Origin of the sequence: Streptomyces sp. NBC_00576 (assembly GCF_036345175.1) — a bacterium.
Lineage (GTDB): Bacteria > Actinomycetota > Actinomycetes > Streptomycetales > Streptomycetaceae > Streptomyces.
In genome coordinates this window covers 4,200,500-4,429,509 of sequence record NZ_CP107780.1, presented here as the reverse complement: position 1 = coordinate 4,429,509, position 229,010 = coordinate 4,200,500, and the positions used below count along the sequence as shown (strand labels likewise).

The window sequence follows — 229,010 nt, the reverse complement described above, 5'->3', positions numbered from 1 at the left end:
AGGCGGCCGCCAGCCCATGGTCGCCGAGGAGGACGGGCACACGCTCGCGGCCCTGACCTTCTGCGGAGAGGTGTACAACTTCCGTGAGCTGCGCGAGGAGCTGGTCTCGTTCGGGCACAGGTTCCGGACCAGCAGCGACACAGAGGTCGTACTGAAGGCGTACCTGCAGTGGGGCGACCGGTTCGCCGAGCACCTGAACGGCATGTTCGCGATCGGTATATGGAACCCGCGGACCGAGGAACTCCTCCTGGTCCGCGACCGCATGGGCGTCAAGCCGCTCTACTATCTTCCGACGCCGGACGGTGTCCTGTTCGGCTCAGAGCCCAAGGCGATCCTGGCCAATCCGCTCGCTCCACGTCGGGTGGACAGGGAGGGCCTGTGCGAGGCTCTCGACATGGTCAAGACGCCGGAGCGGACCGTCTTCTCCGGCATGCACGAAGTACGGCCGGGCCAGATCGTCCGCGTCCGCGAATCCGGCCTCACCAAGTCCCGGTACTGGCAGCTGGAAGCACGCGAGCACCACGACGACAGGCAGACCACCATCAGCGCGGTGCGTGAGCTGCTCGAGGACATCGTCTCGCGCCAGATGATCTCGGACGTTCCCCTGTGCTCGCTGCTTTCCGGCGGCCTGGACTCGTCCACGATCACCGCGCTCGCCGTGCGGTCCGCGGCAGCGGCGGGCGAAGGGCCGGTCAACTCCTTCTCGGTGGACTTCACGACGGCGGCCAACCAGTTCGAGCCCGATTCGGTGCGGGGCTCCGCAGACGCCCCGTACGCACGCGACGTCGTTGCTCACCTCGGCACGAATCACCGCGAAGTGCTGCTGGAAAGCTCGGAGTTGGTGGACCCCGAGGTACGCGCCGCAGTGCTGCGTGCCACCGATCTGCCTCCTTCGTACTGGGGGGACATGTGGCCCTCGCTGTACCTGCTCTTCCGCGCGGTACGCCAGCAGTCCACCGTTGCCCTGTCAGGCGAATCGGCTGACGAACTCTTCGGTGGCTACCAGTGGTTCCACCGGTCCGCTGCGGTCGAGGCCCCCACCTTCCCCTGGCTGACCTCCGGATCGGCCCGGTACTTCGGCGGTACGTCCCTTCTCGACCCCGGGCTGCTGCAGAAGTTGGACATCGCCGACTACCGTCGGACCCGCTATGACGAGGCCCTGGAAGAGGTCCCCGTGCTTCCCGGCGAGGGTGACGTCGACCGGCGCATGCGTGAGGTCACGTACCTCAACCTCACGCGGTTCGTGCAGACCCTGCTCGACCGCAAGGACCGTATGAGCATGGCTGTGGGTCTGGAGGTGCGCGTACCGTTCTGCGACCACAGGCTCGTCGACTACGTCTTCAACGTCCCGTGGGAACTGAAGTCCTTCGACGGCCGGGAGAAGAGCCTGCTGCGCGCGGCAGCCGCGGATCTTCTCCCCACCTCAGTGCTGGAGCGGTCCAAGACCCCGTACCCGGCGACACAGGACCCCTTCTACGAGGCTGCCTTGCGGACGGAGCTGAGCGGGGTTCTCGCCGACGCCGACTCGCCGATTCTTCCGCTGCTCGACACCGCACGGATCCATCGTGTCCTGGACCGGTCCCTCGGCGACGTGAGCATGCCTTACAACCGCGGCGGCCTGGAGACGGCACTCTGGCTCAACCGGTGGCTTTCCTCCTACGACGTGACGCTGGACATCTGACATCACAGACCACGATGCGGTGTGTGCTCGAATTTCCTGAGCACACACCGCATCGCCGCTTCCGGGCACCGACGGGCGACGAACGTCACGGACGGCCCCGGGCGGGTCCGTTCTTGTCCAGCCAGCGCCAGCAGTCGACGGCGAGCCGCAGATGACCCATCTCTTCGAAGTACAGGGCGGCGGTACGCACACGCTCGGCCGCCTCGACGCCACGGTCCAGTGCCGCCAGGGCGCGGCCCCACGTCACATAGAGCCGTGCGTGGTCCATGCCCTCCGGCGGCCCGCCTTCGTCGATCGCCCGCCTGCATACTTCCTCGGCCTCGGCCGGAGCGCCGCTGTCCAGCAGGTGCAGTGCCTTCGCGCGCAGCAGCGCCCGATGGGGCACCCAGCCGCTGGCCTCGGTGACGGCCCAAGCGGCGTCCAGGTGCTGCTTCGCCGTTTCCGGCTCGGCCCCCAGGTCGATGAGGAGCGCGGCCAGCGAAGTGCAGAAGCGCAGCCACTCGTGGACGGGAAGGTTCGCGTTACTGAGCATTCCGCGCGCGGCGAGCAGATAGGGCACCGACTCCTGCACCTTGTCGTACCGGGCGTACATGGTCCCGATGGCCCAGTGGGCGCGGCCTTGAACCGCCAGCGAGTCGACGTGCGTCGTCACCGCGAGCAGCTCGTCGATCAGCAGCAGGAGTTCGGAGAGATCCTCCCCGGCCTCGCACCGGACCGACACCTCGACCGAGAGCAGCCGGACGTGTTCGGAGGAGTTCATCAGGCCGGACGGCAGGAGTTCGGCCCGGGCAACGGCCAGTGCGGACCGGGCGGCGGCCAGGTTCCCGGTGTCCCTGGCCGCGGACGCCAGGTCGATGTAGGTGCGCAGCCTGATGCCGGGAGAATTGGCGTCCTTGAGGATTGCGGCCACTGTGGTGAGTACGTCGTATCGCGCCTCGGCGTCCCCCGAGTCGGACAGCACCTGCGCGAGTTGGAGGGCCACCTGGACCAGGGCCCATGACGGGGGACCGGCCAGCAGCTCCTGGTACAGAGTCTCCAGCCGGCTGCGGTACACGGTCGGAGCCATCCCCTCCGCGCCGCCCTGGAGCAGTAGAGTGTCGACGACGGGTCCGTCGAGGCCGGGGGCCAGGCTCACCACACCGGCATCACGGGGGGCAGACTCCGACTGCGTCAGTTCTGGGAGTTCCAGGGGGGAACCGACGAGGGTCTCCAGGCTCACTTCGAGAACAGCGCTCAGTTGCACGAGCACATCGAGCGTCGGCGCACGGCGGCCCGATTCCATGAGCGAGATGTAACTGGGCGTGATGCGCTCGCGTGCGAGGTCACGCTGCGACAGGGACCGGGCCTTGCGCAGCTCGCGCAGTCGCTCTCCGAAGGTTGGTTGTTGAACCAGCGGGGACTTCACGGTGAACGCTCCCAAGAGATGCTTGCCGCTCGTCATGATTGAGAACTAAGATCGCGTGCGCCAGTTGACATCTGAGTCAACTGTTGTCATTCCGAGTCATGGGACCCATGACTCATGTGAGCACGCCGATGCTAGCGCTTCCGGGTGACGAAACGCCCAGGGGGAGCCCAGTTCGGGCGGAAGGGGCAAGGCCGCATTGGTCCCTGCCCAGGTGGTGGCTAGCTTCGGGGCACATACTACGGGGGCTTGGTGTCTGTTGTGTCTACTCACGTAACCCAATTCCATAACCCTACGCCCAGAGGCGACGCGGTACCCCCCTGGGGTCCTTTGGCGGCTCCTGCGGAAGTGGGACCGGCAACCGGCCGAGTGTCCGAAAGGGAGCAGGCGCCCGCCGCTTCCGTTTTAACGGCCTCTGGACCGAGCTTGCTCGGTAGCGACTGGCCCTGGTGAGAAGACCTCTGGCCGGACCGACGAAAGCCGCCCAGTTAACTCTTGTCATCAAATCCCTTCAAGGGTAGGTTGACTAGAGTTAACATACTAGGCGTCCTAGGAGGTCCCCAGCGAATGTCGGCTTCAGGGAACCAGGGTGACGAGGGGCGGCGCCCCCATGTCGTCGTGATCCATCGTTGGCGGGATCGGTACGCTCACTACGAGGCCTACCTCGACCACGCGGGTCACTCCGTCAGTTATGTGACAACCCACGTGGGCCTGTCCGGCGTGCCGGCTGCGGCCGCCGCGGTGACGCTGGTTGACGCGACCGATGAGTTGACCTTGGTCCGGCAAGCCGTCCGTGAACTGGCCGCACGCTTCGGCAGTCCGAAGGCAATTGTCGCCCTGAAGGAAGACGACCTGCTCATCGCGGCCCAACTCCGGGCGGAGTGGGGACTTCCAGGACCCACAGTCGATGATCTGATTCCTTTCCGCGACAAGCTGGAAATGAACCAGCGGATAGCCGACCGCGGGCTGCCGGTGCCGGTCTTCGCCGCGGCATCGGCACCCGGGGACGTACAGGACCTCGCGGCGAGGCACGGCTGGCCCGTCGTACTCAAGCCGACGCAAGGGTCTTCCAGCGCGGGCATCCGCATGTTGCGGGGCCCTGCCGACCTCGATGACGTGGACTGGGACGCGCACGGCCCGCTGCTGGTGCAGGCGTGCGAGACCGACCCGATCTACCACGTTGACGGGCTGTTCCGGGACGGTCGGCTGGAAGCCTGGCGGGCATCCCGTTATGTCAACACGTGCCTCGGTTTCCGGGACGGCGCTTACCTGGGCTCGGTCGAGGAGGACGACCCCGCGGTCCTGGCCGCAGTGGGCACCTGGGCGGCGCGATTCCTCTCCGCGCTCACCGACAAGGCGACCGTCTTCCACTTGGAGGTGTTCGTCGGCGTCGGGTCCGACGGCGCGATCCGGTGCTCCTTCCTGGAGGTCGGCGCCCGGGTCGGTGGATCCGAGATCCCCTTCATCTGGCGGGATCTCCACGGACACGACCTGATGGAGGCGGCGTTCGTGCTCCAGCTCGGTGAGCAGCCGGCAAAGGGCACGCCGGGGCGCGACGAGGTCGGCGGGTGGTTGCTGATCCCCGCTCCCGCCGAACGGCCGTGCCTCATCACCGAGGTCACACCGATGACCGGCCGACAGCCGGGACCTTATGCGGAGTCACTGCTCGCCCCCGGTGACATCCTCCCTGCGGCGGACGCCTACTACGAACACGTCGGCGGACGATTCCGCTTCCGCGGTCCCACCAGCGCGGACGTGGAGCAGGCCATCCGCACTACCGCAGCGGACTTCCGCGTCGCCGCAGAGCCCTGCCCGGTGGAGACTCCCGCCCTGAATCCGACAGCAGGAGAACAGCCGTGACAACGAACGCCCCGGTAGTGATCGTGGATCCGTACGCCCCTGCCAGGGGCTTTCCCGCCGCCTTCCGCGAGGCCGGTCACCCTGTGGTTCGCGTCCAGAGCACACCCGAGCCGCCGGCGGTCTACCGGGGTTCGCTCGACCTGTCGGAGTATGCGGACAACCTCGTGTACGGCGGGGACTTCGACGCCTTCGCACAGACCGTACGAGAGCTCGGCCCCGTTGCGGTGATCACCGGCAGTGAGATCGGGGTCGAGTTCGCGGATGCCCTGAGCGAGGCGCTCGGGCTCCCTTCCAACGGCACCGAACTCAGCCACGCGCGCCGCGACAAGTACGCCATGATCGAGAAGATCAAGGAGTGCGGTGTCGCCGGAGCCCGCCAATTGCTGGTCACCAGCGAGAGTGAACTCCGTACCTGGCACGAGTCCGTTGGCGGAACCATCGTGCTCAAGCCGCTGCGCAGCGCTGCCGGTGATGGTGTGTCCTTCTGCGACTCCCCGGACGAATCGGCCGCGGCCTACAAGGTGTTGGCGGACCGGCCGACCGTCTTCTCCGAGCCGGCCGCCGGTGTGGTTGCCCAGGAATACCTGGTGGGCACGGAGTACATCGTCAACACGGTGAGCTGCGCGGGCCGCCACTACGCGACCGACGTCTGGCAGACCGAGAGGATTTCGGTCAACGGGGTGACAGATCTGCTGGTCGAGACCTACCTCCTGCCTGCTGAGGACCAGGTTGTCCAGGAACTCGTCGCGTACGGCTTCCGGGTGCTGGACGCCCTCGGCGTACGTCATGGCCCCGGGCACCTGGAGATCAAGCGCACCCCGCACGGCCCGCGACTGGTCGAGATGGGTGCCCGGATCTCGGGCGGAGAGCTTCCCTACCAGGCTCAGCGGGCCATCGGCGAGGGGCAGCTCGAATGCACGGTGGATGCCTATGTCCGGCCGGCGAGCTTCGCGGCCCGGACCGGTCGGAACTACCACGTGAAGCACGCGATCGGCTGGGCCGGTCTCGCGTCCCCGCACGCGGGCCGTCTCGTCGGGTACCGCGACCTGCAGGGCATCAGGGAGCTCCCGAGCGTCCGCGACGTCCGGATCATGGTTCAACCGGGGCAGCAGATCAAGGAGACCGTAGACGATCTGACGTACCCCGTCACGGTCATGCTCGAACACGACGTACACGATGTGCTGTTGCGCGACCTCAACACGATTCGCTATCTGGACGGGCCCTCGATGTACGAGGTCGAGCCGGGGAGCCGGCCCACGTTCCACGCGCCCGGCGCCTAGGCACGCACCGGGCACTCCCGGCATCTCAACGGTTCCGATCAACGAAGGAAAGCGCGCGCAATGACAACTCCACCTGTGCGAACCCGACCGCCGACGAAACGCAGGCCGGCGATGGAATGGCTTGACCCGGCGCGTCTGCTGAACGTCGCCTGGCCGGTTTACATCGAGCTCATGTCGGGTGTCATCGCCAGCATCATCACGGTCGTCTGGATCGCTCGGCTCGGAGCCCCCGCGCTCGCCGCCGTGACCGTGGCCGCCACGCTCGAGAACGTGCTCATGAGCGTCATCCTGGCGGTCAGCGGCGGCACGACGATCGTGCTGTCGCGCGCCGTCGGCGCGAGCGAGTACGGGCAGCTGCGCTCGGTGCTGCGCGCCGCGTTCCGCATGACCCTCGCCGTCACCGCGGTGATCTGTGTGGTGCTTTTCGTGCTGAGGGAGCCGCTGGCGAAACTGATACTCGGTTCCGACGAAGCGTCGGCGGTCCGGCTGTCGGTCGACTACCTCACCATCGCGGTGCCGGGCATAGCGGTGTTCTACGGCCAGCACCTGGTGGACAGCACGTTCAAGGCCAACGGGGACACGCGTACGCCGATGCGCATGGCCATCCTGTCGAACATGATCCTCGTCGTCGCCGACCCCATCCTCATCTACGGGTGGCTGGGCGCCCCGGAGCTCGGCGTCACCGGCTCCGCACTGGCACTGGTCGCGTCGCGAGCAGTCACGCTGGCGGTGACCTGGTGGCTCTACCAGCGGTCTCCGCTGGTGCGCGAGATGAGCGCCGCTCCGGAGGCGCCGGCAGCCTCCGGACCGGGCCCGGTGCGCGAGATCCTCGGGGCCGGTCTGCCGCTGGGGGTGGACTTCCTGGTACGGATGGCCGCCGGAATGCTGATCGTCGGAGTGGTGGCCCGTTTCGGAACGGACGAGGTCGCCGCGTACGGAACGGTCACGCGGACGCTCCTGTTCCTCACCATGGCGGCGTACGCGATGCGGCAGGCCGCGACCATCATCGCGGCCCAGGCGAAGGGCGCCGACGACGACGTGCTGCTCGGCGCGAGCAGCACGTCGTCGGTGCGGCTCGGCATCGCCTGGTCCCTTCTCGGCGGCGTGTCGGTACTGGCCTTCGGCGGCTTCGCGGTGGACGCGGTCACGAGTGACGCGGCGATCCGCGCCGCAGCCGACGGCCAGATCCCGTGGCTCGCGGTCTACGTCACCCTGCTGCTCTGCAACGTCACCCTCAGCGGCATCTTCCTGGGCGGCGGGCACGGCAAGGCGCTGGCCACCTCCACCACGGCCGGTGCGGCCCTGCAGCTCTGCCTGGCACCACTGCTCGCACTCACTCCACTGGGGCTGACGGGGGCATGGATCGCCATGATCATCAACGCCGGGACACAGACGACGGTTCTCCTCGTGCTGGCGACCCGACAGACCATCAAAGCCAAGGAGGCTACGGCGTGAACCCGCCCATAGCGCTCGGAATCGTGTCCCTCGCCCACGTTCTGGGTGAGCCCTGCGACGTCGCCGAGACGGCCGGCTCCTACGTCGACGACCCCGACCGGGTGATCCGTTGGGGATACCGCACCTTTCATCGGGCCGCTCCGGGCGTCGGTCAGACCCGCATGGCGGCGGATGCCGCCCAGCGGGCGCTGGATGCCGCCGGCCTCTCGGCGTCGGACATCGACTACCTGGTGGTCGCGGACAGCGGAGTGCCGGAGTACCTCAACTGGGACGCTTCCGCAGCAGTCGCCCGCGAGCTCGAACTGGGCTCGACGCCGACCCTGCTCGCCACGCAGGGGTGCGCGTCCGCGGTGACCGCACTCCAGCAGATCGCCGGGCTCATGGCGGTCCGGGACGACATCCAGCGTGTCCTGTTGGTCGCGGTGCACCGGGTCAGCGAGGAGCACATCAACCGGATGCGCAACAACACGTGCCTCGGCAGCGACGGCGCCGCCGCCGCAGTGGTCCAGCGCGGGCACGGCCGGCTGCAATGGCTGGCGACCGACCAGATCGTGGATCCGCGCTACGTGGACTTCTTCCGGGTCGAATACGGCGGCAGCGCGGCTCCGACCGGCGAGAACCTCAAGGTGGATCAACTGGGCCTGATCCACCAGCACTTCCGTCGCGAACCCGAGCAGCTCGCCCAGTTCGTCAAGGACGTCGATCACCAGGTGGCCGCCGTCGTGGAGCGCGCCTGCGAGCGGGCCGGTGTGTCGTCGTCGGAGATCCGGCGCCTGATCTATCTGAACGACAATCAGCATTCGCTGGCCGGTGTCGCCAAGGCGACCGGTATCCCGCTGGAGAGGACGAACGCGGCGCTCTCCGCCGAGCTGAGCCACGTCGGCTGCGCCGACCAGCTGATGTGCCTGAGCATCTACGACTCGCGGGACGAACTGGCCCCCGGCGACCTCGTGGCGCTCGCCGGCCTGTCCGGGGGTATGCAGTGGTTCTGCAGCCTCGTGCGGGTCTGAGGCGGGGGCGGACATGACCGACATCGCTGCCCTCGGCCGTACCGACGACCTGTCGTTGGACGACGGCCGCACCGCGACATTGCGGCTGCCGGGCGAGATCCCCACCGGCCGGGCCGTCCCGGCTGTCGTACTGCTGCACCCGTTCGGCGTCTGGGACCGGGACGCCTTCCTGCCCGCCGAGGCGTCCGGGAACGGCCCGGTCCGCCTGTTCGACGATCTGGGCGCCGCCCTGGTCCGGGCCGGACTTGCCGCCGCCGCGTTCGACACCCGCTTCCTGACCGAGGACCGCCGCGACGGAGCGGGCTCCCCCCGATTCACGTTCACCGGTCTTGTCGACGATGCGGTCCGGGTGGTCGAACAGGCACGGGCCCACCCCGAAGTGGACAGCAGCCGCGTGCTGCTGCTGGGCGTCTCGATGGGCGCCGAAGTAGCGGTGGCCGCGGCCGAGCGCCTCGGGGGCGAGAGCCACCTGGCGGTCGTCGCCCCGAGCGCCGAGGCGCGCCCGGTGTTCCAGCGGTGGATGGGCTTGGACCGGCGTCTGGAATGGCTGGTCGCGGGTGGGTTCACCGGCGCGGACGGCGTCGTCGACCTCGCCGCGGCGAGGGCTGACGAGCTCGGGCGCAGCGGTTGGTGGGAGGACTTCGACCTGGTCGACCGTTTCGGCTCAAGTGCCGATCTCGAACTGCTTCGCGCCGAGCTCGCGTTCGAGTACGACACGTGGGAGCAACAGGCGCTGGGGCGCGGCGACGAGTCGGCACCCGCCTCGTTCTGGCGTGACTGGTTCGCGCAGCCTGCTCCGTACCGCCGACTGGCCGGGATCACCGGCCGGATGACGATCCACGTGGGCGCCGAGGACTGGACGACGCCGCCCCGGCAGGCTCACCTTCTGCACCACGCGGCACTCGCGCACGGTCTGCAGTCGCAGCTGACGGTCCATCCACGGCTCGGGCACCTGATGTCGCCCCGCTCGGCCGACGGCCTGCGCACCTACGGGCCGTTCGACCCTGAATTCCTGCGGGCCCTCGTCGAATCGGTCGACGCGGTGCTCCGCCCCGGCCAATCCCTCTGAATCAGCCTCTGAATCAGCCATCGAACGAAAGGCCTCCCGCACCGATGGACTTCAGCCTGTTCTACTTCGCCAACGAGCAAGAAGCGGACGCCGACTCGACAGACCGGTACGGCCTGCTCCTCGAGGGGGCGAAGTTCGCCGACACCAACGGCTTCACCGCGGTGTGGACACCGGAGCGGCACTTCCACGAGTTCGGCGGCATCTACCCGAACCCGTCCGTGCTGGGGGCGGCCGTCGCGGCCGTCACCGAGCGCGTCGGTATTCGCGCGGGGAGCGTGGTGGCGCCGCTGCACCATCCGGTACGCATCGCCGAGGAGTGGTCGGTGGTCGACAACCTCTCCGGCGGCCGGGTCGGTGTGTCGTTCGCCTCCGGGTGGCACCCGCAGGACTTCGTGCTGCGGCCGGAGAACTTCGCGGATCGCAAGGCGAAGCTGCGCACGACCGTCGAGGAGGTGCGCGAACTGTGGCGCGGCGGCGCGGTGTCCTTTGTCGACGGTGCGGGCGAACCGCAGCTCGTGCGGTCCTATCCGCGTCCCGTACAAGCTGAACTCCCGGTCTGGATAACGAGTTCGGGCGACCCCGAGACGTTCCGGGCGGCGGGCCGCGCGGGGGCCGGACTGCTGACCCACCTCGTCGGACAGGGGCTGGAGGAGCTGTCCGACAAGGTCGCGCTCTACCGCGAGGAGTACGCGGCCCAGTCCGGTTCGGACCAGGACCGCGGGCACGTCGTCCTCATGCTCCACGCGTATCTGCACGAGGACGAGGCCGTCGCCAAGGAGACGGTCCGGGCACCGCTGTGTGCCTACCTGCGCAGCTTCGCCGAACTGACCATGAGCTCCAGCGCGAAGGGTCGGCGGGTCGACCCCGAAGGGCTCAGCCCTCGGCACTTCGACGCCCTGGTCGAGCGCTCCTTCGAGCGGTACTTCGACGAAGGCGGTCTTCTCGGCACCGTCGAGAAGGCTGTCGACGTCGTCGAGCGGGTCCAGAAGGCCGACGTCGACGAGATCGCCTGCCTCATCGACTTCGGTGTGGCCCGGGAACAGGTCGTGGCGGGTTTCGGTCTCCTCGGTGCGCTGCGGGCGGCCGCCTCGGAAGACCGCCGATGACCCGCACCGAGAGCGCGGACCGGGTACGGCTGCCGGAACACCCGTCCAGTGAGTTCCGGCGGTCGGCCGGCTGGTTTCCCACCGGGGTGACCGTGCTGACCTGCGTTCGGGACGAGGAACTGCACGGCATGACGGTGAACGCGTTCGCCTCCGTGTCCCTCGACCCGCTGCTGGTCCTGGCGGTACTGCGGACCGGCTCCCAGACGACCGGTCAGGTGCTGTCCGGCGACGGGTTCGCGGTGACCGTGTTGAGCTCTCTCCAGGAGCCGACAGCACGGTCGTTCGCCGCCCCGGACCGGACCCGGGGCAGCGCCGCGTTCTCCACCGTCGCCCACGCGCCTGCCCGGTGCACCGGCTCGCCCGTACTGCTCGGCGGGATCGCCTATTTCGACTGCGTGGTCGAATCCACGTATCCGGCCGGCGACCACACCATCCTCGTCGGCGCTGTACAGACATTCGGCCTGCTGTCGGAGGAGCCCGCGCTGCTGTTCAGCCGAAGCCGCCTGGGTGCGGAACCGGATCTGCGGCGATCATGAGGGGTTCGAAGTAGCTGTGGACGTATGGGATTTCGGGCTGCTGACGGTCGCCGCCACGGGAGCGGGTGCGGTCAATGCGGTGGTCGGCTCGGGTTCGCTGATCACGTTCCCCGCGCTGATCGCGATGGGATACCCACCGATCCTGGCAACCGTGTCCAACAATGTCGGGCTCGTCCCGGGTATGGGCGGCGCGGTGTACGGCTACCGCCGGGAGCTCGCCGGCCAGTACCCGCTCCTCCTGCGACTCGCGGCGGCTGCCGGCAGCGGCGCGCTGATCGGCAGCCTCTTGCTGCTCTCCCTGCCGTCCGCCTGGTTCCAGAGAATCGTGCCGGTCTTGATCGGTACGGCCTGCGTGCTGGTGCTCCTGCAGCCGATCCTGGCTCGCCGACTGGCCGCTGGGCGCCGCCGAGGCGGTGCGTGGCTCTCGTCCGGCGTGTTCGCCACCGGCGTCTACGGCGGCTACTTCGGGGCCGCACAGGGCGTCGTCCTCATCGGACTGCTCGGCGCGTTGAGGACCGAAGACCTGCAGCGACTGAACGCCGTGAAGAACGCCTTGGCGCTGACGGTGAATCTGGTGGCGGCGATCGTCTTCGTCTGCGTCACCACCGTCGATTGGCGCGTCGCCGGGATCGTCGCGGCAGGGTCGACGGTCGGGGGTCTGCTCGGTTCCCGGTACGGCCGACTGCTGCCGCCGGTAGCCCTTCGGGCCACGATCGCCGCGGTCGGACTGCTCGCCATGGCCGATCTGATCGCCAGGTCCTGGTGAATCGCGCCGCCGAATCCGTCTCCTGCGCCGTCCCGGACCGCTGCGGCTTCACCATCGCCCTGCAGACCATCCAACCCGGTGCGCCGCGACATCCTGAGCTACCTCGGCGAGCACGGCGAAGCGAACTCCACCAGCGTCGCCAAGGCCCTCGGTGAAAGCACCGGCACCACCAGCCACCACCTGCGCAAACTCGCCGACCTCAAACTGATCGCTGAGATCGAGGAGCGGTCCACCGATCGGGAACGCTGGTGGAAGTCGCTGATGACGGACATCTTCACGCCGCCGGGCCTGGGGCTGACGCCGACGAACGCGAGGCCGCGGTGAAGATCGGCGCCCTCAAGATGACCCATGACCTGAACCCGGTCGTGAGCGCATACGCCGGGTACGACTCCTCCGCGGCCTGGAACCAGATCTACCGCGCCGGACTGCGGATGACGAAGGAGCAGGTCGCCGCGTTCGTCGAGGAGTACCAGACGCTTCTGGCCAAATACCTGACGGAGCCCGGGGACCACCCACCCGACTCACGCCCCATGGCCGTACGCCTGGTGGTCGTGCCCGACGAGGGCCCCCGGCCCCCCCCTGCCGACTCTGCCGACCGAGCCGGACGACGATCAGCGCCGCGCGAAGTCACCGCCCCACCCCTACCGCACCAGGCAAGGCCGCTTCCCGTCGAACTCCCACCCCGGCACCAGATACCGCATCCCGATGGCATCGTCCCGCGCCCCCAGCGCCTTCTCCCGGTACAGCTCATGTGCCGCGAGCACCCGCTCCATGTCGACCTGAACCCCTAGCCCAGGCGCGTCCGGCACCGCGATCTCGCCCCCGACGATCCGGGGCGGAGCGACCGTGAGGCGTTCCAGGCCCTCCTGCCAGATCCAGTGGGTGTCGAGGGCGTTGTACTCGCCCGGGGCCGCCGCGCCGCAGTGGGTGACCATGGCCAGGGAGATGTCGAAGTGGTTGTTGGAGTGGCAGCCCCAGGTCAGGCCCATCGCGTTGCACAGCTGGGCCACGCGTACCGAGCCCTGCATGGTCCAGAAGTGCGGGTCGGCCAGCGGGATGGAGACCGACTGGAGGGCCAGGGCGTGGGTCAGTTGCCGCCAGTCCGTGGCGATCATGTTGGTCGCCGTGGGGAGGCCGGTCGCCCGGCGGAACTCGGCCAGGATCTCCCGCCCCGAGTAACCGCCTTCCGCGCCGCAGGGGTCCTCGGCGTAGGCCAGCGTGCCGTTCAGGGGCGTGCACAGCTCGATCGCCTCGCGCAGCGACCACGCACCGTTGGGGTCGAGGGTGATCCGGGCCTCCGGGAAACGGTCCTTCAGCGCGCGTACGGCCTTGACCTCGTCGGCGCCTTCCAGGACACCGCCCTTGAGCTTGAAGTCGCGGAAGCCGTAGTGGGCGTGGGTGGCCTCGGCCTGGCGGACGATCGCCTCCGGGGTCAGGGCCTCCTCGTGCCGGACGCGGTACCAGTCGACGTCCGAGTCCGGCTCGCGGACGTAGTCCAGGTCGGTCCGGTCCGGGTCGCCGACGTAGAAGAGGTAGCCCAACACCCGTACGGAATCGCGCTGTTGGCCGTCGCCGAGCAGGGCGGCGACGGGGACTTCCAAGTGCTGGCCGAGGAGGTCGAGCAGGGCCGACTCGACCGCCGTCACCGCGTGCACGGTGGTGCGCAGGTCGAAGGTCTGGGCGCCGCGTCCGCCGGAGTCGCGGTCGGCGAAGCGGGCCCCGATCTCCCGCAGGATGCGCTTGTAGTCGCCCACCTTCGCCCCGACGACCAGGGACTCGGCGTCGCGCAGTGTCCGCGTGATCTTCTCGCCGCCCGGGACCTCGCCGAGTCCCGTACGGCCCTCGGAGTCGGTGAGGATCACGATGTTGCGGGTGAAGTAGGGGCCGTGGGCACCGGAGAGGTTCAGCTCCATGCTGTCCCGGCCGGCGACGGGGTAGACGGAGAAGGCGGTGACGGTCGGCTGGCTCATGCTCATCGATGTCCTTGAGTGCGAAGAGTACGAAGACGATCGGGTCGGTGATCAGATGTTGAGGATGTCCAGGGCCCATTCCGCTGCCAGCACTCCGCCCAGGCCCAGTACCGCCAGCACGGTCGTGTAGCTCGTACGGACCTTGATCGCTTCGACGACGGACAGGTTGAAGTACTCCTTGAACAGCCAGAACCCCGGGTCGTTGACATGCGAGCAGGCGATCGAGCCGCAGGCGACGGCGAGCACCATGATCTCCGGGTGGACGCCGCTGCCCGCGAGGAGCGGCAGCACCACGCCGGAGGCCGTCACGACGGCGACCGTCGCCGAGCCGAGCGCGACGCGGAGGATCACGGCGATGAGCCAGGCAAGGATGATGGGGGAGACGGACCAGGTGTCCGTGGTGTCCTTGATGTAGTCCGAGATACCGCCCTCCACCAGGACGTTCTTGAAGGCGCCGCCCGCGCCGATCACCAGCAGGATCATCGCCATCGCCTGCGCCGCCGACGTGCAGGACGCGCCCACCTCCTCCAGGCTCCGGCCGATGCGCGGACCGAACGCCCACACCGCCAGACACAGGGTGAGCAGCAGCGCGATCGGGGCCGAGCCGACGAACGCGACGACGTTCAGGAACGGGCTCTCGGCGGAGGTGGCCAGGTCGGTCACCGCCGCGCCCGCTATCAGGACCACCGGGAACAGGGCCACCGACAGCGACCAGCCGAGGCCGGGCATCTCCTCGTCGGTGAACTCGCGGTCGCTGACCAGGCCCTTGGGGATGGACGGGTCCATCGCCCTGATGAACGGCAGGCGCGGCCACACCAGTGCGATGAGCGCGCCCGCGGGTATCGCGATGAACAGGCCGTAGAACAGGGTCAGTCCGACGGAGGCGTGGAAGGTGGCCGCCACGGCGGTCGGGCCGGGGTGCGGGGGCAGGAAGCTGTGCATCGTGGAGAGGGTGATCGACATCGGCAGACCGACCCAGAGCAGCTTCGCGCCGGTGACCCTGACCAGGGTGAACGCGATGGGCACGATGATGATGAAGGCGACCTCGTAGAACATGGTCACGCCGATGAGCATGGAGGTGACCACCATGGCCACCTGAACCCCGCGCGGTCCGCCGGCGTCGAGGAGCTTCCCGGCGATCCGCTGGGCGGCGCCCGAGTCCCCCATGACCCGGCCGACCATCGCACCGAGGCCGATGGTGAGCATCGTGTCGCCGATCTGACCCCCGATGCCGTCGGAGAGGACGTCCGGGATGGTCGCCACCGGGATGCCCCGCACCAGCGCGACGCCGACCGCGACGAGGAGCAGGGCGGCGAAGCCGTTGAGGCGCAGCCTGGTCATGAGGAGCAGCAGAATCAGAACGCTGATGCCGACTACGAGGAGAGGCAAGACAGTTCCCCTTTGAACTGTTGAACCGAACTGAACTGTGTGAACTGGACCGAACTGTGTGAACTGGACTGGGGTGGCGGGTCGTTGGCCAGTCGGTCAGGTCGGCTGTCGTACTGCCGCCCCCACCAACCCCAAGCCGTGGTCCAGGATCTTCGCCAGGTCGGCGAGGTCGTCCGGGCCCGGGTCGGTGAGCGGGGCACGGACCGGGCCGACCGGGAGGCCGCGCAGTCGGGCCGCCGCCTTCACCAGGGACACGGCGTAGCCGGGCACCCGGTCGCGCAGTTCGACCAGCGGGACGTAGAACTCGCGCAGCAGCTCGGTCACGACGGTGTCGTCCCCGTCCCGCAGCGCGCCGAAGAAGGCGTTCGCGATCTCGGGGGCGAAGGCATGGACGGCGGAGGAGTAGGCGGGGACACCGACCGTGGCGTACGCGCGGGCCTGGATCTCGGCGGTCGCGGCGCCGTTGAAGAAGAGGAAGCCGTCGGGGGCGGCGAGGGTGAGGCGCTGGAGGCGGTCGAGGTCGCTGTGGCCGTCCTTGAGGCCGACGACCCCCGGAATCGCCGCGATCCGGCGTACGCCCTCCGCCGTGAACGTGACCTGGCCGCGCTGGTACGCGATCAGCGGCAGGCGAGTGCCCGCGGCGATGCGTCGCAGCTGCTCCACCAGCCCGTCCTGCGGGGCCCCGACGAGATAGTGCGGCAGGACCAGCAGTGCGTCCGCGCCCGCCTCCTCCGCGATACGGGCGAACCGCAGCGCCTGCGCCCAGCCGTAGCCGATGCCCGCGACCACCGGCAGCCGGCCGTCGGCGGCCTCGACCGTGGCGGTGACGACCGCGCGGTACTCGTCCTCGTCGAGCGAGAAGAACTCCCCGGTTCCGCAGGCGGGGAACACCGCGCCGGGGGCGGCGGCCAGCCGGCCGGTCAGGTACGCCCGGTAGGCGTCCAGGTCGAGACCGCCGTCGTCCCGGAAGCTCGTGAGCGGAAAGGACAGCACCCCGCCGGCCATTCCGTCACGGAGCCGCTGGACCACCCCTGCGGCATCCGCATCCGTGTTGATCACTGTCATGAACCTCATCTCTCTATGCAGATGGCGTCTGCGTATGAAGATGGAGGCTAGGTGTGTGAACGAGCGGGGTCAATGGCAGCGACAGCGCTGATTCACGGCCGACCTACGATTGGGCCCATGCTGGAGAAGAGGGGTGTCCGCAGCGTGAAGTCGGCGGCTCGGACCGTCGCGCTGCTGGAACTTCTCGCCGCGCGCGGCGAGCAGCCCTCACGTCTGGACGAACTCGCCGAGGAGTTGGGCGTGCCGCGCAGCAGCATGTACCAACTGCTCCAGACCCTCGTCGACTGTGGCTGGGTCCGCTCCGACGCCACCGGTTCCCTCTACGGCATCGGCATCCGCGCACTGCTCACCGGCACCGGCTATCTCGACGGCGACCGGCGTATCCGCGCGGTCCGCCCCTACCTCGACGAGGCCTCGGACGCGCTCGGCGAGACGATCCACCTGGCGCGCATCGACGGCCCGGACGTCGTCTATCTCGCCACCCGTGAGTCCCACGAGTACCTGCGCACCATAAGCCGCGTCGGCCGCCGGGTCCCGGCCCACGCGGGCGCCCTCGGCAAGGCGCTGCTCGCGGAGCGCCTCGACACCGAACTCCCGCTGCCTGAAGGTGAGTTGGCCGCCCTCACGGAGAACACCCACACCACCCGGGCCGCCCTGCACGCCGATCTGGCCGAGGTGCGCGAGCGGGGCTACTCCGTAGACCGCGAGGAGACGGTGGCCGGCCTCGCGGGCTTCGGCTTCGCCCTGCGTTACGACACCCCGGCCACGGATGCGATCAGTTGCTCGGTTCCGGTGGCCCGGCTGACCCCGGAGCACGAGGTTCGTATCGTCGCCGTCATGCGGGAGGTCCGCGCGAAGATCGAGAGCCATCTGCCCTCGACCTCGGGCGCGCCCGACTGGCGTTGAGGGCTCCGCGGGGCAGGCGGTCGCGCTCCACAGGGGCGCGGGGCTGTATCGATGTGCGGCTCCGCCGCGAGGGCGCGACCAGCACCCACCGGCCCGCACCGTCTACGCCAACGGCACCCGGGTGAACCGTCCCGCCGTCCGCAGCTCCCCCTCGATCCGGGACGCCGTCCCGTACAGCTCCGGCAGCACCTCCGACACGCACTGCTCCGCCGTACGCCGGGTCGTGTGCATCGCGACGTTCACCGCCGCGACCACCCGTCCCGTACGGTCCCGCACCGGGACCGCGATCGACCGCAGCCCCTCCTCCAACTCCTCGTCGACCAGGGCGTATCCCTGCTCCCGCACCCCCGCCAGCACATGCGTGAACGCCACCTGGTCCGTCACGGTGTGCGGAGTCAGCGGGGCCAGGTCCCGGACCTGACGCTCTGCCTCCGGTATGTCGGCCAGCAGCACGCGGCCCATGGAGGTCGGGTACGCGGGAAGCCGCGTCCCGACGGTGATGTTGGCGCTCATGATGCGCCTCGTCGCCACCCGCGCCGTGTACTGGATCTCCGCCCCGGTGTCCCCTGACAGGACCGCCAGCGACGCCGACTCCTGGACGCGCCCCGCGAGTTCGGCCAGGTGGGGGGAGGCGATCTCGGGCAGGGACGTGCGGGAGAGAGGCGGGAAGCCCAGGGACAGGACCCGGGGGGTGAGGGCGAAGGTGCGGCCGTGGGCCTCGACGTACCCCAGGTGCTCGTAGGTGATCAGGGCCCGGCGGGCGGTCGCCCTCGCCAGGCCCGTCGCCCGCGCTACCTCCGTCAGGGTCAGCTCGGCGCGGGACTCGCCGAAGGCCGTCAGGACCGTCAGGCCCCTGGCCAGGGACTCGATGAACTCCCGGCCCAGTTCCTGCTTCGAGGCCCCGGTCCAGGCCGCCAGGCCGGAGGGGGGCGCCGGCGTCTCGGCGGGCGGGCGCACCCGTAGCTCGGCCTCCATCCTGGCCACCGTCGCCCGCAGTCGCGGCAGCAGGTCGTCGCGGAGGTCGGTCACCGTACGGCGGCTCGTGTGGCTGACGACGCTCGCGGCACAGGCCACCCGGCCCGTACGGGGGTCCCGTACGGGTACGGAGACGGCGACCAGCCCCGGTTCGATCAGCTGGTCGTCCAGCGCCCAGCCGTCGACGCGGGCCCGCTCCACGTACGCCTCGAAGTCGGCGCCCGAGTCGGCGCCCGAGTCGGAGGGGCGGGGCGGAACGGCCGGGAAGCCGTGGTCGGCCGGGTCCGCCGCCCGGCGTTCGTGCCAGTGGTGCCAGTCGGCGGGCGTCCACTCGGTGGCGAACAGCGGGCCGGGGGCGGTGCGTTCGGCGGGGAGGAGGTCACCGATGCGGAAGCTGAGGGACATCGCGCGACGGCGGGTCGCCTGGTGGATGAAACGGATACCGTCCCGGTCGCCCACCGCGAGCGACACCGACTCGTCCAGCTCGTCGGCGAGGGCGTCCGCGTGCGCGTCGAGGAGCGCGGGCAGCCGGAGGGCGGCGAGGTAGGCGTTGCCGAGCTCCATCAGCCGAGGGGTGAGAACCGCGTCCCGGCCGTCGAGACGGACGTATCCCATGCGGGCGAGCGTCGCCGTGATCCGGTCCACCGTGGAACGGGCCAGACCGGTCGCGCGCTCAAGTCCGCTCAGGCTCAGCGTCCCGCCCGCCTCGGTCAGTTGCCGCAGTACGGCGATCCCGCGCATCAGCGGGGCGACGGCCTCGGTGGGCACAGCACCGTCCAGGACCGGCGTGACATTCGTGGCGGGGGCAACCATGGGCACACGGTAATGCCCGTACGGGACGCCTGAACGCCTGGTCGTACGCCCGTCGGCGCCGGCCGGCTCACCGCCGGGTGACGGTCACCCGGTAGTTCCCGTCGAGGTCCGCGCTCGCGACCGCGATCCGTATGCCCCGCCGCGGGTCCTTGAAGGACTCGCCGGGGGTGAAGGGCGCGTCGGAGAGTTCCGCGTGGACGTTCGGGCTGCGGGTGCAGCCGCCGCTGCCCTGGCGGGAGTCGTACACCGTGACCGGGCCGCGGCCGGTGTCGACGTTCGCGTCGACCCGGTAGACCAGCACACCCGGCCGGCACACCGTCTCGTCGTTGCCCTCCTGCGTGCGCAGTTCGACGGCGTATCCCGTACGGGAGGTAAGGGGCACGAACACGAGTTTCGCGCCGCCGGGACGGGCCAGCGGGGTGAGCGTGTACTGCGTCGTTCCGGCCGTCACCGCGCAGCCGACCTGCGAGGGGTCCAGCCAGCCGAGCTTCCACTTGTGCCAGCCGAGCAGGTCGTTGTTGGCCCCCCAGTCCTCGCTCATGATGTCCCAGTGACCGACGGCGCCCCCGCCGCGCTGGGTGTAGAGGTCGGGCAGCCCGAACACATGGCCGTTCTCGTGGGGGAGGACGCGGTAGCCCGTGGTGTCGTACGAAGCGGAACCGTCGTCCTGGCGGGAGTAGACGAAGGACGCGTTGGCGACGGGCACGCCGTCCGCGACCGGCGCCTCGCGGTTGCCGGCGAAGGTGACGGACAGGACGGTGTCCAGGGCGGAGGGGCCCGCGTTCGGGGTGACCAGCACGTTCAGCAGGTCGTACGAGCGGAAGTCGACCGTCGGGTCGGCGGCGGCCACGATGTCGTGGACCAGGCGGCGGTAGCCGGGGTCGAAGGGGGCGCCGCGCTCTATGCCGTACGAGCGGAAGGACCGGGGCATCCGCAGCCAGCCGGGGACGGGGGCCTCGGGGCGGTAGTCGAGGCGGCCGTAGGAGCTGGTGGTGAACCAGTCCCGGGTCTGCGGGAAGAACTCCGCGAGCCGGTCGCGGGCGCTGCCCTGGCCGGGGGCGTCGGAGAAGTCGACCATCAGGTTCAGCGCGCGGACGGTGCCGGTGGAGCGGGAGTAGCCGGCCGGAGTGGGCAGGCCTTCGGACATCTGGACGCCGAGGCCGCCCCGGATCATGCAGGGGCCGAACGGCGAGGAGCGGGCCAGCGGGACGGAGCCGGCGGCCGTCGGGGAACCCCGGGTGAGGTCTCCGGTGCCGGCCGAGGTGCTGACCGCGAGGGTCAGCGCGGCCACGGACAGGAGGGCGGCCATCCGGCGTGGGCGCAGAGGGCCCGGCGGGCGTATTCGACGTCGGCTGGTCGGCTGCTGCATGCACGGCCCCTTCGCGCCACGGCAGCCGCCGGTCTCGGACTGCACCCTTTCGATCACCCTGTGTCGAGGTCGGCGCGGGCGCGCGCTGGAGGAGACCGATCGTGGGTATCCCGCCGAAGCTGCTGTGACTCAGGTCACAGGAAGTCTGTGCGGATGCGGGAAATAACCGGGGAGCGTTTCCCCGTTTAGCCATGTGTCCGAGCGAAACGGGGAGTGACTCCCCGGATCGCAACGCAAGGTTCACAAAGGAGTACGCCGTGCAGACCGCGATCCGTGTGCAGAAGGTGACCCGGCCGCGTGCCGACGCCCTGCGCAACCGGGAGCGGATCGTCACCGCCGCCCGCGAGATGTTCGTCGAGTTCGGCGCCGAGGTGCCGATCGACGAGATCGCCCGCCGGGCCGGCGTCGGCAATGCCACGGTGTACCGCAACTTCCCGGACCGGGACGCCCTCGTGCGGGAGGTCGTCTGCTCGGTCATGGACCGCACGTCCGAGGCGGCCGAGCTCGCGCTCGCCGAGACCGGCGACGCCTTCAAGGCGCTGGAGCGCTTCGTGCATGTCGCCGCCGACGAGCGACTCAGCGCGCTCTGCCCCATGATGTCCAGCACCTTCGACAAGCACCACCCGGACCTGGAGGCCGCGCGGGAGCGGGTCGAAGAGCTCACCGAGGAGATCATGGACCGCGCCAAGGCGGCCGGCCTGCTGCGCACCGACGTGGGCGTGGGCGACGTGATGATCGTCGTGGCCCAGCTCAGCCGCCCTCCGGCAGGCACGGCGTGCGTGAGCATGGACCGCTTCGTCCACCGCCACCTGCAGCTGTTCCTGGACGGTCTGCGGGCCCCGGCCCCCTCCGAACTGCCGGGCACGGCCGTGACGATGGAGGACCTGCGCCGATCCTGACCGATTAGTCCAGCGCCGTATCCGAGTCACCACTCACAGCACGGCACGCCACATCGCACCACACCAGACTTCCGGCCGTCAGCGTCGACGACCTGTCCCCTTCTTCGTCTTCTCCGTCTTCTTCTTCATCTTCTTCGTCCTTTTTTCCGTCACGAAGTCCCGAAGTGGGTATCTCCATGTCCGAAACAGCCCAGGCTGCCGCCGCCAAGGCGCCGGCTCCCGACTCCAACCGCTGGAAGGCGCTGACGTTCATCGCGCTCGCCCAGCTGATGGTCGTGCTCGACGCGACCATCGTGAACATCGCACTGCCCTCCGCCCAGCAGGACCTGGGGATATCGGACGGCAACCGGCAGTGGGTCATCACCGCCTACGCCCTGGCCTTCGGCGGACTGCTGCTCTTCGGCGGCCGGATCGCCGACATCTGGGGCCGCAAGAACACCTTCGTCACCGGTCTGATCGGCTTCGCGGCCGCCTCCGCCCTGGGCGGCGCGGCGACCAACGAGGCGATGCTCCTCGGCTCCCGCGCCCTGCAGGGTGCCTTCGGCGCGCTGCTCGCGCCCGCCGCTCTCTCCCTGCTCGCGGTGATGTTCACCGACGCCAAGGAGCGCGCCAAGGCGTTCGGCATCTACGGTGCGATCGCCGGTGGCGGTGGCGCCGTGGGTCTGATCCTCGGCGGCTTCCTCACCGAGTACCTGGACTGGCGCTGGACGTTCTTCGTGAACATCCCGTTCGCGATCGTCGCCGCCCTCGGCGCGTACTTCGTCATCCGTGAGCCGTCCGGCAGCCGCAACCGCTCGCCGCTCGACATCCCGGGCGTCGTCCTGTCCACCCTCGGTCTGGTCTCCCTCGTCTACGGCTTCACGCGGGCCGAGTCCGAGGGCTGGAGCGACTCCCTGACGATCGGTCTGTTCGTCGCCTCGGCGCTGCTCCTCGCGACCTTCGTGTTCGTCGAGTCCAAGGTCAAGGCCCCGCTGCTGCCCCTGCGCGTCATCACCGAGCGCAACCGCGGCGGCGTCTACCTCTCGCTGGGCCTCGCGATCATCTCGATGTTCGGTCTGTTCCTCTTCCTGACCTACTACCTGCAGATCGTGAAGGGCTACTCGCCGGTCAAGACCGGCTTCGCCTTCCTGCCGATGATCGCGGGCATGATCACGGGCTCCACCCAGATCGGTGCCCGACTGATGACCCGCGTCCCGGCGCGGCTGCTGATGGGCCCGGGCTTCCTGGTCGCCGCGCTCGGCATGCTGCTGCTGACCCAGATGGAGATCGGCTCCTCGTACGCGGCCCTGCTCCTGCCGGCGATGCTCCTGCTCGGCCTCGGCATGGGTACGGCGTTCATGCCGGCCATGTCCCTGGCCACGCTGGGCGTCGAACCGCGTGACTCCGGTGTCGCCTCCGCGATGGTCAACACCTCGCAGCAGGTGGGCGGCGCGATCGGTACGGCCCTGCTGAACACGATCGCCGCCTCGGCCACCACGTCGTACGTCGCCGACCACATCGGCAGCGCGACCTCCCGCTCCCAGCAGCAGCTGGTCCAGCTGGAGGCCATGGTCGAGGGTTACACCAGCGCGATCTGGTTCGCCGTCGGCATCCTGGTCGCCGCCGCGGGTATCGCGTTCACCTTCATCAACGCCGGCCGCCCGGACATGAGTTCGGTCAGCGGTGAGGGCGCCGAGGAGGAGCTGAAGGTTCCGGTGGTCGCCCACTGACCCCGGCCCCTGCTCCGCCGGGACCCTTCGTACCCCTTCGGGTCACCCCGTACGTCACGCGGGGTGGGGACACCTCGTGACGTACGACTCCAGGATCTGCCCTGGTTCCGCGCTCAGCGGAGCCAGGGCAGATCCGCGTTCGCGTCCTTCGGCTGGAGGCCCTCGGCGACGGTCTCCATGACGTCGTGGAGCACCTTGAGCTGCTCGTCGGTGATCCGGTCGAACAACGCCTGGCGTACGGCGCGCACATGGCCGGGAGCGGTGCGCCGGAGCACCTCCCGGCCCTGGTCGGTCAGGACCGCGAACTGGCCGCGCTTGTCCGAGGGGCAGTCCTCGCGTCGTACCCAGCCGTTCTTCTCCAGGCGGGCGATGGCGTGCGAGAGGCGGGAGCGGGTGATCTTCGCCTTCATCGCGAGCTCCGTCATACGCAGCCGCCCGTCCGCGGCCTCGCCGAGACCGACGAGCAGGCCGTAGTAGACGTGCGGCATGCCGGCGTCGCGCTGGAGCTGGCGGTCGAGATGGTCCTCGAGAAGGGTGACGGCGTGCATGTAGGCGCGCCAGGTGCGCTGCTCCTCGTCGGTGAGCCAGCGGGGCTCCTCGCCGGATGTAGATGCTGTGTTCATGTACTCCACTCTACGTTCCCCGTCCTTGAATTTTAAACCAAAAAGATGTATGTTCAGTATGCAAGAAGCTTGAGACTTCAAGATGCAGACTTGAAGCAGGAGCGGTAAAGGTCCCAGGAAGGGAGCAGTCGACATGTCCGCCGACATCCAGGAGCGCATGCCGGCGCTCTATCTCAGTCACGGTGCCCCTCCGCTGGCGGACGACCCGATCTGGCCCGGCGAACTCGCCGCCTGGTCGGCCGACCTGCCCCGCCCCAAGGCGATCCTCATGGTCTCCGCCCACTGGGAAGAGGCCCCGCTCGCCATCGGCGCCACCCAAACGATCCCCCTCGTCTACGACTTCTGGGGCTTCCCCGAGCACTACTACCAGGTCGAGTACGCCGCCCCGGGCGCCCCCGAACTCGCCGAGTCCGTACGGAAGCTGCTGCGGGCCCCCGGCATACCCGTCCAGGACGTCCCGGACCGCGGTCTCGACCACGGCGCGTACGTCCCGCTGGTGGAGATGTTCCCCGAGGCGGACATCCCTGTCCTGCAGATCTCGATGCCGACCCTCGACCCGGTGAAACTGATGGACATCGGGCGCAAGCTCGCGCCCCTGCGTGACGAGGGTGTGCTGATCGTCGGCTCCGGCTTCTTCACCCACAACCTGGCCGCCCTCAGGCACACGGGCCCCGGAGTGCCGACCTGGTCGAGCGAGTTCGACGACTGGGGCCGCCGGGCGCTGGAGACACGGGACGTCGACGGCCTGCTGGACTTCCTGAACAAGGCCCCGGCGGGCCGGTACGCCCACCCGCGCACCGAGCACTTCGCCCCGCTCTTCGTGACGATGGGCGCGGCCGACGTGGCCGGCGAGCTGGACTCACAGAGGTCGGTCATCGACGGCTTCTGGCTGGGGATGGCCAAGCGGTCGGTTCAGTTCGGCTGACCCTCGCGGGCGGGCAGTCGGCCCCTTCGGGCAGGCGTCCGGGGGGCGGAAGGGTCAGGGAGAAGGGTGCGAGAGCGGGCCGAGAGCCCCTTCTCGCACCCAGAGTTCCTTCCCGCCCTCAGAGTTCCTTCTCATACCAGGCCACGTCCCAGTAACGGCCGAACTTGCGGCCCACCTCGCGGTACGTCCCGACGTACCGGAACCCGAAGCGTTCGTGCAGCCGCACGGACGCTTCGTTCGGTGTCACGATCCCCGCCAGGGCGCGATGCACGTCCTCGCCGGCCAGCGCCTCGAAAAGGGCCTTGTAGAGCAGGGTGCCGATTCCGCGCCCGCCCGCGTCCGGAGCGAGATAGACGGTCACCTCCACGGTGGTGCCGTACGCCGGCTTCGCACGGAAGGCGCCGGATGTGACATACCCCAGAATCCGCTGTGAGTCCATGTCCGTGGCAACCATCAGGCGGTGCGGGCCGTCTTCAGGGTAGGAGAGCAGCCAAGGGCGGCGCTCTTCCGGTGTGAAGACTTTGACGTCGAACGTGGTGGGTGTCTCGCGCACGTAGTGGTTGTAGAGGTCGGTTAGAGCTTCGAGGTCAGCCTCGACACCCGACCTGACCTGCACCTCTGTATGTTCCGACGACATTTCGCCTCCTCGTGTGGCGGCACAGGGTACTGCAAGATCAGAAAAATAGCGGGGTGGGTTGGGAATTCTGTCCTGATTCCAGGCGTTGTTTCCTTCGGATGCCGGGCACGCGAGGAGTGTGCTGAGCGTTCAGAGACCAACAGGGATATCAACGACCACCCGCTGACCCAACATCGCAAGGGAGCACGCATGGCAACCCGTGCCGTCGCCCGTCGTACGTCTTCCGCCACCGGCGGGACCGTCGGCGGCGCACGCAGTGTTCGCGCCCATGGCGGCGAGATCGCCGACCGCGACCTGGTCGGCATGTACTTGGACGAGATAGCTCGAACCCCGTTGCTCGACGCCGCGAAGGAGGTCGAGCTGTCGCAGACCATCGAGGCCGGTGTGTTCGCGCGCCAGATCCTCGACGGCGAGGCAGAAGCGAAGGCGGACGCCACCGTCCCGGAGCTGGAGGCGCTCGTCGCCGAGAGCGAGCGGGCCAAGGACATCTTCATCCGCTCCAACCTCCGGCTGGTCGTCGCCGTGGCGCGCCGTTACCCCCGCAGCGGCCTGCCCCTCCTCGACCTGATCCAGGAGGGCAACGCCGGCCTGGTGCGCGCGGTCGAGAAGTTCGACTACCGCAAGGGCTTCAAGTTCTCGACGTACGCCACCTGGTGGATCCGTCAGGCCATCACCCGTTCCATAGCCGACCAGTCGCGCACGATCCGCCTCCCCGTCCATTTGGTCGAGGAACTGGGCCGGATCCGGCGCGTGCAGCGCGAGTTCAACCGTAAGAACGGGCGGGACCCGGAGCCTGCGGAGATCGCGGCCGAACTGGACACGAACGCGGCGCGGGTGGTCGACGTCCTGGACTGGGCCCGAGACCCGGTCTCGCTGAACATGTCGGTTGACGACGATGGCGACACCCAGTTCGGCGACCTCCTGGAGGACACGTCGGCGGTCTCGCCGGAGCAGTCCGTCATGACCCTTCTGCGCAGCGAGGAACTGGACGACCTGATCGGCCGCCTCGACCAGCGCACGGCCTCCATCATCAAGATGCGGTACGGCATCGTCGACGGCCGGGAGCGCACGCTGACCGAGGTCGGCAAGGAGCACGGGCTCACCCGTGAGCGGATTCGGCAGATCGAGAAGCATGCGTTGCTGGAACTCAAGAAGCTGGCACGGGACACGGGGTTCGACGCGGCGGCTTAGTTCCACTGGGTGTGCGGGTTGTCTGCCGCGGGCCCGGTGAGGGCTCGCGCCCGCGCGGCGGAGCCGCATGTCGATACAGCCCCGCGCCCCTTCGGGGGCGCTGGACAGGCGTACCGGAATCGGTACCGGGGGCGCGTTTGGTGCTTCGTGCGCCGGGCGGCGTACGACTGTTCGGGGTCGCGTGCGCGGGGTGGCGGAAGGCCGCGCAAAGATAGCGGTGTCAGGCTGCTTCAAACCACCGGGTCCGGGGCACAAGACCTCAGGGCCCAGGACTTCGGGTCCGGGCGGCAACGCCTCGGATCCCCTGAGCCAAGTCCCGACGCAAACCCCCCCAGCGTCGGGACCTTCCCAAGCCGGGCTTCGGCACCTAACCCCCCCCAGGTGCCGGGGCCCGGCTCACTTTTGCCTCCGATGCGCTTCCGGAGTCGCCGCCGGTTCGCATCAACGGCGGGGCACCCCGTACCTGAACACCGGGGTGGCCCGCCGAATGGCAGATTCTGCCACAGCGGCATAACGTGGCGTCCGTGTCCCACCCCAGTTCCTCCGGTTTCGCCGACTCTTCTGTGTCACTCGGTTCCGCCGGTTCCGCCGGTCCTTCCGGTTCGCTCACCGAACGGCGTAAGTACGCGACCCGGATGGAGATCGCCCGGGTGGCGGGGCGACTCTTCGTGACCCACGGGCTGCGGGCCACCCGCGCCGAGGACATCGCGCAGGCGGCCGGGGTCGCCCCGCGCACCTTCTACCGCTACTTCGCCACCAAGGAGGAGGCCGTCGGTCCCCTTTTCGGCGCGGGCGTGGAGTGGTGGGCCCAGGCGGTGCGCGAGGCTCCGGCCGCGCTGTCCGTGCCGCAGGCACTGGAACACGCGGCACGGCAGGTGCTGACGCCCGGCGCCGTGGTGTCACCGGGCGCCCTGGACTGGGCCCGCACCCTGCTCCGGCTGGCGGAGGAGAGCCCCGGCCTGCTGCGGGTGTGGGCGGAGCGGTGCCGGACGGCGGAACGCGCGCTGGCCGAGGCACTGGACTCCCGGGGCGCGGGTCCGGCCGGCTCACCCGAGGCCCGCTTCACGGCCGCCGTCGCCAGTGCTGCCGTACGCGTCGCCTTCGAGACCTGGGCGGCCGGGGACGCCCCGGCCGACGGTCCGACCGGCCCGGCGGCACTGGCGGTGCGCAATCTGGGGGCGCTGCGGGACTTTCCGTGGAGCGGCGCGGGCTCCTGAGGGCTGCCGGCAGGGCGGTAGGGCTGTAGGGCTGTCGGTCAGCTGCCGGCCGCCCTGGTCATGCGGGCCCCTAACTCCCTTATGCGCTCGACCAGTTCGGCCGGTTCCCGGACGGTGAACTCGCAGTCGACCGACGCGAGCCGCACCGCCAGCGACTCCACCGCGTCGCCGACGGAGGAACGGATGCGGCAGCTGTGCTCGTCCAGGGGCTCGGGGGTGCCGAGCCAGGCCGGGACGCGGGTGGCGACATACGCGGCCGGGGCGGCGAACGTCGCCTCGAACACGTAGGCCTCCTGCCGTACGTACATCGAGCGGCGCAGATACTCCGCCGCGTCGCCCGTCGGCAGCTCGCGCGGGGCGAAGCGGGCGCCCGTCGCGAAGGGGTCGGCGACCCGGTCGACGCGGAAGGTGCGCCAGTCGGCGCGGTCGAGGTCGTAGGCGACGAGATACCAGCGGCGGCCGGTCGACACGAGGCGGTGGGGCTCGGTCAGCCGCTTGGTGGGGGTGCCGTCCTTGGCACGGTAGGAGAACCGCAGCCGCTCCTGCCCGGCCACAGCCGAGGCCATCACGGTCAGTGTCTCGGGCGCGATGACCGCACCGTCCCCGCTGGTCAGCGGGGTGGTCGCGGCCTGGAGGGTGGAGACGCGGCGGCGCAGCCGGGACGGCAGGACCTGCTCCAGCTTGGCCAGCGCCCGTACGGACGCCTCGTCCAGCCCCTCGACCGCGTGCCCGGCACCCGCCCGCAGCCCGACCGCGATCGCCACCGCCTCCTCGTCGTCGAGCACCAGCGGCGGCATCGCCTTGCCCGCGACCAGCCGGTAACCGCCGTCGGAACCCTTGCTCGCCTGCACGGGATAACCGAGTTCACGCAGCCGGTCGATGTCCCGCCGCACGGTACGCCGCGACACCCCGAGCCGGTCGGAGAGCTCGCCGCCGGGCCACTCGCGGGGCGTCTGGAGGAGTGAGAGGAGCTGAAGGAGCCGTGCCGGTGTGTCCGTCGTCATGGGTTCGAGGATGCCGTACCACTAGGACACGATCTGACCTAATGGGGTCCTAGCTTGAACGCATGACCTCCACCGAAACACCAACCGGCCTCACTGCCGTGCCGGACCGACGGCGCTGGTTCGCCCTCGCCATCGTGATGACCGCGGCCTTCATGGACCTCGTCGACGTCACGATCGTCAACGTCGCGATCCCGTCCATCCGGCGCGAGGCCGGTGCCTCCTTCGGCCAGATCCAGTGGATCACCGCCGGATACGCACTCGCCTTCGCCGCCGGCCTCGTCACCGGCGGGCGGCTCGGCGACATCCACGGCCGCAAGCGGCTCTTCCTCGTCGGTATCGGCGGCTTCACCCTCGCCTCCGCCCTCTGCGGATTCGCCGCGAACCCGGAGATGCTGGTCGCCTCCCGCATCCTCCAGGGCGGCATGGCCGCGATGATGGTGCCGCAGGTCCTGTCGATCGTCCACGCGACCTTCCCGGCGCACGAGCGCGGCAAGGTGTTCGGCCTCTTCGGCGCGATCGTCGGCCTGGGCGCGGTGACCGGTCCGCTGCTGGGCGCGCTGCTGACGGAGTGGGACCTGTTCGGGCTCGGCTGGCGGCCGATCTTCCTGATCAACCTGCCGGTCGGCATCGCGGGACTGATCCTGGGCCGCCGATTCATCACCGAGTCGAAGGCCCCGCGGGCCATGAAGCTGGACCTCGTCGGCGTCGCCCTGGTGACCCTGGGCCTGCTGATGCTGCTCTACCCGCTGATCCGCGGGCGCGAGCTGGGCTGGCCGCTGTGGGGGTACCTGTCGATGGCGGGCGCGCTCGGTGTCTTCGGCGCGCTGGTGGCGTACGAGAAGCGCAAGACGCGGATCGACGGTTCGCCGCTGGTCGAGCTGTCGCTGTTCAGGGTGAAGAGCTTCGCCGCGGGCATCGCCGTACAGACCCTCTTCGGGGTGGGCCTGGGCATCTTCTTCCTGGTGTGGACGCTGTACATGCAGATGGGGCTCGGCTGGAGCGCCCTGCGGGCCGGGCTGACCGGCGTGCCCTTCTCGATCGCGGTGTCGGTGGCGGCGGGGATGTCCGTGCAGAAACTGGTGCCGCGGTTCGGCCGCAAGGTGCTCCAGGCGGGCGCGCTGGTGATGGGCCTCGGCGTGCTGATCTACATCTGGGAGTCCGGGCGGTACGGCATGGCCATCGCCTCCTGGCAGATGGCGCTCCCGCTGGTGGTCATGGGCGCCGGCATGGGCCTGATCGTCGCCCCGCTGACGGACGCGGTGCTGTCGGAGGTGCCGAAGGAGCACGCCGGGTCGGCGTCCGGGCTGATCAACACCGTGCAGCAGATGGGCAACGCGCTCGGGCTCGGGCTGGTGTCGGTGGTCTTCTTCGGGGCGATGGGGGACCGGCTGGCGCAGAGCGAGGTGGGACCGGCGTTCGTGGACGCCTTCCAGAACGCGCTGGGGTGGGTGGCCGGGCTGATGGGTGTGATCTTCGTGGTGATGTTCGCGCTGCCGGGGCGGCCTGTCGCGGCGCCCGAGCAGGACGCGGCGGCGGAGGAGGAGCGGGAGAAGGTCCTCGTCGGCTGAGCGAGGACGGCTCAGCGAGGACGGCTCAGCGAGGACGGCTGGGCAAGGGCGGTGGAGCAGGGCCCGGCACCTCTGGTGCCGGGCCCTTACAGATGCCTGATTGTGTCCGTATCACGCCCGAACCTGTTTACTTTCCGGAAATCCGGGCGTAGCCTCCCGATGAATCCACAAGTTCGGGCATCAGTAGGCACCGGTCGGAGGCAAACGGACATGTACGCACCGGAGCGGCAGCAGGAGATCCTGCGGCTCGCCCGTGACGGCGGGCGGGTGGACGTACTGTCCCTGGCCGAGCAGTTCCAGGTCACCGCGGAGACCATCCGGCGGGACCTGAAGGCTCTGGACCGCGCGGGCCTCCTGCGGCGTGTGCACGGCGGTGCCATACCGGCCGGTCGCCTCGGCTTCGAGCCGGATCTCACCGAGCGCGAGTCGACCTACGCCGACGAGAAGGACCGCATCGCCAAGGCCGCCCTCACCGAACTGCCCACCGAGGGCACCCTGATCCTCGACGCCGGCTCGACGGTCGCGCGCCTCGCCGCCGCCATCCCGCTGGAGGCGACGCTCACCGTCGTCACCCACAGCCTCCCGATCGCGGCCCGCCTCGCCGACCACCCCGGCATCCAGCTGCACCTCGTCGGAGGGCGCGTCCGGCACCGTACGCGCGCCGCCGTGGACGCCTGGGCGCTGCGGGCGTACGGCGAGATCCGCGCCGACGTCCTGTTCGTGGCCGCCAACGGCTTCTCCGCCGAGTACGGGCTGACCACGCCCGACCTCGCCGAGGCCGCCGTGAAGCGGGCCGCCGTGGGCGCCGCCCGCCGAGTGGTGCTCCTCGCCGACTCGACGAAGCACGGCGAGGAGCACTTCGCCCGCTTCGGGGACCTGGGAGACGTGGACCTGCTGATCACCGACAGCGGGCTGAGCCCCGAGGACGCCACCGACCTCGAGCGCGGCGGCACGGAAGTGGTGCGCGCATGATCCTCACCGTCACTCCCAACCCGTCCCTCGACCGTACGTACGAGGTCCCGTCGCTCGACCGCGGCGAGGTCATCCGGGCGACCGGCGAACGGATGGACCCGGGCGGCAAGGGCGTCAACGTCTCGCGGGCCGTCGCCGCCGCCGGGCAGCGCACCGTGGCGGTACTGCCGCTGGGCGGCGCGCCCGGCGCGCTCGTCGCCGACCTGCTCGACGCCCAGGGCATAGAGGTCGCGCCGGTACCGGTCGCGGGCGCGACCCGGTCCAACATCGCCCTCGCCGAATCCGACGGCGTCCTGACGAAGATCAACGCACCCGGGCCCGAACTCTCGGCCGCAGAGCAGGAGTTGCTCCTGGAGACCGTGCGCCGGCAGTCGGCCGACGCCGACTGGATCGCCTGCTGCGGCAGCCTGCCGCGCGGCCTCGCACCCTCCTGGTACGCCGACCTCGTCGCTCGTACGCACGCGGCGGGTGCCCGGATCGCCCTCGACACCTCCGGCCCGGCCCTGCTGGCGGCTCTGCGCGAGCGGCCCGACGTCGTCAAGCCGAACGCCGAGGAACTCGCCGAAGCCGTCGGCCGTCCGCTCGCCACCATCGGCGACGCGCTCAAGGCCGCCGAGGAACTGCGCGAACTCGGCGCGGGCGCGGTCCTCGCCAGCCTCGGCGCCGACGGACAGCTCCTCGTCAACGGCTCCGGCACCTGGTTCGCCAGCGCGCGCGTCGACACCGTACGCAGCAATGTGGGCGCCGGTGACTCCTCGCTCGCCGGTTTCCTGATCGCCGGCGGCAGCGGGCCCGAGGCCCTCGCCTCCGCCGTCGCACACGGCGCCGCCGCCGTCCAGCTGCCCGGCAGCGTGATGCCGACGCCCGCCGACCTCGACCTGTCCGCCGTGACGGTGACGAGTGTGGTGCCCGTGGACCGCGCACTGAGGGAGCCGGTGTCATGAGCTCCCGACTGCGCACCCTCTTCGTGGCGCCGGGCGCCGTCGTCGTCCGGTTGCCCGTGGACCGCGTACTGAGGGAGCCCGTCTCGTGAGTTCCCCGTTGCGCGTCCCCCCTGAACCGGCCCTGACGCGGCGGGGTTCCCCCGGCCCCGCCGCAGCCGCCGCTCTTCCCCCGGACCCCCACCGCACCCACCGCGGTACCCGCACCACCCCCGTCCCCAGCCCCGCCCACCCCACTTCCCGGGCGATACGCGCGCGAAGGAGCCCGCGATGAGCGAGATGATCACCGCGGATCTGGTCGACCTCGACCTGTCCGCCCAGACCAAGGATGCGGCGGCCCGCGCCCTCGCCGAGCGCATGGTGGCGAAGGGGCGGGTGACCGACCTCGACGGCTTCCTCGCCGACGTGGCCGCCCGCGAGGCGCAGATGCCGACCGGCCTCGACGGCGGCATCGGCATCCCGCACTGCCGAAGCGAACACGTGACCGAGCCGACGCTCGCCTTCGGGCGCAGCGTCGCCGGGATCGACTTCGGTGCGGCGGACGGACCCGCCGACCTGATCTTCCTGATCGCGGCGCCGGCCGGCGCCGACGACGCCCATCTGACGATCCTGTCGTCGCTGGCCCGGCAGCTGATGAACGACGAGTTCACGGCGGCGCTGCGGTCGGTGGGCGACGCGGCGAGCGCCGCCGCGCTGATCCGCGGCGACGAGCCCCCGGCGGCGGGCACCGATGACTCCGCGGCGGTTTCGGCGGCGGCCTCCGCCGAAGCCGCCGCGGGTACCACGGATACGGGTACGGATGCGGGTACGGGTGCGGGCACCGACGGGGGCGGGCGACCGTTCCGGATCGTCGCCGTCACCTCCTGTCCGACCGGTATCGCGCACACGTACATGGCGGCCGAGTCGCTGGAGAACGCGGGCCGTGAGGCGGGCGTGGAGATCGTCGTCGAGACACAGGGCTCGGCCGGGTTCACCCGCCTCGACCCGGCGGTCATCGCCGACGCGGACGGCGTGATCTTCGCGCACGACGTGCCCGTACGGGAGAAGGAACGCTTCGCCGGGAAGCCGACCGTCGACGTCGGCGTCAAGGCCGGCATCAACAAGCCCGCCCAGCTCATCGCCGACGTACGCGGCAGGGCCGAGCGCGGCGAGGTCACCGCCGGTGCCCAGGGCGGCGGTACACCCGTCGAGCGGGCCGGCGAGTCCGGTGACAGCTACGGCACCAAGCTGCGCAAGTGGCTGATGACCGGCGTGAGTTACATGGTCCCGTTCGTCGCCGCGGGCGGCCTGCTGCTCGCCCTCGGCTTCGCGATCGGCGGCTGGGAGATCAACAAGGCGCCCTCGGTCATGGAGCATTTCTCCTGGACCCAGGTCGACAGCTGGGGCGCGCTGCTGTTCCAGATCGGCGGGGTGGCCTTCGGGTTCCTGATCCCGGTCCTGGCCGGTTACATCGCCTACGGCATGGCGGACCGCCCCGGGCTCGTCCCCGGCTTCGTCGGCGGAATGATCGCCTCGAACATCGCGGCCGGCTTCCTCGGCGGTCTGGTCGCGGGTCTGCTGGCGGGCGGAATCGTCCTGTCCATCCAGCGCATCAAGATCCCCCCAGTTCTGCGCGGCATCATGCCGGTCGTGGTGATCCCGCTGATCTCCTCGCTGATCGTCGGCTTCCTGATGTTCGTCGTCGTCGGCAAGCCCATCGCCGAAGCCCAGAAGGGCATGACGGACTGGCTCTCCGGCCTCTCCGGCTCAAACGCCGTCCTGCTCGGCATCCTGCTCGGCCTGATGATGTGCTTCGACCTCGGCGGCCCCGTCAACAAGGTCGCGTACGCCTTCGCCACCGCCGGTATCGCCGTCCAGGACCCGAGCGACGCCGCGATGAAGGTGATGGCCGCGGTGATGGCCGCGGGCATGGTCCCGCCGCTGGGCATGGCGCTGGCCACCGTCGTCCGCAGGAAGCTCTTCACCCCGGCCGAGCGCGAGAACGGCAAGGCCGCCTGGGTACTGGGCGCCTCCTTCATCTCCGAGGGCGCGATCCCGTTCGCCGCGGCTGACCCGCTGCGCGTCATCCCGGCCTCGATGGCGGGCGGCGCGGTCACCGGCGCACTGTCGATGGCCTTCGGCGCGACGCTCCGCGCTCCGCACGGCGGCATCTTCGTGGTCCCGCTGATCGGCAGCCCGTTCCTCTACCTGATCGCCATCGCGGTCGGCACCTGCGTCACGACGGCCCTGGTGATCGTCCTCAAGAGCATGCGCAAGCCGACGCCGGGCACCACGGCCACCGAGTCGCCGGAGGGCGCGACGGCGACGGCGCTGGAGAAGAAGGAGCCGGTCGCGGCGTAAGCGCAGCAACGAGCACGCCAACACCCCAGTGGGCCGGTCGCCTTGGCGATCGGCCCACTGAGGTATGTGCCCACTGAGGTATGTGACTCCGGGGTCGGGCTACGACGCCCGCGCCGCCCGGCGTTCCATCGCGTCCCGCGCGCCGTCCTCCGTCGGATACACCTCGCACATGTGCCGGCCGTCGGGCGTGGCCGTGTGCTCGACCTCCCAAAGGGAGACTTCCTCGCCGTCCGGCAGCAGGAAGGCGTGCTCGTAGAGCGAGAAGCCGAGACCGGCCCGGCCCGCGCGGCACGGCCGCCCGAACGCCTGCGTGATCTGGTGCGCGAACGCCGTACCCAGCAGCTCGGCGACGTCCGTCCCCGGCCGGTCCGCGTTCTCCGCGCGCCTGAGTAACCTGCGCGCGTGGTCCGCCGAGTCGTCGGGAACGTACATGTGCCCCGGCTGGAGAACCGGCGCGAGCTGCACCGTCACCGGCAGCTCGAAGTCCGGGGCGTCCGCAGGCAGCGGGAGCCGGGCCGTGGCGGCCCGGAGCTCCTCCTCGTCGACGTACACCTCGGCTTGCGGACCCGCGCCGGGCACCGTGTTGTGCACCAGCTCCCAGAGGGTGAGCGCCGAACCGTCGGCGAGCAGCCAGGTGTGGCGGTACGTCTCGCGGTGCAGGCCCGCACTGTGGTGCGCGGAGTGCAGCGAACTGTCGTGCGCCAGCGCGCAGTCGAGCCGCCGTATCGCGTCGTCGGGCAGTTCGAAGGAGTTCAACGCACGACCCAGGAGCCGCTCGAGATGCTCCTCCGGAGACTCGGGCGACTCGGGTTGTTCGTACGCTGCCGTCTCGTACGGAACGCTCAAGGCTTCTCCCGGCGTTGCTGCATGTCACCTTGTGGGTGCATACCGTAGCCCCTCGGTCGGACATCATGTCCGGGAACCGAGAAAACCTACGTCCGGAAGACGCCCGGGCCGCGCGAAAAGTTCCCGCACGGCCCCGAAAACCGTCAATGGTCCGTCAACACACCCTGATCAGAAGGTACTTGAGGTGACCTCAGGAAGTCGCCCCCGCCGTCCACTCGCTCCACGGCAGATTCCAGCCATTGAGACCGTTGTCCGGCGCGACCTGCTTGTCGGCGGAGTTCTTGACGATGACGACGTCCCCGATCATCGACCTGTCGAAGAACCACTTGGCGGGCGTGTCCCCCTGAGCCCCCTGCACGTCCTGCAGCCCCACACACCCGTGGCTGGTGCCCGTACGCCCGAAGGGCGGATTGCTCTTCAGGTACCAGAAGTTGCCGTGGATGAAGGTCCCCGACGTCGTCAACCGCATCGCGTGCGGCACGTCCGGGATGTTGTACGCGTTGGCCAGATCGACCGTACGGCTGTCCATCCGCGTCTCCGTCAGCTTCTCGGAGATCACCATCTGCCCGTTGTACGTGGTGAACTCCGGGCTGCCGGCCGAGATCGGGATGCTCTTGAGGGTCTGCCCGTCTCGTACGACGTTCATGGTCTGCGTGTTGACGTCGACCGTGGACACCTGCGAGCGCCCGATCGTGAAGCTCACGGTCTTCTTCTGCACCCCGACCGCGCCGTTGGCGCCCTTGACCCCGTCCAGGTCGATCTTCATCGTGACCTTGGAGCCGGCCTTCCAGTACTCCTCGGGCCGGAAGTCGAGCCGCTGCGCCCCGAACCAGTGCCCGACCACCTGCTGCCCGCTGCTCGACGTGACCGTGATGTGCGACCGCACGGCAGCCTGGTCGCTGATGGCCTTGTCGAACGTGAACGAGACCGGCATCCCCACCCCGACCGTCGTCCCGTTGTCCGGCGTGTACGTCCCGATGAAGCTGTTCGCCTTGGTGACCGTGGTGAAGGTCGAGTCGGCGCTACCGGCCCGCCCGTCGGCGTCCTTCGCGGCCGCCGATATTCGGTACCGCGTCCCACGCTCCAACTGCTGCGCCGGCTGCCAGTTCCGCCCGTCCGCGGATATCGCCCCCGCCACGGCCGCTCCCGTCCCCGCGACGGTCATCTTCACGTCCGTCAGCGTGCCGTCGCTGACCTTCACACCGGTCGTGTTGATCGACGCACCCGTCGAACCGTTCTTCGCGGAGATGGCGATCCGCGCGGCCGACGTCGTGACGGAGCCGCTACTGCCCTTGCCACTACCGCCCTTGCCCCCCTTGCCGTCGTCGCCTCCGCTGTTGCCGCCACCGCACGCGGTGAGGGTCAGGGCGCCGACCATCAGGACGGCACCGACCCCCAGTACGCGCCGAGCTGTTGTGTCCGGCGTTGTCACGGGCTGCTCCAGGTTTGTGTGATCCGGGGTGTCCGGGCTGTTTGGGTGATCCGCTCCACTGCGTGAAGAAAGAGGGGAACACCGGCGGCGCGGGTTCCCGCCGATCGCCCTCGCACCCATCACGTGACAGAACCGCGACAATTACGGCTCAACCAATGACGCCTCAACCAAGAAGAAGACACGCCGAGTTGCCGGTGTCACCGACCCCCGTACAGCTCCCCGTACGCTGGCCACTCCCCGCCCGGCCCCGCCACCGACTCCGCCGCCCGCACCGCCCGGACGATCGCCCGCGTCACCAGGTCCGCGCCCGCCGCGAGGATCTCGTTCAGCGCGAGCGGGTCGCCCTCGGCAAGGGGACGCGCCCCTGTCGCCAACGTGAACACCGTGTCCCCGTCGTTGAGCAGATGCACCGGCCGTACGGCACGCGCGATGCCGTCGTGCGCAGTGCCGGCCACCTTCTGGGCCTGCGCCTTCGACAGCACCGCGTCGGTCGCGACCACCGCGAGCGTGGTGTTCAGCGGCGGAAGCGGGGCCTTCGCGGCGACCTCGGCCAGCCGCCGCCGCGCCGCCTCGTGCACACCGGCCGCCGGATACCCGACACGACGCCCCTCGAACAACTCCCCGTACAGCACCCCCGTTTCCGGATCCATCGAGGACCCCGCCGCGTTGGCCACCACCAGCGCCGCCACCGTGATCCCCGACCCGAGCACAGTGCTCGCGGTGCCGACACCGCCCTTGAGGTGCCCGATCACGGCCCCCGTACCTGCGCCCACGCACCCCTCCGGCACAGGCGCGCCGGGTTCACTCGCGGCGGCCGCCTCGACGGCTGCCCGACCGGTGGCCGCGTCCGGGCGGGACCGGAAGTCGCCACCCCGGCCCAGGTCGAAGACACAGGCGGCGGGCACCACCGGCACGACGTGCCCCGGAGCGGGCCCGACCCGCACCCCGCGCCCCCGCTCCTCCAGCCAGGCCATCACCCCCGACGCCGAGTCCAGCCCGTACGCGCTGCCGCCCGTCAGGACCACCGCCTCGACGCTGCGCACGACGTTGCGCGGATCCAGGGCGTCGGTCTCCTTCGTGCCGGGTCCGCCGCCCCGCACGTCCACGGCGGCCACGGCCCCGCCCTCCGGTGCGAGCACGACCGTCGTCCCGGTGAGCCACCCGTCGCCGATACGGGTCGCGTGCCCCACTCGCAGGCCGACGACATCTGTCAGAGCGTCAACTGTCATGGCCCCCAGTGTTGTCCAGCACCCGCTACCCGGCTTCTTCCGCCCGCTCCACTGCTTCCGTGTCTTCCGCCCGCTGCTCCCCGGTGACCTTCCGAGCGGTCAGCGTCACCCCGGCCGCCACCGCGAGCGCCGACACGAGGCCCGCCGCGAGCACCGCCCAGTCGCCCAGGAGCGTGCACATGATCACCAGCAACGCCGTGGACGGCAGCACCAGTTGCTCGATGATGCCCACTTTGAAGTAGCGCGAGTGCAGGGCCCAGACGGTGACCAGGTAGAGCGCCGTCGGCAGGGTCACGGCGGCCGACGCGGCCGACGTGGAGATGTGCGCCCTGCCAACCACCTGCTCGACCGCGACCTCCAGTCCCGCGCCGATCGCCGCGGCCGACGCGAAGATCAGGTAGTGGCCGTATCCCCACAGGAACGCCTGCTTGCTGGAGCGCAGTCGCCCGTGGATGGGGACGGCGAAGTAGATCCACCAGGCGGAGAAAACGATCAGCAGCCCGCCCGCCGCGATCGGCAGCAGATCGGCCAGCGAGTCGTTCTCCTCCACCCCCGACTTCACGGCGACCGTCGCGGCCGCGATCGCCTCGCCAAGCACGATGATGGTGAACAGCCCGTACCGCTCGGAGATGTGATGCGGGTGCCAGGACGTGGTGAAACTCTTCTCCGCGTAGACCGGGACCGCGAGTTCGACGAGCGCCATCACCAGGAACACCCAGGGCCGGCCGGACTCCGGCAGGACCACCAGCCCCGCCCAGCCGACCATGCACAGGAGCACGCCACCGGCGTACCGCAGTGCCGTCGTCCGTTCGGCGCCCTCGGCCGTGCGGGCGGCCCGCAGCCACTGGGCGGCCATCGGCAGCCGCATGATCAGATAGCCGAGCCAGACGATCAGGAAGTCGTGGTCCTCGAAGGCCCGCGAGACCCCGGCCGCCAACACGAGGACGCCGGCGATCTGGACCAGCGTGACGACCCGGTAGAGCACGTCGTCGTTGTCGTACGCCGAGGCGAACCACGTAAAGTTCATCCAGGCCCACCAGATGGCAAAGAAAACCATCGCGTAGTTGAGGATCCCCTCGCCCGTGTGCCCCTCGGCGACGGCGTGCACCAACTGGACGCCTGCCTGGGCGACGGCCACCACGAAGCAGAGGTCGAAGAAGAGTTCCAGCGGCGAGGCGACCCGGTGCGACTCGCCGCGTCCGCGCGCGGTCAGCTTGCGCAGAGGCGCATCGCGGCCGACACCGGCCGAGATCTCGGGCACATCGGGTACGTCGGCGACGGGTGAGGAACTGGACGTCATACGACCCAGCACAGCAGATGAGCACAGCGTGCGCAGGCCGAAGGGCGGCGCCGGAGCGTGATCGTGATCCGGCGGGCGCCCCACGGCCCGGACAGGGCCCCACAGACGGGACGTACTCTGGAGTCATGAGCAGCCCCGCCGCCCCCGAACCGCGCGATCCGAAGCCCGCGCTGATCTTCGACGACCCGCTGGACCAGCAGTCGTCGGACGACACGGACCGAGGATGGGGCGAGCACCCGGTCGATGGTGGCGGCGACGGCGCTGCCGACCTGAAGCGCTTCCTCGACGAGAAGCCGCCCCACCACCTCTGACACCTCTGACACCTTTGGGCCGGACGGAACGGCCTCTGCAGGAGGCCGAGCCCGGCCCTTACCGCTCGTTGTGCCCGGAGCCTCGCTGTGCCACCAGGGCGTCGCGGATCTCCTTGAGGACCTCCAGTTCGCTCACCTCGATGACCTCCTGCGTGCCCTCCTTCGCCTTCTGGCGTGCCGCCGCCTTGGCCAGGTACTTCGACATCGGCAGGACCATCAGGAAGTAGACGACGGCCGCGGTGATCAGGAAGGTGAGCGTGGAGCCCAGGACCGAGCCCCACATGATCTTGACGCCGGTCGCGGTGTCGCCGGTGCCCTTGCAGGGGTCCTTGATGCAGGAGCTGTAGTTGTCGAGGTTCTTGGTCCCGAAGGCCCCCACCATGGGGTTGATGACGCCCTTCACCACCGAGTTGACGATGTTGGTGAACGCGGTACCGATGACTACCGCGACCGCCAGATCGACGACGTTTCCGCGCGTCAGGAAGGCTTTGAAGCCGTCCCAGACGCCCGGTTGCTTCTTCTCGCTCACCGCGGGGCCTCTCCTCGTTCACGCAAATGGTGGAACAAACAGTTCCGCAACCTACGTCAACGCCTGGCAGGCATGTCCAATCGGCCGGCTCCAACGAGGGACTTGACGCCAGACGGTTCGAGGCGACCACGCCAAGGCTCACCACAGGGTCACCGCCAGCCTTGCCGTCGCACCCGCGCCGGCCAGCCGGGACGCCGTGGCGTGCGGCACCGAGAGCACGACCAGTGCACCGCCCTCGATCATGCCGTCCTGGGACGTCGGGGCCTGCGGCACCTGCGTCACCCGTGCCCGGCGCGCGACCACCCGGGCGTCGGTACCCGTCGGTGACTCCTCGGCGGCGATGACGTCGACCCGGTCACCGGGCCGCAGCAGCCGGACGGTGGCCGCGTCGGCGATCCGGACCGGAGCCGTCACCATCTCGACCGCGGGCCGCGCCCGTACGGGATCCGCCACGGGGTGTCCCCGGACCCGTCCGACGTCGGGCGGCGGACCCGCCGCCTGACGCGGGCCGGCCGCGACGATCGCCGCCGCCGTGACGGCGAGGCCGACGGCCAGCGCCCGCCTCCGGTGCCGTACCAGGCGCCGCAGTTGATATCGCCCGCCGCGCACGCGCACGGGGGCGAAGTGCGGCACCTCGCAGGGCGCGGGGACGAGAGGAACGGAACGCACGGGACGTACCGAAGAGACGGGACGTACGGAAGACACGGGACGTACGGAAGACACGGGGACCACCACCTGTGACGAGGGATCTGCTTGCGCTCCCACGATGAGGCTTCTCGGCGAACCGTGCTGAGGCCTGTGTGCTACTCGCCGGTTGTGGACAACTCGCTCACCCGAACGGGAAGTTCCGCCCTCGCCCCCGCCCCCGCCCCGCCGACGCCGGACCCGGCCCTTTGCCGGCCCTCGTCAGGGCAGTTCGAACCCGGGATCCATCCCGCCCAGCGCCTTCGTGCACAGGCAGTCCCGTGTCGCGCCCGGCGGCAGCGCGGCCACCGCGTCGGACAGCACGCCCCGCATCCGGTCCACGTTCGCCGCGAACACCTGGAGCACCTCGTCGTGCGAGACGCCCTCGCCGGTCTCCGCGCCCGCGTCGAGGTCGGTGACGAGGGCCAACGACGTGTAGCAGAGCTCCAGTTCACGGGCGAGCCCCGCCTCGGGATGGCCCGTCATGCCCACCACGGACCAGCCCTGCGCCCGGTACCAGAGGGATTCGGCGCGGGTGGAGAAGCGCGGCCCCTCGATCACGGCCAGCGTTCCGCCGTCCACCGGCTCCCAGTCGCGCCCGCGCGCCGCCTCCAGGGCGGCCTTGCGGCCGACCGGGCAGTAGGGGTCGGCGAGGGACACGTGCACCACGTTGGGGACGGCGCCGCCGGGCAGCGGCAGACCGTCGAAGAACGTGCCCACCCGGGACTTCGTACGGTCGACCTGCTGGTCCGGCACGAGCAGGGTGCCTGGGCCGTACTCGGGCCGCAGGCCGCCCACCGCGCACGGGGCGAGCACCTGGCGTACGCCGACCGAGCGCAACGCCCACAGGTTGGCGCGGTAGTTGATGCGGTGCGGCGGAAGATGGTGGCCGCGTCCGTGCCGGGGCAGGAAGGCGACCCGGCGGCCGGCGAGCTCGCCGAGGAACAGGGAGTCACTGGGGGAGCCGTACGGCGTGTCCACCTGTATCTCGGTCACGTCGTCGAGGAAGGAGTAGAAGCCGGAGCCACCGATCACGCCGATCTCGGCACCTGCGGAATTCGCCTGATTCACCATCCCCGCACACTAGCCGCGCGCGAAAACGCCGAAGACCCCGTCGTCGTACGACGACAGGGTCCCGTGGGCCGAGAAAATGGCGCCTACGCGGCCGAGCTGGTGCTCGACGAGCTGCTGGAGCCCGACGAGGAGCTGGACGACGACGATGAACCGGACGACGAGGAGCTCGACGAACTCGATGACGAGTCCGAGGACGACGACGTCGAAGATGCCGTCGACGGCTTCGACGCGGGCGCGCTGCTCGACGAGGAGCCGCGGCTGTCGTTGCGGTAGAAGCCGGAGCCCTTGAAGACGATGCCGACCGCGGAGAACACCTTCTTCAGGCGGCCACCGCAGCTGGGGCACTCGGTCAGGGCGTCATCGGTGAACTTCTGCACCGCTTCGAGGCCCTCAGCGCACTCCGTGCACTGGTACTGGTAGGTCGGCACTTGTCTTCCTCCTGGCACTCTCACTCGATGAGTGCTAACGACGGTCCAGTGTGACGTATTCCCGGGGATCAGTCCACTGTCACCGGCACGCGGTGACCGACGACACGTGCCACGGTCAGGCTCGCCGGGCGGATCGTCGCCCCTGGTGCGAGCCGTGAACGCAGGGCCAGGAGGGTCGCGAGGGCAAGCAACGTGCCCCCCATGGGCACCAGGAATCCGGCGCCGTCCCAGAGACGGTCCTCCAGCTGGCCCGCGGCGGTGACAGCCGCCGCCTGGCCGAGGGCGACCGCGCCGGTCAGCCAGGTGAACGCCTCGGTGCGGGCGCCGGCCGGCACCAGATCGTCGACCAGGGTGTAGCCGGTGATCAGCGCGGGCGCGACGGTCATGCCGACCAGGAGGCCGAGCCCGGCCAGTGTCAGCACGGACTCCGCCGTCCACAGGCCGGAGGCGGTGACCGCGAGGGCCGCGTACCCGGCGATCAGGCGCCGCTGAGGGGCCGTGCGCCAGGCGACGGCTCCGCAGACCAGGCCGGAGAGCATGTTGCCGGCGGCGAAGACTCCGTACAGGACGCCGTTCAGGCCGGGGCTGCCGATGGACTCGCTGAACGCGGCGAGCGAGACCTGCATACCGCCGAAGACGGCCCCGATGCCCAGGAAGGCGACGATCAGGACGCGCACCCCGGGGACGCGCAGTGCCGAAACGCGCTCCACGCGCGCGTGCGGCCCGCCGAGCGAGCTGTCCGTGACGACGGGCGGCTGGGTGCTCTTCTGCGCCGCGAACAGCAGGCCGCCGAGGAGGGTCAGCGCGGCCTCGGTGACCAGGCCGGCCGCCGGGTCGACGGCGGTGCACAGGGCGGTGGCGAGCAGCGGGCCGAAGACGAAGGTCAGCTCGTCGGTGACGGACTCGAAGGCCGCCGCAGTCGGCATCAGGGGCGAGTCCTGCAACTTCGCCGCCCAGCGGGCGCGGACCATGGGCCCGATCTGGGGCGTGCAGGCGCCGGTCAGCACGGCGGCGGCGAAGAGGGTCCACAAGGGGGCGCCGGTCAGCGCCAGTGTCGTCAGGGCGAGGCCGGACAGGGTGTGCAGGACGACGCCGGGGAGAAGGACCGCGCGCTGTCCGTAGCGGTCGGCGAGACGGCCCCCGTAGGGCGCGCACAGGGCCATGGAGACGCCGGTGACGGCGGCCACGGCGCCCGCGGTCCCGTACGAGCCGGTGGTGTGCTGGACGAGCAGCACGATGGAGATGGTGAGCATCGCGAACGGCTGTCGCGCGGCGAAACCGGGGAGCAGGAACGTCCAGGCGCCGGGGGTGCGGAGCAGCTGTCCGTAGGTGACCGTGGATGCCACGGCCGTGCCTTTCTGCTGCCTGGTAGCGCGGCCCCCTCGCGGGGGCGGCGCCGAGAGCTGTCCTCTTGCGCGGACTGCGGTAGATGCCGACGCCCCCGCAGAGGATGTCCCGGCCGCCATACGGTCGCGCCAGCTCTGCTTCAGACAGAGTTGGTTCGATCAGGGTGCGCCTTCACTGTACAGGGAAGTGGGCTCGTAGGCCTGTGAAAGAAAGAAGCGAGGTGCGTCACGCCTCTGCTCCGTTCCCACCCGTCCCCAGCCACTGTGCCAGCTTGCCGCCCTGTCCCACGGCCCGCAGTCGGCGTTCCGTCGCGTCGCGGACCGGGTCGGTGGTCACCACGAGGAGTTCGTCGCCACGGCGCAGGATGGTCGTCGGCAGCGGAACGAACGATTTTTCATCGCGGACGACGAGGGTGACCGCTGCGCCCGGAGGCAGCCTCAGCTCGCTCACCTCGACGCCGTGCATCTTGGAGCCGTCGGGTATCGCGACGGACAGGAGATGCCCGCGCAGCCGCTCCAGGGGTGCTGATTCGATGCCGAGGTCGGTGGCCTCCGCGCTCTTGCCGAGGTGCAGTTTGCGGGCCAGCCAGGGGAGCGTGGGGCCCTGGACGAGGGTGTAGACGACGACCAGGACGAAGACGATGTTGAAGATGCGGCGGCTGTCCTCGACGCCGCTCACCATGGGGATCGTCGCCAGGATGATGGGCACCGCGCCGCGCAGCCCGGCCCAGGACATCAGGGTCTGCTCCTGCCACGGGACCCGGAACGGCGTCAGGCTGACGATCACGCTCAGCGGGCGCGCGACCATGGTCAGGGCCAGGCCTATGACGAGCGCGGGCCAGATGTCGTCGCCCATCTCGTGCGGGGTCACCTGCAGGCCGAGCAGGACGAACATGCCGATCTGGGCGATCCAGCCGAGTCCGTCGGCGAAGCCGCGGGTGGCCGGCCAGTGCGGCAGCCTGGCGTTGCCGAGTGCCATGGCGGCCAGGTAGACCGCGAGGAAACCGCTGCCGTGGGCCAGCGCGCCGGCGGCGTACGCGGTGACCGCGATCGCCATCACGGCGATGGGATAGAGGCCGGACGCGGGCAGGGCCACGTGCCTGAGGCCCCAGGCGCCGAGCCAGCCGACCGCGATCCCGATGGCCGCGCCTATGGCCAGTTCCAGGAGGATGACGCCCAGCAGCGTGTACCAGTGCTCGACCGGGCCCGCCGTGGACAGCGAGACGACCAGGATGACCACCGGGGCGTCGTTGAAGCCCGACTCGGCCTCCAGGGTGCCCGTCACGCGCGCGGGGAGCGGGATTTTCCGCAGGACGGAGAAGACCGCCGCCGCGTCCGTCGATGACACCACCGCGCCGATGATGAACGCCTGCCGCCACTCCAGCCCGACCAGGTAGTGCGCGGCCGTCGCCGTGATCCCCACGCTGACCGCGACCCCCGCCAGCGCCAGCGCGGAGGCGGCCGGGAGGGCGGGTTTGATCTCCTTCCACTTCGTGGCGAGTCCGCCCTCGGCCAGGATCACGACCAGGGCCGCGTACCCGATGACCTGGGTCAGTTCGGCGTTGTCGAAGTGGATGTCGCCGATGCCGTCCTGGCCCATGGCGATGCCGATCCCCAGGTAGACGAGCAGGCTGGGGAGCCCGCTGCGCGAGGAGATCCGAACCGCTGCCACAGCGATGAGGAGGACGAGCGAGCAGACGAGCAGGAGCTGGTTGAGGTGGTGGACGGTCAGCGGGCTGTTCCCTTCCCTGGCCCGGCGCGGCACGCGCGCGGGTCACGTACATCGGACACGAGGTGAGGTCACCGCGTACCCAAGTACTTCGTTACCTTACCTAACTCTTGACGATTTCTTGACACTTCCACAGGCATGATCGAACGCCCGTCCGTTCGCGTACCCGACTCCGCGTCAAGTCGCGTCGGGCCCTGCGCCTATGGTTGCTCCAGCACTCCAGTACCGCCTGCCGCTCGCGTTAGGACAGCAAGGACAGCGATGCCCCCCACCACCACCAGCTCTTCCGGTCACAAGTCCGGCAAGTCCGGCAGGAAGAAGGGGCGCAAAGCCCGACTGTTCGTAATCGTCCTGGTCCTGGCGATCATCGGAGGCTTCGCCTACGGCGCGTACTGGTCCGTCAGTACCGTCCGGGCCTCCTTCCCACAGACCAAGGGCTCAATCTCCCTCCAGGGCCTGTCGGGGCCTGTCGACGTCAAGCGCGACAGCTACGGCATCCCGCAGATCTACGCCTCCTCCGACGAGGACCTGTTCATGGCACAGGGCTACGTCCAGGCGCAGGACCGGTTCTACGAGATGGACGTACGCCGGCACATGACGTCGGGCCGGCTCTCCGAGATGTTCGGCAGCGGGCAGGTCGACGAGGACGAGTTCCTGCGCACCCTGGGCTGGGACCGGGTGGCCAAGGAGGAGTACGACAAGACCCTGTCGGCCGCCACAAAGAAGTACCTCCAGGCCTACGCCAAGGGGGTCAACGCCTACCTCAAGGGCAAGGACGGCGCGGACATCTCCCTGGAGTACGCGGCCCTCGGGTTCGAGAACGACTACAAGCCGCAGGAGTGGACCCCGGTCGACTCGGTCGCGTGGCTGAAGGCGATGGCCTGGGACCTGCGCGGCAACATGCAGGACGAGATCGACCGCTCCCTGCTGACCAGCCGCCTCGGCCCGAAGCAGATCGCCGACCTGTACCCGGAGTACCCGTACAGCCGGAACAAGCCGATCGTCCAGGAAGGCGCGTACGACGCCACGACGCAGACGTTCGTCCAGGGCGGCAGCGCCGCGAGCACGCAGTCGGCGTCCTCGGGCACGTCCGGAACCTCGGCCGCCGACTCCGAGGCCTTCCAGAGCCAGCTGGAGGGCCTCTACCGGGTCCTGGACGACGTCCCGACGGCCGTCGGGGTGAACGGCAACGGCATCGGCTCCAACTCCTGGGTCGTCGCGGGCGCCCACACCATCACCGGCAAGCCACTGTTGGCCAACGACCCGCATCTGTCGCCGTCGCTGCCGTCCGTCTGGTACCAGATGGGCCTGCACTGCCGCAGCGTCTCCAGCAAGTGCCAGTACGACGTCTCCGGGTACACCTTCGCGGGCATGCCCGGCGTGATAATCGGCCACAACGGGAACATCGCCTGGGGCATGACCAACTCGGGCGCCGACGTCACCGACCTCTACCTGGAGAAGCTCTCCGGCGACGGCTACCTGTACGACGGCAAGACGAAGCCCTTCACCACGCGCGAGGAGACCATCAAGGTCGCGGGCGGTGCGTCCAAGGAGATCGTCGTCCGCGAGACCGAGAACGGGCCGCTGCTGTCCGACCGCTACGACGAGCTCGTCAAGGTCGGCCGGAAGGCCACCGTCGACGCCTCGGCCCCCGACCGGGGCGACGGCTACGGCATCGCGCTGCGCTGGACCGCCCTGGACCCCGGCAACTCCATGGACGCCGTCTTCCTGATCGACAAGGCGTCGAACTGGACCGAGTTCCGCGCGGGCGCGGCCTCCTTCGAGGTGCCCTCGCAGAACCTCGTCTACGCGGACACCGCGGGCAACATCGGCTACCAGCTGCCGGGACGCATCCCCAAGCGCGCGCCGGGCGACAACGGCTCGCTCCCGGTCCCCGGCTGGGACTCCAAGTACAACTGGACCGGCTACCTCAAGCAGGCCGAGCTGCCCTTCGAGTTCAACCCCTCGCGCGGCTACATCGTGACCGCCAACCAGGCCGTCGTCGACCAGGCCAAGTACCCGTACACACTCACCAAGGACTGGGGCTACGGCACCCGCAGCCAACGCATAGCCGACCTGATCGCCTCGAAGATCAAGGGCGGCGGCAAGATCTCCACCGACGACATGCGCCAGATGCAGCTGGACAACAGCAGCGAGATCGCCAAGCTGCTGGTGCCCAAGCTGCTGGCGATCGACGTCGACGACAAGTACGTCCGTGAGGCGCAGAAGCTCCTCGTGGGCTGGGACTACACCCAGGACGCCGACTCGGCCGCGGCGGCCTACTTCAACTCGGTCTGGCGCAACATCCTGAAGCTCGCCTTCGGCAACAAGCTGCCCAAGGAGGTGCGGGTCAAGGGCCAGTGCCTGTACGTCAGGCCGGTGAACACCACCAGCCCCGCCGACGCGGACCAGCCTGTGCTCGAGTGCGGTCAGCGGGACGCGGACGAGGCGCAGCCGGACGGCGGCGACCGCTGGTTCGAGGTGGTCCGCAAGCTCATCAACGACCAGGACAACGACTGGTGGAGCACGCCGGCCACCCGCACCGAGAAGGCCGCGACCAACCGCGACCTGCTGTTCGCGCGCGCCATGTCGGACGCCCGCTGGGAGCTGACCGCCAAGCTCGGCAAGGACATCGACACCTGGAGCTGGGGCCGGCTGCACCGCCTGTTCCTGAAGAACCAGACCCTGGGCACCGAGGGCCCCGACTTCGTGCAGTACATCCTCAACCGCGGCCCCTGGAACCTCGGCGGCGGCGAGGCGACGGTCAACGCGACCGGCTGGAACGCGGCAGGCGGCTACGGCGTCGTCTGGGTGCCGTCGATGCGGATGGTGGTCAACCTCGGCGACCTCGACAAGTCGAAGTGGATCAACCTGACGGGAGCCTCCGGGCACGCCTTCAGCGCCCACTACACCGACCAGACGAGCACGTGGGTCAAGGGCGAACTGCTGGACTGGTCCTTCACGGACCAGGCGGTCGAAGACAGCACGAGCGACACGTTGTCACTGAAGCCGTCGTGAGCACGCGGTAGTACCCGACTCCCGAGTCCCGAGTCCTGAACCGGCCCTCCACGCACGCGTGGAGGGCCGGTTCGCATTTCAGGACGGGCCGCGGAACCGGCGCACTCCCGACGGTGTGACCACCGCGTGCACCGGCCGGTCGTGCGGCTCGGCAGGGACCCGGGGGACGACCTCCGAGTCGTACAGCAGCACCACCAGGGCCGGATCGGCGCCCGCGCGCTCCAGCCGGGCCAGCACACGGTCGTACGAGCCTCCGCCGCGCCCCATCCGCAGTCCGCGGTCGTCCACGGCGAGGCCGGGCAGCAGGACGGCGTCGGCGGTCGTCACGGCGTCCGCCCCGAGGTGTTCGCCGGCCGGCTCCAGCAGGGCCATCCGCCCGCCGTGCCGCATCTCCACCAGGGACCCCTCCCCGGTGTACGTGCCCCAGTCGAGGTCGTTGTCCGGGAGGAGGACCGGCAGCAGGACCCGTACCCCGCGCGCGTGGAGGGCGTCGAGGAGCGTGCGGGTGCCGGGTTCGGTGCCGACGGAGACGTACGCGGCCACTGTGCGCGCGTGCGCGAGTTCGCGCAGGCCGAGTGCGCCGGCGGCCAGTGCCGCCGCCGCTTCCTGGACGTCGGCGGCCGTCAACCTGCTTCTCACCGCGAGGAGGTCCCGCCGCAACGTTCGCTTGTCAGGCTCTGCCCCCATGGTTCTCCCACTATCGTTTCCGGTGCTCTCATGTGCTTCATATGCCGATATGAGCGTCAGTTGATCGGAGTCACAGAATCAACACAAAGGCACCGGTTAAGGTTGCCCGCATGACTGAGTCGCACCCCAGGATCAGCAAGGCTGTCATCCCCGCAGCAGGCCTCGGCACCCGGTTCCTGCCGGCCACCAAGGCCACTCCCAAGGAGATGCTGCCGGTCGTCGACAAGCCGGCGATCCAGTACGTGGTCGAGGAGGCCGCGTCCGCGGGCCTCGACGACGTCCTCATGATCACAGGACGCAACAAGCGTCCCCTTGAGGACCACTTCGACCGCAACTACGAGCTGGAGTCCGCCCTTCAGAAGAAGGGCGACGCCGCGCGACTCGCCAAGGTCCAGGAGTCCAGCGACCTCGCGACCATGCACTACGTCCGCCAGGGCGACCCCAAGGGCCTCGGCCACGCCGTCCTGTGCGCCGCCCCGCACGTCGGCCACGAGCCCTTCGCCGTCCTCCTCGGCGACGACCTCATCGACCCCCGCGACCCCCTGCTCCGGCGCATGATCGAGGTCCAGGAGCAGCACGGCGGCAGCGTGATCGCCCTCATGGAGGTCGCCCCCGAACAGATCCACATGTACGGCTGCGCGGCCGTCGAGACCACCGACGACGGCGACGTCGTCAAGGTCACCGGCCTGGTCGAGAAGCCGGAGGCGGCGGACGCCCCGTCGAACTACGCGATCATCGGCCGCTACGTCCTCGACCCGCACATCTTCGGCATACTCCGCCAGACCGAGCCCGGCCGAGGCGGCGAGATCCAGCTCACCGACGCCCTCCAGCAGCTCGCCGACGACGAGAAGGTCGGTGGCCCCGTGCACGGCGTCGTCTTCAAGGGCCGCCGCTATGACACCGGGGACCGCGGCGACTACCTGCGTGCCATTGTCAGACTCGCATGCGAACGTGAAGACCTGGGCCCGGACTTCCGGACCTGGCTTCGCAGTTACGTAGCCGAGGAGATGTAGCAACGTTGAGCAGCGCCGCGCCCCGCACCACCGGCCAGGACCACATGTGGTCGGTGGACGAACATCTGGAGGACATCCTCGCGACCGTCCGCCCTCTGGAACCCATCGAGCTGCAACTCCTCGACGCCCAGGGCTGTGTCCTGGTCGAGGACGTCACGGTGCAGGTCTCCCTGCCGCCGTTCGACAACAGCTCCATGGACGGGTACGCGGTCCGGGTCGCGGATGTCGCGGGCGCGAGCGAGGAGTACCCGGCCGCCCTGACGGTGATCGGGGACGTCGCGGCCGGCCAGGACGGACTGCTCCACGTGGGCCCCGGCCAGGCCGCCCGCATCATGACCGGCGCGCCGCTGCCGCCCGGCGCCGAGACCGTCGTCCCCGTGGAATGGACCGACGGGGGCCTCGGCGAGGGCCCGGTCACCGGGATGCGCGCGCGCAGCACCGACCCCGACGGCGCCCACGGTCAGGTGCGCGTGCACCGCCCGGCACCGGCACGCGCGCACGTACGCGCGCAGGGCAGCGACGTCCAGGCCGGCGACCGCGCCCTCGCCGAGGGCACCGTCCTCGGCCCGCCGCAGATCGCCCTGCTCGCCGCGATCGGCCGGGGCACCGTACGCGTGCACCCACGCCCGCGCGTGGTCGTCATGTCGACCGGCAGCGAGCTGATCCAGCCCGACGAGAAGCTCGGCAGCGGCCAGATCTACGACTCCAACAGCTTCGCCCTCACCGCCGCCGCCCGGGACGCCGGGGCGATCGCCTACCGCGTGGGCGCGGTCGCCGACGACGCCGAGACCCTCCGCTCCACCATCGAGGACCAGCTCGTCCGCGCCGACCTCGTCGTCACCACCGGAGGCGTCAGCGTGGGCGCCTACGACGTGGTCAAGGAGGCCCTCTCGCACGTCTCCGACGAGGACGAGCCCGGCGCCGGCGTCGACTTCCGCAAGCTCGCCATGCAGCCCGGCAAACCCCAGGGCTTCGGCACCGTCGGGCCCGACCACACCCCGCTGCTCGCCCTGCCGGGCAACCCGGTGTCGTCGTACGTCTCCTTCGAACTGTTCGTGCGGCCCGCGATCCGTGCCCTGATGGGCCTCACCGACATCCACCGGCCCACGACCCGGGCGGTCCTGGAGACGGACAAGGCGCTGACCTCGCCGTCCGGGCGCCGCCAGTTCCTGCGCGCCGTGTACGCGGACGGCCGGGTGACGCCGGTCGGCGGCGCCGGATCCCACCTGATCGCGGCTCTCGCCCAGGCCGACGCGCTGATCGTCGTACCCGAGGAGCAGGAGTCCGTGGAGCCCGGCGCCGAGGTCGAGGTCGTCCTGCTGGGCTGAGCGGCGGGCGGGGGCGGCTGAAGGGCGCGCGGGTGGGGAGTACCGTGTCGCGCACAACAGGCCCGACCGGGAGCGCCGCAGCACATGAGCACGCAGGACGACCGACTGACGCACATCGACGAGGCGGGCGCCGCCCGCATGGTCGACGTATCCGGCAAGGACGTGACCGCCCGCACCGCCCGCGCCAGCGGCCGTGTCCTTGTCTCGCCCCGTGTGATCGAGCTGCTGCGCGGGGAGGGCGTCCCCAAGGGAGACGCCCTGGCCACCGCGCGGATCGCGGGCATCATGGGCGCCAAGCGCACCCCTGATCTCATCCCGCTCTGCCACCCGTTGTCGGTGTCGGGTGTGAAACTGGATCTGTCGGTCGCGGACGACGCCGTCGAGATCCTGGCCACCGTGAAGACGACGGACCGCACGGGCGTCGAGATGGAGGCCCTCACGGCGGTCTCGGTCGCCGCGCTCACCGTGATCGACATGGTCAAGGCGGTCGACAAGGGGGCGGTCATCACGGACGTTCGGGTGGAGGAGAAAACCGGCGGGAAGTCGGGCGCCTGGAGCAGATCATGACAACGGCGCCGCCTGTCGAGCCGCCGACCGGGGGCGCGCTGCTCGCGCCCTACGCCGCCATGGTCGTGACCGCGTCCAACCGCGCGGCGGCGGGCGTCTACGAGGACAAGGGCGGCCCCCTGATCGCGGCGGGGCTGGAGAAGTTCGGCTTCGCCGTCGACGGACCGTGGGTCGTGCCCGACGGCGACCCTGTGGAGAACGCCCTGCGGGCCGGTGTCGAGGCCGGGTACGACGTCATCCTCACCACCGGCGGCACCGGCATCTCGCCCACCGACCGCACTCCGGAGGCGACCCGCGCGGTGCTCGACCAGGAGGTGCCGGGCATCGCCGAGGCCATCCGGGCGTTCGGACGGGAGAAGGTGCCGACGTCTGCGCTGTCGCGTGGGCTCGCCGGAGTCGCGGGCGGCACGCTGATCGTCAATCTGCCGGGCTCCACCGGCGGGGTGAAGGACGGACTGGCCGTCCTGGAGCCCCTGTTGAAACACGCCGTCGACCAGATCCGAGGCGGCGATCACCCCAGACCCGGCGCAAGCAGTGGGGGTGCGAGCTGAACAGCCCCTCCTGGCCCGTCGAGCTGGTGGAAGGCGATGTCGTCCTCCGGCCCGTCAGGCTGCGCGACCAGCGGACCTGGCGCGAGATCAATCGCCGCAACCGGGACTGGCTGCGGCCCTGGGAGGCGACGATCCCGCCGCCCACACCCAGCGGCCCGATCGCTCACCGGCCGACCTACCGCCAGATGGTCCGGCATCTGCGGTCGGAGGCGAACGCGGGCCGGATGCTGCCGTTCGCCATCGAGTACCAGGGGCAGTTGGTCGGCCAGTTGACGGTCGCCGGCATCACCTGGGGCTCGATGTGCTCGGGACACGTCGGCTACTGGGTGGACGAGGCGGTGGCGGGCCGTGGCGTCATGCCGACGGCGGTCGCACTGGCGGTCGACCACTGCTTCCGTACGGTCGGACTGCACCGCATCGAAGTCTGCATTCGCCCCGAGAACGGACCCAGCCGCCGAGTCGTGGAGAAACTCGGATTCCGCGACGAGGGACTCAGACCCCGCTATCTCCACATCGACGGGGCCTGGCGCGACCATCTTGTCTTCGCGCTCACCGCGGAAGAGGTGCCGGAAGGGTTGCTGAGCCGCTGGCAGCGGGCACGCTCCCAGAAGACGCCGCGGAATCCGATGTAATTGAATAAGTGTTCGAAAATGATTGGCTGGAGGTCAATCAGAGGTCGATCGGCGATCGGTCGACGATCGATCGGGGATCGACTCGGGGCGCCAAATTCACGCCCTCGATGACCCGCTGATCGCATCGATCACAAAAAAAGCTCGAAATATCAGCCAGATCGTGCGACACACCGGCTCAATTGGCAGATGGCCTCACGCAAACCCCTCTACCGTGTGAGGCGTGAGCAGCAGCGGCCTCATCTACGCAGTCATTGTCGGGGCCTGGGCCGCCTACTTGGTGCCGATGTGGCTCCGTAGGCAGGACGAGCTGAACGAGGCTCGTCCGACGGAACGCTTCAGCACCGCCATCCGGCTCCTGTCCGGACGGGCGGGCATGGAGCGCCGGTACGCCAAGGACCTGCGGGCGCGCTCCACCGACGAGGGGGAGCACAGCGCCGGAGACCCGGAGGGTGTCACCGATTCGGTGGACGTCCGGGCCTTCGCCATGCCCCCGACCCGCCCCAAGGCAAAGGTTCAGGCACAGGCACAGGCACAGGTCCAGCAGGAGCAGTCACCGGCGCAGGCGCAGTCACCGGTGCAGGAACAGCCGAAGGCGCCGAAGCGGGAGCAGCAGGCGCAGGCCCACGCGTCGGCTCCGGCCCGGGAGCGGCAGCGCGAGCGCGTACCGACGGCTCGCCGGAGCGCGGGCACCTCGGCGGAAGCCGCCGCGCGCGCCCGGCGCTCGAAGGTGCTCGCGCGCCGACGGCGTACGACGGTGATGCTGTTCTTCGCCTTCACGCTCGGTGCGATCGTCGCGGCGGTCGGCGGCCTCGCCTTCCTCTGGGCCCCCGCTGTCCCCGCGGCCATGCTGAGTGGATACATCGCCTATCTGCGTACGCAGGAACGGCGCCGTTTCACCTACCAGATGGACCGGCGCCAGGCCGAGCTCGCCGCGCAGCGACTGCGTGAGCGCCAGCCCCGGCGGCGTCCGTCCACCGACCCCGGGGCCGAAGAGCAGGACGAGCACCCGGAGCCGGAGACCGATCCCGGCCTGTCCGCGCTCGCCGCCGACCGGCGTGCGCTCGTCGAGCAGACCGACCACGCGGAGTGGGTCGACCAGCAGCGCGAACGCCAGCGCCGCCCCGGCCACGGCGACAGCTGGGACCCGGTCCCGGTACCCCTGCCGACGTACGTGACCGCACCGGTCGCCCCCCGCGCCACGTCCGACGTGGACCTCGGCGCACCGGACGCCTGGAGCTCGGCGCGGTCCAGCACGGTGGGCCGTGAGTCGGAGTCGTCAGCGGACGAGCCGGTGGTGACGGAGGACACGACGGAGGCGGAGGCGGAGCTGGCATCGGGGCCGGAGTCCGAGTCGGAGGCGGACCCGGAGGGCGCGGACGGCCGCACCGACGCACGTCGCGCGGCATCCGCCCGACGGGCCCGGGAGCGGGGCCGCACACCGCTGTTCGACCAGTACGAGGACGGCGAGCGGCCTCGGGCGGCCAACGAGTAGCGAGCGGCACGCGGCTGCGCTCGGCCGCACTCAGCCTGTACTTCGGGCAGGTGGGGGGCGTGCGGCGGCCTCGATTGACCAGCGCGGAACGGATTTCCGAGCACCCGGATCGGGATGCTAGAGTTTCACTCGTTGCAAGGGCCTGTGGCGCAGTCTGGTAGCGCACCTCGTTCGCATCGAGGGGGTCTGGGGTTCAAATCCCCACAGGTCCACCGCAGCTCAGAGCCCCAGTCGGAGAGATCCGGCTGGGGCTCTTTGGTGTGTCGGTCGGGATCACGGACGCAGCCACGCGCGGCGATGTCGTGCGGTGGCGTAGATCCGTTCCACCTGATCCGGTGTGAGTTTGCCGGAGAGCGGGGCGAGTGCTGACACCTCGCGCTCCTGGTAGATCCGCACCGTGTACTGCGTGGCGGCGCGGTGCAGGGAGACGATGCCGACGAAGACGAGGGCTGGTTCCACGGGGACGGCGAATCCGCAGTGCCGCTCCAACACCCGTTGGACATAGGCGGCTTCGGCCTTGCTCGCCGCGGCATACGGGACCGGTTGGCCACCGTTGACCTTGGCCATGGTGTCGCCCACCCACACCGAAGCGCCCTGGTGATGCTTGGTGTTGATGGCGAACACGCCACCGGGGCCGATCAGTAGGTGATCGATGTCCCCGCCGTTGGCCTTGGGTACACCATGCAGCACTCTCCAGCCATGGGTGGAAAGGCGTTGCAGCTCACGACCCACACGTCGTTCACCTTCGAGCCCGGCATACCAACTGTCCCATTCCGAAGCGCGGCGCAGCATCTTCGACCAGAGCCGCTGAGCTGACGATGGGCCACGGGCCGCGATCGCCTCAAGCACGACCGCCCCCGGGCGGTTCTCCGCCAAGTCATCGGCGACGGTCAGCTCCGGCAGGACCACCGGCCGATCACGCCGGTGTCCGGGCGGCTCGGGCTGCTGAGGTGGCCTCACGGACGGTGCTGCGGGCGCCGGGCCCGGCCGTCGCGCTGAGGGACGCACGGTTGCAGAGTCGCCGAGCTGTTCACGCAGCAGGGCCACTGCCTCACGCCGGTACTTCTCCACCTTGACCGTGATGACCTTCGTGAGTCGGTCCGCCCACGCAACGGCGGTGCCGTCAGGCAGGTTCACGTAGAGCCGATCCTTGCCGTGCCGCTTCCACGGGTTCACCGTGAGATCACTCATGGGCCCACCCCCAAGTGCGTGTCGTCCCCAAGCACATGGGAGCAGCCGACCAGGCACCCGGCAAGAACGCCTTGCGGTCAGAGTTTCCCTACATCCATCTACATACGTCTACATCCATCAAGGCTCGCTGTCCGGTGGCCAACGGTGCTCGGCGATCACCGCGAGCAGGCATCCTCCACCCATGCGCATCAACGGCAACGCCGGCTCGCACGGGGGAGGAGAACGGCTCCGGGCATACGGTGGATCTCCGTCCACGTGGCGAAGGCCGTCGCACCGGGTAAATGCATGGGGCCCGTCCGCACGGCGGACGGGCCCCATGATCGAGCGCTGGGCAGGCCTTGCACCTGCATTTCCCCGCAGGAAGCGGGACGTCTTTCCTTGGACGACCAACGCACAACCAGCCGCCCCGAGTTGTGGCGACCAGCTCAAGATCAAGTTTAGCGTATGCGGCTGGCACTTTGCCCGCATGGAGGCACTGAGCCGGCCGGCGTCGGCCAGACCCCGCGGATGCCCCCCTCATCGCCGACTTCCACGGCCTCATGGTCATGGGGAGTGCGCACCTACGATGCAAGCAGGGCCGCTTCCTCCAGGCAGACCCCCGTACCGGGCGGCAGCGCCAACGACGACGACTGGTCCGACGCGGATCCCTGCGATTCCTCCGACCCGAATGGCCGGACACCCAAATACGGCAAACGCAAGACGGGATACGGCTTACAACTTGCGGATTGTGATATCCCGCCGTGGCGGCGGTGTCAACAAAGAGGGCTAGCGGTCGGGGAAGAGGAACAAGACCCGTGAACTCCAAGGCAAGGTAAGACAAGGTGTGGCCTGGTGTTTTTCGGGGATGGGGCGCTTTCGTATCGGACATGGTCAACAATTGCACTGCAGTTTCATAAACTTGACGCTGCCCATTCATCGTGAGCGGACGGAGAGGATGAGGAATGACATCAATGGCCGACACCGCTTACGCGGCACTCGTGGCGAGTGCGGACATGTCCAGGCAGCAGGGGACGCGTGTCCAGCTCACAGACGAGGTCAACGCTGTGGTCGCTGACGTCTGGACATGCGGACGACTCGGGCTCGTCCTTGTTCTGTACTACCGAAAGGATGGCCTGTTCGCGAGTGAGGTCTACTCATCTTTCGCAGACGCGGAAGGGCACTGGTGGGGGGTTGATCACATCACCGGCGATGTGTTCGAGATTGATCTGCAAGACCCTGAAGCGGTCAGTCAAGCTCTCTCCGGTGCCCCAGTCGCCGTGGTGGCAGAATCAGATTCCATGGTATTCACCGGCCGCCCTCAAGCCGACGAAGGATATGAGGTGATCCGCACCTTCCAGATCATCACCTCCCCATCCGTCGGCTCCGTGGAGATCACGAAATACGACAACGGGACTCGCACCCGGAGCCAGCCTCTCCAAAAGGATCTGCGGTCCCGGATGTTCATCCTGGGACTGTTTCCTGGCGAACGTGTCAGCGTGTCCGCAAAGATCAAGGAAAGCGGTGATGTTCTCGAAAGAAGAATTGAGTTGGACTATTCACGGCCTTCGTCGCAGTGACAGCGCCGCCGGGAGGAGGGCCGAGACCACGGCCAGTGCCGCGCAGGCCGCCGTTGTCGTGGCGAGTGCCGGCCACGGGAGTTCGAGCGATGTCCGTACGGACAGGATGCGGAGCGCGCTCCACATGCCCAGCAGGTTCAGTGCCGCGACCAGCAGGCCGAGGATCGCACCCACCGTCACCACCAGCAGAGCCTCCGCACCGACCGCTCCCAGTACCTGTCGGCGGGTGGCGCCGGCCAGGCGCAGTGCGGCCAGGTCGCGGGCTCGGTCGGAGGTTGCCATGGCCATGGTGTTGGCGAGGGAGATGCCCGTGTAGGCGAGGGCGATGCCGAGTACCAGGAGAAGGCCGATACGGGTTGCGGGGGTGGACGTGGAAGTGGAGGCCGGGGAAACGGCCTTCAGCCATGCGGATCTGGTGAGTAGCCGTCCGCCGGTTCCCGCGATGGCCTCGCTCAGGGCCGCTGTCGTCGCAGTCGCACTCGTGTCCGCGTCGGATGTCAACGTCACCTCCAGGCGGTCGGGCCGGGCTCCCCGTGCGTTGGCCGGGGTGACGTACGCGCCGTTGTTTCCCGTGCCGGTGGCCAGTGTCGCGGCGATTCGTAGCGACCGCCTCGTGCCGTCGCCCAGCCACACCGTCACCTTCTCGCCCACCGTGTGCCGTTCCCACTCGTCGTTGACGATGATCGAGTCGTCGTCGAGGTCGGTCACCCGGCCCGAGGTCACCGTTAGGTCGGTCGTCGCGGCGAGCGGTGTCGGATCGGCCGTGCGGGCCTCGGACTTGATGAGGGCCACGCCCTCCTCCAGGACGTACACGGCGGTCGGTGCGGTCGCGGAGACCTCGGCCACTCCCGGAAGGGTGCGTAGCCGTGCCGCCAGTTGTGCGTCGAAGGCTGTGCCGCGGGGTGCGGTGACGATGAGATCGGCTGTCGTTGTGTGGCGTAGTTCGCTCGCCTTCGCCCCGGCGAGGGTCGTGGTGGCGCCCAGGAGCGAGCCCGTGAGGGCCACCGTGACCAGGACGGGGGCCGCGATCGCGGCGGTGCGGCGGACGTTCGCGGTGGCGTTCTCGCGGGCCAGCAGCACTGTGGCGCCCGGGAGTTGGGCCAGCGGCCGGGTGAGGAGGCGGAGCAGGGGGCGCACGAGTACCGGTGCGAGGAGCGCGGTCGCGGTGATCAGGAGCAGGGGGCGGCTCGTGTACGTCTTGCGGTGCAGCAGATCGCCCGGGTCGGTGAGCAGGGAGACGGTGAGGGTCAGTGCGGCCGTGAGGAGGAGGGCCGCGCCGATCAGGAGGCGTGCGCGGGGCACGGGGAGCGTGTTCGACGCGGCCTCTCGCAGTGCCTCCGTCGGGGCTGTGCGGCCCGCACGCCAGGACGCGGTCGCCACGCCGCACAGGGAGACCAACAGGCCTGTCCAGAAAGCCAGATGGTACGGCCACACATGGTCGCCGAGTACGAACCAGCGCGGTGCGACACCGCCCTCGATCGTCCACTCGACGAGCCGCGGTGCGCCGTACGCGCCCAGTGCGCAGCCGGTGGCCGAGGCGAGGACGCCGACCGTCAGGGCCTCCGCGAGGACCATGCGGCGGAGCCGGCCCGGGGTCGCCCCGGCGATGCGCAGCAGGCCGAACTCCCGTTGCCGCTGGGCCACCGTGAACGCGAACGTCGACGCCACGACGAACACCGACACGAAGCCGGTGACCCCGCCCGCCGTGCCGAACAGGGCGTTCAGAGCGGTGAGCGCTTCCCTGTCCCGGCCGGGGTCCGCGTCCGCGAGGCGTCGGGCGTCGCCGGTCAGGACCGTGACGCCGTCGACTGCGCGCACTGCCTCCCGTACGGCCGTCACGTCATCGGTGTCCACCACCAACTGGGTGATGTCCGGGGCGAGTTCAGCAGTCCGGGCGTCCGTGAAGAACATGGCGTTCTCGAACCCCGGCCGAAGGCCCGGCGGACGCATCCTGCCGACGATTCGTACCGTGCCGTGGTTGGTGGGCACGAGGTCGCCGAGCTTCGCCCAGTCGCCGGTCACGACCACCTCCCCGGCGGTTCTCGGGGGCCGGCCTTCGGTGATTCGGTAGGGGGCGAAGGCCGCGATCGACCATGGGTGGGCCGGCAGGTCGCCGGGGGCGGCGGCCGCCTCGGCCCGTACGGAGAACGTTCTGTCCTCCACGACCCTTCCCAGAGTGCGCAGTTGGGCGACGATCTTCGTCGGTATGGGGCGTGGGTGGGCCAGGCGCTGGGTCTTGGGGCCGTTCGGGGTCCCTACGCGGAGGGTGTCCGCGCCTCGTACGACCAGCGGTGCGGCCGCGAAGCGTTCGGGGCTGCGGGTGGGGGCGTCCAGGGTGGCGGCCAGCGCCAGGCCCATGACGGCGATCAGGGCGACACCGAGGGAGAGGGCCACGAAGCTGCCGGTGAAGGCCGGCCAACGGGTACGGAGGGTGGTCGTCGTCAGCATGGGGCGGTCTCCGGACGGGTCGCCTGCGCGGCCGCGGCCTCCAGCGTCGCCATACGGGCCGCTATGGCCTGCGCCGACGGGGCTGTGACCTCGTCGTGCACCTTGCCGTCGACAAGGAGGAGCACGCGGTCCGCGTACGACGCCGCCACCGGGTCGTGGGTGACCATGACGACCGTCCGGCCGTCCGCGTCGACCATCGCCCGCAGTAGGCGGAGTACCTCGTGGCCCGCCCGGGAGTCCAGGGCGCCGGTCGGCTCGTCGGCGAACAGGACTTCGGGGCGAGTGATCAACGCGCGGGCCAGGGCCACTCGTTGCTGCTGGCCGCCGGAGAGTTCGGGCGGGCGATGGCCGGCCCGGTCGGCGAGGCCGACCTGTGTCAACACCTTCCGTAGCTGAGACTTGGCCGGGCGACGGCCGGCCAGACGCAGGGGGAGCGCCACGTTCTGCTCGGCGGTCAGGGTGGGGAGCAGGTTGAAGGCCTGGAAGACGAAGCCGACGCGGTCGCGCCGCAGCAGGGTCAACTTGCGTTCGCTCAGGGTGGTCAGCTCGGTGCCGCCCACCATGACCGAGCCGGACGTCGGCCGGTCCAGGCCCGCCGCGCACTGCAGCAGTGTCGACTTGCCCGAGCCGGACGGACCCATGACGGCGGTAAAGGTGCCTTGGGGAAAGGCGAGGGTGACCGAATCGAGGGCGGTCACCGCCCGTTCGGCTCCTCCGGTGTCGAACTTCCTGGTGACGGCGTGCAGTTGGATTGCGTCGGTGTTCATGAGCTCAAGGCAATCGTGCGCCGCACGGTGAAGCAGTGCGGCAGGGGCGAGACTTGGGGTAGGGCCAGGCATACCGTCAATTCGCCCACCCGCCCGATGGTCCTGCCGGACGGCCGCCTCCTACGGTGATCTCCATGGACTCGAGAAGCGTGTGGCAGGCCATGACCCGGCCCGGGTTTTCGCTGTCGTGGTGGCCCTGGCGGTCGGCCGCCTATCTCGTCAGTGGGGCCGTGACCGGGTCTTTTGTCCTTGTGCTGATCGTGCTCCTGGCGGTGGCCGGTGGGGCCCTCGCCATCGTGCTCGTGGGTCTGCCGCTGCTGGCCGCCCTCGCCCTGGCCGGGCTTCCCGTGGCCCGGGTCGAGCGGTTCAGGCTGCGGCTGGTCGATCCGGGACCGGCGCCAGATCCGCATCGGGAGCCCGTTCTGCCCGGGCTGCGGCCCTGGCTGGCGGTGCGGCTGCGGGAGCGGGCGACCTGGCGGGAGCTCGGGTACGCGCTGCTTTTCGCAGGCCTGTTGTGGCCCGTGGATGCGCTGGTCGTCGCCGTCGCGCTGTTCTTTCCAGTGTCCATGGTGGCAACTCCGGTGCTGATGGCCACCGTTGGCGATGGGCAGGAGGCGAAGGTGCTCAAGCAGTGGACGGTCACCGACTGGCCGACCGCCTTCGGGGTCTCGCTGCTGGGGCTGGTTCTGCTGGCCCTGGGTGCTTACGCGCTCGGTGTCGCCGCCGGTGCCCGGGCCGGGCTGACGCGGCTGCTGATCACGCCCAGGGACGTCGAGTTGGGGGAGCGGGTCGTCGAACTCGCCCGCTCCCGTGTCCGGTTGGTGGACGCCTTCGAGGCGGAGCGCCGGCGCATCGAACGCGATCTGCACGACGGCGCCCAACAGCGCCTGGTCGCCCTGTCGGTGACGCTCGGTCTGGCCCGGCTGGACGCACCGCCGGGGCCGCTCGCCGATCAGCTGGCCAAGGCGCAGGAGCAGGCGGGGAGCGCGTTGGCGGAACTGCGCGAGCTGATCCACGGGATCCATCCACAGGTCCTCGCGGACTACGGGCTCCAGGCCGCGGTGGCCGACGCGGCCGACCGTACGGCGGTGCCCGTGGACGTCACCTTCGACATGCCCGGCCGCCTTCCCCGCGCCGTGGAGTCCGCCGCGTACTTCGTGGTGTGCGAGGCGCTCGCCAACGTCGACCGGCACAGCGGGGCAAGCAGGGCCGAGGTCGGCGGTGGACACGGTGACGGACGGCTGTTCGTCACCGTGCGGGACGACGGGCGGGGTGGTGCGGACGCCGGGGGCGGCAGCGGGCTCACCGGACTCGCGGACCGGGTGTCAGTGCTCGATGGCAGACTTTCCCTGTCCAGCCCGCCGGGTGGACCGACGTTGCTGCGGGTGGAGATTCCTTGCGAGTGGAGTCAGTTGACGGATCGGGCCCATCGCTCCGCATAGCCCTCGCCGAGGACAGTGTGCTGCTGAGGGAGGGGCTGATCGGGCTGCTCACCCGGGTCGGCCACGAGGTCGTGGCGGCTGTCGGGGATGCCCAGGCGCTGCTCGCGGCGGTCGCCGAGCAGGAACCGGACATCGTGGTGACGGACGTACGCATGCCGCCCGGGTTCCAGGACGAGGGGCTGCAGGCGGCGGTGAGACTGCGCGCGGCGCGGCCGGCGCTGCCCGTGCTGGTGCTCAGCCAGTACGTCCAGCGGGCCTACGCCGCCGAGCTGCTCGACTCAGGCGACGGCACGGGCATCGGCTATCTGCTCAAGGACCGGGTCGGACAGGTCGAGGAGTTCGTCGACGCGCTGCGACGGGTCGCGGACGGGGGCACGGTCGTCGACCCCGAAGTCGTACGACAGCTGCTGCGCCGGCGTCGCGACCCGCTGGAGCGGCTGACCCCGCGTGAGCGCGAGGTGCTGGCGCTGATGGCGGAGGGCCGGTCCAACGGCTCGATAGCCCGCGAGCTGGTGGTCTCCGAGGCGGCCGTCGGCAAGCACATCGGCGGCATTCTCGCCAAGCTCGATCTGCCTCCGGCGGACGAGACGCATCGGCGGGTGCTGGCGGTGCTGGCCTTTCTGCGGGCCTGACCGGCGGTTTCGCGGGTCACAGGCGGTCCGTACGAGGGCCGTCGTGCAAGCGCCGTCCGTACGAGAGCCTCTACAGGCTTTTGGCGAAGCAGCGGCTTGCCTCGTGGTGGCGGTAGTAGCCGAACTTCGCGGAGGGTTCATAGCCGCTGGAGGTGTAGAGGGCGATGGCCTCCGGCTGCCTGTCGCCTGTCTCCAGGACCATGCGGGTACGGCCGGCGGCGCGGGCGTCCTCCTCCAGGGCGGCGAGTATGCGGCGGGCCAGGCCGAGTCCCCGTGCCTCCTCGACGACGTACATCCGCTTCAGCTCGGCGTCGCCGGTCAGATAGCCTTCGTCGTTCGCGTTGTCGTGGCCGCGCCAGCCGCCGGTGGCGACGGGGCGGTCCTGCTCGTCGTACGCGATCAGGTACAGGCCGGACGGCGGGTCGAACATCGCCGGGTCGAGGGGGGTGGCGTCGCCCTCGTCCTCGTAGCGGGCGGCGTACTCGGCCTGGACCTGGTCGTTGAGCTTGACGGCGTCGGGGTGGTCGAAGGAGACCCGGCGGATATTCATGCTGGATAAGGTACATCTATGCACGGTGCTGTCGCCAGACGCTTTCCGGCTGCGGGTATCGTGCCCGCGTGCTGACTGTCACCAGTGTGAATGTGAACGGGCTCCGCGCCGCCGCGAAGAAGGGCTTCGTGGAGTGGCTCGCCGAGACCTCCGCCGACGTGCTGTGCCTCCAGGAGGTGCGCGCCGAACCGCAGCAGCTGCCGGAGGAGGTCCGTGCGCCCGAAGGCTGGTACGTCACGCACGCGCCCGCCGCCGCCAAGGGCCGCGCCGGCGTCTCCCTCTACACCCGCCGCGAGCCCGACCGCGTCCAGATCGGTTTCGGCTCCGCCGAGTTCGACAGCAGCGGCCGTTACGTCGAGGCCGACCTGCCCGGTGTCACCGTCGCCAGCCTTTATCTGCCGTCCGGCGAGGTCGGCACGGAGCGGCAGGACGAGAAGGTCCGCTTCATGGACGAGTTTCTCGCCTATCTGAAAGACCTGCGCCAGCGGGCTGCCGCCGACGGCCGCGAGGTCGTCGTCTGCGGCGACTGGAACATCGCCCACCAGCCCGCCGACCTCAAGAACTGGCGCGCCAACCAGAAGAACTCCGGGTTCCTGCCGGAGGAGCGGGAGTGGCTCGGGCGCGTACTGGATGAGGGGGACGGCGGGTTCGTGGATGTGGTGCGGGCGCTGCATCCCGACGTCGAGGGGCCGTACTCGTGGTGGTCGTACCGGGGGCGGGCCTTTGACAACGATTCAGGATGGAGAATCGACTACGAGGTCTCGACACCGGGGCTCGCCGCCAAGGCGGTCAAGGGGTACGTCGAGCGCGCGGCGACCCATGCGGAGCGCTGGTCGGACCATGCGCCTGTCACGGTCGTTTACGACCTCTGAGCTGCCGTAACGAGTAGGGGCAGGGGTGCGGTCACGGGTTCTGGCGCATCCGGCGGTCCAGTGCCAGCGACAGCTCCGCCTCCATCACCCGTTTCGCCAGTGGGCGCAGACGGGCCGGGTCGGATTCCGGGGCGTGGGTGAGGATCACGTCGGTGAAGATCTCGGCCAGGGCGTCCGCGTGATCGCGTACCTGTTTGCCCGCCGCCAGGACGGCCGACAGCGGGATGCCCTCCTGGACCAGCGCCGAGGACGCGTCCAGGAGGCTGCGGCTGATGTGGACGATCTGCTCGCCGTCGATGCCCAGGTAGCCGAGGTCCAGCGAGGCCGCGAAGTTCTCGGGGGTGGCGTCCGGGCCGAAACGGTCGGCGAGATCCTCGGGGGTGAGGCGGACCGGGGTCTCGTCGGTGGGGGCGCCGAGGCCGAGCAGGTCGGCGACGTCGCGGCCGTGGTCGAAGGCCTCGGCCAGTTCCGCGATGCCGTTGAGGGTGTGCCCGCGTTCGAGCAGCGCCGAGATCGTGCGCAGGCGGGCCAGGTGGTGGTCGTCGTACCAGGCGATGCGGCCCGCGCGGCGGGGTGGCGGGATCAGTTTGCGTTCGCGATAGAAGCGCAGGGTGCGGACGGTGATGCCGGCCAGCCTGGCCAGCTCCTCCATCCGGTACTCGCGCTGTTCGGCGTTCCCCGCTGCGTCTGCGTCTGCCACGTCGGAACCTTAAGGCGTACCGCCGGTAACTTTCCTTTCCCCGGACCCTACCCATCAGTACGCGGCTCCTCTACTCTCCCCATTGCGCCAGTGTTCACTGGCGGAGTCGTGGGGGATGGGCGGAGGCATCGGCATGGCCGAGAAGGAAGCCGGACACGAACATGTGCGGGTGGCGGTGATCGGGTCCGGGTTCGGAGGGCTCGGGGCCGCTGTGCGGCTGCGCCGCGAAGGGGTCACCGACTTCGTCGTGCTGGAGCGGGCCGGCAGCGTCGGCGGTACCTGGCGCGACAACAGCTATCCGGGATGCGCCTGTGACGTGCCGTCCCACCTCTACTCCTTCTCCTTCGCGCCCAATCCCGACTGGCCGCGCGCCTTCTCCGGGCAGGAGCACATCCGTGCCTATCTGGAGCACGTCACCGATGTCTTCGGGCTGCGGCCCCATCTCCGCCTCAACTCCGAGGTGAAGACGATGACTTGGGATGCGGGCCGGCTGGCGTGGGTGATCGAGACAAGCAGCGGGACCCTGCTCGCCGATCTCGTCGTCTCCGCCACCGGGCCCCTCTCAGATCCCAAGGTGCCGGATGTCCCGGGGCTCGACACCTTCCCCGGCAAGGTCTTCCACTCCGCCCGCTGGGACCACGACTACGATCTGCGCGGCAAGCGGGTCGCCGTGGTCGGGACCGGGGCCTCCGCCATCCAGCTCGTGCCCGCCATCCAGCCCGACGTCTCCCGCCTCACCCTCTTCCAGCGCACCCCGCCCTGGGTGCTGCCCCGCATCGACCGGGCCATCGGCAACACCGAACGCGCCGTGCAGCGCGCGCTGCCCTTCACCACCCGGCTGCGGCGCGGATTCTCCTGGGGCGTACGGGAGTTGCAGGTCCAGGCGTTCACCAGGCATCCGGGTGAGCTGGGTGTCGTGGAGGCGCTGGCCAAGCGCAATATGAGCCGCGCCGTCAAGGATCCGGTCCTGCGCGCCAAGCTCACCCCCGACTACCGCATCGGCTGCAAGCGCATCCTGCTGTCGAGTGAGTACTATCCGGCGCTCACCCGGGCCAATGTGGATGTGGTGGCCAGTGGGCTGAGCGAGGTGCGGGGTTCCACTGTCGTCGCGGCCGACGGGAGTACGGCCGAGGTCGACGCCATCGTCTTCGGTACGGGGTTCCACGTCACCGACATGCCCATCGCGGACCGGGTCGTCGGTGCGGACGGGCTCACGCTCGCCGAGGCGTGGGCGGGCAGCGGGATGCGGGCGCTGCGCGGGGCCTCCGCCGCCGGGTTCCCCAACTGGATGACGATCATCGGACCCAACACCGGCCTCGGGAACTCCTCCATGATCCTGATGATCGAGTCCCAGTTGAACTATCTCGCCGACTACGTACGGCAGTTGGACGTCCTCGGGGGGCGGGTCGCCCTTGATGCCCGGCCCGCGGCCGTCGACGCCTGGAACGACCGGGTCCAGGAGCGGATGCTGCGCACGGTGTGGAACACGGGCGGGTGCAGTAGCTGGTACTTCGACGCCGGCGGGCGCAACACCACCATCTGGCCCGGTACGACGTCCGAGTTCCGGCGGGCGACCCGGCGCGTGGATCTCACCGAGTACGAGGTCCTGCGGGCGACCGCCGACATCAACTCCTCTGTGGAGGTGGACGCGTGAGCCGGCTGACGCGTTCGACGCGACCGACGTCCGTGGCGGACGGTCCGTACGCCCCGCCCGCCCCTGTCCGTGAGCTCACCGCCGTGTCCGCCGACGGCACCCGGCTGCATGTCGAGGTGCACGGTGTGGATGACGGGCCCGTGGTCGTCCTCTCGCACGGCTGGACCTGTTCCATCGCCTTCTGGGCCGCCCAGATCCGCGAACTCGCCCCCGATCACCGGGTCGTCGCCTACGACCAGCGCGGCCACGGACGCAGCCCCGCGAGCTCCGTCTACAGCACCGACGCACTCGCCGACGACCTGGAAGCCGTCCTCGCGGCCACCCTCGCGCCTGGTGAGAAAGCCGTGGTCGTGGGGCACTCCATGGGCGGGATGACGGTGCTGGCCGCGTCCGCACGGCCGGGGTTCCGGGAGCACGCGGCGGCCGTACTGCTGTGCAGTACCGGTAGTTCGCGGCTGGTCGCCGAGGCGCTGGTCGTGCCGATGCGTGCCGGCCGGCTGCGCACCTGGCTCACCCGGCGGGGCCTCAGTTCACGCGCCCCGCTCGGACCGGTCACGCCGCTCTCCCGGCGCATCCTCAAGTACGCCACGATGGGCGCCGGTTCGACGCCGACGATGGTCGAGGCGTGCGCCCGGATCGTGCACGCGTGCCCGCGAAAGGTGCGGTATGCGTGGGCGCGGGTGCTGGACGGGGTCCAACTTGACGATCAGATCCGGGAGTTGACGGTTCCGGCCGCTGTCGTCGTCGGTACGGCCGATCGGATGACCCCGCCCGTTCACGCGCGGGCACTGGCCGCCGCACTGCCCAAGTGCCACGGTGTGACCGAACTGCCCGGGCTCGGGCACATGGCGCCGGTCGAGGCGCCGGGGGCGGTGACCGGGATCGTTCGCGAACTCGTCACGGTTCACGGGCAGTCGGGCTCGGCGGATACCCCGGCCGACAGCAGCGTACGTATGGAGGAGAGCGCATGAGCAAGGTCGGTCTGGACGGGCAGGTCGCTGTTGTCACGGGGGCCGCTCGGGGGGTCGGTGAGCTGCTCGCGCGCAAGCTCTCCGCTCGCGGGGCGAAGGTCGCGTTGGTCGGGCTGGAGGCGGACGCGCTCAAGGGGGTGGCCGAACGGCTGCATACCGACAGCGCGTACTGGTATGCCGACGTCACCGATCACGAGGCGATGTCCCGGGTGGCGGAGGAGGTCAAGGAGCGGTTCGGGAAGGTCGACATCGTCGTCGCCAACGCGGGGGTCGCGAGCGGCGGGCCCTTCGTCGACTCCGATCCGCAGTCGTGGCGGCGGGTCATCGAGGTGAATCTCATCGGGTCGGCGGTCACCGCCCGGGCGTTCCTGCCGGTGCTGACCGAGAGCCGGGGGTATCTGCTCCAGATCGCGTCCCTGGCCGCCATCACCCCGGCGCCCATGATGACCGCGTACTGCGCGTCCAAGGCCGGCGTTGAGGCGTACGCGCACTGTCTGCGGGCCGAGGTCGGATACAAGGGCGTCGGGGTGGGCGTCGCGTATCTGTCGTGGACCGACACCGACATGGTGCGGGGGGCCGATCAGGACGACGTCATGCGGGAGTTGCGGCAGCGGTTGCCGTGGCCGGCCAGCAAGACGTATCCGCTGGGGCCGGCCGTCGACCGGCTCGTGGCGGGGATCGAGCGGCGGTCCAGCCATGTGTACGCGCAGTGGTGGCTGCGCGGGATGCAGGGGGTGCGGGGGTATCTGCCGGGGCTGATCGGTGCGGTGGGGCAGCGGGAGGTCGGGCGGTTCTCGGGGCGGCTGCAGGGGATGCGTACCGGACTGGTGGGAGCCGGTGGGGCGGCGGACGAGGAGGCCCGTGGGGCGGGGGCCGAACGGGGGCCGGGCGCGGTCGGTGACTGAACGTGACTGGTCGAAATGCGTGCTTTGTCCGGGCGTGCAAATCTGGTCGAGCCCCCATCCCCTCACCGACTACGGGAGTGAACTCACATGGGCATGAAGGACGAGATGCAGGACAAGGCTCGCCAGGCCAAGGAGAAGATGGAGCAGACCCGGAAGGGTCAGCGCCAGACGGGTCAGCCGGGCCAGCCTGGCCAGGCCGGCCAGCAGGGTCGGCGTCGGCCGGGCCAGGAGGAGACCCCGGAGCGCGGGCGGTCGCGCGACGAGGACACTCAGCGGGCGATGCGGGACGAAGAGGACCGTCTCAACCAGGACTACGACATCTAGTCCGGGCTTGAGCGGTTGACGTGGGGTGCCCCCTGATTTGCCGGGGGCACCCTGCGTTTTTGGTTTTAGGCGGGTGCCCCTGGCCCGCAGCAAGAACGCGGCCCGAGTCCGCATCAAGAACGTGGCGGGAGTTTCGGCCTTGCTCTGTTCGGGACCTCGTCGTACGTCGGTGGTGTTGCCGCCGGGTGGGTGTCCAGTAGGGACAGGGCCAGCCTGATCGCGTCGTCCATTTCCACGTGGCGGCCCTCTGCCCAGTCCAGAGGGGTGCGCAGGACCTCCAGGTCCGGGGCGACGCCCTGGTTCTCCACCGTCCAGCCGTAGGTGTCGAACCAGGCCGCGTTCATCGGGACCGTGATCACCGTGCCGTCGCCCAGGCGGTGGCGGCCGGTCATGCCGACCACTCCGCCCCACGTCCGTTGGCCCACCACCGGGCCAAGTTCCAGCAGCTTGAAGGCCGCCGTGATCATGTCGCCGTCGGACGAGGTCGCCTCGTCGGCCAGGGCTACCACCGGTCCCCGGGGTGCGTTCGAGGCGTACGAGACCGGCTGGGCGTTGCGTGTCAGGTCCCAGCCCAGGATCGTGCGCGTCAGCTTCTCCACCACCAGTTCGCTGATGTGGCCGCCCGCGTTGCCACGTACGTCGACGATGAGGGCGGGCCGCGACACCTCCATGCGCAGATCGCGGTTGAACTGGGCCCAGCCCGAGCCGCCCATGTCGGGGATGTGCAGGTAGCCGCACCGCCCGCCGCTCAACTCCCGTACTATTTCGCGGCGTTTGGCCACCCAGTCCTGGTACCGCAACGGACGTTCGTCGATGAGGGGGACGACCGCGACCCTCCGCGCCCTGCCCGCGCCCTCGGCCGGAGCGTCCTTTGCCGCGGTGAACGTCAGCTCCACCGTCGTACCGCCCGCGCCGGCGAGCAACGGGAACGGGCCCGTCACCAGGTCCACCGGGCGCCCGTCCACATGGGTGAGCAGCGCGCCCTCCCGGATTCCCGAACCGGCCAGCGGGGAGCGGGCCTTGGAGTCGGAGGAGTCGCCGGGGAGGATCCGGTCGAGCAGCCAACCGCCGTCCCTGCGCACGAAGTTGGCGCCCAGCAGGCCCTGCCGGCGCTGGTAGTGGGGTGGGCCCTCGTTGCGGCGGGCGGCTGTCACGTACGCGTGGGACGTGCCGAGCTCGCCCAGGACCTCCCGGAGCAGGTCCGCGAACTCGTCGGGGGACGCGACCCGTTCGACGAGCGGGCGGTACTGCGCCAGCACCGCGTCCCAGTCGATGCCGCACATCCTGGGTTCCCAGAAGTAGGCGCGGATCAGACGGCCCGCCTCCTCGTAGGACTGGCGCCATTCGGCCGGGGGATCGACCTCGTGCATGACCCGGCGCAGGTCGATCCAGACGGTCGTGTCGCTGTCGCCCGTTTCGGTGGACGGCACCGCGCGCAGTTCGTCCTCGTCCACGACGACCAGCCGTGAGGCGTCGCCGCTCACCGCGAACCAGTCGAGGTGTTCGACGAGTTCGGACTTCTTGCCCTTGCTGATGTTGAAGTGTTCGAGCGTGGGCCGGCCGCTCGTGTCGTCCGGGTTCGCGAACGTCTCGCCCAGCGCGCCCGAGATCGGCCAGCGCAGCCACACCAGGCCGCCGCCCGCGACCGGATACAGCGCCGAGTACTTGGAGGCGGCGACCGGGAAGGGCGTCACCCGGCTCTCCAGTCCCTCGACCTCGACGATCACCGTCCCGTCGGCGCCCTCGTCCTCGGCGGGTTCCAGGCCACCGGCGGCGGGTCGTCCGTCGGGGGAGAGAGCGAAGGGGGAGGGCGTGGCGGAGGAGAGGGGTACCAGGTAAGGGCGGCAGCCGAGCGGGAAGGAGAGGTCGCCCGTGTGGACGTCGTACACGGGGTCGAAGCCTCGCCAGGAGAGGAAGGCCAGGTAGCGGCCGTCCCTGGTGAAGACCGGGTTCTCGTCCTCGAAGCGGCCGTTGGTCACGTCGACGATCAGACGGTCCTTTATGCGCGCCATCTTGATCTGGCGGAGGGACCGGCCGATACCGGGGTGGGACCAGGTCAGCCAGGCGCCGTCCGGGGAGAAGGCGAGGTCGGTGACCGGGCCGTTGAGGGAGCAGATCAGCTCGGTGACCTCGCCGTTCGACTCCTCCGAGGCGTCGATCAGCAGAAGCCGTCCGTCGTGCGCGGCGATGGCCAGGCGCTCGCCCGCCGGGTCGGACACCAGTTCCAGTACCCGGCCCAGCTCGCCCGACGCCAGCCGCCTCGGCTCCCGCTCACCGCTGGCCCTGGGCAGATAGGCGATCTCGATCGCGTCCTCGCCCTCCGCGTCCGTGACGTACGCGACCTGCCCGCCCGAGCCGAGCATCTCGGGCAGCCGGACCCGTACCCCCGGTGTGTCCGTGATCGTCCGGGCCGGGCCGTCTCGGTGGGTCAGCCAGTACAGGCTGCCGCGCACGACGACGGCGCTCGCGCGGCCCGTCTCGTCGACCGAGATGCCGTCGACGTGCTGCGCGGCGGGCACCTGGTACTTGCGGCGGCCCGCGCGCGGTCCGCCGAGCCGTACGTCGAGGCGGCGGGGGAGGGAGCCGACGGCCAGGTCGTCGACGATCCACAGGTCGCCCGCGCACTGGTAGACGACCCGGGTGCCGTCGCTGGAGGCGTGCCGGGCGTAGAAGGCGTCGTGGTCGGTGTGGCGGCGCAGGCCGGAGCCGTCGTACGCGCACGAGTACAGGTTGCCGATGCCCTCGTGGTCGGAGAGGAAGGCGATGCGGTCGGCGACGAACATGGGGGAGTGGAGGTGGCCGTCGAGGTCGGGGAGCAGGCGCTCGCCGTGCAGCCAGAGGCGGCCCGTCGCGCCGCCCCGGTAGCGCTTCCAGGCGGTGGGCTCGTGGGGCGGGGTGCCCGTGAGGAGGAGGGTCCGGCGCTCGCCCTCGATGTCCGCGACCTGGATGTCGGAGACCGGGCCCCAGGGCAGCCGGCCGCCGGGGCCGCCGCCCGCCGGGACGCTGTAGGCCCAGGTGAAGTAGGAGAAGGGCTGGCCGTGGGAGGCGACGGCGAGGATGTCCCCGTCCGGGGACCAGCCGCAGACCTGGGTGTCGGCGCTGCCCCAGTAGGTGAGCCGGTGCGCGGGCCCGCCGTCCACCGGCACCCGGTGGATCTCGGGCACGAGACTGCGCCAGCTCGTGTACGCGATGTGCCGGCCGTCGGGCGAGAAGCGAGGGTGCCCGATCTTCGTACGGTCGACGGTGAGCCGCCAGGCCCGGCCGTCGGTCCCGGGCGGCCCCGGTCCCCCTTCTCCGTCGGGTCCGTCGTGTCCGTCGAGGCGGGCGAGCCAGAGATCGTCCTCGGCGACGAAGCACAGCAGGTCGCCGCTGAGGTGGGGCAGGCGCAGATAGCTCACCTCCCCATGCTTTTCCGGGAATCGGGCCCGGGCAACTTGTGAAATATCCCGAACATGGTTATGAGTGGATGCAGCCCGTGAGCCAGGACACGTACGAAACGGTTTCGTTTCTATCGTTCTCAGGGTATGTTCATTGACGTAGGGCGGAGCTGTACCGAACGGTGTCGTCCGAAACCGGAGCCGGAAAGGGTGAGTGGCATGACCGAGATCGCAACGGCGCGTCGTAGTCGGATCACGCCCGAGCGTGAGGCCGAGTTGTACGGGGCCACGCTCGACCTGCTCCGGGAAGTCGGCTACGAGGCCCTCACCATGGACGCCGTCGCCGCCCGTACGAAGTCCAGCAAGGCCACGCTCTACCGCCAGTGGGGCGGCAAGGCCGAACTGGTCGTCAGGGCGATGCGGCACTTCAAGCCGGGTGGCGCCGCCATCGCCGACGTCGACACCGGGTCCCTGCGCGGCGACTTCCATGCCCTGCTGGTCCGCGAGGACGACTGCGCCATGGAACAGAACTCCGCGCTGATGCGGGCTCTGGGCATGGCGGTCCACGCCAACCCGGATCTCCTGAAGGCGTTCCGGGAACTGCTCATCGAACCGGAGATGGCGGAGTTCCGCAAGGTGATCCAGCGTGCTATGGACCGCGGTGAGGTCCGTGCGGACAACCCGGCGGCCGGCTATGTGCTGCACATGATGATCGGCGGCTTCGCGGCACGCACGGTGATCGACGAACTACCCCCGACACAGGCCTACTTGCGTGACTACGTCGACGCCGTGGTGCTCCCCGCCCTCGGTGTGACGGTCCCGTAAGGCAGTCCGTCCGACCACTTCACGGCACTCAACACCCCCTGTATCCAACCCCACTTGCACCTGACGCGACCGCTCTCGTCGTCGGGCTGATCACTCCTGCACCCCAACAGGCTGATCATCCCTGCCCTGTTGCTGTTCAACGACCTGACCGGGAGTACGCCCTCGTGGCCACGTTCCTCTACAAACTCGGCCGGCTCGCCTTCAGGCGACGGCATTTCGTCGCCCTGATATGGGTGGCGCTGCTGACGCTCGCGGGAGTCGGCGCGGCCAGCGCGCCCGCCGCGGGCACCACCTCCTTCTCCATTCCGGGTACGGAGGCCCAGAAGGCCTTCGACCTGCTGGAACAGCGCTTCCCCGGCGCCAGCGCCGACGGCGCGACCGGACGCATGGTCTTCAAGGCGCCCGAGGGCCAGAAGATGACGGACGCCGCCAACAAGGCGACCGTCGAGAAGACCGTCAAGCAACTGGGCGACGGCTCCGAAGTCGTCTCCGTCACCGACCCGTTCACGACGAACGCCGTCAGCAAGGACGGATCGGTCGCGTACACGTCGGTGAAGTACAAGCTTCCCGGCATGGAGCTGGCGGACTCGACCAAGGACGCCCTGGAGAAGGCCGGGGACGAGGCCCGGGCCACCGGACTGACCGTCGACGTCGGCGGTGACGCGCTGCAGGCCGCGTCCGAACCGGGCGCGATCGGCGAGGCCGTCGGTATCGCCATCGCCGCGCTCGTCCTCGTCATCACCCTCGGCTCGATCGTCGCGGCCGGACTGCCGCTGCTGACGGCGATCATCGGCGTCGGAATCGCCGGCGCCACCATCGCCGCCCTCGCCAACGCGCTCGACCTCGGCGACACCACGTCCACACTCGCACTGATGATCGGTCTCGCGGTCGGCATCGACTACGCGCTGTTCATCGTCTCCCGCTACCGGAGCGAACTCGCCGAGGGCCGCGACCGCGAGGAGGCGGCGGGCCGCGCCACCGGCACCGCCGGCTCGGCGGTGGTCTTCGCGGGCCTCACGGTCGTGATCGCCCTAGCGGGCCTCGCCGTCGTCAACGTCCCGATGCTGACCAAGATGGGCCTCGCCGCGTCCGGCACGGTCGTGGTCGCCGTCCTCATCGCGCTGACCCTGATCCCGGCACTGCTCGGGTACGCGGGCCGGAAGATCCAGCCGGCGGGCCAGAAGAAGAGCAAGAAGAGCAAGAAGAGCAAGACGAACGAGAGCGATGGCCAGGTCAAGCCGGTCGGCGGGCCCAACATGGGCACCCGCTGGGCGCGCTTCGTCATCCGCCGGCCGGTCGCCGTACTGATGTTCAGCGTGCTCGGCCTCGGCGCGATCGCGCTCCCGGTCACCCAACTGGAGCTGGGCCTGCCCGACGACGGCTCGCAGCCGACGTCCACGACGCAGCGCCGCGCCTACGACCTGCTCTCGGAAGGCTTCGGCCCCGGCTTCAACGGTCCCCTGATGGTCGTGTACGACGCCCAGGGCACCGCCGACCCCCAGGCCGGCGTCGACATGCTGGCCGACCGGATCAAGGGCCTCAAGGACGTCGTCACGGTCGCCCCCGCCGCGTTCAACCAGGCCGGCGACACCGCGACGATCACCGTGATCCCGGACTCCAAGCCGTCCTCGACACAGACCGAGGGCCTCGTCCACGCGATCCGCGACCAGAGCGCCGACGTCAAGGCCAAGACCGGTGCGACGGTACTGGTCACCGGCACCACCGCCATGAACATCGACTTCTCGCAGAAACTCAACGACGCCCTGATCCCGTATCTGGGCCTGGTCGTCGGCCTCGCCTTCCTCCTTCTGATCCTGGTCTTCCGCTCCATCCTGGTCCCGCTCAAGGCGGCCCTGGGCTTCCTGCTCAGCGTCCTCGCCGCGCTCGGTGCCGTGGTCGCGGTCTTCCAGTGGGGCTGGCTGAGTGGCCTGATCGGCGTCGAGGAGACCGGCCCGATCATGTCGATGGTGCCGATCTTCATGGTCGGCGTGGTCTTCGGTCTCGCCATGGACTACGAGGTGTTCCTCGTGACCCGGATGCGAGAGGCGTACGTCCACGGCGAGTCGCCGACCGACGCCGTGGTGACCGGCTTCAAGCACAGCGCCCGGGTCGTGGTCGCCGCCGCGATCATCATGATGGCCGTCTTCGGCGGCTTCATCAGCTCCAGCGAGTCGATGATCAAGCTCTTCGGCTTCGGCCTGGCGATCGCGGTCTTCTTCGACGCGTTCGTCGTCCGCATGGCGATCGTCCCGGCGGTACTGGCCCTGCTGGGCAAGCGGGCGTGGTGGCTGCCGAAGTGGCTGGACCGCGTACTCCCCAACGTCGACGTGGAGGGCGAGGGGCTGCGCGCCCTGGACGACGACAACCGCCCGAAGGACGAGGACCGGGAGCTGGTACGGGTCTGACGCGCCGCGTCTGAAGAGAGCCGGCCGGTGAGGGCCCCGTGGGGACGGGGAGCCCTCACCGGCTTCTTTCTTTCATGCCGTCCAGCCGCACCTACAGCTCCGGCGTGACGAGGCCGCGTTCTCGGCACCTGCAGGTACTTAGGCGAGCACCTCGGTGGTGGAGGTGGCGGTGATGGCGCGGCGGAACCAGCGACCAAGGGTGTCGAGGTCGTCGCACGAGGTGATCTGCTCGCGGTCGGCGTCGGAGACGGGAATGCCGCGGCCTTCGAGGAGCTCAAGGAGGTTGGTGGTAGCCCTGCGGATTTCTCCCCGGGCTTCTCCCTCGGCGCGGAGTTCCTGCGACAGTGACGAAGTGAAGAACGAGGTTTCGGTGGCCAAGAGTTGCCTCCAGATCTCGAAGGCCTTGGTCTTGTCCAGGCCCTGGTTGGTGAATTCCTCGAAGAGTCCCGCCCTGTCCGGGTCGCGGGCCTCCATGGCCTTCAAGGCCGCTGCCAGTACCTTCAGTGTGCCATCGACCGACCGTTCCTCGGAGTGCAGAATGGCGGACAGAACGGCCATGGGGACGTCGCGGGTGGCTTCGTCCAGTGATTCGACGGCGGGGATGTCGCGCGGTCCGATGACCAGAGGTCGCAGCGCGAGACCTTGCCATTGTGGCGGGCCGAACTTCACGGGGCGGGCCGCCCAGTCGGCGGTCCGCTGGTTCTTGCAGATGACGAGGAGCAGTGGCGGGAGCTTGTACTTCTCCTGAGCGAAGGTCATGTAGTACGCCCAGGTGGCGTGCTTGGAATCGTTGGGTTTCCCCTGTGCCTCGACGGCCAGGACGTAACTGCCGCCCGCCTCCTCGATCTGTAACAGTGTGTCCACCCGCCGCTCTACGGGGTGGTTCTCGGTGAGGTCGGTCGGGAGTTCGGTGACGGAGATCGGCGTTCCGAATGCCGGGATGTCGAGCTTGCGGGCGACGCGGGCGAAGAGTCCGGGTTCTTGCCGGAAGATCCGGTGCATCGCCTCGTGCGAGGAACTGACCATCGTGGTGACATCGGTCCTTTCGTGACGAACGGCGGCGAGCATATGACTTAGGCATGTTCCGAAACGTGGCTGTTTGGGTGAAGATCACCCTTGTGGGTGACGCCCCGCCGTCTGTCCTGTCTGTCCCGGCTGTCCGCAGTGCCGTTCGGGTACGGGTCGCCGTTGGAGGTGGGTATGAGCGAGGACGTGGACGAGGTGGGCTGGGCGATCGAGCCCGGCGACGAGATGGCGCCGATGATCGAGGTCGTGGGCGGCGTGATCAAGTTCCACAGGGAGGCCGCCGGAATGTCGGTGGCCGACTTCGGGGATGCCATGCGGTACGGCGAGGACCTGATCCGGAAGGTCGAACGAGGGGCGCGGATTCCCCGGGTCGAATTCCTGTACAGCGCCGACGAGTTGGTGAACGCGCGAGGCGCGATTGTCGCCATGCGGAAGTATGTGGAGGACGCGCAGTATCCGAAGAAGGTGCGGAAGCTTAAAGAGTCGGAGGCGCGGGCGGTGGAGATGTTGCTGTACAGCAACCACCACATCCACGGCCTGTTGCAGACTCCCGAGTACGCGACGGCCATGTTCGAGAATCGGCTGCCCGCGCTTTCCCGGAACGTGATGGAACGCGAGGTCGGCGCGAGGATGGCCCGCAAGTCCGTCTTCGACCAGGACCCGGCTCCGGCCCTCAGTTTCGTTCAGGAGCAGGTGACGATTGAGCGCCCGCTCGGGGGCACGGGCGTGCTGCGGGGGCAGCTCGAACACCTGCTGGAAGTCGGGGAGTTGAAGAACGTCTCGCTCCAGGTCATGCCGACCTTCCGAGAAGAACACGCCGGAATGCATGGCCAGATGGAGGTGCTGAAGTTTCATGACGGCACGGCGGTTGGGCGTTCCGACGGCGCGTTCAACGGTCGCCCGGTCTCAACTCCCAGGGAACTTCGTATCCTTGAACTGCGCTATGGGATGATCCGCACGCAGGCTCTCCCGCCGAGAGAGTCGCTGGCCTTCATCGAGCAAGCGCTTGGAGCATTATGAGCACCTCGGGACTCCAGTGGTTCAAGAGCAGCTACAGCAGCGGACCCGAGCCCGGCGACTGCGTAGAAGTAGCCACCACCCCGCACGCCATCCACATCCGGGACTCCAAGTCCCTCGCCCCCACCAACACCCCGCACCTCATCCTCGCACCCACCACCTGGAATTCGTTCGTGACGCATCTGTCCGCCAGCTAACGTGCCGGGCATGACCACGTCTTCCCGTTTCGCCGAGGCCCTCGATGAGCTGGGCCTCAGTGAACTCCACTCCCGTATCCGTCGGTTCCCGGACGAGACCCGTACCGCCGCCGAGGCCGCCGCTGCGATCGGGTGTGAGCTGAGCCAGATCTGCAAGTCGCTGATCTTCTCTGCCGACGGGGTCCCGGTGCTCGTCCTCATGGATGGCGCCTCCCGTGTCGACGTCGAGCTGGTCCGGCGCGAACTCTGCGCCGCGAAGGTCACCCGCGCCAAGGTGGACGTCGTACGGGAGATCACCGGGTACGCCATCGGGGGTGTGCCGCCCTTCGGGCACAGGACCAGGACCCGTGTGTTCGCGGACCGTTCGCTGCTGGAGCACGACGTCGTCTGGGCCGCCGCCGGTACCCCGTACACCGTGTTCCCGATGGAGCCGAAGGCCCTGATCGCCCACGCCGGCGCCACCCTCGTGGACGTGCGCGAGTCGGCGACCTCGTGACCCCGGTCGTCACCGCCGCCGTACTGCTCGCCGCCGTCACGCACGCCTGCTGGAACGCGCTCGCGCACCGCATCACCGACAAGCTGGTCGGGTTCACGCTCATCGCCGGCGGCGGGATGGTTCTCGGCCTGGTCGCGGTGCCGTTTCTGCCGCTTCCCGCTGCCGGGGCGTGGCCGTATCTCGTCGCGTCGGCGCTCATCCACCTTGCGTACTACCTGCTGCTCATGCGGTCGTTCCGGCTCGGCGACTTCGGGCAGGCGTATCCGATCGCGCGCGGTACCGCGCCCCTTGTCGTCACCGTGCTCGCCGCCGTGTTCGCGCACGAGGTGCCCGACGGGTGGGCGGCGGCCGGAATCGCCTTGTCCTGTGCGGGGCTTACCGGGGTCGCGCTGTGGGGCCTGCGTGGACAGCGGCCCAACTGGGCGGCGATCGGGGCCGCGTTGGCGACCGGGATGACCATCGCCGCGTACACCGTCGTCGACGGTCTGGGCGTACGGGCCTCGGGGTCCACGCTCGCCTACATCGCCTGGCTGATGGCCCTGGAGGGCATCGCCATCCCCGCCTACGCGCTGTACCGGTGGCGGGGCCAATTCCTCGCGACGGTACGGCCTTTCGCCGCCGTCGGACTGCTCGGCGGCGCACTGTCCGTGGCGGCTTACGGGCTGGTGCTGTGGGCGCAGACCCGGGCCGAACTCGCCCCCGTCGCGGCGCTCAGGGAATCGTCGATCATCGTCGGGGCGGCGATCGGGGCCGTGTTCTTCAAGGAGCGGTTCGGGGCGCCGAGGATCGCTGCGGCCGGGCTGCTCGTCGTCGGGATCGGGCTGATGCTGCACGCCGGATAGGCGGTGGCAGACCCAGAGCGGTCGGCTCCGACAGTCCTTCGAGCGCCGGCGTGGCGGGTGCGGCGCGGGGTGCACGGCACGCCCGGAAAACGGGGCGATGGCCGCCTCTGTCGGGTCGACTGTGCAGGGCTGGTGTGGCCATGGCGTGACGCGGATCACTGCAGCGCGGCCCGTGCGGAGGACAGGAAGCAGTATGGAGACTTCACTTCGCGCTCGCGTGCGGGCCGGGGATCCGGATGCGTTCAGGCAACTCTTCGACGAGCACGCTTCGGTGGTCCACCGGCACGCTGTCCGGATGACCGGCAACTGGGTCATGGCCGACGACATCGTGTCGCTGACGTTCCTGGAGGCATGGCGGCTGCGTGAGCGGGTGCTTCCGGGTGACGACAGCCTGCGCCCGTGGCTGTTGGGGATCGCGACGAACGTCACGCGCAACACCGCGCGGGCGGCGCGAAGACACCATGCCGCGCTCATCAAGGTCCCACCCCCCGACCCCGTGCCGGACTTCGCCGACGAGGTGACACAGCGACTGGCCGACACCGAGGAACTGGCCGCCGCGCAGAAGGCGTTGAGCAAGATGCGCCGCGGGGAGCGCGAGGTGTTCACGCTCTGCGTGTGGGAGGGCCTGGACGCCGCCACAGCGGCTGGAGCCCTGGGAGTGGCCGTCGGCACCGTACGGGCCAGGCTCTCTCGCGCGAGGAAACGCCTGCGCAAGCTCACCGAACTCGAACTCAAAATCAAGAGCGACAAGAGCGACAAGAGCGACAAGAGCGACAAGAGCGACAAGAGCGACAAGGGTGGCGATGGTGGCTCGAACGGCGGGGGCAGCAGCATGAACGCCACGGGCGGTAGCCCAGGCACGGAAGGCGGCATCGGGCACGGCGGAGTGCAACGCCCGGCCGTGGTCGGACAGTCAACGGGTAGCCGCCACCAGGCGGTTCGGTCCACGCAGGAGAAGAAGCGATGAACACCAACCCGCGACGACGTGATCAGCCGGTCGACCACCAGGATCTGGCCGAGTTGCTGCCGGCGCCGGGCCGTCCGGTGCTCGCGAAGGGCCGCCACCACGTACTGAGGGAACATCTGATGGAGCACATCACCCGCGAGTCCACCCACGAGCAGTCGGGTGCGACGAACACCTCCCTGAACACCTCACCCGTGCCCCCCGCACGCGGGCGCCCCGGGCGGCGCCTCGTCCTCGTCGCTGCCCCGCTGGCGCTGGCCGCCGTCGTGGCCCTGGGCGTGGTGGCGGTCAACGTCAACAGCGCACAGGACGGCAAGCGCGACACGGTTGCCGCGGGTGTCACCGGGGACGACCAGCAGAAGGCAACCCAGTTGATGGACCGGATCGCCCTGGTGGCGGCTGCCCGCCCGGCGGTCACGGTGGGCGGGGGCCAGTTCATCTACACCAAGTTGCAGGGGTCGGCGGAGCTGGGCCGGACCGCGACGCCCCCGAAGGGGTTCACCCCGGCCCCGGCCGCGTACAAGGGGACCGTCCGACAGGAGCAGTGGGATTCCGTGGACGGCACGCGGGACGGTCTGAGGAAGTCTGTCGGGCTGTCCTCGACGGGCGAGCCCGACCCGTCCCACAAGGACGAAATGACCATGATCGGCACCGGCTACCTGACCTTCGAGCAGCTTCGGACTCTGCCCACTGATCCCGACGCGCTGCTGAAGAAGCTCTCCGGCGATGCCGAGAACGTGGAAGCGAGCCGCCGCACGGAGGTGGTCGTGGAGAACCTGGGAGCCATCATCGACGAGGCCACCCTGCTGCCCGACCTCAGTGCCGCGATCTACCGTGCCATGGCCAAGCTCCCGGGTGTGCGCGTCGTGGACCACGTCAAGGACGCCTCGGGGCGGGAGGGCGTCGGCCTTACGTTCAAGGGCGCCCCGAAGGGCTACTCCTGGGTCTTCGACTCGTCCAGCTTCGTCTACCTCGGAACAACTGACGCCGCACTCCTCGCAGTCGGTGTCGCGGACAGCACGGGTGAGGTGCCGGTCAACTCGGCCTGACCAATCCGCCTGAGGGGCGTCCGCCGCGGCGGACGCCCCTCAGGCGTGTCACGGCTCACGGCTGACAGGATTGGCTGTCCTGCCTGTCATGCGCGCATGTAAGCACGTAGCCCGGACAGGTCGTGGAGGCGCATGCTGTTGCGGTCGGTCACCGAGCGGCCGAGGGCGTGGTGCGGCCAGAGGCCGCCTGCCGTGAGGCGGCTGCGTTCGACCCAGGCGCGGGCCGGGACGCTGCTGTTCTTGTAGTAGTTGAGGGCGTAGCCGCCGGTGTGGACGCGCAGGAGGCAGAAGCCGCCGGGGTAGTCCTTGACCGCGCTGACCTCCTGCTGGGTGACGTGCGGGGCGCTGTTCAGGATCGTGCGCTTGTTGCGGTGGGTGTGGCCCGCGTGGTGGAGGAAGACGCCGGGGGAGGAGGCGTAGGCGTCGACGATCGAGCGGGCCTGGCCGCGGTCCAGACGCTGGCCCCGGCCCATCGGGAAGACGGAGTCCCGTGTGGTGAGCGGGTGGTGGCCGAAGACGATCGTCGGCTGGTCCCGGTCTTTCCGCAAGTCGGCCTGGAACCACGCCAGTTGCTCTGCGCTCAGCCCGCCCGCGTCCCCGCCGTTGCCGTTCTTCTCATAGGTGTCGAGGCCGATCAGGCGTAGCCCGCCCAGGTCGCGTGCGAAGTAACCGGGGCCGTCGACGCCGCCCAGGAAGCCGTCGCGGAAGGAGTCGTCGGGGTGGCGGGGGCGGTCGTGGTTGCCCCGTACGACGAAGTAGTCCCGCCCGTGGGTGCCGAAGCCGTCCAGGATGCGGCGGGCCTCGGCCAGGTCCTGGGGTGCGCCGGCCGCCGAGATGTCCCCGGCCGCCAGGAGCACGTCCGCTCCGCGCCTCTGTGCCTCCTCGACCATGGCGCGGCTCATGATCTCCGGGTACGGGGCCAGACCGGGCTGCTGCGAGACCCCGCGCAGCATCGGTACGCCGGCCACCCGGCCCGCCGTGGTCTCGCCGAGGTGCAGGTCGTTGCAGAGCGCGATGGAGAGGAGGTGGCGGCCGGGGGGCGGCTGGGGGGTCGTGAAGGAGTACGGGCCGCCGTGTGAGCCCAGGCCGTGGAGCGAGGTGCCGACCGCGTTGCCGCGCACCAGGTGCAGGGGAGTCGGGGTGGCCGCCCGGCCGCGCGAACGGGCCTGGTAGTAGTACGTCTGGCCCGGTTCCAGGTCCGTCAGTTCCACGTAGTGATGGGCGGTCCGGTGGTCCTCCGACGCCGTGCGGTTGAGGTGGGCCGGGTGGGTGCCGTACACGACCTCGCCCTCGGTGACCGCGGGGACCAGGTGGCCGAAACCGTCGTCGGTGCCGGGCACGGCCGTGTACCAGGTGATGACGGCGCGGTCCTCGGTGAGCGTGACCAGCTCCAGGTTGAGGGCCGTCACGACGTCGGCGCGCGTGATGCGTTCCCGGCGCGCGGAGAGCGCGGACCGGAGCACGGCGGGCGTGAGAAGCGCGCCGGAGCGGACGAGGTCGCGGGGGGCGGGGAACGCCGCCAGGGCGGCCAGGGGAGCGGAGAGACAGCAGCGCATGATCGGAACGTGCCCGTGGCCCGTTAACGGCCGCCGTGGGGGCGGGGGCGGCCGGAGGTATGGGGCACGACAACTCCTTGGCGTCGGTGCGGTCGGTGCGGGGGCTCTTGCAGCGTACGGGTGAGGGGAGAGCGCGCATCCGTCGCACGGGGCGATCGCGACGAACGTCACACAACGGACGCCGCGCGTATACGCCGTGATCAGTACACGCGGCACACGTGCGGGCGGGGGGCGACAGGAGCACTCTGGAAGCAGCGGTAGCGGTAGTAGTAGCGGTACCGGAGGTGATCGTCATGACGCACACCGCAGTGGGATGGCATGTCGAGCTGGAGTTCGCGGAGGACGAGCAGCGCACGCGGGCAGCAGCCCTTGTACGGCTCGCGGACGGGAGCGAGGTACGGGCCCACGGGTACGCCAGCCGGCACCGGTCCGACGAGAATCAGCCGCGCATCGGCGAGGAGATCGCCGGGGCGCGCGCCCTCAACGAACTGGCGATGAAGCTGCTGACGAAGGCCCACGACGAGATCGACGAGGCGTCGGGGCGGACGTCGCGGTCGCTGGCTCTCGGGTAGTCCACAGGCCTGTGGACGGGCCACTGGGCCACTGCGTGGTGGGTGGCTGAGCCGCTGAGCAGCCGTGCCGCCGAGTGGCTGGGCCGCCGAGTGGCTGAGCCACCGAGTGGTGCGTCGGCCGAGTGGCTGAGCCACTGGGCGGCTGGCTGGATGAGTGGCTGAGCCGCCGGGCGGCTGAACCATTGAGCGGCCGTGCGGCCAAGTGGCTTGGCCCACTCGACCACGCGCGGCGCCCCGACAGCCCACCCTTACAGCCCCGCCCCCAACGCCACCCGCACCCCCCGTACCAACGCCTGCGCCCGTCCGTCCGCCGTCACGCTCTTGCGGAAACCGTTCGTGACATAGCCGAACGCGATCCCCGACTCGGGGTCGGCGAAGCCGAGGGCGCCGCCTCTGCCCGGGTGGCCGAACGAGCCCGGGGCCAGGAGCGGCGAGGCGGTGCCGTGGAGCATGTAGCCGAGGCCGAAGCGGGTGCCGATCACCAGCACGCGGTCCGGGCCCGCCGAGTGCTCGCGCCGGGCGAGCTCGACCGTCGACGGGGCGAACAGGCGTGTACCGCCGTCCACTTGGCCGATCAGGGAGGCGTAGAAGCGGGCCAGTCCGTCGGCCGTCGCGATGCCGTTGGAGGCGGGCAGGGCGGCGGCCCGGTACGCGGCGTCGTTCTCGTCGGGCAGCGGGGTGATCGCGGCGAAGGCGCGGCTGGTGAGGGATTCCGGGTCGGCGTAGGCGTCGGCGACGGACCGTTTGGGGCGTGTCCTGAGGCCCCCTGTGTCCGGCGTCAGGGCTCGTCCGACCCGGCCCACGCGTCCCGCCTCGGCCTCGGTCTCCGGCAGCCCGATCCACAGGTCGAGGCCGGCCGGACCGGCGATCTCCGTGGCGACCCAGTCGCCGATCGGGCGCCCGCTGACGCGCCGTACGAGCTCGCCGGTCAGCCAGCTGTACGTCTGCGCGTGGTACCCGTGGTCGGTGCCCGGCTCCCAGGCCGGCGCCTGGGCCGCGACCGCCGCAGCGCCGAGGGTGGGATCGGCGGCCTGTGCCGGGGTGAGCGGCCGGTCGAGGACGGGGACGCCCGCGCGGTGCGAGAGCAGGTGCCGTACGAGGGTCCGCTCCTTGCCCGCCGCCTTGAACTCCGGCCAGTACTCGCCCACGGGCGCGTCCAGGTCCAGTGCGCCGCGTTCGGCCAGCATCAGGAGTACGGCGGCGGCGACGCCCTTCGTCGTCGAGCGCACGATCTGCGCGGTGCCGTGCTCCCAGGGTGCCGCGCCGGATCCGGCGTCCCCGTCGAAGTCCCGTACCCCGGCCCACAGGTCGACGACCCGGCGACCGTCCCGGTACACGGTGACGGCGGCGCCGCGTTCGCCGCCGGTCGCGAAGTTCGCTGCGAACGCGTCCCTGACCGGCTCGAAGCCCTCAGCCACCACACCGTTGACGTCTACGTTCAAGTCCACGCCGGTGTAACGCGCACCTACTGCCCACGATTCCTCGGCCCAGGAGATCAGCGCAGGAGATCGGCTCAGGAGATCAGCCGAGGATGATCGTCACATCGATGTTGTCGCGGGTGGCGTTCGAGTACGGGCACACCATGTGGGCCGCGTCCACCAGCTTGGCCGCGATGTCCTGGTCCAGGATCGGCAGCGAGACGCTCAGGGCGACCGCGAGGCCATAGCCGCGCTGCTTGTTGGGGCCGATGCCGACCTTCGCGGCGACCGTGGAGCCGGTCAGGTCGTAGCCCTCTCGGCGGCCGACCAGGACCAGCGCGTTGTGGAAGCAGGAGCTGTAGCCGGCCGCGAACAGCTGCTCCGGGTTGGTGCCGTTGCCGTCGCCACCCAGCTGTGGCGGCATCGCCACCTTCAGCGCGATCTGGCCGTCCTGGCTGGTGACGTCACCGTCCCGGCCGCCGTGGGCGGTGGCCTCGGCGACGTACGTGATCTTCGTCGGACGGGTGTCCGGACGAGTGTCGGCGGTACGGGCCTCGACGTCGATACCGGCGTCAGACACGGCAGAACCTCCCCCAAAGCGGACAACAGGAACATGTGTAGATACTGCGAATACCGCAACTACATCGTGCACAAGGTACCGGCTGGTAGGGATGTATCCACAACCCGGGGGCAGGAACCGCGGGTAACCTCAGGTCGGTGCCCGTCCTCAGATCAACCGGGCCCGGTCGGCCGCCTCTTGCGCCCGCTCCGCCAGCTCCCACAGCTCGCCCCGCAACCGCGCGACCGCGCCCCCGCTCAGCTCCGTCGCCGCGAGCAGCGCGCCCGGTACGCGCGCCGCGCGCTCCCGGAGTTCCTCGCCGCGCCCGGTGACGCCGATGGTGAACGACCGCTCGTCCAGCGCCGACCGCTCCCGGCGGACGAGCCCCGCCGACTCCAGCCGCTTGAGCAGCGGCGAGACCGTGCCGTAGTCGAGGCACAGGGCGGTGCCCAGCTCCTTCACGGTCACCTCGCCGCGCTCCCACAGGACCAGCAGCGCGAGGTACTGCGGGTAGGTGAGGCCCAGCTCGTCCAGGAGCGGGCGGTAGGCGGCGGTCACCGCGCGCTGGGCCGCGTACAGCGCGAAGCACAACTGGTCGTCGAGGCGCGGCGACCCGGGACCGTGGGCGTCGTTGTGTGCGTCCTCTTGTTCGATCACGCGCCCATTGTCCACGCGGTCATTGTCCACGCGCCCGGTGTCACGGAGTGCGGGCGGTGGAGACGGAGCGCGGGTCGAACCCGAAGGGCAGTTCCAGGCGGTGGGCGCGCATCAGGTCGTCGTCGGCGAGGAGGTCGCCGGTGGGTCCGTCGGCGGCGATGACGCCCTCGCTGAGGATCAGCGCACGCGGGCACAGCTCCAGGGCATACGGCAGATCGTGGGTGACCATGAGGACCGTGACGTCCAACGACCGCAGGATATCGGCCAGTTCGCGCCGCGAGGCGGGGTCGAGGTTGGAGGACGGTTCGTCGAGGACGAGGATCTCGGGCTCCATGGCGAGCACGGTCGCCACGGCCACCCGGCGCCGCTGCCCGAAGGAGAGATGGTGCGGCGGCCGGTCGGCGAAGTCCGCCATACCGACCAGGTCGAGGGCCGTACGGACGCGCCGCTCCAGCTCCTCGCCCTTCATCCCCGCGGCGGCGGGCCCGAAGGCGACGTCCTCGCGGACCGTCGGCATGAAGAGCTGGTCGTCGGGATCCTGGAAGACGATCCCGACCTTGCGGCGAATTTCGGCCATGTGCTGCTTGCCGACGGGCATCCCGGCCACGGTGACCGTCCCCGCGCCCGCGGTGAGGATGCCGTTGAGGTGCAGCACGAGCGTCGTCTTGCCGGCCCCGTTGGGCCCGAGCAGCGCCACCCGCTCACCGCGCCCGACCAGGAAGTCGACGCCGAAGAGGGCCTGGTGGCCGTCGGGGTAGGCGTAGGCCAGCCCGGAGACTTCCAGGGAGGCCGGAGAAACCACAGGAGCTGTCACAGTGACCATCCCAGCAGACAGACGGCGAGAGCGGCGACGGGCAGGGCGAAGGCGTACGACCACTGGGTGCGGGACGCGGTCACCTCGTCGATGACGGGCATGGATCCGGCGTATCCCCGGCTCACCATGGCCAGATGTACGCGCTCGCCCCGCTCGTAGGACCGGATGAACAGCGCCCCGGCGGACTTCGCCAGCACCCCCCAGTGCCGGACTCCGCGCGCCTCGAACCCCCGTGACTCCCGGGCGATCCGCATCCGCCGCATCTCGTCGGTGATGACATCGCCGTACCGGATCATGAAGGAGGCGATCTGCACCAGGAGCGGCGGGAGCTTGAGGCGCTGCAGTCCGAGGAGGAGTTCGCGCAGTTCGGTGGTGGAGGCGAGGAGTACGGAGGTGGCGACGCCGAGGGTGCCCTTGGCGAGCACGTTCCAGGCGCCCCAGAGCCCGCCCACGCTGAGCGACATCCCCAGGACGTCCACCCGCTCGCCCTGTGCCACGAACGGCATGAGCACGGCGAAGGCGACGAAGGGGACTTCGATCAGCAGGCGCTTGAGGAGGAAGGCGGCCGGCACATGGGCGGCGCGGGCCACGGCCGCCAGCAGTACGGCGTACACCGCGAAGGCCCACACCGCCTCGCGGGGCGTGGAGACGACCACGATCACGAAGGCGAAGGCGGCGGCGAGTTTGGTGTGCGGCGGCAGCGCGTGCACGGGGGAGTGCGCGTGCCGGTAGAGCCGGTGGGCGTGCCCGGCGCCCATGTCAGACGCTCGCGCCGGGGGTGGCGGCCGAGGCCGCTGTGACGTCCTCGTCGGTACGGCGCCTGCGTACCGCCCAGAAGACGCCGGTCCCGGCGACGACCGTGGCGCCGACGCCGATCACGCCGGCGAGGCCGCCGGAGAGCCGGCCGTCGGTGATGCCCTCGACGCCGTAGTCGGCGAGCGGGGAGTCGGCGGCGGCGTGTTCCTCGACCTTGGCGTCGATGCCCTTGTCGGCGGCGACCTTCTCCAGTCCGTCAGGGCTGGCGGAGGCGTAGAAGCTGACGACGCCGGCGAGGACGAGGGAGGCGGCGAGGCCGGTGAGCCAGACGTTGCGGGTGCGGTGGGAGGCGGCGGGCACGGGGGTGAGCTCCGGCTGGGGGTCGGGTGCCGCGTCCACCAGCTCGCCGCCGACCCGCAGCCGGAGCTTCTGGCGCAGGCCGCGGGCGCCGTACACGAGGTCCGGCCGTACGGCGATGACGGCGCCGACCGTGAACGCGGTGATCGCGGCCTCGCCGAGCCCGATCAGGACGTGCACACCCACCATGGCGGTGAGGACACGGCCGATCGGTACGTCCGTCGTGCCGCCGATCGCGTAGACGAGCGTGAAGGCGAGGGCGGCGGCGGGTACGGAGAGCGCGGCGGCGACGAAGGCGGAGACGGTGACGGAACGGCGCTTCTTGGGCAGCACCTTCACCAGTCCGCGGAAGGTGGCGTAGGCGACCACGGTCGTCACGACGGCCATGACCGTGATGTTCACGCCGAGCGCGGTGAGGCCGCCGTCCGCGAAGAGGATGCCCTGCATGAGCAGTACGACGGACACGCACAGGACCCCTGTGTAGGGCCCCACGAGTATCGCGGCCAGCGCGCCGCCGAGCAGATGTCCGCTGGTCCCGGCGGCGACCGGGAAGTTCAGCATCTGCACGGCGAAGATGAACGCGGCCACCAGGCCGGCGAGCGGCGCGATCCGTTCGTCCAGCTCGCGCCGGGCGCCGCGCAGACTCACGGCGACGGCACCGGCGGCGACGACTCCGGCCGCTACGGAGACGGGGGCGTTGATGAATCCATCAGGCACATGCACCGTTCGATGATAGTGGCTTGTTGCGAACCTCTTGCAAGAGCGAGAGAAAAGCGATCTGAAAGCGAGCCCGAAGCGACCTGAGGCGCAATTGGGAAAATATGCGACATTGGAGAGAAAGTGGAAGCGGATTCATAGCCTCCACACAGGTTACGCAGCGTGAAGGGGCCGTCCGATGTCCGTAGTCGAGCAGTACGCGCGAGCCCATATCGTCACGGACACCCAGGACGACGACCGCGACGCGGTTCCCGTGGTCCTGCGCTACGACCCGGACACCGACCCGCGCGTGGTCCGCATCGGGCTGCCCGGCCCGCACGAGTGGACGTTCTCACGGTCCCTCCTGGAGGAGGGGCTGCGGGCGCCCGCAGGGTCGGGGGAGGTGCGGGTGTGGCCGTGCGGGCGGGTGCAGGCGGTGGTCGAGTTCCACTCGGCGGGGGGTGTGTCGGTGGTGCAGTTCGAGACGAAGACGCTGATGCGGTTCTTGCGGCGTACGTATATGGCGGGGACGCGGGTTACCCACTGACGTTGCGCTCGTCCGCTCGTCCTCAAACGCCGGACGGGCTGAAGGTGCCGGCCGGGCTGACTACGAACCCGCCTTCAACAACGCCGCCACGATCGGGCCCGCCGTGCTGCCTCCGTGGCCGCCCTGTACGACCACGCCCGCGCCCGCCAGGTCTCCCCGGTATGCCGTGAACCAGCCGTTCGGCTGCTTCTGGCCGTCGACTTCCGCCGAGCCCGTCTTCGCCCCGTAGTCGGGGCCCAGCCCGGCCATCGCCTCCGCCGCCGTTCCGTACGCCGCCGTGTACTGCAGCAGTTCCCGCAGTTGCGACAGCGTCGACGACGACATCGTCCGCGACGCCTTCGCCAGCGTGCGTCCGTCCACCTCCGACGAGACCAGGTACGGCTGCCGGAACACCCCCGACTCCACGGTCGCCGCCACCGACGCCATGTTCAGGGGGTTCATCCGCACCCCGCCCTGGCCGATCAGCGACGCCGCCATCTGCGCCTGCGACTGCACCGGTACCGAGCCGTCGAAGGTCGAGACGCCGATCGCCCAGTTGTCCATGCCGAGGCCGAACACCTGCTGCGCCTGCTTGGTCAGGCTGTCGTTGTCGAGTTTCTTGGCCTGGCTGATGAAGGCCGTGTTGCAGGACCGCGCGAAGCTCGCCTTGAACGTGCCGCCCTTGATCTCGAACTTGTCGTCGTTCTGGAACTTCCAGCCGCCGTAGGTGAAGAACTTCGGGCACGGATGCGCCTTGTCCGGCGACGCCAGCCCCTTCTCGATCAGCAGCGACGACGTGAGGACCTTCATCGTCGAACCCGGCGCCAACGAGCCCTGGAACGCCGTGTTGAAGCCGTGCGACTGGTTCGCCACCGCCAGGATCTCGCCCGTCGAGGGGCGCATGAGCACCACCGACGACTTCGCTTTCTTCGCGACCTGTGCCTCCGCCGCCGCCTGCAGGGTCGGGCTCAGCGTCGTCTTCACAGTGCCAGGCGTGCCCTTGCTCAGCTCCAGCAGCGTCTTGTCGGCCGACTTCGCGGCCTTGGACTCCGTACCGCGCACGACGCGCAGTTCGATGCCCGCCTTGCCGCCGGCCTTCTTGCCGTACTTCTCCCTGAGGCTGTCCAGGACCGTGCCCAGCGACGGGTACTTCGTGAGCGTCAGCTCACCGCCGTCCCGGTCGACGGCCTTGATCGGCGGAGTGCCGGCCTCGCCGGTGAGGAGTTTGTCGCCGTCCGCCAGGTCGGGGTGGACCACCGACGCGTGCCAGTCGACCAGCGGCTTCCCGTCGGACGTACGCCGGACCACGCTCAGGGCGCTCGCGTACGTCAGCGGCTTGCTCGTGGCGCCGTACGTCACCGTGCCCTTGACCGTGAAGGGGACCTTGGCGCCCGTCGCCGTGCCGGGTGTGATCGTCACACCGGTGATGTGGGCATCCTTGGTGTAGCCGGTGAGGAGCGTCGCAGCGGCCGTTGTGGTGTCGTTCGTCGCCGCTGCCGCCTGGGTGATCTTGCCGGTCTGCCAGGCCGTCAGGAACTGCGTGGCGATCGCCTTGACCTGGGCCGCCGGTACGGGTCCCGTCGGCACCGACGGCTTCTTGTCGGCCGTGGCCGCCGTGGAGGAGCCGTCCTCGGCCGCCGCTCCGCCGCCGAACAGCGCGTAGACGCCGAAACCGGCGCCGCCGACCACCACGGCGATCATCCCGCCGACCACCGCGGGCCTGGTCTTGCGTGCACTCCGTCGCTCGGCGACGCGCCTTCTCTTGCCCACAGCTCCCGATCCTCCGCGAAAATCCCCAGGGTCCCCGTTGCCCTCAGCCACCTCAACGACAACGACAACCCTAGAGTCCCGTTCCGCGAGGGTGAGTTCAGCCGCCAGTCCGTAGCACGGCTGCGACAATCGGCCCGGCCGCGTCGCCGCCGTGGCCGCCCTCCTGGGTCATGGCCGCCGCCGCGATGTCGCCCCGGAAGCCGGTGAACCAGCTGTTGGACTTGTCCTGTCCGTCCACCTCGGCGGACCCCGTCTTCGCCCCGATGTCCCCGCTCAGCCCGGCCATGGCCTGCGTCGCGGTGCCCTGGGTCGCGGTCATCCGCATCATCTCCTTGAGCTGCGCGGACGTGCTCGCCGGGAGGCCCTTCGCCGTCGCCAGCTGACGGTCGTCGAGGTCGGGCGAGATGAGATACGGCTGCCGGAACTCGCCCGTGATCGCCGTCGCCGTCACCGACGCCATGTTCAGCGGGCTCATCTGGACCTGACCCTGCCCGATCGCGTTGGCCGCGCGGTCCGGGCCGGCGGAGGCGGGGACGCTGCCGTCGAAGGAGGTGATCCCGGTCTTCCAGTTGTCCTGCCCGAGCCCGAACCGCTCCTGCGCCTCGGTCGTCAGCGACTCGTCGGTGAGCGGGTTCGCCTCGGTGCCGTCGATCAGCTTGATGAAGCCCGTGTTGCAGGAGCGCAGGAAGTCGTTGGCGAGGGTGGCTTTCTCGTTCGGTGCCATGCCCTTGAGGTTGGTGAAGGTCTGGCTCTTCCAGACGGCGGTCGGCGTGCAGGGCGCCGGGCCGTTCATCGACGTCACGCCGTTGTCGATCAGCATCGCCGCCGTGATGATCTTCATCGTGGAGCCCGGCGCCAGCGTGCCCTCGAAGGCCGCGTTGAACTGGTCCGTACGGTGGTTGGCGACCGCCAGCACCTCACCGGTGCTCGGCTGTACGGCGACCACGGACGACTCGGAGAACTTCAGCACCGCCTTCTCGGCGGCGTCCTGCGCACTCGCGCTCAGTGTCGTCCTCACCTTGCCCGGGGTGCCCTCGGAGAGAGTCAGCAGCGAGGTGTCGGCCGTCTCGGCGTCGGCGTGCTGGATCATCAGTTCGATGCCAGGCGTACCGCCCGCCTTGTCGCCGTAGCGGGCCCGCAGGGTGTCGAGGATCGGCCCGAGGGACGGGTACTTGTCCTTCGTCAGCACCTTGCCGTCCCGGTCCGTGGCCTCGATCGGCGCGCTCGTGGCCTGCTCGGTGACCAGGCGGTCCCCGGACACCTTGAGGCCGGGATGGACGACCGACGGCTGCCAGTCGACCAGGGCCCGCCCGGTCGTCGTACCCCGGATGATCGTCAGCCTGCTGTCGTAGGCGAGCGGCTTGCTCTTGCCCTGGAACGACACCGTGGCCTTCACCGAGAAGGGCACGGTCGCTCCGGTGGCCGTCCCGGCGGTGATCTTCACGCCGGTGATGTGCGCTTTCGCGCTGTAGTCGCCGATCAGATTGGCCGCCGGTATGGCGTTGTCGGTGAGATCGGCGGCGGCCTGCGCCTGCCCCTTCTCCCAGGCCGCGAAGAACTTCTCGCTGGTCTCCGCGATCTCGTCCTTCGACGGCGGCCCGGTCTTCACGGCCGCCGCACCGCTGTCCTCGGTGAGCGCGGACACGATGTTGAACGCGCCGTACCCGGCCCCTCCGACCATCACTGTGAACACCGACCCGACGATGGCGGCCTTTGCTCCCTTGCGCATGAGTACTCCCCTCCCCGTTGGCCTCTGCACTGTAAGTGGCTTGAGGGGCCGCTGTGAGGGGAGTTTCCGTCTCTTGTCCCAAGAGTGACCAGAGTGACAGGAGCGAATGGATCCAGTTACTAGACCCAGGTGTCCAGCCACATACGTGAACGCCAGGAATCGATGGGAATCGCCGTCCCCGTGTACAGAGGCCAGAAATAGATGAAGTTCCACGCGATCAGCAGCACCAGCACGCCCGCGCCCGCCGCCCCCGCGACCCGGCGTCGTTCGCTCGAACCCGGTGGACCGACGATCGCGCCGATCATCATCGCCACGGCCAGGCACAGGAAGGGCAGGAAGACGATCGCGTAGAAGAAGAAGATCGTGCGCTCCTGGTACATGAACCAGGGGAGATAGCCCGCCGCGATCCCGCAGGCGATGGCCCCCGCCCGCCAGTCGCGCCGGAACAGCCAGCGGTACAGGATGTACAGGACCGCGAAGCAGGCCGCCCACCACAGGAGGGGCGTGCCGAGGGCCAGGACCTCGCGGGCGCACTGCTGGCCGGCGTCGGTGGGGCAGCCGCCCTTGCCGGGTTCGGGGGCCTCGTAGAAGAACGAGACCGGGCGGCCCAGGACGAGCCAACTCCACGGGTTCGACTGGTAGTTGTGCGGGGTGTGCAGGCCCACGTGGAACTCGTACACCATGTGCTCGTAGTGCCAGAGGCTGCGCCACCAGTCCGGGAACAGCCACGACCAGCTGCTGCCCTTGCCCTGGGTCGCCGCCCAGTTGCGGTAGTAGCCGCCGGTGCCGTTCGACGGGGAGAGGATCCAGGCCGTCCAGGACAGCACGTACGTGAAGACGGCGACCGGGACCGTCGCCAGGAACGCCCAGCCCAGGTCGCGCTTGAGGACCGCTTCGTACGGGTGGCGGGCGCCGGCGACCTTGCGGGAGCCGATGTCCCACAGCACCGCCATCACACAGAACGCGGCCAGTATGTACAGGCCGTTCCACTTCGTACCGATGGCCAGGCCCAGCATCAGGCCTGCCGTCCAGCGCCAGGGGCGCACGCCGAGGCGCGTCGTCTCGGCGGTGTGCGCGTCCGGTCGTACGACACCGTCCGCGTCCGGCGGGAGCGCCGCCGCCAGCCGTTCGCGGGCCTTGTCGCGGTCGATGACCAGGCAGCCGAAGGCGGCGAGGACGAAGAACTGGAGGACGCCGTCGAGCAGCGAGGTACGGCTCATCACGAAAGCCAGGCCGTCCACCGCCATCAGCGCGCCCGCCAGGCAGCCCAGGAAGGTGGAGCGGAAGATACGGCGGCCGACGCGGCACAGGATCAGGACCGACAGCGTGCCCAGCAGCGCCGTCATGAAGCGCCAGCCGAACGGGTTGAACCCGAACATCCATTCGCCGAGCCCGATGACGTACTTGCCGACGGGCGGATGCACGACATAGGCCGGGTCCGTCGGGATCGGCACGTGCCCGTCGGTGTTCAGGATCAGGTTGTTGACGTCCTTGTCCCAGTTGACCTCGAAGCCGCGGTGGATGATGCCCCACGCGTCCTTCGCGTAGTACGTCTCGTCGAACATCACCCGCTTCGGACTGCCCAGGTCCCAGAAGCGCAGCACGCCCGCCAGCAGTGTCACCAGCAGCGGACCGCCCCAGCCCGACCAGCGCGTGATCCGGTCGGTGATGGTCGGCGGCAGTCCGAGGGTCGCCCACAGTTGGGGGCTCGGCTCGGTGTACGGCGGCACCAGCCGGTCCCTGACGTCGCTTCTCGGCTTCGCCGTGTATCCGTAGCGGCGCAGCCGCTGCTGCCACGACGGCCGCTGCTCTGGCGAGGATGAGCTTTGCCGGATATCCGTGGAGGGCGCGGTACTGGTCACCGCGCCATCGTAGGGAACAGCGCTGTGTGCGTCCCGTGGAAGGGCCCTGCGAGGATGGAAACGTGACAGGAACCTTGGTTTTGGCAGGCACGCCCATCGGCGACATCACGGACGCGCCGCCCCGGCTCGCGGCGGAGTTGGCGGGCGCCGACGTCATCGCGGCCGAGGACACCCGGCGGCTGCGCCGGCTCACCCAGGCGCTCGGGGTGCAGCCCAAGGGGCGGGTGGTGTCGTACTTCGAGGGCAACGAGGCCGCGCGCACCCCGGAACTGGTCGAGGCGCTGCTCGGCGGCTCGCGGGTGCTGCTGGTGACGGACGCGGGCATGCCGTCGGTGTCCGACCCTGGGTACCGGCTGGTCGCCGCCGCCGTGGAGAAGGACATCAAGGTGACGGCCGTACCCGGCCCGTCCGCCGTGCTCACCGCGCTCGCGCTCTCCGGGCTGCCCGTCGACCGGTTCTGCTTCGAGGGCTTCCTGCCGAGAAAGGCCGGCGAACGCCTCTCCCGGCTCCGGGAGGTGGCTGAGGAACGCCGCACACTCGTCTACTTCGAGGCCCCGCACCGCCTCGACGACACCCTCGCCGCCATGTCCGAGGTGTTCGGCACGGACCGCCGGGCCGCCGTCTGCCGGGAGTTGACGAAGACGTACGAGGAGATCAAACGCGGTCCGCTGGCCGAGCTGGCGGAATGGGCGGCGGAGGGCGTACGGGGTGAGATCACCGTCGTCGTCGAGGGCGCCCCCGAGAAGGACGGCGGGGAGCTCGGCGCCGAGGAACTGGTGCGGCGGGTGCGGGTGCGCGAGGAGGCGGGGGAGCGGCGCAAGGAGGCCATCGCGGCCGTTGCGGCGGAGGTGGGGCTGCCCAAGCGGGAGGTGTTCGACGCGGTGGTGGCCGCGAAGAACGCGGAGAAGTCCGCGGGCGCGGGGAGCGCGACGGGGAGTGCGACGCCCGTCACGCCATAAGGGGGCAAAGGGGGATGACGGAAGGCAAAGCCCAGACCTCGGATCCGGGCTGTTCCCACAAGGAATGGCCAAGACGCCTTCAACAGTCGACAGGTCGGATGCCTTCACGCCGGTAGAGGCGTCCACTGGTTCACAGGGACGCTTCCGTCCTTTGTCCAGCGGACAAGAGGAGCTGGCATGAGCGAGATCACCGGCCACCGCAGCACGGCCACCGCCGTCGTTCACGAGTCGTATTCCTTCGCCTGCATGCGCTGCGGGCACGGCTGGGAACAGTCGTACGAGATCGAGCACCACATCGACACCGAGGGCACCGAGATGGTCATGTACGTGGCGGACGGCCGCGTCGTACCGTCCCCGCTGACCCGGCCCACCTGCCAGAACTGCGACAACCACGTGGTGCGCATCATGCGCGCGGGGCAGGTTTCGTCGGTACAGAACTCGATGCAGCGGCAGCGCTCGGCGGCCAAGGCGGCAGTCCCGGACACGGGCGCCGCCGCGGAGCCCGGGGCGCCGAAGGAAGACCACCACTGGCACCTCTCGGATCTCCTGCACCCCTTCCACCGCAAGGCGAGTTAGCTCCCCCTGGCTCCCCGGGACAGGCAGGCATGCCCCCTTCTGCGGACCCTTCGTAGGATCGGGGCATGTCTGCCAAGTCCCAAACGTCCTCAGCGCCGCCGCTGCCCGCACCCCTACGGGTGGCGGTCGCCGATTCCCACACCCACCTCGACATGCAGTCCGGCACCGTCGCGGAAGGCCTCGCCAAGGCCGCGTCGGTCGGGGTGACGACGGTCGTCCAGGTCGGCTGCGACATCAAGGGCTCCCGGTGGGCGGCCGAGACGGCGGCCACGTACGAGAGCGTCCACGCGACCGTCGCCCTGCACCCGAACGAGGCGCCCCGTATCGTCCACGGCGATCCCGACGGCTGGTCCCGGCAGGGCGCGCGGGTGCCCGGCGGAGACGCGGCCCTCGACGAGGCGCTCGCGGAGATCGACCGGCTGGCCGGGCTCCCGCAGGTCAAGGGCGTAGGGGAAACGGGACTGGACTACTTCCGTACCGGGCCCGAGGGAAAGGCGGCCCAGGAGCGGTCCTTCCGGGCGCACATCGAGATCGCCAAGCGGCACGGCAAGGCGCTCGTCATCCACGACCGGGACGCGCACGCCGACGTCCTGCGGGTCCTGAAGGAAGAGGGCGCCCCCGACCGCACCGTCTTCCACTGCTACTCCGGGGACGCGGAGATGGCCGAAGTCTGCGCCGCGAACGGCTACTTCATGTCCTTCGCCGGCAACATGACCTTCAAGAACGCCCAGCCACTGCGCGACGCGCTCGCCGTGGCCCCCCTGGAACTGGTCCTCGTCGAGACGGACGCGCCCTTCCTCACCCCCGCGCCGTACCGGGGCCGGCCCAACGCGCCCTACCTCATCCCGGTCACCCTGCGGGCGATGGCCGAGGTGCGCGGCATCGACGAGGACACACTGGCGACGGCCATCGCTACGAACACCGCACGCGCCTTCGATTACTGACCCGCGCGGACGTGCGTTGACGCTCCGTAGCCGCGTCGCTTTGGAGAGTGACGGCCGCTCCGCTAGGTTCTGGTGCCCGTCGCCGGAACCTGGAGCGTGTCGTCGTGAGCAGCTCGCCGTACGAGACGTACAGCCCCGCAAGCGGGCCACAGTCGCAGTCCTTCGAAGAGCCGTTGCTCGAAGAGTCGTTGTACGGGGGGTACGACCCGCACACCGCCGAGACGGTGGCGTACGGGGTGCCGTACGAGGACACGTACCGCCCCGCCTACGAGCCCCAGGCATCGCAGCTGCCGCCTACGCTCCCTCTCCCTCTCACTCTGCCTCTCCCTCTGCCTCTGCAGCAGGCGGCGGGCGGACGGGCCCACGAGCGGCGGGCGGCCAGGCGCCGCAAGGGATCCGAACGGCCGGACGCCATCCGGCGGTTGCTGCCCCAAGCCCTCGTCGTGGCGTTCCTCGCGGGCGGTACGACGGCCTTCGTCGCCGAGGACAAGGCGATCGAGCTGAGCGTCGACGGCAAGCCGCGCACCCTGCACACCTTCGCCGACGACGTGACCGAACTGCTGGCCGACGAGGGGGTCGCGGTGGGCGCCCACGACGTCGTCGCCCCCGCGCCGGGCACCGCACTGGCCAGCGGCGACGAGGTCCGCGTCCACTACGGGCGACCCCTGCGGATCACTCTGGACGGTGAACGGCGTGAGCTGTGGACGACGGCACACACGGTGGAGGAAGCACTCAGGCAGCTCGGGGTGCGAGCGGAGGGCGCGTACCTGTCGCTCGCGCGCTCCCAGAAGATCGACAGGCAAGGGCTCACCATCGACGTCCGCACCGAGCGCACGGTGACGATCATGGCGGACGGGCGGGCCCGCACGATCCGCACGAACGCGGCGACGGTCGGCGAGGCGGTGACGGAGGCCGGGATCACGCTGCGCGGCGAGGACATGATCTCGGTGGCAGCCGCGAGCTTCCCGCGCGACGGTCAGACGGTGACGGTGCTGCGGGTGACGGGCTCGAAGGAGGTGCACGAGGAGGCGATCCCCTTCGACGTCCGGCGCACCCAGGACGCGTCCCTGTTCAAGGGCACGGAGGTCGTCGACCAGGCGGGCCGCCCGGGCCTGCGCCGGGTCACCTTCGCCATCCGCGCGGTCAACGGCGTGAAGCAGAAGCCACGCCGGGTGCGTACGGAGGTGGTGCGCGAGCCCCGGGCCCAGCTGGTGAGGGTCGGCTCGAAACCCAGGCCGACCTCGGTTCAGGGGGCGGACCATCTGGACTGGGGTTCGCTGGCGGCCTGCGAGTCCGGGGGGCGCCCGAACGCGGTGGACTCGTCCGGTACGTACGGCGGCCTGTACCAGTTCGACACGCGGACCTGGCAGAGCCTGGGCGGCTCCGGGCGCCCCCAGGACGCGACAGCCACGGAGCAGACGTTCCGCGCGAAGAGGCTGTATGTGAAGCGGGGGGCGGGGCCTTGGCCGCATTGTGGGGGGCGGTTGCATGGGTGAGCCGCTCTTCGTCGGCTTCGGCTTCCGCTAGGCGCAGGCGCTGACCCCGGTGGAGAGTTCGCACCATACGAACTTGCCTCGGTTCCCGAACCGTGACAGGGGCTGCCACCCCCAGAGGTCGGAACAGGCCCGCACCATTCCGAGCCCGCGCCCGTCCTCCGATTCGATGAGCTGACCCAACTCCTGCGGTGGCTCGGGTGGTTGGGGATCGGCGTCCCAGGCTCCGATGCGCAGTACGTCGGCCGACCAGCGGACGCGTAGGGCGGCGGGGCCCTTGGTGTGCCGTACGGCGTTGGACACCAACTCGGTGGCGAGGAGCTCGGCGGTGTCGACGAGGCCGATCAGTCCGTGCAGGGTGAGGATCAGGCGGAGGGTGCGGCGGCTGACGGTGACGGCGCGGAGGTCGTTGGGGATGTAGAGGGAGTACTCCCAGGAGTCCGATTCGCACTGGGGCTCGGGCTGGGGCTGGGTTTCCTTCTTGGTTTCGGGCATGCGTCAACTCCCGGTTGGTGGTGGGGGGTTGCGGTCGGCGGGCGGTGGCATGCCGCAGCCGTCGTGGCAGGACGGCGTGGTGCGCTTCCGGGGGTCCCGGCGTTCCGCAGGGTGTGCGTCGCGTCACTGACGGTAGGGCCATAATTTGGGACCACGCAAGTCGTTGTCATAATCTGCCCTCGAATGAGGTCCCGGCACCAAGGCCGTTGGGCGCAAGGAGAAATGCATGGCACGCAGAAAGCAACCCACGGCGCGCCAGGAGCGTCTGGGTTCCGAGCTGCGAAAACTGCGCGAGGCCGCAGGACTCAAGGGGCTCGAAGCCGCCGCGCTACTTGGCACCGACTCGGCCCAGATCAGCCAGATCGAGTTCGGCACAGCAGGTGTGAGCGAGGATCGCGTACGACGGCTCGCGGCGCAGTACTCGTGTACTGACGAGGCGCTGATCGAAGCCTTGGTGGTGATGGCGACCGACCGGACGCACGGCTGGTGGGAGGAGTATCGGGGCCTGCTGCCTACGTCCTTCCTCGACCTGTCCGAGTTGGAGTACCACGCCAACTACCGGTGGGACGTGGACCTTCTGCACGTCCCTGGGCTGCTCCAGACGGAGGACTGCGCACGTGCGCTCTTTTCGAGCCGCGTTCCCGAACTCCTCGAGAGTGAGCTGGAGTTGCGCGTCCGGCATCGCATGCAGCGGCGCGCCCTCTTCGAGGGCGCTCATCCAGTCCGGTACACAGCGCTGATCCACGAGGCAGCGCTGCGTATCAAAGTCGGCGGCCGTGCTGCCATGCGGGTCCAGCTTGCCCGCATTCTGGAACTCTCCGACGCCGAACACATCACCGTGCGCGTCATCCCCTTCGACCTGGACAGCTTCGCCGACACCGGAAGCGCCATGCTGTACGTGGGTGGTGCTGTTCCGAAACTGGACACTGTGGTGCGCGATGCCCCTCACGGCGCGGTCCTCATTGATTCCGAGGCTCAACTCAGCGTCTTCCGAACACACTTCCGTAGAGTGGAGGGGGTGGCACTCGGCCCAGACCGGTCGCGTGACCTCATCCATAGGCTGGCGACGGAGCTGTGAGGCATTCCATGGACACCCTCGGCAACTGGCGGAAGTCGTCCTACTCCGGCGGCGGCGATGGCAACGGCTGCGTGGAGATCGCCAACTCGCGCGCTCGCATAGCCGTCCGCGACTCCAAGATCCCGGACCGAGCGTCCCTCACCTTCCCCACCGGAGCTTTCGCACCCTTCGTCGAGGCCCTCAAGTCACCTGCGGCACACCTCCGGTGACCGCCCCCACCACCTGGCGGAAGTCGTCCTACTCCGGCGGCGGCCAGGGCGACGCCTGCATCGAAATTGCGCATCGCCGCGCTCGCATAGCCGTCCGCGACTCCAAGACCCCGTCCCGAGCGTCCCTCACGTTCCCGACTGGAGCCTTCACCGGCTTCGTCGAGGCGCTCAAGTCGCCCACGGGGCACCCCCAGTGACCACCCCCGGTTCTTGGTCGAGGTCGTCCTACTCGGGCTCCGGCGACGGCAACGCCTGCGTCGAAATAGCAGACCATCGCGCGCAAGTAGCCGTACGAGACTCCAAGGACCCTGCCCGCGGCACCCTCACCTTTCCCGCCGGCACCTTCGCCCCCTTCGTCGAGTCCCTCAAGTCGCCCACCCGCGAAGCTCGTTCCGCACCTTGAACTCGTGGGCCTCTCGTCCACACCTACATTTCCGCGCATGATCTCCCTGGACGATCCGCGCTGGCGTGCCCTCGACCACCGAGGTTGGCCCGACGGGCAGGGTGCGCAGGACGCCCCTTTCGTCCCGGACGAGTTGCGGTACCTGGCAGCCCACCCCACCTCCGGTGGGCGGTTCAACGACCTGTGGCCCTACCTGTGCTCCGAGGGCACCGCCTGGCCGGCCGCATACGCCTCGGTGCCTCATCTGGTCACCATCGCGCGCGGGCTTCCCGCCGCCCAGCGCGATGACTATCTCTACGTCATCGGTCTCGTCGCCATCTGTTCCGGCGGACTCGGAGAGGTCCCGGACGATCTGCCCGACGACATCGCGGACGCCTACCGAAACGCCCTCCCCGAGGCCCTGACCCTCCTCGCGGAAACGCTGGCCACGGCGGAGCACGACCAGATCATGACCCGTTACCTGCTCGCCGCCATGGCGGCGCTCAAAGGGCACCCCGAATACGCCGAGATACTCAACGACCTCGATGTCTACGCCGAATGCCAGTCCTGCGGCAAACCCATGCTCGAACTGCCGGAGTAGCCGCGTCCGCAACCCTCAGGTGTCAGCTGACCGGATCGGTCCGCTTCGGGACCCGATGAGGCCTGTCACCGCACCCTCCGTATGGCTGAGGCTTGGGGCATGACCCGAGCACTGATCGTCATCGATGTCCAGGAATCCTTCCGCGCCGGTCCGCTGTGGGAGACGATCTCCGACCCGAAGATCGCAGACAAGGCGAACCGACTGGTCCGGCTCGCCCGCCGCGCCGGGGACCTGGTGGTGTGGGTACTGCACTCCGAGCCCGGCAGTGGTGGTGCCTTCGACCCGGCCCTCGGTCACGTCCGGCTCCTGGAGGAGCTGGAGCAGCCGGTGGACGGCGAGCCGCTGATCCACAAGACCTCGCACAACGCCTTCACCACCACCAACCTGCAACAACTCCTCACCGAGCACGGGGTCCGCAAACTCGCCGTATGCGGCATCCGCACCGAGCAGTGCGTGGAGACCACCGCCCGCGTGGCGAGCGACCTCGGTTACCAGGTCACCTTTGTCGTCGACGCGACCGCCACCAACCCCATCCCGCACCGCGGTGCCCCCGCCGGTCAGAGCGTCGCCGAACTGCTCGCCGATCCCCGCACCCTGCCCGCTGACGAGATCATCCGGCGCACCGAGTACGCCCTCGCCGGACGCTTCGCCACCATCGCGACGGTCGACGAGGTGGAGGCCGCGGCCGATCTTCCGGCATGATGACCGAATCGTGAGCCACATCGTCTTCTTCCTGGTGCCCGGAGTCCATCTGCTGGACCTGGCCGGCCCCGCGCAGGTCTTCTCCACGGCAGCCAACTTCGGGCACCCGTACGCCCTCACCTACGTCGCCGAGCAGCCGCAGGTCCCCACAGCCCAGGGGCTGCCCCTGGTGGCAGAGGTCGACTGGCCCGAACTCGGGCCCGAAGACCTGGTCGTGGTCCCCGGCTGGCGGGCCGTCACCCTGGCCGACTCACCCGCCATCGCCGACGCCTCCCTGCAGATCCTGCGGGACCACCACGCCAGGGGCGGAACGGTGGCCAGCGTCTGCGCCGGCGCAGAAGCACTCGGGCGGGCCGGCCTGCTCAAGGGCCGTCGCTGCACCACCCACCACGACGCGCAGGACGAGTTGGCTCTGCGCCACCCCGGCGCGATCGTCGTCCGCGACGTCCTGTTCACTGCCGACGACCGGGTGATCACCTCCGCCGGTATCGCCAGCGGCATCGACCTTGCCCTCCACCTCGTCGCTGGCCGGCACGGGTCTGCCGTCGCCGCCCAGGTCGCCCGGGACATGGTCGTATACACCCGTCGCAACGGCCATGAGCCGCAGACCAGCGCGATGTTCCGGCACCGGTCCCACCTCGACGACACCGTGCACCGCGTCCAGGACCTCATCGACACCCGCTTCGACCAACCGCTGCCACTGCCCGGCCTGGCCTCTGCCGTCGGCGTCAGCGAACGCACCCTCACCCGGCTCTTCAGTCGCGCCACCGGCCTCACTCCGCTGCGCTACCAGCAGACCCTGCGCCTGGAACGCGCCGAGCACCTCATCAGCCACGGCGCCACGGTCGACGCCGCCGCCCACTCGGTCGGCTTCGAGGACGCCCGCATGCTGCGCCGCCTGCGCACCCGGGCGGCCTGACGGGACATGGTGAGCGCAAGCGGCCGAGGTCGTCGTAGTCCCCGGGCTATCCGGCCCGTACAGGGACCTTGGCCCAGGGCGAGTCGTCTCCGCTGACCGCCGACTGACCGATTACTGGTCCTCATGAGTCGCGGTGTACGCCGTAGAACGGCGTCTGTCACTGTCGCTGTTGCGGAAGGGTCCATCCCGTCCAACCGGGGCGTGGCGGTTGCGCGATCAGATCGAGTTGGGGCTTGCTGCCGTTCGGCAAGGCCGCGCGTCCGGGCTTGGGTTGGCGGGCGTGGCGGCCTCGAGTGGCGGCGTGACTTCCTGTGATGTTGAAGTCCAGGAGGAGGAGATCAAGTGCGCGCACCTGTTCGCCGGCGCCTGCCTTCTCCAGGTGCTGTTGGGCTTCGCGTACGAGTCGCTCGATCTCTATCTTGGCGCGCATCTCCAGGCTGGCGCGCTGGGACGTCGCCTGCCGCACGGCTTGTTCGGCCTCGACCCGGAGTTGGTCTATGTCCTTGAGTGTCTTGTTCACTGACGCGTAGGTGTTGGCCCTGTGGTCTTTGGAGTGTTTTTCGGCGTTCTGTACCATTTCGCGAGCCGTGTCTTCCGCCTTCGCGATGATCGCGTCGGCACGACTGTGTGCCTCGGTGACTATCTCGTCGTGACGGCTCCGGCCTCGCAGTTCAAGCCGGGCGGCAGTGGCCGCCCCGTCCGCGATGATCGCGGCGGCTCGCTCCTCCGCTTCGGGAGCCCGTTCGTAGAGGAGGTGATACTCCTCCTGGGCCGTCTTCAGCAGGTTCAATGCGCGGCGTTCCAGGCGGGCTGCAGCCTGTATCCGGCGGCTCGCGCTGTCCTGCGCGGTGAGCGCCTGCGCGAAGACCACACCGGGTTGCTCGGTGAGTTCGCGCAGCTTTTTGTTCTCCAGCTCCAGGCGAGCAATTTGGGCTTGCGGTGAATCGCCGTCCCGCGCTGTCGCCCTGTGGAAGTCCTGTTCTGCCGCTCGCAGCCTCTGCAGTCGCTCACTCCATTGATCCGCGTCGCCCCCAAGAGCGGTGACGACGTCTCGGAGGAGGTCCTCGGCCGGCACCTTTTTGGCGTTGAACAACTCCGATAAACGAGGCTGGCTGTATCCGGACTTGTCGGCGAGCTGGGTGAGGGTGGGGTTGTCTGCCTGCTCACGGAGCTTGCGGAGGCTGATGCTGAAGGCCGTCAGGGGGCGCCCGTCGTCCTCCAAGACGTTCATCTTGCGCCCCACGGGCCCCCCTCGTTGCATAGTCCACTGACAGACCGTCATTCTTTCGGCAGAGCATCCGAATAATCCAATTGATCTTGGAGACCCCGAGTCGGTACTTCAACTCTGGAATATCTTCACGTCGTTCACTGCACGTTCGAACGACGAATTCCGGATGATCTAGATGATCGATAATCGATCAGATACCAAGCGCCCGCTCAGCCCCAAGTTCGCCGTTGCCCCGAAGGGGAATATCGCGTTTGGTTTGAACATGCACTGAGGTCTTGACTTGAAGAGAACCTCTGCAACCGCGAAGGCGCGGTCTCCTCGTCCCGTACAGGGGGGTCCATCACCCCCGGAACCCCCGACACAGACACCTGGGGAAGGCCGTACTCGAAATGCCGATGGCCCCGAACTCGATCGGGTCCGGGGCCAGGCCCTGCGCCGACTGTGCGGCGCGGCGAGAAACGACCAACAGCCTCAGTAGGGATGCCCTGCCAGGAAGCCCTGCTGAAGCGCCTTGCTTCTCTTCAAGGACAACTCATGATGCACTGCGCGGCTTCCCCGCTGGTGAAAATTGCGTATCGGCCATGCATCCGTGTGGCGTTGGGCAGTAACGCCCCCCAGGAGAGCTTCGACAGCACCTGGACGTGGACTGCCGCGATCGGCCTCGTCACGTTCCTGGTCACGACCTACTTCTCCGTCGATCAGCTGCGCAAGCGCAAGAAGGTCGCAGAGGCGAAACGGCTCAAGCCCGACTATGACCTGCTGGATGAAGTCGTCGTCGTGCTCGGCAAGCTGGAGGTGCTGCCGGCCCAGAAGGCCGACCTGGCCATGCTGAACGAGCTGCGCAGCCGGGTCAAGCAGGCGGAACGCCGTTCCCCCGATCTGCTGTTCGGTGAGATCGTCGCCCGTATCGACAGCTACCAGAAGGCTGTGCTGCCCGACTGCTTCGGTAAGAAGCTCGCGGGCAAGCGGGTCGGCCTGGATGAACTCCTGGAGTTGTCCAGGAAGCAGGGTGCCGCTCTGACGGAGATCAGGGTCGCGTGCGACGCGGTGCAGCTCGAAATCGACAGCCGTACCACCTGACGTGCACGTTCTGTGGGCAGCCGTCCTGACGGACGGCTGCCCACGGTTCACCCTCAAGTGGCCTGCGTAGGTTCCGGCATGAGCAGAGTCCTGGCTGGTTACGGCGAGACCGGCCGCGTGGGTCAGTACTCCAGTCCTGCGCCGAACGAAGAGTGTGAGCGCACATGATCGGGTCACGCGCGCTCGGCGATCCTGCCCGCGACCTCCACGGCGATCTCGATCGCCCGTGCCGCGAGCGGGGAGTGAGTGCGGTGTGCCTGCCAGAGCAGAAAGATCTCGCGGGGCGGGAGACCTGGCTTGAGGTCGTGGACGCGCAGCGACGCATCGGAGCCGATGTCGGCACTGTGGACGGCGAGTCGGGGCAGGATCGCCGAACCCAGGCCCGCGCGCACCATCGACAGCACCGTTTCGTTGCCCGCCGTGCGGCACACGAAGTGCGGTCGAACGCCGCGGCGGGCCAGCGCCTGCTCCATCCTGGCCTGGTCGCAGATCGGCGGGTGCGCCACCATCGGCGCTCCGTCGAGTCGGTCCGGGCGCACCGGACCGTCGGGGAAGGTGCCGGGGCGGGCCACCAACACGTAGGGATCGTCGAGCAGTTTGCGGTGTTCGACGTCGCCGTCGACGCGGCCGTCGAAGAACATCAGGTCGAGCTCATGGACTTGCGGCTGGTCGGTCTCCTCCTCGAACAGCCTGATGTCGCAGCCGGGGTGCTCGTCCCGAAGCGCGCGTACGACCAGCGGCAGGAACACGTTGGACACGCTCTGGAAGGTGCCGATGTCGACCCGGCCGTCACCTGCCTTGAACCGGTCGACGGCCGCAGCCATCACCTGCGCCTTCGCCAGCAGTTCGCGTCCGTGGGTCAGCACCACCGTGCCGAGTGGGGTGATCCGCACCGGCTTCGGCCCACCCGGCCGGTCGAACACGGCACCGCCGACGGCTTTCTCCAGAGCCGCGATCTGCTGACTCACCGTCGACTGGGTGTACCCGAGCCGCAGGGCCGCCCGCCCGAACGAGCCCTCGTCGGCCACGGCGGCCATCGTGGTGAGATGCCGCAGTTCAACGTCGGACATGAGCCCACCCCAGTTGGTCATTTAGCCATTGACATCGCCAAAGACGATTGACTTGATCGGAAACTATCGCTTTTGGCGATGACCTTCCAGGTCTAGCGTGGTGTTCATGACCGATCACCTTTCGCACGGCGAGCAGCTCGTCGAGATCGAGACCGAGATCGAGACCGAGATCGAAACCGAGACCGAGGCCGACGGTGTCGAGCTGTGCATCGAGACCTTCGGAAATCCCGCGAACCCGGCGATCCTGCTCATCGACGGGGCGACCGCCTCAATGCTGTGGTGGGAAACCGAGCTGTGCGAACAGATCGCGCGTGGCGACCGGTTCGTGATCCGCTACGACAACCGGGACACCGGCCGATCCACCAGCTACCCGCCAGGGCGGCCGGGCTACAGGTACACCGACCTGGCCGGGGACGCGCTCGGCATCCTGGACGCCCTGAACGTCGAGCGCGCACACGTCGTCTGCCGGTCCATGTCCGGCGGAATCGGGCTCATCCTCGGGGTGGACCACCCCGACCGGGCGGAGTCACTGACGTTCGTCTCCACCTCCACGGGCGAGGACGGCCTCCCGTCACCGTCGGACGAGCTCACCAGCACCACCCCCGCCGACCCGGACCCCGCCGATTCGGGCTCGGTGGTGGACTTCGTCGTCGCCTCGGCAAAGGCGTGCTCGGGCGGCTCGCCCTACTTCGACGAGGCCGCCATGCGCGCGCTGGTCGAGCGGGACGTGGCCCGCACGCACGACATGGCGTCCACCCTCGTCAACCACTACGCGATGAGCTTCGACGGTTCGTCCCGCGACTTCGCCTCCATCAAGGCGCCGACCCTGGTGGTGCACGGCGACCACGACCCGGTTCTCCCGCTCCCACACGGACACGCGCTGCGCGACGCGATTCCCGGCGCGACGCTGCTGATCCTGGAAGGCGCCGGACACGATCTGCCGAAGCCGCTGTGGGACGTGTTCGTCCCGGCTCTGCTCCAGCACACCGGAAGCGGCCGACGGTGACGCGGCTGCGGTCGGCGCTCCGGGTGCCGATCTTCCGGTAGACATCGACATTGACATCGATATCGAGAGGACCCGGTGACGGTAGTGCCCGACCTGTTCGACTACGACGCTGAACTGCGCCTGCACAACGAACTCTTCCGCGCCGCTGCCCGCGTCGGCTCTCGCGACCGTGTGCTCGACATCGGCTGTGGCACGGGCCAGACGACGCGGGAGGCGGCCCGCGCCGCCGTTCAGGGAAGCGCTGTGGGCGTCGATCTCTCCGCGCCCATGCTCGAACGGGCCCGCCGACTCAGCGACGACCAGGGACTGACCAACGTCACCTACCAGCAGGCCGACGCCCAGGTTCACCGCTTTCCACCGGCGCGTTTCGACCTCTGCATCAGCAGGTTCGGAACGATGTTCTTCGCCGACCCGGTCGCCGCGTTCACCAACATCGGGCGTGCTTTGCGCCCCGGGGCGCGCCTGGTACTGCTGGTCTGGCAAGAGCGCGACCGCAACGAGTGGGCCACCGCGATCCGCCAGACCCTCACCGCCGAATCAGCCGCACCAGCCGCACCACCCGTACCCCACGGTCCGGACCCGTTCTCCCTCGCCGACCCGACCGTCACGGAAGGCATCCTCGCGGCGGCCGGCTTCGCGGAAGTCAGCTTCACCGACGTACACGAGCCCGTCTACTACGGCCCGGACGGCGCCACCGCCTTCGACGCCGTGCTCCGCCTCTGGGAAGTCAGGGACCTGCTCGCCAACCTCGAGCCCACGGTGGCAGAGCAAGCCCGCACGCGGCTACGCACCACCCTCGACGCCCACACCACCACCGCCGGCGTGCACTTCGACTCGCACGCCTGGATCGTCACAGCTCGCCGCGGCCACTGACCGCCGCCGTTACTGACCACCGCCATTACAGCTGGGATGCCGACAACTCCCAGCGGACTACGGCACGTTGTCAGCCTGCTCGCGCAGCGCCAGCCATTCCTGCAGCTCGATCAGGTTCCCGTCCGGGTCCTCCAGGTAAGCGACCCGCATCCGGTCGCCCATCGGGCCCGGGTCCCGGATGAAATCCGCCCCTCGCGCGGTCAGTTCGGCGTGGGCGGCGTCCAGATCATCCATCCGCAGCACCACCAGCGCGCGGTATCCCTCCGGCTCGGCCCCCAACCGCTCCAGTACGTCGGCCATCTGCGCCCGGTCCTGCAGCGCGATCGCGGCGTGCCCGGTGTCGGGGCTGAGCTTGGCGTACGGGCCGTTCTCGGCCTCGAACTGCGGCTTGAGCCCGAGCACGTCCCGGTAGAAGCGGTAGACGGCGGGGAAGTCGGACACCAGCAGGCGTATCTGGGTGAGTTCCATGCCGAACTTTCTAGCCCAGTACCGGCTCCGGATTCCGGCCCGATCCCGATCTTTGGGTGAGCCTTGGCGGAGTTCACCGCGCACATTGAGTCGCACCTACACCTGACGGTCCCCTTGCCAGGCGATCGATGTCATCGCGGCCAGACCGCCATTTGCCAGGCCCTTGTAAGTCACTTTCCGGTCAGGGCCGACCTCGTGGGCGACGCGTCTCGCCAGCTCCGCGCCTTCGTGGAATTGCCGCTGCCATTCGTCTTCGTACCTACCTTCTTCCCGGTCTCGAACATGCCCACGCCAAGCACCCTGGGTGCAGCCACTGACAACGCCCCCGAGCTCACCCCGCACCGACTTGCCCCGGCGCCCGTTCCTCACCGGCGGCTGCCACCCCGGCACCGCACCACCGCGCACCGAGCACCGCGCACCGAGCACCGAGCCGCCCACCCCCAGGCCCGCCCGCACACCCCCACCCTCCACCCCCCGTACCCTGGACCCGTGAGTACCAGCCCCGCCTCCGATGCCCTTCTCGGTCCCGCTGATGTCCGTGAGCTGGCCGACGTCCTCGGCGTCCGGCCCACCAAGCAGCGCGGGCAGAACTTCGTGATCGACGCCAACACGGTCCGCCGTATCGTGCGCACCGCCGGTGTGCGGCCCGACGACGTGGTCGTCGAGGTCGGGCCTGGGCTCGGTTCGCTCACCCTCGCGTTGCTGGAGGCCGCCGACCGGGTCGTGGCCGTCGAGATCGACGACGTGCTCGCGGGCGCGCTGCCCGCCACCGTCGCCGCCCGGATGCCCGCCCGCGCCGACCGGTTCGCACTCGTGCACTCCGACGCCATGCGCGTCACCGAACTGCCGGGGCCCCCGCCCACCGCACTGGTCGCGAATCTGCCGTACAACGTCGCCGTGCCTGTGCTGCTGCACATGCTGGAGACGTTCCCGAGTATTGAGCGGACGCTCGTCATGGTGCAGGCGGAGGTCGCCGACCGGCTTGCCGCGCCGCCCGGGTCGAAGGTGTACGGCGTTCCGTCCGTGAAGGCCAACTGGTACGCAGAGGTCAAGCGGGCCGGTTCCATCGGGCGCAACGTCTTCTGGCCCGCGCCCAACGTCGACAGCGGGCTTGTTTCGCTCGTCCGGCGTGCCGAACCGTTGAAGACGACCGCCGCGCGGCGCGAGGTCTTCGCGGTTGTGGATGCCGCCTTCGCGCAGCGGCGCAAGACCCTGCGCGCCGCGCTCGCCGGCTGGGCCGGGTCGGCCGCCGCCGCCGAGACGGCCCTCGTCGCCGCCGGTGTCTCCCCGCAGGCCCGCGGCGAGTCCCTGAGCGTCGAGGAGTTCGTCCGCATCGCGGAGAACAAGGTCCAACAGCACACTGGTGATGAGGAGTCCGGGCAGCTGTGAGCGTGACGGTTCGGGTTCCCGCCAAGGTCAACGTCCAGCTCGCGGTGGGTGCCGCGCGTCCCGACGGATTCCACGACCTCGCCAATGTCTTCCTCGCCGTCGGCCTGTTCGACGAGGTGACCGTCACCCCTGCCGCTGAGCTGCGGGTCACCTGCGAAGGACCGGACGCGGCCCAAGTCCCCCTCGACGGTACGAATCTCGCCGCCCGCGCCGCTGTCGCGCTCGCCGAGCGGTACGGCCGTACGCCCGCCGTGCACATCCACATCGCCAAGGACATCCCCGTCGCCGGTGGGATGGCGGGCGGCAGTGCCGACGGCGCCGGTGCGTTGCTCGCCTGCGACGCGTTGTGGGGGACCGGGGCCTCGCGCGTCGAACTCCTCGACATCTGCGCCGAGTTGGGCAGTGACGTGCCCTTCAGTCTGGTGGGCGGGGCCGCGCTCGGGATCGGGCGCGGGGAGAAGCTGACGGTCCTGGAGACCGGCGGTACCTTCCACTGGGTGTTCGCGGTGGCGGAGCGCGGGCTGTCGACGCCGGCTGTCTTCCGGGAGTTCGACCGGCTGGTTGCGGTCGCGGACAGTGACGTCCCGATGCCCGTCGCCTCGCCGGAGCTGCTCGACGCGCTCGCCAAGGGCGACCCCGACGCGCTCGCCGCCACCGTCTCCAACGACCTCCAGCCTGCCGCTCTCTCCCTCTTCCCGGCCCTCGCCGACACCCTCGCCGCAGGTCGCGCGGCGGGTGCGCTGACCGCTCTGGTCTCGGGTTCCGGTCCGACGACGGCGTTTCTCGCCCGGGACGCGGTGGCCGCGCAGCATGTCGCGGAGGCGCTGTCGGCGTCCGGCACCTGTCGTGCCGTACGGGTGGCCGCAGGTCCGGTACCGGGCGCGAGTGTGCTGTAACAGCGCGTACGGAGAGTTACCCGGGGGTTACCCCATTTGTCCGACACCCACAGGGAATTCACCGTTCCTTGGCCTGGGTTGGGGCGGGTGGGCCGGAGGTGGCGAGTAGGGTCTTTTCAACTTCAAGCACTCGCCGTTCCGTCGCAGGGCTCATCCGCGTCACGAGTCCCATGAGTGCGTGCGGCGGCGTGGGGTCCCCCTTGAGTTGCCAACGCCCCCAGCACTTCGGAAGGCATCTCCGTGTCCGTACCTCCCCCCTCCTCACCCTCCCCGGCTCCGTCCCACCGCCGGAAGATCCCCCTCACCCGGCGCGGCATGATCGGCGCCGCGGGTGCCGTCGCCGTCGGCGGCGCGCTGACCCCGGTGGTCTTCGCGGCCACCAACGGTGAGGACTCCTCCTCCACCACGACGGACAGCGCGTCCGGGACGTCCGGCACTTCGGGTACCGAGCCGCAGAAGTTCCCGGCCACCCGTACCGAGGCCGCCACCGGCACCGCCGAGGCCAATGCGGCCTTCGCCATCTCGTACGTCGGTGTGCGCTGGAGCGGTACGGCTGGCGGTGCCGGGATCAAGTTCGCGGACGGTGCCGCCTCGCCCGGCAAGTGGCAGGAGCTGAGCGGCGGTTGCGCGACCGTCGAGGGCGGCGGCACGAAGCTGGTGGCGGCGGGGGACGCCACCGGGTACGAGCTGAAGCTGCCGGACGGCGTGAGCGTGAGCGGGGCGCAGTCGCTGGCGATCGACACGACGGGCGGGGCCGGCAAGACCTTCCGGGTGCCGACCGAGCCGACCCGGGTGCGTGGGGTGCAGTACCTGTCGCGGCCGGCGTGGGGCGCCGACGAGTCGAAGCGGTACAAGGACGGGAAGGTCAACTCGCCCGAGGTGTACTACCCGTTCCAGACGGTCACCGTCCACCACACGGACACCCCGAACGCCGACCCCGACCCGGCGTCGACCGTGCGCGGCATCTACGAGTACCACGCGATCACCCTCGACTGGGGTGACATCGGCTACCACTTCCTCATCGACGAGGCGGGCGACGTCTACGAGGGCCGCTACTCCGGCGACGACCTCGTCCCGGCCTTCGACAAGGACGGCAAGCTCGTCACCGCCTTCCACACCGGCGGCTTCAACTCCGGCAACCTCGGCATCGCCCTCATCGGCACGCTGGTCGACCAGCCGCCGACGGACGCGGCCAAGGCATCGCTGATCCGCCTGATCAAGGTGATCGCCCGCTTCAAGGGCCTGGACCCGCAGGCGAAGCTGACCTATGTGAACCCGGTCAACGGGGTCACGAAGGACGTCAACGCGATCAGCGGCCACCGCGACTGGCTGGCGACCGACTGCCCCGGCCAGACGATGTACGACCTCCTCGGCGAAGTCCGCACGGCCGTCGCCGCCGGCAAGTCCGCCTGACCACTGAAGGGCATCCGGGGGGCCGGCGACAAGTCGGCCCTTCGCTCATGAATATGCATAAATATGCAGATCACCTGTTAGGTACGTCACCGTAGCCGAATGTTAGTCAATCCACCCCATGGTCTCTTTCGCGCCATCTGTCGCATGGGAAGGGGTGGCATGATCAGCCATTCCCCGGTCCCTGTTACCGGCGGTACTACCTGGGTGCGGCCCCCTGCCCGCGCCTCGGGCGAGAGGAATTTCCCCATGGGCCACATGGACCACTTCAGTGCCGGATGGGTCACCCCCGTTCTCTCCTACGCGATGGCCTGTCTGGGCTCCGCGCTCGGACTGCGCTGCACCGTACGGGCGTTGGAATCGGACGGCGCCTCCAAGCGGAACTGGCTGACGCTGGCCTCGTTCGCGATCGGGTCCGGCATCTGGACCATGCACTTCGTCGCGATGATGGGCTTCAGCGTGGAGGGCACCCCCATCCGCTACGACGTCCCGCTCACCGTCCTCAGCCTCGTTGCCGCGATCGCCGTCGTCGCCGCCGGTGTCTTCACCGCCGGGTACGGCCGCTCCCGCGTCAGGTCGGTCATCCTGGGCGGCCTCGGCACGGGGCTCGGGGTCGCCGCGATGCACTACGCCGGCATGTACGCGCTCAACCTGCACGGCGACATCTCGTACGACCCGCTGCTCGTCGCCGCCTCCGTCGCGATCGCCGTCGTCGCCGCGACCGCCGCGCTGACGCTCACGCTGATCGTGCGCGGGCCCGTGCTTGCGACGATCGCCGCGCTGGTCATGGGGCTCGCGGTGAGCAGCATGCACTACACGGCGATGTTCGCGGTGGAGGTCACGCTCGCGCCCAGCAGCGCGGAGTTGCCGGGGGCCACGTCGACGGAGTTCCTGTTCCCGTTGGCCGTGCTGCTCGGGTCGTTCCTGTTCCTGGCGTCGGCGTATGTCGCGCTGTCGCCGACGGGGAAGCGGGAGGAAGCGGCGTTCGCGGCGGAGTTGCTCCGCGAGGTCGAGCTGTCCACGGCCTGATTTCGCCCCCGCCGCCCCTACCCGTCCCTCCCCCAGAGGGGGGACCCCCACTGAGGGCTCTGCCCCCAGACCCCCGTGTCGCGCTGAACGCGCTCGTCCTCAAACTCCCCCAGAGGGGGACCCCCAGACGGGCCAAACAGCAAGAAGAGCAACGAGGTTCCCCATGCGTATGGCTCGCACCTCCGAACGACTGCGCCCCAGATCCGTCCGGGCGAAGATCGTCGCCCTGCTGATGCTGCCCGTCGTCTCCCTCATGGCTCTGTGGAGCTTCGCCGCGGTCACCACCGCCTCCACCATCGGTGACGCCGAGCGGGCCAAGGACGTCAACTCCGAACTGCTCGCCCCGGTCGCCGACTTCGTCACCGCGATACAGACCGAGCGCACCGTCTCCGCCCGCTACGCCGCCGACCCGAAGTCTGGCGACGCGGACGTCCTGACGCGAACCCAGGCAGCCACCGACAACACCACCGAGGCCCTGCTCGCCGGCATCAACTCCTCCAGCTCCGACGCCGCGCTCCTCAACTCCGCACTGCCCGACCGCCTCGACAAACTCACCGACGACGCCAAGGGGCTCGCGGCGCTCCGCGCGTCACAGAGCGGCGGCAACAAGAACGCGACGAAGGCTGAGTCCATCGCGTCCACGGCGTACACGGCATACACCGGCATCGTCGAGGACGCCTTCGCCGTCACCGGCGCGCTCACCGGGGAGAAGGGCACGACCACCGCGTCCGAGGCCCGCGTCGTCCTCGAACTCTCCCGCGCCCGCGAGGCCTTGGCCCAGGAGCAGGCGCTCCTCGCGGCGGGCGGCGCGGCCGGGAAGCTCACCGACGAGCAGTACGCGCTGTTCGTCGGAGCGGTCACCGTCCAGCGGGGCCTGCTGAAGCCGGCGGTCGCCGATCTGAAGCCCGAGCACCAGAAGGCGTACAACACGCTTCTGGAGAGCGGGAGTTACGACCAGCTCGCGGCGATCGAGAATCGCGTACGCAGCGCCGGACCCGGCGAATCGGCCGTGTCCGACGGCCTGTTGAGGGGCTGGGACGACTCCGCGAGCACAGTACTGAGGTCCCTCGCCAAGGCCGAGACCGAGGCCGGTACGGCCGCCGCCGCCAAGGCGAACCCCTTCGGCTGGGACACGCTCGGCGCCTCCGGAATCGCCGTCGTCCTGGGCCTGGTAGGCGTGTTGCTGTCCCTCCTCGTCTCCGTGTCGGTCGGGCGCGGACTGATCGTGGAGCTTCTCGACCTGCGCAACTCGGCCCTCGAAGTCGCCGGCCGCCGGCTACCGCAGGCCATGCGGCGCCTGCACGCCGGGCAGGGCGTCGACATCGACGTCGAGGCCCCGATGCGACGCCTCGCCGGGGACGAACTCGCCCAGGTGGGCACCGCGTTGACGGCCGTACAGCGGGCGGCGCTCAAGGCGGCCGCCGAGCGCGCCGAACTCCTCAGCGGCATCTCCGGCGTGTACGTCAGTCTCGCCCGCCGCAGCCAGGTGCTGCTGCACCGCCAGCTCGACATCCTCGACCGGCTGGAGCAACGCCCGCGAGACCAGGACGAGTTGCAGGACCTGTACCGCGTCGACTACCTCGCCACCCGGATGCGCCGCCACTCCGAGAGCCTCCTCATCCTGTCCGGCATCGCGCCCGGCCGCGGCTGGCGGGACCCGATCCCGCTGGCGGACACCCTGCGCGCGGCGGTGGCCGAGATCGAGGACGCGACGAGGGTCCAGATCTGGGCCGTACCCCGGGTCTCCCTGAACGGCGGCTCGGTGGCCGACGTCATCCATCTCCTCGCCGAACTCGTCGAGAACGCCGCCTCGTTCTCCCCGCCCAGCACCAAGGTGCAGCTGCGCGCGGCCCGGCTGCGCGACGGTGTCGTCATCGAGGTCGAGGACAGCGGCTTCGGCATGAACGAGGACGCGATGGCCGACGCCAACCGCAAGCTCCAGTCGGAGAAGGTCGACCTCCTCGACGCCAAGCAGATCGGCCTGTTCGTGGTGAACCGCCTCGCGACCCGCCAGGGCCTGCGCGTCGAACTCCGCAACTCCCCGAACGGCGGCGTCACCGCGGCCGTCCTCATCCCGGAGAACCTGCTGCGCGACGACATGCCGGTGCATGAACACGAGCACGAGCTGGCGGCGACGGAGAACGGCGGAGGCGGCCGGACGCCGGCACCGGCGGCGGCGCTGATTCCGCGGCAGCGGGGCGAGTAGCCCTCGTACGGAGGGTCCTTGTGGATGGGAGTGGGCCACGGGGACCTCACACGCCCCGCACGTATGCTCCCGCGCGCGCTGCGGCTGCGGCGGCCTCGGCGGCCTGGTCTGCTGCGGCTTCGTCGAGGCGGTCGTCGGTGGTCAGCAGGCGGTAGTAGAGGGGGGCGGAGACGGCGCGGATCACCTCATGGACATCGGTGCCCTCAGGCAACTCGCCCCGGTCGACGGCCTGCTGGACGCAGGGTGCCCACTCCTTGACGCGGATGTCGTAGAAGCGGTGCAGGGCCTCGGCTGTCTTCGCCTCGCAGGTGGCGGCGGCGATCACTGCCTTGAACAGTGATCCCTGCCGAGGGTCGGCCAAGGTGCTCTGCACGAGCCGGGCGTTGGCCTTGAGGTCGCCGAGCAGCGAGCCGGTCTCGGTCCGTGGCAGCGACTGCTCCGCCATGTCCAGCAGCAAGTCGGCCACCAGGTTGGTCACCGTTCCCCAGCGGCGGTAGACGGTGGTCTTGCCCACCTCGGCACGGCGCGCGACGTCGGCGAGGTCCAGGTGGGCGAAGCCCTGCTCGGCCAAGGCGTCCCCGGCCGCCCGCAGCACCGCCGCCCGCACCCGCGCCGTACGCCCGCCAGGACGGACGGTCCCCGGGTCAGCACCCTCGAACTCCATAAAGGGACTCCAGTTTCATTAATGGCGGGGGCTTGCTACGCTGCTGCCCACCGCTAATGGAACTGTAGAGCCATTAGTGGGGTCGGGCAACGAGAGGGAAGGGAACAGTCATGGAATACAGGCGACTGGGTGCATCCGGCCTGAAGGTCCCCGCACTGAGCTTCGGCGCCGGCACCTTCGGCGGCCAGGGACCGCTGTTCGGCGCCTGGGGCAACACCGACGCGAGAGAAGCACGCCGCCTCGTGGACATCTGCCTGGACGCCGGGATCACCATGTTCGACACCGCCGACGTCTACTCCGGCGGCGCCTCGGAGGAGGTGCTGGGCGAAGCGATCAAAGGCCGCAGAGACCAGGTGATCGTGTCCACCAAGACCAGCCTGCCCATGGGCGACGGCCCGGGCGACGCGGGCTCCTCACGGTCGCGCCTGATCACCGCGTGCGAGGACGCCCTGCGCCGGCTCGGCACCGACCACCTCGACCTGTTCCAACTGCACGCCTTCGACGCCGGCACGCCGATCGAGGAGACCCTGTCCGCACTCGACGATCTCGTACGAGCGGGAAAGGTCCGCTACCTGGGCATCTCCAACTTCTCCGGATGGCAGGCGATGAAGTCCCTCTCGATCGCGGAGAGGTACGGCCACCCGCGCTACGTCGCGCACCAGGTCTACTACTCCCTCATCGGCCGCGACTACGAATGGGAGCTGATGCCGCTCGGGCTGGATCAGGGCCTCGGAGCCCTCGTCTGGAGCCCCCTCGGCTGGGGACGGCTCACCGGCAAGGTCCGCCGCGACCAGCCCCTGCCGGCCGGCAGCCGACTGCACCACACCGCGGACTACGGCCCGCCGGTCGAGAACGAACACCTCTACCGCGTGGTCGACGCCCTCGACGAGATCGCGCAGGAGACCGGCAAGGCAATTCCGCAGATCGCCATCAACTGGCTGCTGCAGCGGCCAACCGTCTCCTCCGTCATCATCGGCGCCCGCAACGAGGAGCAGCTCCGCCAGAACCTCGGCGCCGTCGGCTGGACGCTCACTCCCGACCAGCTGACGAGACTCAACGAGGCGAGCACCAGGCCAGCGGCCTACCCGTACTTCCCCTACCAACGCCAGGAAGGCTTCGCTCGCCTCAACCCGCCGATGGGCGATGTGGCGCGTCTGCCTGCCGCATGACATCGACGGCACGTGGCTGGAGCGGACGAAGGTGCGTCCCGGGCTCGACCGGCGGAGTTCGGCATGATCTTGCGAGGAACCCCAGGCGTTCACGCCTGGGAGGAATCGCATCCCAGGACTGCGACGCGGAGCGCCGCGGTGGCGCGGCCCTGCTCGGCGGCCTCGCCGTGCAGCCGGAACTGCTGAGCCGGTACGCGGCCGACGCTCACCGGCCTTTGCGACGCCCGGCTGTCCCGGCACGCGCAGGCCGCCGTCCCCGCAGCCGTCCTCGCCGGGTAGGACGGAGTGGAGTCGGCCGACGCGGTCCCTGCCGGCCCGCCTGCCTGCCTGTCCGCCCGCCTGCCCGCCCGCGTGCCTGGTCGGGTTCGCGGGGGCGGAAGCGCACGTGGGACCACACCCACGGTGCCGTTTCGCTGGCCCCGCGAATCCGCCCGCCAATCCCACCCACCCCACCAACTACCCTGGAAGGTCGACCCACCCCACCTCAGGAGCAAAATGGCCGTCAACCTCGTCAATGTCGAGAACGTCAGCAAGGTGTACGGGACCCGTGCCCTGCTCGACGGGATCTCGCTCGGGGTGTCCGAGGGGGACCGGATCGGGGTCGTGGGTCGTAATGGCGACGGCAAGACCACCCTCATCCGGATGCTCGCCAAGCTGGAGGAGGCCGACACCGGGCGTGTCACCCACTCCGGGGGCCTGCGTCTGGGCGTACTCACCCAGCACGACTCCCTTGACCCCGCCGCCACCGTCCGCCATGAGGTCATCCGGGACATGGCGGACCACGAGTGGGCCGGAAACTCCAAGATCAGGGACGTACTCACCGGGTTGTTCGGCGGACTCGACCTCCCCGGGTTCCCGCAGGGTCTGGACACCGTCATCGGGCCCCTCTCCGGTGGTGAGCGGCGTCGGATCGCGCTCGCCAAGCTGCTCATCGACGATCCCGACCTGATCGTTCTCGACGAGCCCACCAACCACCTCGACGTCGAGGGCATCTCCTGGCTCGCCCGGCATCTGCGCGAGCGCCGCTCCGCGCTCGTCTGCGTCACCCACGACCGGTGGTTCCTCGACCAGGTCTGCACCAGCATGTGGGACGTGCAGAAGGGCGATGTCTACGAGTACGAGGGCGGCTACACCGACTACGTCTTCGCCCGCGCCGAACGCGAGCGCATCGCCGCCACCGAAGAGGTCAAGCGGCAGAACCTCGTCCGTAAGGAGCTGGCCTGGCTGCGGCGCGGGGCGCCCGCCCGTACGTCCAAGCCGCGCTTCCGCGTCGAGGCCGCCAACGAGCTGATCGCCGACGTACCGCCGCCCCGGGACAGCAGCGAGCTGATGAAGTTCGCCTCGACCCGGCTCGGCAAGACCGTGTTCGACCTTGAGGACGTGACCGTGCAGGCCGGGCCCAAGGTGCTGCTCAAGCACCTCACCTGGCAGCTGGGCCCCGGCGACCGCATCGGCCTCGTCGGGGTGAACGGCGCCGGCAAGACCTCTCTGCTGCGTGCCATGGCCGAGGCCGCCCGCAGCGGGGGCGAGACACAGCCCGTCGCCGGGCGGGTCGCCGTCGGCAAGACCGTCAAGCTGGCCTATCTCTCCCAGGAGGTCGGCGAGCTCGACCCGAACCTGCGGGTACTGGAGGCCGTGCAGCAGATCCGGGACCGCGTCGACCTCGGCAAGGGGCGTGAGCTGACCGCCGGGCAGCTGTGCGAGACGTTCGGGTTCGGGAAGGAGAAGCAGTGGACCCCGGTGGGGGACCTGAGCGGTGGTGAGCGGCGGCGGCTGCAGATCCTGCGTCTCCTCATGGACGAGCCCAACGTCCTCTTCCTCGACGAGCCCACCAACGACCTCGACATCGAGACCCTCACCCAGCTCGAAGACCTCCTCGACGGCTGGCCCGGCTCCATGGTCGTCATCTCCCACGACCGGTTCTTCATCGAGCGCACCACCGACCGCGTCTTCGCCCTTCTCGGCGACGCCGCCCTCCGCATGCTGCCGCGTGGCATCGACGAGTACCTGGAGCGGCGTCGGCGGATGGAGGAGGTTGCCGCGGCTGCGATCCAGGCCGGCCCCGCCGCCCCCAAAGCCGGCGCGGAGAAGAGTGCCGCCGACGTCCGTGCCGCCAAGAAGGAACTGCAGAAGATCGAGCGGCAGTTGGACAAGATGTCCGAGCGCGAGAGCAAGCTGCACACCCAAATCGCCGACAACGCAACCGACTTCGAGAAGGTCGCCAAACTCGACGCCGAACTGCGCGAACTCTCCGGCGAACGCGACGACTTGGAACTGCGGTGGCTGGAACTCGCGGACGAGGCATAGTCGAACGCGTTCGAAGCCGTGCGAAACGTGAAGCTCGCAGACGTGGCGTGAAGGGCACGTGAACGCGCATAACAGTGGCATCACGGGCCGGTTCGCCCTTGGGAACAGAGGTGGGCAGGGGCGGATACGGTCCGGTGTGGGATGGCCACGGAGTGGTAGAAAGAGCCCTCTGAGAACTCCCTGAGTGAGCCTTGGTGAGCGGGAATCCGTTCCCTTCGCGCACCTCAGGGCGTGGCTAAAAATCAGCTGAAGGGGGAACGCGCTGATGACCCAGCCGCCCAGCCAACCACCCCAGGGGCCGTCCCAGGGGCCGTCCCAGGGTGGTTTCGGACCGCCGCCGGAGGTGCCCCAGGGTCCGCCGCCGGGCGCACCGCAGGCGGTGCCCTACGGGGCTCCGCCACCCCCGCAGGGTCCGCCGCCCCTGCCACCGGCCCCGCCCGCGCCCCAGCCCGGTTACGGCCCTCCGCAGCAACCCGGCCCCTACGCCCAGCAGTCCGGCCCGTACGGCGCCCAACCCGGCCCCTACGGGTACGCTCCCGCCCCCGCCGCCCCCGGATACGGCTATCCCGGTCAGCAGCCCCCTCAGTTCCCCGGCGCCCCGCTGCCCCCGCCGCCGCTTCCGCCCGGCGGCGGTTCCGGCAACCGCAACCGCTTCAAGGGGCGCCCCGCGCTGATGCTCGGGGCAGCCGTCGCCGCGCTGCTCGTCATCGGGGGCACGGTGTACGCCGTGACCAGCGGTGGTGGCGACGACAAGAAGCCCGCGGCAGCCGGCCCCGAACCCGACCTCTCCGCTCCCGCCTCCGGGCCCGTCAAACCTGGTGACGACAGCGGCGGCGACGACGACGGCGGTGGCGTAGCCGGCGCCGACCCCGACAACCTGAACGAGGGCCGCCAGGCCGGCGAGTCGAAGGTGCTCTGGTCCAAGGACGCGCCGGACGCGCCCGCCTCCGGTGCCGACGCCAACGGCATGTGGATCACCGACAAGGTGGCTGTGAAGGCGGCGTACAAGGAGGTGTTCGCGTTCCGCGTCGGGAACGGGGACACAGCCTGGGGGCCGATCACCTTCCCGCAGAAGATCTGCGCCGTCACTCCGCAGAAGTCGGCCGACGACAAGATCGTGGTCGCCTTTATGAGCGGGGCCAGCGAGCGCGCCAAGTGCAACAAGCTCCAGGTGCTCGACGTGAACACCGGGGCGAAGGGCTGGAGCGGCGAGGTCGCCGACGGGGCGCTGTTCGACAGTGCGCTCAGCGTCGAGCTGACGCTCACCGGGACGACCCTGATGGTCGGGCGCTCGCAGTCCGGCACGGCGTACGACCTGAACACCGGCACCAAGCTGTTCGACAAGGTGAGGTACGGGGCCGCCTGCTTCCCCGCCGCCTTCGCGGGCGGCGCCAGGCTGATCGTCGTGTCGTCCTGCGGGGCCTCCACCTCCACCGAGCACGACGAGGTGCAGGAGCTGGACCCGAGGACCGGTGCGGCCCGCTGGACCCGGCCCATTCCGAAGGGCTGGGCGGTCGGGCGCACGTACTCCGTCGATCCTGTCGTCCTCTACCTCACCAACAAGGACAAGAAGTCGTGGAACATCTCCACGCTCAAGGCCGACGGCAACTTCCGGTCCGAGGTCTCCGTCGACGAGTCCTTCGCCCCCGTGTGCGGCTGGGCGATCCTCGAACGCGACCTCCAGGGCTGCCAGGGTGTCGTCACCGACGCGGAGACCATCTACCTGCCGACCGAGGCGACCACCGGCGCCAACGAGATCGTCGCCATCAACCTCGCCACCGGTAAGGAGAAGTGGCGCGTAAAGTCACCGGCCGCGGAGTCCATGCTGCCGCTGAAGATCGAGGGCGGCCGGCTCATCGCCTACGTCGAGCCGTCGTACGACGCCGGCGGTCAGGTCGTGTCGATCCCTGTCACCGGCGGCAGCCACACCCCGACGACGCTGCTGAAGAACCCGGCAGCCGCCGCCGACGTCGAGAACGGCTTCTACTCCAAGGCGTACGACTGGGTCGACGGCCGCTTCTATCTCTCCACCACCCGGCTGAGCGGCAGGGACGAGCTGAAGGAGAAGCTGATGCTCGCCTTCGGCAAGTAACACGCCCTTTCCCTGTCCCACTCTTCTTTCTCTCCGCTCCCGAGGTACCCACGTCATGACCCAGCCGCCGCCCCCGCCCCCGCCCAACCAGCCCCCGCAGCCTCCTCCCGGCTACGGCTATCCCCAGGGCGGCCCGAACCCGTACGCCCAGCAGCAGCAGCCCCCCTCCCCGTACGGTTACCCGCAGCAGCCGCAACCCGTCTATCCAGCCCAACCCCCTTCCCCGCAAAGGAAGTTGAACGCCCAGGCGGTCATCATCGTCTCTGCGGTCGCCGCGATCGCGCTGATCATCGGGGGCGGTGTCTGGTACTCCTCCGCCAAGGACGACCAGGCCGGCGGGCAGAGCGACGACAAGAACAGCACCGCCGGCACCGCCGGCACCACAGGGGGAACCGACGGCGGCGAGGGCGCCGACAAGGCGCCCGCAAACACCGCCTCCAAGGTCCTCTTCCAGATCCCCGAGCCCGCCGTCGGCGCCGACGAGAACAGCATCACCGTCGTCGGCTCCTGGCTCACCGACACGGTGTACGCCAAGAGCGGCCGGGCCGAGATCGTCGGATACGACCCCGTGAAGGGCACCAAGCTCTGGACGGTCCCGCTGCCCGGCCCGGTGTGCGCGGCGAGCCGCCACACGACCGCCGACCACCGGACGGCGGTCGTGTACGAGCCCGCCATGCCGACCAAGGACAAGCCCTCGCACGGCTGCAGCCAGGTCGCGGCGATCGACCTCGACGCGGGCAAGGAACTGTGGACGCGGACGGTCAAGTCCGGCGACCAGGCGATCAACCTCGACAATGTGACGATCAGCGCGAACACGATCGCTGTCGGCAGCACCAGCGGAGGCGCCGCCTTCGACATCACCGGCAAGTCCCTGTGGGCCCCGAAACCGGCCGACACCTGTTACGACGCGGGCTATGGCGGCGGCGAGAAACTGGTCGCGGTGCGCAAGTGCGGGACGTACGGCGCCCGGCAGCTGGGCATCCAGACGATCGACCCGGTCTCCGGCAAGGTGCTCTCCGAGTACGCGATGGCCAAGGGCATCGAGGACGCCAGCATCGTGTCGACGAACCCGCTGGTCGTGGCAGCCGACGTCAACCGCGCCGCGGGCGACGGCAGCGGGATCTCGGACTTCTTCTCCATCGACAACAAGTCGGGACAGCTGCGTACGAAGATCTCGGCACCCGGCGACAGGTACGCCGCCGAGTGCGAGGGCATCACCAGGATCGAGTACTGCACCAAGCTGGCCGTCGGCAACGACAAGCTGTACCTCCCGACCGAGGACCACGACGGCACCGGCGAGTACAGCAAGACCAACGAGATCGTCGCCTTCGACCTCGCCACCGGCAAGCAGGACGGTCAGCGGGCCGACGCCGGCGACCGCTACACCATCACCCCGCTGACCATGGACGACGGCAACGTGATCGCGTACAAGAGCCCGCCCTACGACAAGGGCGGCCAGGTCGTCAGCATCGACGGCGGCTCCTTCGCGCAGACGAAGCTGATGGAGAACCCGGCGACGAAGGCGGTGCGCGACGTCGAGGCCAGCATGCAGCCGGACTACGCCGAGATCGTCTACGCCGACGGCCGCCTCTACATGTCCCAGGTCTACGCCCGCAAGCCCTCCAGCACGGGGGAGAAGCGGTACCTGGCGATCGCGTACGGCACGAAGTGAACACGATCGACTGATCGCCGACCGCTGCCGTTGACGGCCCCGTCCCTGCTCAGGGGCGGGGCCGTGCACGTACTACTCATCACCCTCGAATGAGAGGATTTTCGGCGATCCGGGGCACTTCTCTCCAGTAGGGGAAGCGCAACGTCGAACAAGCGTGTAGCTTCCGGGGGCATAGAAAGCGGGGGGAGCCGGGGGGCTCCCGTCCGTGCGGACCAATGGGCATCCAGAAGGGACAACCATTGGGGGGACTGGGGGGTGGCTCGATGGGAGTGCGGCTGATGGTGGTCGACGACCACCGACTGCTCGCCGAGGCTCTTGCCTCGGCGTTGAAGCTGCGCGGGCACCGGGTGCTCGCCGCGGCGGCGCCCGCCGCGGGCGCGGCGGAACTGGTGATCACCCGCGCGCCGGAGGTGTGCCTGCTGGGCACGGCGACACCGGCCGAGCCGGGCATGTTCGACCCGGTGGTGCGGATCAAGCGCGAGCGTCCGCAGGTGGCGGTCCTGGTGCTGGGCCCGGTGCCCAGCCCGCGCGGCATCGCCGCCGCCTTCGCCGCGGGAGCTTCCGGGTACGTACGTCACGACGAGCGGATCGAGGGCGTCGAGCGCGCCATCATGAAGGCCAGGGCGGGCGAAGCGGCGGTCTCGCCGCAGCTGCTCCAGGCCGCGTTCAGTGAACTCCTCAACCCCGCCGCCCAGCCCGACGACGAGGGCCAGCGCCTCCTCCAGATGCTCACGCCGAGAGAGGTCGAGGTCCTGGTCAGGGTCGCCGACGGCGAGGACACGCGGCTGATCGCGGCCGGCATGGGGATCGCGCCCAGTACGGCCCGTACGCATGTGCAGCGGGTGCTGATGAAGCTGGGGGTGGGGTCGAGGCTGGAGGCGGCGGCGCTGGCGGCCCGTACGGGCCTGCTGGACCGGGCGGGGCCGGTGCAGCAGCACCAGCCGCACTCGTCTCCTGGAGCGGACTTCTGACCAGGTACCTCACTTCCTGACCGCGGAGCCGGAGTTCCCGTGAACTCCGGCTCCGCTCACGTTTCACGGCTCGCCGGGGGATACCCATGGTTGTGGATTTATGATTTGATGTGTTCGGTTCTGTTTGAAGCTAGGTTTTGGTACGGATGGAGAGTCCGGCGTGAAGAAGACCTCGACGAGGCTCGCCGACGGTCGTGAGCTCATCTACTACGACCTGCGCGACGACACAGTGCGCGACGCGGTGGACCGACGCCCCCTGGAGCGCACGGTCACCACGTCCCAGGTACGCCGGGACCCGCTGCTCGGCGACGAGGTGGCGATCGCCTCGCACCGCCAGGGGCGCATCTACCACCCCCCGGCCGACGAGTGCCCCCTCTGCCCGACCGAGGGCGACCGGCTGAGCGAGATCCCGGACTCGTCGTACGACGTGGTCGTCTTCGAGAACCGTTTCCCCTCCCTGGCCGGCGACTCCGGCCGCTGCGAGGTGGTCTGCTTCACCTCCGACCACAACTCGTCCTTCGCCGACCTCACCGAGGAGCAGACGCGACTGGTCCTGGAGGCGTGGACCGACCGGACGTCGGAGCTGTCGAACCTCCCTGCCGTCGAGCAGGTGTTCTGCTTCGAGAACCGCGGCGCCGAGATCGGCGTCACCCTCGGACACCCCCACGGCCAGATCTACGCGTACCCCTTCACCACCCCCCGTACGGCACTGATGCTTCGCTCGGTGGCCGCGCACAAGGAGGCGACGGGCGGCGAGAACCTCTTCGACGACATCCTCGAAAAGGAACTGGCGGGCGAGCGACTGGTTCTGGCCACCGACCACTGGGTCGCCTTCGTGCCGTACGCCGCCCACTGGCCGTACGAGGTGCACCTGTACCCGCGCCGCCGCGTGCCGGACCTCCTGGGGCTCGACGAGGAGGCGCGCACAGAGTTCCCCAAGGTCTACCTGGAACTCTTGAGGCGCTTCGACCGGATATTCGGTGAGGGTGAGCCGCCGACGCCGTACATCTCGGCCTGGCACCAGGCGCCGTTCGGCACGCTGGAGGAGTTCGAGGGCGTCAACCGTGACGACTTCGCGCTTCACCTCGAGCTTTTCACCATTCGCCGTACTTCCGGCAAGCTGAAGTTCCTCGCGGGCTCCGAGTCGGGGATGAGCGTGTTCATCAACGACATCCAGCCGGAATCCGCGGCCCAGCGACTGCGAGAGGTAGCGAGTTGATGAGCGGTAAGTACCTGGTCACCGGCGGTGCGGGCTATGTCGGCGGGGTGGTCGCCCAGCACCTGCTGGAGGCCGGCCACGAGGTCGTCGTCCTCGACAACCTCTCGACGGGTTTCCGGGAGGGCGTCCCGGCAGGTGCCACGTTCGTGGAGGGCGACATCAAGGACGCCGCCAAGTGGCTGGACTCCTCCTTCGACGGGGTGCTCCACTTCGCGGCCTCCTCCCAGGTCGGCGAGTCGGTCGTCAAGCCCGAGAAGTACTGGGACAACAACGTCGGCGGCTCGATGGCCCTGCTCACGGCGATGCGCGAGGCCGGCGTACGCAAGCTGGTCTTCTCGTCCACGGCCGCGACATACGGCGAGCCGGAGACGACCCCGATCGTCGAAACGGCCCGCACGTCCCCGACGAACCCCTACGGCGCCTCGAAGCTGGCCGTCGACCACATGATCACGAGCGAGGCGACGGCCCACGGCCTGGCGGCGGTCTCCCTCCGCTACTTCAACGTCGCCGGCGCCTACGCCACCCAGGGCGAGCGCCACGACCCCGAGTCCCACCTGATCCCCCTCGTGCTCCAGGTCGCCCAGGGCAAGCGGGACGCGATCTCGATCTACGGCGAGGACTACCCGACCCCCGACGGCACCTGCGTACGGGACTACATCCACGTCGCGGACCTGGCGGACGCCCACCTGCTGGCCCTCACGGCCGCGACGGCAGGCGAACACCTGATCTGCAACCTCGGCAACGGCGAGGGCTTCTCGGTCCGCGAGGTCGTCGAGACGGTGCGGCGGGTCACCGGGCACCCCATCCCGGAGGTCGTGGCCCCGCGCAGGGGCGGCGACCCGGCGGTCCTGGTCGCCTCCGCCGACCGGGCCCGAACCCGCCTCGGCTGGAACCCGACCCGGGCCGACCTGGCGGGAATCGTCGCGGACGCGTGGGAGTTCGCGCAGCGGCACAGCAAGTAGCAGGTCTGGAACGTACGACAGGCCTGGAACGTACGAGAGGTCAGAGGTAGAGGGCATGACGACTGCGGATGTCGCCGAGGTTTTCGAGGGGCTGTACGGATCGGCACCGGAGGGAGTGTGGGCGGCGCCCGGCCGGGTCAACCTGATCGGCGAACACACCGACTACAACGACGGTTTCGTCATGCCCTTCGCCCTCCCGCACACGGCACTGGCAGCGGTCTCCCGCCGCACGGACGGCGTCGTGCGCCTGCACTCGTCGGACATCGAGGGCGGGGTGGTTGAACTACGCGTCGACGCCCTGCTGCCGGAGTCGGACAAGAACTGGACGGCGTACCCGGCGGGCGTGATCTGGGCGCTGGTGGACGCGGGCCACACGTCGGTGTCGTCGGGCGCGGACATCCACTTGACCTCGACGGTACCGACGGGCGCGGGCCTGTCGTCGTCGGCGGCGCTGGAGGTCGTGGTCGCCCTGGCCCTGAACGACCTGTACGAACTGGGCCTGGAACGCTGGCAGTTGGCCCGCCTGTGCCAGCGCGCGGAGAACGTGTACGTAGGCGCTCCCACCGGCATCATGGATCAAACAGCCTCGGCGTGCTGCACCGCAGGCCACGCTCTCTTCCTGGACACGCGGGACCTCTCCCAGGACCAGATCCCCTTCGACCTGGCGGCCGAGGGCATGCGCCTCCTGGTCATGGACACCCAGGTCAAGCACTCCCACAGCGAGGGCGAGTACGGCAAGCGCCGGGCGGGCTGCGAACGGGGCGCGGAACTGCTGGGCGTGGACGCGCTGCGGGACGTGGCGTACGAGAACCTCGACGCGGCGCTGGCCCAGCTGGCCGACGCGGGCGGCGATGACGAGGTACAGCGCCTGGTACGCCACGTGGTGACGGAGGACCACCGCGTCGAGCGCGTCGTGGGCCTGCTGAAATCGGGCGGCGACACCCGCGCCATCGGCCCCATCCTCACCGAGGGCCACGCCTCCCTCCGCGACGACTTCAGGATCTCCTGCCCGGAGCTCGACCTGGTGGTCGAGGCCGCGTTGGACGCCGGCGCCCTGGGCGCCCGCATGACGGGCGGCGGCTTCGGCGGCTCGGCCATCGTGCTGGTGGAGGCGGGCGACGCGGAACGAGTCGGCAAAGCGGTGGAGGAGGCGTTCGCCTCCGCCGGGTTCGTCACGCCTCGGGTTTTCGCGGCGGTGCCTTCGGCGGGGGCGCGGCGGGTGCGGTGACGGTGGCTGAAACGCCAGACGAATGGACGGATGTCAGGAGCGCTGTCGAGCACGAAGACCTTCCTCGTCTTCGGCAGCTCTTGACTTCCGGTGCAGATGTGAACGAAATTTACCGTGGTTTTCCGCTGCTTCATCATGCGATCGACACGGAGGCGGATGGGGCGCTGCAGTCGAGTGAGCCGCTGCACGTGGACACAACGGCATTTCTGCTGGCCCGAGGAGCGGATCCGAAGCTGAAAAACAAATTCGGGCAGGATGCCAGGGGTTTCGCCGATGCTCGCGGGCATTGGCTTGCTGTCGAATTGATTGATGGATTCCCTTTTCGCTCTGGTGGGTAAGGAAGAGGAGCAATTCAAGTGATCCGTGAAGGATCCCTGGCTGACCACTTTCGGCGGATCGCAAGCGAGACCGGATGGACGGTCGCAATGCTTCCTGGGCAAGCTTTGCGAAGTTGGGAAGCGATGGTTGATGAATGTGCGGACGGTTACGATCTGGACGTCTCGGAGTACTTGAACGATCTATCTGTTCGTGACCTGCTCCAGCGCGTTACAGAGGACTCAAAAGTGCGGTCACTCCCCGAGTTCTCTTGGTTCACGGCCGAGCTTGCCGAAATTGACGAGCGGTTCAGGGCGGTTCTGGCGGACGGCCCGCTCATTCGGCCTGGCGATCATCAATGGTGGCATCGGTCGCTCCCCGCCGTAGGGCGAACAGATTTCGTAAGGGATGTGAAGGAGCGATATCGCGTCGAACTGAGACTGGTCGACTGAGCTCAGGCCAGGAGAGCGCCACTCAGATCGTCGCCGCAGTACATGCAGCAGCTGTTGCGGTCTGCGGTACGGTGATCAATTTCTGGAAGAGGCCAGGCAGGCCTTCACCCCCAGAGCCCCGGGGAGAGTCACGGTTGCCCGGTTTGATCAGGTAGGACCGGGGTCGCTGACGTGAAGCGGAAGACGGCGCTTGTGGATCGTAGAGTTCTCGACGCTTCAAGATCCGCAAGGTTGCCGTGCTCGTTGTCCCATCACCGTTCCTGTGGACTGAGCGGGAGTGAGTCCCGTTCAGCCGCGCGCCCCGAACGGTCTTGGGCGAGCTGGTCCCCGGCGTACTCGACCCCGGGTGGCGACACGCATCGTGTGCGTGGTCCGGACCCGGGAGGCCAGTTCCCTCACGACTTGGCCAGGTGGGTACGGCCAGAGGCGACGGGGAGGCCCTGAACCATCCTCTGGTGGAGCAGGGGCCCCGCACGCTGACGCCGTACCCGGTGTCCCAGGTCGCACGATCACGCTAACCCGAACGGCCCAGGGCACCGCAAGCCTGCAAGCGGAGGATCACACGATCGAGCTAAATCGGCCTTGTGTGCACTCCTTGGTGAGCAGCTCGAACCCCCTGCGTGCTCTTCGCACTGGCGACACTGTTTGCCGTGGGCGTGTGCGCCATGACCGGCGCGGGTCACAACTCCCTGACGGCGGTCCACGAACTGGTCCGGTGTTCGAAAAGCGCAAGCCATGGCGTGCCCCCGTGGCGCACCATGAGCTCATGCGCACCCGACTTTCGTACCAGCAACGGGACGAGCGACCGGCTTCCACTCTGGCGGCCGCGCTGAGGCGTGTCGGGGCCGACCTCGTACTCGACGCGTGGACGACGGCCCCGGACGACTCCCCTGCGTCCCGCAGTATGGCGAACCCCTCCGCCGATACGGACGACGCCGTCGTCCTCCTGTGGTCGGCCGCCGCCGGAACCGCGTGGGGCGGGGCCCTGGCGGAATCCGGCCTGCCGAGCGGGCTCACCGGCACCGGCGAGGCCCGCCTCGTGCCCGTCCGCCTCGACGACACGCCGCTGCCGCCCTCCCTGGGCAGCCTGCGCCACGTACGCCTGGCGGGGGGCACGTACCGTATGACGGACGCGACGGCGGCCATGATCGTGAACATCGGTTCAACCGCCGTGCCAGCGCCGGCCGTTCGGGGCAACATCTCCGAACACGTCCTTGCCATCAGCGACTTCGGCCGCCTGGGCCTTTTCGCGGCCTGTCCGCAGTGCGGCGTGAGCAGTGACCGGCTGAGCCCGTACACGACCGTCGAGCACATCAGCGACCGGGCCCTGCACCTGGTCATCTGCGACGTGTGCGACTGGCAGGACGCCTGCGACATCTGACTCCGCTGCACCGGAAGACCTCTGACGAACCGAAAGCACGCGACACGGGGGGCATAGTGCCAAAGCGCAACCGGTGCCGACGGGGAAACGTGCGCCCACGCGAGGGGATCCAGCTCCGCACCCCGGGCCCACTGGCCGCAACCGGGCGAACCGGAACCGTGCGATGGCGGGTGCACGTCGGAAGCGCGGTGTACTCGGCGCCGTACGTCACCGACGGGACCGTCTATGTCACCGGCCGGGGCCTGTGGGTCGTGGACGCGGCCGACGGATCCGTCCGGTGGACCAACGCCGACGCCGGAGGCATGGGTTCTCCCACCGTGGCCGGGGACACCGTCTATGCCGCTGGCCGGGGCGAGTTGTTCGCCCTCGACGCCGCCGACGGCCGGCCCCGCTGGCGCAGGCGGATGTGGTGGAGCTCCCACAGCCAGCCCCTCGTCGCCAACGGGCTGGTCCACTACGTCAACGCCGGCCGGCACCTGCGGACCGTGGACGCGGCGACCGGGCGCCGCCGCTGGAGGGCGAAGTACCAGCGCAGGAGCGGGGAGATGGAGTCGGCGCCCGTGCTCGCCGACGGCATCCTCTACGCGGCCGCCAAGGACGGGATCGTCTGGGCGTTCGACCCGGCCACCGGCAAGGTTCGCTGGAAAGAGCCCATCTACGATCTGTCCCCTGCCACGCCACTGGTGCAGGACAGCACCCTGTACGTGGGAGGACGGAGCCCGTCCGTACGGGCGCTGGACGCCGCCACCGGTGCACCCCGCTGGCACATGATGGTCAGTTCCCGCGGCAGCATCTGGAACACACCCGCGATCTTCGGCAACACCCTGTACGTAGGCTGCCGGGACGGCCGGCTGTGGGCGCTGAACGCCACCACCGGCGCCATCAGGTGGCACGTCACCACGGACGGCCCCGTCGGCTCCTCCCCCGTGGTGGCGGACGGCACGGTGTACTTCGGCAGCGACGACGGCCACCTGTGGGCGGTCAGCGCGGAGAACGGCCGTTTGCGGTGGAAGGTGAAGACGGGCGGGCCGGTGGAGTCCCCGGTCGTGACGAACGGCGTGGTCTACGTCGGCAGCAGGGACGGATACCTGTACGCGATAGAGGCGAGCCCGGCCCCAGGTAGACCGTTGCCGTAGAAGCATGGATACCGCCGCAGAAAGGAGCGGCAGGTTGCACGCGAAGCGGACCGCCGCCGACGGGGACACCGTCAGGTCAGATCAGGATCTTCCCGGAACACTCCGGGGCCCTGCCTTCACCCCGCCGACGAACGCGGCGAAGGCGGCTGGGCTCACGGTGAGCGCCCCTCGTGCGTGCGCCTTGGGGTCACGTACGCCCACCCACCATGGTGCGTGGGCGACCTCGACGCACTCGTTGCCCTCGCCGCCGCTGCAGCTGCTCTTGAACCATGTCGAAGCCGCCGTTTCCACGGCGGGAGTTGCTATGTCAGTCTTGTGGACAAGTTCCTGGCGTGTTCCGGAGATCAGCCGTGTCGAGGCCGTACTGTCAGCGGCTTGCGAACGAAGGTAGTCGAAGGTCAACTTATAGGCGCCCACGTCCTCCGCGTCATCGAGATACAGCTTGAGTGGCTGGTCAGCCGGTAGGGGGGACGAACTCCGGCTGGTCGAGCAGGCGCAGCCAGCTTCCATCGGGCTGGCGGCGGACGACCTGTGCGCGGGCGCCGGTGCCGTCCTTCGGTGGGGTCGAGGTGAGGGCGATGTCCCCGCTGACCAGCGTCGGCAGCGGCTGCTCCGGTTCGAAGCGGGGACGGTTGGCCAGCACCTTCTCCCACAGCGCGCGGATCGCCTCTCGGCCCACCGTCCGGTCGCCGGGCGGGTAGGCCAGCACCGCGTCCTCTTCGTAGAGCGCGGCGACTCCGGCCGCGTCACCGGCGTTGGACCGTTCGACGAACAGGCGGGTGATGTCCTCGGGCCGCATCGCTTTCTCGTACTCCGGCACGGTTACCTCCTGGGGTGGGACTTCACTACGTTTCCCAGCCTGGCCACCTATCACCCAGAAGTCCAACAGATGGTTCTTCTGGAAACTAGAATCACCAGTCATGGAACTGAGGCAGCTGGAGTACTTCGTCGCGGTCGCCGAAGAGCAGAACTTCACCCGGGCCGCAGAGCGGGTACACATCAGCCAGTCCGGCGTCAGTGCCCAGATCCGCCGGCTGGAGAGTGAACTCGGCGCCGAGCTCTTCGACCGGTCGGCCCGCACCGCCACCCTCACCGCGGCGGGAAAGGCCGCGCTCGGGCCCGCCCGCGACGCCCTCGCCGCAGCGGAGGCGATAGGGCAGGCGGTGGGGGAGGTGACCGACCTGATCCGGGGCCGGCTCACGGTCGGGATGGTCATCGGCTGCACGATCACTCCGCTGTTCGACGCCCTCGCCGCGTTTCACCGGGCGCATCCCGGCGTCGAGATCTCACTGCTGGAGGACAACTCCGACCGGCTCGTCGAGGGGGTGCGCGCCGGCGTCCTCGACCTGGCTCTCATCGGTACGGCGACCGCCACCCCCGACGGGCTGGACGCGCTGACAATCATCAGCGAGCGGCTCGTCGCGGCGGTTCCGGCCGAGCACCCTCTGGCGGAGGAACGCCGGGTCACTCTGCGCGACCTGGCCGCTTACCCCCTCGTGTGCATGCCACCCGGCACCGGCCTGCGCACGGTATTCGACCGGGCCTGCGCCGCGCAGAGCCTCCAGCCCGAGATCGCGCTGCAGGCCAGCTCCGCCGATGCCATCGCCGACCTCGCCGCTCGCGGGCTCGGCGTCGCCGTCCTCAGCGACTCGATGGCCGCGAACCACCGCGACCGCCTCACCGCCCGGACCATCGATGACGTCGAGACACCAGCACTGCTCGCCCTGATCTGGAAGAGCAAGCCCGGCCCCGCCCTGCGTGAGCTGCTCGTGCACAGCCGACAGGCATTCACCGAGCCCGACGGCCACCCAGATGGCCAGGGTGGACCCATGGGGCCACCACCGGGATCCGACTGAGCTCCGGTTGGACCGGCCGCGAAAAGGTGGTTCCCGATCACCACGTCACCCTTTGTGATGACGGCTCCGGATTCCGCCCGTTACCGTGAGGGGTCAGGCCGAGAATTCCGTCCATGGGAGGAATCATGACCGCCGAGCCCGTCGCCGAGCCGACCGCTGAGCCCGGCTGCCGCTGGCCGGTGCCGCCCCAGGACGGGTACACCGTGGACGACCTGTTCACGCTGCCCGACCTCCCGCCGCACACCGAGCTGATCGACGGGAGCCTGGTTTTTGTGAGTCCGCAGCGGCGTTTCCACGCCAAGATGATCGAGTTGCTGATGAACGGCCTGCGCCGGACTCTCCCCGACGATCTGAGTGTCGAGCGTGAGATGACCGTGGTGCTGGACCGCCGAAACGGCCCTGAACCCGACCTCTCCGTCGTCCGTGCGGCCGCCATCACCGGTTTGGAACAGACCCGGTTCCAGGCCGAGGACGTCCTGCTCGCCATCGAGGTGGTCTCCCCCGACTCCGAGGCCCGCGACCGTGACGCCAAGCCCCGCAAGTACGCGGCCGCAGGCATCCCGTACTTCTGGCTCGTCGAGATGGCCGACCCCAACCAGCACCCGGTCGTCCGTGCCTACGAGATCGACCCTGTGAACAAGACGTACGCCCTCACAGGCATTCACCACGACCACCTCAAGCTCACTGCGCCCTACGACATCGACATCGACGTCACACTGGACGCGCTCAAGAAGGTCTGACCGTCAGCCAGGTGCGACGGTGGACAACCGCTTCGTCAGCGTGTACTCCGTGACCCCCGGCGGGTAATCCGGGATCACGCACACCACCTCGTACCCCTGTTTCTGGTAGAACTCCGGTGCCTGGAAGTCCCACGTCTCCAGGCGTACGTTGCCGCACGCGCGCTCCTCGTGTGCCGTGCGCTCCGCTTCCGCGAGGAGGCGGGAGCCCAGGCCGCTGCCTCGGTGTGGGGTGTCGACCCAGAGGTACGTCACGTGCAGCCAGGTCGTCCAGGTGTGGCCGACCAGGCCGCCCACCAGGCTTCCGACCTCGTCCAATGCCCATACGTGGAGCGGGAGTTCGCGCTCAGCGGGGGTGCCGCGCAGGGCGGCCAGGACAGGTGATGCCGCCGTGTTCGTGTCGCGCAACCGCGACCGGAGCAGAGCGAGCGATTCCTTGTCGACTTCTGTCTCAATACGAAACATGCGGCACACCATAAACGCCCAGGCCAATCAGTTCTGCGAATTACCTTCCGCTCCTGCCTCCCGGCCGTACCCTGATGAACAGCACCGGTGGGGGCCGGTGCTGATCAGGGGGCGAGACAGTCGGGTACGACGCCCGGAGTGGGGGTAGCAGTCATCGCACGGCGGCGGCCGTGCGTCAGTGACTGCGGCAGCCCCGTCCCAGGCCAGAACAACAGCCGGGGACTGCTCCGGGCGTCGTGTCCGCACGGGTTGTCCCCCCGACGATTGGGTGTCCCCAGCTCTTGATGAGCTCGGGGAAGGGGGTTTCAGTGGTTCGTATCCGAGTCCTGGTCGTCGACGACCATCGCATCTTCGCCGAGTCTCTCGCCGCCGCACTGGCCGCGGAGCCGGACGTCGACGTCTCCGCCGCCGGCAGCGGTCCCGCCGCGCTGCGCAGTCTGGAGCGCGCGGTCGCCGAGGGCCGCCGGTTCGACGTCCTGCTCGTCGACTCCGACCTGGGCGGCAATGTGCCCGGGGTGCGGTCGGCGGTGCCCGTGCAGGAGGGCAATGAGGAAGGGCTGGTCGACGGCATCTCGCTGGTCGCGGGCGTCCGTACGGGACATCCGCACGTACGGACGGTGGTCCTCGCCGAGAAGGACGACCCCCGTAGGGCCGCGCTGGCTCTGCAGGCGGGCGCCTCCGGTTGGGTCGCCAAGGACTGCTCGCTGTCCCGGCTGCTGACCGTCATCCGGGGCGTGCTGCGGGACGAGACGCATCTGCCGCCCGCCCTGCTCACCGGTGTGCTGCGAGAGCTGACCGCCGCCCGCAAGCACCGCACCGAGAGCGAGCGGCTCGTCGAGTCGCTGACGCCCAGGGAGCGGGAAGTCCTGCGCTGCATGGTCGCCGGGCTGGGACGCAAGGCCGTCGCCGAACGGCTGTTCCTCTCCCCGCACACCGTGCGCACACACATGCAGAACGTGCTGGGCAAGCTCGGCGTCCACTCCACACTCGCCGCCGTCGCACTGGCCCGGCGGGCCGGAGTCGGCCCCGTCGACCTGGGACACGGCGGACGGATCGGCGTGGAGGAGAGCAGCAGCGCCTGATCGGTCCCCGTACTCCGGTGTCAGCCGGGGATGTTGTCGAACGGCGCCGTCAACTGGCGTAGCAGCCCGGCCAGTTCGCCCCGCTGGGCGCGCGACAGCTCCGCCAGGATCGCGCGCTCCTGGTCCAGCAGGCCCGCGAGTGCCTGATCCGCCCGGTCCTGGCCCTCCGGTGTGAGCCGGACCAGTACCCCTCGCCGGTCGCTGGGATCGGGGAGGCGCTCCACCAGGCCCTTCTTCGTCAGCCGGTCGATACGGTTCGTCATCGTGCCGGAGGTGACCAGTGTCTGGGTGAGGAGTTGCCCGGGGGAGAGCTGATACGGGTTTCCGGCGCGCCGCAGTGCGGTCAGGACGTCGAACTCCCAGGGCTCCAGGGCGTGCTCGGCGAACGCCAGCCTGCGCGCACGGTCCAGGTGCCGGGCAAGCCTGCTGACCCGGCTGAGCACTTCGAGTGGTTCCACGTCGAGGTCCGGGCGCTCCCGGCGCCACGCAGCGACCAGCCGATCGACCTCGTCCTCCATGGCGATCAGTGTAGTGGTTGTGTCGATGTGAAGTCTCTTGACGTCAAGTCTCTTGACATCGAGAGACCTTCTCCGTCAGGGTGGAGCCATAGACGGTGATCGTCCCCCTCACTCACGGGAGAGCCCCCCCATGCCTGCCCCCACCCCCACCTGGGACCCCGCCCAGTACCTCCGCCACGCCGACCACCGCGCCCGCCCCTTCGGCGACCTGCTCGCCCGAGTCCCAGACCTCCCCGGGGCCCCGGCCCGCATCGCCGACCTCGGCTGCGGCCCCGGCAACGTCACCGCCGTACTCGCCGACCGCTGGCCCACCGCGCACATCACCGGGTACGACAACTCCGCGCCGATGCTGGAACAGGCGGCCCGGTACGTGGGACCCACGGCCGGTGGCGGACGCCTCGACTTCGCCCACGCGGACGCCTCGGCCTGGGCGCCCGCGGAGTCCGGCGAGACGTACGACCTGATCGTCTCCAACGCCACCCTCCACTGGGTCGAGGGACACCTCGACGCGTTCCCGGCCTGGCTGGACGCCGTCGTGCCCGGCGGGACCTTCGCCTTCCAGGTGCCGAACAACCTCGACGCGCCCCTGCACGCCCTGATGCGCGAACTGGGCACCGGCGCCCGCTGGAAGAGCCGCCTCGGCGAGGTACTGCGCCGCGACGACTCCGTCCACGAACCCCTCGTCTACCTCGACCGGCTCGCCCGGCTCGGCTGCGAGGCGGACGTGTGGGAGACGACGTACCTGCACGTTCTGCAGGGTGAGGACCCGGTGCTGGACTGGGTCAAGGGGACGGGACTGCGCCCCGTCCTCACCGCCCTGGCGGACGACCCGGAGGCCCGGGACGCGTTCGTCACCGAGTACCGGGATCTCCTGCGCGCGGTGTACCCGACGGAGGCATACGGCACGGTGCTGCCGTTCCAACGGCTGTTCGCGGTGGCGCGGAAGGCGGGCTGAGCTGTGATCGCCGCCGTTGATCATGTGCAGCTGGCCGCGCCGGCCGGGGCGGAGGATGCCCTGCGGGCGTACTACGTCGGCATCCTCGGCATGACCGAGATCCCGAAGCCGCCGACCCTGGCCGCGCGGGGCGGATGCTGGTTCCAGGCGGGGCCGGTACAACTGCATCTCGGGGTGGAGGAGACCCCCGCCGGAGGCGGAAAATGTTGCTGCCGGGCGGCCAGGAAGGCCCACCCGGGCCTGCGGGTCGTCGACATCGAGGCGTACGCCGAACTGCTCGCCGCCCGTGGAGCGACGATCACCTGGGACGCGGACCTGCCGGGGCACAGGCGCTTCTTCTCCTACGATCCGGTGGGCAACCGACTGGAGTTCCTGGAACGCGATCACCCGTTCGGATGATCAGGCGAGAAGGGGCCGCACCAGGCGTTTCGCCTCCGTAGCGTTCGGGTGTCGCTTGTGCCGCAGTGGCGCCCGCGCCCACACTGAAGGAGGAGGTGCTTCATGATGACCGCTCTCGCACACGAGGTGATCCCGGTGACGGACGACAAGCCGGTCTCCGAACTCGACGAGATCCTGTGGCAGACCTGGAAGGCCTTGGATCTCCCCGAGGGCTACCGCGCCGAGATCATCGAGGGAGCCATCGAGGTGTCGCCCACCGGTCGCCGTCGTCATACGGTGCTCATCAACCGTCTTCGACGGGCGCTGGACGCCCATCTGGCGGGCACTGACCATGCTCCGTACCAGGATGGCAATGTCATCTTTCGCCGCAAGTCCTGGATCCCCGACATCTTCGTCGCCCCTGAGGACCTTGACGAGATCCCCGACGAAGAGGACCTGGGCGTCGATGCCGCTGGGGTCCCCATGGTCATCGAGGTCGTCTCGCCGGGCCGACGCAACATCGAGCGCGACAGGGTCCGAAAGCGCCGTGAGTATGCCCGCGCGGGCATCGCCGTCTATGTGATCATCGATGACTTCGACGCGGAGGGTGTCGTACTCGTCCTCACCGCGCCGAACCCCAAGAAGGCCACGTACGAGGACGAGCATCGAGTCCCCTACGGCGCGGACGCCGTCATTCCGAGCGGTCCCGCCAAGGGGTTTGCCATCGACGACGCGATCACCCGGGCCTGAACCCGCCTCCCCCGGAACCCCGAGGGGGACTCAAGCCTTCCGCCGCCCGATCAGGCGCGGCTTCGCCTCCAGCCCGTCCAGGCCGTGCCACGCCAGATTCACCAGATGTGCCGCCACCTCGGCCTTCTTCGGGCGGCGTACGTCCAGCCACCACTGGCCGGTCAGCGCGACCATGCCGACCAGGGCCTGGGCGTACAGCGGGGCCAGCTTGGGGTCGAAGCCGCGGCGTTTGAACTCGCGGCCCAGGATGTCCTCCACCTGGGTGGCGATGTCCGAGATCAGGGACGCGAAGGAACCCGTCGACTGCGGGATGGGGGAGTCGCGGACCAGGATGCGGAAGCCGTCCGTGTACTCCTCGATGTAGTCGAGGAGCGCGAAGGCGGCCTGCTCGCACAGTTCGCGCGGATGCCCTGCCGTCAACGAGCTCGTCACCATGTCCAGCAGGCGCCGCATCTCGCGGTCCACGACCACCGCGTACAGGCCCTCCTTGCCGCCGAAGTGCTCGTAGACCACCGGCTTGGAGACGCCGGCCTTGGCCGCGATCTCCTCCACCGACGTCGCCTCGAAGCCCTTCGTGGCGAACAGCGTGCGGCCGATCTCCAGCAACTGGGCCCGGCGCTCGGCACCCGTCATCCGGGTACGGCGGGGGCGCCGCGGTTTCTCATTGCTCGGAGTGCTGCTGGAGTCGGTCACCACACTGTCAATCATGCCGCCTTCGCGGGCTCCTTCCGGCGCCGGGAGCCGTCCTGATCGGTGTTACGGCGGGAATCGATACGCGAGCGTGACGGCCAGCGCACGTCATAGGCCCATCCGAGCTTCTCGAACCAGCGGATCAGCCGCGCCGAGGAGTCGACCTGCCCGCGCATCACGCCGTGCCGCGCCGACGTCGGGTCGGCATGGTGCAGGTTGTGCCAGGACTCGCCGCAGGAGAGGACGGCCAGCCACCAGACGTTCCCCGAGCGGTCCCGTGACTTGAACGGGCGCTTGCCCACCGCGTGGCAGATCGAGTTGATCGACCAGGTGACGTGATGGAGCAGGCAGACGCGGACCAGCGAGCCCCAGAAGAAGCCCGTGAAAGCGCCCCACCAGGACATCGTCACCAGGCCGCCGATCAGCGCGGGCAGCGCCAGCGACAGCATCGCCCACCAGATGAACTGACGGGAGATCGCCCGGATGTCCGGGTCCTTGATCAGGTCGGGCGCGTACTTGTCCTGCGGAGTCTGCTCTTCGTCGAACATCCACTCGATGTGCGCCCACCACAGGCCCCGCAGCAGCGCCGGGACCGTCTCACCGAACCGCCACGGCGAGTGCGGGTCGCCCTCCGCGTCCGAGAACTTGTGGTGCTTGCGATGGTCGGCCACCCAGCGCACCAGTGGGCCCTCCACTGCCATCGAACCGGCGATCGCGAGCGCGATCCGCAGCGGCCGTTTGGCCTTGAAGGCGCCGTGCGTGAAGTAGCGGTGGAAGCCGATGGTGATGCCGTGGCAGCCCAGGTAGTAGAAGAAGACGAGCAGGCCGAGGTCCAGCCAGCTCACCCCCCAGCCCCACGCCAGCGGCACCGCCGCCAGGACCGCGAGGAACGGAACGGTGATGAAGAGGAGAAGCGTGATCTGTTCGATCGAGCGCTTCTGTTCGCCACCCAGCGTGGCCGAGGGCAGTGAGGAGTCGTCGGGCGTCTTCCCAGCGTCTTCGATCGCGTCGGAAGGTGTCGTGGTCATGCGCATCCCCTGGGGGGTGGTGGGTCTAGGCAGATGCCGGGGTACGGAATCCGAGGTCGCCTTCGGATTCAGGCTCCCTACGGTTGCGTAACCTACGGCGTCGTAAGTATGTCAGCGCGTCGCCCGGCGGCAAGAGCCCAAAATTCTGCGCGTGCCCCCCGACACCTATCCTTGAGTCGGTCGGACAGCGCGGTCCGCTCTCGTTTCTTCCCGGATGCCCCGCCCCTATATGCCGCCCGGCACCGGGTTCCGGCGCGGCCTGCCCGCCCGGACACCGGCCGGGTACCCCATCCGCCGAGCCTCCACACTGCAAGGAGCCGCACCTGTGAGCAGTGCCGACGACCATGGCCAGGCCACCACTACGACCAGCAGCGAACTGCGCGCCGACATTCGGCGCCTGGGTGACCTCCTCGGGGAGACCCTCGTCCGCCAGGAGGGCCCTGAGCTGCTGGAACTCGTGGAGAAGGTCCGCCATCTGACCCGCGAGGACGGCGAGGCCGCCGCCGAACTGCTGCGCGGCACCGAGCTGGAGACCGCCGCCAAGCTCGTCCGCGCCTTCTCCACCTACTTCCACCTCGCCAACGTCACCGAGCAGGTCCACCGAGGCCGCGAACTGCGCGCCAAGCGCGCCGCCGAGGGCGGCCTCCTCGCCCGTACGGCCGACCGCCTCAAGGACGCCGACCCCGACCACCTGCGCGCCACGGTCAAGAACCTCAACGTTCGCCCGGTCTTCACGGCCCACCCCACGGAAGCCGCCAGGCGCTCGGTCCTGAACAAGCTGCGCCGGATCGCCGCCCTGCTGGAGACCCCCGTCATCGAGGCGGACCGGCGCCGCTACGACACCCGTCTGGCCGAGAACATCGACCTCGTCTGGCAGACGGACGAACTGCGCGTCGTGCGCCCCGAACCGGCGGACGAGGCCCGCAACGCCATCTACTACCTCGACGAACTGCACGCCGGAGCGGTCGGCGACGTACTCGAGGACCTCACCGCCGAACTGGAGCGCGTCGGCGTCAAGCTTCCCGACGACACCCGGCCCCTCACCTTCGGCACCTGGATCGGCGGCGACCGCGACGGCAACCCCAATGTGACCCCGCAGGTCACCTGGGACGTCCTCATCCTCCAGCACGAGCACGGCATCAACGACGCCCTGGAACTGATCGACGAGCTGCGCGGCTTCCTCTCCAACTCCATCCGCTACACGGGCGCCACCGAGGAGCTCCTGGAGTCCCTCCGCGCCGACATCGAACTCCTGCCCGAGATCAGTCCCCGCTACAAGCGCCTCAACGCCGAGGAGCCCTACCGGCTCAAGGCCACCTGCATCCGCCAGAAGCTCGAAAACACCAAGCAGCGCCTGGCCAAGGGCACCCCGCACGCCCCCGGCCGCGACTACCTCGGCACCGGCCAGCTCCTCGCCGACCTCACCCTCATCCAGACCTCTCTGCGCGAACACCGAGGCAGCCTCTTCGCCGACGGCCGCCTGGACCGGACGATCCGCACCCTCGCCGCCTTCGGCCTCCAGCTCGCCACCATGGACGTACGGGAACACGCCGACGCCCACCACCACACCCTCGGCCAGCTCTTCGACCGCCTCGGCGAGGAGTCCTGGCGGTACGAGGACATGCCCCGCGAGTACCGCAACAAGCTCCTCGCGAAGGAACTCCGCTCGCGCAGGCCGCTCGCCCCGACCCCGGCGCCGCTCGACGCGGCCGGCGCCAAGACGCTCGGTGTGTTCGAGACCGTCAAGAAGGCCCTCGCCGTCTTCGGACCCGAGGTCATCGAGTCGTACATCATCTCGATGTGCCAGGGCTCCGACGACGTCTTCGCCGCCGCCGTACTCGCCCGCGAGGCCGGGCTCATCGACCTGCACGGCGGCTGGGCCAAGATCGGCATCGTGCCGCTCCTGGAGACCACCGACGAGCTCAAGGCCGCCGACACGATCCTGGAGGACATGCTCTCCGACCCGTCCTACCGGCGCCTCGTCGCGCTGCGTGGAGACGTCCAGGAGGTCATGCTCGGGTACTCGGACTCCTCCAAGTTCGGCGGCATCACCACCTCGCAGTGGGAGATCCACCGCGCCCAGCGCCGCCTGCGCGACGTGGCCCACCGCTACGGCGTCCGGCTGCGGCTGTTCCACGGCCGTGGCGGCACCGTCGGCCGGGGTGGCGGCCCCTCCCACGACGCGATCCTCGCGCAGCCCTGGGGCACCCTGGAGGGCGAGATCAAGGTGACCGAGCAGGGCGAGGTGATCTCCGACAAGTACCTGGTCCCCTCGCTCGCCCGCGAGAACCTCGAACTGACGGTCGCCGCCACCCTGCAGGCCTCCGCCCTGCACACCTCCCCCCGCCAGTCCGACGAGTCCCTCGCCCGCTGGGACGCGGCCATGGACCTCGTCTCCGACGCGGCCCACGACGCCTACCGCCGCCTCGTCGAGGATCCCGACCTGCCGTCGTACTTCTTCGCCGCCACCCCGGTGGACCAGCTCGCCGACCTGCACCTGGGCTCACGCCCGTCCCGCCGCCCCGACTCCGGCGCCGGCCTCGACGGCCTGCGCGCCATCCCGTGGGTGTTCGGCTGGACCCAGTCACGGCAGATCGTGCCGGGGTGGTTCGGTGTCGGCTCCGGCCTGAAGGCTCTGCGTGACGCCGGCCTCGACACCGTCCTCGACGAGATGCACGGGCAGTGGCACTTCTTCCGCAACTTCGTCTCCAACGTCGAGATGACCCTCGCGAAGACCGACCTGCGCATCGCCCAGCACTACGTCGACACCCTCGTCCCCGACGACCTCAAGCACGTCTTCGACACCATCCGCGCCGAACACGAACTGACGGTCCGCGAAGTCCTCCGCATCACCGGCGAGGACAAGCTCCTCGACGCCAACCCGGTCCTCCAGCAGACCTTCACCGTCCGCGACGCCTACCTGGACCCGATCTCCTACCTCCAGGTCACCCTGCTCAAGCGCCAGCGCGACGCCGCGGCAGCGGGCGCCGACCCCGACCCGCTCCTCGCCCGCGCCCTGCTCCTCACGGTCAACGGAGTGGCGGCGGGGCTGCGCAACACCGGCTGACGCGTGGCAATGCCCCCCGTGCGCCTGTGCGGCGGCACGGGGGGCATTGTCATGTCGTACGAACACCCGTACGTATGTGCGTACGTACGTCAGTTGCCGGCTGCCCTCCGGCGGCGCAGCATCAGGTAGCCACCGGTGCCGACGAGCGCGAGCGCGGCGGCGGACAGCAGGCCCGCCGGGGCGCTGCTGCCGGTCTCCGCGAGATCACCCGTGCCGCCGCCCTGAGCGGAAGGGGACGCGGACGGGTCCGCCGTCGTGCCGGAACCGGCCTCGGACGCACTCGGGGAGGCCGTTGCCCCGTCCGGATCCGTCGACGAAGCAGACGGTGAAGGAGACGACGAAGACGACGAGGAGGAGGGTGAGGAGGACGGTGTCGCGCCGCCCCCGTCGGTGCCGCCGGAGTCCGTGCAATCCGTCCAGAACACCTTGTGCTTGGCGGCGCCGTTCTCGCCCTCGAAGTTCCAGAACAGCTTGTAGTGCCCGTCGGGCAGCGACAGGTCATCCGTACGGCCATGGCCCTCGGCATCCAGCGTGATCTCGCCGGACTTCACGGTCGTGCCCTTGACCGCAGCGGTCGGGGCCCACGACTCGATGTGCCAGTCGACCTCCTGCACGGCGTCGAAGCCGAAGGCGTCGAGGTAGAAGGTGCAGACGTGGGGCTCGTTCTGGTGGAGCTCCTCGCCGGTGGTGGCGTCGTGGATCTTGACGGTGCCGTTGTCACCAGAAACTGTGGCAAAGGGGAGAGCGTGGGCAGCCGGGGCGAGGAACAGCGCGGCCGAGACGCCGGCGGTCAGCGCGCCGGCGCGGATGAGTGTGCGCATGGGGCAGTCCATCTTCGAGAGTCGAGCGTGGAAGATGTGGAGGGGGCGGCTCAGCATCGTGCCCCGCCTGACCTGCGGTCAATCACGAACAGAGAACGTACAGATTCTCCACAGTCGAATCCGCTCAGAGGGCCATGAAAGCCGCCGTCACCAGTGCGATTCCCGAACCGGCCAGCGCCCAGCCGGTCCGGGTCAGCCCCAGCCCGCCCGCCACCACGACCGACGCGAGCAGCAGCGCGCCGCCCAGCGGCACCCAGGCGTACAGGAAACCGGCCGGCCCCGACCGCACCACATCACGGCTGCCGGGCTTCACGACCACGGTGTACGTCTCGCCCTCGCTGACTCCGACCGACTGGTCCAGCACGACCCGGCCCCGCGCCTTCGACCCCACCGACACCGGCCGGTACGACCCGGTACAGACGTCGTCCTCGCACTCCGACACCGTCATCGTGCCCTGCTCGCGCCCCTTGCTGAGCACCACGTGCTGGGCCGTCCCCCAGGACGCCCACACACCCGCGATCAGGATCAGCGCGGCGACCGTACCCATCACCGCGAACCGCCCGAAACGCCCAAGACCCCCGAGCCGCGGGGTGGCGGGGGCGGACTTGCGCCGGTGGGCGGTGGCTGGCATGGCCGGGATCATTGGCCATGGTCGGGCGATCGGTCAACTCCTGCCCGGCAAAGTCGGGAGTTGTACGCACGTATCGCCGGGCGCCCGCCCGCCCCGGAGGTTCACAGCAAATTCTCGGCAACCTTCGAGAAGCCTCGGGAATTGTCAGGAGTTGTACGTGCTCTGCGCCCGCTCCAGGCCCTCGATCACCAGGGACTCCACCGCGTCCGTTGCACGGTCCACGAAGTAGTCCAGCTCCTTGCGCTCCGCCGACGCGAAGTCCTTCAGCACGAAATCCGCCACCTGCATACGGCCCGGAGGGCGCCCGATCCCGAACCGCACCCGGTGGTAGTCCGCGGTCATCGCCTTCGTCATCGACTTCAGACCGTTGTGGCCGTTGTCCCCGCCGCCCAGCTTCAGCCGCAGGACCCCGTAGTCGATGTCCAGTTCGTCATGGACCGCCACGACATGGTCGAGGGGCACCTTGTAGAACTCGCGCAGCGCGTTCACCGGGCCGCCCGACAGGTTCATGTACGACATCGGCTTCGCCAGGATCACCCGACGGCTGCCCGGTCCCGGCGGGCCGATGCGCCCCTCGACGACCTGCGCCTGCGCCTTCCCGGCCCGCTTGAACTTCCCGCCGATCCGTCCCGCCAGCAGGTCGGCCACCATGAACCCCACGTTGTGCCGGTTCATCGCGTACTCCGGCCCGGGATTGCCGAGCCCCACAACCAGCCAGGGGGCGCCCGCGTCGGTCGTCACGTCCATCTCTCCTTGATACGCGTCGGCCGCCGCCCCTGGTGGGAACGGCGGCCGACGGACTGAGACTCCGGGGAAATCAGGCCTCGGTGGTCGCGGACTCGCCCTCGGCGGGCGCTTCCTCGGCCTGCGCGGACAGGACCTGGAGGACGACCGCGTCCTCGTCGATCGCCAGCGTGGTGCCCTCGGGCAGCGGGATGTCCTTGGCGAGGATGGAGGCACCGGCCTCCAGGCCTGCGATGGACACGGTGACGGACTCGGGGATGTGCGTGGCCTCGGCCTCGACGGTCAGCGTGCTCAGCACGTGCTCGAGCAGGTAGGCGCCGGGGGCCAGCTCACCCTCGGTCTGGACGTAGACCTCGACGTTGACCTTCTCGCCGCTGCGGACCAGCAGCAGGTCGACGTGCTTGAGGAAGCCCTTGAGCGCGTCGCGCTGCACGGCCTTCGGGATCGCCAGCTGGGTCTTGCCCTCGATGTCCAGGGTGAGCAGGACGTTCGGGGTACGCAGGGCGAGCTGGAGCTCGTGGCCCGGCAGCGTGACGTGGACCGGGTCGGCACCGTGGCCGTACACAACGGCGGGAACCTTGCTGTCACGGCGGATACGGCGGGCGGCACCCTTGCCGAACTCGTTGCGGGTCTCGGCGGCGAGCTTTACCTCGGACATTTTCACTCCTCGTACGGGTGAGAGACGGACAGGTCACCCGGCCACGAACGGCCTGCTACGAAGAGCGCGTCGATAACGGATCACCGGCCCCGTGAATGACACGGGTACGGCCTCCCTCGCCGAGCAACTCGCACAGACTACTCGGCGGAGGAGGCCGTAGAAAAATCGATCATGCAGAAGCGATCCAGCAGATCCCGGTAAGCCAGTGAGCGGGAGAGCCGGTCGTAGGCCTGGGGGCCTACTGCTCGTCGAACAGGCTCGTCACCGAACCGTCCTCGAACACCTCACGCACCGCACTCGCGATCGTCGGCGCGATCGACAGCACCTTGATCTTGTCCAGGTCGGCGCTCAGCTCACCCGGCGTCGGCAGCGTGTTCGTGAACACGAACTCACTCACCCGCGAGTTCTTCAGACGGTCGGCGGCAGGGCCGGACAGCACACCGTGGGTGGCCGTGACGATGACATCCTCGGCGCCGTGCGCGAACAGCGCGTCCGCCGCCGCCACGATCGTCCCACCGGTGTCGATCATGTCGTCGACGAGAACGCACACGCGACCCTTGACCTCACCCACGACCTCGTGGACGGTCACCTGGTTCGCCACGTCCTTGTCGCGCCGCTTGTGCACGATCGCCAGCGGCGCACCCAGCCGGTCGCACCAGCGGTCGGCCACCCGCACGCGGCCCGCGTCCGGCGAGACGACCGTCAGCTTGCCCTTGTCCACCTTGGCGCCCACGTAGTCCGCGAGCAGCGGCAGCGCGAAGAGATGATCGACCGGGCCGTCGAAGAAGCCCTGGATCTGGTCCGTGTGCAGATCCACGGTGAGAAGGCGGTCCGCGCCCGCCGTCGCCATCAGATCCGCGACCAGACGCGCCGAGATCGGTTCACGCCCACGGTGCTTCTTGTCCTGCCGCGCGTAACCGTAGAACGGCACGATCACGGTGATGGAACGAGCCGACGCGCGCTTCAGCGCGTCGATCATGATCAACTGTTCCATGATCCACTGGTTGATCGGAGCCGTGTGGCTCTGGATCACGAAGCAGTCCGCGCCACGCGCCGACTCCTCGTAACGAACGTAGATCTCACCGTTCGCGAAGTCGAAGGCCTTCGTCGGGACAACCCCGACCCCCAACTGCTGGGCGACCTCCTCGGCAAGCTCGGGGTGGGCGCGGCCGGAGAAGAACATCATCTTCTTCTTCTCGCCGGTCGTCTTGGTCCCGGTCACAGCACTGTCTCCTCGGAGGTGTCTCAGCCGTGATCAGCCCTGAGAGGCCTGCTCAGCTGGGGGTGTGCGGGTGTGCATCTATCACGGTAGCCCGAGTCGGACCGGACTGTTTCCGGTCAGCTTTCGTTGCCCGGCTCCCGGGAAGCCGCCTCGGCAGCCTTCGCTGGTGCACTCCCGGGACGCTTACGAGTCACCCAGCCCTCGATATTCCGCTGCTGGCCTCGGGCCACGGCCAGTGAACCGGGCGGCACGTCCTTCGTGATCACCGAGCCGGCTGCGGTGTACGCACCATCTCCGACCGTGACAGGCGCCACAAACATGTTGTCCGCCCCCGTCTTGCAGTGCGACCCGACAGTGGTGTGATGCTTGGCCTCGCCGTCGTAGTTCACGAACACACTGGCGGCACCGATGTTGGTGTACTCACCGATGGTCGCGTCTCCGACGTACGACAGATGCGGCACCTTGGTTCCGTCACCGATCGACGAGTTCTTCGTCTCGACGTACGTACCGATCTTGGACTTGACGCCCAGACGTGTACCCGGCCGCAGATAGGCGTACGGCCCCACGGTCGTCTGCGCCCCCACCACGGCGCCGTCGGCCACGGTGTTGTCCAGCCGCGCTCCCGCCCCCACCCGGGTGTCCTTCAGCCGGGAATTGGGCCCGACCTCGGCGCCCTCCTCGAGATGCGTGGAGCCCTGGAGCAGGGTGTTCGGGTGGACGATCGAGTCCTGCTCGAAGGTGACCGTCACATCGACCCACGTGCTGGCCGGATCGATCACACTCACCCCGGCGAGCATGGCCTCGGTCAGCAGCCGGTCGTTCAGGATCCGACGCGCCTCGGCCAGCTGCACCCGGTTGTTGATCCCGGCGATCTCCCGGTGATCGGCGGCCACGCAGGCCCCGACGCGGTGCCCGGCCTCACGCAGGATCCCGAGTACGTCGGTGAGGTACTCCTCGCCCTGGCTGTTGTCCGTCCGCACCTTCCCCAGCGCGTCCGCGAGCAACTGCCCGTCGAAGGCGAAGACACCGGAGTTGATCTCACGGATCGCCCGCTGCGAGTCGGTCGCGTCCTTGTGCTCCACGATCGCCGTCACGGCGCCCGATGCCCCGTCCCGCACGATCCGCCCGTACCCGGTCGCGTCCGGCACCTCGGCGGTCAGCACGGTCACGGCGTTGCCGTCGGAGGAGTGGGTCGCGGCGAGCGTGCGGAGGGTTGCCCCGGTGAGCAGCGGGGTGTCGCCACAGACGACCACCACGGTTCCGTCGACGGTTCCGCCGAGCTCTTCGAGTCCCATGCGTACGGCGTGACCGGTGCCGTTCTGCTGCGCCTGGAAGGCGGTACGGACACCGGTGTCGGCCTCCGTCAGATGGGCGGTGACCTTCTCACGGGCGTGCCCCACGACGACGACCAGGTTCTCGGGGTCCAACTCGCGTGCGGCGGCGAGCACATGACCCACCAGGGAACGGCCGCAGAGTTCGTGCAGGACCTTGGGTGTGGCCGACTTCATACGGGTGCCCTCACCCGCTGCGAGTACGACTACGGCGGCGGGGCGATTGGCGCTCACGGGTGGTGCCCTTCGGCTGCGGAGGGGGCGGGGCGGACATCCGCAGGATACCGGGGCGTTTCGTGGGGGACATGAGAGTGGGCCCTGACTGAGTTGTCAGGGCCCACACTGGTCGGGCTCCCGGGGAAGGAATCGAACCCTCATTCAACGGACCAAAACCGTTTGTCCTGCCGTTAGACGACCCGGGATAGCTCGCCCTTTAAGTCCGATTCTTGGAATCGAGCTCAGTTGCGGCCCCTACTATGCCGTACCACCAGCCTTCGATGCGACGGTACAGCTCAGAGCTTTGTCGCACGGTGAGTGCAAGGCAGCCGCGGTAGTCGGCGCCCGTATTCTTGCGCACCGTCTTTGGGTTGTGTCGCTTCAGGACCGTCTTGCCGAACGTGCTGCGGTCAACCTGGACCAGGTCTGACCAGTACTTCTCGGCCGCTTCTACATCGGCCGACTCGTGGATCATCAAGTGGTACCTGATGAGTTCCCGTTCGACTTCGAGGAGGTTGAGCCAGGCCAGGAAGAGGCTGATCACGTTGGGATCGCTGTTGACGAAGGTGACTCGCTCACGCCGGTCGTAGGACTTGTCCTTCGAGCCCTCGGCCCAGTAGAGGGCGACGCCTGCGACGAACAGTTCACGGTCGGACAGTTCGCCGATTGCGGTAGCCGCGGTTTGCTTGGTCTTCTGTCGCTCCTCCTCCCGTTTCTGCATCGTTGTCTCCCAGCCTCGCTTCGCGATCGCCGAGGCCTCCTCCGTGGTCCGCTTCCGTTCCGGCTTCGGCAGGTCCCGTACCCACGACGAGATCGAGCCCTTCGAGCACCCCAGCTCCACCTGGATCCGGTCGTACGTCCAGCCCTGGAGTCGGAGTTCCCTGGCCTGGTGCCTCAGGTCGTCCTTGGCGTTCGGGCGCTTCGTCCAGTCCGGAGGTGGCTCGCCCTCCAGGAGGCGGTTGAGGATGTCGTTGTTGTCGACGTGGAGCCGGTCGCGGATCTGACGTCGGCTGAGGCCTTCCCGTCGCAACGCAACCGCCCGCTCCCGCAACCCCTCGAAGTCCGCGTACTTGCCGCATGAATGTTCCATGGGCAAACCCTCGGGGCGGAATCATCCCTTCCGGGGTCGAACGCCGCGCGATTCAGCAGTTCGAGGGATTCTGGTGGGTTTCGCTTCTGTTCGATTGTGGTCCTGGCTGTCGAAGTGGTGTAGGCCAGCCGTCGAAACTCGCCGGAAAAGCGGGGGGTGGCGCCCGTAGGCTGGACGCATGACCACTACGGGGGAAGACCACACCGCGGCCCTGACCGGGCCGTGGTGGTGGGCTAGGTGGCGTAGCGCGGTGCTTGACGCGGGCCTCGCGCTGCTGTCCGCCGGGGAGTGCGCGACGGAGGGAATCCGCTTCGCCAGGGACGCGGGGATTCCGTTGTCCGCAGGGATCGTGTTCGGGCTTGTTGCCGGGTCCGTGCTGTTGCTGCGTCGACGGTGGCCGATTTCCGTCGTGCTTGTTTCCATCGCTGTCGCGCCGGCCCAGATGGGCTATCTGATGGGCATCGTCGGGCTCTACACGCTCGCCGCCTCCGAGCTGCCCCGGCGGATCATCGGGGCGCTCGCGGGGATGGCGATGGTGGGAACGCTGATCGTGACGTTCGTACGGTGGTCCCATCCGGGCGTGGCGGACGGGGGGTTGAAGATCGGGGACTGGTTGGTCCCTGTTGTCGCCATCACCACGTCGCTCGGGGTTACCGCGCCGCCGCTGCTTCTCGGGCTGTATGTGGGGGCGCGGCGGCGGCTGATGGAGAGTCTCAGGGAACGCGCCGACAGTCTGGAGCGGGAGCTTCAGCTGCTGGCGGAGCGGGCCGAGGAGCGGGCGGAGTGGGCGCGGAACGAGGAGCGGACGCGTATCGCCCGCGAGATGCACGACGTCGTGGCGCACCGGGTGAGTCTGATGGTGGTGCATGCCGCGGCTCTGCAGGCGGTCGCTCGGAAGGATCCCGAGAAGGCTGTGCGGAACGCCGCCCTTGTGGGGGACATGGGGCGCCAGGCGTTGACCGAGCTGCGGGAGATGCTCGGGGTGCTTCGGTCCGGGGAGGGGCTGGAACGGCGGGTGCACGGTGTGCCGTTGGCGGCGGTGGGGGTGGCCGCGGCCGTGGCCGCCTCCCGTGCTGCCGAGAGCGAGAGCGAGAGCGAGAGCGAGAGCGAGGGGGTGGGGGACGGGCCCTGTCTGTCCGAGTTGGAGGAGCTGATCGGACAGTCGGCGGCCGCGGGGATGGTCGTGGATCTGTCGGTGGAGGGGGACGCGCGGCTGTACGGCGCGGAGGTGGAGCAGACCGCGTACCGGGTGGTGCAGGAGGCGTTGACGAACGTCCACAAGCACGCGGCGGGCGCGAAGACGCACATACGGCTGGCTCATCGGGGTGATGAGGTCGCGATGCAGGTGGAGAACGAGCCGCCGCCCGAGCCCGCTTCGGGTTCCGAGGTGCGGTTTCCGTCGGGCGGCAACGGTCTGCTCGGGATGAAGGAGCGGGTCGCCGCGCTGGGCGGTGTCTTCGTGTCCGGGCCGACGGAGGCCGGGGGGTTTCGGGTGTCGGCGGTCATCCCGGCGTGAGCGCTCCGCTGGTTGTGCGGTTCTTTCACTGCGGGCCCGGTGGGGGCTGGTCGCGCCCGCGGCGGAGCCGCAGATCGACACAGCCCCGCGCCCCTTTCGGGCCCTTTCGGGGCGCGGTTGCGCATCTGACTCGGCCCGCGAGGGGTGGCTCAGGGGGCTGTCAGGCGTATCGGTTCCAGGCCGGTGACCAGGGTGGCGAGGGCCTGGTCGATGTCCGGGCCGAGGTACCAGTCGCCGGTGTGGTCGAGGGCGTAGACGCGGCCCGCGGTGTCGATGGCGAGGAGGGACTGGGTCTCGGGTTCCTCGCCGAGGGGGCAGACCTCGGTGTCGAGGGCGCGGCCGAGGTCGGCGAGGGTGCGGGCCAGGTGGAGGCCGTGCAGGGGGTCGAAATGCAGGGCGGTGGGGGCGACCTGGCGGCCGGGGCCGGGGGGTGCGATGTGCAGGCCGCCGAACTCCGCCCAGGCTTCCACGGCGGCGGGGAAGACCGCGTGGCGGTGTCCGGCGGGGGAGACGTGGCCGCGCAGGGCGTCGGCCCAGATCTCGGCCTGCTTTATGTCCCAGCGGCCGGGCTGCCAGCCGGCGGCGCGCAGCGCGGCGTCGACGGCTACGGGGAAGCGGGATGGGGGTCCCCCCGGCCCGAGCGGAGCCGAGGGATTGGGGGAGGAGGTGCGGTCGGTGTGCATCTGCCCTTCGATCGTCGAGGTCATGGACCTGCGCGGTCGCGTTCTCGGGGCCGCGCCGTCGTGCGGTGGGGGGCTCGGGGAGGGATGAGGGGCGTCAGCCGGTGGGGGCCGACGGGTCGACAATGCGGACGCCGAAGTGGTCGCTGAGCGCTGTGCAGGAGCGGCAGGGCGCGGCGAAGCTGCCGTGGAGGGGGTCGCCGTCCTCGCGGATGCGGCGGGCGGTGAGTTTGGCTTGTTTCAGTGCCCTGCGGGCCTCACCGTTGGTCATGGGTTTGCGGGCGGCGCGCCGGCTGCGGGCCTCGTCGGCGAAGGCGATCTGCCGGGATATGAGGAGTGCCTCGGCGCAGCGGCCGGTGGAGCGGTCGCGCTGGGCGCTGGTGAGGGTGTCGAGGAAATCCTGGACGAGCGGGTGCAGGGCGGGCGGCTGGTCGCCGCGGGCCGCTGTGCCGGTGAGGGTCGCGCCGCGAACGGAGAGGGCGGCGGCGACGGTCGGCAGTATGCCGTCGCGTCGGTGGCGGAGAGTGGGGACGCGGGGCGTCTCGTTGCTGCTCCAGCCGACGCGTGGGTCGCCGCCGGGTCTGCCGGCCGTACCGGACATTCCGGGCACCGATGTTCCTGTCGAGCCTGCCGTCGGCCGTTCTGCAGGCCTTCCCGTCTGAGTCCCTGTCTGTGTCGCGTTCATGATCGTCATCCCCTCCGACGCCTCCCCCGTGCATCCCCCCGGCGGACACAGAGTGCCAAATAGCGTGGCTGGTGCGGTAGCTGGGACGGTGTGACACGCCAGGGCTTCGTCGCACCGTCACGACAGGGTGACGGCAGGTCACGGAACCCGGGGGCCGGTGACCGGCGCCGGTGACCGGTGTCGGCGTACCGCATAGGCTGTCGGGCAACCGCGATCCGCAGCGCCGTCCGGGCCGCTGTCCGTACTGATGTGCTGACAGGCGGTACGGGGGTGATGCGACGCGACGTGATGTGACAGACGTGCGGGTCGTACTGACGTACAGGCCTTACAGAGCGCCGCAGGGGGCAACCGCCATGACGACAGGTCGGCTCGGGCAGCGAGCCGTGCCGCCGAACGCGGCCTATGCCGGGCAGGTCGTGCACTTCCCGGACCCGGTACGGGCCACCCGGCACCCGAGAGGGGTGCGGGTCGACGAGGGCGGCTATCCCGACTTCTCGCTCTACGCGCGTGCGGCGGCGGAGATCGCCGAGCCGCCCGAGGGCTTCGGCGTCGACGAACTGCGGCTGACGGACTACGTGTCGGCGAACGCCGCGCTCGCCGCGTCCGGGCACGAACTCTGGGACACGGTTCCGGCGGTGGCGACACCGCACGGCTGGACCTGGCACCACGTACCCGGCGGGCGGCGGCTGGAGCTCGTCCCGGTCGAGGTGAAGGCGTTGCTGAGGCATCACGGCGGGATCGTGACGTCGACCGTCGACCAGCACAAGCGGGGTACGCGGCCTCTGCAGGAGACGCGCCCCGCGCACTTCGCGCTGCCGAAGTCGGCGGTGGCGGTGACCGAGCAGCAGGTGCAGGGCGTGGAGGAGGACCTCGGCTACCGGCTGCCGGGGGCGTACCGGTCGTTCCTGAAGGCGGCGGGCGGGTGTGCGCCGGTGGGCGCGGCGCTCGACGCCGAGCTGGGGCTGCTGGTGGACCAGCCGTTCTTCACGGTGCGGGACGAGGCTGCGGTCAACGACCTCGTGTATGTCAACAAGTGCCTGCGTGATCATCTGACGAAGGACTATCTGGGCGTCGGTTTCGTCCAGGGCGGTCTGCTGGCCGTCAAGGTGAAGGGCGAGCGGCCCGGTTCGGTGTGGTTCTGCGCGTACGACGACGCGCGGGACGTCGATCCGACGTGGCCGCCGGCCGACCGGGTGCAGCGACTGCTGCTGCCGGTCGGCGACGACTTCGACCAGTTCCTGTCCCGGCTCGCGGGCAATCCGCCGGAGCTGGAGACGGTGGCGAACCTGATGGTGGACGGCGGTTTCGCGCGTGTGATTCCGGTGCCGTCCCAGGTGACTTCGGCGTCTTCGGTGGGGGAGTGAACTGACCGATGGTGACCTTCGCGCAGGCGCAGGAGCGCGCCGAGGAATGGGTCAACGGGGATGTGCCGTCGTACCAGCACCGGGAGGTGCGGGTACGGGAGTTCGAGCTCGGGTTCGTGGTCTGGGCGGAGGACCGGGCGGAGGGCCCGCGTTCGGACGGCGGCGCACAGCGGCTCGTTCTCGCCCGGGACAGCGGCGAGGCCACGCTGTGGCCCGCCCTGCCGGTGGGCGAGGTGATCCGCCGGTACGAGGAGGAGTACGGCCGTTCGGCCGCCGTCGAGGACGCGGTACCGGCGCCTCCGGCGCGGGTCGACCTGAACCAGACGTCGTTCCTGCTGACTCCGCCGGAGTGGTTGCAGGAGGCGGCGGACAAGCTCGGTATTCCGGACCGGCGGGCGGGTTCGGGTTCCGGCGCGGGTGCGGGTGCGGGTGCCTCCGGCGGGGGGGCGGCGTCGGTTTCCGTGGGCTCCCCGGCCGCGGGGCCGGTGGACTCGGTGCCGCCTGCGGGGGCCACGCCCTGGACCGGGACCGACACGACCAGTGTGGACGCGGGCGAGGACCGTTCCGTGCCGCTGCCGGCGACCGTGTTCGCGCCGTCGCTGGGCGAGGACGACCGCGATGACGTTCCGCGTCCCCGGGATGCCTTCAACGGGGGTCCGGGGGCGGGTGGGCCGGGTCCGGCGGGAGCTTCGGCGTACGGCTATCCGCAGGGGGCGAGTGGGCCCTCGTACGGCTATCCGCAGGGGGCGCCTGGTGCGCCCAACCCTCCGGGGCGTGCGCTCGCGCCCAACGCCGGGGAGATCGCCGACGCGGCGACCAGCAAGGCGCCGCCGCCGCGTGGCGCCCGGGGCGCGAGCGCCCCGCCTCCGCCGGGTGCGCCGGGAACCCCGGGCGCGCGTCCGGGGGTTGTGCCTCCGCCGCCGGGACCTGGTCCTTCGGGTGGGTATGTGCCCACGCAGTTCGTGTCCGGGCTCGGGGCGGAGTGGCCTGACGGGGCTGACGGGGCTGGTGGTCTGGGCTCCGGTGCGGCTGTCGGCGCGCCTGGCGGTCCGTATCCGGCTGGCGGTCCGCATTCGCCGGGCGGTTCGCATTCGCCTGGCGGGTTGAATCCGCCGGGTGCGCCGGGTGCGCCGGGTGGGCCCGGTGCCTCGGGTGCCTCGGGGGCTTCGAATCCGCCTGGTGGTCCGAACACGCCCGGGGGTGCGCCCCCTGGGGGCGTTCATCAGGCCGCGACGATGTTCTCCGGCCCCGGTCGGCCCGGTGGGCTCGGTGCGCCCCAGCCGCCGGCGGCTCCTGGGGCCCCGGGTGCGGCTCAGGCGCCGGGTGGGCCGAACCCGCCGGGTGCTCCGGGTGCCCCTGGTGCTCCGCAGCGGCCCGGCGTTCCCAACTCGCCCGGGGGTGCGCCTCCCGGCGGTGTACACCAGGCCGCGACGATGTTTGCCGACCCCAATCAGGGCGGCGCCGGCAACGCGCCCCGCCCGCCGGGCGCCCCCGGTGCACCTCAGCCTCCGGGTGCGCCCGGTGCGCCCGGTGCTCCTGGTGCTCCTGGCTCCGTGCACCGCGCCGAGACCATGTTGGCCGGTCCCCCGGTCGGCGGTCCCGGCGTGCCCCCGCCGCCCCAGGCCCCCGGTGTTCCCGGCGGCCCGGGCAACCCGGGTGCGGGCGTCCCGGGCACCCCGGGTTTCCCTGCGGCTCCGGGCACTCCTGGCACCCCGGGATTCCCTGCTCCGGGCGCCAGTGGCCCCGGCGCGCACGGTGCCCACGGTGCACCGGGTACTCCCGGTGGCCCTGGGGCTGCCGGTGCCCCCGGTACCCCGCGCACTCCCGGTTTTCCTGGGGCTCCCGGTGCTCCGGGTACTCCCGGTACCCCGGGCTCCCCTGCTGCTCCGGGCGCCGCCGGTGGCCCGAATGCGCCGGGCTTCCCCGCGGCTCCGGGCGCTGCCGGTGGCCCTGGCGCGCACGGTGCCCCCGGTGCACCGGCCGCTCCTGGTTTCCCTGGCGCTCCGGGTACTCCCGGTACCCCGGGCATCCCCGGTACCCCCGGTTTCCCCGGCGGTCGCCCGGTGCCCGGCATGTCCGCACCGGGTGGTCAGCCCGTCCCCGGTATGCCCGCGCCCGGCGGCCAGCCCGCCCCCGGCATGGCGGCCCCCAGCGGTCACCCGGCGCCCGGTATGCCCGCACCGGGTGGTCAGCCCGCCCCCGGCGGTCGCCCGGCGCCCGGCATGTCCGCACCGGGCGGCCAGCCCGCCCCCGGCATGGCAGCCCCCGGCCAGCCCGCCCCCGGTTTCGCGGGGTCCGCCCAGGCGGCGCCCGGTTCCGGGTTTCCGCCGCCGCCCGCTCCCAACCTCTCCGTGCCTCCGCCCCCTCCCGCCCCCGGACTTTCCGTCCCCCCGGGGCATTCCGCGCCCAATGCCCCTCAACCCCCCTCCTACGGCTACCCCCCGCCCGGTCAGCCCACGGTCGGCCCCGGTTATCAGGCCGTTCTTCGCTATCGGGCCCCCGACGGGTCCGAGCAGCAGGTGATCCGGCGGTCCGCGCCGGGGACGCCGCATCCGGAGTGGCAGATCTTCCATGAGCTGCGGGCGATGAACATTCCGCCGGATCAGGTTCTCGAACTCCACACCGAGTTGGAGAGCTGCGAGCTGCCGGGTGCCTACTGCGCCCGCATGATCCGCGAGCAGTGGCCGAACGCCCGCATCACGAGCATCGCCCCCTACGGCACCGATCACGCCAGCCGCCAGCAGGGCATGGCTCAACTCCTCGCGCACCAGGGTGAGTTGCACCAGGTCGCGGACGGTCCGGCACGCCCGGGGCCGGTACGTACGCCGCTTCCGCCCGTGCAGCCCGCGCCGCCGATTCCGCCGGAGGGCATCGCGCAGGAGCTGGCCGGGGTGTTCGGGCCCGGGGTGTTCCGGTTCGACCAGGCGGCGGTGTCGCGGCAGGGGGTGCCCCCGATCGTGGCGCACACCCTGGTCGTCGCCGGGCTGCCCGCCGACATGGGGCCGTTCTTCTGGGCGCAGGCCCAGCCGGGGCGGCCGGTGCCGACGCTCGCCGAGCTGGCGCAGGAGCGCGGGGTGCGGGCGGCGTCGGACGCGGGGTCGTACCTCGTGATGGGCAGCGACTTCGGCAAGGCGATCTGCGTCCAGTACGGGACGGCGAACATCGTCGCGGTGCCCGTGGAGGCGGGGCCGGGCGGGGCACCCGTACCGCCGCAGTTCGTGAACACGGGGCTGCCCGAGTTCGCGCGTTGTCTCGCGCTGCTCGGCCGTATGTGGCGGCTGCGCTACGGCCTGAACCAGGAGCAGGCGGGCCGCTGGACCGTCGACTTCCAGGCCCAGTTGGCCGCTCTCGACCCGGCGGCGCTCGGCTCCCCGGAGAGCTGGTGGTCGGTGTTGCTGGAGCAGATGTGGGACGGGTTGCTGTAGCCCGCTGAGCAGAGGTGAAGGGGGTGGGTGGCCGTACGGCCGCCCACCCCCTTCCGCGTGCCGAGGCCGCGTACCGCCCGTGACCCGGCCCGGAGTGTCGCGTTAGGCACATTTCATCCCAATCCATCAAGATGTGCGCGAAATCATTACTTCGTACGCGGAGAGGGGTTGCAGGATGAGCAACGCAGTGATGTCGTCGCACGGTTTCGTGGCCGGTTTCGGAGCCGGACGGGGGCGCGGATACCGGCCCGATCAGGTCGACGCGTTCGCCGTCGCGCTCTCCGCGGAGCGGGACGCCGCCTGGGAGCGGGCCGCGCGGCTGACGGTCCTGGCCAGGGAGATGGAGGAGGAGTCGGGGCGGCTGCGGGAGGCCGTCGCGCGGCTCGCCCCGCAGACGTACGAGAGTCTTGGTGAACGCGCCCGGCAGCTCTTCGAGTTGGGCGTTGAGGAGGCCGGCTCCGTACGGGAGCGGGGGCGGAGCGATGCGCGGGAACTGGTCGCGGCGGCCGAGGCCCGTGCGAACGCCCTGCGGGAGGCCGCGGACACCGCCGCCGAGAACGTACGCGCCGAGGCCGAGGAACGTGCCCGGCACCGGCTGCTCGCCGCCCGCGCCGAGGCCGACGAGATCCGGATCGGCGCCCGGCGGGAGGTCAAGGAGGGGCGGGGGGAGGTGCTGGCCGCGCTGCGTGAGATGCGGCTGCGGACCGCCGGGCTGCTCGCCGAGCAGGAGAAGGAGTACGCCGAGCGGTGGGCCGAGACGGAACGGCTCACCGCCGAGCGCGAAGTCGCCCTGGACGTACGGCACATGGAGCGGGTGACGGTTGCCGAGGCCGCGCTGTCCGAGGCGAAGCGGGCCTTCGCGGACGCCGAGGAGTCGGTCCGGCGGATCGACGACGACGCGCGGGTTCGCGCCGCCGAGGTCCTCGCCGAGGCCCGCGCCGAGGAGGACCGCCTCGCCCGCGAGACCGAGCGGGTGCTGCGGGAGCACGGGGAGGAGTGGGACGACGTACGGGCCCACATGGACCACGTACGCAACAGCCTGACCACGCTCACCGGGCGGGCGGCGGCCGAATGAGCGCCTCGCAGACCTGCTGCTAGGGGCTGTCGAGGACCGGGAAGCGGCGCGGCGCCAGTACCAGCAGCGCCACGAACGCCAGTGCCGCCGCCCCCGCCGCCCCGAAGTACACCGCGTGCACCGCGTCCGCGATCGCCCGCCGGGTCGCCTCCGGTGCGGCGCCGGCGCCCAGTGCCCGGGTCACCGAGTCCAGGTCGCTCGCGCCGCCCAGCCGGGACGCCAGTACGCCGTTGGCCACCGCGCCGAACAGGGCCGCGCCGATCGTCTGGCCGCTCTGGCGGCAGAAGAGCACCGACGCCGTCGCCGTGCCGCGTTCCGACCAGCCGACCGTCGACTGGACGCCCACTATCAGGGGGAGTTGGAAGAGGCCGAGGGCGCCGCCGAGCAGCAGCATGAGGAGGGTCGGCTGCCAGGGGGAGCCGGGGTAGGGGAGGAAGGGGAACGCCAGCAGGATCAGGGCCGCCGCGCCGATGCCGAGGATCGCCGTGTCGCGGAAGCCGATCCTGCGGTACACGTGCTGGCTCAGCGCCGCAGACACCGGCCAGCTCAACGTCCATACGGACAGCACGAATCCGGCGGCTATCGGGGCGAGGCCAAGTACCGACTGGGCGTACGTCGGCAGGAACACCGTCGGGGCCACCATCAGCAGACCCAGCGCGCCCAGCGCCACGTTGACCGCCGCGATCGTGGGGCGCCGCCACACCCACCCGGGGATGATCGGCTCCGCCGCCCTGCGTTCGATCATGACCACGAGGAACACCAGCGCAAGTCCCGTACCGAAGAAGGCGGTTGACGGCCAGGACAGCCAGGGCCAGGCCACGCCGCCCTGGACGAGGGCCGTCAGCAGTACGCCGCCGCACGCGAACACCGCCAGCGCGCCCGCCCAGTCGACGCGCGGGCGGGGGCCGGAGGTGTCGCGTTGCGGTTCGTGGAGGTGGCGGGCCAGGAGCCACATCGCCACCGCGCCGACGGGGAGGTTGACGAGGAAGATCCAGCGCCAGCCGGCGTAGGCCGCGAGCACCCCGCCCACCGCGGGGCCCGCCACCGCCGCGGTCGCCCACACGGTCGACAACTTGGCCTGGATTTTGGGGCGTTGCTCCAGCGGGTAGAGGTCGGCGGCGAGGGTCTGGACCGTGCCCTGGAGGGCGCCGCCGCCCAGGCCCTGGATGATCCGGAACGCGATCAGCGCGCCCATGTTCCAGGCCAGCGCGCACAGCAGCGAGCCGAGGAGGAACAGGGCGCTGCCCGCTATCAGGACCGGTTTGCGGCCGAAGGTGTCGGAGAGCTTGCCGTACACGGGGAGGGTGACCGTGACGGCGAGCAGGTAGCCCGAGAACAGCCAGGAGAAGACGGAGAAGCCGCCGAGGTCACCGACGATCTGCGGTACGGCGGTCGACACGATGGTGGAGTCGAGCGCGGCCAGCGCCATCGAGAGCATCAGGGCCGCGACGACGGCTCCTCGCTTCTCGGTTCCGGTGCGCTGCACCGCGCCGGGTATCGCGGGTGTCGTACGGCGGCTGCTGCCCACCGGGTTCCTTTCCCCCTGCATCTATCTGCCGTCGACCACTCTGCCACTTGTCCCCCACTTGTCTGCCAACTTGCCCCTCACGCGGCGGGAGGGTGGAGCGTGGCTGGGTCGGAGGGTGGAGGCGACCCCTAGACCCGCTCCACCGAGGGGTGGACGACCCCTAGGGGTACCTCCTTACTACGGCTCGGGGAGGGTTCGTACCGACGGAGGAGGAGATGGGGCGCCTGCCGTCCTTAACCTGGCTTTACGCCGCTGGGGACGGCGTTCCTGACCTCCGGGGGTGGGGTTTACCCCCGCAGAAGACTGGGCCGGGCACCAGAGACCCGGACCCCCTTCCACCAGCAGACTCATGCACATACCGCAGAGCAGCAACGCATTCGCAGGTATCAGTGCGCACTCAGTACTGACCGACTTAGGAGACATACCGTGACATCGGCTGTGACAATCACCAGGCACGGGGGCACTGGAGGGCGTACGGCCGTTGCCGCACGGGCGCGGCAGGTCGTGAAGGCGTACGGGTCCGGTGAGACCCGCGTCGTCGCCCTGGACCAGGTGGACGTGGACATAGCGCGGGGACAGTTCACCGCGATCATGGGCCCCTCGGGGTCCGGCAAGTCCACCCTCATGCACTGCCTCGCCGGCCTCGACACCGTGACCAGCGGGCAGATCTACCTCGACGACACCGAGATCACCGGGCTCAAGGACAAGAAGCTGACGCAACTGCGCCGGGACCGGATCGGGTTCATCTTCCAGGCGTTCAACCTGTTGCCGACGCTCAGCGCGCTGGAGAACATCACGCTTCCCATGGACATCGCGGGCCGCAAGCCGGACAAGGGCTGGCTGGCCCAGGTCGTCGAGACCGTCGGGCTGGCCGACCGGCTCAAGCACCGGCCCAACCAGCTCTCCGGCGGCCAGCAGCAACGCGTCGCCGTGGCACGGGCGTTGGCCGCGCGGCCCGAGATCATCTTCGGTGACGAGCCGACCGGAAACCTCGACTCCCGAGCAGGCGCCGAGGTGTTGGGCTTCCTGCGCCGCTCGGTGGACGAGCTGGGCCAGACCATCGTGATGGTCACGCACGACCCGGTGGCCGCCTCGTACGCGGACCGCGTGCTGTATCTCGCCGACGGGCGGATCGTCGACGAGATGTTCCGGCCGACCGCCGACAGCGTCCTCGACCGTATGAAGGACTTCGACGCGCGGGGGCGTACGTCATGACTGTGCTGAAGACCTCGATGCGCAACTTCTTCGCGCACAAGGGCCGGATGGCCCTGTCGGCGGTGGCCGTGCTGCTGTCGGTGGCGTTCGTGTGCGGGACCCTCGTCTTCACCGACACCATGAACACGACGTTCGACAAACTCTTCTCGGTCACCTCCTCCGACGTCACGGTGTCGCCGAAGGCGGCCGAGAGCGACGACACCCCGCAGAACGGCGTGCCCGAGTCACTGCCGGCCTCCGTGCTGGCGAAGGCGCAGCAGGCCCAGGGCGTCAAGTCGGCCGAGGGCGCGGTCAGTTCGATGAACGTGACCGTCGTCAACAGCGAGAACAAGAACATGGGGTCGAGCACCGGCGCTCCGACCATCGCGGGCAACTGGACGCGCAACGACCTGCGTTCGATGGAGATCACCAGCGGTCACGCACCACGCGGGCCCACCGAGGTGATGGTCGACGCAGACACCGCCGACAAGCACCACCTGAAGATGGGCGACGAGCTGCGCACCATCGCGCAGACCGGTGACATCAACGCGCGGATCGTCGGTATCGCCACCTTCAAGGTGACCAACCCCGGTGCGGCCGTCGTCTACTTCGACACCGCCACCGCACAGCGCGAACTCCTCGGCGCCACCGGCCGGTTCACCCAGCTCAACGTCACGGCGGCCGGCGGGATCACCGACATCCGGCTCAAGCAGAACGTCACCCAGGCCCTCACGGCCAGCGGTGTGTTCAAGGTGCAGACGCAGAAGGAGTTCTCCGACGAGAGCCGTGAGGGCGTCGGCGAGTTCATGAACGTCATCAAGTACGCCATGCTCGGCTTCGCCGGGATCGCGTTCCTGGTCGGCATCTTCCTGATCATCAACACCTTCTCGATGCTCGTCGCCCAGCGGACCCGGGAGATCGGCCTGATGCGGGCGATCGGCTCCTCTCGCAAGCAGGTCAACCGGTCCGTTCTGGTCGAGGCGCTGCTGCTCGGCTTCGTCGGATCGATCCTCGGTGTCGGCGCGGGGGTCGGCATCGCGATCGGCCTGATGAAGCTGATGTCGATGGCCGGCATGAACCTCTCCACCGACGACCTCACCATCAAGGCGGCCACCCCGGTGATCGGCCTGGTCCTCGGCGTCGTCGTCACCGTCCTCGCCGCCTACCTCCCCGCCCGCCGCGCGGGCAAGGTCTCCCCGATGGCCGCACTCCGCGACGCCGGCACCCCGGCCGACGGCAGGGCGGGCCTCGTACGGGGTCTCATCGGCCTCGTCCTGACGGGAGCGGGCGGCTACGCCCTCTACCTGGCCGCCACCGCCGACAAGGCGAGCGACGGCTCGCTGGTCCTCGGCACGGGCGTCGTGCTCACACTCCTCGGGTTCGTGATCATCGGCCCGCTGCTCGCGGGCGGTGTCGTACGGGTGCTCAGCGCCGTACTGCTGCGGGGCTTCGGCCCCGTCGGCCGCCTCGCCGAGCGCAACGCGCTGCGCAACCCGCGCCGTACGGGTGCCACCGGCGCCGCCCTGATGATCGGCCTCGCCCTGGTCGCCTGTCTGTCGGTGGTCGGCTCGTCGATGGTCGCCTCGGCGACGAGCGAGCTGGACAAGTCGGTCGGCGCGGACTTCATCGTCCAGGGCAACCAGCGGATCGTGCCGCAGGCGGAGGCGGCGATGAAACGCTCGCCCGGCCTGACCCACGTCACCCGCTACAAGGAGGTCGAGGTCACCCTGACCCCGCCCGACGGCAAGGGTGAGAAGACCCAGCTGACGGCCGCCGACCCGACGTACGCCTCCGACCTGCGCCGCACCACCACCGCGGGCACGCTGAGCGCCGCGTACGCCAAGGACGCCATGTCGCTGGGCTCCGACTACGCGACCAAGCACCGGGTGAAGGTCGGCGACACGATGACCGTCGCCTTCAAGGGCGGCTCGACGGCGAAGCTCAAGGTCGCCGCGATCACGGACGACGACGTGGCGATCGACCAGGGCGCGCAGTACATGTCCATCGCGACGATGGAGCAGTACCTGCCGGCTGCCAAGGTCCCGCCGAACAGCCTGATGTTCGCCTCGGCGAAGAAGGGCGAGGAGGAGTCGGCGTACGCGTCGCTGAAGAAGGCCCTCGACCCCTACCCGCAGTACCAGGTACGTGACCAGACCGACTACAAGCAGGAACTGAAGGACCAGATCGGCCAGCTCCTGAACATGGTCTACGGTCTGCTCGCCCTGGCGATCGTCGTGGCGGTCCTGGGCGTCGTGAACACCCTCGCCCTGTCGGTGGTGGAGCGGACTCGGGAGATCGGTCTGATGCGGGCGATCGGTCTGTCGCGGCGCCAGCTGCGCCGGATGATCCGTATGGAGTCGGTCGTGATCGCACTCTTCGGCGCGCTGCTGGGGCTCGGCCTGGGGATGGGCTGGGGCGCGACGGCTCAGCGACTGCTGGCGCTGGAGGGTCTGAACGTCCTGGAGATCCCGTGGATGACGATCGGCGGCGTGTTCGTCGGCTCGGCCTTCGTGGGACTGTTCGCGGCGCTGGTGCCGGCGTTCAGGGCGGGGCGGATGAATGTGCTGAACGCTATCGCTACTGATTAGCCGACTGGCCGACCAGGGCGGGGGCCACGGGGAAACAGGGGGAATAGGGGGAGCGGCGGCCCCGGTGAGCGTTCTCGATGCTCACCGGGGCCGCCGCTTGTCCTGTCCTGGACGGGGGCGGGCGCTTCAGGTAGGTACGGGGCGCGCGCTCCGTTCGGCGGGCGCGGGCAGGGAGCCTCCGTACGCCGGTGGGGGCCCAGAATCCGGGGCGGGTTTGTAGCTGCTGCCGCTGGAGTGTGTTCAAGAGCGTTCTGGTGAGCGGGAGTGAGTGCTGCTGGGCTGTGTCGTGTCGCGCGTCTCGGTCGTGGAGCCGGTTCTTGGTGGGGAACTGACGTTCTCTCATCGAATGCGTGACCTTCGCGGGTGGTGCTCGTTTCTCATGGCGAGGGGATCTTCGGGCGGCGTGGGGTGGGAGTGACAGGGGTGGGTGAGCTGCGGAGTGTGGCGGCGTCGTTCGTCGCGTCGGGTCCCAGTGGTGTGGCCGTCCGGACCCGTTTCAAGCAGCTGACGCCGGGCGATGAGAAGGTGCTGCGTCTGGTCGGCGGACATCTGGGGTCGCTGGCGGCGAAGGATCTCAGGACGCGCTGCCGGGATGGCCTGGAGCACTCCGCCGAGACGTGGGCGGTGCGTAAGCGGGAGCTGACGCCCCTGTCGTCGTCGCGGTGGGCCGGGTCGATCACCAAAGCCACGCACGACCAGTGGACGCTGGCCCGACGCTGCCAACTCGCACACATGCAGAACCTGGAAGCCGGTATCCGCACCATCGAGGACCGGCTGTCCCTGCCGGTCGGGCAGAAGGGGACGAAGAAGGCGCCCGGGGGTTACCGGTCCCAGCGGGAGTGGCACGCGAAGTCGAGGCGACTGCGGGTACTTCAGGATCGGCTGGCTGCCGCGCGGGCCGACCGTGAGGCCGGGCTCGTGCACGTCGTCAGGGGCGGCAAGCGTCTGGCCCGTGCCCGGCATCACCTGGAGGAGGCTCAGCTCACGGAGTCGCAGTGGCGCGGGCGGTGGGAGGCGGAGCGCTGGTTCTGTCAGGCGGACGGGGAGTCCGGCAAGCGCTACGGCAACGAGACGATCCGCGTCAGCCCAGACGGCGAGGTGAGCCTCAAACTCCCGGCACCGTTGGCGCATCTGGCGAACGCCCCCCACGGGCGGTACGTCCTGTCCTGCCGGGTCGAATTCGCGCACCGGGGCGGCGAGTGGGCCGACCGCGTCGAAGCCAACCGAGCAATCGCCTACCGCATCCACTTGGACACGGGCCGGGACCGCTGGTATCTGACGGCGTCCTGGCAGATCCCGCCCACCCCGACCATCCCGATCGAGGCAGCACTTGCCCACGGCGTGATCGGCGTCGACATGAACGCCGACCACCTGGCCGCCTGGCGCCTCGACATCCACGGCAACCCCACCGGTGCCCCGCGCCGCTTCTTCTACGACCTGACCGGCACCGCCGAACACCGGGACGCCCAGGTCCGCCACGCCCTCACCCGCCTCCTCCACTGGGCCAGAGCCTGCGGTGTGAAGGCGATCGCGGTGGAGGACCTGGACTTCGCCGCCGAGAAGACCCGGGAGAAGCACGGCCGCAAGAAGCGGTTCCGGCAGCTGATCTCCGGCATGCCCACCGGTAAACTCCGTGCCCGACTGGCGTCGATGGCCGACCGGACAGGCGTCGCGGTCATCGCCGTCGACCCGGCCTACACCAGCCGCTGGGGTGCCCAGCACTGGCAGAAACCCCTCACCACCACGACCCGTACAACCACTCGCCATGATGCTGCTGCCGTGGCGATCGGAAGGCGCGCCCAGGGACACCCGATCCGGCGACGGACGACACCGCCCCCACAGCACCGGAGTGATGCGGTGGGGCATCGGACCGTCCAGGCCGATCGGCGTGTTCCCGGGCGTGAGGAAACCCGCCCCCGCATCCCCGGACCACGGACACGATCCGTGCCGCCCGGACGCGGAGCGAACGCGGGCAACCAGAACGCCCAACACCGTCCGGGGCGTTCGGCCGAGCACGAGACCTGGCAACAGGACTCACCCCCGCTCAGTCTCCAGGAACGGTTGAGGTGAAGCGCATGGTGAACTCGCGTTCGGGTGCGGGGTGCTGTGGCATATGCCCGTTCGGGGGAGTTGCTGACTTCATGGGGTCAACGGTTGCGGACTCTGCGTAGCGTTGAACAGGAGCGATGCGCTTACGGGTACGGGCTGTACACGTCGGCGGTGCGCTTGTACGTGGTGTTGGGCGTGACCCGTTCCCGGAGCGTGCGTCGGGCGGGCGGAGCCCGGTGACTGTGATGGTCGTACGGGAGGAGTCGCGGCGTGGACGACGAGGTTCAGCAGCCGGAGTATGAGTTCGGGGCGGGCATTCTGTGCGTGTTCGGGCGGCAGTTGAAGCTGTTCCGGGAGCGGGCGGGGATGGACCGCGCGAAGCTCGGGTCGCTGACCGGGTACTCGGCCTCGACGATCGCGTCGTTCGAGCAGGGGAGACGTATTCCGCCGCCGAAGTTCATCGACCGGGCCGATGAAGTGCTGGAGGCGGGTGGGGTGTTGAGCGCGGGCAAGGAGGAGGTGGCTCGGGCTCAGTATCCGGCGTTCTTCCGGGATGCGGCCAAGTTGGAGGCCGAGGCGGTTGAGCTTCATGCATACGACACTCAGTTGGTCAACGGCCTGTTGCAGACGGAGGAATACGCACGAGCGGTGTTTGCCATGTGGCAGCCACTGCTGGACGAAGCGCTCACGGAGCAGCGAGTATCCGCACGACTGGCGCGGCAGGGGATCTTCTCCCGACGCCCCGCGCCACATCTGAGCTTTGTGATCGAGGAGGCTGTCCTGCTCCGGCCGCTCGGCGGAGACGCTGTCTGGCGAGGCCAGTTGGAGCACCTCATGCTGATGGCGGAGAAGCGCAACGTGGTGATCCAGGTGATGCCCTTGTCCCGCCAGGAACATGCGGGACTGGCTGGACCGTTCACCTTGATGGAGGCCAAGGATGGGCGCAGGATCGCGTACACGGAGGTACAAGGCGACAGCCGTGTGCACACAGAGCGTCGGAAGGTGCGGGAGCTTGAGCGTACGTACGGGATTCTTCGCGCGCAGGCCCACACTCCGACAGAATCGCTGGCGTTGATCGAAAAGCTGCTGGGAGAGAGATGAGCGGGGAAAAGGCGGGGCCGGACACCGATGCCCTGGCATGGTTCAAGAGCAGTTACAGCGCTGGCGACGGGGGCCAGTGCGTTGAGGTCGCGGCGGGGACAGGCGCCGTACGCGTCCGCGACTCGAAGGACACAACCCGCGCCGCACTCGCCGTAGAGCCCATGGCGTGGACCGCGTTCATCGAGTTCGCGGCACTCTGACAGGGGTGGCAGCGATGGCAGGGCCTTCCGGTGAGTGTGTGCTTGCCGAGGGCCCTGCGCATGTCCGCCTCCGCAGCGCCTTCAGGAGCCCTCGCGCCTTGCCTGCCGGGTGCCCGCCGGCGCTGGCTGCGATGGAGATCAACGCCCGCCCAGAGGCGCTCGGTTCGCGACCGCGGGTCGCCTTCTCGGTGACGATCGACATCGTGATGGACCCAGCCCGCACGCCACCGCCACTCACGTAACGAGGCCCCAACTGGGCTGACACAGCCCGGCCCTTGGAGCGCGGAGTTACTGTAGGTTCCTGCTATGAAACAGGGCAAAGGGATCGAGAACCCCGAGTCGCGCTTCTCCGCGGTGCTGCTGGCGGCAGCAAAGCTCCCAGGTGTGCGTATCAACAGGGAGGCGTACCTCCGAAGTGCGCTGGCTCGCCACTGCTCCGAGGACGACATCCGACGAGCGATAGAAGAGACCCCCGCTGCGGCGGGCATCACTGTCGAGGTTCTCGACAAGGTGGCCAACGACTCCATCCGCTTCGAAACCGGCAAGGTCAGCGCTCTCTCCGCCGCTGCCGGGATCCCCGGCATCCTCGCCCTTCCCGCCACTGTGCCCGCCGACGTGGCCCAGTACTTCGGCCACATGGTGCGTATCGCGCAGAAACTCGCCTACCTCTACAGCTGGCCCGATCTGTTCTCCGACGACGGCGATGACGTCGATGACGCGACCATGGGGGTGCTGACACTGTTCTTCGGCGTGATGTTCGGCACCCAGTCGGCGAACGCCGCTGTGGGGAAGGTCGCCGGGATGATGGCGGAGCAGGTCGCCAAGAAGCTGCCCCAGAAGGCACTCACCCAGGGTGTCATCTACCCGATAGTGAAAAAGGTCGCGGCTTACCTCGGCGTCCAGATGACGAAGCAGTCCTTCGCGAAGGCCGTCTCGAAGGCTATCCCTCTCGTCGGGGCCGTCGTTTCTGGCGGGCTCACTCTTGCGACTTTCCTTCCGATGGCCAAGAGGCTCAAGAAGCACCTCTCCGGCTTGCCGCTGGCGGACCCGTCGCACCGATTGATGGATATGGATGGGGAAGTAGTGGACGGCGAAGTCGTGGAAGACCACGGACCTTTCACCGCACACGCTGAGCAGTACGGCACGGACGCCACTGCCATCAAGCTGGAGGAACCCCAGTCCTGACACCGCAAGCGCCCCAGTGCTCCAGCCGTAGATCGTGATCTTCATGTCTGATTCGCGGCTTGTCGGCGGTAATGGCCGGCCTGGGCTCGGGCCTGGTGGCGGCGGCGCCAGGCGGAGCAGCGGAGCCGGTGGACTGCATCGTGCACGGGACGGACGATCAGCGTCGTGAACAGTCGCTGGATCTCGTTGCAGGTGAGCGGGATCAGCTCGTCCGGGGCGGGATGGCGGGCGTGTTCGTCGGCGCGGACGACGGCGAGGAAGGCGTGAGCGAGCATGGTCAGGGTGACCCAGCGGGACCAGGAGGTGAAGCGGCGAACCTGGTGCTCGTCCAGTCCAGCCAGGCCCTTTCCGGGCTGGAAGGTTTCCTCCACCCGCCATCTTGACCCGGCGACGCGGACCAGCGTGGTCGCGGCCAGCTCCGGCTTGGTCGCGAAGACGGTGTCCCTCGTCCAGGCCCGCAGCCCGGCGGCGGTCCGGGTCGCATGTCCACGAGCGCGGAATGTACAGCTCGCGGTCCACTGCAGCGTGTCCGCGGCGGCCCGCGTAGACGAGATGGACGGCGACCTGGGAGTTCTCAATCCTGCAGGCAGGCAGGCAGGCAGGCAGGCAGGCGGTGCCGGTGCACTGGCGCTGCACCTCGACGGTGTGCGTGCCCTACTTCACATCCCCGGTCTCGTCGACGACGAGTAGGCGGCGGTCGAAGGGGCGACGCAGGCGCGCCGTCCCGTATCAGGAGGACATATGCGACGTGGCGAAGTCTGGTGGGCAGATTTCAACGAGCAGCGGGCAGTCGTACTGCTGTCGGGAGAAGAGGCGTCCGGTTTCTTGGCGATGCAGGTCGTCGCTCCCGCGGGCACCGATCTCAGCGGCGTGGCCGTTGAGGTGGCAGTAGGTGCCCCCGAAGGACTGCCTCTCGAAGGCGTCCTGAGAGTCGCACTTCCACGTCCCGACCTCATCCCTTGCACTTGGCTGGTCACCCTGGCCAGGGAAGACCTGATCGGGCAGGCGGGCGTCCTGCCGTCCGCGAAGCTCAGCGAGATCGAGGATGCCCTTCGTCTCGGTGGACTCAAGTAGGCAGAGAGGGATGGACGCCGCCGATGGCGCGGCCGGTCTCGTCGAGATGGTCAATGGTGGCCGCGCCATATCAGCGGCGCCCCCACTCACAAGATCACCCAGGCGTGATCACTGTCACCGTCACCACGTCACCAACCTCCGTGAACAGAACACCTAGGGCTCGCTCGTCATCTCGCCTGGCTGATCACCGCGAACCGCGAATATCCGTCGGAGCACCGGACACCTGGGGCGGGGCCAGGGTGACGATCTCCCGGTTGGGGCGTGATCACCGCCGTACGGGAGGGCAGGGTCGTGGATCTCGACCCCGATCTCTGCTCGCGCTGGGGCAACGACCCTCCCTTGGGGCCGCCACCAGCGGATACGCCGTCCGTGCGGGCGCCACCGGGAGTCTCGTGGTGGGACACAGCAGCGGTTTCGTCTCCGTGTGGGCGCGCTGTTTGAGTGGCGCCCGGGGACGGCGGGGCGGGCGTTGTCCACAGGTGCCGCGCAGGCGGGCGCGGCGCGTCGTACTCTGGACACCCCCGGCCCGTTAGACGTGTCGGGCGATTCCCGTTGCCCATTCCTGATGAAACCCTGACGAAAGCCCCTTCATGAGCCTGCACGGTCTGCTCGACGTCGTCGTCAAGGACGCCGCCCTCGCGGAAGCGATCAAGGCCGCCGGCGACGGCAACCGTATGCACGTCGACCTGGTCGGACCACCCGCCGCCCGCCCCTTCGCCGTGGCCGCGCTGGCCCGCGAGGCCGGGCGCCCGGTGCTGGCCGTGACCGCGACCGGCCGTGAGGCCGAGGATCTCGCCGCCGCCCTCAGGACGCTGCTGCCGCCGGACACGGTCGCCGAGTACCCGGCCTGGGAGACCCTCCCGCACGAGCGACTCTCGCCCCGCAGCGACACCGTCGGCCGCCGACTCGCCGTACTCCGCCGCCTGACGCACCCCAGCACCGACGACCCGGAGACCGGGCCGGTCTCGGTCGTCGTGGCCCCTGTGCGTTCCGTACTGCAGCCGCAGGTCAAGGGGCTGGGCGAGCTGGAGCCGGTCGCGCTGCGCACCGGTCGGAGCGCCGATCTGGGCACCGTCGTCGAGGCGCTGGCCGCCGCCGCGTACTCGCGCGTCGAGCTGGTCGAGAAGCGCGGCGAGTTCGCCGTACGCGGCGGCATCCTCGACGTGTTCCCGCCTACCGAGGAGCACCCCCTCCGGGTGGAGTTCTGGGGCGACGACATCGAGGAGATCCGGTACTTCAAGGTCGCCGACCAGCGCTCCCTCGAAGTCGCCGCGCACGGGCTGTGGGCGGCGCCCTGCCGCGAGTTGCTGCTCACCGACCAGGTGAGGGAGCGGGCCGCGGCCCTCGCCGAGGCGCATCCCGAGCTGGGGGAGCTGCTCGGCAAGATCGCCGAGGGGATCGCGGTGGAGGGCATGGAGTCCCTCGCCCCCGTGCTCGTCGACGACATGGAGCTGCTGCTCGACGTACTGCCCAAGGGGTCCATGGCCGTCGTGTGCGACCCGGAGCGGGTGCGGACGCGGGCCGCAGACCTGGTGGCGACCAGCCATGAGTTCCTGCAGGCGTCCTGGGCGGCCACAGCGGGCGGCGGCGAGGCGCCCATCGACGTCGGCGCGGCCTCCCTGTGGTCCATCGCCGATGTCCGGGACCGGGCGCGCGAGCTGGACATGATGTGGTGGTCGGTGTCGCCCTTCGCGGCGGATGAGGAAGTCGACACGGATACGCTCAAGCTGGGCATGCACGCACCCGAGACCTACCGCGGGGACACCGCGAAGGCGCTCGCCGACACCAAGGGCTGGCTCGCGGACGGCTGGCGCACGGTGTTCGTCACGGAGGCGCACGGCCCGGCGGCCCGTACGGTCGAGGTGCTGGGCGGGGAAGGCATCGCGGCCCGCCTGGAGGCGGATCTGGTCTCCCTGTCCCCCTCCGTCGTGCATGTGGCGTGCGGCTCGATCGACTTCGGGTTCGTCGACACGAAGCTGAAGCTCGCCGTACTGACCGAGACCGACCTCACCGGACAGAAGGCCGCCGGCAAGGACGGCGCCCGTATGCCCGCCCGGCGCCGCAAGACCATCGACCCGCTGACCCTCGAAGCCGGCGACTACATCGTGCACGAGCAGCACGGTGTGGGCCGGTACATCGAGATGGTCCAGCGGACCGTGCAGGCCGCCACCCGCGAGTACCTGGTCGTGGAGTACGCGGCCGCCAAGCGCGGCCAGCCCGGCGACCGCCTCTACATCCCGACCGACCAGCTGGAACAGATCACCAAGTACGTCGGCGGCGAGGCACCCACCCTCCACCGCCTCGGCGGCGCCGACTGGACGAAGACCAAGGCGCGCGCCAAGAAGGCCGTCAAGGAGATCGCCGCCGACCTGATCAAGCTGTACAGCGCGCGCATGGCGGCCCCCGGGCACGCCTTCGGGCCGGACACGCCCTGGCAGCGCGAGCTGGAGGACGCTTTCCCGTATGTCGAGACGCCCGACCAGTTGACCACGATCGCCGAGGTCAAGGACGACATGGAGAAGACGGTCCCGATGGACCGTCTGATCTGCGGCGATGTCGGCTACGGCAAGACGGAGATCGCCGTCCGCGCCGCCTTCAAGGCCGTCCAGGACGGCAAACAGGTGGCCGTTCTGGTCCCGACCACGCTCCTCGTGCAGCAGCACTTCGGGACCTTCGGTGAGCGCTACTCCCAATTCCCGGTCAACGTAAGGGCGTTGAGTCGCTTCCAGACGGAAACCGAGTCGAAGGCCACCCTGGAGGGCCTGCGGGAAGGCTCGGTGGACGTCGTCATCGGCACCCACCGACTGTTCTCCGCCGAGACCAGGTTCAAGGACCTCGGGCTCGTCATCGTCGACGAGGAACAGCGGTTCGGCGTAGAGCACAAGGAGCAGCTGAAGAAGCTGCGCGCCAACGTCGACGTGCTGACCATGTCCGCGACACCCATCCCCCGTACGCTCGAAATGGCGGTCACCGGCATCCGTGAGATGTCGACGATCACCACCCCGCCGGAGGAACGCCACCCGGTGCTGACCTTCGTCGGCCCGTACGAGGAGAAGCAGATCGGCGCCGCGATCCGCCGCGAACTCCTGCGCGAGGGCCAGGTCTTCTACATCCACAACCGGGTCGAGTCCATCGACCGGGCGGCGGCACGGCTCAGGGAAATCGTCCCCGAGGCGCGGATCGCGACGGCCCACGGCCAGATGTCCGAGCAGGCGCTGGAGCAGGTCGTCGTCGACTTCTGGGAGAAGCGGTACGACGTCCTCGTATCGACGACGATCGTCGAGTCCGGCATCGACATCTCCAACGCCAACACGCTCATCGTGGAGCGCGGCGACAACTTCGGTCTCTCTCAACTCCACCAGCTGCGAGGGCGAGTCGGGCGAGGGAGGGAGCGCGGGTACGCGTACTTCCTCTACCCGCCGGAGAAGCCCCTGACAGAGACCGCTCACGAGCGGCTCGCCACCATCGCCCAGCACACCGAGATGGGCGCGGGCATGTACGTCGCCATGAAGGACCTGGAGATCCGCGGCGCCGGCAACCTCCTCGGCGGCGAACAGTCCGGCCACATCGCGGGAGTCGGCTTCGACCTCTACGTACGGATGGTCGGCGAGGCGGTCGCGGACTACCGGGCCTCGCTGGACGGCGGAGTCGAGGAGGAACCGCCGCTGGAGGTCAAGATCGAGCTCCCGGTCGATGCCCACGTCCCGCACGACTACGCCCCCGGCGAGCGCCTGCGTCTCGCGGCCTACCGTTCCATCGCCTCCGCGAACACGGAGGCCGACATCAAGGCCGTACGGGAGGAACTCGTCGACCGCTACGGCAAGTTGCCCGAGCCTGTCGAGAACCTGCTGCTCGTGGCGGGGCTGCGGATGCTCGCGCGGGCCTGCGGAGTCGGCGACATCGTGCTCCAGGGCACCAACATCCGCTTCTCACCCGTGGAGTTGAGGGAGTCGCAGGAGCTGCGTCTCAAGCGCCTGTACCCGGGGACGGTCATCAAGTCGGCCGCGCACCAGATCCTCGTACCGCGCCCCAAGACGGCAAGGGTGGGCGGAAAGCCGCTGGTCGGACGGGAGTTGCTGGGCTGGACCGGGGAGTTCCTGGCTTCGATCCTGGGGTCGTGAGCGCGTAGGAACAGGTAGAAGGAAGAGGCAACAGGAAGCCGCCCAGGGCCCGTTGGGGGCCGTGGGCGGCCTTCTTCGTTCTGCTGCAGGTTCGTTCGGCCGGGTCGGTGACCTCCGGGCTGGGACTACGGCTGTTCGGGCCTGTCGCGATCGCGATCCATGCCCATCGCGCCCTCGGCTCTCCGCTGCGCGTCGTCGACCTGGCTCGTGTACTTGTCGCCCGTCTTCTCGTTGACCTTCTTTTCCGCGGCGTCGGAGGCCTTCTGTCCCGACTTGCCGCGCATCTGGCCCTTGAACTTGTCGAAGATGCCCATCCAGGAGCTCCTTCCGGAGGTGAGTCAGCATCGACGATACGCCCGGTATGCGGAATACGCCCCTTGAGTGCCGGTGGGCGCCCCTGTGGTGGGCAGAGACCGGCCGCTAGCCTGTCGACCAGCGGAAATCCGCGCGCGGGGACGTGAACGGGGCAGCAGGGGAGGGACGCAACATGGTGTGTCTGAGGGGTGGGGGCGTTGCCGCCGCCGTACTCGTGGTGGTGTTCGGTGTCGGCGGGTGCAGCGGCGAGTCCCTGGGGTCCGGCGGGCCCGAGGAGAGCGCGAGCGGTGCGGCCGGCGGGGGAGGCGGCGCCGGCGGAGGCGGTGGCGGGGGTGCGGCGCTGGCGGCTGTCGACTCGCTGGCTGTGAAGGGGCGGGCGCCCAAGACGGGGTACGCCCGGGACCGGTTCGGCAGTGCGTGGGCGGACACCGATTCGAACAAATGTGATACGCGCGACGACATCCTCAAACGGGACCTGGTCGACGTGCGGTTCCGCAGCGGCGGCTGCAAGGTGTCGGCGGGGAAACTGGATCCGGACCCCTACAGCGGCAAGGACGTGGCGTTCACGCGGGGCCGCAGCGAGGTGGACATAGACCACATCGTCGCGCTCTCGGACGCCTGGCAGAAGGGCGCCAAGTACTGGGACGCCAGCAAACGAATAGCCCTGGCCAACGACCCGCTCAACCTCCGCGCCGTCGACGCGAGCACCAACCGCAGCAAGGGCGACGGCGATACGGCGACCTGGCTGCCGCCGAACAAGTCGTACCGCTGCACGTATGTCGCCAACCAGGTCGCCGTGAAGAAGAAGTACGAACTGTGGGTCTCGGAGGCGGAGAAGGCCGCGATGAAGAAGGTGCTGTCGGGATGCGCCGGGCAGGAGCTGCCGACGGGCGGCAACCCGACGGAGGCGCCCGCGCGGTTCCACGCGAGCTGAGTGTTGTGCCGGGGGGTTGGTGGACCGGCGTTGGTGTGAGTGAACCGGCGTTGGTGTGGGCGTCTGCTGGGGGCTGCCGCCTCCAGGCCCCCGCGCCGGCCCTGAACGGGCCTTGTCCTCAAACGCCGGACGGGCTGGATGGTGCCGGTCGGGTTGGACAGTCCCGCCCGGGGCTGGGGGTGCAGCCCGCGATCCGGCTACCGTGACGTCATGGAGTTGAAGGTCTCGTCCCTCGCCGAGCGCCCCGAGATGTATCGCCAGGTCATCGAAATGCCCGACAGCTGGCCGGAGTTGATGCAGCACGACTTCACGGGCAACGCCCACTACGACCGGATCGCCAGGGAACTCCCGGAGTACGTCCTGTTCGCCGAGGACGAGCGGGGCGAGGTCGTCGCGCACGCCTACAGCGTGCCCTTCGCGCTCGCCGCCGAGGGGCGGGGCGGGGGCGAACTGCCCGCGCGCGGCTGGGACCAGGTGCTCGTGTGGGCGTTCCAGGATCTGCGCGCCGGTACCCGTCCGGACACGGTGAGCGCGATCTCGATCGTCGTCTCCCCGCACGCACAGGGCGCAGGACTGTCCGGGCGCATGCTCGCCGCGATGCGGGACAACGCCGCCGCGCGGGGCTTCCGTGAGGTCGTCGCCCCGGTCCGGCCCAGCGCCAAGCACCTGGAACCGCGGACACCGATCGCCGAGTACGCGTACCGGGTGCGCGAGGACGGACTGCCCCACGACCCGTGGCTGCGCGTGCACGCCCGAGCCGGCGCCACGATTGTCGCCATTGCGCCGGCGTCGATGTGCGTCGCGGCCTCGCTGGAGGAGTGGCGCGCCTGGACGGGCCTGCCCTTCGACAGCGAGGGCGAGGTCGAGGTACCCGGGGCGCTGGCGCCGGTACGGTGCGACCTGGCACACGGGTACGGGGTCTACGTCGAGCCCAACGTGTGGATGCGGCACACCTTGTGACCGGTGGTCCGGTGGTCCGGTGGTCCGGTGGTCCGGCCACACCTTGTGACCGTCGGCCCGGTTCAGCCGCCCAGCGCGTCCAGGTCGAGGATCTCGCCGCTGGGCTTCTGGGCCGAGACCGGCTTGTCGTAGCCGCTGAAGACGATGCTTCCCGGGTCCTTCGCGGACTTGCTGTCGACCCGTAGGAGATAGGGCTTGCCTTCGCTGGCGACGTACATCGTGAACGTGTCCTTGCCGTCCTTCTCCGTGACGACGACGGCAGGCGTGCCGCCGACTGTCGTCGCGGCGCCGCGCGTCACACCTGAGTCGGTCCCGGAACCGGTGTCCTTGAAATCGGCGAGCACGTCGTCGAGGTCGCAGAAACCCGCCATGTCCTTGGCGTCGGAGCCGGTCGCGGACATCTTGGTCCACTTTCCGGCGAGCATGGCCACGACACCGTCGGTCTCCTCCTTCGACGAACCCTCGCTCTGCGCCCGCAGGAACTTCTCGTCGTACTTCATATAGAGGGTGGCGCCGCTCTTCACGAGGTCGGCCTTGCCCTGACCGTTCATGCTCATCGTCCCGGCGCAGTTGCCGCGCTTGTCGAGGGCCATGTCGATCCGGATCGTGCCGCCGCTCTCGTCGTCCGGGACGTTCCCCGTCATCCGGAGCGATGAGGCGCCCGAGGTGGCCGTCAGCGCTCGTTCGACTATCTCGCCGCCGGTCAGCCCGGCGAACGGGCCCTTCGGTTTGGCGGCCGTCTTGTCCGCGGTCTTGTCCACGGACCTGTCGGCCGTCTTGTCGGTCGTCTTGTTCTCGCCGGGCATGCAGCCGGCGACCCCTGCGACGGTGACGGCGGCGAGGCAGAGGGCGGCGAGTACGGGTCGGCGCATGGGAGTTCCTTCGAGGTTGCTTGGTGAGGGACGAGCGGAGAAGTCCGGACGGCGGTGGCGCAGTCCCCTGTGCCGCGCCACCGGCGCCCAGCTGGGAGATGAAGGGGCGAGGGGGGACCTTCATCTACAGCGACCACCTACTTCCGGCGGTCGCTCGTTCGCTGGGTCAATGAGACCAGAGCCTGTGAACCGAGTCAACATGATTCACGTGATGACTCACGTACACAGCCGTGAATGCGTAGATCTTGCGCACGCCGGTATGCTCGGCGCCACATGTGAACGAAGGCTGCATGGCCAGGGCTGTGTACGGGTGACCAGAGCCGTACGCGGGCATGCCGAGGCCGTGCACGGGACGAGGGGAGCGTGGCGCGTGCAGGACAACGCCACGGAAGTGACCGCCGCCGGCATCGCACGGCTCGCGGGCGTCGGCCGCGCCGCCGTCAGCAACTGGCGCCGCCGCCATGCCGACTTCCCCAAGCCGGTCGGCGGCACCGAGACCAGCCCTGCCTTTGCCCTTGCCGAGGTCGAGTCCTGGCTCCGTCATCAGGGGAAACTCGCCGAAGTGCCCCTTCGTGAACGCGTCTGGCAGCAACTCGTCGGTCACCCCGAGGGCCCGGCCACCGCGCTCGTCCACGCGGGCTGCGTCCTGTTGCTCATCCATGACCGCCCCACCGTCTGGCTGGAGCTCGGCGCGGTCTCCGACGAACGCGTCGCCGCCCGCCTCCCCGCCGCGCTGGAGCAGGTGATCGCGCCGCGCTTCGGCGTTGCGGGAAAGCGCGGAGTTCACACCTCGGCGGCCGCACAGGGGGTTCACACGGCGCCCGCCGCGCAAGGGGTTCACAGTCCGACTGGTGTTCGGGGAGTTCACACTCCGCCCGATGCGCGCGATGTGTCGGCCGTGAACGGGCCGGGCGGCGTGAACACCGCAGGCGCTGTGAACACCCCATCCGGGGTACACGCCTCTCCCGCCGCATCCGGCGTTCACACTGAGCCCACCCCACCTCGCGTTCACACCGACCCCGCCCCACCCCGCGTACACAGCTCGCCCGCCGTACACACCGCCCCCGCCACTCCGGTCGTACACATCGCCCCCGCTACTCCCGCCCTACACGCCACCCCCGCCGTACGCACCCCCACCGGCCCCGAACTCCTCCCCTCCGTCCCCCTCCTCCGCGGTGTCGCCGAGCTCGCGGCGGAGATGGGGGCGCGGCAGGCGTACGAGTTCCTGGTCGGGCGGCATCTCGATGCCAATCCGCGGCAGTACACGCTCACCCCGGCCGAGCTGGCCCGGATCATGGGGGACCTCGCCGGCCCGGCGCGTACCGTGCTCGATCCGGCCTGCGGGACCGGAGCGCTGCTGCGTGCCGTTCCGGTGCCGGGTGCACGGGAGGTCGAACGGGACGATTCCGAGCGGGAGTTGTACGGGCAGGACAGTGCCCCGGAGCTGGCCGCGCTCACCGCGCTCCGGCTCGCGCTCCAGGGCAGGAACGTGGTGCGTACGGCGGTCGGGGACACGCTTCGGGGTGATGCGTATCCCGGGCTCAGGGCTGACGTGGTCCTCTGCCATCCGCCGTTCAACGAGCGCAACTGGGGGCATGACGAACTCGCCTACGACGCCCGCTGGGAGTACGGGTTCCCGGCCCGGAACGAGTCCGAGCTGGCCTGGGTGCAGCATGCGCTCGCGCGGCTGAGGGACGGCGGCACCGCCGTACTGCTGATGCCACCGGCCGCCGCCTCCCGGAGGTCGGGGCGCCGTATTCGCGCCGATCTGCTGCGGCGCGGTGCGCTGCGCGCGGTGATCGCGCTGCCGGTCGGCGCGGCACCTCCGTACAACATTCCGCTGCACCTGTGGGTGCTGCGGCGGCCCGACAAGGCGCCCGCGCAGCCCGAGGTGCTGCTCGCCGACACCGGGAGCGTCGCCGAGCACACCGGGCGCGGCGGGCTCGACTGGGAGGCGGTGCGCACCGCCGTACTCGACGCCTGGCGGCCCTTCGAGCGGGCCGGTACGGCGGTCGAGCAGCCGGGGGTGGCGCGCTCCGTGCCCGTCATCGAACTCCTCGACGACGACGTCGACCTGGCCCCGGCCCGTCACCTCCCGCCCGCCGCCGCGGGCGACGGCGAACAGCTGAGCGACGTACGGGAGCGGCTCGGCGAGACCCTGCGGCTGACCGCCGACCTCACTCCGCCCGCCCCCGCCGGACCTACCGAGGAGCAGCCAGGGCGCTGGCCGCTCATCACCATCGGTGAACTCGCGCGCGGGGGCGCCCTGGTGATGCGTACGGGCGGAAACGGCGGCCACGCGCGCGTGCCCGTGCTCACCGACAACGACGTCCTCGCCGGAACCGCTCCCTCCGGAACGTTGCCCGAGAGCGACGAGGAGGCCGTGCGGGTGGAGGCGGGTGACGTCGTCGTGCCGGTGCTGGGCGGCGGGTCCGTCGCACGCGTGGTCGACGACGCGACCGCGGGGGCCGTTCTCGGCCGCAGCCTCGTCCTCCTGCGGCCCGATCCGGCCGCCCTCGACCCATGGTTTCTCGCCGGTTTCCTGCGCGGCACCGCCAACAACCGGCAGGCCAGCAGCTACGCGTCCACCGCGACCCGGCTCGACGTGCGCCGTCTGCAACTGCCCCGGCTGCCGCTGGACGAACAGCTGCGCTACGGCGCGCGGTTCAGGGCCCTCGCCGAGTTCGAGGAGGCCCTGCGGCACGCGGGCCGGCTCGGCGGACAGCTCGTGCGGGGCATGTACGACGGGCTGACGGACGGGAGCGTCGCGCCCGACTGACGTGCTGATCACGTTGCGACGGTTCACGAGCCGCGATGCGGGGCGACAGGGGGGCAGGGGGGGCAGGGCGGCAGGACAACAGGGGGCGGCAGGGCGGCAGGACGACAACGGTTCGGTACAACCCGGACCCGTTGTCGGCGTCGGCCTATACGCTCGAACTCCGACACCGAACCTGTCACTCGTACGTCCGTCCCCGTCGGCATCACCCGGTCCAGGAGCAGTCATGTACGGCCCCGGCGCGCCGCCGCCCACCCGCAGCGCGGGCACCGTCATCACCCTGCGCGTGCTGATCGCCGCCGCCGGGTTCCTCTCGTGCGGCCTCTTGGCGTGTCTCCCGCTGTTCCGCGTCGCCTTCCTGCGCGGCCGGTGGTTCAACTGGACGGCGGCCTGGGTGAGCCTGCCGCTGTCCATCGTGTGCCTCGCCGTGGTCGGCTCGGTGGAGGAGAGCAACGCCGACGGCGACATCGCCCTCGCCATCGCGTTGATCCTGGGGGCCCTGGCCAGCGCGTACTTCCTGGTCATGGACCTACGGCAGGACAACCGGCAGCGCCAGTACGTCGATTACGCGCCGGCCCCGGCCCCGACCGTGCCCCCCGGATACGGCTACCCGCCGCCGTCGCCGTACGCGAACATGCAGACCGGGCCGCAGCCCCCCATGCCCCACACGCCGATACCCCAGCCCCACGTTCCGACGCCACAGCCACCCGTCTCCCACGGTCCCGTACCGCCCCCGCCGCAGCGCCCCGCACCTGCCCGCATCGACCAGGTGCGCGCCGAACTCGACGAGCTCAGCGACTACCTGCGCAAGCACGACAGCAACGGCAACGGCAACCCCAACGTCAACCCCGACGGCAACCACGAGGGCGGACGGTGAGAGTGGCGACGGGACGCGTCATCGCCGACCGCTACGAACTGTCCACGCTCATCGGGCAGGGCGGCATGGGCCAGGTCTGGACGGCGTACGACCAGCGGCTCGACCGGCGCGTCGCGGTCAAGCTGCTGCGCCCGGACAAGGTCGCAGGCCAGGAGGCCGACGAGCTGCGCCGCCGCTTCGTGCGCGAGTGCCGGGTGACCGCGCAGGTCGACCACCCCGGGCTCGTCACGGTCCACGATGCGGGAAGTGAAGGCGAGGAACTGTTCCTCGTCATGCAGTACGTCGACGGCGCCGACCTCTCCGACCACCTCGCCGAACAAGACCCGTACCCCTGGCAGTGGGCGGTCGCGGTGGCCGCGCAACTGTGCGCCGTGCTGAGCGCCGTGCACGCCGTGCCGATCGTCCACCGCGACCTCAAGCCGCGCAACGTGATGGTGAAGCAGGACGGCACCGTCACCGTTCTCGACCTGGGCGTCGCCTCGGTCATGGACACGGACACCACCCGCCTCACGCACACCGGGTCACCCATCGGTTCGCCCGCCTACATGGCCCCCGAGCAGGCGATGGGCGGCGCGGTCGGCCCCTACACGGACCTGTACGCACTCGGCGTACTCCTCCATGAACTCCTCAGTGGAGACGTACCGTTCTCCGGCTCCACAGCCCTCGGCGTGCTCCATCGGCACCTGTACGAGCCGCCGCTGCCCGTGCGCCGCCTCAGACCAGAGGTGCCCGAGGCGCTGGAAGCGCTCGTCCTGCGGCTGCTCGCCAAGGACCCGCAGCACCGGCCGGCCTCCGCGCAGGAGGTGTACGAGCACCTGGCGCTGCTCCTCCCGGAGCGCGGGATGCCCACCGGAGCGCCCCTCGATCCCACGCGCCCGTTCCTGCGCCCGCACGCCCCCTGGCCGGACCGCGCCCGCACTCCCGCGGCCCAGCCGACGGCCGCGCCGGCCGCCGAGAGACCCGACGTCGCCGGAGCCGTCGACGAGGTCAAGCGCCTCCTCGGCGAAGGCCGGATCACCCAGGCCGTCGACATTCTCGGCGGGATCCTGCCCGCCGCGGCCGAACAGCACGGCGAGCGCTCCCCGGTCGTCCGTACCCTGCGCAAGCAGTACGCGGCCACCCTCATGGACGACGGCCAGTACCGCCGCGCGCTGCCCGAACTGCGCCGCCTCGCCGACGAACGAGCCGCCGAGGCCGGCCAGGCCGACCCCCAGTCGCTGCGCTTCCGCTACGAGGCCGCCCAGTGCCTCGAACAACTTGGCGAACCCGCGGCGGCCCTCGCCGAGTACCGCGCCCTGCTGCCGTACTACGAGAACCAGTACGTCGCCGGCGACCCGGAACTCTCCCTGGACGTCCGCCGCCGAATCGGCCACCTCCTCCTCGCCCTCGGCGACCGCACCGCCGCCCGCGACACCCTCGCCCGCCTCCTCCACGACGTGGACCGCCTGCGCGGCCCCGGCCATCCGCTGGCGGCGGAGATCCGGCGGACGCTGGATTGGCTGGGGCAGGTGCGGGGGTAGTTTTTGCCGTGCCCTGAGGGAACCTTGTGGGTCCCTGGGGGCCCTGTTTCCCGGACGCGGAGAAGCCGCCGGTTACCTTGCGAGCTGCATTTCGCGTCGCCGTAGAACCGTCAGCGAACGTCAGAAAACGTCTCAGAGAACCGTCTCAGAGAACCGTCGTAGAACCAGGGGTGGGGTACGTCATGGCCAGCCAGCGCCAGTCGCCGGGTCACCGGCAGTCCAAGAAGCGCAGATACGTCACCTGGGCGGTGGCCGGTGCGGCCGTCGTCGCCGGGGCCGGGCTCGCCGCACAGTCCTCGATGGCAGCCACCACCTGGCCCGCCCAGCGCACCTACACCGGCCGCGCGTTCGACACCTGCACCGCACCCTCCCTCGCCGCCATGAAGGCCTGGCGCACCAACAACTTCTACGGCGCCGCCGCCGTCTACATCGGCGGCAAGAACCGCGGCTGCGCCCAGCCCAACCTCACCGCGTCCTGGGTGAAGTCGGTCAGTGCGCAGGGCTGGAAACTCATCCCCCTGTACGTCGGCGCCCAGCCGTCCTGCCAGACCGGTTCCAGCCCCGAGAAGCTCACCGCCGCCACGGCTGCCTCCCTCGGCGCGAAGGACGCGGCGGACGCGGTGGCCAAGGCGTCGGCGCTCGGCATGAAGGCCGGCAGCCCGGTCTACCTCGACATGGAGTCGTACGACATCACGAACAAGGCGTGCAACGACGCCGTGCTGACATACGTACGCGCCTTCGACAAAGCACTGAACGCCAAGACCTACCGCGCCGGCTACTACGGCTTCACCAGCTCCAGCGCGAAGGCGATCGCCCAGGCCACCGACCGCACCAACCTGCCGGGCAACATGTGGTACGCGCTGTGGGACAAGCAGCCCACCACCACCGCGGACTGGCCCTTCGCCGCCACGCTGTGGACCAACCACAGCCGCGCCCACCAGTACCTGGTCAACAGCAAGGAGACGCGCGGCGGTTACACGATCACCGTGGACCGCGACGCGTGGGACGCACCGGTGGCGATCACCGGCTGAGACGGCCGGAGGACACCCGGAGAACACCCGGGGGCCACCGGGAGCGCGAGGCGGTGCCCGAAGTCCTGGTGAATCGTTGGTCGAATGGCTTGGCCAGAGCTCGGCCACTGCCTAACATCGATCACCGCAAGACTTTGTGCACCGCCGCACAATCTCCTCGGGAGGCCCTCCTTGCACCGCCGTCGTCGCACCGCGCTCTTCCTCTCCGCCGCGATCGTCGCCGCGGCACCCCTCCTCACCGCCTGCGGAAACGACGCGCATCCTGGCGCGGCGGCCGTCGTCGGCGGGCAGCGGATCACGGTCGCGCAGCTGGAGAGCAGGGTGAACGAGGTACGCGCGGCGCAGCGGGCGGCCACCCCGGACCAGGCCCAGTACGCGCAGGCCGTCGCCAGAACCGGCAGCCTCACCCGCGACACCCTGCACACCATGGTCCTCGACCGCGTCCTGAACCAGGCCGCGAAGAACGCGGGCGTGACCGTGACCCGCAAGGACGTCCAGAGCCTGCGCGCGTCCCTGGAACAGCAGGCGGGCAGCGCGAAGTCGCTGGAGGACGGCTGGCTCCAGCAGTACGGCGTCGCCCCGGCACGCCTCGACGACAGCCTGCACACCGAGATCGTGGCCCAGAAACTGGCCGCCGCGCTCGGCGTCGACATGAACACGCCGGACGGCCAGGCCACGTTCTGGAAGGCGATGTCCGAGGCCTCGAAGTCCCTCGACGTCGACCTCAACCCGCGCTACGGCAGCTGGGACGTCCAGAAGAGCAGCCGCGTCGACGCGAAGACGCCATGGGTACGGGAGATCACGGCGGCCGAGACGACGCCGGCGACGACGTAACGGTTGTCCGTACGGGTGTACGGGTGTACGGGTGTACGGGTATACGGGTATACGGGCGTCTGAGTGGCCGGGTGCCCGTGGGCGCATGGCCTGCGGTTGGGACGGACCCCGCCAAACCGCTGCCGCCACCGCCTTGCGGCGTGCTGAGGCAGCGGCCGTGCGACCAGCGGATCGCACCGGGACGACCGCCCCCGCAGCGCCGAGTCACCACACAACTCACGCTGTTCGGAATGCCCGAACCGGCCAACACCGGCCAATCAACCTAGGAACGGTTACGTTCGGATGGTGAACGCAACCAGCGGCTTCGAGACCGCTCCCGAGACGGAGACCGACCCCGGTCGTGTCGTCCTGCTCACCACCAGCCACCGGGTCGCGCCCGGCCTGCTGTCCTGGCCCGCCTGGCAGGTGCTGCACGCGGCCGACCGGGTGCTGTGCGCGGACGGTACGCATCCGCAGCTGCCGTATCTGCGGGACGCAGGCATAGCGGTCGAGGAGACCTCCCCGACCGCCGAGGAGCTGATCGACGCCTGCGCAGGGGGCCGGATGGTCGTGGTCGTGACGACGGGCGAGGGAGACCCGGCCCTCACGGACGGACTGGCACGCCTCGCGGGCTCCGGCCGCGTACGGATGCCGGACCTGGAACTCCTCCCCGCCTCCTACGACCTGCCCGGCGCCCGTCTCCTCGACCTCGTGCAGGTCATGGACCGCATCCGCCTGGAGTGCCCCTGGTCCTCCCGTCAGACCCACAAGGGCCTGGCGAAGTACGGCATCGAGGAGGCGTACGAACTCGTCGAGGCGATCGAGGAGGGCGACCGGGACGAACTGCGCGAGGAACTGGGGGACGTTCTGCTCCAGGTCGTCTTCCACGCGCGCATCGCCGAGGAGGGCGCTGAGGAGGACGGTGCGGCCCCGTTCTCCATCGACGACGTCGCGGCCGGCATCGTCACCAAGCTGATCCACCGCCACCCGCACGTCTTCGGCGACGAAACGGCGTCCACACCGGAGGACGTCAAGGAGCACTGGCTGCGCACCAAGGCGGTCGAGAAGCAACGAGAGTCGGTGACGGACGGCGTGCCCCTGGGCCAGCCGGGCCTCGCACTGGCCGCGAAACTGGCGTCCCGCGTGCACACAGCGGGCCTGGACGTCCCGCTGCCGCAGGGCGAGGGCGTCGGGTACGAGCTGCTGGAGATGGCGGTACGGGCGGAGGCGGAGGGCGTGGACCCGGAGGCGGCGCTGCGGGTTGCCGCGCGGGCCTATCGGGATGCGGTGCGGGTGAGGGAGGGGGTGGCGGAGGCGGCTGAGGAGAGATGACGGTGCGCTGAGCCGAGTTCGAGGCGTATGGGGACGCGCACGTCTGACTTCCTGATCGGCCTGATCGGTGGATTCGAGTGCGCCGCTCCGTCGGCGGCCGGTCGGCCGGGCGTCCGGGCGGCTGCTGGGCCATGGACGAAAGTCCCCGACCCTCCCGATACCGTCACCGAGTGACCAACCAGCCCTCCTCCACGAACCCACCGCCCGCCCCCGAACTCTTCACCTGGGAATTCGCCACCGACCCCTACCCCGCCTACGCCTGGCTCCGTGAGCACGCGCCCGTGCACCGGACGAAGTTGCCCAGTGGCGTCGAGGCCTGGCTGGTCACCCGTTACAGCGACGCCAAGCAGGCCCTCGCCGATCCGCGGCTCTCCAAGAACTCGGACCATCACGACGAGCCCGCGCACGCCAAGGGCAAGACCGGTATCCCCGGTGAGCGCAAGGCCGAGTTGATGACCCATCTGCTCAACATCGATCCGCCGGACCACACCAGGCTCCGCAGGCTCGTCGCCAAGGCGTTCACGCCGCGCCGGGTCGCCGAGTTCGCGCCCCGCGTCCAGGAACTCACCGATCACCTGATCGACCAGTTCGCGGCGCGCGGCTCCGCCGATCTCATCCACGAGTTCGCGTTCCCCCTGCCCATCTACGCGATCTGCGACCTGCTGGGCGTACCCCGCGAGGACCAGGACGACTTCCGGGACTGGGCCGGGATGATGATCCGGCACGGGGGAGGGCCCCGGGGTGGGGTCGCTCGGTCCGTCAAGAAGATGCGCGGCTATCTCGCCGAGCTGATCCACCGCAAGCGCGAGGCGCTGTCCGACGTACCCGAACCCGGCGAGGACCTCATCTCCGGGCTCATCCGCGCCTCCGACGAGGGCGAGCACCTCACCGAGAACGAAGCCGCCGCCATGGCTTTTATCCTACTTTTTGCTGGTTTTGAGACGACCGTGAACTTGGTCGGCAATGGCCTCTACGCCCTCCTCACCCACCCCGAGCAACGCGCCCGCCTCCAGGCTTCCCTCGCCGTCAAGGACTCCTCCCTCCTCGAAACCGGCATCGAGGAACTCCTGCGCTACGACGGTCCCGTCGAGTTGGCCACCTGGCGCTTCGCCACCCGGCCGCTCAGCATCGGCGGGCAGGACATCGCGGCCGGCGATCCCGTCCTCGTCGTACTCGCCGCCGCGGACCGGGACCCGGCCCGGTTCGCCGACCCGGACACCCTCGACCTCGGCCGCCGGGACAACCAGCACCTCGGATACGGCCACGGCATCCACTACTGCCTCGGCGCCCCGCTCGCCCGGCTGGAGGGACGCAGCGCGCTGGCCACCCTCCTCACCCGCCTCCCCGACCTGCAACTCGCTGCAGACCCGACCGAGTTGAGATGGCGGGGCGGGCTCATCATGCGTGGACTGCGCACCCTGCCGGTCGAGTTCACACCGGTTCGCGAATCCGGGCATACCCGGCCAGTGGCGACGTAGAAGATCACGGCAAGGTGACGCTCCCTCAACAATGTGATCTTCACGTGATCTGTGCGGCATGAACTTGTGACAAGTGATCGTCAGTCGATAGGTTCGTGCACTAGTGCGATGCCCTGCGTCATCCGTCGCACTGGCCCCCGCTGTCTCGCGAAAGGCAACCGCATGCTCTCCGGGAACGGTCGTCACCGTCGCCCCCGTCAGGCCCCGGCTCTACTGGTCGCGGCCGGCGTGACCGGCTCCGCCATCGCCATTCCGCTGCTCGCCGCATCCGGTGCGAGTGCGGCCAGCGGTACCACCTGGGACCGGGTCGCGGAGTGTGAGAGCGGCAGCGCCTGGAGTGCCAACAGCGGCAACGGGTACTACGGCGGGCTCCAGTTGACCCAGGCGGACTGGGAGAAGTACGGCGGCCTTGCCTACGCCCCGAGCGCCGACCAGGCCAGCCGTTCGCAGCAGATCGCCGTCGGCGAGAAGGTACTCGCCGACCAGGGGGCCGGGGCCTGGGAGGCCTGCGCGCTGCTGTCCGGACTCGGCAAGGACGCCGGCTCGGCCAACGTCGACACCGGCGTGGTCGAGGGTGGCTCTTCGGCCTCGGGGTCGGGCTCGGCCTCGGAGTCGGGCTCCGGCTCCGGCTCCGGTTTGGGCCTGGGCTTGGGTTCGGGTTCGGGTTCGGGCTCCGGCTCCGGCGCCGACTCCTCTTCTTCCTCTTCGGCGTCGCCCACGCCCCCGGCGTCCCCCTCCACCGACTCCACCGACTCCGCGTCCTCCGCCGACTCCTCGGTCTCGGGCAAGTCCTCCGGGTCCTCTCAGTCCCCGTCGCCGTCCGTCGCGGCGACGACCGACTCCGTCGACTCCGCCGGATCTGTCGCCTCGCCGTCTCCTTCCTCCTCGTCGCCCGGCACGGATGACTCGCAGGAAAGTGACAGTTCGCCCATAGGTGCGACAAAGGGTGAAGAGCAGGGCAACTCCGGTCAGAGTGCTGGAAATGAGGTCGGTGGCACCGACACCGGAACCTCCAGCGGCACCGGCCGTCACCGTGGTGACGCCGAGGGCTCGTACACCGTCCGGGCCGGGGACACCCTGTGGGGCATCGCCGGCTCCCTCGGCCTCGCGGACGGATGGTCGGGGCTCTTCGCCGAGAACGAGCATTCCGTCGGCACGGACCCGGACCTCATCATCCCCGGTCAGACCCTTGTTGTCGGTGAGGAACTAGGGCAAAAGTAGCCGGAGTTCGCGTCACGCTTTCGTGCTGAATGTCCGTTATGGATGCGGTGAGAGATAGATCTCAGAAGCCCTGATCGTCTTTGTATTTCAGAGGATCAGCTGTTTACGGTCGTCATCGCCCGCCACAGTGGGCCCCGCCGGTCGCAACGCCGAATCCTGCCAACGGCCGTACGGGAACAGTCGTCGCTATCAAGCGCCGTAGGCAGGAGCGGGGGACCCAAGGTAGGCGCCGCACCGGGCACTTGTCCGGAGCGGCTTGGGGTGAAGCCGTACGCCGCCCGACAGGGGCGTACGGCCGGGCAACTCAACCGGCCCGAACCCGACAGCTCACCTCGCAGGCGTCGGTGAGGGGATGTTTCATGCTGTTTTCCGGCAAGGGCAAGCACCGTCGTCCGTCCAAGGCCACCCGCGTCGTCGCCATCGCCGGCGTGACCGGTGCCGCCGTCGCCGCTCCGCTGCTGGCGGTCGGCTCCGCCTCCGCCGCCACCTCCGCCGAGTGGGACACGGTCGCCCAGTGCGAGTCCGGCGGCAACTGGGCCATCAACACCGGCAACGGCTACTACGGCGGCCTGCAGTTCTCCGCCTCGACCTGGGCCGCGTACGGCGGCACGGCGTACGCCTCCACCGCCGACCAGGCCTCCAAGTCGCAGCAGATAACCATCGCCGAGAAGGTCCTCGCGGGCCAGGGCAAGGGTGCCTGGCCGGTCTGCGGTACGGGCCTGTCCGGCGCCTCCTACGACGGCGGTGCGAGCAGCAGCACGGGTGCGGGTACGAGTGACAACTCGTCCAGCAGCTCCAGCAGCTCCAGCAGCTCCAGTGACTCAAGCAGTTCCAGTGGCTCCAGCGAGACCGCCACCCGCTCCACCGACAACCAGCAGGCCTCCCGCTCGCAGGAGCGGCCGGCCGCGAAGAAGACCGTCACCACCCCGACCGGCAAGAAGGTCAAGAAGGGCGACGGCGAGTACAAGGTCGTCACGGGCGACAGCCTCAGCGCGATCGCCGAGGCGCACGACGTCAAGGGTGGCTGGGTGAAGCTCTTCGAGCTCAACAAGGACATCATCGACGACGCCGACTTCATCTTCCCGGGCCAGCAGCTGCACCTCAGCTGACACAGCTGAACCACGCTGATCCCGGTCACCTGCCCGCCGACGCCTCCCCCAGACAGTACGAGAAACAGTCGGCTCGAAGGTGAACCACAGCGCTCTCACATCCGTGCCCTCCATTGTGAGGGCCTCGTGAGGGCCACCCCCGTCCCCCACGGGCTCCCCGCCCCGGTGCGTTCTCCCCCGTACGCACCGGGGCGGGGCTTTTTGTTCCCATGGGGAACAATGTTTACCCTGGGTTCCGTCCATGTTCCGTCCATGGGGTGGTCGGACGGCTGGCTGATCCCCCGGAGCCGGTTAGGCTCATCATCGCGGAGCCGCCGCGGCCCCGTACTCGCGAGGCCCAGCAGCCCCGCGTACCCGCGTCACATTCCATAAGGAGATGCTCGTGCCGTCCATCGACGTCGTCGTAGCCCGGGAAATCCTCGACTCGCGAGGCAACCCCACCGTCGAGGTCGAGGTCGGCCTCGATGACGGCAGCACCGGTCGTGCCGCCGTCCCGTCCGGCGCCTCCACCGGAGCCTTCGAGGCCATCGAGCTGCGCGACGGTGACCCCAACCGCTACCTCGGCAAGGGTGTCGAGAAGGCCGTCCTCGCCGTCATCGAGCAGATCGGCCCGGAGCTCGTCGGCTACGACGCCACCGAGCAGCGCCTGATCGACCAGGCCATGTTCGACCTGGACGCCACCGACAACAAGGGCTCCCTCGGCGCCAACGCCATCCTCGGCGTCTCCCTCGCCGTCGCCCACGCCGCCTCCGAGGCCAGCGACCTCCCCCTCTTCCGCTACCTCGGCGGCCCGAACGCGCACCTGCTGCCCGTTCCGATGATGAACATCCTCAACGGCGGATCCCACGCGGACTCCAACGTCGACATCCAGGAGTTCATGATCGCCCCGATCGGCGCGGAGTCCTTCTCCGAGGCGCTGCGCTGGGGTGCCGAGATCTACCACACCCTCAAGAAGGTGCTGAAGACCAAGGGCCTGTCCACCGGTCTCGGCGACGAGGGCGGCTTCGCGCCGAACCTGGAGTCCAACCGCGCCGCGCTCGACCTCATCATCGAGGCCATCAAGCAGGCCGGTTACGTGCCCGGCGAGCAGATCGGGCTCGCGCTCGACGTCGCCGCGTCCGAGTTCTACAAGGACGGCAAGTACGAGTTCGAGGGCAAGTCCCGCACGGCCGCCGAGATGACCGAGTACTACGAGGAGCTCGTCTCCGCGTACCCGCTCATCTCCATCGAGGACCCGCTGTACGAGGACGACTGGGACGGCTGGAAGACCATCACCGACAAGCTGGGCGACAAGGTCCAGATCGTCGGCGACGACCTCTTCGTCACCAACCCGGAGCGCCTCGCCCGTGGCATCGAGGAGGGTTCGGCCAACGCCCTGCTCGTCAAGGTCAACCAGATCGGCTCGCTGACCGAGACCCTGGACGCCGTCGAGATGGCCCAGCGCAACGGCTTCAAGTGCATGATGTCCCACCGCTCCGGCGAGACCGAGGACGTCACCATCGCCGACCTCGCCGTCGCCGTGAACTGCGGCCAGATCAAGACCGGCGCCCCGGCCCGCTCGGACCGCGTCGCCAAGTACAACCAGCTGCTGCGCATCGAGGAGATCCTCGACGACGCGGCGGTGTACGCCGGGCGCAGCGCCTTCCCCCGCTTCAAGGGCTGAGCAGCCGTAGTGGCTGTAGTGGCTTAGGCAGCGTCGTACGTACGTCCCCGTACCCGGTCCCGTACCGTGTGCGGGGACGTACGCACATGCGCGCGTACAAGCGCAGACGCCAGGGGAGGCGGGGAACATGGCCGTGAAGGACCGGGACCGGTTCTCCACCGCGACGAGGATCAAGCTGCTCGGCGAGCAGACGGCGGCCCGCGTCTATCGTTCCCAGACCAAGCGCCAGGCCCGCCGCTCCCGCCTGACCGGCCGGGCGGCCCTGCTCGCCCTGGTCCTCTGCACGTTGATCGTGGCCCTCGCCTATCCCATAAGGCAGTACGTCTCCCAGCGCGCCGACATCGCCGAGACGGAACGTGAACGCGACCAGGCCAGCCGACGGGTCGAGTATCTCCGCGACCTGAAGGCACGCTGGCAGGACGACGCGTACGCGGAGCAGCAGATCCGGCAGCGGCTGCACTATGTGATGCCGGGCGAGACCGGGTACGTCGTGATCGACCCGGACGCGGCGAAGCAGTCGCGCGCCGACCTGGGCGCGGCCGACCGCCCCTGGTACGCGAACGTCTGGGACGGCGTGGACAAGGCCGATCAGTTCGGTTAGTTCGACCGGCCCGGTCAGTCGGATGAGTCCGGTCAGTCGGACGAGTCCGGTCAGGCCACGCCGCCGACCAGTGAACGGAACAGAAAGACAGGTATGGAAACGCCCCCGCCTCCCACCCCGCGCACCGAGCCGACCGACGCGGACGTCGAGGCTTTCCAGCAGCAGCTGGGCCGCCCGCCGCGCGGGTTGCGCGCGATCGCGCACCGCTGTCCCTGCGGGCAGCCGGACGTCGTGGAAACGGCTCCGCGGCTGCCGGACGGCACGCCCTTCCCCACGACGTACTACCTGACGTGCCCGCGCGCCGCCTCGGCGATCGGCACGCTGGAGGCGAACGGCGTGATGAAGGAGATGACGGAACGTCTGTCGACGGACCCGGAGCTGGCCGCCGCCTACCGGGCCGCGCACGAGGACTACATCGCCCGCCGTGACGCGATCGAGGTCCTGGAGGGCTTCCCGAGCGCGGGCGGCATGCCGGACCGCGTGAAGTGCCTTCACGTCCTCGTGGGCCACTCGCTGGCCGCCGGCCCCGGGGTGAACCCCCTGGGCGACGAGGCGATCGCGATGCTGCCGGAGTGGTGGGCGAAGGGGCCGTGTGTGATGCGCTCGACTCCTCCCGAGGGGGAGGGCTGGGAGGTGCACACGAACGAGTCCGGCGGTCACTTCGCGTTCAAGCCGGTGGACTCGGCGGATCCGGTGGACGCGGTGGAGCCCGGGGAGGGCGGCAAGTGACCCGCGTCGCCGCCATCGACTGCGGTACGAACTCGATCCGCCTCCTCGTCGCCGACGCGGACCCGGAAACCGGTGAACTCGTCGAGCTGGACCGCCGGATGACCATCGTCCGCCTCGGTCAGGGCGTCGACCGTACGGGGCGGCTGGCCCCCGAGGCGCTGGAGCGGACCTTCGCGGCCTGTCGGGAGTACGCCGCGGTCATCAAGGAGCACGGCGCCGAGCGGCTGCGGTTCGTCGCGACGTCCGCCTCCCGGGACGCGGAGAACCGGGACGAGTTCGTCCGGGGGGTGCTGGACATCCTGGGTGTCGAGCCCGAGGTCGTCTCGGGCGAGCAGGAGGCCGAGCTCTCCTTCACCGGCGCCACCAGGGAACTGGCGGGGCGCGACGACCTCGCGAAGCCCTACCTCGTCGTGGACATCGGCGGTGGCTCGACCGAGTTCGTGGTCGGGGACGACCGGGTGCGCGGGGCGCGGTCCGTGGACATCGGGTGCGTACGGATGACCGAGCGGCACCTGGTGCGGGACGGGGTGGTCCTGGACCCGCCGGGGGAGGAGCAGGTCGCCGCCGTCCGAGCCGACATCGAGGCCGCTCTCGACCTCGCCGAGCGGAGCGTCCCGCTGAGCGAGGCGCGCACGCTGGTGGGGCTCGCGGGGTCCGTCACCACGGTGTCGGCGATCGCGCAGAACCTGCCCGCGTACGACTCCGAGGCCATCCACCACTCCCGGGTCTCCTACGACCGCGTCCGCGAGATCACCGAGACCCTTCTGCGGTCCACGCACGCCGAGCGCGCGGCGATTGGGTCGATGCATCCGGGGCGCGTCGACGTGATCGGCGCGGGGGCGCTCGTACTGCTCTCGATCATGGAGCGGATAGGGGCGTCGGAGGTCGTGGTGAGCGAGCACGACATCCTCGACGGGATCGCTTTCTCGGTCGCGTGACCCTCGGCTGAGCAGGTCGGACAACGTATGAGCGCACTTGTGGGGCTGTTTACGGCCCCCTGGTGACGCTCTCCCGGGAAACTTCGTGAAGTTCTTCACAAGGAATTCGGTCCTGTTGGGCGACGAACATGGTCCGGAGGGCCCTTTCGGGGGCTCACCTGGGGTGGGAGCGTGCTCCGGGGAGCGTTCCGGCCGTGTTTCCGGGGGGTGTTGCGGGACGCTGGTCCAGTCACTCCGGCGGCCCGGAAGGGCAGTTCACGCGGCATTGACATCGGGGCGTACCGCCCGCTGGTTCCTCTCGCGTGGCACCGCCTCGGCCATGCGGGCCGCGCAGTGTAGCAGAGGTGGTGAAGAAGCTTGTGAAGGGGCGCACGAGCGACCCCCCTGGAGCGGGTGGATACTCGATGGCATGAGCACCACGGAGCGTCCCAGGATCCTCGTAGTAGGCGGTGGGTACGTAGGCCTGTACGCAGCTCGGCGCATCCTCAAGAAGATGCGCTACGGCGAGGCGACCGTCACGGTCGTCGACCCCCGGTCGTACATGACCTACCAGCCCTTCCTCCCCGAAACCGCCGCCGGCAGCATTTCGCCGCGCCATGTCGTCGTACCGCTGCGACGTGTGCTGCCCAAGGCGGAAGTTCTCACCGGTCGGGTCACCACCATCGACCAGGACCGCAAGGTCGCCACGATCGCCCCCCTCGTGGGTGAGGCGTACGAGCTGCCTTTCGACTACCTCGTCATCGCCATGGGCGCGGTCTCCCGCACCTTCCCGATCCCCGGCCTCGCCGAACAGGGCATCGGTATGAAGGGCATCGAGGAGGCCATCGGCCTGCGGAACCACGTCCTGGAGCAGCTGGACAAGGCTGACTCCACGACCGACGAGGAGATCCGCCGCAAGGCGCTCACCTTCGTCTTCGTCGGCGGTGGCTTCGCGGGTGCGGAGACCATCGGCGAGGTCGAGGACATGGCTCGCGACGCGGCGAAGTACTACACCAGCGTGTCCCGCGAGGACATGCGGTTCATTCTCGTCGACGCCGCTGACAAGATCCTTCCCGAGGTCGGCCCGAAGCTGGGCCAGTACGGCAAGGAGCACCTGGAGAGCCGCGGGGTCGAGATCTACCTCTCGACGTCGATGGACTCGTGTGTGGACGGCCACGTGGTCCTGAAGAACGGACTCGAGGTCGACTCCAACACCATCGTGTGGACCGCGGGCGTCAAGCCCAACCCGGTTCTGTCGCGGTTCGGCCTTCCGCTCGGTCCGCGCGGTCACGTGGACGCGCAGCCGACGCTCCAGGTCACGGGCACGGACTACATCTGGACCGCGGGCGACAACGCCCAGGTGCCGGACGTGGCCGCCCGCAAGGCCGGCGTGGAGAACGCCTGGTGCCCGCCGAACGCGCAGCACGCGCTGCGGCAGGCGAAGGTGCTCGGGGACAACGTGGTCTCCGGTATGCGCGGCTTCCCGCAGAAGGAGTACTCGCACTCCAACAAGGGCGCCGTCGCGGGTCTCGGCCTGCACAAGGGCGTCGCGATGATCGTCATGGGCAAGCTCAAGATCACGCTCAAGGGCCGGCTGGCGTGGTACATGCACCGCGGCTACCACGGTCTGGCGATGCCGACGTGGAACCGGAAGATCCGGGTGTTCGCGGACTGGACGCTGGCGATGTTCCTGAAGCGTGAGGTTGTGGCGCTGGGGGCGCTGGAGACTCCTCGTGAGGAGTTCTACGAGGCTGCGAAGCCGGCGCCGGTCGCTGCCGCGGCAGCGAAGAAGGCCGTGGAGAAGGCCGAGGAGAAGACAGAGGCCAAGGCCTCCTGACCTCCCCGACGTCCTCCGTGACCTCCGGTCACTGAAACACCCCTGAAGGGGCTGCCCGCCATCCGTGGTGCGGGCGGCCCCTTCAGTCGTTTCTTCGCCCCCGCCGCCCCTACCCGTCCCATCCCGTCCTGGGGGCTGCGCCCCCAGACCCCCTCCGGCCCTGAACGGGCCTTGTCCTCAAACGCCGGACAGGCTGGATGGTGCCGGCCGGGTGGGTGTGTAATCACGGCGTTTGCCGTGACGGCAGCGCCGCCGCGTCCTCCTTTTGCCCAAGTGTGATCGCCCCCGGGGACTGCGAGGGCGACCCGTTGGTGTTTTCGTGGGTGTTGGACATTCCCGGTTATGTCGTAACGGAGGTGTGCGCCATGCCCGAAGCCGCGTCGCGGCTGCAGAGCTTTGCCGAACAACTGTTGGGGGTCCCGCTCCCGATGCGCATCCGCGCCTGGGACGGTTCGCAGGCCGGGCCGCCCGGTGCCCCCACCGTGGTCGTCCGCAACCGCCGCGCCCTGCGCCGGCTGCTGTGGAAGCCGGGCGAGCTGGGGCTCGCCCGGGCCTGGGTCGCCGGCGACCTGGACATCGAGGGGGATTTCTACGCCGCCCTCGATCTGCTGTCCGGGCTGGTCTGGGACCGCGGAGAGGATGCCCGGAGTCTCACCGAGGCCTTGCGTGAACCCGAGGCGCGGGCCGCGGTGCGCGGGCTAGTGAAGATGGCCGGACTTCCGGTCCCGCCCGCACCGCCCCGCGAGGAGGTTCCGCGAAGGCGCCGGCAGCTCCACACCAAGCGCACCGACAAACGTGCCGTCAGCCACCACTACGACGTCGGCAACGACTTCTACGCTCTCGTCCTCGGCCCGTCCATGGTGTACTCCTGCGCCTACTGGGAGGCCCCTGGCGATACCCCTGACGGCACGACCACCCTCGAAGCCGCACAGCGCGACAAGCTCGAACTCATCTGCCGCAAGCTCGCCCTGACGCCGGGCCTGCGCCTCCTCGACGTCGGCTGCGGCTGGGGCTCCCTCGCCATCCACGCCGCCCGGGAGCACGGCGTACACGTCGTCGGCGTCACGCTCTCGCAGGAGCAGGCCACGTACGCCCGTAAGCGCGTCGCGGACCAGGGGCTGACCGACCGGGTGGAGATCCGGGTGCAGGACTACCGGGACGTCACCGACGGGCCCTTCGACGCCGTCTCCTCCGTGGGGATGGCCGAGCATGTGGGGAGCGAGCAGTATCTGACGTACGCGCGCGACCTGTACGCCCTGCTCAAGCCGGGCGGCCGACTGCTCAACCATCAGATCGCCCGTCGGCCGGAGGCGGACGAGGGTGCGTACAGCCTCGACGGGTTCATCGACGCCTATGTCTTTCCGGACGGCGAACTCGCGCCCGTCGGCACCACCGTCACCCAACTCGAACGGGCCGGGTTCGAGGTGCGTGACGTCGAGTCGATCCGGGAGCACTACGCGCTGACCCTGCGTCAGTGGGTGACCAGTCTGGAGGCCGACTGGCGGCGGGCCCAGCAGCTCACCAGCCCGGGGCGCGCCCGCGTCTGGCGGCTGTACATGGCCGCCTGCGCCCTCGCCTTCGAACACAACAGGCTCGGCGTCAACCAGGTCCTCGCCGTGCGGACCCCTGAGTCCGGTGCCTCCGGGCTGCCGCTGAGGGCCCGTACCTGGAACTGACGGCGACGGAAAGGGGTGTTGGGCCCCGCGGTCGTATCAGCGAGGCCCAACACCCGTACGGCTGCGCCTACTCCGACTTGATCGCCGCCAGCATGTTCAGGCGGGCCGCGCGGCGGGCCGGCCACAGGGCCGCCAGGACGCCCACCGTGGCGGCGAGGAGCAGGAAGAGCGCCATCCTGGCCCAGGGCAGGACGAGTTCGTACGTCGGCATGCTCGTGCCCATCAGCTCCCCGGCCGCCCAGCCGAAGAACACGCCCAGGCCGATGCCCAGGACACCGCCGAAGAGGGAGATCACCAGGGACTCCAGGCGGACCATCCGCTTGATGCCCTTGCGGTCGAGGCCGATCGCGCGGAGCATGCCGATCTCCTGGGAGCGTTCGAAGACCGACATGGCCAGGGTGTTGATGACTCCGAGGACCGCGACCAGGACCGCCATGGCCAGCAGGCCATAGAGCATGTTCAGCATCAGCGTGAACATCTGCGCGATCTCGTTGGAGATGTCCTTCTTGTCCTGGATCTTGATGGCCGGGTTGGCGCCCAGGGCCTTCTCCAGCTTGTCCTTCGTGGCGCTCGTCGCCCCGTCCGACGTCTTGACCATCACCTGCATGTCGATGGGCTCGGCCGCGTCCGTCCGGTGCGGGGCCAGCAGGGTGTTGTCGACCATGATGCCGCTCACCACCTCGTTGCCCTCGTACACGCCCGCCACGGTCAGCCGTTGCTTCTGCCCGTCGTCGTAGCCGACCGTGAAGGCCGAACCCGCCTTCCAGTCATGGGACTTGGCCGTCCGTTCGTCCACCACCACCTGGGTGCCGCCGACCTTGAACGTGCCGTCGTCGACGGTCAGCTTCGTCAGCTTGCCGATCGCGGCGCCGGTGACGCCGGTCATGTAGTCCGACGTGCCGTCGATGAGGACGGGAGCGTCGCTCAGGGGGCTGACGGCGGTCACTCCGGGCGTCTTCGTCAGCTTCCCGGCGACGTCGGGGGAGAGGCGCTGGCCGTTGGCCATCGAGACGATGTAGTCCGCCCTGATCGAGGCCGACGCCATCTTGTCGATCGCCTGCTGGAGGCTGCCCGCCATCACCGTCATGCCGGTGATGAGGGTGAGCCCGATCATCAGCGCGGAGGCCGTGGCGGCCGTACGACGGGGGTTGCGGACCGAGTTCTGGCGGGCCAGCTTCCCGGCGACGCCGAACACTCGCATGAACGGGCCGGCGGCGGCGATCAGCGGGCGGGAGAGGAGCGGGGTGAGGATGAAGACACCGATGATGAGCAGTACCGCGCCGATGCCCATGGGGGCCTGGCCGTCCGAGCCGCTCATCGTCGTGGCCGCGAGGACCACGGCGATGCCCGCGCCCGAGAAGAGCGCGCCCAGCGTGTTGCGCAGCACCAGCGACTTGGTCGTCGCGGTCGCGTGGACGCTGCTCATGGCGGCGACCGGCGGGATCTTCGCGGCGCGGCGGCCGGGCAGCCAGGCCGCCAGCATGGTGATGAGGATGCCGACCGCGAGGGCCGCGCCGACCGTGCCCGGCGTGACGACCAGCGGCCCGTCGGGCACGGTCGCGCCGAGCATGCCGAGGAGCGCCCTCAGCCCGGCCCCGATACCGATGCCCGCGACCAGTCCGGTCACCGCCGCCACCGCGCCGACCACGAACGCCTCGGCAAGCACGGACCGCGTGACCTGCCGACGCGAGGCACCGACCGCCCGCATCAGCGCCAGTTCCTTGGTGCGCTGGGCGACCAGCATGGTGAAGGTGTTGGCGATGATGAACGTACCGACGAAGAGCGCGATGCCCGCGAAGACCAGCAGGCCCTGCTTCAGGCCGCTCATCCCGGCGGCGATGCTCTTCGCCTGGTCGTCGGCGAGTTGGGTGGCTGTCGTCGTCTCGACGGCGTTCCGCGGCAGGGCCTTGTCCAGCGCCGCCTTGAGTGCGGTCTGGCTCGTCCCGGCCGCCGCCTTGACCTCGATCTCGTCGTACGCGCCCACCTTGCCGAACAGTCGCTGCGCGGTCGCCGTGTCGAAGAGGGCGAGGCTGCCGCCGGCCGTCACGTTGCCGTCGTCCGTGGTGAAGATGCCGGAGACGGTCGGGGAGAACACCGGGCCGTCCACCGACAGGCGCACGGTGTCCCCGACCTTGTAGCCGGCCCGCTCGGCGGTCTTCGCGTCGAGGGCGACCTGGCCGGCGCCCTTGGGCGCGGTGCCGTCCTTCAGCGGGTACCGGGCGTCCTTGTCACCCCAGTAGTTCGCGCCCTGCGACTGGAAACCGCCGCCGATGAGCTTGCCGTCCTTGTCGGCGATGGCCGTGAAGCCGTTCACGACCCCGATCGCGGAGGCGGCGCCCGGCACCTTCGCGCTCTCGTCTAGCAGGGCCTGCGTCAGCTCCGGGGACTTGGCGATCGTGTCGCCCCCATCGTCCCCGACGTCTCCGGCGCCCGGCTGCACGGCGACGTCGACCTGGTCGAAGCCCTTGGCGGAGCTGTTCTGGAGGGCGTTCGAGAGGGTGTTGGTGAAGACCAGGGTCCCGGACACGAACGCCACGCCGAGCATCACGGCGAGCACGGTCATCAGGAGTCTGGCCTTGTGCGCGAGCACGTTGCGCAGGGCGGTACGGAACATGGGTGTCGTCTCAGTCCGGTGTCGTCTGGGATGCGGGTCTGGGGTACGGGAGTTGAGAAGCCGTCAGCTGGTGCGGACCGTCCTGGTGTCGAGCTGCTTCATGCGGTCCAGGACGCCGTCCGCCGTCGGGCCGTACAGCTCGTCCACGATCCGTCCGTCCGCGAGGAAGACCACCCGGTCCGCGTACGCCGCTGCCACCGGGTCGTGGGTGACCATCACGACCGTCTGCCCCAGTTCCCGTACGGAGTTGCGCAGGAAGCCCAGTACCTCGGCGCCCGCGCGGGAGTCGAGGTTTCCGGTCGGTTCGTCGCCGAAGATGATGTCGGGGCGGGAGGCCAGCGCCCGGGCCACGGCGACGCGCTGCTGCTGGCCGCCGGAGAGCTGGGACGGGCGGTGGCTCAGACGGTCGGCGAGGCCGATCATCGAGATCACCGAATCCAGCCACTCCTTGTCAGGCCTGCGTCCCGCGATGTCCATCGGGAGGGTGATGTTCTCCAGGGCGGTCAACGTCGGCAGCAGGTTGAACGCCTGGAAGATGAAGCCGATCTTGTCCCGGCGGAGCTTGGTGAGCTGCTTGTCCTTGAGGGAGCCCAGCTCGGTGTCGCCGATGCGCACGGAGCCGGACGAGAAGGAGTCCAGACCTGCCACGCAGTGCATCAGCGTGGACTTGCCGGAGCCGGACGGGCCCATGATCGCGGTGAACTCGGCCTGCCGGAAGTCCACGGAGACCCGGTCCAGGGCGACGACCTGCGTCTCGCCCTGTCCGTAGATCTTGGACAGTTCCGTGGCGCGGGCGGCCACCGTGGTGGTGGTCCGGTCGGCAAGGGGGGTGGAGGCGGTCACGGGCGGGCTCCTGTCGGGACGGTGGCGCGGCGATGGGTTCGAGTTCTGAAGCTCGTGAACCACGTGAACCATCGTCGTGGCCGCAGGCCGCCGTGTAGTCAGCCGCTGTTCCGGTTCCGAAGGCAGACTCGGGAGGGACCCGGCGGGCCCGTGTCATACCTGGGGATGACGGTCGTCCCCTAGGACCTGTCCGACGGGCCATGGCAAGAACAGGTGGAGCCCCCTTGTTCGGACGGTGAAATTCCGTCATTCCGCATGCGCGCCGGGCCGCCTCACGAAAGGCTATTGGCAAGTGCGGATGGCTCGTTCCAGGTGCTGATGCACCCTCAGAAGTCAATAAAATAAGACAACATCGGGGCCCTCACCCGCAGTTCGGGTGGAGCGTCCCGATAGGCTCGGAACCTCGATGCGGAGCCCAGGGCCTGCCCGGATGGTGGAATGCAGACACGGCGAGCTTAAACCTCGCTGCCCCTTCGCGGGCGTGCCGGTTCAAGTCCGGCTCCGGGCACTTCCGACTGCCTTATGCCGGATTTGTCGATGCTCCTTTCATTGAGGACTTCATCACGGAACCGTTGACAGCGGACGCGTGTGGTCAGAGACTCATCATCACCGGTTCGTGAAGTAAATTTCACTATACGAACATCGGTGAACCTCGGCAGTATGGATCTGGATCACGTGAAGGGAACGACCGATGCGTACCACTGTCGGCATCATCGGAGCCGGCCCCGCCGGCCTCCTGCTCGCCCGGCTGCTCCACAACGCCGGTATCGACTCGGTCGTCCTGGAGAGCCGAGACCGGGAGTACGTCGAGCGACGGCAGCGGGCCGGAATCCTGGAACAGGGGACCGTCGACGTGCTGCGCGAGGCCGGGGCCGGCGCGCGCATGGACCGCGAGGGCCTGCGCCACGACGGCATCGAGCTGCGCTATGACAGGAAGCGCCACCGCGTCGACTTCCCCGCCCTCACCGGCGGCCGGTCCGTGATGGTGTACGCGCAGACCGAGGTCTGCAAGGACCTCATCGCCCTCCAGCTGGCGGAGGGCGGCCCCCTGCTCTTCGAGGCGGAGGCGCTCGCCGTGGAGGACGCCGACAGCGGCACTCCGCGGGTGCGGTTCCGGCACGAGGGGCGCGAGGACGTACTGGAGTGCGAGTACGTCGTCGGATGCGACGGCTTCTGGGGGGTGGCCCGTACGGCGATCCCCGCCGAACTCACCCGCGTCTTCGAACGGTCGTACCCCTTCGGCTGGCTCGGCATCCTCGCCGACGTAGCGCCCTCGCACGACGAGCTCGTCTACGCCCGCCACGACCGCGGCTTCGCCCTCCTGTCCATGCGCTCCCCGTCCGTCTCCCGCCTCTACCTCCAGGTGCCGGACGGCACCGACGCCGAGGAGTGGAGCGACGAGGAGATCTGGGACGAGCTGGAGCGGCGCTTCGAGACCGCCGACGGCTGGAAGCTCGACCGCGGGCCCATCACCCAGAAGTCCGTGACACCGATGCGGAGCTACGTCCACGAGCCGATGCGGTACGGGCGGCTGTTCCTGGCCGGCGACGCCGCGCACATCGTGCCGCCCACCGGCGCCAAGGGCCTCAACCTCGCCGTCGGGGACGTCGTGACCTTCGCGCGCGCCCTGACGCACGAGAAGGAGACGGGGTCGGCGGACCTGCTCGACGCCTACTCCGAGAACTGTCTGCGCCGCGTCTGGCAGGCCGAACGGTTCTCGTACGACATGACGACCCTCCTGCACCGGACTGCGGACGCCACCCCCTTCGAGGACCGGCTCCAGCTGGCCCGGCTGGAGCGGATCGCCGGCGCCCGTTCGGCGGAGACCGACCTGGCCGAGGGGTACACGGGGTTCCCCCTGGAGTGAGCCTGCCGGCTGATCAAGAGTTATCCGGGGGCGCGACTGTGGCGCGAGCCCGGCCGAGGGTGGGGCTTCATGGGTTGGTCATTCATGGGTTGGTCGGCCCCCGCCCGGGTGGCGGGACCGGGATGCGGGCCCGTCACCGGTGCTGCGCCGTGCCCAGCTCGTCGGTGTACCGGCCGAGAACGTCCTCGGCCGTGGGGGCGGGGCCGAACAGCTGCTCCTGGCGGCGGGGGTCGGCGACGTAGCGGCCGGTGTCGAACCAGCCGAACATCGCGGCCATGTCCTTGACCAGGGGCATGAAGCGGCCGGCAACGGCTCCTGCGGCGCGGGCGACGACGGAGGGGACGGCCCACACCTTGATCTTCTTTCCGGCCCGGCGGCCCATCAGGTCGGACATCTCGCGCATGCTGACCGGACGGTCCCAGCCGATGTCGATGCGCTCACCGTTGTCGGCCTCGGCGTCGACGGCGGCCGCCAGGTACGCCGCGAGATCGGAGGTGTGGACAAAGGTCAGCGGGACGGTGGTCCTGCCGATCCACGTCAGGCGGCCCTTTTCGATCGGGTTGCCCGCCATGGTCGCGATCTGGTCGAGGAAAGCCCCCGGGCGCAGTGCGACGAACGGGACGCCGAGCTGTTCGAGCTTGTCCTCGGCGATCTTCTTGTGCCAGAAGTGCGGGACTTGGGGCGTCTGGTCGCTGGTGAGGATGCTGGTCAGGACGAACCGCCGGATGCCGGCGCGGTGGGCGGCCTCGGCGAGGTTGGCGTTGCCGACGGTGTCGATGTCGTGCGCGTTCTTGCCGCCGCGGGTGTAGCCGGCAGCGGTGGTGATGACGGCATCGGCGCCGTTCATGGCGGCGACGAGCGAGCCGAGGTCGAGCATGTCGCCGCGGGCGATCTCGACACCCCGGCTTTCGAGCCTGCTCGCGTCGGTGGCCGGCCGGACCAGGGCGCGGACGTTCTTACCGCGCCCCAGCAGTTCGTCGACGACCTTGCCGCCGAGGGAGCCGGTCGCGCCGACGACGAGGACGGGGTGGCTGGTGGTCATGGGGGTCTCACTTTCCCGGGTGGAGGATTGCGTGGGCGGGGCAGCGGTGGCCGCGGGAGGTGGGCGCCGTCGGGCCGGGTCGCTCAGGGGGCGGGCCTGCGGCGGGCGGTTCCGCTGCGCGGGTCACCGCCGGCCCTGCGGGCGGGTTGTCCTGCCCCCATGAGTTCCGTCCTGCTCCCCATGGGGACAGCTCGCACTCGGCCCCTGGCGCTGAGGCCCCAGCCCACTCGGTTCACCGGGGCTTCAACCGACAGTCGGGGAGCCTGGCTCCGTTCGGCACGGGCCTTCGTGAGCCGAGTGTGCTGCGGCACCGTCCACTTCGCAGGAACGCCGGAAACGATTCGCACTCCAGGCCGGAACCGGAACCCGGGGTGCAGGCCGAGGGGAGTTACTCGGACTCTTCCGCCGTAACGGCACGGCTGTTGATCGCGTCGGTGATGGCGTGGGCGATGCGGACGAAGGACTCTGCCTGCTGCGCCGACAGGTTCAGCGCGGAGGTCTCTTCCAGGGCCTGCCACATGGCTGCCAGGGGCTTGCGCATGGCACGGCCCTTGTCGGTGAGGTGGACGACCATGACGCGCCGGTCGTGGTCGGCCGGCTCGCGGACGAGCAGGCCGGCGTCCTGCATGCGGCGTAGGGACTTGGAGATGGTGGAGTGGTCCACGTCGACGCTTTCGAGCAGCTCGGACTGGGTCTGGCCGTCCCGGTCGAGGAGGTGCATCAGCAGGAGTTCCTGTCCGGGATGCAGGTCCAACTCGCGGAGCATGGCGGCGGCGCGGGCCCGGTGAGCACGGGCGAGCTGGTAGATCGCGTAGCTCATCGGCCCCTCGCTGGCCGTAGTGGGGGTGCGGGGCGTAGGGGCGGCCATGGTTCGGTTCCTCAGACAGTGTGGGTGGGGTAGTCGGTGTAGCCGGCCACTCCACCTCCGTAGAAGGTCGCCGGGTCGGGGGTGTTCAGCGGCGCGTCAGAGCGTAGCCGCTCGACCAGGTCCGGGTTGGCGAGCGCGAGGGCGCCGACGGAGACAAGGTCGGCAGTGCCGTGGTCGATGTCCTTGGCGCGGGTGGGCAGGTCGGTGCCGGCCCGGTTGAGGATCAGCGTGGTCGGCCACAGCGCGCGCAGGGTGCCCAGCAGTTCCTCGTCGCCCGCGTGCATCACGTGGAGGTAGGCGAGGCCGAGCGGGCTGACGGCGCGCAGGAGCGCCGGATACAGCTCGGCGGTGTCGGACTCGGCGATGTCGTTGTAGGGGTTGCCGGGGGAGATGCGCAGGCCGGTGCGGTCGGCGCCGATCTCGTCGGCCACGGCGGCGGCGACCTCGACGGCGAAGCGGATGCGGTTGTCGACGGAACCGCCGTAGCGGTCGGTGCGCTGGTTGGTGTTGTCGGACAGGAACTGGTGCACCAGGTAGCCGTTGGCGCCGTGGATCTCCACGCCGTCGGCGCCTGCCGCGACGGCAGCCGCTGCGGCGCGGCGGAAGTCGTCGACGGTCGCCGCGACCTCCTGCGTCGACAGAGCACGGGGTGTCGGCATCTCCTGGGGCCCGGACGCGGTGAACATCGCGCCCTGCGGCTGGACCGCCGAAGGGGCGACCGGCTGACGGCCGTGAGGAGTGTTGTCGGGGTGGGAGATGCGTCCGGTGTGCATCAGCTGGATGACGATCCGGCCGTCGGCCGCATGCACGGCGTCGGTGACCTTGCGCCACCCGGCGATCTGATCGTCATTGTGGATGCCGGGGGTGAGGAGGTAGCCCTGGCCGTCGGTGGAGGGCTGGGTTCCCTCGGTGATGATGAGCGCGTGCGAGGCCCGCTGGGCGTAGTACTCGGCGTTCAGCTCGGTCGGTACGCCTTCGGGTGTGGAGCGGTCACGGGTCATGGGGGCCATGACCAGGCGGTGCGGCAGGGAGATGTCACCGACGGTCGTCGGTGTCCACAGGGCGTGCAGCATGTGCGTTCCTTCGGTGCGGGGATGGCCAGGTGATGACCGGAACAAGAGGGAAAGGCGGGCGTGATCAGTCGACGGTGAGGACGAGCTTGCCCCGGCCATGCCCGGCGTCGCTGACCTGCTGGGCCGTGGCGGCCTGGGCGAGCGGGTAGGCGGTGACGGTGGTGACGACCTTGCCGTTCGCGGCGTCCTGGGCCAACGCGGCCAGGCGGGCGGCCGAGCGTTCCTGGCCACCGCTGGAGAAGGTGATGCCGAGCTGGTGCGCGCGGAGGTCGGAGATGGTGACGATGCGCTCGGTGCCGCCGCGCAGGGTGATGGAGTCCTCCAGGGCTCCCTTCCCGGCCAGGTCGAACACCGCGTCCACGCCGTCGGGGGCGAGTGCCCGGACCCGTTCGACCAGGCCCTCGCCGTAGAGGGTCGCGGTGGCACCGAGCGAGGTGAGGTAGTCCTGGTTGGCGGGGCCGGCGGTGGCGATGACACGCGCTCCGCGGGCCGTGGCGAGCTGGACCGCCAGGGTGCCTACCGCTCCGGCCGCGCCGTGCATCAGTACGGTCTCCCCGGCGGCGACGCCGAGCAGGTCCAGGACCCGCTCGGCCGTCTCGCTCGCCACGGGCAGCGCGGCCGCGTGTTGCCAGTCGAGGCCGGCGGGCTTGGGGGCCACGGTGGTGGCCAGCGCGTACTGGGCGTACGAGCCGGTGTCCGACCAGCCCAGCACCTCGTCACCCACCTGCACGTCCTGCACGCCCTCACCCAGGGCGTCCACCACGCCGGCGAGCTCGCCACCGGGGACCGCGGGGAAAGTCGTCGGGCGGACGGCCTCCATCATCCCGGAGCGGATCTTGCCGTCCAGCGCGTTCAGCCCGGCCGCCCTGACGCGGACGCGGATCTGCCCGGGGCCGGGCTGCGGGACCTCGATGTCCGCCTCGCGCAGCACTTCCGTGCCTCCGAAACGGTCGAACAGGATGGCTTTCATGACGACTCCTCTCGCGCCACCACCCATTTAGGTGGCTGGCCACATAGCCAACATAACAGCAAACATGTGGCTAGCCAAACATTTGCTGTCGCTCGGGCGGCGCAAGATCGGTCGCGGTCGCCCGCCGGTCTCGTCGGGGCGGCGGACGAAGCGGGAGACACGCCGCTGGGGCGCGCCTTCCGCGGCCAAGGGCTACCTCGGCTGAAGCCGGACGGCCGGGCCGGCCGGACCCTGGCGGTGCGCGGTTCCCTGCTGGCTCAGGGCCCGGGTCGGCTCGCGGCCGGTCGCCCGGCGGACTCCAGCTCCGCGCCCCTCTCCTCCGGCCGCGCCAACAGCTCGGTGGTCGCCTGTTCCAGGCGGGTGTCCGGGCGCTGAAGCTCTTCCCGGTCGGCGGGGGCACCGAGGCCCGACTCCCGCCACGCCTGCGCGCTCAGCAGTTGTGCCGGCCGGCGCTCCAGGTGCTGGGTCCGGATGACGAGCCGGGTGTCGCGGGCGGGTGCGTTGGCGAGGTCGGCCTGGAGCGAGGCGGGGATGGGCGGGGGCCCGGCCACTGGCTCCGAGGCGGAGGGCTGCCGTTCGGCGGCGTGGATGCGGGCGAGCAGGCCGCGGAGGCGGTCGAGGAAGGTGTGGTCGACCCCGGCCTGCCGGGCGATGCCGCTCACGAACAGCGGGTGGTCTCGGGTCTGTACCAGGTTGGTCATGGTCCCGGGGCTCCGTAGCCGGGAATCAGGGCGGCGCGTAGCGTGTTCGCGACAGGACAAGGGAAAGATCCTCCCCAAGCACTAGGGTCAATCCTTTGCCCACCTATTACTCTTGAGCCCAAGGCTACGGACGGTGGCCGCACGGTGGCCATGGAGGAGTGAAATGAGGAGCAGCAACCCGGTCTTCTCGCGACGGGGGTTCAGCCGCGACAACGGCTACGCGGGCTTCAACACCGCGCCGCAGGCCGGGGGCGCCGCTGTCGGTACGCAGCCGGGCAACCCGTATGCGGACCAGCACGCCCAGCAGGGCGGCAACCCGTACGCGACCAACCCCTACGCCCAGCAGGACCTTCAGCACGGCGCACCGCCGCAGGCCCCGGTCTCCACCGGCCGGATGACGATGGACGACGTCGTCATGCGGACCGCCACCACGCTCGGTGTGCTGGTCGTCACGGCGGCGCTCGCCTGGGCGCTCCTGCCGGTCGACGACGCGAACATCAGCCGGTCCTACGGCATCGCCATCGGCGCCGGTCTGATCGCGATGGTTCTGGGCCTCGTCCAGTCCTTCAAGCGCAAGGCCTCGCCCGCGCTGATCGTGACGTACGCGGCGCTCGAGGGTGTCTTCCTCGGCGTCGTCTCCAGCGTCGTCGACAACCGCATCGCGAGCGGTGCGGCCATGCAGGCCGTGATCGGCACGCTGGCGGTCTTCACCGCCGTACTCGTGGCGTACAAGGCGGGCTGGATCCGCGTCAACCGCCGCTTCTACGGCTTCGTGATGGCGGCGGCGCTCGGCTTCGTGCTGCTGATGGCCGTGAACCTGCTGTTCGCGGTGTTCGGCGGCGGTGACGGCCTCGGCTTCCGCAGCGGCGGCCTCGGCATCGTGTTCGGCATCATCGGCATCCTGCTCGGTGCGTGCTTCCTCGCCCTCGACTTCAAGCAGGTCGAGGACGGCATCGCCTACGGCGCGCCGCGCGAGGAGGCCTGGCTCGCCGCCTTCGGTCTGACGATGACGCTGGTCTGGATCTACCTGGAGTTCCTGCGGCTGATCGCCATCCTGCAGGGGAACGACTAGCAGCCGGTACGACTGGCAGCCGGTACGGCGGCCAGTAGTGGTCGGTAGGTAGGCAGTAGAAGGGCCCCGGGGTCACTCCCGGGGCCCTTCGCCGTTATGTCGGTGCACGCCTCGGTCCCTCAGAGGGCTGTGCTCTCAGAGGAACTTGCGCGCGGCCCTCCTCAGGTCGTACTCGTGAATGAGGGCTTTGGCGTGGCCGTACGCGAGATTGTGCTCGTGCCGGAGCCAGCTGACCTTCTCCTCGAAGCGGAAGAGGGAGGGGCCTTCGTCGACGGTGCGCAACCAGTCGGAGACTTCACGACCGGTGCATTGGGGGATGCGGGCGAGCATGTTGCGGTGGGTCTCCTCGGAGAGGACGTGGGACATCGGCGCCTCCGGACGCAAAGGGGATGTAAGCCGGTCCTTCAGGCCACCGTGCCTGAGGGTTGGGTTGTTGGCAACAGTCCGGTTGCGACGGTTAGTCTCACGGCGTGCTGGATACCGAGCCTTTGACGCTTGCAGTGGATCACTTTGCCGACCGGTTGCGGGCGGCGCCGCAGAGTCGGTTGCAAAGGGGGGCTGCGGCGGAGGCGCTGGGGCTGGCCAGGGAGTTGGCACGGCGTGCCCAGCTGGTGGAGTCGCCCGGGGTCGAGCCTCGGGTCATGCCTGATGTGGGGATGTTCGCCGCGGCGGATCAGGTGACTGTTGCCGCGCATGATCTGGCGCTTGTTCTGCGGAGCGAGGGGGAGTTGGCCTCGGCTTTGACCTTGGTCGCCGAGGCGCAGCAGCGGGCCGGGGTCTAGCGGGTTCGTTGTCGGCCGGCGGCCCGGCGGGGCTTCTCGCGCCCGCGCGGCGGAGCCGCAAATGTCAGAGCCCCGCGCCCCTGTCGGGGCGCTTCTGTCGGCGGCGATTGAACGGCCGGTCCCTCTCGGCGACGAACACCAGCTGCCGTGACCGAGACTTACCTTCGCGACCTGCAATCGTGGCCGGCCTCCGCGACTGCGGGCAGTGGCCGCTTTCGACTACAGGGACGCTATGACCCTGTCCGCCAGTACGTACACCGTTTCCTCGCCGCATTCGAAGGTCAGGGCGTAGGCGCCCGAGATGCCCGAGCCGCCGAGGAGGACCGGGGCCGCGCCCGAGCGCAGGGCTGTGGAGAGGCGTTCCGCGGTTTCGCGGTGGCCCGGGGTCATGCAGAGGGTCGTACCGTCGGTGAAGACGTAGACGTCGAGGGTGCCCAGGGGGCCCGGGCGGACGTCGGCCAGGGCGGTGCGGGAGTCGGCGAGGTCCTCCAGGCAGGCGACCGTGCGTTCGTGGTCGTTCGCGACGGGCGACTGGGCCGGCACGAAGTCGGGGTGCGAGGGGTGCCGGCGACGGGCGGCGGCCAGTTCGGCGGACTCCCCGGCGAACTCGTCGACGTCGGTGCTGGGCTCGGTCACCGGTTCCAGGGACTCCAGGCCCGCGAAGTCCGCCGGGCGGGGCAGGAACAGCTCGCTGTCCGGGAGGCCGAGCAGGGAGGGCGCGTCGGAGGCGTCACGCGCCTCCTGGGCGGCCCAGAAAGCGCGCGCCTCGGCAAGTTCCCGCTCCCGCTCCTCGGCGAGCGCCTCGGCCACCGCAGCGCGTATCTCGGCGGTGTCCGCGGAGGTGCGGGCCTGCGGTACGAGACCGTGCGCTCCGACGGCGAGACTCTGGGCGGCGAGCTCGGCGTGCAGGGCCGCGATCTGTCGACGCAGCGCCAGCAGGGTGCGCAGAACGGCGACGCCCACAGCCGTGGTGATGGTGGCTGTGGCGAGCAGCAGAGCAAGAGGCGTAGCGCTCACTGACGTACTCCCGGTTCAAAGTCGACCCCCGACTTCCTACATCAGCTTGAAGGATGCACTAACCACCTGTCAGTGCGTAACGTCACGAAACGGACAGGACTTTGGGCCCGGGGTTTGGTATCGAACCTGCCCTGACCTGCGCAAATACCCCGCCAGAGCGAGATAGGTCACATCCTGGGGGAGATTGGATCACAAAACGGCCCAGAACCCCGGTGGTTACGGGGTTCCGGGCCGCCTTCTCACTCACTGCGTCCGGTCGACTACCGAAACGATTCCGCCAGTTGGGGATTCGCGGGGAGCGCGACGGTTCAGCTCAGGCGCTCGATGACCATCGCCATGCCCTGGCCGCCGCCGACGCACATCGTCTCCAGGCCGAACTGCTTGTCGTGGAACTGGAGGGAGTTGATGAGCGTGCCCGTGATGCGCGCGCCCGTCATGCCGAAGGGGTGGCCCACGGCGATGGCGCCGCCGTTCACGTTGACCTTCTCCAGCGGGATGCCGAGGTCGCGGTAGGAGGGGATCACCTGGGCGGCGAACGCCTCGTTGATCTCGGCCAGGTCGATGTCGTCGGCGGTGAGGCCGGCGCGACGCAGCGCCTGCCGGCTCGCCTCGACCGGGCCGAGGCCCATGATCTCGGGGGAGAGGCCGGAGACGCCGGTCGACACGATGCGGGCCAGCGGTGTGAGGCCCAGCTCGCGCGCCTTCGTGTCACTCATGACGACGACGGCCGCGGCACCGTCGTTCAGCGGGCAGCAGTTGCCGGCCGTGACCAGTCCGTCCGGACGGAACACCGGCTTGAGCCCCTGGGTGCCCTCCAGCGTCACACCCGCACGCGGACCGTCGTCCTTGCTGACGACCGTGCCGTCGGGCAGCGTCACCGGGGTGATCTCGCGCGCCCAGAAGCCGTTCTTGATGGCTTCCTCGGCGAGGTTCTGCGAACGGACGCCGAACTCGTCCATGTCCTGACGGGTCACGCCCTTCACGCGGGCGAGGTTCTCGGCGGTCTGCCCCATCGAGATGTACGCGTCCGGCACGAGGCCGTCCTCGCGCGGGTCGTGCCACGAGGTGCCCTCCTGCTCCGCGACGGCCGCGGTGCGCGCCTCGGCCTCCGCGAAGAGCGGGTTGCGCGTGTCGGGCAGCGAGTCCGAGTTGCCCTTCGTGAACCGGGAGACCATCTCGACACCGGCCGAGATGAAGACGTCGCCCTCGCCCGCCTTGATGGCATGCAGTGCCATGCGGGACGTCTGGAGGGACGAGGAACAGTAACGGGTGATCGTGCAGCCCGGCAGGTAGTCCATGCCCATCTGTACGGCGACGATCCGCCCGAGGTTGTTGCCCTGCTCGCCGCCGGGCAGACCGCAGCCGAGCATCAGGTCGTCGATGTCCCGCGGGTCGAGCTCGGGGACCTTGGCCAGCGCGGCCTGGATGATCGTGGCGGTGAGATCGTCGGCGCGCAGCTCCTTGAGGGAGCCCTTGAAGGCGCGTCCGATGGGGGAGCGGGCGGTCGAGACGATGACGGCTTCCGGCATGACGGCTCCATTGGCGACGAGGGTGTAAGCAGACCTGGTCTGGAAGTTACCCGTACGTATGGTCCCGGTCACGCGTGTGGCGGTGTGACTCGGGCCGCACTTTTCTAAGCGCTTGCTCAGGGCGGGGGCGCGGGGGACGGCAGTCGCCCCCTCCCCTCCAGCCACCCCCAGTACACCCGCGCCCGCTGCGCCTCCGCCCAGTACGCCTTCGTGAGCGCGTCGTGCAGCGCGGGCGCGTGTTCGGCGAGAGGGCTGTGGGCCGCCCACACCAGCCGTTGCCGTACGCCCATCGGGTCCCCGGTCAGCGGCCGTACGACCACACCCTCGCGCTCGGTCACCAGCGGGTGCGCGAGGGCGACCCCGTGACCCTGTCCGACCAGCGGGAACACCACGCTGCCGCTCAGCCGCTGCACCCGGCGAGGGGCGAATCCGGCGCGTCGGCACGCGGCCCGGAACTGCGTCCGCATCCGTACGTCCTTGTTCTCGCCGGCCAGCCAGGCCTCACCGGAGAGCGCGGAGAGGGGGATGTCGGGGCGGGCGGCGAGCGGATGCCGTTCGGAGATCAGCACGAAGACGGGGTCGACGGCGAGAAGGGCCTCGCTGAGCCCGGGACGCAGCGCCAGCTCGTACTCCGGGTAGTCGACGACCAGGCCGAAGTCGAGCCGGCCGGTGGCGAGCAGTTCGAGTTGCTCCTCCTCCGTGTCGCAGGTGTGCAGGGTGATCTCGGCCCGGGGCAGCAGGCTGCGCGCGGTGGTCACCAGTACGGCGGTGAGCGGGCCGGGGACGGATCCGAGCCGGACGGCGGTCAGGTCGGAGTCGTCGGGGCCCCGCTGTCGTACGTCACGCATGAGGTCCTCGTGGGCCGTGAGGATGCCCTGCCCGTGCGTCAGCACCATCGCGCCGAAGGCCGTCGGCCGGGAGCCGCTCCCGTCCCGTACGAACAGGGCACCTCCCAACGCCCGTTCTATGCGCTGGAGTTGGGCGGTCAGCGCGGGCTGGGTGAAGCCGAGGGCCGCTGCGGCGCGGGTGATGGAGCCGGTATCGGCGATGGCGTTCAGGACGCGTAAGTGGCGGATCTCGAGATCCATAGCGCGATGTTATGGGCGGTTGGGAGTACCCGAAAGATCGCATCGGGCGGGACAGTCGAAGGCGACCGGAGTCACGACCGTCACCACAGCAGCAGTGGAGGCCGTATGTCCCGCATGTCCAGAAGACTGAGCGGCGCGCTGGTAACTGTCCTGCTGATACAGGGAGTTGTGGCGGGCGCACCCGCGTCCGGCGCAACCGGCCCAACCGGCGCAACAGGTGGGACGGGTACAACTGGCGGTACGGGCACGGTCGTTGCCGGGAACGCCTCCGGATGGACCCACGGGCCCGCACAGCAGGCCGGCCTCCACCGGGTCACCCTCGTCACCGGCGACAGGGTCGAACTGTCCAGCACGGGCAAGGGAGTTGATGGCGCCGGCGTCGCCATCGAACCCGCCCTCGGCCGCGAGAGCATGGGCTTCCAGCAGTTCGAACGCGACGGCCACCAGTACGTCGTCCCGAACGACGCCCTCCGCATGGTCGCCGGCGGCCAGGTCGACGAGCGGCTGTTCGATGTGACGGGCCTGGTCGCGGCCGGGTACGACGACGCCAGTACGGCCGTACTGCCCACGATCGTGACGTACGCCGACGCGACGCTCGGCAGCCGAAGCCTGCGCGCCACGGACGGAGCCAGGGTGACCCGCACCCTGCGAGCCGTCGACGGCGCGGCAGTGGCCGTGGCGAAGGAGACGGCGGCCACCTTCTGGGACGGGGTGACCACCGGCAGCCGTACGACGGGACTGCGCACGGCGAGCGGCATCGCCAAACTCTGGCTGGACGGCAAGCGGCAGATCAGCCTGGACCGGAGCGTGCCGCAGATCGGCGCGCCCACGGAATGGCAGGCGGGGTACGACGGCACGGGCGTCACGGTCGCCGTCCTGGACACCGGAGTCGACGCCACCCACCCCGACCTGGCCGGACGGATCAAGGAGGCCGTCAACTTCACCGACGCCGCCGACACCGACGACCTGGTCGGCCACGGCACGCACGTGGCGTCGACGGTGGCGGGCGGCGGCGCGAAGTACAAGGGGGTCGCGCCGGGCGCGTCCCTGCTGATCGGCAAGGTGTGCCCCGACCGCTCCTGCCCCGACTCGGCGATCCTGGCCGGGATGGAGTGGGCCGCGCCCCGGGCGCAGATCGTCAGCATGAGCCTCGGCGGTGACGACGCCCCGGGCGAGGACGTCCTGGAACAGGCCGTGAACACGCTGACCGCGAAGACCGGTGCCCTCTTCGTGCTCGCCGCAGGCAACGACGGCAGCGCGGACGGCTCGGTCGACTCCCCGTCCACCGCGGACGCCGCGCTCTCCGTGGGCGCCGTCGACAAGCAGGACGTCATGGCCGACTTCTCCAGCCGGGGCCCGCGCGAGGACGGCGCGATCAAGCCGGAGATCACCGCACCGGGCGTCGACATCGTCGCCGCGCGGGCCGTGCACGCGGGCAGCGACTACATCGAGGTCGAGCCCGGCTACACCTCCCTCTCCGGCACCTCCATGGCCACCCCGCACGTGTCCGGAGCAGCGGCCCTGCTCGCCGGACAGCACCCCGGCTGGCGGGCGGCCGAGCTCAAGGCGGCCCTCATGGCGTCGGCGACACCCACTCCCGGCGCGAACGTCAACGCGCAGGGCGCGGGCCGGGTGGATGTGGCCCGCGCCGTCCACCAGTCCGTCCTCGCCACCCCGACCGCCCTGCCCCTGGGCACCCAGGCCGCCCCGGCCGACGACGACGTGCCGGTGGTCAAGGCGGTGACCTACCGCAACGACGGCAAGGACCCGGTGACCCTGGACTTCGCGGCGAAGGTGACCGGCCCCGGCGGTTCCGCTGCGCCGGCCGGCATGTTCACGGTCAGCCCGGAGAGGACGACCGTCCCGCCGGGCGAGGCGACCACGGTGACGTTGACCGCCGACACGCGCGTCCAGAGCGGCACGGGCGTGTTCGAGGGCGCGCTGGTGGGCGCGGACGCGACGACCGGGACCTCGATCCGCGTACCGCTCACGATCACCAAGGCCACCCCCACCCACAACCTGACGGTCAAGGTCATCGACCGCGCGGGCAACCCGGCGGCGAACTACTGGACCGACATCATGAGCCTCGACGGCTCGGTCTACCGCTTCGTGTACGACCCGTCCGGCTCGGGCACGGTCGCCGTACCGGAGGGCCGCTACACGGTCGACGCGTCGGTCATCACGGCATCGGACGGCAGTACGACACTGCTGGCCCGCCCCACCCTCACGGTGACCGGCGACAGCGAGATCGTCCTCGACGCCCGCAAGGCCACACCCGTCTCGGCGACCCTCCCCCGCAAGGACGCGAGCCTGCGCCTCGCGGCGGTCGGCTTCCGCCGCGAACTGACCAACGGGACGGGCTTCGGCATGCGGGTCACCGCCGACTCCTTCGGCAAACTGTTCACGGCCGCCCTGGGCGACGACGTGGGCCCGGGGGAGGGGGCGCTGGTCGCGGACGTACGCGGCTTCTGGGCGAAGAAGGGCGCGGACGGCACGTACAACGACTCGCCGTACGAATACGTGCTGGTGTGGTTCGAACGGGGCCATCTGCCGACGAACTTCAGCCGGGTGGTCAGGCAGAGCGAACTGGCGCAGGTGAAGCAGCGGTACTACTCGGTGACTTCGGCGACGACAGGTGCGCCCTCGCGGGCGTTCCAGCACAACTTCGGCTTCCCACCGGAGGGCGGGAGCGCGCTGTCGGCGGGCGCCAGCTGGTTCGACACCCCGGGCAGCCGAACCCTGTACTACAAGGCCGACGACACGATGTGGGAGACGCGCTACAACCAGTACGCGGCCGACGGGACCTTCCAGACCCAGTTCTTCAGCGACTACGAGACCTACAAGCCCGGCAAGCGCTACACCGTGACCTGGCAGAAAGCGGTACCCGGCCCACGCTTCACCCGCACGACGTTCGTCACCCGCGAGGGCAACCGCCTCTCCTTCAACGTCCCGATGGCCGGCGACCAGGCGGGCCACACCGGCTACTCGTCGTACGACAAGAGCAGGGTCGCCTTCTACTACCGCGACCAGAAACTCGTGGAGCTGAACTACCCGTGGACCGACGCCTCGGGCACAGTCCCGGCGGCCGAGTCGACCTACCGCCTGGAGTACTCCGCCGAGCGCAGCGCGGCCAACGGAGGCTTCGGGCTGGGTACGAGCATCAGCGGCTCCTGGACCTTCCGCTCCGGTGAGGTGAGCGGGCAGGAGGCGGTCGGGCTGTCGGCCTTCGACTTCGCGCCCGTTGTCGATCAGAGCAACACGGGCAGGCTGCCGGTCGTGCCGATGCGGCTCGTACGGCAGCCGGGGGCTGCCGCTTCGGCGGTGCGGTCGGTGTCGGTGGAGGTGTCGTACGACGACGGGGGCAGTTGGCGGAAGGCGCGACCCGTGAAGGCCGGGCGGGACGCGTGGGTGGTGCCGTTGCCCGGGCGGCCCGCGTCCGGTGGGTATGTGTCGCTGCGGGCGAGCGCGGGGTTCGCGGACGGGGGAGCCGTGGAGTACAGGGTGATTCGGGGGTATCGGGTGAGTTAGGCGCGGTTGTGTCCGGCCCCGCCGCCCCTGGCGCGTGTCTCTTTGATGGGCTGGTCAGCTGATCGGATGTGTCTGTCCGGCTGTTGATCACTGATGCGATGCGATGCGGGACCGGATCGAGCCGCTGATGCCGGCCGATCCGGTCCGTGGACGACGGCGGGCCGATCACCGCCGGACGTTGGAGGCCATCGCGTGGAAATACCGCACCTGCTCGCCCTGGCGAGACCTGCCTGACGAACTCGGGTCCTTCCAGACCGCGCACAAAGCGCCTGCTCCGTCGGCTCGTCGGCCGCTAGGGCGGCGTCGTCAACCTAGACGGTTGACCAGAGCGAATGCGTCCAGGGTCTTGGGGTGGGTCTTGCCCAGTCGGGTGTGCATGATCTGTGCACCCCGGCGCGCGAGGTCCACTGCCGTCGGGTCGTTCAACGTGTGCAGGACTTGGGCCTTGAACAGCAGTACGTACCCGATGTACAGGTGGTCCGGTGCGTACCTGGCCTCGCGGATCCGCAGCGCCCGCGAGATCAGCGGCACGGCCGTGGCGTAGTCGCCGAGGTCGACGTGAACGTTCGCCAGTGCAATCAGGTCAAAGCTCACGTAGGGGTCGTCCGGCCCGTACGCCGCCTCGTCGATATGACCGCCGGCACGCTGGACTCGTGCAGGCGCAGCGCGCGTTCCGCCAGCGGGCGTGCCCTCTCCGACGCGCCGAGGTCCCGGTGGATCTGCGCAAAGTATCTAGTTGAGAGTGAGGTCGGATGATTTCCCTTACCGATTTGATAGATCTGGCGCGGCGATTTGAGGACGATCTTTCCCTACCTGTCGACCCGCTTCGCGTGGGGGATCGAGAAATCGATGTCGACACCACCCCCGCCATCATGGGATGCGTCAATCTTTCTCAAGACTCCACCTATCGGGAGAGCATTGCGACCTCAACCCACTCCGCTATCCGGAAAGGGCGTATTCTCGCTGCGCAAGGAGCCGATATCGTCGATGTCGGCGCCGAGTCAAGCAACCCCCATACTGTGCAGGTCACTGCACAAGAACAGATCTCCGCCTTGGTGCCAGTCGTGAAGGGGCTTACTTCGGAAGGTATCGCCGTTTCGATCGAGACCTATGAGCCTGCCGTTGCCCGATCGTGCCTGGAAGCGGGGGCGCTCCTGCTGAATTACTCCGGAGGGTTGGCATCAGACGGTGAAATATTCCCTATGCTGGCCGACCATCAGGCGACAGTTATTCTTTGCTATGTCGAAGGGCAGAACTCTCGGGATGTGAGCGCCAAGGGCATCGACCAAGACCCCATTCCTAGGATGCTTGACTACTTTGAGAGGCGCGTGGATCACGCTCGCTCAGTTGGGGTCGATCGAATCGTCATTGACCCCGGAATTGGCTTCTCTCACGAGAGATCTGTAGCCGCCAATATTCGCACTCACTATCAGGGGCGGGCCCTCCTGAATACATTCAGGCTTCGACGGATAGGGATTCCAATCTGCCACGCCTTGCCTCACGCCTTCGGTCTATTCGAAGATGAGTTCCGCACCGCCGAAGGCTTCTTTACGGTTTTGGCGCATCTCGGAGGAACAGGTATCTACCGCACTCACGAAGTGCCTCAGATCAGGGCGATATTGACTGCTCTCCGGGCACTCGGCCCTCAAGCCTTCGGTCTGGACAAGACCGAGCCGACCACTCACTGAGCTCCTTCAGACTGTGCGGTCAGCGCTTGATGTGTTCCACGAAGGTGCCCCAAGCCGCTTCTGAAGCGACCAGGATCGGCCCGTGAGGGGTCTTGCTGTCGCGGACGGGGACAACGCCGGGGAGGTCGTTGGAGATCTCTATGCAGTTGCCGCCGTTGTTGCTGTAGGAGGACTTGACCCAGTCCATGCCCTCCGGAAGGGGTGCCGTGTTCGTGGCTGGCTGTGTGTTCATTCTGTGATCTCTCGCGCTAGCTGGTTCAGGATCTTCGGTGTGTCGCGTGGGGGAAGGGCGTTCGACGCCATGACGTCGAACATCCGGGAGAACCGACCGACTTCGCGGGGCTTGTCAGTGACGGCGACGGTGCGCATCGCGGTGTCGCTCTGGATGGTCGTCGGCAGCCCGTCGCCGAGGATCATGATGTTCACGTCGTGGAATGCCACGTAGCCCCGCTCTCCCTGGGGGAGCACCTGGATGGTGACGTTCTCCAGGGCGGCCAGCTTGCCCAGTTCGTCGTACTGCTCCCGCATCACATCGGCGCTGCCGACGGGATACCGCAGGGCCGGTTCGTTGAGAACGACCCAGAGCTTCACGGGGTCGTCCTCGCGGGTCAGCGCCTCCTTCCGCTTCATCCGCAGACGCACGCTCTGCTCCATGAACTCGGACGTGGTCTCGTCAATGAGCTTGTGCAGTTCGTGTACGGCACGTGCGTACAGCTCGGCCTGAAGCAGGCCCGGGACGACGGTCGGGTGGAAGGCGCGGATTTCCCGGGCCGCGGCCTCGATGCCGAGGAAGCGGGGCATGCCGGAGAGCATGTTCGTGCTGCCGTCCGACCACCATTCCCGGCTGGACGCCTCGCGCTGGAGGGCGACGAGCCGGTCCATCTGGTCGTCGTCGGTGATGCCGTAGCGCTCCAGCAGTTCCCGCAGGTGGCCGGCCTGCCGGAAGGACTTCCAGCCGGTCTCGACGCGTTGGAGGGTGCTCTCGTCGACGCTCAGGCCGTCGACGGCTTGAGCGATGGTGAGCCCGGCTTCCTTGCGCAACTGCCGTAGTTCATGGCCGAGTCCGATCCGCCTGGCGGTTGGCTGAGGTCTTGCCGCCATGTGCTCCCCGATCCCGCGCATGTGCGCGCGTTGCGTGCGATGTGTTCAGCCTTGCATCCGTCGCTTGCACTGCGGAAGCCATGCGCATGCGTTGGCATGTGCCATTTCTTCCACCAAGGCTGATTCCTGGCAGATTCTATTGCGGATGCCAGATGCCAGGGAGGACGGTGAGCACGAGACAAGAAGACCCCGGCGAGTCGGTCAGGACCCCCGGGGCGTGGCTCGCCAACTGAAGTGGAGTTGATGAACATGGCCGAGCGTAGCGCTGCGGCGCTGCACTGGGTGGTGGTGACCCTGGTTCTCTGGGGTCTCACCCGCCTGATCCCACCGACCGGCACCCGCCGGAAACCCTCGACGGCAACACGCGCCGTCGTGACCAGCAAGAACGCAGGGGATCCTCGCGCTCCAGCGGAATGCGCGCCTGCTGTGCGCCGGTCGCCGTACAGCACCGACCGGGCACCCCTCGACGGTTCCGCGTCCCGGCTGTCACGGCCGTACCTACCCGCTCTCATGGACTCTGTCGCGGCGCCCCGTGCGGCCCGGGTGCGTCCCTATTGGGCGGCGCGTGAGCGGGCGGTGCGGTTGCGCCGCCTGGCGATCACCGTGCTGGCCGTGGACTTCGGCATCAGCGGCGACACCCGGAACATCCACGCCGAGCTGAGCGCGGTGAGGGCCCGATGACCAGCGCCAGGGGCACCAGGGTCCAAGCCGCTGTACCGCAGGCCGAGTTGCCGATGTTGCGGGCCTACCGGCACTGGTTCGAGCACGCACGCAAGTGCGCCGACTGCAAGCGCGTCAGCCGAGTACAGGACGGGTGTGAGAACGGACAAGGACTGTGGGACGACTACCGCCGGGCGTACGACGGAGGTGCCGGATGACCACCATCCCGACCACCGCGTGCGGGACCGTTCGCGCCTCGCTCTTCTACCGGGCGCCGATCTTCAGCGAGAGCGGAGCCTGCATCCTCCCCAAAGGACACGAGGGAGACCACAAGGACGCCAGGGGCGCACGCTGGTACGTGATTCCACTGGTCGGAGGGACGGACCTCGACCGGGACAGGGGGAGGCGATGACCCAACCCCACGACCCGATCTGGACAACCGAACCTTTGTTCCGGTCCCCCGCTGCGTCCTGGGCCAGCACCCCGGGTGCCAGGACTCCGAACCCCGCGACACCGGCGTACCCGGCGTCCACTACCTCGTGTGCACCTGCACCTGCCACCATCCGGCCCCGATTCCCGCCCCGGCCAGGGGAGTCCGCCCCTGACGCCAAGGTCCGGCCCTCCGCGACATGTCACGGAGGGCCGGTTCTGGCGATTCCCCCTCCGGCACGCCCTCGCCGGGATCAGCCGCTCGACACTCCCCCCGGCGTAGGCGCCGGGTCCGTCGCCGGTACCCGCCTGCGCCGCCTGCGTTTGAGGAGTGCCCAGGGTCCCCTGGGCCCCGTGGGCATCGCGGCCGTGACCTCCGTGCCTGGCTCCGACACCGCCGCTGCCGCCGCACGCGCCACCGGCAGGAAGCCCTCGCGGCGGGACACGTCCGGGCGCTCCTCCTCCGCAGGCCACAGGCCCAGGGCCGCGCACACCGTGGGGAGTACCGCCATCGCCGCCGTCGCGTAGCCCTCCGCGGAGGGGTGGTAGTTGTCCGGGCCGAACAGTTCGCGCGGGTTCGCCTCGAACTCGGGGCCGAGCAGGTCGCCCAGCGACACCGTGCGGCCCCCCTGTTCCACGACCCCGATCGTCTGGGCCGCCGCCAGATGCCGGGACGCCCGGCGGGCCAGCCAGCGCAGCGGCTGCTGGACCTGCTCGACGGTGCCCAGGTCGGGACAGGTGCCCACGACCACTTCCGCACCCGCCGTACGCAGCCTGCGTACCGCCGAGGAAAGGTGGCGGACCGAGCGCGTCGGGGGCATCCGGTGGGTGACGTCGTTCGCGCCGACCATGATCACGCAGATGTCCGGGATCCACTCGGACGCCGAGACGGTCAGCCCCACCTGGCGGTCCAGGTCGTCGGACTGGGCGCCGGGCAGCGCCACGTTGCGCAGTTCCACCGGGCGTTCCGCGACCGCCGAGAGACCGGACGCGAGCAGGGCGCCCGGGGTCTGGCGGGCCCGGTGGACGCCCTGGCCCGCTGCCGTGGAGTCGCCCAGCAGGACGAGTCTGAGCGGGGGCTCACCGGGCGTCGCGTACACGCGTCCGTACAGGCCGTCCGCACTCGGCGGGTGCGGACTGCCGCCGTTGCCCACCTGGCGTTTCGCCATCCGTACCTCGGCCAGCACCAGTCCCACGGCCGCCGCGCTCATCAGGCCGATCCCGCCACCGCCGTACGCAGCGCCGGCCGCGATCCGCCGGGCCACCCTTGCCCTGGACATGCTCGTCATGCGTCGCCGCCACCTCCTCGTAGCCGTACAACCACTCCTTGCCCCGTACCGACCGTCCGCCAATCGTTACGTGAGGTGAATGCCGAGGGGGAGCCTTAGGCTGGGCCGCACCAATGACAACCACTTTTATGTGCGGCAACCGGAGACAACGGTGCAATTCCACGACTCGATGATCAGCCTCGTCGGCAACACCCCGCTGCTGAGGCTCAACAGTGTGACCGCGGGCATCCAGGCGACCGTCCTCGCGAAGGTCGAGTACTTCAACCCCGGCGGCTCCGTGAAGGACCGCATCGCCCTGCGCATGATCGAGGCGGCGGAGGAGAGCGGCGAGCTCCGGCCCGGCGGCACGATCGTTGAGCCGACCAGCGGAAACACCGGGGTCGGGCTGGCCATCGTGGCTCAGCAGAAGGGCTACAAGTGCATCTTCGTCTGCCCCGACAAGGTCTCCACCGACAAGATCAACGTGATGCGTGCGTACGGCGCCGACGTGGTGGTCTGCCCCACCGCTGTTGACCCAGAGCACCCGGACTCGTACTACAACGTGTCCGACCGGCTGGTGCGCGAGACGCCGGGCGCCTGGAAGCCCGACCAGTACTCCAACCCCCACAACCCCCTCTCGCACTATCACTCCACCGGCCCCGAGCTGTGGGAGCAGACCGAGGGGCGGATCACCCACTTCGTGGCCGGAGTGGGGACCGGGGGAACGATTTCCGGGACCGGGCGCTATCTGAAGGACGCCAGTGACGGGCGCGTCCAGGTCGTCGGGGCCGACCCGGAAGGGTCCGTGTACTCCGGGGGGTCCGGACGGCCGTACCTCGTCGAAGGGGTGGGGGAGGACTTCTGGCCCACCGCCTACGACCGGACCGTCGCCGACGAGATCATCGCCGTGTCCGACAAGGACTCCTTCCAGATGACCCGGCGGCTCGCCAAGGAGGAGGGCCTGCTGGTGGGCGGCTCCTGCGGAATGGCTGTCGTCGCCGCACTGCGGGTCGCGGAGCGGCTCGGACCGGACGATGTCGTCGTCGTGCTGCTGCCCGACAGCGGGCGCGGGTACCTCAGCAAGATCTTCAACGACGAGTGGATCGGTCAACATGGGTTCAGCGAAGCCACGGCAACGGAGTCGACCGCAGGAGACGTGCTGAAGCAGAAGGAGGGAGGCGGCATCCCGAACTTCGTACACATGCACCCCACCGAGACCGTTGGGGCCGCAGTCGAGGTACTGAGGGAGTTCGGGGTATCGCAGATGCCGGTAGTGGCCAAGGGAGCTGGGCATCCCGATGTGATGGCCCCCGAAGTGATCGGGGCCGTGGACGAACGAGTGCTCTTGCATGCACTGTTCGCCGATCGCGCCGGGTCGGGAGACCCGATCGAGAAGCACATGAGCCCGCCACTGCCGGTTGTCGGATCGGGAGAACCGGTAGCACGGATGATGTCCGTGTTGGAAGGACGGGACGCGGCGGTGGTCCTGGTGGACGGCAAGCCCACCGGAGTGATCACCCGCCAAGACCTGTTGGCCTTCCTTTCCGACTCCACCGGCTGACAGCACGTCCCCTGCGGGACAAGACCTGTGCGGAGGAGAACCATGGCTAAGAAGATCGAGACCTACCCGACCGTGGACGGGTGGGTTTCCAAGCAGCTCGAAACGCTGCTTCCGTCCATCGACCAGGACACCTGGGCAGAACTGTGGACCGTCCTGAACCCGGACAGCAGCCACCAGGCCGAAGCAGCCTGACTCCTCCGCCTCAGCTAGACGCCCCCGGCCATCGGCCGGGGGCGCTGTGCTGTCTACGGCGCGAAGCGCCCGCGAGGGTCCGGAACCGTGCACAGGGGGCCTGTAGCGCGTGCAGACACACAGCGGTCCCGATCGCCTCGGGGGAGACGCGACCGGGACCTTCCAGCGCACAGCGTTCGGGGTAGGGGCTGGCAGGCCGCCTCCGAAAGGTGTTTCGAGGGACCACGAGTTCCGGACATGCGAGGCCTGGTCGCCGGTCACGTGGTCCTGCCGTACTGGACCGCGAAGCAGGCCACGCTGTCCCTGGCCCCAGTGCGGGATGCCGGGGGCCTGTTGCGAGGAGGCTAAGAGTTGAGCACCTTTGAGCCGATTAGCGTTGACGACTGGGTGACGTGGGAGGTGGGCAACATCCTGCCTCTGCCCGAGGATGCTAACCGAGAACTGCGAGCGATCCTCAGTCTTGCTGAGCACTCGACCTACGAGGGATGACCTTGATCAGGTTGGCGTCGAACGGTGCCCTCTTGGACCGCCCCTCGGGGAAGGGCATGATGATTGCCGCGTGCATGATCCGGCCGATAGCCATGCGCTTCTGAGTCAAGTCCATCCCAGCCCACTTCGACCGGTCCCAACCGGAGAAGGTGTTGTTCGCGGCCTCGATCGCCGCGTGCTCCCTGCGGTCCTCTTCCAGGGCCTCAATCTGCTCTTCGAGCTGCGGCGTCAGCCGGTAGAACTGGTCGTCCGACACAGCTCCCTCCAGCCACTTGGATTCGAGGGAGTCTTTCTTCGTTTTCAGGACCGTCAGCTTCTCTTCGCCCTCCCACGGAGTCGACTTCGTCTCTGCGTGCTTGAACTCCGCTTCGAGGGCCCGAATCACCAGCTCTCCAAGGAACTCATCAACCTTCTGCAAGCTGCGGGCCGTCTTTCCGCAATCCAAGCTCACGCACTGATAGACGCAGTTATCCGGGTTGCTCGCCGTCGGCCGGCGCACCCCTCCCATCTTGGCGTTGCAGATGCCCTTACCGTCCCTGCGCGTAGCACCACACCGCAGGAAGCCGCTGAAGAGGTACTTGCGTGCGCGGGACTCGGGGGCACCAGGAACCTTGCCTCCGCCGTTGGTCAGGCGCATGCCCCGCTGTGCTCCGCGCCGCTTTGACAGGTCGCGGATCGCTTCCCACTCTTCAACGGTGGCGATCGTCTCCCACTTGCCCATGACCGGCTCACCCGTCTTGGTGTCCTTGACGATCTCGCCCTTCACCTGGCGCATGCCGCAGATCACGGGATTGACGAGGAGCTGGCGGACCGTTTCCCCCGACCAGGGCTTCCCGGATGCTCCGACCGAGCCCAGCTCGTTGAGGTCTCGGGCGATCGTCTTCCAGGCCCGGCCTTCGAGAGCCCAGTCGATCATCTTGCGAACGTAGGGGGCCTCGTCGGGGTCGAGGGCCATGTTCGTGGCTCGGCCCTCCCTGAGGTCCTGGGCGAGCCAGCCGAAGCGGCGTCGGCCGCCGGGAGTGGTGCCGTCCTGGGCACGCCTGCGCATGTTGCGCAGGATGCGTTCCTTCGTCTTGGAGACCTCGCCCTCGGAGACGCCCGAGTTGACGAGTCCGACGATGTTGCCCCCAACGCTGTGGATGTCGTAGGGCTTGCCTCGCTCGACAAAGAAGCCGTCCGGCTCGGAGATCACGGCGCGGCGGAAGCGGATGTAGTCCTCGGGCAGTCGCCAGACTCGCTCGTACTCGGTGGCGACGATGGCTCGGACGGGGTAGCCCTCGGGGACCTTCCGGTGGAGCATGGCTCGGGTCATCTCGCGAAAGCTGGGACGAACGATGTCTGGGTCAGCCGCGGTGATGTTGTTGTCCTCGTAGAAGCGGACGATGGCGATGCCGTGCTCTGCCGCTACCTCGTCGTTGCCCTCGTGCTGGTGCCGGATACCGACACCCTTCTCTCTCGTCTTGGCCTTCGTGCTGGACCTGACGGCCTGGTCGCCGCTGATCCGGGCGTAGTCGATGCCGGGTATCCGGTCCCCTAGCCACTGCTCGAAGGTCTGTCCCTCGGACAGGGCTTTGACCAGGTCAGGGTTCAGATAGCTGCGCGAGGTGCCAGCCAAGGCGTAGTCCCCCTACTAGTTGTTTCGAGGATCGTAACAGCAATCTGCATGTTTGCCGATTGACTGGACGAGTGGATGGCGGACTACGGCTTCCTGGAGGACACCGGCCCCTCCGCCCGCGTCGCCGACGTCCTCGACGACAAGGCGCACGGTCACATCCCCTCCCTCGTCCATATGCACCCGGACGAGACCGTCGGTCAGGCCATCGAGGTGCTGCGTGAGTACGGCGTCTCCCAGATGCCGATCGTGAAGCCCGGCGCCGGACACCCGGACGTCATGGCGGCGGAGGTCGTCGGGTCGGTCGTCGAACGTGAACTGCTCGACGCGCTGTTCACCCAGCGGGCCTCGCTCGACGACCCGCTGGAGAAGCACATGTCGGCGCCGCTGCCCCAGGTCGGCTCCGGCGAACCGGTCGGCGACCTGATGTCCGTACTGGGCGCCCACGACGCGGCGATCGTGCTCGTCGAGGGCAAGCCGACCGGAGTCGTCAGCCGGCAGGACCTGCTGGCCTTCCTGGCCAAGGGCGGCAAGCAGTAGCGAACATCCGGTGAACGGGGCGTTTCGGAGGGGAACTTGCGGTGTGCGCCGCGATGTCCCGTTCCGAATCCTTTCGGACGGGGACTTCGTGGAAGTGGTACGAGGGCGTCACGTCCGCGCAGCACACGCTTAACACGGGTCCGGCACATTAGGGGTGTCGGCAAGGGCGGGAGCGGCTCCCCGCCCAGGCCGACACCAAAACGGCGTCACGGACCTCCGGAGCGGCTCCCGGACCTCCACCGACGCCCAGGACGCGCCAGCCCGGCCCTGACCCGGCCCGCGTCCCTCGCGGGGACCGCCGTCGTCCCGCCCTCCCGGCAACGGGGGGTGCGGCGGTCCCCGCGAAAGCTTTTTCTGCCCGGCCTACGGTGCCGACTTCCCTACATGTGCGGTGACTCCTGGACGTCAGTCCTCAGTCCTCAGTGCTCAGTTCTCCCAGTCGTCGCTGTCCTGGCCGCCCCTGCGGTGGTGCCGGCCGAAGAGCCATGCCGAACTGCGGGCCGCCTGGAATCCGTTGACGCCCACGATGCCGCCCCATGCGACCAGCAGGCCGGGGAGGCCCGAGATGCCGCCGCCGATGGCGGACAGGGGTATCGCCAGGACCAGCGACACGATGGCGAAGCCGAAGCGCTCGCCGAAGGTGTCGGTCGATTTCGGCGCACGTGAGTCCCGCGCCGTCACCATCTGCTGTTCGGCGAGCTGCCGCCGTACCCGGCGTTCCACCGAGCCGTCTATCCGCTGGTCGACCTTCTCCAGGAACGAGTCGACCAACGCCGACTCGTACTCGTCGCCCAGTTCCCTGCGGGCCTGCAGGGTGGCGCTGAGTTCCCTCTTGAGGTCGGCGTCGTGCGCGCCCGTGGCGTCCATACCGGTCATGCACACCACGGTAGGGAAACGGCATCCGACTGGCACTGGGGTTAGCCCCCCTGTTGCCGCTTGGCCCGGCTGCGCGGAAAGCGGCAAAGGTGATCATCTGGAACTGCTCCGGCGCGGCGAACCGGCAGTGGACGCTGAACGCCGACGGCAGCGTCAAGGGCGTCGCCTCGGGCCTGTGCCTCGACGTGGCCGCTTCACCCTCGACCCCGCCTTCGGCGTCGGTGCCGTCAACCCACGGATCTACGGCTCCTTCGTCGAGCACCTGGGCCGCTGCGTCTACGACGACATCCACGCGCCCGGCCGCCCCGACGCCGACGAGGCAGGTCTGCGGGAGGACGTACTCGCCCTCATCAGGGAGCTGGGCGTCACCACGGTCCGCTACGCGGTTACCGCGTCGCGCTCACGCGCGGTCCTCCTCCAGTCCTTCGAGGATGCGGTTCGAGATCTGGGCGAGCATGGCGAGCTCCGCCGGGCTGAGCGGGTCGATGAAAAGGCGGCGGACCCGCTCGACGTGGCGGGGGGCGGCGTCCGCGAGGGCCTCGCGGCCGGCGGGCGTGACGACGACGAACGCCACGCGCGCGTCATCGGCGCACTCCTCCCGGACGACCAGACCGCGCTTGGTCATCCGGTTGATGTGGTGGGACATCCGGCTCTTCTCCCATTCCACCGCCGTGGCGAGCTCCAGCAGGCGCAGTCGGCCCCCGGGTACCTCGGTGAGGTGGACGAGCACTCCGTAGTCGGCTTGGGACAGGCCGCACTCGGCCTGTACCTCGCGGGCCAGCCGGCCGAGGAGCTTGTCCTGCAGTCGTACGAAGCTGCGCCAGGCGTGCTGCTCCGACTCGGTGAGCCAGCGCGGTGTGTCGGTCATGCCGGTGAGTGTAGGTAGCTGGCTGTTGACGCGTCACCTGGATGTCGGTCGGTGCGGTGGCCGTGGAGAAGACGGTGTCCGGCCGCAGCTCATGGGGTGGCCTGCTCCGCCTGGTTCTGCGCTCACGGTCACCGAGCGTCGGGGCCGGTGCAGACAGGCGCCGGACTCCCTGCGGCGGCGGCTCGGACTCGAAGCGCGGCGCGCCCGCCCGGCGTCAGCGACCCAGACATCCGGCAAAGAAGGCCGCGGCACGCGCAACCGCGGTTTTCGACGCGGGCGAGTCGGTCGTCGCTGATCTTGCGCCCGTAGTCCGCGCAGACGGGGCGCAGTGCTTCGCGTGCCGCGGCTTCCCGTTTCGTCGCGGCGCCCTCGCCCTCGCCCTTCCCTGGCGGTCTGGCGGCCTGGCGAACGGCGCCAACGGGCGTCGCCGATCGCGTCCGGCAGCCGCTCGCGGTGGTCACGGCCGAAGCACCTGAACGCGGGCCCGGCCGGGGCCGTGCTCCCGCAGTGGCTCCAGCGCGGTCGCCGCGATCGGGATACAGCCGTCGTCGAGTGGAAGCCGTCTTCGCGGTCCCGACTGCCTTGCCGGTGCGGACGGGGGAGGCATCAGACTCGTGCGGTCCGAACCCGTGGGGCTGCCTGTCCGTGACGGGCGGGCACCTCAGGCGAGCGAGGTCCACACGCTCTTGACCTCCGTGTACGCGTCGATGGCGCCGCTGCCCATCTCCCGGCCCCAGCCGCTGGCCTTGAACCCGCCCCAGGGGGCGGAGGCGTCCACGGGGTTGGGCATGTTGATGAACACCGTGCCCGCGCGGATGGAGCCGGCCACGCGGTGCGCCGCGCCCACGTCGCGGGTCCATACGGCCGCCGCCAGGCCGTACTCGGTGTCGTTGGCGCGGGCGACGGCCTCGTCCTCGTCGTCGTACGGCAGGACCGACAGCACCGGGCCGAAGATCTCCTCGCGGGCGATGCGCATGTCGTCCCGTACACCCGTGAACACGGTCGGCTGGTAGAAGAAGCCCGGCAGGTCGTCGACCGGGGCCCCGCCGGCGAGCAGCTGGGCGCCTTCCTGGACGCCGCTGCGCACGAGCGCGTGGACGTGGTCACGGTGTTCGCCGGTGACCAGGGGGCCGAGCTCGGTGTCGGGCGCGCTGCCCGCGCCGAGTCGCATCCCGCTGACGGCCTTGGCGCAGCGCTCGGCGAACTCGTCGGCGAGGGAGCGGTGGACGAGGAACCTTGTGTACGCGGCGCATACCTGGCCGCTGTTGAGGAGCGCGCCCTGAAGACAGCCCGCCACGGCCGCGTCCAGGTCGGCGCCGGGCAGTACGAGGCTCGGCGCCTTGCCACCGAGTTCGAGCGTGACACGCTTGAGGTTGCCCGCGGAGGCCCGGACGATCTCCCTGCCGGTCTCGGTCGAACCGGTGAAGGAGACCTTGTCCACGCCGGGATGCTCGACGAGGGCCCGGCCGGCCTCGGGACCGCCGGTCAGCAGGTTGATGACGCCGTCCGGCACACCCGCCGTACGGCACAATTCGACGAGCCGCACCGTGGTCATCGGGGTCTGTTCCGCGGGTTTGACGATCACCGCGTTCCCGCAGGCGAGGGCCGGTGCGATCTTCCAACTCGCGATCATGAGCGGGAAGTTCCACGGGGTGATCAGCGCGCACACTCCCACCGGCTCGCGCTTGGTGTACTGCAGCACGCCGGGGATGGACACTGGCGCCGTCTCGCCGTAGATCTTGGTGACCCAGCCGGCGTAGTAGCGGAAGTGCTCGGCAGCCGCGGCGACGCTGACCGCCATGGAGATGCCGAGCGGCTGGCCCTGGTCGCGGGTCTCCAACTCGGCCAGTTCCTCGGCGTGTTCCTCGATGAGGTCGCCGATGCGCCACAGGATGCGGGCGCGCTGGGCCGGGGTGAGTCCCGCCCAGTCAGGGTTCTCGAGGGCGGCGCGGGCGGCCCGTACGGCCGCGTCGGCGTCCGCGGCCCCCGCCAGGGACACCTGGGCGTGGGGTTGCCCCGTCGCCGGGTCCAGGGTCTCGAACTCCGCTCCGGAGGCCGCGGCTTGCCACTCGCCACCGATGAAAAGGGTATTGGTCACAGCTGTGCTCCCAGGATGAGGTCGGCGCAGCGCTCGCCGATCATGACGGCAGGTGCGTGGGTGTTGCCGGAGGTGACGGAGGGCATGACGGAGGCGTCCGCGACGCGCAGCCCGGCCACGCCGTGGACGCGCAGTTGTGGATCGACGACCGCCGTACGGTCGATGCCCATACGGCAGGTGCCCACCTGGTGGTGATAGCTGAGGAGGGTCCGCTTGATGTACGCGGCGACTTCCGCGTCCGTACGCACATACGGTCCGGGTGCGACCTCGCGGGTCCGCCAGTCGCCCAGCGACTTCTCCTCGCCGATCTCCCGCACCTGCTGCACGGCCCGCACCATGGCCGTGAGGTCCGACGGCTCGGCGAAGTAGCCGGGGTCCAGGGCGGGAGCCTGGGTGGGGTCGGCCGAGCGCAGCCACAGGCGGCCACGGCTGAGCGGACGGATCGTCCCGGCGAGGACCGAGAAGCCGTGGCCCTCTTCGGGAACGTCCATGTCGGGCACCGGCAGTGGCAGGTGGGACATCAGCGGCTGCAGGTCCGGCACGGTCAGCGCCGGGTCGGACTTGGCGAAGTAGTGGGCCTCCAGTTTGTTGGCCGTGCCCTGCGGCACCGGCCGTGCCGACTCCCACACCACCGGAGCGAGGGTGTGGTCGTGCAGGTTCGCGCCCACTCCCGGCAGGTCCGCGGTCGCCCTGATCCCGAGGGCCCGCAGCTCGTCCGCCGGCCCGACACCGCTGAGCAGGAGCAGCTGGGCCGATCCGATGGTGCCGCCGGACAGGATCACGTCCCCTTCGCAGCGGACCTCAGTCGTACGGCCTTCGCGCAGCAGCTCGACGCCCCGCGCCCGGCCACCGTCCACCAGGACGCGCGTGACCGTCGCGCCGGTCATCACGGTCAGCAGCGCGCTGTCGAGTACCGGCTCCATGAAGGCGGTCCACGCGCTGACGCGCTTGCCGTCGCGGATGTTGCGGTGCAGCAGGTTCACACCGAGCTGGTCCTGGCCGTTGCAGTCGT

203 protein-coding genes, 3 tRNA genes, 5 pseudogenes and 1 riboswitch (2 of these 212 running past the window's edge) are annotated in these 229,010 nt (G+C 69.6%); of the genes and pseudogenes, 129 read left to right on the top strand and 82 right to left on the bottom strand.

All coding sequences use genetic code 11. The features are described from left to right. Positions 1-1,681 carry the 3' portion of an asparagine synthase (glutamine-hydrolyzing) gene (gene asnB / locus OG734_RS18815; protein WP_330288671.1) on the top strand. Its footprint begins 170 nt before the window's first position, so 1,681 of the gene's 1,851 nt are visible here — the last part of the coding sequence; the start codon falls outside the window, past its left edge; the stop codon is at positions 1,679-1,681. Between the two features lie 85 nt (positions 1,682-1,766). On the opposite strand, the gene OG734_RS18810 is transcribed toward asnB, so the two are convergent. Next, positions 1,767-3,122: a helix-turn-helix domain-containing protein gene (locus tag OG734_RS18810; protein WP_330288670.1), complete on the bottom strand. Its 1,356-nt coding sequence runs from the start codon at positions 3,120-3,122 to the stop codon at positions 1,767-1,769. 528 nt (positions 3,123-3,650) lie between these two features. Here OG734_RS18810 and OG734_RS18805 point away from each other — a divergent pair. The 9 genes from OG734_RS18805 to OG734_RS18765 all read left to right on the top strand — a co-directional run bounded on the left by OG734_RS18805 (position 3,651) and on the right by OG734_RS18765 (position 12,489). Continuing rightward, complete coding sequence (locus OG734_RS18805) at positions 3,651-4,943, top strand: ATP-grasp domain-containing protein (RefSeq protein ID WP_330288669.1); 1,293 nt, start codon at positions 3,651-3,653, stop codon at positions 4,941-4,943. After that, positions 4,940-6,223, top strand: a complete 1,284-nt coding sequence (locus OG734_RS18800) for an ATP-grasp domain-containing protein (protein ID WP_330288668.1) — start codon at positions 4,940-4,942, stop codon at positions 6,221-6,223. The genes OG734_RS18805 and OG734_RS18800 overlap by 4 nt, the downstream gene beginning before the upstream one ends. Positions 6,224-6,334: 111 nt before the next feature. Continuing rightward, positions 6,335-7,678, top strand: coding sequence for an MATE family efflux transporter (locus OG734_RS18795; protein WP_330288667.1), 1,344 nt, complete (start codon positions 6,335-6,337; stop codon positions 7,676-7,678). After that, positions 7,675-8,688, top strand: a complete 1,014-nt coding sequence (locus OG734_RS18790; protein ID WP_330288666.1) for a 3-oxoacyl-ACP synthase III family protein — start codon at positions 7,675-7,677, stop codon at positions 8,686-8,688. Before OG734_RS18795 ends, OG734_RS18790 begins: the two co-directional genes overlap by 4 nt. 13 nt (positions 8,689-8,701) lie before the next feature. Further along, positions 8,702-9,757, top strand: coding sequence for an alpha/beta hydrolase family protein (locus tag OG734_RS18785; protein WP_330288665.1), 1,056 nt, complete (start codon positions 8,702-8,704; stop codon positions 9,755-9,757). A 44-nt stretch (positions 9,758-9,801) separates the two neighbouring features. Next, positions 9,802-10,863, top strand: coding sequence for a MupA/Atu3671 family FMN-dependent luciferase-like monooxygenase (locus OG734_RS18780; RefSeq protein WP_330288664.1), 1,062 nt, complete (start codon positions 9,802-9,804; stop codon positions 10,861-10,863). Continuing rightward, positions 10,860-11,399 (top strand): flavin reductase family protein, encoded by a 540-nt coding sequence (locus tag OG734_RS18775; protein WP_330288663.1) that lies wholly within the window; start codon positions 10,860-10,862, stop codon positions 11,397-11,399. Before OG734_RS18780 ends, OG734_RS18775 begins: the two co-directional genes overlap by 4 nt. Before the next feature lie 16 nt (positions 11,400-11,415). Then, positions 11,416-12,165 (top strand): sulfite exporter TauE/SafE family protein, encoded by a 750-nt coding sequence (locus tag OG734_RS18770; RefSeq protein ID WP_330288662.1) that lies wholly within the window; start codon positions 11,416-11,418, stop codon positions 12,163-12,165. A 78-nt stretch (positions 12,166-12,243) separates the two neighbouring features. Beyond that, positions 12,244-12,489 (top strand): helix-turn-helix domain-containing protein, encoded by a 246-nt coding sequence (locus OG734_RS18765; RefSeq protein ID WP_330288661.1) that lies wholly within the window; start codon positions 12,244-12,246, stop codon positions 12,487-12,489. Positions 12,490-12,806: 317 nt separating this feature from the next. Here the strand turns inward: OG734_RS18765 and OG734_RS18760 are convergent, their stop codons facing one another. From OG734_RS18760 to OG734_RS18750, 3 genes are all read right to left on the bottom strand, one after another. Continuing rightward, complete coding sequence (locus OG734_RS18760) at positions 12,807-14,135, bottom strand: enolase C-terminal domain-like protein (RefSeq protein WP_330288660.1); 1,329 nt, start codon at positions 14,133-14,135, stop codon at positions 12,807-12,809. A 51-nt stretch (positions 14,136-14,186) separates the two neighbouring features. After that, the gene (locus OG734_RS18755) at positions 14,187-15,524 is read right to left on the bottom strand and encodes a gluconate:H+ symporter (protein WP_330288659.1); all 1,338 of its coding nucleotides are present in this window, start codon (positions 15,522-15,524) and stop codon (positions 14,187-14,189) included. Positions 15,525-15,620: 96 nt separating this feature from the next. Beyond that, on the bottom strand, positions 15,621-16,589 hold the full coding sequence (locus tag OG734_RS18750; protein ID WP_330288658.1) for a 5-dehydro-4-deoxyglucarate dehydratase: 969 nt from the start codon (positions 16,587-16,589) through the stop codon (positions 15,621-15,623). Between the two features lie 117 nt (positions 16,590-16,706). Between OG734_RS18750 and OG734_RS18745 the strand changes: the two genes are divergently transcribed. Continuing rightward, entirely contained in the window at positions 16,707-17,495 is a 789-nt protein-coding gene (locus OG734_RS18745) for an IclR family transcriptional regulator (protein ID WP_330288657.1), read from the top strand. Between the two features lie 102 nt (positions 17,496-17,597). On the opposite strand, the gene OG734_RS18740 is transcribed toward OG734_RS18745, so the two are convergent. Together OG734_RS18740 and OG734_RS18735 are read right to left on the bottom strand one after the other, a co-directional pair. Beyond that, positions 17,598-19,283: an IclR family transcriptional regulator domain-containing protein gene (locus tag OG734_RS18740; RefSeq protein ID WP_330288656.1), complete on the bottom strand. Its 1,686-nt coding sequence runs from the start codon at positions 19,281-19,283 to the stop codon at positions 17,598-17,600. A 67-nt stretch (positions 19,284-19,350) separates the two neighbouring features. Then, the gene (locus tag OG734_RS18735) at positions 19,351-20,652 is read right to left on the bottom strand and encodes a M6 family metalloprotease domain-containing protein (protein WP_330288655.1); all 1,302 of its coding nucleotides are present in this window, start codon (positions 20,650-20,652) and stop codon (positions 19,351-19,353) included. 257 nt (positions 20,653-20,909) lie between these two features. Here OG734_RS18735 and OG734_RS18730 point away from each other — a divergent pair, with 257 nt between their 5' ends. Then, positions 20,910-21,551: a TetR/AcrR family transcriptional regulator gene (locus OG734_RS18730; protein WP_330288654.1), complete on the top strand. Its 642-nt coding sequence runs from the start codon at positions 20,910-20,912 to the stop codon at positions 21,549-21,551. 176 nt (positions 21,552-21,727) lie between these two features. Continuing rightward, positions 21,728-23,260 carry an MFS transporter gene (locus tag OG734_RS18725; RefSeq protein ID WP_330288653.1) on the top strand — a complete coding sequence of 511 codons (1,533 nt, stop codon included), beginning with the start codon at positions 21,728-21,730 and terminating at the stop codon, positions 23,258-23,260. A 113-nt stretch (positions 23,261-23,373) separates the two neighbouring features. Here OG734_RS18725 and OG734_RS18720 read toward each other — a convergent pair whose 3' ends face one another. Continuing rightward, positions 23,374-23,883, bottom strand: a complete 510-nt coding sequence (locus OG734_RS18720; RefSeq protein ID WP_330288652.1) for a MarR family winged helix-turn-helix transcriptional regulator — start codon at positions 23,881-23,883, stop codon at positions 23,374-23,376. A 133-nt stretch (positions 23,884-24,016) separates the two neighbouring features. On the opposite strand from OG734_RS18720, the gene OG734_RS18715 reads away from it, so the two are divergent. Beyond that, positions 24,017-24,808 carry a dioxygenase family protein gene (locus OG734_RS18715; RefSeq protein WP_330288651.1) on the top strand — a complete coding sequence of 264 codons (792 nt, stop codon included), beginning with the start codon at positions 24,017-24,019 and terminating at the stop codon, positions 24,806-24,808. Between the two features lie 118 nt (positions 24,809-24,926). On the opposite strand, the gene OG734_RS18710 is transcribed toward OG734_RS18715, so the two are convergent. Further along, positions 24,927-25,445 carry a GNAT family N-acetyltransferase gene (locus OG734_RS18710; protein WP_330288650.1) on the bottom strand — a complete coding sequence of 173 codons (519 nt, stop codon included), beginning with the start codon at positions 25,443-25,445 and terminating at the stop codon, positions 24,927-24,929. A gap of 189 nt (positions 25,446-25,634) precedes the next feature. Between OG734_RS18710 and OG734_RS18705 the strand changes: the two genes are divergently transcribed. Next, positions 25,635-26,636: a sigma-70 family RNA polymerase sigma factor gene (locus OG734_RS18705; protein ID WP_330288649.1), complete on the top strand. Its 1,002-nt coding sequence runs from the start codon at positions 25,635-25,637 to the stop codon at positions 26,634-26,636. A 635-nt stretch (positions 26,637-27,271) separates the two neighbouring features. Continuing rightward, positions 27,272-27,853, top strand: coding sequence for a TetR/AcrR family transcriptional regulator (locus tag OG734_RS18700; RefSeq protein ID WP_330293707.1), 582 nt, complete (start codon positions 27,272-27,274; stop codon positions 27,851-27,853). 38 nt (positions 27,854-27,891) lie between these two features. On the opposite strand, the gene OG734_RS18695 is transcribed toward OG734_RS18700, so the two are convergent. Continuing rightward, positions 27,892-28,857 (bottom strand): helix-turn-helix transcriptional regulator, encoded by a 966-nt coding sequence (locus OG734_RS18695; protein WP_330288648.1) that lies wholly within the window; start codon positions 28,855-28,857, stop codon positions 27,892-27,894. A gap of 62 nt (positions 28,858-28,919) precedes the next feature. Here OG734_RS18695 and OG734_RS18690 point away from each other — a divergent pair, with 62 nt between their 5' ends. From OG734_RS18690 to OG734_RS18675, 4 genes are all read left to right on the top strand, one after another. Next, complete coding sequence (locus OG734_RS18690) at positions 28,920-30,425, top strand: MFS transporter (RefSeq protein WP_330288647.1); 1,506 nt, start codon at positions 28,920-28,922, stop codon at positions 30,423-30,425. Positions 30,426-30,635: 210 nt separating this feature from the next. After that, positions 30,636-31,397 (top strand): DeoR/GlpR family DNA-binding transcription regulator, encoded by a 762-nt coding sequence (locus tag OG734_RS18685; RefSeq protein WP_330288646.1) that lies wholly within the window; start codon positions 30,636-30,638, stop codon positions 31,395-31,397. Then, positions 31,394-32,341, top strand: coding sequence for a 1-phosphofructokinase (gene pfkB, locus OG734_RS18680; protein WP_330288645.1), 948 nt, complete (start codon positions 31,394-31,396; stop codon positions 32,339-32,341). The genes OG734_RS18685 and pfkB overlap by 4 nt, the downstream gene beginning before the upstream one ends. A 267-nt stretch (positions 32,342-32,608) precedes the next feature. Continuing rightward, entirely contained in the window at positions 32,609-34,678 is a 2,070-nt protein-coding gene (locus OG734_RS18675; protein ID WP_330288644.1) for a PTS fructose transporter subunit IIABC, read from the top strand. Between the two features lie 99 nt (positions 34,679-34,777). Here OG734_RS18675 and OG734_RS18670 read toward each other — a convergent pair whose 3' ends face one another. From OG734_RS18670 to OG734_RS18655, 4 genes are all read right to left on the bottom strand, one after another. After that, positions 34,778-35,524 (bottom strand): DUF6227 family protein, encoded by a 747-nt coding sequence (locus tag OG734_RS18670; RefSeq protein ID WP_330288643.1) that lies wholly within the window; start codon positions 35,522-35,524, stop codon positions 34,778-34,780. Positions 35,525-35,714: 190 nt separating this feature from the next. Further along, entirely contained in the window at positions 35,715-36,956 is a 1,242-nt protein-coding gene (locus OG734_RS18665; RefSeq protein ID WP_330288642.1) for a L,D-transpeptidase, read from the bottom strand. 197 nt (positions 36,957-37,153) lie between these two features. Beyond that, positions 37,154-38,185 carry a P1 family peptidase gene (locus OG734_RS18660; RefSeq protein WP_330288641.1) on the bottom strand — a complete coding sequence of 344 codons (1,032 nt, stop codon included), beginning with the start codon at positions 38,183-38,185 and terminating at the stop codon, positions 37,154-37,156. A gap of 25 nt (positions 38,186-38,210) precedes the next feature. Continuing rightward, the gene (locus tag OG734_RS18655; protein ID WP_330288640.1) at positions 38,211-39,485 is read right to left on the bottom strand and encodes a low temperature requirement protein A; all 1,275 of its coding nucleotides are present in this window, start codon (positions 39,483-39,485) and stop codon (positions 38,211-38,213) included. Between the two features lie 125 nt (positions 39,486-39,610). Here OG734_RS18655 and OG734_RS18650 point away from each other — a divergent pair, with 125 nt between their 5' ends. Beyond that, entirely contained in the window at positions 39,611-39,796 is a 186-nt protein-coding gene (locus tag OG734_RS18650) for a hypothetical protein (protein WP_330288639.1), read from the top strand. Between the two features lie 58 nt (positions 39,797-39,854). Here OG734_RS18650 and mscL read toward each other — a convergent pair whose 3' ends face one another. From mscL to OG734_RS18620, 6 genes are all read right to left on the bottom strand, one after another. Then, on the bottom strand, positions 39,855-40,325 hold the full coding sequence (gene mscL / locus OG734_RS18645; protein ID WP_330288638.1) for a large conductance mechanosensitive channel protein MscL: 471 nt from the start codon (positions 40,323-40,325) through the stop codon (positions 39,855-39,857). A gap of 138 nt (positions 40,326-40,463) precedes the next feature. Continuing rightward, the gene (locus OG734_RS18640) at positions 40,464-40,994 is read right to left on the bottom strand and encodes an RcpC/CpaB family pilus assembly protein (protein WP_330288637.1); all 531 of its coding nucleotides are present in this window, start codon (positions 40,992-40,994) and stop codon (positions 40,464-40,466) included. 237 nt (positions 40,995-41,231) lie between these two features. Continuing rightward, positions 41,232-42,083 carry an S-methyl-5'-thioadenosine phosphorylase gene (locus tag OG734_RS18635; RefSeq protein ID WP_330288636.1) on the bottom strand — a complete coding sequence of 284 codons (852 nt, stop codon included), beginning with the start codon at positions 42,081-42,083 and terminating at the stop codon, positions 41,232-41,234. An 83-nt stretch (positions 42,084-42,166) separates the two neighbouring features. Beyond that, positions 42,167-42,511, bottom strand: coding sequence for an FmdB family zinc ribbon protein (locus tag OG734_RS18630; RefSeq protein ID WP_330288635.1), 345 nt, complete (start codon positions 42,509-42,511; stop codon positions 42,167-42,169). 68 nt (positions 42,512-42,579) lie between these two features. After that, the gene (locus tag OG734_RS18625) at positions 42,580-43,857 is read right to left on the bottom strand and encodes an MFS transporter (RefSeq protein ID WP_330288634.1); all 1,278 of its coding nucleotides are present in this window, start codon (positions 43,855-43,857) and stop codon (positions 42,580-42,582) included. Positions 43,858-44,083: 226 nt separating this feature from the next. Continuing rightward, on the bottom strand, positions 44,084-45,622 hold the full coding sequence (locus OG734_RS18620) for a potassium/proton antiporter (protein WP_330288633.1): 1,539 nt from the start codon (positions 45,620-45,622) through the stop codon (positions 44,084-44,086). Between the two features lie 225 nt (positions 45,623-45,847). Between OG734_RS18620 and OG734_RS18615 the strand changes: the two genes are divergently transcribed. Then, complete coding sequence (locus tag OG734_RS18615; protein ID WP_330288632.1) at positions 45,848-48,604, top strand: penicillin acylase family protein; 2,757 nt, start codon at positions 45,848-45,850, stop codon at positions 48,602-48,604. A 78-nt stretch (positions 48,605-48,682) separates the two neighbouring features. Here the strand turns inward: OG734_RS18615 and OG734_RS18610 are convergent, their stop codons facing one another. After that, positions 48,683-49,291, bottom strand: a complete 609-nt coding sequence (locus tag OG734_RS18610; protein ID WP_330288631.1) for a 5-formyltetrahydrofolate cyclo-ligase — start codon at positions 49,289-49,291, stop codon at positions 48,683-48,685. Between the two features lie 110 nt (positions 49,292-49,401). Here OG734_RS18610 and galU point away from each other — a divergent pair, with 110 nt between their 5' ends. The 7 genes from galU (at position 49,402) to OG734_RS18575 (ending at position 55,086) form a co-directional block, all read left to right on the top strand. After that, complete coding sequence (galU, locus tag OG734_RS18605) at positions 49,402-50,304, top strand: UTP--glucose-1-phosphate uridylyltransferase GalU (protein ID WP_330288630.1); 903 nt, start codon at positions 49,402-49,404, stop codon at positions 50,302-50,304. A gap of 5 nt (positions 50,305-50,309) precedes the next feature. Continuing rightward, positions 50,310-51,632 carry a molybdotransferase-like divisome protein Glp gene (gene glp, locus OG734_RS18600; protein ID WP_330288629.1) on the top strand — a complete coding sequence of 441 codons (1,323 nt, stop codon included), beginning with the start codon at positions 50,310-50,312 and terminating at the stop codon, positions 51,630-51,632. Between the two features lie 84 nt (positions 51,633-51,716). Further along, a complete protein-coding gene (moaC, locus tag OG734_RS18595) occupies positions 51,717-52,199 on the top strand; it encodes a cyclic pyranopterin monophosphate synthase MoaC (protein ID WP_330288628.1) in 483 nt (160 codons plus the stop codon). Then, positions 52,196-52,750, top strand: coding sequence for a MogA/MoaB family molybdenum cofactor biosynthesis protein (locus tag OG734_RS18590; RefSeq protein WP_330288627.1), 555 nt, complete (start codon positions 52,196-52,198; stop codon positions 52,748-52,750). The genes moaC and OG734_RS18590 overlap by 4 nt, the downstream gene beginning before the upstream one ends. A 26-nt stretch (positions 52,751-52,776) precedes the next feature. Further along, positions 52,777-53,382, top strand: coding sequence for a GNAT family N-acetyltransferase (locus OG734_RS18585; protein WP_330288626.1), 606 nt, complete (start codon positions 52,777-52,779; stop codon positions 53,380-53,382). 220 nt (positions 53,383-53,602) lie between these two features. Next, a complete protein-coding gene (sepX, locus tag OG734_RS18580) occupies positions 53,603-54,874 on the top strand; it encodes a divisome protein SepX/GlpR (RefSeq protein WP_330288625.1) in 1,272 nt (423 codons plus the stop codon). Between the two features lie 138 nt (positions 54,875-55,012). After that, a tRNA-Ala gene (locus OG734_RS18575) sits at positions 55,013-55,086 on the top strand. Positions 55,087-55,147: 61 nt separating this feature from the next. Here OG734_RS18575 and OG734_RS18570 read toward each other — a convergent pair. Beyond that, complete coding sequence (locus tag OG734_RS18570; RefSeq protein ID WP_330288624.1) at positions 55,148-56,065, bottom strand: nuclease-related domain-containing protein; 918 nt, start codon at positions 56,063-56,065, stop codon at positions 55,148-55,150. A gap of 950 nt (positions 56,066-57,015) precedes the next feature. On the opposite strand from OG734_RS18570, the gene OG734_RS18565 reads away from it, so the two are divergent. Beyond that, complete coding sequence (locus tag OG734_RS18565; protein ID WP_330288623.1) at positions 57,016-57,621, top strand: hypothetical protein; 606 nt, start codon at positions 57,016-57,018, stop codon at positions 57,619-57,621. Here OG734_RS18565 and OG734_RS18560 read toward each other — a convergent pair. Both OG734_RS18560 and OG734_RS18555 read right to left on the bottom strand, forming a co-directional pair. Beyond that, positions 57,601-60,069: an ABC transporter permease gene (locus OG734_RS18560; protein WP_330288622.1), complete on the bottom strand. Its 2,469-nt coding sequence runs from the start codon at positions 60,067-60,069 to the stop codon at positions 57,601-57,603. The genes OG734_RS18565 and OG734_RS18560 overlap by 21 nt on opposite strands. Continuing rightward, positions 60,063-60,836: an ABC transporter ATP-binding protein gene (locus tag OG734_RS18555; protein WP_330288621.1), complete on the bottom strand. Its 774-nt coding sequence runs from the start codon at positions 60,834-60,836 to the stop codon at positions 60,063-60,065. The genes OG734_RS18560 and OG734_RS18555 overlap by 7 nt, the downstream gene beginning before the upstream one ends. Before the next feature lie 134 nt (positions 60,837-60,970). On the opposite strand from OG734_RS18555, the gene OG734_RS18550 reads away from it, so the two are divergent. Together OG734_RS18550 and OG734_RS18545 are read left to right on the top strand one after the other, a co-directional pair. After that, positions 60,971-62,278 carry a sensor histidine kinase gene (locus OG734_RS18550; RefSeq protein WP_330288620.1) on the top strand — a complete coding sequence of 436 codons (1,308 nt, stop codon included), beginning with the start codon at positions 60,971-60,973 and terminating at the stop codon, positions 62,276-62,278. After that, positions 62,239-62,910 carry a response regulator transcription factor gene (locus OG734_RS18545; RefSeq protein ID WP_330288619.1) on the top strand — a complete coding sequence of 224 codons (672 nt, stop codon included), beginning with the start codon at positions 62,239-62,241 and terminating at the stop codon, positions 62,908-62,910. The genes OG734_RS18550 and OG734_RS18545 overlap by 40 nt, the downstream gene beginning before the upstream one ends. A gap of 70 nt (positions 62,911-62,980) precedes the next feature. On the opposite strand, the gene OG734_RS18540 is transcribed toward OG734_RS18545, so the two are convergent. Next, positions 62,981-63,460, bottom strand: coding sequence for a GNAT family N-acetyltransferase (locus tag OG734_RS18540; RefSeq protein ID WP_330288618.1), 480 nt, complete (start codon positions 63,458-63,460; stop codon positions 62,981-62,983). Between the two features lie 68 nt (positions 63,461-63,528). Between OG734_RS18540 and OG734_RS18535 the strand changes: the two genes are divergently transcribed. Next, positions 63,529-64,332, top strand: a complete 804-nt coding sequence (locus OG734_RS18535; RefSeq protein WP_330288617.1) for an exodeoxyribonuclease III — start codon at positions 63,529-63,531, stop codon at positions 64,330-64,332. A gap of 31 nt (positions 64,333-64,363) precedes the next feature. Here the strand turns inward: OG734_RS18535 and OG734_RS18530 are convergent, their stop codons facing one another. Next, positions 64,364-64,984: a MerR family transcriptional regulator gene (locus tag OG734_RS18530; RefSeq protein ID WP_330293706.1), complete on the bottom strand. Its 621-nt coding sequence runs from the start codon at positions 64,982-64,984 to the stop codon at positions 64,364-64,366. A 181-nt stretch (positions 64,985-65,165) separates the two neighbouring features. On the opposite strand from OG734_RS18530, the gene OG734_RS18525 reads away from it, so the two are divergent. The 4 genes from OG734_RS18525 to OG734_RS18510 all read left to right on the top strand — a co-directional run bounded on the left by OG734_RS18525 (position 65,166) and on the right by OG734_RS18510 (position 68,886). Next, complete coding sequence (locus tag OG734_RS18525) at positions 65,166-66,686, top strand: flavin-containing monooxygenase (protein WP_330288616.1); 1,521 nt, start codon at positions 65,166-65,168, stop codon at positions 66,684-66,686. Next, a complete protein-coding gene (locus OG734_RS18520) occupies positions 66,683-67,657 on the top strand; it encodes an alpha/beta fold hydrolase (protein WP_330288615.1) in 975 nt (324 codons plus the stop codon). Before OG734_RS18525 ends, OG734_RS18520 begins: the two co-directional genes overlap by 4 nt. Next, positions 67,654-68,562 (top strand): SDR family oxidoreductase, encoded by a 909-nt coding sequence (locus tag OG734_RS18515; protein WP_330288614.1) that lies wholly within the window; start codon positions 67,654-67,656, stop codon positions 68,560-68,562. Before OG734_RS18520 ends, OG734_RS18515 begins: the two co-directional genes overlap by 4 nt. An 87-nt stretch (positions 68,563-68,649) precedes the next feature. Next, positions 68,650-68,886, top strand: coding sequence for a hypothetical protein (locus tag OG734_RS18510; RefSeq protein ID WP_330288613.1), 237 nt, complete (start codon positions 68,650-68,652; stop codon positions 68,884-68,886). A gap of 113 nt (positions 68,887-68,999) precedes the next feature. Here the strand turns inward: OG734_RS18510 and OG734_RS18505 are convergent, their stop codons facing one another. Continuing rightward, on the bottom strand, positions 69,000-72,284 hold the full coding sequence (locus OG734_RS18505) for a S41 family peptidase (RefSeq protein WP_330288612.1): 3,285 nt from the start codon (positions 72,282-72,284) through the stop codon (positions 69,000-69,002). Positions 72,285-72,482: 198 nt separating this feature from the next. On the opposite strand from OG734_RS18505, the gene OG734_RS18500 reads away from it, so the two are divergent. Together OG734_RS18500 and OG734_RS18495 are read left to right on the top strand one after the other, a co-directional pair. Next, a complete protein-coding gene (locus OG734_RS18500; protein WP_330288611.1) occupies positions 72,483-73,088 on the top strand; it encodes a TetR/AcrR family transcriptional regulator in 606 nt (201 codons plus the stop codon). A gap of 164 nt (positions 73,089-73,252) precedes the next feature. Next, the gene (locus tag OG734_RS18495; RefSeq protein WP_330288610.1) at positions 73,253-75,493 is read left to right on the top strand and encodes an MMPL family transporter; all 2,241 of its coding nucleotides are present in this window, start codon (positions 73,253-73,255) and stop codon (positions 75,491-75,493) included. A gap of 138 nt (positions 75,494-75,631) precedes the next feature. On the opposite strand, the gene OG734_RS18490 is transcribed toward OG734_RS18495, so the two are convergent. Next, positions 75,632-76,519 (bottom strand): hypothetical protein, encoded by an 888-nt coding sequence (locus OG734_RS18490; protein WP_330288609.1) that lies wholly within the window; start codon positions 76,517-76,519, stop codon positions 75,632-75,634. Positions 76,520-76,693: 174 nt separating this feature from the next. Here OG734_RS18490 and OG734_RS18485 point away from each other — a divergent pair, with 174 nt between their 5' ends. The 6 genes from OG734_RS18485 (at position 76,694) to OG734_RS18460 (ending at position 81,084) form a co-directional block, all read left to right on the top strand. After that, entirely contained in the window at positions 76,694-77,539 is an 846-nt protein-coding gene (locus OG734_RS18485; protein WP_330288608.1) for a helix-turn-helix domain-containing protein, read from the top strand. Then, positions 77,536-77,733 carry a DUF397 domain-containing protein gene (locus OG734_RS18480; protein WP_330288607.1) on the top strand — a complete coding sequence of 66 codons (198 nt, stop codon included), beginning with the start codon at positions 77,536-77,538 and terminating at the stop codon, positions 77,731-77,733. Before OG734_RS18485 ends, OG734_RS18480 begins: the two co-directional genes overlap by 4 nt. 10 nt (positions 77,734-77,743) lie before the next feature. Further along, positions 77,744-78,229: a YbaK/EbsC family protein gene (locus OG734_RS18475; RefSeq protein ID WP_330288606.1), complete on the top strand. Its 486-nt coding sequence runs from the start codon at positions 77,744-77,746 to the stop codon at positions 78,227-78,229. After that, complete coding sequence (locus tag OG734_RS18470) at positions 78,226-79,071, top strand: DMT family transporter (protein WP_330288605.1); 846 nt, start codon at positions 78,226-78,228, stop codon at positions 79,069-79,071. Before OG734_RS18475 ends, OG734_RS18470 begins: the two co-directional genes overlap by 4 nt. 193 nt (positions 79,072-79,264) lie before the next feature. After that, positions 79,265-80,038, top strand: a complete 774-nt coding sequence (locus tag OG734_RS18465) for an RNA polymerase sigma factor (RefSeq protein WP_330288604.1) — start codon at positions 79,265-79,267, stop codon at positions 80,036-80,038. Further along, the gene (locus OG734_RS18460; protein WP_330288603.1) at positions 80,035-81,084 is read left to right on the top strand and encodes a CU044_5270 family protein; all 1,050 of its coding nucleotides are present in this window, start codon (positions 80,035-80,037) and stop codon (positions 81,082-81,084) included. The genes OG734_RS18465 and OG734_RS18460 overlap by 4 nt, the downstream gene beginning before the upstream one ends. Before the next feature lie 86 nt (positions 81,085-81,170). Here OG734_RS18460 and OG734_RS18455 read toward each other — a convergent pair whose 3' ends face one another. Then, positions 81,171-82,640, bottom strand: a complete 1,470-nt coding sequence (locus OG734_RS18455) for a metallophosphoesterase family protein (protein WP_330288602.1) — start codon at positions 82,638-82,640, stop codon at positions 81,171-81,173. A gap of 293 nt (positions 82,641-82,933) precedes the next feature. Between OG734_RS18455 and OG734_RS18450 the strand changes: the two genes are divergently transcribed. Then, a complete protein-coding gene (locus tag OG734_RS18450; protein WP_330288601.1) occupies positions 82,934-83,212 on the top strand; it encodes a DUF1876 domain-containing protein in 279 nt (92 codons plus the stop codon). Positions 83,213-83,460: 248 nt separating this feature from the next. Here the strand turns inward: OG734_RS18450 and OG734_RS18445 are convergent, their stop codons facing one another. The 6 genes from OG734_RS18445 to OG734_RS18420 all read right to left on the bottom strand — a co-directional run bounded on the left by OG734_RS18445 (position 83,461) and on the right by OG734_RS18420 (position 88,496). Next, entirely contained in the window at positions 83,461-84,654 is a 1,194-nt protein-coding gene (locus OG734_RS18445; RefSeq protein WP_330293705.1) for a serine hydrolase domain-containing protein, read from the bottom strand. Between the two features lie 79 nt (positions 84,655-84,733). Further along, on the bottom strand, positions 84,734-85,210 hold the full coding sequence (locus OG734_RS18440) for an organic hydroperoxide resistance protein (protein WP_330288600.1): 477 nt from the start codon (positions 85,208-85,210) through the stop codon (positions 84,734-84,736). Positions 85,211-85,357: 147 nt separating this feature from the next. After that, positions 85,358-85,846, bottom strand: a complete 489-nt coding sequence (locus tag OG734_RS18435) for a MarR family winged helix-turn-helix transcriptional regulator (protein ID WP_330288599.1) — start codon at positions 85,844-85,846, stop codon at positions 85,358-85,360. A 40-nt stretch (positions 85,847-85,886) separates the two neighbouring features. Next, complete coding sequence (locus OG734_RS18430) at positions 85,887-86,669, bottom strand: energy-coupling factor ABC transporter ATP-binding protein (protein WP_330288598.1); 783 nt, start codon at positions 86,667-86,669, stop codon at positions 85,887-85,889. Beyond that, positions 86,657-87,418 carry a cobalt ECF transporter T component CbiQ gene (gene cbiQ, locus OG734_RS18425; RefSeq protein ID WP_330288597.1) on the bottom strand — a complete coding sequence of 254 codons (762 nt, stop codon included), beginning with the start codon at positions 87,416-87,418 and terminating at the stop codon, positions 86,657-86,659. Before cbiQ ends, OG734_RS18430 begins: the two co-directional genes overlap by 13 nt. Position 87,419: 1 nt before the next feature. Next, on the bottom strand, positions 87,420-88,496 hold the full coding sequence (locus OG734_RS18420; RefSeq protein WP_330288596.1) for an energy-coupling factor ABC transporter permease: 1,077 nt from the start codon (positions 88,494-88,496) through the stop codon (positions 87,420-87,422). A gap of 172 nt (positions 88,497-88,668) precedes the next feature. Here OG734_RS18420 and OG734_RS18415 point away from each other — a divergent pair, with 172 nt between their 5' ends. Then, positions 88,669-89,016, top strand: a complete 348-nt coding sequence (locus OG734_RS18415) for an SsgA family sporulation/cell division regulator (protein ID WP_330288595.1) — start codon at positions 88,669-88,671, stop codon at positions 89,014-89,016. Positions 89,017-89,076: 60 nt separating this feature from the next. Here the strand turns inward: OG734_RS18415 and OG734_RS18410 are convergent, their stop codons facing one another. The 3 genes from OG734_RS18410 to OG734_RS18400 form a co-directional block, all read right to left on the bottom strand. Further along, positions 89,077-90,765: a penicillin-binding transpeptidase domain-containing protein gene (locus tag OG734_RS18410; protein WP_330288594.1), complete on the bottom strand. Its 1,689-nt coding sequence runs from the start codon at positions 90,763-90,765 to the stop codon at positions 89,077-89,079. A gap of 97 nt (positions 90,766-90,862) precedes the next feature. Next, positions 90,863-92,494, bottom strand: a complete 1,632-nt coding sequence (locus tag OG734_RS18405; protein ID WP_330288593.1) for a penicillin-binding transpeptidase domain-containing protein — start codon at positions 92,492-92,494, stop codon at positions 90,863-90,865. A gap of 119 nt (positions 92,495-92,613) precedes the next feature. Then, positions 92,614-94,356: a dolichyl-phosphate-mannose--protein mannosyltransferase gene (locus tag OG734_RS18400; protein ID WP_330288592.1), complete on the bottom strand. Its 1,743-nt coding sequence runs from the start codon at positions 94,354-94,356 to the stop codon at positions 92,614-92,616. A 62-nt stretch (positions 94,357-94,418) separates the two neighbouring features. Between OG734_RS18400 and rsmI the strand changes: the two genes are divergently transcribed. The 4 genes from rsmI to OG734_RS18380 all read left to right on the top strand — a co-directional run bounded on the left by rsmI (position 94,419) and on the right by OG734_RS18380 (position 98,331). Then, complete coding sequence (rsmI, locus tag OG734_RS18395; RefSeq protein ID WP_330288591.1) at positions 94,419-95,315, top strand: 16S rRNA (cytidine(1402)-2'-O)-methyltransferase; 897 nt, start codon at positions 94,419-94,421, stop codon at positions 95,313-95,315. Between the two features lie 177 nt (positions 95,316-95,492). Then, positions 95,493-95,891, top strand: a complete 399-nt coding sequence (locus OG734_RS18390; protein WP_330288590.1) for a hypothetical protein — start codon at positions 95,493-95,495, stop codon at positions 95,889-95,891. A 65-nt stretch (positions 95,892-95,956) separates the two neighbouring features. Next, the gene (locus OG734_RS18385) at positions 95,957-96,835 is read left to right on the top strand and encodes a TatD family hydrolase (protein ID WP_330288589.1); all 879 of its coding nucleotides are present in this window, start codon (positions 95,957-95,959) and stop codon (positions 96,833-96,835) included. 104 nt (positions 96,836-96,939) lie between these two features. Further along, complete coding sequence (locus OG734_RS18380; protein WP_330288588.1) at positions 96,940-98,331, top strand: ubiquitin-like domain-containing protein; 1,392 nt, start codon at positions 96,940-96,942, stop codon at positions 98,329-98,331. 27 nt (positions 98,332-98,358) lie between these two features. On the opposite strand, the gene OG734_RS18375 is transcribed toward OG734_RS18380, so the two are convergent. Continuing rightward, the gene (locus tag OG734_RS18375) at positions 98,359-98,823 is read right to left on the bottom strand and encodes an ATP-binding protein (RefSeq protein WP_330288587.1); all 465 of its coding nucleotides are present in this window, start codon (positions 98,821-98,823) and stop codon (positions 98,359-98,361) included. Positions 98,824-99,049: 226 nt separating this feature from the next. On the opposite strand from OG734_RS18375, the gene OG734_RS18370 reads away from it, so the two are divergent. From OG734_RS18370 to OG734_RS18340, 7 genes are all read left to right on the top strand, one after another. Continuing rightward, a complete protein-coding gene (locus OG734_RS18370; protein WP_330288586.1) occupies positions 99,050-99,901 on the top strand; it encodes a helix-turn-helix domain-containing protein in 852 nt (283 codons plus the stop codon). An 8-nt stretch (positions 99,902-99,909) separates the two neighbouring features. Next, entirely contained in the window at positions 99,910-100,110 is a 201-nt protein-coding gene (locus OG734_RS18365) for a DUF397 domain-containing protein (RefSeq protein ID WP_330288585.1), read from the top strand. Further along, entirely contained in the window at positions 100,107-100,307 is a 201-nt protein-coding gene (locus OG734_RS18360) for a DUF397 domain-containing protein (RefSeq protein ID WP_330288584.1), read from the top strand. The genes OG734_RS18365 and OG734_RS18360 overlap by 4 nt, the downstream gene beginning before the upstream one ends. Further along, on the top strand, positions 100,304-100,513 hold the full coding sequence (locus OG734_RS18355; RefSeq protein WP_330288583.1) for a DUF397 domain-containing protein: 210 nt from the start codon (positions 100,304-100,306) through the stop codon (positions 100,511-100,513). The genes OG734_RS18360 and OG734_RS18355 overlap by 4 nt, the downstream gene beginning before the upstream one ends. Before the next feature lie 37 nt (positions 100,514-100,550). Further along, positions 100,551-101,093, top strand: coding sequence for a hypothetical protein (locus OG734_RS18350; RefSeq protein WP_330288582.1), 543 nt, complete (start codon positions 100,551-100,553; stop codon positions 101,091-101,093). Between the two features lie 99 nt (positions 101,094-101,192). After that, on the top strand, positions 101,193-101,795 hold the full coding sequence (locus OG734_RS18345; RefSeq protein WP_330288581.1) for an isochorismatase family protein: 603 nt from the start codon (positions 101,193-101,195) through the stop codon (positions 101,793-101,795). 10 nt (positions 101,796-101,805) lie between these two features. Further along, positions 101,806-102,714, top strand: a complete 909-nt coding sequence (locus OG734_RS18340; protein ID WP_330288580.1) for a GlxA family transcriptional regulator — start codon at positions 101,806-101,808, stop codon at positions 102,712-102,714. 157 nt (positions 102,715-102,871) lie between these two features. On the opposite strand, the gene OG734_RS18335 is transcribed toward OG734_RS18340, so the two are convergent. Beyond that, positions 102,872-103,957 carry a helix-turn-helix domain-containing protein gene (locus OG734_RS18335; protein ID WP_330288579.1) on the bottom strand — a complete coding sequence of 362 codons (1,086 nt, stop codon included), beginning with the start codon at positions 103,955-103,957 and terminating at the stop codon, positions 102,872-102,874. A 582-nt stretch (positions 103,958-104,539) separates the two neighbouring features. On the opposite strand from OG734_RS18335, the gene OG734_RS18330 reads away from it, so the two are divergent. Beyond that, positions 104,540-105,022 (top strand): hypothetical protein, encoded by a 483-nt coding sequence (locus OG734_RS18330; RefSeq protein ID WP_330288578.1) that lies wholly within the window; start codon positions 104,540-104,542, stop codon positions 105,020-105,022. A 173-nt stretch (positions 105,023-105,195) separates the two neighbouring features. Here the strand turns inward: OG734_RS18330 and OG734_RS18325 are convergent, their stop codons facing one another. Then, positions 105,196-106,092: a LysR family transcriptional regulator gene (locus OG734_RS18325; protein WP_330288577.1), complete on the bottom strand. Its 897-nt coding sequence runs from the start codon at positions 106,090-106,092 to the stop codon at positions 105,196-105,198. Between the two features lie 106 nt (positions 106,093-106,198). Between OG734_RS18325 and OG734_RS18320 the strand changes: the two genes are divergently transcribed. Then, a complete protein-coding gene (locus OG734_RS18320) occupies positions 106,199-107,098 on the top strand; it encodes an alpha/beta fold hydrolase (protein ID WP_330288576.1) in 900 nt (299 codons plus the stop codon). Positions 107,099-107,173: 75 nt separating this feature from the next. Next, entirely contained in the window at positions 107,174-107,971 is a 798-nt protein-coding gene (locus OG734_RS18315; protein ID WP_330288575.1) for a class I SAM-dependent methyltransferase, read from the top strand. 57 nt (positions 107,972-108,028) lie between these two features. Here OG734_RS18315 and OG734_RS18310 read toward each other — a convergent pair whose 3' ends face one another. Continuing rightward, positions 108,029-108,439: a VOC family protein gene (locus OG734_RS18310; protein ID WP_330288574.1), complete on the bottom strand. Its 411-nt coding sequence runs from the start codon at positions 108,437-108,439 to the stop codon at positions 108,029-108,031. A gap of 489 nt (positions 108,440-108,928) precedes the next feature. On the opposite strand from OG734_RS18310, the gene rsmA reads away from it, so the two are divergent. From rsmA to OG734_RS18285, 5 genes are all read left to right on the top strand, one after another. Continuing rightward, positions 108,929-109,828, top strand: coding sequence for a 16S rRNA (adenine(1518)-N(6)/adenine(1519)-N(6))-dimethyltransferase RsmA (gene rsmA / locus OG734_RS18305; RefSeq protein ID WP_330288573.1), 900 nt, complete (start codon positions 108,929-108,931; stop codon positions 109,826-109,828). Further along, entirely contained in the window at positions 109,825-110,724 is a 900-nt protein-coding gene (locus OG734_RS18300; protein WP_330288572.1) for a 4-(cytidine 5'-diphospho)-2-C-methyl-D-erythritol kinase, read from the top strand. The genes rsmA and OG734_RS18300 overlap by 4 nt, the downstream gene beginning before the upstream one ends. 240 nt (positions 110,725-110,964) lie before the next feature. Further along, on the top strand, positions 110,965-112,137 hold the full coding sequence (locus OG734_RS18295) for a peptidoglycan recognition protein family protein (protein ID WP_330288571.1): 1,173 nt from the start codon (positions 110,965-110,967) through the stop codon (positions 112,135-112,137). A 246-nt stretch (positions 112,138-112,383) separates the two neighbouring features. Next, the gene (locus tag OG734_RS18290; RefSeq protein ID WP_330288570.1) at positions 112,384-113,163 is read left to right on the top strand and encodes an MHYT domain-containing protein; all 780 of its coding nucleotides are present in this window, start codon (positions 112,384-112,386) and stop codon (positions 113,161-113,163) included. 169 nt (positions 113,164-113,332) lie between these two features. Continuing rightward, positions 113,333-115,369, top strand: a complete 2,037-nt coding sequence (locus tag OG734_RS18285) for a sensor histidine kinase (RefSeq protein WP_330288569.1) — start codon at positions 113,333-113,335, stop codon at positions 115,367-115,369. Positions 115,370-115,415: 46 nt separating this feature from the next. Here the strand turns inward: OG734_RS18285 and OG734_RS18280 are convergent, their stop codons facing one another. Continuing rightward, entirely contained in the window at positions 115,416-116,033 is a 618-nt protein-coding gene (locus OG734_RS18280) for a TetR/AcrR family transcriptional regulator (protein ID WP_330288568.1), read from the bottom strand. Positions 116,034-116,143: 110 nt separating this feature from the next. On the opposite strand from OG734_RS18280, the gene OG734_RS18275 reads away from it, so the two are divergent. From OG734_RS18275 to OG734_RS18220, 12 genes are all read left to right on the top strand, one after another. Continuing rightward, complete coding sequence (locus tag OG734_RS18275) at positions 116,144-117,202, top strand: aldo/keto reductase (protein ID WP_330288567.1); 1,059 nt, start codon at positions 116,144-116,146, stop codon at positions 117,200-117,202. A 495-nt stretch (positions 117,203-117,697) separates the two neighbouring features. Continuing rightward, positions 117,698-119,509, top strand: a complete 1,812-nt coding sequence (locus tag OG734_RS18270; protein WP_330288566.1) for an ABC-F family ATP-binding cassette domain-containing protein — start codon at positions 117,698-117,700, stop codon at positions 119,507-119,509. 265 nt (positions 119,510-119,774) lie between these two features. Continuing rightward, on the top strand, positions 119,775-121,601 hold the full coding sequence (locus OG734_RS18265; RefSeq protein ID WP_330288565.1) for an outer membrane protein assembly factor BamB family protein: 1,827 nt from the start codon (positions 119,775-119,777) through the stop codon (positions 121,599-121,601). 55 nt (positions 121,602-121,656) lie between these two features. After that, positions 121,657-123,273, top strand: coding sequence for an outer membrane protein assembly factor BamB family protein (locus tag OG734_RS18260; protein ID WP_330288564.1), 1,617 nt, complete (start codon positions 121,657-121,659; stop codon positions 123,271-123,273). 263 nt (positions 123,274-123,536) lie between these two features. Beyond that, positions 123,537-124,244 (top strand): helix-turn-helix transcriptional regulator, encoded by a 708-nt coding sequence (locus OG734_RS18255; RefSeq protein ID WP_330288563.1) that lies wholly within the window; start codon positions 123,537-123,539, stop codon positions 124,242-124,244. 160 nt (positions 124,245-124,404) lie between these two features. Then, entirely contained in the window at positions 124,405-125,463 is a 1,059-nt protein-coding gene (galT, locus tag OG734_RS18250; protein ID WP_330288562.1) for a galactose-1-phosphate uridylyltransferase, read from the top strand. After that, positions 125,463-126,425: a UDP-glucose 4-epimerase GalE gene (gene galE / locus OG734_RS18245; RefSeq protein ID WP_330288561.1), complete on the top strand. Its 963-nt coding sequence runs from the start codon at positions 125,463-125,465 to the stop codon at positions 126,423-126,425. The genes galT and galE overlap by 1 nt, the downstream gene beginning before the upstream one ends. 55 nt (positions 126,426-126,480) lie before the next feature. Next, positions 126,481-127,653, top strand: a complete 1,173-nt coding sequence (gene galK / locus OG734_RS18240) for a galactokinase (RefSeq protein WP_330288560.1) — start codon at positions 126,481-126,483, stop codon at positions 127,651-127,653. Between the two features lie 2 nt (positions 127,654-127,655). Then, entirely contained in the window at positions 127,656-127,991 is a 336-nt protein-coding gene (locus OG734_RS18235; RefSeq protein ID WP_330288559.1) for an ankyrin repeat domain-containing protein, read from the top strand. 18 nt (positions 127,992-128,009) lie between these two features. After that, positions 128,010-128,420, top strand: a complete 411-nt coding sequence (locus tag OG734_RS18230; RefSeq protein ID WP_330288558.1) for a hypothetical protein — start codon at positions 128,010-128,012, stop codon at positions 128,418-128,420. 766 nt (positions 128,421-129,186) lie between these two features. Beyond that, on the top strand, positions 129,187-129,801 hold the full coding sequence (locus tag OG734_RS18225; protein WP_330288557.1) for a toll/interleukin-1 receptor domain-containing protein: 615 nt from the start codon (positions 129,187-129,189) through the stop codon (positions 129,799-129,801). Next, positions 129,771-130,937 carry an outer membrane protein assembly factor BamB family protein gene (locus tag OG734_RS18220; RefSeq protein WP_330288556.1) on the top strand — a complete coding sequence of 389 codons (1,167 nt, stop codon included), beginning with the start codon at positions 129,771-129,773 and terminating at the stop codon, positions 130,935-130,937. Before OG734_RS18225 ends, OG734_RS18220 begins: the two co-directional genes overlap by 31 nt. 81 nt (positions 130,938-131,018) lie before the next feature. On the opposite strand, the gene OG734_RS18215 is transcribed toward OG734_RS18220, so the two are convergent. Both OG734_RS18215 and OG734_RS18210 read right to left on the bottom strand, forming a co-directional pair. Beyond that, a complete protein-coding gene (locus OG734_RS18215) occupies positions 131,019-131,447 on the bottom strand; it encodes a DUF397 domain-containing protein (RefSeq protein WP_330288555.1) in 429 nt (142 codons plus the stop codon). Beyond that, positions 131,392-131,757, bottom strand: a complete 366-nt coding sequence (locus OG734_RS18210; protein ID WP_330288554.1) for a YybH family protein — start codon at positions 131,755-131,757, stop codon at positions 131,392-131,394. The genes OG734_RS18215 and OG734_RS18210 overlap by 56 nt, the downstream gene beginning before the upstream one ends. A gap of 100 nt (positions 131,758-131,857) precedes the next feature. On the opposite strand from OG734_RS18210, the gene OG734_RS18205 reads away from it, so the two are divergent. Further along, positions 131,858-132,793 carry a LysR family transcriptional regulator gene (locus tag OG734_RS18205; RefSeq protein WP_330288553.1) on the top strand — a complete coding sequence of 312 codons (936 nt, stop codon included), beginning with the start codon at positions 131,858-131,860 and terminating at the stop codon, positions 132,791-132,793. A 125-nt stretch (positions 132,794-132,918) separates the two neighbouring features. After that, positions 132,919-133,533, top strand: a complete 615-nt coding sequence (locus OG734_RS18200; RefSeq protein ID WP_330288552.1) for a Uma2 family endonuclease — start codon at positions 132,919-132,921, stop codon at positions 133,531-133,533. A gap of 3 nt (positions 133,534-133,536) precedes the next feature. Here OG734_RS18200 and OG734_RS18195 read toward each other — a convergent pair whose 3' ends face one another. Then, on the bottom strand, positions 133,537-134,007 hold the full coding sequence (locus OG734_RS18195; protein WP_330288551.1) for a GNAT family N-acetyltransferase: 471 nt from the start codon (positions 134,005-134,007) through the stop codon (positions 133,537-133,539). 296 nt (positions 134,008-134,303) lie between these two features. Here OG734_RS18195 and OG734_RS18190 point away from each other — a divergent pair, with 296 nt between their 5' ends. Beyond that, positions 134,304-135,077 (top strand): response regulator transcription factor, encoded by a 774-nt coding sequence (locus OG734_RS18190; protein ID WP_330288550.1) that lies wholly within the window; start codon positions 134,304-134,306, stop codon positions 135,075-135,077. Positions 135,078-135,097: 20 nt separating this feature from the next. Here OG734_RS18190 and OG734_RS18185 read toward each other — a convergent pair whose 3' ends face one another. Beyond that, positions 135,098-135,595, bottom strand: coding sequence for a MarR family winged helix-turn-helix transcriptional regulator (locus OG734_RS18185; protein WP_164318744.1), 498 nt, complete (start codon positions 135,593-135,595; stop codon positions 135,098-135,100). Between the two features lie 130 nt (positions 135,596-135,725). On the opposite strand from OG734_RS18185, the gene OG734_RS18180 reads away from it, so the two are divergent. The 3 genes from OG734_RS18180 (at position 135,726) to OG734_RS18170 (ending at position 137,678) form a co-directional block, all read left to right on the top strand. Next, positions 135,726-136,550, top strand: coding sequence for a trans-aconitate 2-methyltransferase (locus tag OG734_RS18180; RefSeq protein ID WP_330288549.1), 825 nt, complete (start codon positions 135,726-135,728; stop codon positions 136,548-136,550). 3 nt (positions 136,551-136,553) lie between these two features. After that, entirely contained in the window at positions 136,554-136,949 is a 396-nt protein-coding gene (locus OG734_RS18175; RefSeq protein WP_330288548.1) for a VOC family protein, read from the top strand. A gap of 102 nt (positions 136,950-137,051) precedes the next feature. Next, on the top strand, positions 137,052-137,678 hold the full coding sequence (locus OG734_RS18170) for a Uma2 family endonuclease (RefSeq protein WP_330288547.1): 627 nt from the start codon (positions 137,052-137,054) through the stop codon (positions 137,676-137,678). Between the two features lie 30 nt (positions 137,679-137,708). Here the strand turns inward: OG734_RS18170 and OG734_RS18165 are convergent, their stop codons facing one another. Continuing rightward, positions 137,709-138,386 carry a TetR/AcrR family transcriptional regulator gene (locus OG734_RS18165; RefSeq protein ID WP_330288546.1) on the bottom strand — a complete coding sequence of 226 codons (678 nt, stop codon included), beginning with the start codon at positions 138,384-138,386 and terminating at the stop codon, positions 137,709-137,711. Beyond that, the gene (locus tag OG734_RS18160; RefSeq protein WP_330288545.1) at positions 138,383-139,396 is read right to left on the bottom strand and encodes an acyl-CoA desaturase; all 1,014 of its coding nucleotides are present in this window, start codon (positions 139,394-139,396) and stop codon (positions 138,383-138,385) included. The genes OG734_RS18165 and OG734_RS18160 overlap by 4 nt, the downstream gene beginning before the upstream one ends. Before the next feature lie 325 nt (positions 139,397-139,721). Here OG734_RS18160 and ppc point away from each other — a divergent pair, with 325 nt between their 5' ends. Beyond that, positions 139,722-142,463, top strand: a complete 2,742-nt coding sequence (ppc, locus tag OG734_RS18155) for a phosphoenolpyruvate carboxylase (RefSeq protein WP_330288544.1) — start codon at positions 139,722-139,724, stop codon at positions 142,461-142,463. A gap of 89 nt (positions 142,464-142,552) precedes the next feature. Here ppc and OG734_RS18150 read toward each other — a convergent pair whose 3' ends face one another. The 8 genes from OG734_RS18150 to OG734_RS18115 all read right to left on the bottom strand — a co-directional run bounded on the left by OG734_RS18150 (position 142,553) and on the right by OG734_RS18115 (position 149,176). After that, a complete protein-coding gene (locus tag OG734_RS18150) occupies positions 142,553-143,284 on the bottom strand; it encodes an LPXTG cell wall anchor domain-containing protein (RefSeq protein ID WP_330288543.1) in 732 nt (243 codons plus the stop codon). Positions 143,285-143,408: 124 nt separating this feature from the next. Then, a complete protein-coding gene (locus tag OG734_RS18145; protein WP_443064875.1) occupies positions 143,409-143,927 on the bottom strand; it encodes a hypothetical protein in 519 nt (172 codons plus the stop codon). A gap of 132 nt (positions 143,928-144,059) precedes the next feature. Then, positions 144,060-144,662 (bottom strand): aminoacyl-tRNA hydrolase, encoded by a 603-nt coding sequence (gene pth, locus OG734_RS18140; protein ID WP_330288541.1) that lies wholly within the window; start codon positions 144,660-144,662, stop codon positions 144,060-144,062. A gap of 70 nt (positions 144,663-144,732) precedes the next feature. Then, positions 144,733-145,317, bottom strand: coding sequence for a 50S ribosomal protein L25/general stress protein Ctc (locus OG734_RS18135; protein WP_330288540.1), 585 nt, complete (start codon positions 145,315-145,317; stop codon positions 144,733-144,735). Between the two features lie 238 nt (positions 145,318-145,555). Beyond that, the gene (locus tag OG734_RS18130) at positions 145,556-146,539 is read right to left on the bottom strand and encodes a ribose-phosphate diphosphokinase (protein ID WP_330288539.1); all 984 of its coding nucleotides are present in this window, start codon (positions 146,537-146,539) and stop codon (positions 145,556-145,558) included. Between the two features lie 116 nt (positions 146,540-146,655). Continuing rightward, positions 146,656-148,104, bottom strand: a complete 1,449-nt coding sequence (gene glmU, locus OG734_RS18125; RefSeq protein ID WP_330288538.1) for a bifunctional UDP-N-acetylglucosamine diphosphorylase/glucosamine-1-phosphate N-acetyltransferase GlmU — start codon at positions 148,102-148,104, stop codon at positions 146,656-146,658. Between the two features lie 117 nt (positions 148,105-148,221). Then, positions 148,222-148,292: transfer RNA gene (locus OG734_RS18120), tRNA-Gln, on the bottom strand. An 11-nt stretch (positions 148,293-148,303) separates the two neighbouring features. Further along, positions 148,304-149,176 carry a terminase gpP N-terminus-related DNA-binding protein gene (locus OG734_RS18115; protein ID WP_330288537.1) on the bottom strand — a complete coding sequence of 291 codons (873 nt, stop codon included), beginning with the start codon at positions 149,174-149,176 and terminating at the stop codon, positions 148,304-148,306. 178 nt (positions 149,177-149,354) lie between these two features. On the opposite strand from OG734_RS18115, the gene OG734_RS18110 reads away from it, so the two are divergent. Next, the gene (locus OG734_RS18110; RefSeq protein ID WP_330288536.1) at positions 149,355-150,692 is read left to right on the top strand and encodes a sensor histidine kinase; all 1,338 of its coding nucleotides are present in this window, start codon (positions 149,355-149,357) and stop codon (positions 150,690-150,692) included. 149 nt (positions 150,693-150,841) lie between these two features. Here OG734_RS18110 and OG734_RS18105 read toward each other — a convergent pair whose 3' ends face one another. Further along, the gene (locus OG734_RS18105; RefSeq protein WP_330293704.1) at positions 150,842-151,375 is read right to left on the bottom strand and encodes an SUKH-3 domain-containing protein; all 534 of its coding nucleotides are present in this window, start codon (positions 151,373-151,375) and stop codon (positions 150,842-150,844) included. A gap of 94 nt (positions 151,376-151,469) precedes the next feature. Continuing rightward, positions 151,470-152,066 carry a YwqJ-related putative deaminase gene (locus OG734_RS18100; RefSeq protein WP_330288535.1) on the bottom strand — a complete coding sequence of 199 codons (597 nt, stop codon included), beginning with the start codon at positions 152,064-152,066 and terminating at the stop codon, positions 151,470-151,472. A 344-nt stretch (positions 152,067-152,410) separates the two neighbouring features. Between OG734_RS18100 and OG734_RS18095 the strand changes: the two genes are divergently transcribed. The 3 genes from OG734_RS18095 to OG734_RS18085 all read left to right on the top strand — a co-directional run bounded on the left by OG734_RS18095 (position 152,411) and on the right by OG734_RS18085 (position 157,921). Next, positions 152,411-153,421 (top strand): SMI1/KNR4 family protein, encoded by a 1,011-nt coding sequence (locus OG734_RS18095; RefSeq protein WP_330288534.1) that lies wholly within the window; start codon positions 152,411-152,413, stop codon positions 153,419-153,421. 8 nt (positions 153,422-153,429) lie between these two features. Next, entirely contained in the window at positions 153,430-156,846 is a 3,417-nt protein-coding gene (locus OG734_RS18090; protein WP_330288533.1) for an SUKH-4 family immunity protein, read from the top strand. A gap of 175 nt (positions 156,847-157,021) precedes the next feature. Then, complete coding sequence (locus OG734_RS18085; protein ID WP_330288532.1) at positions 157,022-157,921, top strand: cellulose-binding protein; 900 nt, start codon at positions 157,022-157,024, stop codon at positions 157,919-157,921. Positions 157,922-157,940: 19 nt separating this feature from the next. Here OG734_RS18085 and OG734_RS18080 read toward each other — a convergent pair whose 3' ends face one another. Then, the gene (locus OG734_RS18080) at positions 157,941-159,470 is read right to left on the bottom strand and encodes an MFS transporter (protein ID WP_443064874.1); all 1,530 of its coding nucleotides are present in this window, start codon (positions 159,468-159,470) and stop codon (positions 157,941-157,943) included. A 405-nt stretch (positions 159,471-159,875) separates the two neighbouring features. On the opposite strand from OG734_RS18080, the gene OG734_RS18075 reads away from it, so the two are divergent. The 6 genes from OG734_RS18075 (at position 159,876) to OG734_RS18050 (ending at position 167,766) form a co-directional block, all read left to right on the top strand. Then, positions 159,876-160,664: an ABC transporter ATP-binding protein gene (locus OG734_RS18075; protein WP_330288530.1), complete on the top strand. Its 789-nt coding sequence runs from the start codon at positions 159,876-159,878 to the stop codon at positions 160,662-160,664. Continuing rightward, positions 160,661-163,231: an ABC transporter permease gene (locus OG734_RS18070; RefSeq protein WP_330288529.1), complete on the top strand. Its 2,571-nt coding sequence runs from the start codon at positions 160,661-160,663 to the stop codon at positions 163,229-163,231. Before OG734_RS18075 ends, OG734_RS18070 begins: the two co-directional genes overlap by 4 nt. 423 nt (positions 163,232-163,654) lie before the next feature. Next, complete coding sequence (locus OG734_RS18065; protein WP_330288528.1) at positions 163,655-165,301, top strand: IS200/IS605 family accessory protein TnpB-related protein; 1,647 nt, start codon at positions 163,655-163,657, stop codon at positions 165,299-165,301. Between the two features lie 249 nt (positions 165,302-165,550). Next, positions 165,551-166,381, top strand: coding sequence for a helix-turn-helix domain-containing protein (locus tag OG734_RS18060; protein ID WP_330288527.1), 831 nt, complete (start codon positions 165,551-165,553; stop codon positions 166,379-166,381). Further along, on the top strand, positions 166,378-166,581 hold the full coding sequence (locus OG734_RS18055; protein WP_330288526.1) for a DUF397 domain-containing protein: 204 nt from the start codon (positions 166,378-166,380) through the stop codon (positions 166,579-166,581). The genes OG734_RS18060 and OG734_RS18055 overlap by 4 nt, the downstream gene beginning before the upstream one ends. Positions 166,582-166,887: 306 nt before the next feature. After that, positions 166,888-167,766 carry a hypothetical protein gene (locus tag OG734_RS18050; protein ID WP_330288525.1) on the top strand — a complete coding sequence of 293 codons (879 nt, stop codon included), beginning with the start codon at positions 166,888-166,890 and terminating at the stop codon, positions 167,764-167,766. Positions 167,767-167,807: 41 nt separating this feature from the next. Here the strand turns inward: OG734_RS18050 and OG734_RS18045 are convergent. After that, a pseudogene (locus tag OG734_RS18045) lies at positions 167,808-168,465 on the bottom strand (transposase); the annotation flags it as partial. A gap of 42 nt (positions 168,466-168,507) precedes the next feature. On the opposite strand from OG734_RS18045, the gene OG734_RS18040 reads away from it, so the two are divergent. Then, positions 168,508-168,840: a type II toxin-antitoxin system PemK/MazF family toxin gene (locus OG734_RS18040; RefSeq protein WP_079076564.1), complete on the top strand. Its 333-nt coding sequence runs from the start codon at positions 168,508-168,510 to the stop codon at positions 168,838-168,840. A gap of 590 nt (positions 168,841-169,430) precedes the next feature. Then, complete coding sequence (mfd, locus tag OG734_RS18035; protein ID WP_330288524.1) at positions 169,431-172,961, top strand: transcription-repair coupling factor; 3,531 nt, start codon at positions 169,431-169,433, stop codon at positions 172,959-172,961. A 125-nt stretch (positions 172,962-173,086) separates the two neighbouring features. On the opposite strand, the gene OG734_RS18030 is transcribed toward mfd, so the two are convergent. After that, complete coding sequence (locus OG734_RS18030; protein WP_330288523.1) at positions 173,087-173,275, bottom strand: Rv0909 family putative TA system antitoxin; 189 nt, start codon at positions 173,273-173,275, stop codon at positions 173,087-173,089. A gap of 173 nt (positions 173,276-173,448) precedes the next feature. On the opposite strand from OG734_RS18030, the gene OG734_RS18025 reads away from it, so the two are divergent. Continuing rightward, complete coding sequence (locus OG734_RS18025) at positions 173,449-174,210, top strand: HNH endonuclease family protein (protein WP_330288522.1); 762 nt, start codon at positions 173,449-173,451, stop codon at positions 174,208-174,210. Between the two features lie 210 nt (positions 174,211-174,420). Next, on the top strand, positions 174,421-175,170 hold the full coding sequence (locus OG734_RS18020) for a GNAT family N-acetyltransferase (RefSeq protein ID WP_330288521.1): 750 nt from the start codon (positions 174,421-174,423) through the stop codon (positions 175,168-175,170). Between the two features lie 62 nt (positions 175,171-175,232). On the opposite strand, the gene OG734_RS18015 is transcribed toward OG734_RS18020, so the two are convergent. Beyond that, a complete protein-coding gene (locus OG734_RS18015; RefSeq protein ID WP_330288520.1) occupies positions 175,233-176,042 on the bottom strand; it encodes a hypothetical protein in 810 nt (269 codons plus the stop codon). Positions 176,043-176,412: 370 nt separating this feature from the next. Here OG734_RS18015 and OG734_RS18010 point away from each other — a divergent pair, with 370 nt between their 5' ends. The 15 genes from OG734_RS18010 to OG734_RS17940 all read left to right on the top strand — a co-directional run bounded on the left by OG734_RS18010 (position 176,413) and on the right by OG734_RS17940 (position 195,622). Beyond that, the gene (locus OG734_RS18010; protein WP_330288519.1) at positions 176,413-178,821 is read left to right on the top strand and encodes an N-6 DNA methylase; all 2,409 of its coding nucleotides are present in this window, start codon (positions 176,413-176,415) and stop codon (positions 178,819-178,821) included. Between the two features lie 223 nt (positions 178,822-179,044). After that, on the top strand, positions 179,045-179,695 hold the full coding sequence (locus OG734_RS18005; RefSeq protein ID WP_330288518.1) for a hypothetical protein: 651 nt from the start codon (positions 179,045-179,047) through the stop codon (positions 179,693-179,695). A gap of 38 nt (positions 179,696-179,733) precedes the next feature. Continuing rightward, positions 179,734-181,215: a protein kinase domain-containing protein gene (locus OG734_RS18000; RefSeq protein ID WP_330293703.1), complete on the top strand. Its 1,482-nt coding sequence runs from the start codon at positions 179,734-179,736 to the stop codon at positions 181,213-181,215. Positions 181,216-181,397: 182 nt separating this feature from the next. After that, positions 181,398-182,246 (top strand): glycoside hydrolase domain-containing protein, encoded by an 849-nt coding sequence (locus OG734_RS17995; RefSeq protein WP_330288517.1) that lies wholly within the window; start codon positions 181,398-181,400, stop codon positions 182,244-182,246. Positions 182,247-182,417: 171 nt separating this feature from the next. Continuing rightward, on the top strand, positions 182,418-183,080 hold the full coding sequence (locus OG734_RS17990; RefSeq protein WP_330288516.1) for a SurA N-terminal domain-containing protein: 663 nt from the start codon (positions 182,418-182,420) through the stop codon (positions 183,078-183,080). Positions 183,081-183,362: 282 nt separating this feature from the next. Further along, a complete protein-coding gene (locus OG734_RS17985) occupies positions 183,363-184,391 on the top strand; it encodes a nucleoside triphosphate pyrophosphohydrolase (protein WP_330288515.1) in 1,029 nt (342 codons plus the stop codon). A 170-nt stretch (positions 184,392-184,561) separates the two neighbouring features. Continuing rightward, positions 184,562-185,869, top strand: a complete 1,308-nt coding sequence (locus OG734_RS17980) for a cytochrome P450 family protein (RefSeq protein ID WP_330288514.1) — start codon at positions 184,562-184,564, stop codon at positions 185,867-185,869. A gap of 162 nt (positions 185,870-186,031) precedes the next feature. Further along, positions 186,032-187,090 carry a transglycosylase family protein gene (locus OG734_RS17975; protein ID WP_443064873.1) on the top strand — a complete coding sequence of 353 codons (1,059 nt, stop codon included), beginning with the start codon at positions 186,032-186,034 and terminating at the stop codon, positions 187,088-187,090. A gap of 184 nt (positions 187,091-187,274) precedes the next feature. Beyond that, positions 187,275-187,446: riboswitch (cyclic di-AMP (ydaO/yuaA leader) on the top strand. A 3-nt stretch (positions 187,447-187,449) separates the two neighbouring features. Next, positions 187,450-188,199, top strand: coding sequence for a transglycosylase family protein (locus OG734_RS17970; protein WP_330288512.1), 750 nt, complete (start codon positions 187,450-187,452; stop codon positions 188,197-188,199). 382 nt (positions 188,200-188,581) lie between these two features. Further along, positions 188,582-189,862 (top strand): phosphopyruvate hydratase, encoded by a 1,281-nt coding sequence (gene eno / locus OG734_RS17965; RefSeq protein WP_006382731.1) that lies wholly within the window; start codon positions 188,582-188,584, stop codon positions 189,860-189,862. Between the two features lie 127 nt (positions 189,863-189,989). Beyond that, positions 189,990-190,463: an FtsB family cell division protein gene (locus OG734_RS17960; protein WP_330288511.1), complete on the top strand. Its 474-nt coding sequence runs from the start codon at positions 189,990-189,992 to the stop codon at positions 190,461-190,463. A 93-nt stretch (positions 190,464-190,556) separates the two neighbouring features. Then, positions 190,557-191,192 (top strand): DUF501 domain-containing protein, encoded by a 636-nt coding sequence (locus tag OG734_RS17955; protein WP_330288510.1) that lies wholly within the window; start codon positions 190,557-190,559, stop codon positions 191,190-191,192. Continuing rightward, on the top strand, positions 191,189-192,130 hold the full coding sequence (locus OG734_RS17950) for a Ppx/GppA phosphatase family protein (RefSeq protein WP_330288509.1): 942 nt from the start codon (positions 191,189-191,191) through the stop codon (positions 192,128-192,130). Before OG734_RS17955 ends, OG734_RS17950 begins: the two co-directional genes overlap by 4 nt. Positions 192,131-192,539: 409 nt before the next feature. Continuing rightward, positions 192,540-193,946 carry an NAD(P)/FAD-dependent oxidoreductase gene (locus tag OG734_RS17945; protein ID WP_330288508.1) on the top strand — a complete coding sequence of 469 codons (1,407 nt, stop codon included), beginning with the start codon at positions 192,540-192,542 and terminating at the stop codon, positions 193,944-193,946. Between the two features lie 365 nt (positions 193,947-194,311). After that, complete coding sequence (locus OG734_RS17940) at positions 194,312-195,622, top strand: cyclopropane-fatty-acyl-phospholipid synthase family protein (RefSeq protein WP_330288507.1); 1,311 nt, start codon at positions 194,312-194,314, stop codon at positions 195,620-195,622. A gap of 67 nt (positions 195,623-195,689) precedes the next feature. On the opposite strand, the gene OG734_RS17935 is transcribed toward OG734_RS17940, so the two are convergent. Together OG734_RS17935 and OG734_RS17930 are read right to left on the bottom strand one after the other, a co-directional pair. Next, positions 195,690-198,236, bottom strand: coding sequence for an ABC transporter permease (locus OG734_RS17935; RefSeq protein WP_330288506.1), 2,547 nt, complete (start codon positions 198,234-198,236; stop codon positions 195,690-195,692). A gap of 63 nt (positions 198,237-198,299) precedes the next feature. Continuing rightward, positions 198,300-199,151, bottom strand: a complete 852-nt coding sequence (locus OG734_RS17930) for an ABC transporter ATP-binding protein (RefSeq protein ID WP_443064872.1) — start codon at positions 199,149-199,151, stop codon at positions 198,300-198,302. Between the two features lie 352 nt (positions 199,152-199,503). Here OG734_RS17930 and OG734_RS17925 point away from each other — a divergent pair. Both OG734_RS17925 and OG734_RS17920 read left to right on the top strand, forming a co-directional pair. After that, positions 199,504-199,587 (top strand) — tRNA-Leu (locus OG734_RS17925). Positions 199,588-199,770: 183 nt separating this feature from the next. After that, positions 199,771-200,946, top strand: coding sequence for a 4-hydroxybenzoate 3-monooxygenase (locus tag OG734_RS17920; RefSeq protein ID WP_330288505.1), 1,176 nt, complete (start codon positions 199,771-199,773; stop codon positions 200,944-200,946). A gap of 133 nt (positions 200,947-201,079) precedes the next feature. Here OG734_RS17920 and OG734_RS17915 read toward each other — a convergent pair whose 3' ends face one another. From OG734_RS17915 to OG734_RS17895, 5 genes are all read right to left on the bottom strand, one after another. Continuing rightward, a complete protein-coding gene (locus OG734_RS17915; protein ID WP_330288504.1) occupies positions 201,080-201,988 on the bottom strand; it encodes an SDR family oxidoreductase in 909 nt (302 codons plus the stop codon). A gap of 388 nt (positions 201,989-202,376) precedes the next feature. After that, positions 202,377-202,856, bottom strand: a complete 480-nt coding sequence (locus OG734_RS17910) for a MarR family winged helix-turn-helix transcriptional regulator (RefSeq protein WP_330288503.1) — start codon at positions 202,854-202,856, stop codon at positions 202,377-202,379. A gap of 11 nt (positions 202,857-202,867) precedes the next feature. Then, on the bottom strand, positions 202,868-203,929 hold the full coding sequence (locus tag OG734_RS17905) for an alkene reductase (RefSeq protein WP_330288502.1): 1,062 nt from the start codon (positions 203,927-203,929) through the stop codon (positions 202,868-202,870). A gap of 64 nt (positions 203,930-203,993) precedes the next feature. Continuing rightward, positions 203,994-204,899: an NADP-dependent oxidoreductase gene (locus OG734_RS17900; RefSeq protein WP_330288501.1), complete on the bottom strand. Its 906-nt coding sequence runs from the start codon at positions 204,897-204,899 to the stop codon at positions 203,994-203,996. A gap of 257 nt (positions 204,900-205,156) precedes the next feature. Then, positions 205,157-205,600, bottom strand: a complete 444-nt coding sequence (locus tag OG734_RS17895) for a hypothetical protein (RefSeq protein WP_330288500.1) — start codon at positions 205,598-205,600, stop codon at positions 205,157-205,159. A 163-nt stretch (positions 205,601-205,763) separates the two neighbouring features. Here OG734_RS17895 and OG734_RS17890 point away from each other — a divergent pair, with 163 nt between their 5' ends. Further along, entirely contained in the window at positions 205,764-206,672 is a 909-nt protein-coding gene (locus OG734_RS17890; RefSeq protein ID WP_330288499.1) for a Bax inhibitor-1/YccA family protein, read from the top strand. Between the two features lie 135 nt (positions 206,673-206,807). On the opposite strand, the gene OG734_RS17885 is transcribed toward OG734_RS17890, so the two are convergent. Next, a complete protein-coding gene (locus OG734_RS17885) occupies positions 206,808-207,038 on the bottom strand; it encodes a DUF4287 domain-containing protein (RefSeq protein WP_330288498.1) in 231 nt (76 codons plus the stop codon). Between the two features lie 104 nt (positions 207,039-207,142). Here OG734_RS17885 and OG734_RS17880 point away from each other — a divergent pair, with 104 nt between their 5' ends. Further along, positions 207,143-207,454 (top strand): hypothetical protein, encoded by a 312-nt coding sequence (locus tag OG734_RS17880; RefSeq protein ID WP_330288497.1) that lies wholly within the window; start codon positions 207,143-207,145, stop codon positions 207,452-207,454. Between the two features lie 219 nt (positions 207,455-207,673). On the opposite strand, the gene OG734_RS17875 is transcribed toward OG734_RS17880, so the two are convergent. The 3 genes from OG734_RS17875 to OG734_RS17865 all read right to left on the bottom strand — a co-directional run bounded on the left by OG734_RS17875 (position 207,674) and on the right by OG734_RS17865 (position 211,088). Next, positions 207,674-208,471 carry a hypothetical protein gene (locus tag OG734_RS17875; protein ID WP_330288496.1) on the bottom strand — a complete coding sequence of 266 codons (798 nt, stop codon included), beginning with the start codon at positions 208,469-208,471 and terminating at the stop codon, positions 207,674-207,676. A gap of 308 nt (positions 208,472-208,779) precedes the next feature. Further along, the gene (locus OG734_RS17870) at positions 208,780-210,000 is read right to left on the bottom strand and encodes an acetyl-CoA C-acetyltransferase (protein WP_330288495.1); all 1,221 of its coding nucleotides are present in this window, start codon (positions 209,998-210,000) and stop codon (positions 208,780-208,782) included. 116 nt (positions 210,001-210,116) lie between these two features. Beyond that, a complete protein-coding gene (locus OG734_RS17865; protein WP_330288494.1) occupies positions 210,117-211,088 on the bottom strand; it encodes a LysR family transcriptional regulator in 972 nt (323 codons plus the stop codon). A gap of 114 nt (positions 211,089-211,202) precedes the next feature. On the opposite strand from OG734_RS17865, the gene OG734_RS17860 reads away from it, so the two are divergent. Both OG734_RS17860 and OG734_RS47960 read left to right on the top strand, forming a co-directional pair. Next, a complete protein-coding gene (locus OG734_RS17860; RefSeq protein ID WP_330288493.1) occupies positions 211,203-214,616 on the top strand; it encodes a S8 family serine peptidase in 3,414 nt (1,137 codons plus the stop codon). Between the two features lie 68 nt (positions 214,617-214,684). Beyond that, positions 214,685-215,037: pseudogene (locus tag OG734_RS47960) on the top strand (transposase); the annotation flags it as partial. Here OG734_RS47960 and OG734_RS17850 read toward each other — a convergent pair. Further along, on the bottom strand, positions 214,923-215,210 hold the full coding sequence (locus tag OG734_RS17850) for a tetratricopeptide repeat protein (RefSeq protein WP_330288492.1): 288 nt from the start codon (positions 215,208-215,210) through the stop codon (positions 214,923-214,925). The pseudogene OG734_RS47960 and the gene OG734_RS17850 overlap by 115 nt on opposite strands. A gap of 158 nt (positions 215,211-215,368) precedes the next feature. Between OG734_RS17850 and OG734_RS17845 the strand changes: the two genes are divergently transcribed. After that, the gene (locus OG734_RS17845; protein ID WP_330288491.1) at positions 215,369-216,304 is read left to right on the top strand and encodes a dihydropteroate synthase; all 936 of its coding nucleotides are present in this window, start codon (positions 215,369-215,371) and stop codon (positions 216,302-216,304) included. A gap of 19 nt (positions 216,305-216,323) precedes the next feature. Here OG734_RS17845 and OG734_RS17840 read toward each other — a convergent pair whose 3' ends face one another. Beyond that, positions 216,324-216,536, bottom strand: a complete 213-nt coding sequence (locus tag OG734_RS17840; RefSeq protein ID WP_330288490.1) for a DUF397 domain-containing protein — start codon at positions 216,534-216,536, stop codon at positions 216,324-216,326. After that, on the bottom strand, positions 216,533-217,405 hold the full coding sequence (locus tag OG734_RS17835; RefSeq protein ID WP_330288489.1) for a helix-turn-helix domain-containing protein: 873 nt from the start codon (positions 217,403-217,405) through the stop codon (positions 216,533-216,535). Before OG734_RS17835 ends, OG734_RS17840 begins: the two co-directional genes overlap by 4 nt. Before the next feature lie 249 nt (positions 217,406-217,654). On the opposite strand from OG734_RS17835, the gene OG734_RS17830 reads away from it, so the two are divergent. From OG734_RS17830 to OG734_RS17820, 3 genes are read left to right on the top strand one after another with little or no spacing between them, the layout of a single operon-like run. Next, entirely contained in the window at positions 217,655-218,086 is a 432-nt protein-coding gene (locus OG734_RS17830) for a hypothetical protein (protein ID WP_330288488.1), read from the top strand. Continuing rightward, positions 218,083-218,283 carry a hypothetical protein gene (locus tag OG734_RS17825; RefSeq protein ID WP_330288487.1) on the top strand — a complete coding sequence of 67 codons (201 nt, stop codon included), beginning with the start codon at positions 218,083-218,085 and terminating at the stop codon, positions 218,281-218,283. The genes OG734_RS17830 and OG734_RS17825 overlap by 4 nt, the downstream gene beginning before the upstream one ends. Further along, on the top strand, positions 218,280-218,477 hold the full coding sequence (locus OG734_RS17820) for a hypothetical protein (protein WP_330288486.1): 198 nt from the start codon (positions 218,280-218,282) through the stop codon (positions 218,475-218,477). Before OG734_RS17825 ends, OG734_RS17820 begins: the two co-directional genes overlap by 4 nt. Before the next feature lie 271 nt (positions 218,478-218,748). Here the strand turns inward: OG734_RS17820 and OG734_RS17815 are convergent, their stop codons facing one another. Further along, the gene (locus OG734_RS17815; RefSeq protein WP_330288485.1) at positions 218,749-219,783 is read right to left on the bottom strand and encodes an SGNH/GDSL hydrolase family protein; all 1,035 of its coding nucleotides are present in this window, start codon (positions 219,781-219,783) and stop codon (positions 218,749-218,751) included. Positions 219,784-219,934: 151 nt separating this feature from the next. Here OG734_RS17815 and OG734_RS17810 point away from each other — a divergent pair, with 151 nt between their 5' ends. After that, positions 219,935-221,323: a cystathionine beta-synthase gene (locus OG734_RS17810; protein WP_330288484.1), complete on the top strand. Its 1,389-nt coding sequence runs from the start codon at positions 219,935-219,937 to the stop codon at positions 221,321-221,323. 42 nt (positions 221,324-221,365) lie between these two features. Further along, positions 221,366-221,515: a hypothetical protein gene (locus OG734_RS17805; protein WP_330288483.1), complete on the top strand. Its 150-nt coding sequence runs from the start codon at positions 221,366-221,368 to the stop codon at positions 221,513-221,515. A gap of 454 nt (positions 221,516-221,969) precedes the next feature. Here the strand turns inward: OG734_RS17805 and OG734_RS17800 are convergent, their stop codons facing one another. Beyond that, positions 221,970-223,619 carry a recombinase family protein gene (locus OG734_RS17800; protein WP_330288482.1) on the bottom strand — a complete coding sequence of 550 codons (1,650 nt, stop codon included), beginning with the start codon at positions 223,617-223,619 and terminating at the stop codon, positions 221,970-221,972. A gap of 66 nt (positions 223,620-223,685) precedes the next feature. Between OG734_RS17800 and OG734_RS17795 the strand changes: the two are divergent. Continuing rightward, positions 223,686-224,156: pseudogene (locus tag OG734_RS17795) on the top strand (CBS domain-containing protein); the annotation flags it as partial. 426 nt (positions 224,157-224,582) lie between these two features. Here the strand turns inward: OG734_RS17795 and OG734_RS17790 are convergent. Continuing rightward, on the bottom strand, positions 224,583-225,032 hold the full coding sequence (locus OG734_RS17790; RefSeq protein WP_330288481.1) for a hypothetical protein: 450 nt from the start codon (positions 225,030-225,032) through the stop codon (positions 224,583-224,585). An 89-nt stretch (positions 225,033-225,121) separates the two neighbouring features. Here OG734_RS17790 and OG734_RS17785 point away from each other — a divergent pair. Both OG734_RS17785 and OG734_RS17780 read left to right on the top strand, forming a co-directional pair. Next, positions 225,122-225,244 (top strand): annotated as a pseudogene (locus OG734_RS17785) (hypothetical protein); the annotation flags it as partial. After that, a pseudogene (locus tag OG734_RS17780) lies at positions 225,208-225,414 on the top strand (alpha-L-arabinofuranosidase); the annotation flags it as partial. The pseudogenes OG734_RS17785 and OG734_RS17780, both read left to right, overlap by 37 nt. Positions 225,415-225,432: 18 nt before the next feature. Here the strand turns inward: OG734_RS17780 and OG734_RS17775 are convergent. The 3 genes from OG734_RS17775 to OG734_RS17765 all read right to left on the bottom strand — a co-directional run. Next, positions 225,433-225,900, bottom strand: a complete 468-nt coding sequence (locus OG734_RS17775; RefSeq protein ID WP_330288480.1) for a MarR family winged helix-turn-helix transcriptional regulator — start codon at positions 225,898-225,900, stop codon at positions 225,433-225,435. Positions 225,901-226,561: 661 nt separating this feature from the next. Continuing rightward, positions 226,562-227,998 carry an aldehyde dehydrogenase family protein gene (locus OG734_RS17770; RefSeq protein WP_330288479.1) on the bottom strand — a complete coding sequence of 479 codons (1,437 nt, stop codon included), beginning with the start codon at positions 227,996-227,998 and terminating at the stop codon, positions 226,562-226,564. Continuing rightward, positions 227,995-229,010, bottom strand: the 3' portion of a protein-coding gene (locus OG734_RS17765; protein WP_330288478.1) for a GMC family oxidoreductase. 517 nt of this gene lie beyond the right edge of the window; 1,016 of the gene's 1,533 nt are visible here — the last part of the coding sequence; the start codon falls outside the window, past its right edge; its stop codon occupies positions 227,995-227,997. The genes OG734_RS17770 and OG734_RS17765 overlap by 4 nt, the downstream gene beginning before the upstream one ends.

What these genes read in the sequence shown, in the direction of transcription:
- OG734_RS18810 (WP_330288670.1), bottom strand. Translation starts at nt 3,122, where the DNA reads ATGACGAGCGGCAAGCATCTCTTGGGAGCGTTCACCGTGAAGTCCCCG.
- OG734_RS18805 (WP_330288669.1), top strand. Translation starts at nt 3,651, where the DNA reads ATGTCGGCTTCAGGGAACCAGGGTGACGAGGGGCGGCGCCCCCATGTC.
- OG734_RS18795 (WP_330288667.1), top strand. Translation starts at nt 6,335, where the DNA reads ATGGAATGGCTTGACCCGGCGCGTCTGCTGAACGTCGCCTGGCCGGTT.
- OG734_RS18785 (WP_330288665.1), top strand. Translation starts at nt 8,702, where the DNA reads ATGACCGACATCGCTGCCCTCGGCCGTACCGACGACCTGTCGTTGGAC.
- OG734_RS18780 (WP_330288664.1), top strand. Translation starts at nt 9,802, where the DNA reads ATGGACTTCAGCCTGTTCTACTTCGCCAACGAGCAAGAAGCGGACGCC.
- OG734_RS18775 (WP_330288663.1), top strand. Translation starts at nt 10,860, where the DNA reads ATGACCCGCACCGAGAGCGCGGACCGGGTACGGCTGCCGGAACACCCG.
- OG734_RS18760 (WP_330288660.1), bottom strand. Translation starts at nt 14,135, where the DNA reads ATGAGCCAGCCGACCGTCACCGCCTTCTCCGTCTACCCCGTCGCCGGC.
- OG734_RS18750 (WP_330288658.1), bottom strand. Translation starts at nt 16,589, where the DNA reads ATGACAGTGATCAACACGGATGCGGATGCCGCAGGGGTGGTCCAGCGG.
- OG734_RS18745 (WP_330288657.1), top strand. Translation starts at nt 16,707, where the DNA reads ATGCTGGAGAAGAGGGGTGTCCGCAGCGTGAAGTCGGCGGCTCGGACC.
- OG734_RS18740 (WP_330288656.1), bottom strand. Translation starts at nt 19,283, where the DNA reads ATGGTTGCCCCCGCCACGAATGTCACGCCGGTCCTGGACGGTGCTGTG.
- OG734_RS18735 (WP_330288655.1), bottom strand. Translation starts at nt 20,652, where the DNA reads ATGCAGCAGCCGACCAGCCGACGTCGAATACGCCCGCCGGGCCCTCTG.
- OG734_RS18725 (WP_330288653.1), top strand. Translation starts at nt 21,728, where the DNA reads ATGTCCGAAACAGCCCAGGCTGCCGCCGCCAAGGCGCCGGCTCCCGAC.
- OG734_RS18720 (WP_330288652.1), bottom strand. Translation starts at nt 23,883, where the DNA reads ATGAACACAGCATCTACATCCGGCGAGGAGCCCCGCTGGCTCACCGAC.
- OG734_RS18715 (WP_330288651.1), top strand. Translation starts at nt 24,017, where the DNA reads ATGTCCGCCGACATCCAGGAGCGCATGCCGGCGCTCTATCTCAGTCAC.
- OG734_RS18710 (WP_330288650.1), bottom strand. Translation starts at nt 25,445, where the DNA reads ATGTCGTCGGAACATACAGAGGTGCAGGTCAGGTCGGGTGTCGAGGCT.
- OG734_RS18705 (WP_330288649.1), top strand. Translation starts at nt 25,635, where the DNA reads ATGGCAACCCGTGCCGTCGCCCGTCGTACGTCTTCCGCCACCGGCGGG.
- OG734_RS18700 (WP_330293707.1), top strand. Translation starts at nt 27,272, where the DNA reads ATGGAGATCGCCCGGGTGGCGGGGCGACTCTTCGTGACCCACGGGCTG.
- OG734_RS18695 (WP_330288648.1), bottom strand. Translation starts at nt 28,857, where the DNA reads ATGACGACGGACACACCGGCACGGCTCCTTCAGCTCCTCTCACTCCTC.
- OG734_RS18690 (WP_330288647.1), top strand. Translation starts at nt 28,920, where the DNA reads ATGACCTCCACCGAAACACCAACCGGCCTCACTGCCGTGCCGGACCGA.
- OG734_RS18685 (WP_330288646.1), top strand. Translation starts at nt 30,636, where the DNA reads ATGTACGCACCGGAGCGGCAGCAGGAGATCCTGCGGCTCGCCCGTGAC.
- pfkB (WP_330288645.1), top strand. Translation starts at nt 31,394, where the DNA reads ATGATCCTCACCGTCACTCCCAACCCGTCCCTCGACCGTACGTACGAG.
- OG734_RS18675 (WP_330288644.1), top strand. Translation starts at nt 32,609, where the DNA reads ATGAGCGAGATGATCACCGCGGATCTGGTCGACCTCGACCTGTCCGCC.
- OG734_RS18660 (WP_330288641.1), bottom strand. Translation starts at nt 38,185, where the DNA reads ATGACAGTTGACGCTCTGACAGATGTCGTCGGCCTGCGAGTGGGGCAC.
- OG734_RS18655 (WP_330288640.1), bottom strand. Translation starts at nt 39,485, where the DNA reads ATGACGTCCAGTTCCTCACCCGTCGCCGACGTACCCGATGTGCCCGAG.
- OG734_RS18650 (WP_330288639.1), top strand. Translation starts at nt 39,611, where the DNA reads ATGAGCAGCCCCGCCGCCCCCGAACCGCGCGATCCGAAGCCCGCGCTG.
- OG734_RS18635 (WP_330288636.1), bottom strand. Translation starts at nt 42,083, where the DNA reads ATGGTGAATCAGGCGAATTCCGCAGGTGCCGAGATCGGCGTGATCGGT.
- OG734_RS18615 (WP_330288632.1), top strand. Translation starts at nt 45,848, where the DNA reads ATGCCCCCCACCACCACCAGCTCTTCCGGTCACAAGTCCGGCAAGTCC.
- OG734_RS18610 (WP_330288631.1), bottom strand. Translation starts at nt 49,291, where the DNA reads ATGGGGGCAGAGCCTGACAAGCGAACGTTGCGGCGGGACCTCCTCGCG.
- galU (WP_330288630.1), top strand. Translation starts at nt 49,402, where the DNA reads ATGACTGAGTCGCACCCCAGGATCAGCAAGGCTGTCATCCCCGCAGCA.
- moaC (WP_330288628.1), top strand. Translation starts at nt 51,717, where the DNA reads ATGAGCACGCAGGACGACCGACTGACGCACATCGACGAGGCGGGCGCC.
- OG734_RS18590 (WP_330288627.1), top strand. Translation starts at nt 52,196, where the DNA reads ATGACAACGGCGCCGCCTGTCGAGCCGCCGACCGGGGGCGCGCTGCTC.
- OG734_RS18570 (WP_330288624.1), bottom strand. Translation starts at nt 56,065, where the DNA reads ATGAGTGATCTCACGGTGAACCCGTGGAAGCGGCACGGCAAGGATCGG.
- OG734_RS18565 (WP_330288623.1), top strand. Translation starts at nt 57,016, where the DNA reads ATGGCCGACACCGCTTACGCGGCACTCGTGGCGAGTGCGGACATGTCC.
- OG734_RS18560 (WP_330288622.1), bottom strand. Translation starts at nt 60,069, where the DNA reads ATGCTGACGACGACCACCCTCCGTACCCGTTGGCCGGCCTTCACCGGC.
- OG734_RS18555 (WP_330288621.1), bottom strand. Translation starts at nt 60,836, where the DNA reads ATGAACACCGACGCAATCCAACTGCACGCCGTCACCAGGAAGTTCGAC.
- OG734_RS18550 (WP_330288620.1), top strand. Translation starts at nt 60,971, where the DNA reads ATGGACTCGAGAAGCGTGTGGCAGGCCATGACCCGGCCCGGGTTTTCG.
- OG734_RS18540 (WP_330288618.1), bottom strand. Translation starts at nt 63,460, where the DNA reads ATGAATATCCGCCGGGTCTCCTTCGACCACCCCGACGCCGTCAAGCTC.
- OG734_RS18530 (WP_330293706.1), bottom strand. Translation starts at nt 64,984, where the DNA reads ATGGAGGAGCTGGCCAGGCTGGCCGGCATCACCGTCCGCACCCTGCGC.
- OG734_RS18525 (WP_330288616.1), top strand. Translation starts at nt 65,166, where the DNA reads ATGGCCGAGAAGGAAGCCGGACACGAACATGTGCGGGTGGCGGTGATC.
- OG734_RS18515 (WP_330288614.1), top strand. Translation starts at nt 67,654, where the DNA reads ATGAGCAAGGTCGGTCTGGACGGGCAGGTCGCTGTTGTCACGGGGGCC.
- OG734_RS18510 (WP_330288613.1), top strand. Translation starts at nt 68,650, where the DNA reads ATGGGCATGAAGGACGAGATGCAGGACAAGGCTCGCCAGGCCAAGGAG.
- OG734_RS18500 (WP_330288611.1), top strand. Translation starts at nt 72,483, where the DNA reads ATGACCGAGATCGCAACGGCGCGTCGTAGTCGGATCACGCCCGAGCGT.
- OG734_RS18490 (WP_330288609.1), bottom strand. Translation starts at nt 76,519, where the DNA reads ATGGTCAGTTCCTCGCACGAGGCGATGCACCGGATCTTCCGGCAAGAA.
- OG734_RS18485 (WP_330288608.1), top strand. Translation starts at nt 76,694, where the DNA reads ATGAGCGAGGACGTGGACGAGGTGGGCTGGGCGATCGAGCCCGGCGAC.
- OG734_RS18480 (WP_330288607.1), top strand. Translation starts at nt 77,536, where the DNA reads ATGAGCACCTCGGGACTCCAGTGGTTCAAGAGCAGCTACAGCAGCGGA.
- OG734_RS18475 (WP_330288606.1), top strand. Translation starts at nt 77,744, where the DNA reads ATGACCACGTCTTCCCGTTTCGCCGAGGCCCTCGATGAGCTGGGCCTC.
- OG734_RS18465 (WP_330288604.1), top strand. Translation starts at nt 79,265, where the DNA reads ATGGAGACTTCACTTCGCGCTCGCGTGCGGGCCGGGGATCCGGATGCG.
- OG734_RS18460 (WP_330288603.1), top strand. Translation starts at nt 80,035, where the DNA reads ATGAACACCAACCCGCGACGACGTGATCAGCCGGTCGACCACCAGGAT.
- OG734_RS18455 (WP_330288602.1), bottom strand. Translation starts at nt 82,640, where the DNA reads ATGCGCTGCTGTCTCTCCGCTCCCCTGGCCGCCCTGGCGGCGTTCCCC.
- OG734_RS18450 (WP_330288601.1), top strand. Translation starts at nt 82,934, where the DNA reads ATGACGCACACCGCAGTGGGATGGCATGTCGAGCTGGAGTTCGCGGAG.
- OG734_RS18430 (WP_330288598.1), bottom strand. Translation starts at nt 86,669, where the DNA reads ATGGTCACTGTGACAGCTCCTGTGGTTTCTCCGGCCTCCCTGGAAGTC.
- cbiQ (WP_330288597.1), bottom strand. Translation starts at nt 87,418, where the DNA reads ATGGGCGCCGGGCACGCCCACCGGCTCTACCGGCACGCGCACTCCCCC.
- OG734_RS18415 (WP_330288595.1), top strand. Translation starts at nt 88,669, where the DNA reads ATGTCCGTAGTCGAGCAGTACGCGCGAGCCCATATCGTCACGGACACC.
- OG734_RS18405 (WP_330288593.1), bottom strand. Translation starts at nt 92,494, where the DNA reads ATGCGCAAGGGAGCAAAGGCCGCCATCGTCGGGTCGGTGTTCACAGTG.
- OG734_RS18390 (WP_330288590.1), top strand. Translation starts at nt 95,493, where the DNA reads ATGAGCGAGATCACCGGCCACCGCAGCACGGCCACCGCCGTCGTTCAC.
- OG734_RS18385 (WP_330288589.1), top strand. Translation starts at nt 95,957, where the DNA reads ATGTCTGCCAAGTCCCAAACGTCCTCAGCGCCGCCGCTGCCCGCACCC.
- OG734_RS18375 (WP_330288587.1), bottom strand. Translation starts at nt 98,823, where the DNA reads ATGCCCGAAACCAAGAAGGAAACCCAGCCCCAGCCCGAGCCCCAGTGC.
- OG734_RS18370 (WP_330288586.1), top strand. Translation starts at nt 99,050, where the DNA reads ATGGCACGCAGAAAGCAACCCACGGCGCGCCAGGAGCGTCTGGGTTCC.
- OG734_RS18365 (WP_330288585.1), top strand. Translation starts at nt 99,910, where the DNA reads ATGGACACCCTCGGCAACTGGCGGAAGTCGTCCTACTCCGGCGGCGGC.
- OG734_RS18350 (WP_330288582.1), top strand. Translation starts at nt 100,551, where the DNA reads ATGATCTCCCTGGACGATCCGCGCTGGCGTGCCCTCGACCACCGAGGT.
- OG734_RS18345 (WP_330288581.1), top strand. Translation starts at nt 101,193, where the DNA reads ATGACCCGAGCACTGATCGTCATCGATGTCCAGGAATCCTTCCGCGCC.
- OG734_RS18325 (WP_330288577.1), bottom strand. Translation starts at nt 106,092, where the DNA reads ATGTCCGACGTTGAACTGCGGCATCTCACCACGATGGCCGCCGTGGCC.
- OG734_RS18320 (WP_330288576.1), top strand. Translation starts at nt 106,199, where the DNA reads ATGACCGATCACCTTTCGCACGGCGAGCAGCTCGTCGAGATCGAGACC.
- OG734_RS18310 (WP_330288574.1), bottom strand. Translation starts at nt 108,439, where the DNA reads ATGGAACTCACCCAGATACGCCTGCTGGTGTCCGACTTCCCCGCCGTC.
- OG734_RS18290 (WP_330288570.1), top strand. Translation starts at nt 112,384, where the DNA reads ATGGGCCACATGGACCACTTCAGTGCCGGATGGGTCACCCCCGTTCTC.
- OG734_RS18285 (WP_330288569.1), top strand. Translation starts at nt 113,333, where the DNA reads ATGGCTCGCACCTCCGAACGACTGCGCCCCAGATCCGTCCGGGCGAAG.
- OG734_RS18280 (WP_330288568.1), bottom strand. Translation starts at nt 116,033, where the DNA reads ATGGAGTTCGAGGGTGCTGACCCGGGGACCGTCCGTCCTGGCGGGCGT.
- OG734_RS18275 (WP_330288567.1), top strand. Translation starts at nt 116,144, where the DNA reads ATGGAATACAGGCGACTGGGTGCATCCGGCCTGAAGGTCCCCGCACTG.
- OG734_RS18270 (WP_330288566.1), top strand. Translation starts at nt 117,698, where the DNA reads ATGGCCGTCAACCTCGTCAATGTCGAGAACGTCAGCAAGGTGTACGGG.
- OG734_RS18265 (WP_330288565.1), top strand. Translation starts at nt 119,775, where the DNA reads ATGACCCAGCCGCCCAGCCAACCACCCCAGGGGCCGTCCCAGGGGCCG.
- OG734_RS18260 (WP_330288564.1), top strand. Translation starts at nt 121,657, where the DNA reads ATGACCCAGCCGCCGCCCCCGCCCCCGCCCAACCAGCCCCCGCAGCCT.
- OG734_RS18255 (WP_330288563.1), top strand. Translation starts at nt 123,537, where the DNA reads ATGGGAGTGCGGCTGATGGTGGTCGACGACCACCGACTGCTCGCCGAG.
- galE (WP_330288561.1), top strand. Translation starts at nt 125,463, where the DNA reads ATGAGCGGTAAGTACCTGGTCACCGGCGGTGCGGGCTATGTCGGCGGG.
- galK (WP_330288560.1), top strand. Translation starts at nt 126,481, where the DNA reads ATGACGACTGCGGATGTCGCCGAGGTTTTCGAGGGGCTGTACGGATCG.
- OG734_RS18225 (WP_330288557.1), top strand. Translation starts at nt 129,187, where the DNA reads ATGCGCACCCGACTTTCGTACCAGCAACGGGACGAGCGACCGGCTTCC.
- OG734_RS18215 (WP_330288555.1), bottom strand. Translation starts at nt 131,447, where the DNA reads ATGGAAGCTGGCTGCGCCTGCTCGACCAGCCGGAGTTCGTCCCCCCTA.
- OG734_RS18205 (WP_330288553.1), top strand. Translation starts at nt 131,858, where the DNA reads ATGGAACTGAGGCAGCTGGAGTACTTCGTCGCGGTCGCCGAAGAGCAG.
- OG734_RS18200 (WP_330288552.1), top strand. Translation starts at nt 132,919, where the DNA reads ATGACCGCCGAGCCCGTCGCCGAGCCGACCGCTGAGCCCGGCTGCCGC.
- OG734_RS18195 (WP_330288551.1), bottom strand. Translation starts at nt 134,007, where the DNA reads ATGGTGTGCCGCATGTTTCGTATTGAGACAGAAGTCGACAAGGAATCG.
- OG734_RS18185 (WP_164318744.1), bottom strand. Translation starts at nt 135,595, where the DNA reads ATGGAGGACGAGGTCGATCGGCTGGTCGCTGCGTGGCGCCGGGAGCGC.
- OG734_RS18180 (WP_330288549.1), top strand. Translation starts at nt 135,726, where the DNA reads ATGCCTGCCCCCACCCCCACCTGGGACCCCGCCCAGTACCTCCGCCAC.
- OG734_RS18170 (WP_330288547.1), top strand. Translation starts at nt 137,052, where the DNA reads ATGATGACCGCTCTCGCACACGAGGTGATCCCGGTGACGGACGACAAG.
- OG734_RS18165 (WP_330288546.1), bottom strand. Translation starts at nt 138,386, where the DNA reads ATGATTGACAGTGTGGTGACCGACTCCAGCAGCACTCCGAGCAATGAG.
- OG734_RS18160 (WP_330288545.1), bottom strand. Translation starts at nt 139,396, where the DNA reads ATGACCACGACACCTTCCGACGCGATCGAAGACGCTGGGAAGACGCCC.
- OG734_RS18150 (WP_330288543.1), bottom strand. Translation starts at nt 143,284, where the DNA reads ATGCGCACACTCATCCGCGCCGGCGCGCTGACCGCCGGCGTCTCGGCC.
- OG734_RS18145 (WP_443064875.1), bottom strand. Translation starts at nt 143,927, where the DNA reads ATGATCCCGGCCATGCCAGCCACCGCCCACCGGCGCAAGTCCGCCCCC.
- pth (WP_330288541.1), bottom strand. Translation starts at nt 144,662, where the DNA reads ATGGACGTGACGACCGACGCGGGCGCCCCCTGGCTGGTTGTGGGGCTC.
- OG734_RS18135 (WP_330288540.1), bottom strand. Translation starts at nt 145,317, where the DNA reads ATGTCCGAGGTAAAGCTCGCCGCCGAGACCCGCAACGAGTTCGGCAAG.
- OG734_RS18115 (WP_330288537.1), bottom strand. Translation starts at nt 149,176, where the DNA reads ATGGAACATTCATGCGGCAAGTACGCGGACTTCGAGGGGTTGCGGGAG.
- OG734_RS18110 (WP_330288536.1), top strand. Translation starts at nt 149,355, where the DNA reads ATGACCACTACGGGGGAAGACCACACCGCGGCCCTGACCGGGCCGTGG.
- OG734_RS18105 (WP_330293704.1), bottom strand. Translation starts at nt 151,375, where the DNA reads ATGCACACCGACCGCACCTCCTCCCCCAATCCCTCGGCTCCGCTCGGG.
- OG734_RS18100 (WP_330288535.1), bottom strand. Translation starts at nt 152,066, where the DNA reads ATGACGATCATGAACGCGACACAGACAGGGACTCAGACGGGAAGGCCT.
- OG734_RS18095 (WP_330288534.1), top strand. Translation starts at nt 152,411, where the DNA reads ATGACGACAGGTCGGCTCGGGCAGCGAGCCGTGCCGCCGAACGCGGCC.
- OG734_RS18090 (WP_330288533.1), top strand. Translation starts at nt 153,430, where the DNA reads ATGGTGACCTTCGCGCAGGCGCAGGAGCGCGCCGAGGAATGGGTCAAC.
- OG734_RS18085 (WP_330288532.1), top strand. Translation starts at nt 157,022, where the DNA reads ATGAGCAACGCAGTGATGTCGTCGCACGGTTTCGTGGCCGGTTTCGGA.
- OG734_RS18080 (WP_443064874.1), bottom strand. Translation starts at nt 159,470, where the DNA reads ATGCAGGGGGAAAGGAACCCGGTGGGCAGCAGCCGCCGTACGACACCC.
- OG734_RS18070 (WP_330288529.1), top strand. Translation starts at nt 160,661, where the DNA reads ATGACTGTGCTGAAGACCTCGATGCGCAACTTCTTCGCGCACAAGGGC.
- OG734_RS18055 (WP_330288526.1), top strand. Translation starts at nt 166,378, where the DNA reads ATGAGCGGGGAAAAGGCGGGGCCGGACACCGATGCCCTGGCATGGTTC.
- OG734_RS18050 (WP_330288525.1), top strand. Translation starts at nt 166,888, where the DNA reads ATGAAACAGGGCAAAGGGATCGAGAACCCCGAGTCGCGCTTCTCCGCG.
- OG734_RS18040 (WP_079076564.1), top strand. Translation starts at nt 168,508, where the DNA reads ATGCGACGTGGCGAAGTCTGGTGGGCAGATTTCAACGAGCAGCGGGCA.
- mfd (WP_330288524.1), top strand. Translation starts at nt 169,431, where the DNA reads ATGAGCCTGCACGGTCTGCTCGACGTCGTCGTCAAGGACGCCGCCCTC.
- OG734_RS18030 (WP_330288523.1), bottom strand. Translation starts at nt 173,275, where the DNA reads ATGGGCATCTTCGACAAGTTCAAGGGCCAGATGCGCGGCAAGTCGGGA.
- OG734_RS18025 (WP_330288522.1), top strand. Translation starts at nt 173,449, where the DNA reads ATGGTGTGTCTGAGGGGTGGGGGCGTTGCCGCCGCCGTACTCGTGGTG.
- OG734_RS18020 (WP_330288521.1), top strand. Translation starts at nt 174,421, where the DNA reads ATGGAGTTGAAGGTCTCGTCCCTCGCCGAGCGCCCCGAGATGTATCGC.
- OG734_RS18015 (WP_330288520.1), bottom strand. Translation starts at nt 176,042, where the DNA reads ATGCGCCGACCCGTACTCGCCGCCCTCTGCCTCGCCGCCGTCACCGTC.
- OG734_RS18005 (WP_330288518.1), top strand. Translation starts at nt 179,045, where the DNA reads ATGTACGGCCCCGGCGCGCCGCCGCCCACCCGCAGCGCGGGCACCGTC.
- OG734_RS17995 (WP_330288517.1), top strand. Translation starts at nt 181,398, where the DNA reads ATGGCCAGCCAGCGCCAGTCGCCGGGTCACCGGCAGTCCAAGAAGCGC.
- OG734_RS17985 (WP_330288515.1), top strand. Translation starts at nt 183,363, where the DNA reads ATGGTGAACGCAACCAGCGGCTTCGAGACCGCTCCCGAGACGGAGACC.
- OG734_RS17975 (WP_443064873.1), top strand. Translation starts at nt 186,032, where the DNA reads ATGCTCTCCGGGAACGGTCGTCACCGTCGCCCCCGTCAGGCCCCGGCT.
- OG734_RS17970 (WP_330288512.1), top strand. Translation starts at nt 187,450, where the DNA reads ATGCTGTTTTCCGGCAAGGGCAAGCACCGTCGTCCGTCCAAGGCCACC.
- OG734_RS17960 (WP_330288511.1), top strand. Translation starts at nt 189,990, where the DNA reads ATGGCCGTGAAGGACCGGGACCGGTTCTCCACCGCGACGAGGATCAAG.
- OG734_RS17955 (WP_330288510.1), top strand. Translation starts at nt 190,557, where the DNA reads ATGGAAACGCCCCCGCCTCCCACCCCGCGCACCGAGCCGACCGACGCG.
- OG734_RS17945 (WP_330288508.1), top strand. Translation starts at nt 192,540, where the DNA reads ATGAGCACCACGGAGCGTCCCAGGATCCTCGTAGTAGGCGGTGGGTAC.
- OG734_RS17940 (WP_330288507.1), top strand. Translation starts at nt 194,312, where the DNA reads ATGCCCGAAGCCGCGTCGCGGCTGCAGAGCTTTGCCGAACAACTGTTG.
- OG734_RS17935 (WP_330288506.1), bottom strand. Translation starts at nt 198,236, where the DNA reads ATGTTCCGTACCGCCCTGCGCAACGTGCTCGCGCACAAGGCCAGACTC.
- OG734_RS17930 (WP_443064872.1), bottom strand. Translation starts at nt 199,151, where the DNA reads ATGGTTCACGTGGTTCACGAGCTTCAGAACTCGAACCCATCGCCGCGC.
- OG734_RS17920 (WP_330288505.1), top strand. Translation starts at nt 199,771, where the DNA reads ATGCGTACCACTGTCGGCATCATCGGAGCCGGCCCCGCCGGCCTCCTG.
- OG734_RS17915 (WP_330288504.1), bottom strand. Translation starts at nt 201,988, where the DNA reads ATGACCACCAGCCACCCCGTCCTCGTCGTCGGCGCGACCGGCTCCCTC.
- OG734_RS17910 (WP_330288503.1), bottom strand. Translation starts at nt 202,856, where the DNA reads ATGGCCGCCCCTACGCCCCGCACCCCCACTACGGCCAGCGAGGGGCCG.
- OG734_RS17905 (WP_330288502.1), bottom strand. Translation starts at nt 203,929, where the DNA reads ATGCTGCACGCCCTGTGGACACCGACGACCGTCGGTGACATCTCCCTG.
- OG734_RS17900 (WP_330288501.1), bottom strand. Translation starts at nt 204,899, where the DNA reads ATGAAAGCCATCCTGTTCGACCGTTTCGGAGGCACGGAAGTGCTGCGC.
- OG734_RS17895 (WP_330288500.1), bottom strand. Translation starts at nt 205,600, where the DNA reads ATGACCAACCTGGTACAGACCCGAGACCACCCGCTGTTCGTGAGCGGC.
- OG734_RS17890 (WP_330288499.1), top strand. Translation starts at nt 205,764, where the DNA reads ATGAGGAGCAGCAACCCGGTCTTCTCGCGACGGGGGTTCAGCCGCGAC.
- OG734_RS17885 (WP_330288498.1), bottom strand. Translation starts at nt 207,038, where the DNA reads ATGTCCCACGTCCTCTCCGAGGAGACCCACCGCAACATGCTCGCCCGC.
- OG734_RS17870 (WP_330288495.1), bottom strand. Translation starts at nt 210,000, where the DNA reads ATGCCGGAAGCCGTCATCGTCTCGACCGCCCGCTCCCCCATCGGACGC.
- OG734_RS17865 (WP_330288494.1), bottom strand. Translation starts at nt 211,088, where the DNA reads ATGGATCTCGAGATCCGCCACTTACGCGTCCTGAACGCCATCGCCGAT.
- OG734_RS17860 (WP_330288493.1), top strand. Translation starts at nt 211,203, where the DNA reads ATGTCCAGAAGACTGAGCGGCGCGCTGGTAACTGTCCTGCTGATACAG.
- OG734_RS17845 (WP_330288491.1), top strand. Translation starts at nt 215,369, where the DNA reads ATGATTTCCCTTACCGATTTGATAGATCTGGCGCGGCGATTTGAGGAC.
- OG734_RS17840 (WP_330288490.1), bottom strand. Translation starts at nt 216,536, where the DNA reads ATGAACACACAGCCAGCCACGAACACGGCACCCCTTCCGGAGGGCATG.
- OG734_RS17835 (WP_330288489.1), bottom strand. Translation starts at nt 217,405, where the DNA reads ATGGCGGCAAGACCTCAGCCAACCGCCAGGCGGATCGGACTCGGCCAT.
- OG734_RS17830 (WP_330288488.1), top strand. Translation starts at nt 217,655, where the DNA reads ATGGCCGAGCGTAGCGCTGCGGCGCTGCACTGGGTGGTGGTGACCCTG.
- OG734_RS17825 (WP_330288487.1), top strand. Translation starts at nt 218,083, where the DNA reads ATGACCAGCGCCAGGGGCACCAGGGTCCAAGCCGCTGTACCGCAGGCC.
- OG734_RS17820 (WP_330288486.1), top strand. Translation starts at nt 218,280, where the DNA reads ATGACCACCATCCCGACCACCGCGTGCGGGACCGTTCGCGCCTCGCTC.
- OG734_RS17815 (WP_330288485.1), bottom strand. Translation starts at nt 219,783, where the DNA reads ATGACGAGCATGTCCAGGGCAAGGGTGGCCCGGCGGATCGCGGCCGGC.
- OG734_RS17805 (WP_330288483.1), top strand. Translation starts at nt 221,366, where the DNA reads ATGGCTAAGAAGATCGAGACCTACCCGACCGTGGACGGGTGGGTTTCC.
- OG734_RS17790 (WP_330288481.1), bottom strand. Translation starts at nt 225,032, where the DNA reads ATGACCGGTATGGACGCCACGGGCGCGCACGACGCCGACCTCAAGAGG.
- OG734_RS17775 (WP_330288480.1), bottom strand. Translation starts at nt 225,900, where the DNA reads ATGACCGACACACCGCGCTGGCTCACCGAGTCGGAGCAGCACGCCTGG.